The sequence below is a fragment of the Alistipes sp. i18-0019-D1 genome (genome assembly GCF_042852885.1).
Classification (GTDB): domain Bacteria; phylum Bacteroidota; class Bacteroidia; order Bacteroidales; family Rikenellaceae; genus Alistipes.
In genome coordinates, this window is record NZ_AP031424.1 from 1,494,787 (window position 1) to 1,725,472 (window position 230,686).

Annotated in this window: 177 protein-coding genes, 2 tRNA genes and 1 other RNA gene (2 of these 180 running past the window's edge); 91 read left to right on the forward strand and 89 right to left on the reverse strand. The window is 59.9% G+C overall.

What is annotated here, in order from left to right; translation table 11 throughout:
- The 19 genes from ACGHP5_RS06315 to ACGHP5_RS06405 all read left to right on the forward strand — a co-directional run.
- Positions 1-357, forward strand: the 3' end of a protein-coding gene (locus ACGHP5_RS06315; protein ID WP_337755989.1) for a DNA cytosine methyltransferase. It extends 765 nt beyond the left edge of the window; the window shows 357 of its 1,122 coding nt (coding positions 766-1,122); the start codon falls outside the window, past its left edge; its stop codon occupies positions 355-357.
- Between the two features lie 71 nt (positions 358-428).
- Positions 429-968, forward strand: a complete 540-nt coding sequence (locus ACGHP5_RS06320; RefSeq protein ID WP_337755990.1) for a hypothetical protein — start codon at positions 429-431, stop codon at positions 966-968.
- Positions 965-1,831 (forward strand): Bpu10I family restriction endonuclease, encoded by an 867-nt coding sequence (locus ACGHP5_RS06325; protein ID WP_337755991.1) that lies wholly within the window; start codon positions 965-967, stop codon positions 1,829-1,831. Before ACGHP5_RS06320 ends, ACGHP5_RS06325 begins: the two co-directional genes overlap by 4 nt.
- Before the next feature lie 82 nt (positions 1,832-1,913).
- Positions 1,914-2,921 (forward strand): DUF4837 family protein, encoded by a 1,008-nt coding sequence (locus ACGHP5_RS06330; RefSeq protein ID WP_337755992.1) that lies wholly within the window; start codon positions 1,914-1,916, stop codon positions 2,919-2,921.
- A gap of 54 nt (positions 2,922-2,975) precedes the next feature.
- Entirely contained in the window at positions 2,976-4,391 is a 1,416-nt protein-coding gene (gene cls, locus ACGHP5_RS06335; RefSeq protein WP_337772874.1) for a cardiolipin synthase, read from the forward strand.
- Positions 4,392-4,736: 345 nt separating this feature from the next.
- The gene (locus tag ACGHP5_RS06340) at positions 4,737-5,489 is read left to right on the forward strand and encodes a phage integrase SAM-like domain and Arm DNA-binding domain-containing protein (protein ID WP_390567919.1); all 753 of its coding nucleotides are present in this window, start codon (positions 4,737-4,739) and stop codon (positions 5,487-5,489) included.
- Positions 5,428-5,958 (forward strand): site-specific integrase, encoded by a 531-nt coding sequence (locus ACGHP5_RS06345; protein ID WP_390567918.1) that lies wholly within the window; start codon positions 5,428-5,430, stop codon positions 5,956-5,958. The genes ACGHP5_RS06340 and ACGHP5_RS06345 overlap by 62 nt, the downstream gene beginning before the upstream one ends.
- Positions 5,959-6,018: 60 nt before the next feature.
- On the forward strand, positions 6,019-6,291 hold the full coding sequence (locus ACGHP5_RS06350; RefSeq protein ID WP_390567917.1) for a hypothetical protein: 273 nt from the start codon (positions 6,019-6,021) through the stop codon (positions 6,289-6,291).
- Between the two features lie 483 nt (positions 6,292-6,774).
- A complete protein-coding gene (locus ACGHP5_RS06355; RefSeq protein WP_390568177.1) occupies positions 6,775-7,083 on the forward strand; it encodes a mobilization protein in 309 nt (102 codons plus the stop codon).
- Positions 7,068-7,499, forward strand: a complete 432-nt coding sequence (locus ACGHP5_RS06360; RefSeq protein ID WP_390568194.1) for a relaxase/mobilization nuclease domain-containing protein — start codon at positions 7,068-7,070, stop codon at positions 7,497-7,499. The genes ACGHP5_RS06355 and ACGHP5_RS06360 overlap by 16 nt, the downstream gene beginning before the upstream one ends.
- 131 nt (positions 7,500-7,630) lie before the next feature.
- Positions 7,631-8,959, forward strand: coding sequence for a sugar porter family MFS transporter (locus ACGHP5_RS06365; RefSeq protein WP_290534246.1), 1,329 nt, complete (start codon positions 7,631-7,633; stop codon positions 8,957-8,959).
- 1 nt (position 8,960) lies between these two features.
- Complete coding sequence (locus tag ACGHP5_RS06370; protein ID WP_290534247.1) at positions 8,961-9,821, forward strand: carbohydrate kinase; 861 nt, start codon at positions 8,961-8,963, stop codon at positions 9,819-9,821.
- A gap of 23 nt (positions 9,822-9,844) precedes the next feature.
- Entirely contained in the window at positions 9,845-11,431 is a 1,587-nt protein-coding gene (locus tag ACGHP5_RS06375; protein ID WP_390568195.1) for a glycoside hydrolase family 172 protein, read from the forward strand.
- Positions 11,432-11,448: 17 nt separating this feature from the next.
- Positions 11,449-14,385: a SusC/RagA family TonB-linked outer membrane protein gene (locus ACGHP5_RS06380; protein WP_390568196.1), complete on the forward strand. Its 2,937-nt coding sequence runs from the start codon at positions 11,449-11,451 to the stop codon at positions 14,383-14,385.
- Positions 14,386-14,396: 11 nt separating this feature from the next.
- Positions 14,397-15,995 carry a RagB/SusD family nutrient uptake outer membrane protein gene (locus ACGHP5_RS06385; protein WP_390568197.1) on the forward strand — a complete coding sequence of 533 codons (1,599 nt, stop codon included), beginning with the start codon at positions 14,397-14,399 and terminating at the stop codon, positions 15,993-15,995.
- Positions 15,979-17,595 (forward strand): DUF4185 domain-containing protein, encoded by a 1,617-nt coding sequence (locus tag ACGHP5_RS06390; RefSeq protein ID WP_390568198.1) that lies wholly within the window; start codon positions 15,979-15,981, stop codon positions 17,593-17,595. Before ACGHP5_RS06385 ends, ACGHP5_RS06390 begins: the two co-directional genes overlap by 17 nt.
- Before the next feature lie 23 nt (positions 17,596-17,618).
- The gene (locus tag ACGHP5_RS06395; protein ID WP_390568199.1) at positions 17,619-19,142 is read left to right on the forward strand and encodes a DUF4185 domain-containing protein; all 1,524 of its coding nucleotides are present in this window, start codon (positions 17,619-17,621) and stop codon (positions 19,140-19,142) included.
- A 68-nt stretch (positions 19,143-19,210) separates the two neighbouring features.
- Entirely contained in the window at positions 19,211-19,708 is a 498-nt protein-coding gene (locus ACGHP5_RS06400) for a carbohydrate-binding protein (RefSeq protein WP_290532997.1), read from the forward strand.
- A gap of 116 nt (positions 19,709-19,824) precedes the next feature.
- Positions 19,825-22,449 (forward strand): substrate-binding domain-containing protein, encoded by a 2,625-nt coding sequence (locus ACGHP5_RS06405; RefSeq protein ID WP_390568200.1) that lies wholly within the window; start codon positions 19,825-19,827, stop codon positions 22,447-22,449.
- Positions 22,450-22,861: 412 nt separating this feature from the next.
- Here ACGHP5_RS06405 and ACGHP5_RS06410 read toward each other — a convergent pair whose 3' ends face one another.
- Genes ACGHP5_RS06410 through ACGHP5_RS06420 form a run of 3 tightly spaced genes read right to left on the reverse strand, consistent with a single transcriptional unit; the run spans position 22,862 to position 26,470 of the window.
- Positions 22,862-25,354 (reverse strand): tol-pal system YbgF family protein, encoded by a 2,493-nt coding sequence (locus ACGHP5_RS06410; RefSeq protein ID WP_390568201.1) that lies wholly within the window; start codon positions 25,352-25,354, stop codon positions 22,862-22,864.
- A 12-nt stretch (positions 25,355-25,366) separates the two neighbouring features.
- Complete coding sequence (locus ACGHP5_RS06415; RefSeq protein ID WP_290533662.1) at positions 25,367-25,864, reverse strand: DUF3868 domain-containing protein; 498 nt, start codon at positions 25,862-25,864, stop codon at positions 25,367-25,369.
- A 12-nt stretch (positions 25,865-25,876) separates the two neighbouring features.
- Positions 25,877-26,470, reverse strand: coding sequence for a DUF3575 domain-containing protein (locus ACGHP5_RS06420; RefSeq protein ID WP_295904390.1), 594 nt, complete (start codon positions 26,468-26,470; stop codon positions 25,877-25,879).
- Between the two features lie 256 nt (positions 26,471-26,726).
- On the opposite strand from ACGHP5_RS06420, the gene ACGHP5_RS06425 reads away from it, so the two are divergent.
- Entirely contained in the window at positions 26,727-27,083 is a 357-nt protein-coding gene (locus tag ACGHP5_RS06425; protein ID WP_337757279.1) for a hypothetical protein, read from the forward strand.
- Here the strand turns inward: ACGHP5_RS06425 and ACGHP5_RS06430 are convergent.
- The 7 genes from ACGHP5_RS06430 to surE form a co-directional block, all read right to left on the reverse strand.
- Positions 27,070-27,444: a DUF488 family protein gene (locus ACGHP5_RS06430; RefSeq protein ID WP_337658115.1), complete on the reverse strand. Its 375-nt coding sequence runs from the start codon at positions 27,442-27,444 to the stop codon at positions 27,070-27,072. The genes ACGHP5_RS06425 and ACGHP5_RS06430 overlap by 14 nt on opposite strands.
- 239 nt (positions 27,445-27,683) lie before the next feature.
- Positions 27,684-27,833, reverse strand: a complete 150-nt coding sequence (locus ACGHP5_RS06435) for a hypothetical protein (RefSeq protein WP_195460014.1) — start codon at positions 27,831-27,833, stop codon at positions 27,684-27,686.
- A gap of 64 nt (positions 27,834-27,897) precedes the next feature.
- Positions 27,898-28,482: an RNA polymerase sigma factor gene (locus tag ACGHP5_RS06440; RefSeq protein WP_290533658.1), complete on the reverse strand. Its 585-nt coding sequence runs from the start codon at positions 28,480-28,482 to the stop codon at positions 27,898-27,900.
- Positions 28,483-28,874: 392 nt separating this feature from the next.
- Positions 28,875-29,774, reverse strand: a complete 900-nt coding sequence (locus ACGHP5_RS06445) for a cation diffusion facilitator family transporter (RefSeq protein ID WP_390568202.1) — start codon at positions 29,772-29,774, stop codon at positions 28,875-28,877.
- A gap of 151 nt (positions 29,775-29,925) precedes the next feature.
- On the reverse strand, positions 29,926-30,564 hold the full coding sequence (locus ACGHP5_RS06450; RefSeq protein WP_390568203.1) for a response regulator: 639 nt from the start codon (positions 30,562-30,564) through the stop codon (positions 29,926-29,928).
- Positions 30,564-31,550 carry a sensor histidine kinase gene (locus ACGHP5_RS06455; protein ID WP_290533286.1) on the reverse strand — a complete coding sequence of 329 codons (987 nt, stop codon included), beginning with the start codon at positions 31,548-31,550 and terminating at the stop codon, positions 30,564-30,566. The genes ACGHP5_RS06450 and ACGHP5_RS06455 overlap by 1 nt, the downstream gene beginning before the upstream one ends.
- A gap of 60 nt (positions 31,551-31,610) precedes the next feature.
- Positions 31,611-32,399, reverse strand: a complete 789-nt coding sequence (gene surE / locus ACGHP5_RS06460; protein WP_290533285.1) for a 5'/3'-nucleotidase SurE — start codon at positions 32,397-32,399, stop codon at positions 31,611-31,613.
- Between the two features lie 358 nt (positions 32,400-32,757).
- Between surE and rplS the strand changes: the two genes are divergently transcribed.
- Positions 32,758-33,138: a 50S ribosomal protein L19 gene (rplS, locus tag ACGHP5_RS06465; RefSeq protein WP_290533284.1), complete on the forward strand. Its 381-nt coding sequence runs from the start codon at positions 32,758-32,760 to the stop codon at positions 33,136-33,138.
- 86 nt (positions 33,139-33,224) lie between these two features.
- Here the strand turns inward: rplS and ACGHP5_RS06470 are convergent, their stop codons facing one another.
- The 3 genes from ACGHP5_RS06470 to ACGHP5_RS06480 all read right to left on the reverse strand — a co-directional run bounded on the left by ACGHP5_RS06470 (position 33,225) and on the right by ACGHP5_RS06480 (position 36,848).
- The gene (locus ACGHP5_RS06470; protein ID WP_390568204.1) at positions 33,225-33,788 is read right to left on the reverse strand and encodes a hypothetical protein; all 564 of its coding nucleotides are present in this window, start codon (positions 33,786-33,788) and stop codon (positions 33,225-33,227) included.
- 725 nt (positions 33,789-34,513) lie between these two features.
- Positions 34,514-35,818 carry an MFS transporter gene (locus ACGHP5_RS06475; RefSeq protein WP_337757287.1) on the reverse strand — a complete coding sequence of 435 codons (1,305 nt, stop codon included), beginning with the start codon at positions 35,816-35,818 and terminating at the stop codon, positions 34,514-34,516.
- A gap of 40 nt (positions 35,819-35,858) precedes the next feature.
- Positions 35,859-36,848: a polyprenyl synthetase family protein gene (locus ACGHP5_RS06480; RefSeq protein WP_290533280.1), complete on the reverse strand. Its 990-nt coding sequence runs from the start codon at positions 36,846-36,848 to the stop codon at positions 35,859-35,861.
- Positions 36,849-36,935: 87 nt separating this feature from the next.
- Between ACGHP5_RS06480 and ACGHP5_RS06485 the strand changes: the two genes are divergently transcribed.
- The 10 genes from ACGHP5_RS06485 to ACGHP5_RS06530 all read left to right on the forward strand — a co-directional run bounded on the left by ACGHP5_RS06485 (position 36,936) and on the right by ACGHP5_RS06530 (position 49,954).
- Positions 36,936-39,422, forward strand: coding sequence for a YfhO family protein (locus tag ACGHP5_RS06485; protein WP_390568205.1), 2,487 nt, complete (start codon positions 36,936-36,938; stop codon positions 39,420-39,422).
- Between the two features lie 207 nt (positions 39,423-39,629).
- Entirely contained in the window at positions 39,630-40,511 is an 882-nt protein-coding gene (locus tag ACGHP5_RS06490; protein WP_290533278.1) for an ABC transporter permease, read from the forward strand.
- Positions 40,512-40,645: 134 nt separating this feature from the next.
- Positions 40,646-40,900 carry a DUF3098 domain-containing protein gene (locus tag ACGHP5_RS06495; protein ID WP_290533277.1) on the forward strand — a complete coding sequence of 85 codons (255 nt, stop codon included), beginning with the start codon at positions 40,646-40,648 and terminating at the stop codon, positions 40,898-40,900.
- A gap of 101 nt (positions 40,901-41,001) precedes the next feature.
- On the forward strand, positions 41,002-41,793 hold the full coding sequence (locus ACGHP5_RS06500) for an undecaprenyl-diphosphate phosphatase (protein ID WP_290533276.1): 792 nt from the start codon (positions 41,002-41,004) through the stop codon (positions 41,791-41,793).
- A complete protein-coding gene (gene truB, locus ACGHP5_RS06505) occupies positions 41,793-42,509 on the forward strand; it encodes a tRNA pseudouridine(55) synthase TruB (RefSeq protein ID WP_390568206.1) in 717 nt (238 codons plus the stop codon). The genes ACGHP5_RS06500 and truB overlap by 1 nt, the downstream gene beginning before the upstream one ends.
- A gap of 138 nt (positions 42,510-42,647) precedes the next feature.
- Complete coding sequence (queA, locus tag ACGHP5_RS06510; protein ID WP_290533274.1) at positions 42,648-43,697, forward strand: tRNA preQ1(34) S-adenosylmethionine ribosyltransferase-isomerase QueA; 1,050 nt, start codon at positions 42,648-42,650, stop codon at positions 43,695-43,697.
- A 40-nt stretch (positions 43,698-43,737) separates the two neighbouring features.
- Positions 43,738-44,544: a glycogen/starch synthase gene (locus ACGHP5_RS06515; RefSeq protein ID WP_337755696.1), complete on the forward strand. Its 807-nt coding sequence runs from the start codon at positions 43,738-43,740 to the stop codon at positions 44,542-44,544.
- Positions 44,528-46,198, forward strand: a complete 1,671-nt coding sequence (locus ACGHP5_RS06520; RefSeq protein WP_290533272.1) for a DUF4270 family protein — start codon at positions 44,528-44,530, stop codon at positions 46,196-46,198. Before ACGHP5_RS06515 ends, ACGHP5_RS06520 begins: the two co-directional genes overlap by 17 nt.
- Positions 46,199-46,276: 78 nt before the next feature.
- Positions 46,277-48,574, forward strand: coding sequence for a type I DNA topoisomerase (gene topA / locus ACGHP5_RS06525; RefSeq protein ID WP_390568207.1), 2,298 nt, complete (start codon positions 46,277-46,279; stop codon positions 48,572-48,574).
- Between the two features lie 171 nt (positions 48,575-48,745).
- Positions 48,746-49,954 (forward strand): aminopeptidase C, encoded by a 1,209-nt coding sequence (locus ACGHP5_RS06530; RefSeq protein ID WP_290533270.1) that lies wholly within the window; start codon positions 48,746-48,748, stop codon positions 49,952-49,954.
- Between the two features lie 303 nt (positions 49,955-50,257).
- Here ACGHP5_RS06530 and ACGHP5_RS06535 read toward each other — a convergent pair whose 3' ends face one another.
- A complete protein-coding gene (locus ACGHP5_RS06535; protein ID WP_390568208.1) occupies positions 50,258-50,899 on the reverse strand; it encodes a pentapeptide repeat-containing protein in 642 nt (213 codons plus the stop codon).
- Positions 50,900-51,035: 136 nt separating this feature from the next.
- Here ACGHP5_RS06535 and ACGHP5_RS06540 point away from each other — a divergent pair, with 136 nt between their 5' ends.
- Positions 51,036-52,460, forward strand: a complete 1,425-nt coding sequence (locus ACGHP5_RS06540) for a hypothetical protein (protein ID WP_390568209.1) — start codon at positions 51,036-51,038, stop codon at positions 52,458-52,460.
- Here ACGHP5_RS06540 and ACGHP5_RS06545 read toward each other — a convergent pair.
- The 24 genes from ACGHP5_RS06545 to ACGHP5_RS06660 form a co-directional block, all read right to left on the reverse strand.
- On the reverse strand, positions 52,457-53,023 hold the full coding sequence (locus tag ACGHP5_RS06545) for a 4'-phosphopantetheinyl transferase family protein (protein ID WP_390568210.1): 567 nt from the start codon (positions 53,021-53,023) through the stop codon (positions 52,457-52,459). The two genes, ACGHP5_RS06540 and ACGHP5_RS06545, sit on opposite strands and share 4 nt — an antisense overlap.
- Positions 53,020-54,300 carry a gliding motility-associated protein GldE gene (gldE, locus tag ACGHP5_RS06550; RefSeq protein WP_302449091.1) on the reverse strand — a complete coding sequence of 427 codons (1,281 nt, stop codon included), beginning with the start codon at positions 54,298-54,300 and terminating at the stop codon, positions 53,020-53,022. Before gldE ends, ACGHP5_RS06545 begins: the two co-directional genes overlap by 4 nt.
- A gap of 16 nt (positions 54,301-54,316) precedes the next feature.
- Positions 54,317-55,645 carry a cell division protein FtsZ gene (ftsZ, locus tag ACGHP5_RS06555; protein WP_390568211.1) on the reverse strand — a complete coding sequence of 443 codons (1,329 nt, stop codon included), beginning with the start codon at positions 55,643-55,645 and terminating at the stop codon, positions 54,317-54,319.
- 346 nt (positions 55,646-55,991) lie between these two features.
- Complete coding sequence (gene ftsA / locus ACGHP5_RS06560) at positions 55,992-57,458, reverse strand: cell division protein FtsA (RefSeq protein ID WP_390568212.1); 1,467 nt, start codon at positions 57,456-57,458, stop codon at positions 55,992-55,994.
- 12 nt (positions 57,459-57,470) lie between these two features.
- Positions 57,471-58,571 (reverse strand): hypothetical protein, encoded by a 1,101-nt coding sequence (locus ACGHP5_RS06565; RefSeq protein WP_337773432.1) that lies wholly within the window; start codon positions 58,569-58,571, stop codon positions 57,471-57,473.
- A gap of 83 nt (positions 58,572-58,654) precedes the next feature.
- A complete protein-coding gene (gene murC / locus ACGHP5_RS06570) occupies positions 58,655-60,037 on the reverse strand; it encodes a UDP-N-acetylmuramate--L-alanine ligase (RefSeq protein ID WP_337773433.1) in 1,383 nt (460 codons plus the stop codon).
- Complete coding sequence (gene murG / locus ACGHP5_RS06575) at positions 60,037-61,137, reverse strand: undecaprenyldiphospho-muramoylpentapeptide beta-N-acetylglucosaminyltransferase (protein ID WP_295901919.1); 1,101 nt, start codon at positions 61,135-61,137, stop codon at positions 60,037-60,039. The genes murC and murG overlap by 1 nt, the downstream gene beginning before the upstream one ends.
- 13 nt (positions 61,138-61,150) lie before the next feature.
- Complete coding sequence (locus ACGHP5_RS06580) at positions 61,151-61,300, reverse strand: hypothetical protein (protein ID WP_290533260.1); 150 nt, start codon at positions 61,298-61,300, stop codon at positions 61,151-61,153.
- A gap of 36 nt (positions 61,301-61,336) precedes the next feature.
- Complete coding sequence (locus ACGHP5_RS06585; RefSeq protein ID WP_390568213.1) at positions 61,337-62,878, reverse strand: YifB family Mg chelatase-like AAA ATPase; 1,542 nt, start codon at positions 62,876-62,878, stop codon at positions 61,337-61,339.
- Between the two features lie 2 nt (positions 62,879-62,880).
- Positions 62,881-64,437 carry a replicative DNA helicase gene (dnaB, locus tag ACGHP5_RS06590; protein ID WP_295901926.1) on the reverse strand — a complete coding sequence of 519 codons (1,557 nt, stop codon included), beginning with the start codon at positions 64,435-64,437 and terminating at the stop codon, positions 62,881-62,883.
- Positions 64,438-64,605: 168 nt separating this feature from the next.
- Entirely contained in the window at positions 64,606-65,328 is a 723-nt protein-coding gene (locus ACGHP5_RS06595) for a ComF family protein (RefSeq protein ID WP_295901929.1), read from the reverse strand.
- Entirely contained in the window at positions 65,312-67,570 is a 2,259-nt protein-coding gene (gene priA, locus ACGHP5_RS06600) for a primosomal protein N' (protein ID WP_390568214.1), read from the reverse strand. Before priA ends, ACGHP5_RS06595 begins: the two co-directional genes overlap by 17 nt.
- Positions 67,570-68,463, reverse strand: a complete 894-nt coding sequence (locus tag ACGHP5_RS06605; RefSeq protein ID WP_290532594.1) for a YitT family protein — start codon at positions 68,461-68,463, stop codon at positions 67,570-67,572. The genes priA and ACGHP5_RS06605 overlap by 1 nt, the downstream gene beginning before the upstream one ends.
- Positions 68,464-68,553: 90 nt before the next feature.
- Positions 68,554-69,525 (reverse strand): TIGR01212 family radical SAM protein, encoded by a 972-nt coding sequence (locus ACGHP5_RS06610; protein WP_390568215.1) that lies wholly within the window; start codon positions 69,523-69,525, stop codon positions 68,554-68,556.
- A 2-nt stretch (positions 69,526-69,527) separates the two neighbouring features.
- On the reverse strand, positions 69,528-71,036 hold the full coding sequence (locus ACGHP5_RS06615) for a DNA/RNA non-specific endonuclease (protein WP_390568216.1): 1,509 nt from the start codon (positions 71,034-71,036) through the stop codon (positions 69,528-69,530).
- Between the two features lie 71 nt (positions 71,037-71,107).
- Positions 71,108-72,277, reverse strand: coding sequence for a DNA/RNA non-specific endonuclease (locus ACGHP5_RS06620; RefSeq protein WP_337771573.1), 1,170 nt, complete (start codon positions 72,275-72,277; stop codon positions 71,108-71,110).
- 20 nt (positions 72,278-72,297) lie between these two features.
- A complete protein-coding gene (gene dtd, locus ACGHP5_RS06625) occupies positions 72,298-72,750 on the reverse strand; it encodes a D-aminoacyl-tRNA deacylase (RefSeq protein ID WP_290532590.1) in 453 nt (150 codons plus the stop codon).
- Positions 72,751-72,761: 11 nt separating this feature from the next.
- Positions 72,762-73,448, reverse strand: a complete 687-nt coding sequence (locus ACGHP5_RS06630) for an RluA family pseudouridine synthase (protein ID WP_290532589.1) — start codon at positions 73,446-73,448, stop codon at positions 72,762-72,764.
- Between the two features lie 9 nt (positions 73,449-73,457).
- The gene (locus ACGHP5_RS06635; protein ID WP_290532588.1) at positions 73,458-73,913 is read right to left on the reverse strand and encodes a cytidine deaminase; all 456 of its coding nucleotides are present in this window, start codon (positions 73,911-73,913) and stop codon (positions 73,458-73,460) included.
- Between the two features lie 323 nt (positions 73,914-74,236).
- On the reverse strand, positions 74,237-74,926 hold the full coding sequence (locus ACGHP5_RS06640) for an SIMPL domain-containing protein (protein ID WP_290532587.1): 690 nt from the start codon (positions 74,924-74,926) through the stop codon (positions 74,237-74,239).
- A 183-nt stretch (positions 74,927-75,109) separates the two neighbouring features.
- Positions 75,110-76,042, reverse strand: coding sequence for a hypothetical protein (locus ACGHP5_RS06645; protein ID WP_290532586.1), 933 nt, complete (start codon positions 76,040-76,042; stop codon positions 75,110-75,112).
- A 40-nt stretch (positions 76,043-76,082) separates the two neighbouring features.
- Positions 76,083-77,492, reverse strand: a complete 1,410-nt coding sequence (rlmD, locus tag ACGHP5_RS06650; protein WP_390568217.1) for a 23S rRNA (uracil(1939)-C(5))-methyltransferase RlmD — start codon at positions 77,490-77,492, stop codon at positions 76,083-76,085.
- 120 nt (positions 77,493-77,612) lie between these two features.
- Positions 77,613-78,746: a hypothetical protein gene (locus ACGHP5_RS06655; RefSeq protein ID WP_390568218.1), complete on the reverse strand. Its 1,134-nt coding sequence runs from the start codon at positions 78,744-78,746 to the stop codon at positions 77,613-77,615.
- A gap of 31 nt (positions 78,747-78,777) precedes the next feature.
- On the reverse strand, positions 78,778-79,602 hold the full coding sequence (locus tag ACGHP5_RS06660) for an alpha/beta hydrolase (RefSeq protein WP_390568219.1): 825 nt from the start codon (positions 79,600-79,602) through the stop codon (positions 78,778-78,780).
- Between the two features lie 91 nt (positions 79,603-79,693).
- On the opposite strand from ACGHP5_RS06660, the gene ACGHP5_RS06665 reads away from it, so the two are divergent.
- The 9 genes from ACGHP5_RS06665 to ACGHP5_RS06705 all read left to right on the forward strand — a co-directional run bounded on the left by ACGHP5_RS06665 (position 79,694) and on the right by ACGHP5_RS06705 (position 87,175).
- Positions 79,694-80,368, forward strand: a complete 675-nt coding sequence (locus tag ACGHP5_RS06665; RefSeq protein ID WP_290532582.1) for an MBL fold metallo-hydrolase — start codon at positions 79,694-79,696, stop codon at positions 80,366-80,368.
- 67 nt (positions 80,369-80,435) lie between these two features.
- Complete coding sequence (locus ACGHP5_RS06670) at positions 80,436-81,167, forward strand: FkbM family methyltransferase (RefSeq protein WP_390568220.1); 732 nt, start codon at positions 80,436-80,438, stop codon at positions 81,165-81,167.
- Positions 81,157-81,834 carry a tRNA (guanosine(37)-N1)-methyltransferase TrmD gene (gene trmD, locus ACGHP5_RS06675; RefSeq protein WP_295901968.1) on the forward strand — a complete coding sequence of 226 codons (678 nt, stop codon included), beginning with the start codon at positions 81,157-81,159 and terminating at the stop codon, positions 81,832-81,834. Before ACGHP5_RS06670 ends, trmD begins: the two co-directional genes overlap by 11 nt.
- A 140-nt stretch (positions 81,835-81,974) precedes the next feature.
- On the forward strand, positions 81,975-83,117 hold the full coding sequence (lpxB, locus tag ACGHP5_RS06680; protein WP_390568221.1) for a lipid-A-disaccharide synthase: 1,143 nt from the start codon (positions 81,975-81,977) through the stop codon (positions 83,115-83,117).
- Between the two features lie 115 nt (positions 83,118-83,232).
- On the forward strand, positions 83,233-83,868 hold the full coding sequence (locus ACGHP5_RS06685) for a fumarylacetoacetate hydrolase family protein (RefSeq protein ID WP_290532577.1): 636 nt from the start codon (positions 83,233-83,235) through the stop codon (positions 83,866-83,868).
- 2 nt (positions 83,869-83,870) lie between these two features.
- Positions 83,871-84,467 (forward strand): Maf family nucleotide pyrophosphatase, encoded by a 597-nt coding sequence (locus tag ACGHP5_RS06690; protein WP_337771589.1) that lies wholly within the window; start codon positions 83,871-83,873, stop codon positions 84,465-84,467.
- Entirely contained in the window at positions 84,464-86,446 is a 1,983-nt protein-coding gene (locus tag ACGHP5_RS06695; protein WP_337771591.1) for a S46 family peptidase, read from the forward strand. The genes ACGHP5_RS06690 and ACGHP5_RS06695 overlap by 4 nt, the downstream gene beginning before the upstream one ends.
- A 132-nt stretch (positions 86,447-86,578) precedes the next feature.
- Positions 86,579-86,664 (forward strand) — tRNA-Leu (locus tag ACGHP5_RS06700).
- A gap of 199 nt (positions 86,665-86,863) precedes the next feature.
- Positions 86,864-87,175, forward strand: a complete 312-nt coding sequence (locus tag ACGHP5_RS06705) for a hypothetical protein (protein WP_390568406.1) — start codon at positions 86,864-86,866, stop codon at positions 87,173-87,175.
- On the opposite strand, the gene ACGHP5_RS06710 is transcribed toward ACGHP5_RS06705, so the two are convergent.
- The 11 genes from ACGHP5_RS06710 to ACGHP5_RS06760 form a co-directional block, all read right to left on the reverse strand.
- On the reverse strand, positions 87,130-89,151 hold the full coding sequence (locus ACGHP5_RS06710) for a beta-L-arabinofuranosidase domain-containing protein (protein WP_390568222.1): 2,022 nt from the start codon (positions 89,149-89,151) through the stop codon (positions 87,130-87,132). The two genes, ACGHP5_RS06705 and ACGHP5_RS06710, sit on opposite strands and share 46 nt — an antisense overlap.
- Positions 89,152-89,162: 11 nt before the next feature.
- Positions 89,163-90,536 (reverse strand): MFS transporter, encoded by a 1,374-nt coding sequence (locus tag ACGHP5_RS06715; protein ID WP_337657816.1) that lies wholly within the window; start codon positions 90,534-90,536, stop codon positions 89,163-89,165.
- A gap of 37 nt (positions 90,537-90,573) precedes the next feature.
- Complete coding sequence (locus tag ACGHP5_RS06720; protein ID WP_390568223.1) at positions 90,574-91,458, reverse strand: endonuclease/exonuclease/phosphatase family protein; 885 nt, start codon at positions 91,456-91,458, stop codon at positions 90,574-90,576.
- Positions 91,459-91,483: 25 nt separating this feature from the next.
- Positions 91,484-92,002: a sigma-70 family RNA polymerase sigma factor gene (locus ACGHP5_RS06725; protein ID WP_337771596.1), complete on the reverse strand. Its 519-nt coding sequence runs from the start codon at positions 92,000-92,002 to the stop codon at positions 91,484-91,486.
- Positions 92,003-92,142: 140 nt separating this feature from the next.
- The gene (locus tag ACGHP5_RS06730) at positions 92,143-93,600 is read right to left on the reverse strand and encodes a calcineurin-like phosphoesterase C-terminal domain-containing protein (protein WP_390568224.1); all 1,458 of its coding nucleotides are present in this window, start codon (positions 93,598-93,600) and stop codon (positions 92,143-92,145) included.
- A 12-nt stretch (positions 93,601-93,612) separates the two neighbouring features.
- Positions 93,613-95,430 carry a hypothetical protein gene (locus tag ACGHP5_RS06735; RefSeq protein ID WP_337771601.1) on the reverse strand — a complete coding sequence of 606 codons (1,818 nt, stop codon included), beginning with the start codon at positions 95,428-95,430 and terminating at the stop codon, positions 93,613-93,615.
- A 24-nt stretch (positions 95,431-95,454) separates the two neighbouring features.
- Positions 95,455-97,008 (reverse strand): calcineurin-like phosphoesterase family protein, encoded by a 1,554-nt coding sequence (locus ACGHP5_RS06740; protein WP_337771602.1) that lies wholly within the window; start codon positions 97,006-97,008, stop codon positions 95,455-95,457.
- 73 nt (positions 97,009-97,081) lie between these two features.
- Positions 97,082-100,186 carry a BACON domain-containing protein gene (locus ACGHP5_RS06745; RefSeq protein WP_390568225.1) on the reverse strand — a complete coding sequence of 1,035 codons (3,105 nt, stop codon included), beginning with the start codon at positions 100,184-100,186 and terminating at the stop codon, positions 97,082-97,084.
- Positions 100,187-100,201: 15 nt separating this feature from the next.
- On the reverse strand, positions 100,202-101,701 hold the full coding sequence (locus ACGHP5_RS06750) for a SusD/RagB family nutrient-binding outer membrane lipoprotein (RefSeq protein WP_337658036.1): 1,500 nt from the start codon (positions 101,699-101,701) through the stop codon (positions 100,202-100,204).
- Between the two features lie 18 nt (positions 101,702-101,719).
- A complete protein-coding gene (locus ACGHP5_RS06755) occupies positions 101,720-105,346 on the reverse strand; it encodes a SusC/RagA family TonB-linked outer membrane protein (RefSeq protein ID WP_390568226.1) in 3,627 nt (1,208 codons plus the stop codon).
- Between the two features lie 36 nt (positions 105,347-105,382).
- Positions 105,383-106,396, reverse strand: a complete 1,014-nt coding sequence (locus ACGHP5_RS06760) for a FecR domain-containing protein (RefSeq protein WP_321590096.1) — start codon at positions 106,394-106,396, stop codon at positions 105,383-105,385.
- 160 nt (positions 106,397-106,556) lie between these two features.
- Here ACGHP5_RS06760 and ACGHP5_RS06765 point away from each other — a divergent pair, with 160 nt between their 5' ends.
- A complete protein-coding gene (locus ACGHP5_RS06765) occupies positions 106,557-107,120 on the forward strand; it encodes a GNAT family N-acetyltransferase (RefSeq protein WP_337771607.1) in 564 nt (187 codons plus the stop codon).
- Between the two features lie 8 nt (positions 107,121-107,128).
- On the opposite strand, the gene ACGHP5_RS06770 is transcribed toward ACGHP5_RS06765, so the two are convergent.
- From ACGHP5_RS06770 to ACGHP5_RS06810, 9 genes are all read right to left on the reverse strand, one after another.
- Complete coding sequence (locus tag ACGHP5_RS06770; protein ID WP_337755724.1) at positions 107,129-108,199, reverse strand: YeiH family protein; 1,071 nt, start codon at positions 108,197-108,199, stop codon at positions 107,129-107,131.
- A gap of 145 nt (positions 108,200-108,344) precedes the next feature.
- Positions 108,345-109,232: a LysR substrate-binding domain-containing protein gene (locus ACGHP5_RS06775; RefSeq protein WP_390568227.1), complete on the reverse strand. Its 888-nt coding sequence runs from the start codon at positions 109,230-109,232 to the stop codon at positions 108,345-108,347.
- 5 nt (positions 109,233-109,237) lie between these two features.
- Positions 109,238-110,269 (reverse strand): DHH family phosphoesterase, encoded by a 1,032-nt coding sequence (locus tag ACGHP5_RS06780; RefSeq protein ID WP_337771611.1) that lies wholly within the window; start codon positions 110,267-110,269, stop codon positions 109,238-109,240.
- A 154-nt stretch (positions 110,270-110,423) separates the two neighbouring features.
- The gene (locus ACGHP5_RS06785) at positions 110,424-111,200 is read right to left on the reverse strand and encodes a DUF4886 domain-containing protein (protein ID WP_337771613.1); all 777 of its coding nucleotides are present in this window, start codon (positions 111,198-111,200) and stop codon (positions 110,424-110,426) included.
- Complete coding sequence (nth, locus tag ACGHP5_RS06790) at positions 111,197-111,859, reverse strand: endonuclease III (RefSeq protein ID WP_390568228.1); 663 nt, start codon at positions 111,857-111,859, stop codon at positions 111,197-111,199. Before nth ends, ACGHP5_RS06785 begins: the two co-directional genes overlap by 4 nt.
- Positions 111,860-111,864: 5 nt before the next feature.
- Positions 111,865-112,794 (reverse strand): glycosyltransferase, encoded by a 930-nt coding sequence (locus ACGHP5_RS06795; RefSeq protein ID WP_337657801.1) that lies wholly within the window; start codon positions 112,792-112,794, stop codon positions 111,865-111,867.
- 11 nt (positions 112,795-112,805) lie between these two features.
- Positions 112,806-115,367: an ATP-dependent helicase gene (locus ACGHP5_RS06800; protein WP_390568229.1), complete on the reverse strand. Its 2,562-nt coding sequence runs from the start codon at positions 115,365-115,367 to the stop codon at positions 112,806-112,808.
- A 98-nt stretch (positions 115,368-115,465) separates the two neighbouring features.
- Positions 115,466-116,125, reverse strand: coding sequence for a hypothetical protein (locus tag ACGHP5_RS06805; RefSeq protein ID WP_337772056.1), 660 nt, complete (start codon positions 116,123-116,125; stop codon positions 115,466-115,468).
- A gap of 5 nt (positions 116,126-116,130) precedes the next feature.
- On the reverse strand, positions 116,131-117,438 hold the full coding sequence (locus ACGHP5_RS06810) for a C10 family peptidase (protein WP_290532563.1): 1,308 nt from the start codon (positions 117,436-117,438) through the stop codon (positions 116,131-116,133).
- 160 nt (positions 117,439-117,598) lie between these two features.
- Here ACGHP5_RS06810 and ACGHP5_RS06815 point away from each other — a divergent pair, with 160 nt between their 5' ends.
- The 9 genes from ACGHP5_RS06815 (at position 117,599) to ACGHP5_RS06855 (ending at position 127,015) form a co-directional block, all read left to right on the forward strand.
- Positions 117,599-118,597 carry an AAA family ATPase gene (locus ACGHP5_RS06815; RefSeq protein WP_390568230.1) on the forward strand — a complete coding sequence of 333 codons (999 nt, stop codon included), beginning with the start codon at positions 117,599-117,601 and terminating at the stop codon, positions 118,595-118,597.
- A gap of 2 nt (positions 118,598-118,599) precedes the next feature.
- Complete coding sequence (locus tag ACGHP5_RS06820) at positions 118,600-119,484, forward strand: DUF58 domain-containing protein (protein WP_290532561.1); 885 nt, start codon at positions 118,600-118,602, stop codon at positions 119,482-119,484.
- On the forward strand, positions 119,481-120,443 hold the full coding sequence (locus ACGHP5_RS06825; protein WP_390568231.1) for a hypothetical protein: 963 nt from the start codon (positions 119,481-119,483) through the stop codon (positions 120,441-120,443). The genes ACGHP5_RS06820 and ACGHP5_RS06825 overlap by 4 nt, the downstream gene beginning before the upstream one ends.
- A gap of 17 nt (positions 120,444-120,460) precedes the next feature.
- Positions 120,461-121,246 carry a tetratricopeptide repeat protein gene (locus ACGHP5_RS06830; protein ID WP_390568232.1) on the forward strand — a complete coding sequence of 262 codons (786 nt, stop codon included), beginning with the start codon at positions 120,461-120,463 and terminating at the stop codon, positions 121,244-121,246.
- Positions 121,247-121,259: 13 nt separating this feature from the next.
- A complete protein-coding gene (locus ACGHP5_RS06835) occupies positions 121,260-122,246 on the forward strand; it encodes a VWA domain-containing protein (protein ID WP_290532558.1) in 987 nt (328 codons plus the stop codon).
- A gap of 162 nt (positions 122,247-122,408) precedes the next feature.
- On the forward strand, positions 122,409-123,434 hold the full coding sequence (locus ACGHP5_RS06840) for a VWA domain-containing protein (RefSeq protein ID WP_390568233.1): 1,026 nt from the start codon (positions 122,409-122,411) through the stop codon (positions 123,432-123,434).
- 62 nt (positions 123,435-123,496) lie between these two features.
- Entirely contained in the window at positions 123,497-124,879 is a 1,383-nt protein-coding gene (locus ACGHP5_RS06845) for an aldehyde dehydrogenase (RefSeq protein WP_337755736.1), read from the forward strand.
- 168 nt (positions 124,880-125,047) lie between these two features.
- An RNA gene (gene rnpB, locus ACGHP5_RS06850) (RNase P RNA component class A) lies at positions 125,048-125,463 on the forward strand.
- A gap of 109 nt (positions 125,464-125,572) precedes the next feature.
- Positions 125,573-127,015 carry a DHA2 family efflux MFS transporter permease subunit gene (locus ACGHP5_RS06855; protein WP_390568234.1) on the forward strand — a complete coding sequence of 481 codons (1,443 nt, stop codon included), beginning with the start codon at positions 125,573-125,575 and terminating at the stop codon, positions 127,013-127,015.
- Positions 127,016-127,019: 4 nt separating this feature from the next.
- Here the strand turns inward: ACGHP5_RS06855 and ACGHP5_RS06860 are convergent, their stop codons facing one another.
- Positions 127,020-128,282 (reverse strand): anaerobic sulfatase-maturation protein, encoded by a 1,263-nt coding sequence (locus tag ACGHP5_RS06860; RefSeq protein ID WP_290532554.1) that lies wholly within the window; start codon positions 128,280-128,282, stop codon positions 127,020-127,022.
- Between the two features lie 199 nt (positions 128,283-128,481).
- Here ACGHP5_RS06860 and ACGHP5_RS06865 point away from each other — a divergent pair, with 199 nt between their 5' ends.
- Both ACGHP5_RS06865 and ACGHP5_RS06870 read left to right on the forward strand, forming a co-directional pair.
- Positions 128,482-131,313 (forward strand): outer membrane beta-barrel protein, encoded by a 2,832-nt coding sequence (locus tag ACGHP5_RS06865; protein ID WP_390568235.1) that lies wholly within the window; start codon positions 128,482-128,484, stop codon positions 131,311-131,313.
- A gap of 73 nt (positions 131,314-131,386) precedes the next feature.
- Positions 131,387-133,384: a glycoside hydrolase family 97 protein gene (locus ACGHP5_RS06870; RefSeq protein ID WP_390568236.1), complete on the forward strand. Its 1,998-nt coding sequence runs from the start codon at positions 131,387-131,389 to the stop codon at positions 133,382-133,384.
- An 80-nt stretch (positions 133,385-133,464) separates the two neighbouring features.
- Here ACGHP5_RS06870 and ACGHP5_RS06875 read toward each other — a convergent pair whose 3' ends face one another.
- Positions 133,465-136,284: a M16 family metallopeptidase gene (locus ACGHP5_RS06875; protein WP_390568237.1), complete on the reverse strand. Its 2,820-nt coding sequence runs from the start codon at positions 136,282-136,284 to the stop codon at positions 133,465-133,467.
- Positions 136,285-136,426: 142 nt separating this feature from the next.
- On the opposite strand from ACGHP5_RS06875, the gene ACGHP5_RS06880 reads away from it, so the two are divergent.
- Positions 136,427-138,385 carry a 4Fe-4S binding protein gene (locus ACGHP5_RS06880; RefSeq protein WP_390568238.1) on the forward strand — a complete coding sequence of 653 codons (1,959 nt, stop codon included), beginning with the start codon at positions 136,427-136,429 and terminating at the stop codon, positions 138,383-138,385.
- A 65-nt stretch (positions 138,386-138,450) separates the two neighbouring features.
- Positions 138,451-140,625 (forward strand): S46 family peptidase, encoded by a 2,175-nt coding sequence (locus ACGHP5_RS06885; RefSeq protein ID WP_390568239.1) that lies wholly within the window; start codon positions 138,451-138,453, stop codon positions 140,623-140,625.
- A gap of 125 nt (positions 140,626-140,750) precedes the next feature.
- Here ACGHP5_RS06885 and ACGHP5_RS06890 read toward each other — a convergent pair whose 3' ends face one another.
- Genes ACGHP5_RS06890 through ACGHP5_RS06900 form a run of 3 tightly spaced genes read right to left on the reverse strand, consistent with a single transcriptional unit; the run spans position 140,751 to position 146,519 of the window.
- On the reverse strand, positions 140,751-142,337 hold the full coding sequence (locus tag ACGHP5_RS06890; RefSeq protein ID WP_337755743.1) for a DUF6850 family outer membrane beta-barrel protein: 1,587 nt from the start codon (positions 142,335-142,337) through the stop codon (positions 140,751-140,753).
- Between the two features lie 18 nt (positions 142,338-142,355).
- Positions 142,356-143,615, reverse strand: coding sequence for a DUF4876 domain-containing protein (locus tag ACGHP5_RS06895; protein ID WP_390568240.1), 1,260 nt, complete (start codon positions 143,613-143,615; stop codon positions 142,356-142,358).
- 12 nt (positions 143,616-143,627) lie between these two features.
- Complete coding sequence (locus ACGHP5_RS06900; protein ID WP_295904260.1) at positions 143,628-146,519, reverse strand: TonB-dependent receptor; 2,892 nt, start codon at positions 146,517-146,519, stop codon at positions 143,628-143,630.
- Positions 146,520-147,075: 556 nt separating this feature from the next.
- Here ACGHP5_RS06900 and ACGHP5_RS06905 point away from each other — a divergent pair.
- Both ACGHP5_RS06905 and ACGHP5_RS06910 read left to right on the forward strand, forming a co-directional pair.
- Complete coding sequence (locus tag ACGHP5_RS06905; RefSeq protein ID WP_390568241.1) at positions 147,076-149,817, forward strand: hypothetical protein; 2,742 nt, start codon at positions 147,076-147,078, stop codon at positions 149,815-149,817.
- Positions 149,818-149,910: 93 nt separating this feature from the next.
- Positions 149,911-152,109, forward strand: coding sequence for an alpha-galactosidase (locus tag ACGHP5_RS06910; protein WP_337771777.1), 2,199 nt, complete (start codon positions 149,911-149,913; stop codon positions 152,107-152,109).
- A 73-nt stretch (positions 152,110-152,182) separates the two neighbouring features.
- Here the strand turns inward: ACGHP5_RS06910 and ACGHP5_RS06915 are convergent, their stop codons facing one another.
- The 8 genes from ACGHP5_RS06915 to ACGHP5_RS06950 form a co-directional block, all read right to left on the reverse strand.
- Positions 152,183-153,766 (reverse strand): beta-N-acetylhexosaminidase, encoded by a 1,584-nt coding sequence (locus tag ACGHP5_RS06915; protein ID WP_390568242.1) that lies wholly within the window; start codon positions 153,764-153,766, stop codon positions 152,183-152,185.
- Between the two features lie 62 nt (positions 153,767-153,828).
- Positions 153,829-156,108 carry a DUF5689 domain-containing protein gene (locus ACGHP5_RS06920; RefSeq protein WP_390568243.1) on the reverse strand — a complete coding sequence of 760 codons (2,280 nt, stop codon included), beginning with the start codon at positions 156,106-156,108 and terminating at the stop codon, positions 153,829-153,831.
- Between the two features lie 25 nt (positions 156,109-156,133).
- Complete coding sequence (locus ACGHP5_RS06925) at positions 156,134-157,690, reverse strand: hypothetical protein (protein ID WP_390568244.1); 1,557 nt, start codon at positions 157,688-157,690, stop codon at positions 156,134-156,136.
- Positions 157,691-157,710: 20 nt separating this feature from the next.
- Positions 157,711-158,736 (reverse strand): BACON domain-containing protein, encoded by a 1,026-nt coding sequence (locus ACGHP5_RS06930; protein WP_390568245.1) that lies wholly within the window; start codon positions 158,734-158,736, stop codon positions 157,711-157,713.
- A 17-nt stretch (positions 158,737-158,753) separates the two neighbouring features.
- Positions 158,754-160,253, reverse strand: a complete 1,500-nt coding sequence (locus tag ACGHP5_RS06935) for a RagB/SusD family nutrient uptake outer membrane protein (protein ID WP_390568246.1) — start codon at positions 160,251-160,253, stop codon at positions 158,754-158,756.
- A gap of 18 nt (positions 160,254-160,271) precedes the next feature.
- Positions 160,272-163,583, reverse strand: a complete 3,312-nt coding sequence (locus ACGHP5_RS06940) for a SusC/RagA family TonB-linked outer membrane protein (protein ID WP_337771784.1) — start codon at positions 163,581-163,583, stop codon at positions 160,272-160,274.
- 25 nt (positions 163,584-163,608) lie between these two features.
- Positions 163,609-165,195, reverse strand: coding sequence for a metallophosphoesterase N-terminal domain-containing protein (locus tag ACGHP5_RS06945; RefSeq protein WP_390568247.1), 1,587 nt, complete (start codon positions 165,193-165,195; stop codon positions 163,609-163,611).
- A gap of 33 nt (positions 165,196-165,228) precedes the next feature.
- Positions 165,229-166,815 carry a metallophosphoesterase N-terminal domain-containing protein gene (locus ACGHP5_RS06950; RefSeq protein ID WP_337657968.1) on the reverse strand — a complete coding sequence of 529 codons (1,587 nt, stop codon included), beginning with the start codon at positions 166,813-166,815 and terminating at the stop codon, positions 165,229-165,231.
- 263 nt (positions 166,816-167,078) lie between these two features.
- Between ACGHP5_RS06950 and ACGHP5_RS06955 the strand changes: the two genes are divergently transcribed.
- The 3 genes from ACGHP5_RS06955 to ACGHP5_RS06965 all read left to right on the forward strand — a co-directional run bounded on the left by ACGHP5_RS06955 (position 167,079) and on the right by ACGHP5_RS06965 (position 172,634).
- The gene (locus ACGHP5_RS06955; protein ID WP_295904226.1) at positions 167,079-168,746 is read left to right on the forward strand and encodes a DUF6377 domain-containing protein; all 1,668 of its coding nucleotides are present in this window, start codon (positions 167,079-167,081) and stop codon (positions 168,744-168,746) included.
- Between the two features lie 97 nt (positions 168,747-168,843).
- Positions 168,844-170,961, forward strand: a complete 2,118-nt coding sequence (locus ACGHP5_RS06960; RefSeq protein ID WP_337771790.1) for a Tex family protein — start codon at positions 168,844-168,846, stop codon at positions 170,959-170,961.
- Positions 170,962-171,092: 131 nt separating this feature from the next.
- Positions 171,093-172,634 (forward strand): arylsulfatase, encoded by a 1,542-nt coding sequence (locus tag ACGHP5_RS06965; RefSeq protein WP_337755753.1) that lies wholly within the window; start codon positions 171,093-171,095, stop codon positions 172,632-172,634.
- A 113-nt stretch (positions 172,635-172,747) separates the two neighbouring features.
- Here the strand turns inward: ACGHP5_RS06965 and ACGHP5_RS06970 are convergent, their stop codons facing one another.
- Both ACGHP5_RS06970 and ACGHP5_RS06975 read right to left on the reverse strand, forming a co-directional pair.
- Complete coding sequence (locus ACGHP5_RS06970; RefSeq protein WP_337755754.1) at positions 172,748-173,926, reverse strand: glycoside hydrolase family 130 protein; 1,179 nt, start codon at positions 173,924-173,926, stop codon at positions 172,748-172,750.
- 337 nt (positions 173,927-174,263) lie between these two features.
- Positions 174,264-174,334: transfer RNA gene (locus ACGHP5_RS06975), tRNA-Cys, on the reverse strand.
- Positions 174,335-174,611: 277 nt separating this feature from the next.
- On the opposite strand from ACGHP5_RS06975, the gene dprA reads away from it, so the two are divergent.
- From dprA to ACGHP5_RS07015, 8 genes are all read left to right on the forward strand, one after another.
- The gene (gene dprA / locus ACGHP5_RS06980) at positions 174,612-175,712 is read left to right on the forward strand and encodes a DNA-processing protein DprA (protein ID WP_390568248.1); all 1,101 of its coding nucleotides are present in this window, start codon (positions 174,612-174,614) and stop codon (positions 175,710-175,712) included.
- On the forward strand, positions 175,709-176,506 hold the full coding sequence (locus ACGHP5_RS06985; protein ID WP_390568250.1) for a TatD family hydrolase: 798 nt from the start codon (positions 175,709-175,711) through the stop codon (positions 176,504-176,506). Before dprA ends, ACGHP5_RS06985 begins: the two co-directional genes overlap by 4 nt.
- Before the next feature lie 62 nt (positions 176,507-176,568).
- Complete coding sequence (locus ACGHP5_RS06990; RefSeq protein WP_295904215.1) at positions 176,569-176,874, forward strand: TIGR04076 family protein; 306 nt, start codon at positions 176,569-176,571, stop codon at positions 176,872-176,874.
- Between the two features lie 7 nt (positions 176,875-176,881).
- Positions 176,882-177,910: an asparaginase gene (locus ACGHP5_RS06995; RefSeq protein ID WP_295904214.1), complete on the forward strand. Its 1,029-nt coding sequence runs from the start codon at positions 176,882-176,884 to the stop codon at positions 177,908-177,910.
- A 368-nt stretch (positions 177,911-178,278) separates the two neighbouring features.
- Positions 178,279-179,031: a MotA/TolQ/ExbB proton channel family protein gene (locus ACGHP5_RS07000; RefSeq protein ID WP_290532520.1), complete on the forward strand. Its 753-nt coding sequence runs from the start codon at positions 178,279-178,281 to the stop codon at positions 179,029-179,031.
- 27 nt (positions 179,032-179,058) lie between these two features.
- A complete protein-coding gene (locus ACGHP5_RS07005) occupies positions 179,059-179,478 on the forward strand; it encodes a hypothetical protein (protein WP_290532519.1) in 420 nt (139 codons plus the stop codon).
- Between the two features lie 14 nt (positions 179,479-179,492).
- On the forward strand, positions 179,493-180,098 hold the full coding sequence (locus tag ACGHP5_RS07010; RefSeq protein ID WP_290532518.1) for a biopolymer transporter ExbD: 606 nt from the start codon (positions 179,493-179,495) through the stop codon (positions 180,096-180,098).
- Between the two features lie 3 nt (positions 180,099-180,101).
- Positions 180,102-180,572: an ExbD/TolR family protein gene (locus ACGHP5_RS07015; RefSeq protein ID WP_374048497.1), complete on the forward strand. Its 471-nt coding sequence runs from the start codon at positions 180,102-180,104 to the stop codon at positions 180,570-180,572.
- Between the two features lie 122 nt (positions 180,573-180,694).
- Here ACGHP5_RS07015 and ACGHP5_RS07020 read toward each other — a convergent pair whose 3' ends face one another.
- Positions 180,695-181,294: a ribonuclease HII gene (locus tag ACGHP5_RS07020; RefSeq protein ID WP_290532517.1), complete on the reverse strand. Its 600-nt coding sequence runs from the start codon at positions 181,292-181,294 to the stop codon at positions 180,695-180,697.
- A 67-nt stretch (positions 181,295-181,361) separates the two neighbouring features.
- Here ACGHP5_RS07020 and ACGHP5_RS07025 point away from each other — a divergent pair, with 67 nt between their 5' ends.
- The gene (locus tag ACGHP5_RS07025; protein WP_337771801.1) at positions 181,362-182,393 is read left to right on the forward strand and encodes a hypothetical protein; all 1,032 of its coding nucleotides are present in this window, start codon (positions 181,362-181,364) and stop codon (positions 182,391-182,393) included.
- Positions 182,394-182,550: 157 nt separating this feature from the next.
- The gene (locus tag ACGHP5_RS07030) at positions 182,551-183,471 is read left to right on the forward strand and encodes an AraC family transcriptional regulator (protein ID WP_290532515.1); all 921 of its coding nucleotides are present in this window, start codon (positions 182,551-182,553) and stop codon (positions 183,469-183,471) included.
- Positions 183,472-183,836: 365 nt separating this feature from the next.
- Here the strand turns inward: ACGHP5_RS07030 and ACGHP5_RS07035 are convergent, their stop codons facing one another.
- A complete protein-coding gene (locus ACGHP5_RS07035) occupies positions 183,837-184,283 on the reverse strand; it encodes a hypothetical protein (protein ID WP_295904208.1) in 447 nt (148 codons plus the stop codon).
- A gap of 349 nt (positions 184,284-184,632) precedes the next feature.
- Here ACGHP5_RS07035 and lipA point away from each other — a divergent pair, with 349 nt between their 5' ends.
- From lipA to ACGHP5_RS07055, 4 genes are all read left to right on the forward strand, one after another.
- Positions 184,633-185,514, forward strand: coding sequence for a lipoyl synthase (gene lipA / locus ACGHP5_RS07040; RefSeq protein ID WP_290532513.1), 882 nt, complete (start codon positions 184,633-184,635; stop codon positions 185,512-185,514).
- 2 nt (positions 185,515-185,516) lie between these two features.
- The gene (lipB, locus tag ACGHP5_RS07045; protein ID WP_337771803.1) at positions 185,517-186,227 is read left to right on the forward strand and encodes a lipoyl(octanoyl) transferase LipB; all 711 of its coding nucleotides are present in this window, start codon (positions 185,517-185,519) and stop codon (positions 186,225-186,227) included.
- 181 nt (positions 186,228-186,408) lie between these two features.
- Positions 186,409-188,175, forward strand: a complete 1,767-nt coding sequence (recJ, locus tag ACGHP5_RS07050; RefSeq protein ID WP_290532511.1) for a single-stranded-DNA-specific exonuclease RecJ — start codon at positions 186,409-186,411, stop codon at positions 188,173-188,175.
- A 117-nt stretch (positions 188,176-188,292) separates the two neighbouring features.
- On the forward strand, positions 188,293-191,448 hold the full coding sequence (locus tag ACGHP5_RS07055) for an ATP-binding protein (protein WP_390568251.1): 3,156 nt from the start codon (positions 188,293-188,295) through the stop codon (positions 191,446-191,448).
- Positions 191,449-191,483: 35 nt separating this feature from the next.
- Here ACGHP5_RS07055 and ACGHP5_RS07060 read toward each other — a convergent pair whose 3' ends face one another.
- Positions 191,484-192,014, reverse strand: a complete 531-nt coding sequence (locus tag ACGHP5_RS07060; protein ID WP_337755762.1) for a nitroreductase family protein — start codon at positions 192,012-192,014, stop codon at positions 191,484-191,486.
- Positions 192,015-192,269: 255 nt separating this feature from the next.
- On the opposite strand from ACGHP5_RS07060, the gene ACGHP5_RS07065 reads away from it, so the two are divergent.
- Genes ACGHP5_RS07065 through folE form a run of 6 tightly spaced genes read left to right on the forward strand, consistent with a single transcriptional unit; the run spans position 192,270 to position 196,547 of the window.
- Entirely contained in the window at positions 192,270-193,109 is an 840-nt protein-coding gene (locus tag ACGHP5_RS07065; protein ID WP_390568252.1) for an HAD family hydrolase, read from the forward strand.
- 2 nt (positions 193,110-193,111) lie between these two features.
- Positions 193,112-193,699, forward strand: a complete 588-nt coding sequence (locus ACGHP5_RS07070) for a hypothetical protein (RefSeq protein WP_390568253.1) — start codon at positions 193,112-193,114, stop codon at positions 193,697-193,699.
- Positions 193,686-194,330, forward strand: coding sequence for an ATP-binding cassette domain-containing protein (locus ACGHP5_RS07075; protein WP_390568254.1), 645 nt, complete (start codon positions 193,686-193,688; stop codon positions 194,328-194,330). The genes ACGHP5_RS07070 and ACGHP5_RS07075 overlap by 14 nt, the downstream gene beginning before the upstream one ends.
- A 24-nt stretch (positions 194,331-194,354) precedes the next feature.
- On the forward strand, positions 194,355-194,936 hold the full coding sequence (gene rdgB / locus ACGHP5_RS07080; protein WP_390568255.1) for an RdgB/HAM1 family non-canonical purine NTP pyrophosphatase: 582 nt from the start codon (positions 194,355-194,357) through the stop codon (positions 194,934-194,936).
- Between the two features lie 4 nt (positions 194,937-194,940).
- Entirely contained in the window at positions 194,941-195,918 is a 978-nt protein-coding gene (locus tag ACGHP5_RS07085; RefSeq protein WP_390568256.1) for a Gfo/Idh/MocA family protein, read from the forward strand.
- Between the two features lie 20 nt (positions 195,919-195,938).
- Entirely contained in the window at positions 195,939-196,547 is a 609-nt protein-coding gene (gene folE, locus ACGHP5_RS07090) for a GTP cyclohydrolase I FolE (protein WP_290532503.1), read from the forward strand.
- A gap of 63 nt (positions 196,548-196,610) precedes the next feature.
- On the opposite strand, the gene ACGHP5_RS07095 is transcribed toward folE, so the two are convergent.
- The gene (locus tag ACGHP5_RS07095) at positions 196,611-198,935 is read right to left on the reverse strand and encodes a PAS domain-containing protein (protein WP_390568257.1); all 2,325 of its coding nucleotides are present in this window, start codon (positions 198,933-198,935) and stop codon (positions 196,611-196,613) included.
- A 432-nt stretch (positions 198,936-199,367) separates the two neighbouring features.
- On the opposite strand from ACGHP5_RS07095, the gene ACGHP5_RS07100 reads away from it, so the two are divergent.
- From ACGHP5_RS07100 to ACGHP5_RS07110, 3 genes are all read left to right on the forward strand, one after another.
- A complete protein-coding gene (locus ACGHP5_RS07100; RefSeq protein ID WP_290532501.1) occupies positions 199,368-200,009 on the forward strand; it encodes a DUF4136 domain-containing protein in 642 nt (213 codons plus the stop codon).
- Between the two features lie 26 nt (positions 200,010-200,035).
- Positions 200,036-200,662: an outer membrane beta-barrel protein gene (locus ACGHP5_RS07105; protein WP_290532500.1), complete on the forward strand. Its 627-nt coding sequence runs from the start codon at positions 200,036-200,038 to the stop codon at positions 200,660-200,662.
- 262 nt (positions 200,663-200,924) lie between these two features.
- Entirely contained in the window at positions 200,925-201,698 is a 774-nt protein-coding gene (locus ACGHP5_RS07110; RefSeq protein WP_337755767.1) for a class I SAM-dependent methyltransferase, read from the forward strand.
- 70 nt (positions 201,699-201,768) lie between these two features.
- Here ACGHP5_RS07110 and ACGHP5_RS07115 read toward each other — a convergent pair whose 3' ends face one another.
- The 3 genes from ACGHP5_RS07115 to ACGHP5_RS07125 all read right to left on the reverse strand — a co-directional run bounded on the left by ACGHP5_RS07115 (position 201,769) and on the right by ACGHP5_RS07125 (position 206,106).
- Positions 201,769-202,623 carry an aldo/keto reductase gene (locus ACGHP5_RS07115; protein WP_390568258.1) on the reverse strand — a complete coding sequence of 285 codons (855 nt, stop codon included), beginning with the start codon at positions 202,621-202,623 and terminating at the stop codon, positions 201,769-201,771.
- Between the two features lie 80 nt (positions 202,624-202,703).
- Positions 202,704-205,580, reverse strand: a complete 2,877-nt coding sequence (gene polA, locus ACGHP5_RS07120) for a DNA polymerase I (protein WP_337657716.1) — start codon at positions 205,578-205,580, stop codon at positions 202,704-202,706.
- An 88-nt stretch (positions 205,581-205,668) separates the two neighbouring features.
- The gene (locus ACGHP5_RS07125) at positions 205,669-206,106 is read right to left on the reverse strand and encodes a 6-carboxytetrahydropterin synthase (RefSeq protein WP_290533719.1); all 438 of its coding nucleotides are present in this window, start codon (positions 206,104-206,106) and stop codon (positions 205,669-205,671) included.
- A gap of 169 nt (positions 206,107-206,275) precedes the next feature.
- Between ACGHP5_RS07125 and ACGHP5_RS07130 the strand changes: the two genes are divergently transcribed.
- A complete protein-coding gene (locus tag ACGHP5_RS07130) occupies positions 206,276-207,154 on the forward strand; it encodes an AraC family transcriptional regulator (protein WP_290533720.1) in 879 nt (292 codons plus the stop codon).
- A 56-nt stretch (positions 207,155-207,210) separates the two neighbouring features.
- Here ACGHP5_RS07130 and sppA read toward each other — a convergent pair whose 3' ends face one another.
- Positions 207,211-208,977, reverse strand: coding sequence for a signal peptide peptidase SppA (gene sppA / locus ACGHP5_RS07135; protein ID WP_390568259.1), 1,767 nt, complete (start codon positions 208,975-208,977; stop codon positions 207,211-207,213).
- A 254-nt stretch (positions 208,978-209,231) separates the two neighbouring features.
- Here sppA and ACGHP5_RS07140 point away from each other — a divergent pair, with 254 nt between their 5' ends.
- From ACGHP5_RS07140 to ACGHP5_RS07160, 5 genes are all read left to right on the forward strand, one after another.
- Positions 209,232-210,284, forward strand: a complete 1,053-nt coding sequence (locus ACGHP5_RS07140; protein WP_290533722.1) for an Mrp/NBP35 family ATP-binding protein — start codon at positions 209,232-209,234, stop codon at positions 210,282-210,284.
- A 388-nt stretch (positions 210,285-210,672) separates the two neighbouring features.
- Positions 210,673-211,614: a quinolinate synthase NadA gene (gene nadA, locus ACGHP5_RS07145; protein WP_337657718.1), complete on the forward strand. Its 942-nt coding sequence runs from the start codon at positions 210,673-210,675 to the stop codon at positions 211,612-211,614.
- A gap of 16 nt (positions 211,615-211,630) precedes the next feature.
- Positions 211,631-213,727: a S46 family peptidase gene (locus tag ACGHP5_RS07150; RefSeq protein WP_390568260.1), complete on the forward strand. Its 2,097-nt coding sequence runs from the start codon at positions 211,631-211,633 to the stop codon at positions 213,725-213,727.
- 153 nt (positions 213,728-213,880) lie between these two features.
- The gene (metG, locus tag ACGHP5_RS07155; RefSeq protein WP_390568261.1) at positions 213,881-215,923 is read left to right on the forward strand and encodes a methionine--tRNA ligase; all 2,043 of its coding nucleotides are present in this window, start codon (positions 213,881-213,883) and stop codon (positions 215,921-215,923) included.
- A gap of 39 nt (positions 215,924-215,962) precedes the next feature.
- On the forward strand, positions 215,963-216,976 hold the full coding sequence (locus tag ACGHP5_RS07160) for a branched-chain amino acid aminotransferase (protein ID WP_337773422.1): 1,014 nt from the start codon (positions 215,963-215,965) through the stop codon (positions 216,974-216,976).
- Between the two features lie 74 nt (positions 216,977-217,050).
- Here ACGHP5_RS07160 and mnmG read toward each other — a convergent pair whose 3' ends face one another.
- The 6 genes from mnmG to pheS all read right to left on the reverse strand — a co-directional run bounded on the left by mnmG (position 217,051) and on the right by pheS (position 224,416).
- A complete protein-coding gene (mnmG, locus tag ACGHP5_RS07165; protein ID WP_390568262.1) occupies positions 217,051-219,003 on the reverse strand; it encodes a tRNA uridine-5-carboxymethylaminomethyl(34) synthesis enzyme MnmG in 1,953 nt (650 codons plus the stop codon).
- Positions 219,000-219,929: a hypothetical protein gene (locus ACGHP5_RS07170; protein WP_337755775.1), complete on the reverse strand. Its 930-nt coding sequence runs from the start codon at positions 219,927-219,929 to the stop codon at positions 219,000-219,002. Before ACGHP5_RS07170 ends, mnmG begins: the two co-directional genes overlap by 4 nt.
- A gap of 7 nt (positions 219,930-219,936) precedes the next feature.
- The gene (gene ybeY / locus ACGHP5_RS07175; protein ID WP_290533729.1) at positions 219,937-220,374 is read right to left on the reverse strand and encodes an rRNA maturation RNase YbeY; all 438 of its coding nucleotides are present in this window, start codon (positions 220,372-220,374) and stop codon (positions 219,937-219,939) included.
- Positions 220,375-220,455: 81 nt separating this feature from the next.
- Positions 220,456-221,577, reverse strand: a complete 1,122-nt coding sequence (locus ACGHP5_RS07180) for a murein hydrolase activator EnvC (protein WP_290533730.1) — start codon at positions 221,575-221,577, stop codon at positions 220,456-220,458.
- Positions 221,578-221,583: 6 nt separating this feature from the next.
- The gene (locus ACGHP5_RS07185; protein ID WP_290533731.1) at positions 221,584-223,377 is read right to left on the reverse strand and encodes a tetratricopeptide repeat protein; all 1,794 of its coding nucleotides are present in this window, start codon (positions 223,375-223,377) and stop codon (positions 221,584-221,586) included.
- Positions 223,378-223,390: 13 nt separating this feature from the next.
- Positions 223,391-224,416 (reverse strand): phenylalanine--tRNA ligase subunit alpha, encoded by a 1,026-nt coding sequence (gene pheS, locus ACGHP5_RS07190; protein WP_390568263.1) that lies wholly within the window; start codon positions 224,414-224,416, stop codon positions 223,391-223,393.
- 76 nt (positions 224,417-224,492) lie between these two features.
- On the opposite strand from pheS, the gene ACGHP5_RS07195 reads away from it, so the two are divergent.
- Positions 224,493-226,790, forward strand: a complete 2,298-nt coding sequence (locus ACGHP5_RS07195) for a patatin-like phospholipase family protein (RefSeq protein ID WP_290533733.1) — start codon at positions 224,493-224,495, stop codon at positions 226,788-226,790.
- Between the two features lie 283 nt (positions 226,791-227,073).
- Entirely contained in the window at positions 227,074-228,168 is a 1,095-nt protein-coding gene (locus ACGHP5_RS07200; RefSeq protein ID WP_290533734.1) for a glycoside hydrolase family 43 protein, read from the forward strand.
- Between the two features lie 120 nt (positions 228,169-228,288).
- Here ACGHP5_RS07200 and ACGHP5_RS07205 read toward each other — a convergent pair whose 3' ends face one another.
- Both ACGHP5_RS07205 and ACGHP5_RS07210 read right to left on the reverse strand, forming a co-directional pair.
- Positions 228,289-230,490: a glycoside hydrolase family 3 N-terminal domain-containing protein gene (locus ACGHP5_RS07205; protein WP_390568264.1), complete on the reverse strand. Its 2,202-nt coding sequence runs from the start codon at positions 230,488-230,490 to the stop codon at positions 228,289-228,291.
- Between the two features lie 12 nt (positions 230,491-230,502).
- Positions 230,503-230,686, reverse strand: partial view of a hypothetical protein gene (locus ACGHP5_RS07210; RefSeq protein ID WP_337756865.1) — the 3' portion only. 590 nt of this gene lie beyond the right edge of the window; the window shows 184 of its 774 coding nt (coding positions 591-774); its start codon lies off the right edge, out of view; the stop codon is at positions 230,503-230,505.

Below are 230,686 nucleotides of genomic sequence, written 5' to 3' on the forward strand. Positions count from 1 at the left end.
CAATCTCTAATTGATGTATGGGATACCCATGGAGCCGTACGACGCGGTAACCCCAACGAAAAATCAAACATCAAGTTTTCCCAAAATAATCAGCGTCTGTTCGGAGAAAAACCCGCTCCAACCATTGCTGCATCTTTTCAAAGCAATTTTATTCATCCTCACTTAAACCGCAACTTTACCGCTCGCGAAGGTGCTCGTTTACAGTCCTTTCCCGACGATTTCATCTTCAAAGGATTCAGAACAAAGATGAGTTGGGAACAGGGATTGAGTCAATATCAACAAATAGGAAACGCCGTACCGCCCTTGTTGGCATATGCAATAGCTTCTACAGTAAAAACATTAATAAAAAAGGAATAATGCAAGATATTATTTGCTTTTTCCGTATATTGTGAAAAATCCATAATTCAAAACATAATTCAAAATTTGTTATGTTTAAAGTAAAAGTTTCACAACAACTTAAAATGCATTGCGAACAACAAGGACAAATTTATAATTTGGGACAACGACATACTGCAAACGGAAATCCTGAACAACAATTAACAGGTATTATCGGACAGAGTGTTGTTCTAGAGTTGTTCGGTGAAAAATGGTTTGACGGAAAAAATGGTTTTGACAACGGCGTAGATTTAGTATATGCAAATAAAAAAATCGACATCAAAACTATGGGGCGGACAACGGATGTCAGAAAGGACTTTACCAATAACTTTTTAGCGCTCCAAGACTATTTTGATACAGATATTTACATATTTTGCAGTTATCACAAAACAAATTTGGAACTCACGATATGCGGATGGATCAGCAAAACTGAATTCCTACAGAAACGGAAATTTCATCCAGCGGGAAGTATCCGGTACAGGAATGACGGTACAAGTTTTCGAACATTTGCAGATTTATATGAAATAGACATCAAAGATTTACATGATGTCCAAAATATCGACGATCTCAAACAACAACTCGATTCATTATGACCCATACGACCATAGAAGAAATAGTAGCTTCAGACCGAAGTTTCATCCATGCATGCAATCTTTTGCAAAAGAAACGGTCGTATGCCTCATTAACACCGATTCGTCAAACTGCTCTTAATGCGATTATTCCTCAATATCTAATTTTCATCAATGAAAATCTGAAACTATCCGGACATTCAGAGCAAATCATAAAAAAGCGGGTTGAATTACTGAATTCATACTATAAATTTCTGTTAGACAATGGATTCGACAATACCTTTACATCTCAAGGGAAATTAAGACCTACTATCCTTGAAGAATTTTTATATATCCTATTCAAAGACTTATTAGCGGAATTAAAAAAAACGATTCCAGACGATAATGATATCCTAAATTTAGGCAATGCAAAAGCATATACAAACTTGTATTTTACAGCAAAAAATCTTAAGGATTTCATCAGTACACCCAATATCGGCATCAATAAAAAAGATCAGGATTTTGCAATTTACAGGCCTATAACATTGAAAATAGATAACGGACCGACAGAAAACGTAAATATTCCTATCGTATCGATTGAGGCCAAAACCTATTTGGATAAAACAATGCTTGATGGCTCAATCGCAACTGCTGAAAAAATTAAATCTGGCAATCCATATGCAAAATATTATGTAGTAGCTGAAACATATGAAGTAAATCCGTCCGTTGATCCGGTATATTCAAGAATCGACCAAATTTATGTTTTGCGAAAAAGTCGAAGACGGAGTGATCGTACTCCCATTCATGAAGATGTAATCATAAAATTGGTTAATGAAATCAAACATCACCTTACAAGAGATTGGAGCAACGTAGAAGCTAAAATGCTGGAACTCGGTGAAATAATATGATTAAACAACATCCTTTGAAATTCCGTGCCATTTGGAAAAATATACGTATATTTGTGATAAAGACAACTCGAATCGACCGGCTATGAAAACGTTTTACCGCATTGCGTTCGCGGCGCTCCTCGTCGCAACGGCGGCAGGCTGCGACGCCTTCCGTTCGCTGACCCAATCGAAGCTCAAAAGCGCGCAGGGGAAACCCTACGAGCTGATCGTCGCTTGCCCACAGAAGGAGTGGACGGGCGAAGTCGGCGACACGCTGCGCGCGATATTTACCGCCCCGGTTCCCTACCTGAACCAGGTGGAGCCGTTGTTCGACGTGCTGCGCGTCCAGGAACGCGGACTGACGGGCATGGTCGCCGACCACCGCAACATCCTCAAGATTCTGGTCGATCCCGAGCTGAAGGAGACGACGACCGCCGTGCAGTACAACGTGACGTCCGATCCGCAGATCGTGATGACGCTGCAAGGACCCAGTGACGGGGCGCTGGTAAAATACCTTTCGGAAAACCGGGAGAGCCTCGTCTATGCGCTCGAAAAGGCCGAACGCGACCGCGCCGTGAAGGCCAACGAGACCTATGGCAACCCCGGCATCGAGTCGGCCATCTTCAAAACGTTCGGCGTGGAGATGAAGGTCCCGAAGGGCTACACGCTGGCCGCCCAGAAACCCGACTTCATCTGGGCGCGCAACGAGTATCCGACCGCCAGCCAGGGATTCTTCATCTACTCCTACCCCTACGAAGGCAAGCAGTCGCTCACGGAAGAGGCGCTGGTAGCCGCACGCAACAAGTTCGCGGCACAGATTCCCGGCCCGTCGGAGGGGTCGTACATGATCACGTCGGACGCATTTGCCCCGGACTACCGCATGTTCCGCATGGAGGGACGCCTGTGGTGCGAACTCCGCGGATTCTGGGACGTGCACGGCGACTTCATGGGCGGCCCGTTCGTCAGCTATACGACCGTGGACACGGCCACCGACCGCGTCTTCACGCTCGACTGCTACGTCTACGCCCCCGATCTGAACAAACCCCGCAAGCGCAACTACATGCGAGGACTCGAACACCTGCTCTACTCGGTGCGTTTCCCCCAGCAGTAAACCCCGCTTCCGGCGCGGAACACCCGGCCGCACGATGAGAAGAAACCGACGGATATGCAGCAGATACTGACATATACCTTTCTTGTAATCTACACAGTCACGATCCTCGGCATCGTTCTGGTCATCATCACCGACAACCGGAACCCGCTGAAGACCCTGCCGTGGATCATCGTGCTGGTGCTCGCCCCGGTCGTGGGGCTGGTCTTCTATTTTTTCTTCGGGCAGAACCTCTCCAAGCAGCGCATCATCTCGCGCCGCACGCGCAAACGCATCACCATGCAGCTCGAAGAGGCCCGCGACGACGGACGGCCCGACATCCCGGACGAACACCGCCCGCTGGCCCGGCTGCTCGCCGCGACGATCCACTCCGTGCCGCTCTACGGCAGCCGCATCACTCCCTACACCGACGGAAAGTCGAAGATGGAGGCGCTGCTTGCGGAAATCGCCCGGGCGAAGCACCACATCCACATCCAGTATTACATCTTCTGCGACGACGCGACGGGCCGCCGCCTGCGCGACGCGCTGGTTGCGAAAGCCCGGGAAGGGGTCGAGGTGCGCATCCTCTACGACGACGTGGGGTGCAGCGGCGTGAAAAAGTCCTTTTTCGAGGGAATGCGCCGCGAGGGAATCGAGGTGTTCGCGTTTCTGCACGTCAAGTTCCCGCTTTTCACCAGCAAGGTCAACTACCGCAACCACCGCAAAATCGCCGTCATCGACGGCTGTGTCGGCTTTATCGGCGGTATGAACATAGCCGACCGCTACGTCCGCGGCACGGAGTGGGGATCGTGGCGCGACACCCACTTCCGGATCGAGGGCAGCGGTGCGGCGGGGTTGCAGGCGTCGTTCCTGAGCGACTGGTCGGCGACCACGAAGCGCCACATCGCAGGTGCGGAGTACTACCCCGCGGCGAAACGCCATACGGACGACATCCTGCAAATCGTGCCGAGCGGACCGTTCGGCAAGTGGCGGACCCTGTTACAGGCCGACAGTTACGCCGTCTCGAACGCCCGGAAGCGAATCTGGATACAGACCCCCTACTACCTCCCGTCCGACGTGCTGAACTCGGCCCTGCAGGTGGCGGCGCTGGCCGGCATCGACGTAAGGCTGATGCTCCCGGCTCGCTCCGACTCGAAGGTCGTAGACCTGGCCTCGCACTCCTACCTCGACGACATGATGAAAGCCGGGGTGAAGATCCTCTTCTACAAACCCGGCTTCCTCCACTCCAAACTGCTGATCATCGACGACTCCCTGACCGTCATCGGCTCGGCGAACATGGATTTCCGCAGTTTCGAACACAATTTCGAAGTCAACGCCTTTGTCTACGACAGAGAGTTCACGGCCCGCATGGCCGGGGTATTCGAAGACGACGCTTCGCGCTGCCATGCCCTGACGCCCGGAGAATGGTTCAACCGCCCGCGGCCGCGACGCTGGGCGGAGTCGCTGATGCGGGTCTTCTCGCCGCTGCTGTAATTCCGCCTAAAAGGCGGGAGCTTTGATTTTAGGCCGGTAAGTTTTGTGCATCGTGAGACACGGGGCGGACGGAATGTACCGAAGTACTATCCATTTGTATTCCGAGAGGAGAAAATAGCGTAAATATTAGGTTTTCAATAATTTAATATTCGCAAGAATTTTCTTCTTCGGGTAATAACCGGCATAAAAAGGTAATTCCAGACGAGGTTTCGGTTTCCAGATCGTTACCTCGTCTGTTTTGTTGTGTTTTGCATAAAACAGTCATCTGTAGTTTTTTGGATCGTCCTTCATCTTGACAAACGACTCTGAAGAAATTAGTTTTCAACCCCTAAATTTCCTCGGAGTATGCGCAGCACATTCAAGGTTCTGTTCTACCTTAAAAAGGACAAACACAAAGTTCAGCCTGTTGTTCCTGTCATGGGCCGTATTACCGTCAACGGTACTATCTCCCAGTTCAGCGCCAAACTCAACGTACCTCCCCATCTGTGGGAAGTGAAGGGCGGAAGAGCCAAGGGCAAAAGCTTTGAAGCCGACCGTATCAACCGCCATCTGGATAATATCCGTATCCAGATAGGTAAACACTATCAATCTATCTGCGACCATGACGGATATGTTTCCGCCGATAAGGTGAAGAATGCCTGTCTGGGTTTCGGCAGAAAGTATAAACTGTTACTGGAGTTATGCGATGAATTCTGTAAGGATTACAAGACCCGTGTAGACGTCGACCGTACCATCCACTCCTTACTTCGTTATCAAACCTTAAGACGTGATTTGAGTCTCTTCGTCTGCCGGAACTATAAAGTCAGGGATATTCCCCTTGCGGAACCGGACCAGTCTTTTGCAGAAAAGTTTACCGCCTATCTGAAGCATGTCAGAGGCCTTGCCGACACGACGGTCAGCGTTGAGATCAAATCGCTGCAGCATATCGTCAAGAAAGCGTTTAACGACGGGCAAACAGACAAGAATCCGTTCGCCTATTACTATTATGTTGCCGAACAGCCGGAGATCGAATACCTCACCGAATCGGACACGGGATATGTTTCTGTTCTGCTGTTTCACGGGGTTGTCGTATGCCGATCTGGCGAAACTGAATTATGAGGAGTTGAAACAAACTCCGGACGGAGAATGGTGGATTAGCAGTATCCGTCAGAAGACGAAAGTCGCGTTCACGGTAAAACTGCTTCCGGTCGCAAAGGCAATCCTTGAAAAGTACCGTATTCCGACAAACCGGTTCAACAGACTTTTTCCCGGAAATCCGGATAGGGTCTTCCCGGTCGCTTCCTTGAAATACTCGGACGCCTGCCTGAAACAGATCGCCAGACAACGCGGAATTACCAAGAATCTGAAATTTCACTGCGCGAGACATACCTTTGCCACGACGGTCACGCTGATGAACGGTATTCCGCTGGAAACGGTATCAAAAATGCTGGGGCACAAATACACGACTACGACTCATATCTATGCCAAGGTGACAAACCAAATGATAGGTAATGCGATAAGCCGAATAGAGGACCAAATTGGCGAACAGTTCCAATTTCCGACTCTGAAAAAAGAAGCGGTCGGATAAATTCCGAACGGAGATTCAATCCAGCTCTTTTTTCCGCCGGCAGGGAATTTATCGCCGGAGATGAAAATCCGCAAGGCCATGCGAATCGCCCGAGGGCGAGTCTTGCGGATTTCCGTCCCCGGCGTTTTGCTGGACGCGACCTTTCTGATTGCAGACGGCAATGTTTACAGGGGTGATGTTCATGATACAGCATTTAAAAGGTTCAACAACTCGCGTTTGGGGATAGCCATTCTGCCAGATTTTGCATTTTTGCTGCATTCAGAAATGCATTCTTTCAGGAATTCAGAGTTTATGAATATCCTTTATTCCGAAAAAGGGAAAGAGCAATTTTAACAACGAATTTCGTCCCGGGACAATCGCCATCGCGCCGACACGATAGCCTTTTAGGATGATTCAAGTTCATGGCTCACAAACGCTTCCTTTTATTTCTACCGCAATATAAACAGGATAACGCTTCGGTTTCGATGTCCGCTCACGACCGCACCAGTCCGCACCGAGGGCTTGTTCCAGCGCCCGCACGGTTGTAATATTGCACCGGGAACAGACCCGGCCTCAGGACCCGTCATGGAGGACTTCCGAAACTTTCGGCAGCAATTCTTCGGCGCGGATTCTTGTTGTCGCCAGACAACAGCGAGCTGTACCTTTGTCCGACAAAGGTACTCGCTCTGCGAGGCTGGGGCGTTCTCCCGAGTCGAACGCCTTTTAACCTGAAACTATGAATACCAACCAAAAAAGAAGACAGCAACCTAAAACACCGGGTTATAAGTATTCTTTCCGCCTCAATGAAGAGCAGAATATCCGCTTCAAGGAGTTGCTTTGCAAAGCCGACTGGAGCATAACCGCAGCCGTTTTATTGTCAAAAGAATCTTCGCCGAGGAGTTCGTAGTCGTCAGACGCGATCCCTCGAAGACGCAGTTTGTCGTGCGGCTGAATGACTTTTATTTCCAATTTCAGCGCATAGGTGCGAATTATAATCAGGTCGTAAAGGTCATCAATGCCCACTTTTCCAACGTCGCTATCCCGCATCAGATCGCTCTGTTGGAGCAGCGGACCCGCGAGCTGAAGGCTTTAAGTATCGAGATTCTGAACTTCGCAAAACAGGCGAAGGAGTGGTTGCGAATATAAGGTCGGGCTCCTCGCCCGGAGGGGCTTTGTATTACAACAAGAAGAAAGTAGATAAGGATGAAGCCGAGATCCTCTATTGGCAGAAGATGCTGGAGCCGTTCGACCGATACGGACGTATGGATGTCGACGCCTGTATGGAGAGTTTCCGGCCGTACCTCGAAGCTAACAGAAGGACGACCAATACGGTTTTCCATGTTTCGCTGAACCCTTCACCCGAAGACAAGCTGACCGATGAACAACTCCGGGAGGTTGCACGCGAATATATGGAACGCATGGGCTACGGCAACCAACCCTATATCGTCTTCAAACATAAGGACATCTCGCGCGAACATCTCCACATTGTATCGTTGCGCGTCGATGAGAACGGACATAAAATCAGCGATTCATACGACCTTTCCTGTCCGGCGGTTTTGTAACCAGAACTACAAACAAGCAGATCGAATTAGATTGATTTGTAACAAGGCTTATCGCATCTGTAACAATCGTTATCGAAAGGTTGTACACAACAGACTATTTTTGTTATGCCAAATAAATCAACTAATCTGATATGAAGAACAAGTTACTACTATTCGGGTATGTCTTTGCTGCCTCGTTCGGGGCATTCGTAGTCGGGCTTAATCTGGGCGGAATTTCAGGGGCGCTCGAATTCATTACCGCCGAGTTCGGCCTTTCGGCCATGGCCATGGGACTCGTGACAAGTGCCATTATGATCGGCTGCCTGATAGGTGCATTGCTGGGAGGGCGCTACAGTGATAAATACGGTCGTAAAAACATGATGATCATATCCGCCGTCGCGTTGATATTGTCGGCCGTCGGATGTGCTCTGGCGAGTAATGTCGCATGGCTGATTGCAGCCCGTTTCCTGGGCGGCTGCGGTATGGGAGTTCTCTCGGCCGTAATACCTATTTATATATCCGAAATATCCCCGGCCAAATGGCGCGGAACGTTCGTCTCGTTTTACCAGTTATTCATCGTTATCGGGATTCTTGCTGCTTATTGTGCCGACTTCGGGATGATTTCGTGGGCAAACAACTGGCGTTGGATGCTCGGATTGCCGTTGTTGTTTGCTGCGGGCAATCTGCTGATGCTGTTGTTTCTGCCCGAAAGTCCGCGCTGGTTGATTAGACAGGGGGAATACGAGGTTGCCCGGAGAGCCATTGCCCGCATGGGAATTTCTGCCGAAGATGCGGCAGTTATGCTTGAAACACCGCAACCTTCGCAGAAGGGCGGCCCCAAATTATCTGAATTATTCCGTGGGTCGACGGCATATATCGTACTGTTAGGCTCGTTGCTCGCCGTATTCCAGCAAATCACCGGAATCAACGTCATTATTAATTATGCCCCTGAAATATTGCGGCAGACCGGCATTGGTGGAGATACGGCGCTCATGCAGGCCATCTATGTCGGAATAGTGAACTTTTTGTTCACGATTGTCGCCGTATGGTTGGTGGATCGTCTGGGACGCAAGAAACTGCTTTTGTGGGGATGTGCCGGACTGGTCGTATCGCTGGCGTATCTGACCTATGCCTTTGCTCAGCCGCAACCCGACAGTATCGGTATTCTGATTGCCCTGCTTGTTTACATCGCTTTCTTTGCAGTGTCGCTTTCCCCGCTTATGTTTGTCGTTACAGCCGAAATATATCCATCGGCGATCCGGGGTACGGCCATGGCGCTTTCGACGGGGATCAGCTGGGCTTGCGCATTCCTGGTCGTGCAGTTCTTCCCCGTTATGCTGGAGAGTTTCGGTGCAGCAATCGTTTTTGCCGGATTCGGAATCCTTTGTCTTGCTGCATGGCTGTTTATCTACATCTGGATTCCTGAGACCAAAGGGCGTTCGCTCGAAGAAATTGAAAAACAACTGCTAAAAAAAGAATAAGATGCATTCCAAACCCCTTGTCATCGGTATCGGTGAATTTCTGTGGGACGTTTTGCCGACAGGACGAAAAGCCGGAGGAGCTCCCGTAAATTTTGCTTATCATGCCTCGCAGAATGGTGTCGAAGGCTGGGCTGTCAGCGCTGTCGGCAATGACGATGCCGGACGCGATCTGCTGGCAGTTACCGCCAGTTACGGTATCCGCACACTCGTTGCCACGGTGGATAAGCCGACCGGCACTGTCGACGTGTCGCTCTGCAACGGTCAACCTACCTACACGATCCACGAACATGTTGCCTGGGACTATATTCCGCTTACGGAAAAGATGCTGTCCCTGGCTTGCGGCGCCGGTGCCATCTGTTTCGGCACGCTGGCACAGCGCGGCGAGGTTTCGCACCGGACTACCTGCGCCATGGTCGAAGCCGTACCGGCCGAAGCCTATCGTATATACGATATCAACCTGCGTCAGCATTTCTATTCGCAGGAGTTGATCGACCGATCGCTCCGGATGGCGAACGTATTGAAAATAAATGATGACGAGCTCGTCCGACTACAGGAACTGTTCGCTCTTCCGGGGGATACGGACGCTGCGTGCCGCCAATTGGCGGAGCAATATGCACTTCGCATGATCGTACTTACCGGTGGGGATCGGTTCAGTTCCATTTACACCCATGACCATATATCTACACTGCCGACTCCCCGGGTGGAGGTCGTCGATACGGTAGGTGCGGGCGACGCATTTTCCGGAACCCTGATCGGAGCCCTGCTTACTGGCAAGACGATCGCGGAAGCACATCGGACAGCCGTCGAGACTGCAGCCTATGTCTGTACCTGCGCTGGCGCGTGGCCTCCGCCCCGTAAATAACCGAACCTAAACCCAAGTTTACCATGAAACAACTCGTTACAATCTTAATGGCGCTCTGCATCATAAGTTGCGGAACGCACAACAGCCCCCCGGACACAGCATCCCCGATAACGACGGCATCGCTGTTGGATGAAATGGTTTCATACGACGTAGTGACCGGTTATCCTGCTGTGAATTATCGTGCGGCGCAAGTCAGCAGTTACGACCGCCGTACCGTCAGTCCCCACGAACCCGGTTGGTTCGCCAATGACGACGGTGCCGGATTCGAACGGCTCGATACGGTTCGCGGCCGTGTCGAAAAGGTACTCTTCGATGAAAAAGGACCCGGAGCCATAACACGTATCTGGATGACGACGTCCGATAAACGCGGAACTCTGCGCTTCTATTTCGACGAATCGGATACACCAGAAATCGAGATCCCGGCTTATGACATGGCACGCTTTCCGGCAACTGTCGGTACGGCCCTTTCGCTGACACATACGCATTATGAAGATGAACTTTCCAAAACCGGTGGCAACACCTTCTTTCTGCCCTTGCCCTATGCCCGATCCTGCCGTATCACGCTTGAAGAACCCGATTACACGGTCAAAATACCCCGTTACTATCATATCGGATACAGAACCTATGACAACGGAACGAATGTTCGGACCTTCTCGTTGAAAGAGGTGCGCAAACTCACGGATAAGATCGCCGCGGTAAATCGCAAACTGCTCTCCCCCGAAATGTATGCTGATGGAACGGAATGTACCCGGACAGTCACCCCGACGTCGAACGGTACCACGTCACTGCACTTGCCTGACGGAAGTAAAGCGATCCGGTCGCTGGCCATAACGCTTTCGGAATTCGATCCGGCGGATCTTACCGAAATTATGCAGCAGACCTGGTTACGTATCGATTTCGACGGTACACGCTGTGTGTGGTGTCCTTTGGACTGTTTCTTCGGAGTTGGTACCGGTGCGCCGGCTTCGTCGGGCTGGTATGTTTCATCCGACGGCAAAGGTTCCTTTACGAGCCGCTGGGTGATGCCTTATGCGGAACATGCGGACCTGCGTCTCGAAAAAAAGAGCGATATTCCCTTTACAGCCGTAATCACGTGCTATGTCGATGATTTCGACCGTACAGCGCAGACACTCTATTTCCATGCAACTTACCACGATGAAACGGGTATTCCGGTCAACAATGATTATAACTCGCCGGACAATCTCGACTGGAATTTTACGACCATAACCGGTCACGGGGTCTATTGCGGCGATGTGCTGTCGCTTTATAACCACTGTCCGGACTGGTACGGCGAGGGCGACGAAAAGATCTGGGTCGACAACGATACGTTCCCTTCGTTCATGGGTACCGGGACGGAGGATTATTACAACTGTTCATGGGCGCCTGTGGTGCCGTTCGCAACGCCGTTCGGCGGCGCTCCCCGTGCCGATGAAACATCGTCACACGGTTACAACACTTTTGTCCGCACCCGGAATCTGGATGTAATACCATTCGGGCAGCGGTTGCAGTTCGACCTGGAAATGCTGAGCTGGAATCCCGGCACGGTCGATTACCGTGCAGCCGCTTTCTGGTACGGGACAGCGTTGTCTGAAGCAACAGAGAAAAACTAACCTAAATACCACCAATTATGAAACAACTCTATTTCATGTTATGCGCAGTTCTGATGTTGCTGGCCGGTATGCCGGTTTCGGCACAAAAGAGTTACGGCATTTCCGGTAAAGTAACCGATCAGGCGGGAAACGGAATTGTCGGGGCATCGGTCGTCGTCAAGGGAACTACGACCGGCACTTCGACCGGCAGCGACGGCAGTTACTCGCTGAACATAAAAGACAGGAATGCAACGCTTGTGTGTTCCTTCATCGGCATGAAAAGTGCTGAAACCGGCATCAATGGTCGGACGGAAGTGAATTTCACACTTGAAGCCGATGCCATCGGACTCGAAGAAGTGGTTGCAATCGGTTACGGTACGATCCGTAAAGAAGAGATTACCAGTTCGATTACTCGAGTGTCGTCCGATGAATTTCTGCAGGGAAGCGTCAGTAATCCGCTCCAGTTGCTTCAGGGAAAAGTCGCCGGTTTGGGTATTTCCAAAACATCAGGCAACCCCAGCGGTGAGTTGAGTATCATGCTGCGCGGTATCTCTACGTTGGCTGCTTCTTCGGCACCGCTCATCGTGATCGACGGTGTGGCCGGCGGATCCCTCAATGCCATTTCACCGGAAGACATCGAATCCATCGATGTTCTGAAGGATGGTTCGGCTGCGGCTATCTACGGTACACGCGGAACGAACGGTGTGATTATCATCAACACCAAGCGACCGCAGTCGGGACGTGTCACGTTGGAATATAAAGGATATGTTACCATCGATCAGATGTTCGACGAGACTTCCGATTATCCGAATGCCACGGAACTTCGCAGCTTGAAATCCCGGCTCGCAAAAGAGGATTCACGCTTCGACCTGATTAACGATTTCAAGGGTGATACGGATTGGGTCAAGGAGATTACCCGTACGCCCGTCAGCCAGACGCATTACGTCTCGTTGCAAGGCGGAAACGCCCGGACGAATTACCTCGCTTCGGTGACCTACAACGACAAACAGGGAATCTACAAGGGCTCTTTCGACGAGTCGTTGACTGCTAAGCTCAGCATCAATCACGCCATGTTCGACGATCGGCTCAAAATAGCACTGAATGTCAGTAATAAGATCGTAACGCAGGGTATCGTTCCGGAGGATCTCTATATGCAGGCGCTCAGCCGGAACCCGACCATCCCGGTCTACAATGCCGACGGTTCCTATTACGAAAACAGCAACGGGGCCAATCCGGTCGGTTTGCTGAAAGAGCAGAGCACCGAAAACAAGTACGACCAGTTGATGATGTCGGGTCGTATCTCGGTCGAGCCGATCAAGGATCTGACGATCAGTGCTACGGGTATTTACATGGGCGATTTCAATGATTACGCCTACAGCACGACCCGGAAGCATTATTCATCGACGATGGGCAGCACACGGGGACAGGCGCGACTTTCGGGGGGCCACGGCGAGGACAAGACACTTGAATTACAGGCCGATTATTCGCGTAAATTCGGTTTTCATACGTTGCAGGCGACCGTCGGATACAGTTACAACGATTATATTCATCAGTCTTCCGAGATGTATGCTTATGATTTCCCGATCGATGGATTCGGCGCCTGGAATATCGGTTCGGCGAATTCGACGCTCGATGGTCTTTCGAAATTAACCAGTTATAAGTACCGGGTCAAACTGATCGGTTTCTATGGTCGTGTGAACTATAATTTCGACAACAAATATCTTTTTATGGCGAGCCTGCGTCATGAGGGAAGCGATAAGTTCGGAAAGAACAACCGTTGGGGTACTTTCCCGGCTGTAAGTGCCGGCTGGCGGATCACACAGGAAAAGTTCATGCGGGATGTACACTGGGTTTCCGATCTCAAATTACGTGTCGGATATGGTATTACCGGTACCGCACCCTCGTCTGCTTACCAATACATTCCGCTGTACAACTTCAGCACCGCATACATGGGGTACGACGGCGGCAAGTGGGTGAATGGTATCGTGCCGACGAACAATGCGAACGACGATCTGAAATGGGAACGCAAAAAGGAACTCAACGTCGGACTCGACTTTGCTCTGTTCGGCAGCAGGTTCCGGGGTAGTATCGATTTTTACAATCGCCGTACCGATGACCTGTTATACACTTATACGGTACCGACCCCTCCCAATATCACGAATTCGATTTTGGCCAACGTGGGTTCGATGCGCAACCAGGGTGTCGAGGTGATGCTTTCCGGAGACTTGATTTCCCGCAAAGATATGGCGTTGTCGCTCAGCGGGAATTTCTCGTACAATAAGAACAAGCTGATCTCACTTTCCAATGACAGGTATACGATGGAATACCTGACGCTCGGATCGACCGGAGAACCCATGCAGACTTACACGCACCGGCTCGAAGATGGCTGGGCTGTCGGTAATTTCTACGGATGGCGTGTCGACGGACTGAAGAACAGCACGACATGGAATGTTGTCGGAGCCGAGAATTCGGACCCCAGTGAAGACAACAAGGCTATTATCGGTAACGGTATGCCCAAAATGTTCGCCGCCCTGCAGGCTAACTATCGCTGGAAGGGACTTGATGTGTCGGTGTCCTTCCGCGGAGCCTTCGGCTTCGATATTCTGAACGCCTACCGGATGAAGTATGAAACACTCGCCTGGCTGTCGAGTTTCAATGTGCCGAAATCGGCTTATCAGAAGGTCGGCGAATATTATAACTTCGCACCGTCGATCTATTCGGACCGCTATATCGAGTCGGGAGATTATGTCAAACTCGATAACCTGACGATCGGTTACACGTTCGATCTCTCGCAGCGCAATAAAGTGATACGCAGCATCCGGGTCTTCTGCACCGGCATGAACCTGCTGACGATCAGTGGCTATTCCGGGCTGGACCCCGAAGTGGCGATCGTCGGTCTCACACCCGGCGTAGACCCGATCAACAAATATCCCAATCTGCGCTCGTACATCGTCGGGGCATCGTTCAACTTCTAAAGATCAAAACCATGAAACGAAAAATAATACGTCTGTCCGGAGCATGCGCACTCCTGCTGGCTTCATGCACGAATCTCGATCCGGATATTTACAGCGATATGACCATTGACAAGATCCTGGATGACAGCGAACAGAGTTCGGCCTACCTGCTGACGCCCATGTACGGGCAGATGCGCTGGTTCAACGAGGACCGCAGCATCTGGGATCTGACCGAGCTCGGAACCGATGCCTGGGTCATTCCCACCAATTCGGACGGAGGCTGGTATGACGGCGGGATCTGGCTGCGGCTGGACAATCACGAATGGAAATCGACCGATCCCCATTTCAGTACGTGTTGGAGCCACTTGTGGTACGGTATCACGACCTGCTGCAACCGGGTGCTGCATCAGTTCGAAGAGGCCGGACTGGAGCTCGACGAGCAAACGCTGGCTGAGATTCGTGCCGTGCGTGCATTCTATTATTATTACCTGCTGTCTCTTTTCGGGAATGTGCCGATCATGGAGACCTACGACGTGCCGAAAGATTATATGCCCACGACGCGCGACCGGAAAGAGGTGTATGACTTCGTCGTGCGGGAACTGCGCGAGAGCATGGACAAACTGCCCGAAGAACAGCGGTACAGTCGTTTTAACAAGTGGGCAGCCAAGCATCTGCTGGCAAAGGTGTATCTGAATGCCGAATCGTGGCTCGGCAGTGAATATGCCGCCAAGCGCGACAGTACGCTCATCCTTTGCAACGAGATAATCGGGTCTACGAAATACCAGCTCGACGACAGCTTTTCCAATATTTTCAGTCTGCAAAGCGAAACGTCGCCCGAAATTATTTTTGCAGTACCGTATGACGAAACGACGGGATCGCCGATTTTTCACTGCATCTATGCCAAAACCCAGCACTGGGCCTGCAAGCCGATCTACAACGCGGGTTCGGGCGGTTACAATGGATTGCGTGCCGTGCCTTCATACGTGAACGAGACGTTCGATGCCACAGATCCCGATAACTACAACGACAAACGTTATAAGCAGAGCTACTGCATGGGGCAGCAATACGACTATCTCACCAAGCAGCCGCTCTATTTTACCGACGGTGTGACCCCCTTTAATTATGTCAATGAAATCGCGTCAATCGATGCAGCACGTGAATTCGACGGCTACCGCTTCGGAAAGTACGAGATCAAGATCGGCCAGAAGTGGGAGACCGATCAGGATTGGGTCGTATTCCGTTTGGGAGAGACCCTGATGATGAAGGCCGAATGTCTGCTTCGCGGCGGGGATGCACAGGGGGCTGCCGACATCGTGAACGAGGTGCGTAAACGCAGTTTCGATCCGTCCCTGCCCCAATCCGTGCGTGAGCTGACGGCCGAGCAGTTGTCCGCCTTGACAGTCGTTGACGGCGTATCCGTGCCTTACGGCGAATTCCTGAAAGAGCTCGGACGCGAGTTCACGGGCGAAGGAATGCGGCGCGAACAATTGATCCGGTGGAATCTCTATGTAAACGGAAGCTGGACATTCCACACGCCCAAGCAGAAGAAATATCTCGAATTGTATCCGATACCCTCTTCCGAACTGCTTTCCAACATTAACCTTCGCCAAAATGATGGATACTCCTATTAAAACGGACAGACGCCCCATATCCGGGTTCAGAAGCATTTTGCTCCTGATTGCCGTCATATTCCTGCTGCCGGGCTGCTCGTCAGCATCCGATACGGAGATTCCCGATCCGGAGCCGCCGGGACCGGAACCTGTTGAAACAGGGACGCTGCTACCGGAAAACATAACGCTCGTGGCACGTGTTACCGGACGTTCGGAAAGCGGAGAAATGATTCCCAATCCCAACCGAACGGACGCCCGGTTCAATATCGGACGTACCGACTACAGCAATATGTGGGATGCCGGCAACGGGACGGTCATGTGTGTGTTCGGCGATAATTTCGATTACGGAGGCGGTAATTGGAAATCGAATGCCATCGCCCTCTCTTCGGACAGCGATCTGACGGACGGACTCTATTATTCGGGGATGCTGATGGACGGTAATGCCGTAAAGGAGATTATTGTCTCCCGGGCCAAAACCGGGCAGTATCCCGATGGTTCGGAATACGAGGTGACCTGCATCCCTACGGGTGGCATTGCGGTCGGCGCCCGTCAATACCTGAACTACATGAGCATCCATGACTGGACTCCTACGGGTGATAACGATTATTGGTCGGTGAATTACAGTGAAATCGTTTATTCGGATAATTATGGGGCTGCATGGACCCGTTCGGGTGTCAAATGGAATGCGGACAGCAACTTCACGCAGATCGCCTACCTGAAGGAGAACGGGCTGGTATATATGTACGGCACGCATTCGGGACGTTATGGTAATGTCTATCTGGCGCGAGTCAGCGAAACGAAGCTCCTCGACAAGTCGGCCTACGAATATTGGAATGGTGCCGGCTGGAAGCGCAGCGAGCAGGCGGCAGTACCCGTTGCCCGCGGCACGGCTTCTGAAATGACCGTCGCCTACAACAGCCGTTACAAGCGCTATATGATGATGTACCTGTCGGTCAACCAGCGGGCTATCGTTTACCGCGACGCCCCGTCGCCGGAAGGAGACTGGTCCGGTGAGAAAATCATTATGTATGAGGATGGCAACGCGCTTTATGCTCCTTATATCCATCCCTGGTTCAACGAAAAAGACGAATTGTGGTTCGTCATCTCGCATGCCGTACCTACATGGAACGTTTTCTTGATGCGCGCTGACCTCAATTGGGACGAAGCAGGCGTCAACCTGCTCTCGGAAGGCGGATTCGAAGAGCATCCGACCCAGGCGTTGAGCTATAAAACGAGGTGGAACGTGAATACGGCGGCCCTCACCTCGCGTGATGCGCACAGCGGTAAGATCGCCTGCCGTTTTTCAAACACGAACTCCGGCGAATGGCAGGATGTATGCACTCAGACGGTCTCCTTACAGCAGAATGCTGATTACACCATTGAGTGTTGGGTGAAATCCGAAGAGATGCTGCCTGAAGGCGCCTATGTCGGCGTTCGTCTGCCCGACGGAACGATCCACGACGTGACGGGTACGGTTCAGGCCGGTGAATGGACACGCTTCGGCTGTGAATTCAATGCCGGATCGGCTGCAAACGCCGAAGCTTTCGTCGGTGTCTGGGGCGCTCCCGGTATGACATTTATCGTGGACGATATTTGCCTGAAACCAATAAAAACAGAATAACCGACACTAAAAAACCAACAACAATGAAAAACCGTTATTTCACAATTTCATTTTTACTTTTTGCAGCATTTGCCGCAGGTTGTGCTGACGACAAAAAGGAGGGTGGCAACGACATCAAGCTCAATCCCGAACCGACACAACTTTCGAACATAACCCTGATGAAAGCCACGTTCGCGGCGGACGAATTCAATATGATTTCCGAACCCGGGTTCGAACTTTTCCCCGATGAAGCGATCGACTACCATTCACTCTGGTATTTCGAAGGGGCATCTAAAGACCCGTCGCTGGTGTCGAAACACACGCAGGCGCACAGCGGACAGGTCGCTCTGAAACTTGAGAATCCGAACGACGGCAGTTGGTGCGATGCCTGCTTGCAGTCGATTGCACTCAAGAAAGGCAAAGATTATACGTTCTCCTGCTTCGGACAGGCTTCATGGGCCGGAATGAACGCCTTTACGGGCGTTCGGCTGGAAGGTGGACCTATTTACGATGGACAGGCCGGCGATTGGAATCCCGACGTATGGACCGAATTTACCAAGGAGTTCAATTCCGGCGATTATACGCAGGGCAATGTCTTCTGCGGGGCATGGGGATACCCCGGAGTATGGGTCGCACTGGATGATTTCAGACTCGCTCCGACCGGCACCACCCAGACCTCGACCAAATTGGACGCCTGCCTGGCGACGGGAACCGTCTCGAACGCTTCGTTTACAGATATTTCGTTTGCGGGTAAAGCCGTCATCTGGGCCGGACCGAACAATACGGTTTCCATGGCGCTGACCGATGTTTCGGCCGGAGGCAAGCATTATGCAAACGCATTCGCATTGTCGAACGACATGAATCCCGATAATGGATTCTATATCGCCCAGGTTTCGCCCGGCAGCGACGGTATCGTTCCCATTCTCGAACCGTCGGGAGACGGTGAAACCGCCTGTGTTCCGACGGCCGGTGTGACCGTCAACGGCAAACAGTATATTCATTATTATTCGTTCAAGTCGCTCGATCCCGAAGACAGCGACGCATGGACGGCAAACTTTTCCGGGTTGTTGTCATCGGCAGACGGCGGTAAAAGCTGGACCCGCGAGATACGCGGGCGTTGGAGCGGAGCAGGACATTTCGTACAGGCGGCATTCTATTTGAGCGACAAGTACCTTTACATGTTCGGTTCGGACGCAGGCCGTTCCACGCCCAAGATATACGTCGCGCGTATCAAAAGCGACGGTGATATTGCAACAGCGGCCAACTGGACCTATTGGGACGGCACCGACTGGGTGGCGGGAGATCCCGAATCGGCGGCGGCGATCACCTATGGCAATGCATCCGAAATGTGCGTAACTTATAATGCGACTCACAAACGCTATATCATGGTTTACCGTTCGGGGACGACGGGCGGTCTGGTCTACCGCGACGCCGGTTTGCCCGAAGGCGACTGGTCGGGCGAAAAACTACTGGTGCTCGACAATGCAAACCAGGGCGGCTGGTTCTCGCCGTCAGTTTATCCCTATTCGTCGGGCGACAATATGTACTTTATCGTTTCGCAACTGTAATCCTCTGATATCCGACGGAACCTGGCCGTGTCATACACGGCCGGGTATCCGTTTTTAAGACCGACTTTATGTACAAGACTATTTTGCCGCTGATAAGCTGTATCTTGTTCGCCTGCTCGCCGCATGGCGGGGAGAACCTGCTCGCTGACGGCGGGTTCGAAGAATCTGTGAAGACATGGAATATCGGTAAGTCCGAATTGTCATCCGAAGCGCATGCGGGAAAGTTCGCCTGCGCCCTGTATGTCGAAACACCCCGCTATACACCCGTCTGGTCCGACATCTGTACACAGAGTATAAAGGTGCTACCCGGAAAAGAATATCGGCTTTCCGCATTCGCCCGCATGTCCCTGTCCCCATTGACGAACGGCGTGTATATCGGCGTGCGTCGATCCGACGGCAGTGTTTTGAAAGACAGATTGTTCCTGCTGTCCGGCAGGAACTGGACCCGGATGGCGCTGGATTTCGATTCCGATGAAGAACAGGAGCTCACTGTTTTCTGCGGCGTCTGGGCAGATCAGAATTCAACCTATTTTGTCGATGATTTCAGCCTGAATATGATAAAATAATCATAAATTCGCGTATCATGTCGCATCGTCCGATCCGTCTGTTTCTGCTGCTTGCCATATGTATAATGACGAGCGGCTGCCGTCATGAATCGGTCTCGGAATCCAAACGTCACTATGTGATCGGATTCTCCCAATGCACCAATGACTTGTGGCGGCAAATCATGATGATCCAGATGCAGGCCGAAGCGGCCAAATATCCGGAATTGAGCATTGTAGTCAGCAACGCGCATAACAATACGCAGCTGCAGATCGATCAGATCCGTGAATTTATCAATGCGAAGGTAGATCTGCTCATTATCTCGCCGAACGAATCGGAGCCGGTAACACCGATCGCTGTCGAAGCTTTCGATATGGGAATTCCGACAATCATCTGGGACCGCAAAATACATTCGGACCATTATACAACCTGCATCAGTGCGGATAATTACGATATCGGTCGGGACGTGGGACGTTACATTAACACCATATTGTCCGAAGGATCTACAATTCTCGAAATTACCGGACTGATGAGCTCCTCACCCGCCGTGGAACGGCATAAGGGATTCCTCGCCGAAGCAAGTGAAAGCTATTCGGTACATACGATTTCCGGCGACTGGAAACCCGATGTGGCAAAAGAACGCGTGGCGGCGATGGGGCACTATGACGATATCGATCTGGTTTTTGCGCATAACGACGATATGGCACTTGCTGCCTACAATGTGATCAATGCGACCGATTCACTTTGTGCACAGCGGATAAAATTTATCGGAATAGATGCGCTGGTCGGGGTAGATGCCGTCCTTGACGGTCGATTGCAGGCTTCGTTCCTCTATCCTACAGGCGGAGACAAGGTCATGTCGATCGCCCGTCGGATTCTGCTCGGCAAACGAGTCGAAAAGAGTTATCGGTTGCAATCGGCGCTCGTCGATTCTCACAATGCCTACACGCTCAAAGCGCAGCAGGAACAGATAGTCAGTTATCAGGAACAGATCAACAAACAGAAAGCGACGCTCGAACAGTACGATCGAAGTGTCGACGGCCTGAAATATTCATTGTGGGCCGTTGTAATCATCGCTCTTATCGCGGGGAGTATGGGTATTTATGCCTTTCGGCTAAACGTACGTCTCCGGCGTCGCAACGAAATGCTGACCGCAAAAAATGCGGAAATCGAAATCGCTACCAGGGAATTGATGGATAAGCATGCACAGATAGAGAATGTAACGGCTCATAAATTGCAGTTTTTTACAAATATCACCCACGAAATCCGTACGCCTCTGACACTTATCCTCAATCCGCTCGACAGTATCGTCAAACGGGAAAAAGACCCCGAAATTCAACGTAATATCTGGACGATCCAGCGTAACGCACGCCATCTGCTGAATGTCGTGAATCAGATTCTCGATTTCCGGAAGATCGAAAATAATAAAATGATGCTTACGCTGAAACAAGTGGATATCGTACAGTTTACGCAAGAGATACTCAATTATTTCGAGACTTATGCCGAAACGGAAAAGATCGTCTATAAATTCCGTACGGACACGCCGCATCAGCAGTTGTGGATCGATACCGATAAAATCGAACAGGTGTTGCTCAACCTGCTTTCCAATGCTTTCAAATATTCGCCCAAATACGGTACGATCCTGGTGTCGGTGACAGACAACGGTCCGAGCGTGCTGATCGAAGTCGAGGATAACGGGAAAGGTATAGACAAAGAGAGCCTTCCCCGGATTTTCGATCGTTTCTATGCGCTCAAAAACACATCGAATTACAGTACAGGGATCGGATTGCACCTGACTCGGGAATATGTCGAGCTGCATCATGGACGCATAACAGTGGATAGTCTTCCGGGAGCCTATACCGTCTTCCGGGTCGAATTGTTCAAGGGGAAATCACACTTCGGAGAGAATGCCGCTTTTGATGAAACTCTTCCGACAAATTATCTTGCGGACGAGGCGATCGACGACAATAAGATCGATGCGCTGTTAACCAAAAAATACGACGAAACAATCGTCATTGCCGAGGATGATCCTGAAATACTCGCCTATCTTAAGGATGAACTTTCAACAAACTTCCGCGTTATTGCCGTCAATAACGGTTATGATGCCGTTAAAGCCGTGATGGACAATGAAGTATCGCTCATTTTGAGCGACGTGCTGATGCCTGCACTCAATGGATTCCAGTTGTGCAGTAACATAAAATCGAATATAGCGACCTGTCATATTCCGATCGTGCTGCTTACGGCTCTTTCAGATGACAACCAACGGATTTACGGAATTGCAGAAGGGGCCGACGAATATATTCACAAGCCGTTCAATATGCAGTATGTTCGGCTGAAGATTATTCGGAACATTGAGGAACGTAAGCGCCTTGCCAGTACGTTTGCTAAAAAATTCGGCCATCTGACGAGACATGAAACCGCAAATCTCCCTTGTGTGGATGATGTGTTCCGGGATAAGCTCTTCAATTTGATTGAGGCGCAGTATAGCGACAGCAATTTCAAAATCGAACTGATGAGCGATATGTTAGGAATGTCGAGAATATTGCTTTACCGGAAAATCACAAGTATTTTTGGAATGTCCCCATCCGATTTATTACGCAATTTCCGGTTACAAAAGGCGATTCAGCTGTTAACAGATCAACGACGCAATGTAAGCGAGGTCGCATATATCGTAGGATTTTCTTCCCCTGCCTATTTTGCAAAATGCTTCAAAAGCGTTTACAATATGACGCCGACAGAATATATGCATCAAACGCGAGAATAGATTATGTTTTAGAAACCTATTTTAACAAGCTGTGACTTGGACTATGAAACCCTTGGGTTAGAACTTATATCTAGATATTCAAAATGCCGATTGTTAGATAGAAATATGAATACGACTTGTTGTATAATCAAGTTGGGAAGATGACGTTTTCGATATGGTTATTAGTAAATCAATTCGGGTATTTTACAATAGGACTTGGAGGAATAGTACCTATTGGGATTTTTCTGTATGTTTTCGTATCTTCGTTGTGGTTATTTGAAACAAAGAAATTCAGTGCAATCGACTGAAAAGAAACCGTTGCCTTCTCGTTACCTGTCATCTATATAAAAGATGTAATGGCCCGATAAATCGGGTCATTACATCTTTTAATCCCGCTCCTTTCCGGAACGTCCCGGTTTTCTGTCTCCGGCGGCTATTCGAACTCCTCCCGGAACAACCCGTATTTGCGGATCAGACGGGAGATTTCGGGATCAAGGTTACCGCGGAACTTCAGGCTCTCGCGCAGTTCCACCGAACGCAGGAAATATTTCACGGCCTGCTCCTCGTCGCCCAGACGCGATGCGAGGATGGCCAGCATGTACTGGATGTCGGGCGTCGAGGCGGCGTCCGGCTCGGCGCGCAGGATGCGGTACGCCGCGGCATCGTACCCCAGCGACATGTAGGCCAACGCCGTATTGCGGTCCTCGTAGGGGCGCAGGATCGTGAGCGCCTCCTCGTAACGGCGTTTTTTGAGCAGTTCCACGGCGTGCATGTAATCGGCATCGACCTCGGTCGTATAGACCGTGTCCTGCTGCATGCCGCGGCGGTGGAGGTTGAACCGGAAATCCACGGCGCGCATCTGCGGATAGATCACCCGGCGCATACGCTCGTAAGCCTTGGGGTATTTCATCCGGATACGCCATTCGCGGGTGTCGGGATTTCCCTCCCATTTCATCATGGCGAGCACCTCCTGCTTGTCGGCGATCAGCGTGTCGGCGGCAGTCAGCCGGCAGAGTTCGTCCCAGTCCTCGGCCAGCCACTTCGTGCGCAGCAGGTTCGGCAGGTCGGGAAGCCCCTCGACGGGCTTGCCGAGCACCTGGCGGCCGTTCTCGTCGAGCGTATAGCTGCCCGACACCTTGAGCGAGTCGTACAGCGTGCGGAACTCCGACACGAGCACCCGGCGCAGCGCCTCGGCGCGTTCGCGGGCCAGCCGTTCGTTGACCTGCCAGGTTCCCTCGGGCGAAGCCGTGGCCCGAAGCGTGATGCTGTCGATGATGTAGACCGGATCGGTCATCAGGTCGCGCGTCAGCGAACGCACGGCGGCGATCTGACGGCGATTTGCGGTCAGCGTGTCGACAAGGGTCGATTTTCCCGACGGGAAGGTGAAGAAGAAGCGCGCGTTGGCCTCGGCGTCGCGCAACACGATGCGCTGCATGTAGCGCGTCGTTTCGTCGAGGAACGTGGTCATCGAGGCCACGTTGTAGGTCAGCGTGTCCGACCGGGTGATCCGGTACGTGCGGCCGCTCCGGTCCTCGACCTCCCCGGCCAGACAGAGGTAGAGTTTCGACGTGTTCTCGTCGGCCTGCACCTGCTCGGTGTAATAATAGTCGACCCTCCCGTCGGGACGGTAGATCACCGTGTCGAGCCGTGCGTCGGCGTAGTAGGGATGGCGCACCAGACGCGCGAAGGCCGCGGGGCTGTTCACGGCCCGCTCATAATTGCGCCGCACCGCCCCTTCGCGGAGCATACCGCGCCGCACCTCCGCCGTATCGAGGGCGTTCAGGGCCGCCAGACGGTCGGCGGCATACGCTTTGCGGATCCGGTAATTCTCACGGGCGGCGCTGTCTCCGGTTTCGCGAAGCAACCCTTCGACCTCCGGACGGCGCAGCCCCGTGTAGGCGAGCCGGCGGCCCGCCAGCGTGCGTATCCCGGCATCGTCGGCCGTATAGACCTCGCCGTAGACGCGCCCCGGATTCTCCGTCAGCGAACGGATGTAGGCCTCGCGCTCCCGGCCCCCGTCGACCGGGTATTCGCCCTGCACGCGGGTATAGATCCCGCCGCCGGGCAGCACGTCGTCGCCCGTATAGGCATGCCGGTAACGCGGCGCAAAATAGTCGTTCAGATGGTCGAACTTGTCGCTGGCATCCGGCGTGTAGGAGGTCCGCTCCCGCACCTTGCGGTCGGTGGCCGTGACGTAGCGGCGCAACCGGGCGTACTGCCGGCGGCGCTCCCCGCGCGTCGTCCATCCCACCTGCCTGTCGAACATCGCCTCCTCGGGCGTCATGCGCTCCAGGCGGGCGCCGGCGTCGGCGTACTTCGCCTGCTGCTCCGCCACGCGGTCCATGTAGCGGGAATAGCCCCTCTTGTCGCCGAAACGCTCGAAGTAGTCGGCGCTGTCGACGATCCGCCCGAGGTAGTCGTCATAACGCGCATATTCGCGCCACTGCATCGTCCGGAAGCGGTCGCCGGTGTAAACCAGCGGATCGAACGCCTGCGTGTCCTCCCCCTTGAGCAGCTGCGGATCGACGACCAGCCGCCAGTTCCGGGCCTGCAATTCCTGCGGGACCGACACAACGAACTCGACGTTGATCTTGCCGTTGCGCTCCACCAGGTTGCGGCGGTTCGAGGCCGAAATGACCACCTCGTCGATGGCCACCGACATCATCTTCTCGCCCGACAGCGAATCGACGTCCACGGGCGTAATGAAAAGTTCCGTGCCGTCCTGTTTGCGGTAGGTAATGATCTTCTGGGTGCGGGCCGTATCGGCGGCCTGCGCCACGGGGTTCTGTGCCGACCGGGCCGGGAGGTGCACCCCCACTTCGGGATCGCTCTTGGCCAGTTTGCGGATATTTCCGCACCCGGCCAGGAATGCGCCCGCGGCAAGTACGGCCGCCGCATACCCCATCCATTCGCGCTGTTTCATCATCCGGACAGGCATTTACTTGCGGGAAACGTCCACCGCACCGTTCACATCGACCGTAAAGACCCGCCTGACGCCGCCCGGCGAGGTCTGAACCTGGCGCAGCACCAGCGTGGCGCCGGCCATCCAGCTCTCGTAGGGAACCTTCATTTCGTAGCGGAACACCTGATCGGTCTTTTTATCGGCGTTGATCGTCATATAGGGCTGCCGCTCGGCCCAGTAGGCGCCGGAAAGAAGGCGGCGGCGCTCCTGCATGTGCTGCTGATAGCGGCCATTGATCAGCACGTGGGGAAAGAGTTTCACCGACTTGCGGTCGGGAGTGCTCAGCTCGGGCAGGATCGCCCAGCTCTGCGAGCGGGTCACGGCCTTGCGCGACACCGATATTTCCAGCACCATGTGCAGCTCGCCGCCGCGTTCGGCCAGCACCTTGCGCGTCACGGCGACGTCGCCCACGATCTGGGCGCGGAGCGAAAGCGCCGCAACGAGAAATACGAAAAGGAGGCAGTATTTTTTCATGGGACGCATCGTTTATTTCTTGGAGTTGAACAGGTAGACGAACGTTACGCCGACTTCGGTGGGAATCGGCAGGAAACGTTTGGTATCGACGTAGGAACTGCGCTTCGGGCCGCTGACCGGCTCGGTATGGTAGCTCAGGCGCGCCAGTCCGGCACCGGCCGAAAGTTCGAGGTTCCAGTGGGGGCTGACGTAGAACTGGTAACCGATACTGATGCCCGCACCGACGAACGAACCTTTGTAATAGTTGGTCTGCAACCCCTTGAATACCTTGTCGCCGATGAACGGAAGCTTGAAGCCGCCGACCTCGAACTTGCCGCCGATGGCGTGCACCCCGAAAAAGAGGCGCGTGTACTTCTCGGTCACCCAGTAGCGGTACTCGGGGCGGATGAACCAATGCTGGATTTTATTGTCCGAACCGATGGTCCAGGGGTTATAGTTGGCTGAAAAGCCCAGCGTGGAGTGTTTGCCGACAGCCACCTCGGCCCCGACATTCGGAGTTGCGGTGGCCCAGTAAAGCAGGTTGGTCTTCACGGCCACCTGCTGCGCCGACGCTCCGGCCCAGCAGCACACGGCCAGAAGAAGCGCCGGAAGGATCTTCTTATTCATACTCATAGATACACAAATTGATTCGTGTTTGCACATGTCCGAACCGGCCAAAAAGACTGTTCCCGCCGCCATTTCAGACAATTATCGGTGCAAAATTGGCCATAAAACACAAAAATACATGTATCATATATAACACAAAGACCGCAAAATCCCGAAACGCCCAGACCCGGAACCGCGGGATCCGAATACCTGTACGCGGTTTATTTGGCTTTTCGGCGGAGAATCGGTAACTTTGGTGCTCAAAAACACCCGATTGATGTTGAAATTAACGATTGCGATCCTCGCGGCCATACTGCTGACCGCATGCGGAGGTCCGGCAAAACGGACTGAAAAGCAGCAGGAAAAAACGATTCTGTGTGGCGGCTATACCCAACAACGGCCCCTCGAAGCGTCCGAGCGCGAACTGTTCCGCCAGGTGACGGCCGGTATGACCGGCGTGAGCTACACCCCGGAGAGCGTCGGCACGCAGGTCGTGGCGGGAACCAACTACCGCTTCGTCTGCAAGGCGAAGACCGTGACGCCCAACCCCGAAACCTACCGGGCCGAAGTCATCGTCTTCAAGCCGCTGCCGGGACAGGGCGAAGCGAAAATCACGAAAATCACGCGGTTGTAACCCCTCCGGAGGCTTTCTGCAAATACTCCTGCAGGATGAGCGCATGGTTCTCCGCCGCATTTTTCGAGGCGTAGAGCAGCGTCACCGTGTCCGCTCCCTCTATCCCGCGGACGAACTCCCGTACGGCCTGCGACGCACGCAGTTCGTCGGTATACCGACGGCGAAACTCCTCCCAGCGGCCCCCGGGATCGGCATGATACCAGCTGCGCAGTCCGGCCGAAGGCGCAATGTCCCTGGCCCAGATGTCGTAATGCAGAGCGTCCCTGCGTACGCCCCGCGGCCAGAGCCTGTCGACCAGCACGCGGCAGCCGTCGTCCGGCGCCGGCGCCTCGTAAACCCGTTTAATACGTATTTGTGCCATGATTTCCGTGATTTATGAAACGAGCGGTGCAAAAAACGGACCGGGGCATCGCAAGCCCGCGCCCGGACAGCGGGTCGGATTCTCCCGGCGGCAATCCCGGCGCGCACTCGCACCGGCGGTTCCTCCCGGGAAAGATTGAAGGCGGGCACCCCGCAAACGCGGTGTTCCGCAGCCCCTTTCCCCGGACCATAAAAAATGAAGGGCGCCTCCCGGCGCCCTTCCCCATCAAAAATTAACCCTTAAAAATTATCCCCTTTTCGGAAGACCTCCGAGAGATAGTGGTGCAGATAGCATAAATCAGCGTCGCCTTGTACCACCTCCCGCATCATTAAGTCTTCGTCCTCGGAGATGCCGTTGTCTGAAACCTCGTTTTTGTCAATCTCCTCCATAGGCTTTAGTTTTAACTTGCTTGCATCTATATAACGCAACCCATTCGGGAATATTGTGCGGGGATCAGCTCAAGACCAGATTTTTTTCTTTGATCATCCGCCGCAGGTTGATCAGCGCATAGCGCATGCGCCCCAGCGCCGTGTTGATGCTCACGTCGGTCTGTTCGGCGATCTCCTTGAAGCTCAAACCCGAGAAATAACGCATGATCACCACCTCGCGCTGCTCGGAGGGCAGCAGTTCGACCAATGCGCGCACGTCGCGTTCGATCTGGTCGCAGACCATCGAATCCTCGACCGTACGTTCGGCCAGTTTCAGCGTCCCGAGCACGTCGTAGCCGGCTTCGGCTTCGCTCACGGACTTGTTCTGCCGCTGTGCGCGGAAGTGGTCTATCACCTGGTTGTGCGCGATGCGCAGAATCCACGAAAGGAATTTTCCGTTATCGGTATAACGGCCTTCGTCGATCACACGGACGGCTTTGATAAATGTCTCCTGGAAAATGTCATCGGCCACGTCACGGTCCTTGACCATCATGTTGATGTAATCCCGCACGCGGCGGCTATGGCGTTCGATGAGCTTGGATATGGCACTACGGTCACCTGAAAGGTAGTGATTAAGCAATACCTGGTCACTTAATACTTGCACGTTCATACTCTTGTCTCCTAAATTAGTTACTAAGAGTAGATTTCTTTCCCGATAGGCAATCCTTTTTTAGTTGTCAGATGTCGTTACAGTTCTTGGTTCGGGCCTTGAGAAACATCGGCGTTTCCGGAGGCTTTACGATGGCAAGGTAAGCACTTTTTCCGAAAATACCAAATTTTTTCTACTCCGCCGGCAATATTCCGGCACATTTCTTCTGCCCGAAACGAACAAAATCCGTGCCACAAACAGCCCGTATGCAGACAAAATGAAAAACCGGACTTCCGGCGAACCGGCAGAAGCGGCCGGTGAAATTACGCCCCGCCACACCCGCGCGACCTGGCGCGGCGAGATCCCCTGCGCGACAGCCCACTGCGGGATCCGGCAGCCATCCGGCCGCCCCGCTATTTCAGCGGCTCCACGTGAATGGCGATCATCGTGCCCTCGCCGAAGCGGGCGCGCAGGCGGCGTTCGATGTCGACCGTCAGGGCGTGAGACCGTGCCACGGTCATCGCCCCGTCCATGCGGACGTGCACTTCGACGGCGATCGCGGCCCCGATGCGGCGGGTCCGCAGGTTGTGCGGCTCGCGTACCTCGGGAAACGCCGTCACGATGCGCAGAATCTCCTCCTCCACGTCGGCCGGGAGCGAACGCTCCAACAGCTCGTCCAGCCCCGTCCGGATCAGGTCGAAGGCTACCTTGAAGATGAACACCGCCACGACGAGCGCCGCAATCGGATCGGCGATACGCCACTTCTGCCCCAGGAAATAGGCGCAGGCGATGCCGACGAGCGTCCCCAACGACGACAGGGCGTCGCTGCGGTGGTGCCAGGCATTGGCCACGACGCTCGGGCTGTCGACCGCACGGCCTTCACGGACGGTGTAGCGGTAGAGAATCTCCTTGACTGCGATCGACACCCCGGCGGCCACGAGGGCGATCAGTCCCGGCCGCGGCAGCAATCCGCCGTCGACCACGACCCGGATGGCCCGGATGCTGCCGGCGAGAATCCCGGCACCCACGATCCCCAGCGCAAGGCTTATGATGATCGTGGCGAGGGTTTCGTATTTCCCGTGGCCGTAATCGTGGCCGTCATCCCGGGGCTTGGCTGAAATCCGCGCGAAGACGATCACCACGACGTCGGTCGCCAGGTCCGAGAACGAGTGAACGGCATCGGCGACCATCGCCCCGCTCCGCCCGGCGATTCCGGCTGCAAGCTTCAGCAGCGACAAAACGAGGTTGACCACGAACCCCACAAAGGTCACGCAGTAGATTTTACGTTTCCGAATTTCCGCTTCGCTGGACATAGGCTCAAAAGATTGAAATTCAAAAATACGTTTTTTTTGATTATCACGAAACTGAATTTAACCGAAATGCGGCGCAGATGGGTAGTACTTTAAGTACGTCCCGTTCACCCCGCGTGAGGGATGTGCGGAAATTGCCGCACAAAATCGAAACCTAAATGTCGACGATGCCGTTGCGGATGGCATAGACCACCAGCGACGCGGTGTTCTTGCAGCCGGTTTTTTCGAGGATGTTGGCGCGGTGCTTGTCGACCGTGCGCTTCGAAATGAAGAGTTCGTCGGCGATCTCCTGGTTCGACAGCCCCCGGCAGACGGCCACCAGGATTTCACGTTCGCGCGACGAAAGCTGTTCGTCGGCAGCGTCCTCCCGCGTACGCATGCGCCCCGTGAGCGACGAGAGCAGCTGCGGCGAAAAATAGCTGCCGCCCGCCGCCACCGTCTCGACGGCCTCGATCACGTCGCCGATGTCGGAGTCCTTCAGCAGAAAGCCCCGCGCCCCGGCTTCGACCATGCGCGAATAGTAACTCTCCTCGCCGAACATCGAGAGCGTGATGATTTTGAGGTCGGGACGCTGCGCCAGCGCCCGCTCGGTCGTCTGCGCCCCGTCCAGCCCCGGCATGGCGAAATCCATGAACACGACGTCGGCGTCGATGCCGCCGAGCATCGCCAGAAACTCCTCGCCGCTGGCCGCCTCGCCGACCACGCGGCACGCCGCACAGCGTTCGAGCAACCCCCGCAGGCCGTTGCGGAAAAGCGAATGGTCATCGACCAGAATGATCTTGTGCAGTTCCATTATCGGCGGCGGCGTTTGCGATTATGGTTATGGTTCAGCGGTGCCGGCTCCTCCTGCGTATTGACGCGGATGGCGGCACGCATGCCCTTGCCTTTGGCCGAGGCGATGTCGAACGTGCCGCCCAGCGAATTGATGCGCGACGCGATGTTCGAAAGTCCCATGCCGCAGTCCATCATCGCCTGCGGATTGAACCCGCGGCCGTTGTCGGTATAGTCGAGCGTCAGCTCCGAGCCGTTCTGCGACAGCGAGAGGTTGACTTCGGAGCAGGCGGCATGCTTGAGCGAGTTGTTGATCAGTTCGCAGATCACGCGGTAGAGAATCACCTCGATGTCGGTGTCGTAACGCTCCGAACGGAGGTTCGTCGTGAAACGGATCTTCACGTCGTGCATCGCAGCGCTCTTGTCGATGAAGTTCTGCACGCCCCGCGCCAGCCCGAAGTCGTTGAGCACGTGGGGCGAAAGGTTGTTCGAAATCTCGCGCAGCGAGCGGATCGCCTCGTCGATCACATAGGTCGTATTGTCGATGATCTCACGCTGCTCGGCGTCGTGCTCCTCGCGTGCGAGGGCTGTGAGCGACATTTTGGCCGAGGAGAGCAGCGGCCCCAGACCGTCGTGCAGCTCCTTCGAGAACCGCGACCGGGCCTTCTCCTCGGTGCGGAGCACGGCCGTGAGGATACGTTTGTTGAGCAGCGACCGCTGACGGTTCAGACGGTTGATGTATTTGAACAGCTTGTGGGCGTACATCACGCCGATCGACAGGCAGACCGAGATCACGATCCCCAGATAACCGAACCACCAGCGGGGAATGACCTCGAAGCCCGATACGAGAAGCAGCTGGATAAGGCGTTCGACCGACAGCAGCGAGAAGCCCACGATGAAGAGAATCCACACTGAATTGTACTTGGTGGTGCGCACCAGCCGCAGCGCATAGCCCGTGGCGACGCATTGGATGACGATGGCGATGACTAACAGAATCTGGATCAGCATAGGCGTCGGGGTTTTTACAAAGGTAAAAACAATTCAAAATTAAGAAGTCGAAATCAAGAATTATTTTTGATCCTTTTCCAGATACCGCAGGTTTTTCAGCTGCCGGTAATCCGTCAGGTCGACCTGCACGGGAACCACCGCCACGTACTTGTTGGCCAGCGCCCATTCGTCGGTGTCGGTGGCTTCGGGTTCGCCGTTGACGAACTCGCCCGTGAGCCAGAAATACTCCCGGCCCCGGGGGTCTTCGTGGCGGTAAAACTCCTCGCGCCAGAAGCCGCGGTTCTGGCGGCAGAGTTTTATTCCCTTGAGTTCCCCGACGCTGCCGACCGGAATGTTCACGTTCAGGCACAACGGCAGTTCGACCTCCGCGGCGAGGATGTCGCCGACGATCCGCCGGCCGTAGACTACCGCGGCGGCGAAATCGGCGTCAGCCCCATGGTCGTCGAGCGACAGCCCGACGGCCGGGCAGCCGTAGAAACTGCCTTCGATGGCGGCGCCCATCGTCCCGGAATAGAGCACGTTGACCGCCGAATTGGAACCGTGGTTCACGCCCGAGATCACCAGATCCACGCGCTCGTCGCGCAGCAGGTAGTCGAAGGCCATTTTGATGCAGTCGACCGGCGTTCCCGAGAACGCGTAAATCGCAAGGCCCTCCTCCTCGCGGACGCGGCGCAGGTAAAGGGGATTGTACATCGTGATGGCCTGGCTCATGCCGCTCTGCGTCGTCTCGGGAGCCACGACCACCACGCGGCCGAAGGCCCGGGCGACCTCTATGGCGGCCTCCATGCCTTTCGAATCGTATCCGTCGTCGTTGGTTACAAGTATCAGTCTTTCGTTCACGTTTTTCATCTGTTTGGCGGCAAAGATAGGAAAAAGCAGACGGCTTCCAAAACCGAACTGCATGCGGTCCGGCAAAACCGTCCAACTCCTAAAAGCGCCGTTACGGCACCAAAGATACGCATAATATCGCGCTTTTTTATGCAATACTTGCGCCATTCCGAAATTTCTTCCTATATTTGCAGTCCCTTTCGGGCGTATATCGACCTCTTCCATTGGGCGCTACGGCGGATGCGGACGGCGACGGCGGGCGGAAGCGAATGCTTCCGGCGCATCGCAAACCGATTCGCGGGATTACGGGCAAAGGCCCCGTATGGTAGTCCGGGCGCAGCGGGAATGTCGAATGCGAAACACAAAAATTGTTGCAACAATGAACAAAGACGCAATCATCAAGCTCGTCAACGAGCAGATGTGGCCCAAGACGGACGCCGACGTGCCGTCGTTCAAGGCCGGTGACACGATCACCGTCTCCTACAAGATCGTCGAGGGAAACAAGGAGCGCGTGCAGAGCTTCCGCGGTGTGGTTATCCAGATCAAAGGCTCGGGCAAGACCAAGATGTTCACGATCCGCAAGATTTCGAACGGCGTGGGCGTGGAGCGTATCTTCCCCCTCTACTCGCCTCACATCGACAAGATCGAGGTCAACAAGATCGGTGTCGTACGCCGCGCACGCATCTACTACCTGCGCGACCTGACCGGCAAGAAGGCCCGCATCAAGGAGAAGCGCATGACCCGCGCGGACAAGAAATAATCCCGCGGTCGGAAAGAAAAAACAGGATGTCTGAAAAAGGCACCCTGTTTTTTTGTGCCCCGAAAGGAGCGGAACCGCCCGGATCGTCAGAGGACGATGCCGTCGAGTTTTTTCAGCGCATCGTATTCGGCCTGGAGCCGGGCCAGGGCTACCTCGTTGCAGCGTTCGACCCGATCGCGCAGGACCGCGACATCCTCCGGAGCGAGTCCCAGGCGGGCGACGGTTTCGGGCGTCAGCCGGAAAGGCGTGCCGGCGCGCAGACACTTTTCGCAATAGGGAGCCATGAACTCGGCGGCGAGTTCCGTCAGATTCCCGACGGTCGCCTCTTCGCAGGAAAGCAGTTCGGTTTTGGCGGGACTGTCCGCCTCCTCCTGCTCCCCGAGTCCCACGAAATAGATGCAGAACTCGTCCTGCGGATCGAACGAGGCGGCCTTCGCCAGAAATTCCGGCAAAGTGAACCGGTATCTCCCGGGGTCCCGCCAGGTTTCGGAACGGCGCCGGTAGTCGTAAGCACAGAGAATGTAAAAATCCTCCTTCGGCAGTCCCGCGAGAAACGCATAGAAGGGGCGGGCCTGCGTGTGCAGCCCGGCGAACAGGGCTTCAAGATAGGGGGCGCTGATAAAACGGGAATCGTACATACAATATTTCATTGTCTGATCATTTGGTTTACATTGCTATTAAGCAATGTATTATTGCATAAAAGGGAGAGGCAGGCACAAAAAAAGAGGGGCGCATTAGCAGCCCTTAACAGAGGTCTTGGAAAACCTTAAATCGGAGCTGTCCTGCGCCCTTGCAGGCCCTGCCGTTTTACGGGCAGGACATAACAAGGACTGACAACTATTATACCCGATTCAAACATCCTCCGAAGAGGTTTCCAAGTTTCTGTTAAGGTATAGGCAGTTGTTTACCTATATTATTGTGACCTTGTCAGGTCGTATTATGTCGCAACAAAGTTAGCATAATTTCTGCATTAAAATGTTTTGCTAATACAAATATAAGTAATATTTCTCAATACTACAACTTGTATAAGCGCAAAAAATGAAGTTTGCTTTTTCATTTGTATTAATGAAAAGAAAAAGACAAAGACGCGATGAAATATTGCTTCGAAAAATAGTCCTACGGGTGAAAGAGCTGCGCGGTATATACGGTCACAGCCAGGAGAAATTAATCGAAGGCACAGGAGTGAATATACCAAGTCTTGAAACGGGGGACAATTTTCCGAACATTACGACAATCTCAATCATATGCAAATTCTACAATATCACCCTCGATGAGTTCTTCGCGCCCCTGAACTATCCGCCGAAAGAATAGACGCAACTTCCAATGAAAATCCCCGGACCTTCGGCCCGGGGATTTCTTATGTTACCAATATTCCTTATACGGGATCGCTCATCGTTTCGTCCACAGGAATGTCCTTATTGACATTCTTCGAACCTACGAGCGCGTAGAAGAGCATGTAAGCCAGACCGGCGATGATCACCCAGTAGCTCGACAGGTAGTTGGAGATGTCGGCCACATAGCCCTGGATCAGCGGAAGGATACCGCCGCCGCAAACCATCACCATGAAGATACCCGAACCCATGGAGGTATATTTGCCGAGACCCTCGACGGCGAGGTTGAAGATGCCGCCCCACATCACCGACGTGCAGAGACCGCACAGCGTGAGGAACATGACGCCGATGGGAACCTCGATCATGGCGAAGCCCGTACCCGTGAACACCGGCATGCGGCCCATCGTGTCGATCGGGGCGAAGATGCCCAGCAGCACGAAGGCCAGCGCCACGATGGAAACCACCGTCAGCTGCGCCTTGCTCGAAACCTTGCCGCCGATGACACCGCCGATCAGACGGCCGCACATCATCAGGAACCAGTAAGTGCCCACGAGCGAACCGGCCGCCGCCGCAGCCATTCCGATACCGGGGGTCGCCGCGTCGGGCGTGGAGGTAAGGAACAGGTTCATGAAGTTGGGAATGCCCACCTCGACACCTACATAGATGAAGATGGCCACCGTACCCAGCACGAAGTGACGGAACGACATGGCGCTGTGCTTGTCCTTCTTCTCGCTCTTGGCGTTCTGGATCGCGAAGGGTTCGGGAATGCGGACCGCCGCCAGCACGAAGAACACCACGGCGAAGATACCCATGGCGATCCACAGCGCGGGAGCCGCGTCGCTGATCGTCGCATTGGCCGCGTTACCCATCAGGTAACCCACGAGGATCGGAACGATGGTCGCCGAAATCGAGTTGAGCGAGCCGCCGAACTGGATCAGCTGGTTGCCCTTCTTGCCGCCGCCGCCCAACGTGTTGAGCATCGGGTTTACGACCGTGTTCAGCATACACATCGAGAAACCCGAAACGAAGGCGCCGATCAGATAGACCGGGAAGCTGCCCGCAATGCCCGAAAGGTACTGGATACCCACGCCGACGAAACCGACGGCCACGGCGGCAAGCGCCGTCTTCTTATAGCCGATGCGCTTGAGCATCATGCCCGCCGGAATGCCCATCACGGCATAGGCGATGAAGTTGGCGAAGTTGCCCAGCTGGGACATCCAGTTGGCCACGGCGAACTGGTTCTTCACGATGACGCCCAGCGGATTCGAAAGTCCCGTCACGAAGGAGATCATCGCAAAGAGCAAGAACATCATGACGATGGGCAAGGTGTAATTTTTCTTTTGTTCCATAAAATCTATCAATGTTTAGGTTAATAAGTTTCGGGGAAGGTCATCGGTCCCGTTCGGCGATGTAGGCGCAGAGGTTGACCAGCGCCGAGCGGTATTCGGAATCGGGGTAGTCGGAGAGCATCTCCACGGCACGGGTGATGTAGCCCTGCATCACCTCGGCGGCGAACGTCAGGCCGCCCTCGTTCGCGACCGTGGAACGCAGGTACTCGACCTCCTCGTCGCTCTCGTGGCAGCGGGAAAGCCGTTCGAGCAGCTCCCTGCGGCGCGAATCCGAAGCGCGGTCGAGCACCGACAGCAGCGGCAGGGTGATTTTACCCTCGCGCAGATCGTTGTTGGCGGGTTTGCCCGTGCGGGCCGTCGGGGTGTAGTCGAGAATGTCGTCCTGGATCTGAAAGGCCATGCCCACGGCTTCGCCGAAACGGCGCATCGTGGCCACCCGGTCGCGCGTGGCGCCCACGGCCAGCGCCCCGACCGATGCGCTGACGCCCAGAAGGCTCGCGGTCTTCTTATAGATGATGTCGAGATAGGCCTGGCGGGTCATCGTGCTGTTGGCGGCGCACTCGTCCTGCAGAACCTCGCCCTCGCACAGCGCAGCCATCGACCCGCAGACATGCGTAACGAGGTCGAACTGCCCGCTCTGCAAGCCTATGTTCATGTTTTTGGCAAGGATGTAATCGCCCAGGATCACGGCTTTGTGCGACTGCCAGCGGGCGTTGGCCGAAGGTTTTCCGCGGCGCATGTCGGCCTCGTCGATCACGTCGTCGTGGATCAGCGACGCGACATGGATCATTTCGACCAGCATGGCGGCCAGACAGGCCCTGCGGCCCGTCGCGGCCCCTTTCACCGGGGCGTTCATCGCCGCCGAAAGCATGACGAGCATGGGACGGATGCCTTTGCCGCGCGCCGAAAGGGCGTAACGCAGCATATCGGAAAGCAACTCCCCCTCGGCCGTGAACTGGCGGTCTACGAATTCGTCGAAGGCCTCCAGTTCCGCAGTCACGGGTTTGCGGATGTCATCGAGTGTAATCATATCCGCAAAGATAGTCATTTTTCGCAATGAAGACACGGACTGTCAATGTTTTTTCGTACCTTTGGCAATCGGTTAAGATACGCTGAAATGGATTTTTCGAACACTATAAGATCAAAACTGCTGCCGGCTCTGGCGGCCTTCGCAATCTTCTTCGTGGTGAGCGCCGCCTATTTCGCCTCGCAGTTCCGGGGCGAAACGCTGCCCCAGCACGACGTCATCCAATACGAAGGCATGGCCAAGGATATCAGCGACATGCGCGCCGCCACGGGCGAAGACCCGCAGTGGACGGGCGGCATGTTCGGCGGCATGCCGGCCTACCTGATCAACGTGGCCTATCCGGCCCAGCTGGTGAAGCTAACCGTCGGACAGGTCGTGAAGATCATCGACACGCCCGCCGGATTCCTGTTTTTCGCCATGGTCTCGATGTGGCTCATGCTGCTGATCGTCGGGGTCAACCCGTGGGTGGGCATCGTCGCGGCGCTGGCCTACGGGCTTTCGACCTATTTCCTGCTGATCATCGGCGCGGGGCACGTCACGAAGATGTGGGCGCTGGTTTACGCCCCGCTGATGATGGGCGGAGGGTGGATGACGCTCCGGGGCAACGTCTGGTGCGGCGCGGCGCTCACAGCGCTCGCGGCGTCGCTCGAAATCGGCGCCAACCACCCGCAGATCACCTATTATTTCCTCGTGGCGATGGCCGCATTCTGGATCAGCGAGGGAATCCTCTCTTTCAAGGAAGGACGCCTGCGCGACTTTCTCCTGCGCACCGCGGCGCTCGCCGCGGCGGGCATCCTGGCCGTAGGATCGAACTTCTCGCCCCTGTGGTATACGGCCAAGCACTCGAAGGAGACCATCCGCGGCGGCTCGGAGCTGGCCGCAACGGCCGAAACCTCGAAAAACGGCCTCGCGCTCGACTATGCGACGGCTTGGAGCTACGGCAAGGCCGAGACCCTCAACCTGCTCGTGCCCGACTTCATGGGCCGCGAATCGGGCACGACCTTCCCGGCCGACGGACAGACGGCAGCCGTGCTGAACGACTACGGACTGCGCGGTGCGGCGCAGCAGCTCTCGGCCTACTGGGGCACACAGCCCTACACGGGCGGCCCGACCTATCTGGGCGCCGCGGCGGTGTTCCTCGCCGCGCTGGGCATCGCACTGGCCCGGGGACGCAACAAATGGTGGATCATCGCCGCATGCATCGTGATGATTCTGCTGGCCTGGGGCCGCAACCTGATGGGGTTCACCGAATTCGCCTTCAAATACCTGCCCGGATACAATAAATTCCGCACCGTGTCGATGACGCTCGTCGTCGTGCAATGGGCCGTGCCGCTGCTGGGTGCACTGGCCCTGATGCGGCTCTGGAAGGGGGAAATACCCCGCCAGCGGCTGTTGCGCGCGCTGGCGTGGGCCGCGGGGATCACCGGGGGAGCATGCCTGCTGCTGGCCGTCGCCGGAGGCTCGCTCTTCGACTTCGGACGCGCCGAAAGCGCTGGCTATATGACCGATACGTTTCGCCACATCTTCGAAAACAACAACATGCAGTCGTATATCGCCCGCGGAATGGACATCGAATGGGCCGAAGCGACGGCCGACGCGATGGCCGCCGACCGCACGGCGATGATGCAGGCCGACGCATGGCGTTCGCTCGTGATGATCCTGCTGGCGGCGGGCGGCGTGGCGCTGTTCGCCCTGCGCCGGATCAACAGATACGTGCTGACGGGCCTGCTCGCAGGCGTGATGGTGCTGGACCTCGTGCCGGTCGACCTGCGGTTCCTCTCGTCGGAGAATTTCGTCTCGCCGCGCCGCAACCAGGTGACGGCCTCGGCGGCCGACAAGGCGATCATGCAGGACAAGGACCCGGGTTACCGCGTGCTGAACCTCACGGTCAGCCCCTTCAACGACGCCACGACCTCCTATTTCCACCGGTCGGTGGGCGGTTACCACGGAGCGAAGCTGGCCCGCTATCAGGACCTGATCGACCGTTACCTTGCCAACGCTGACGACGGAGTGCTCGACATGCTCAACACGCGCTACCTGATCGTTCCGGGCAAGGAGGGACAGCCCGAAGCGCAGCGCCGCACGACGGCCTTCGGCGCGGCGTGGTTCGTCGACAGCGTCGTCTACGCCCCCTCGGCACAGGCGGAAATCGACCTGCTGGGCGAGACGGACCTTCGCACGACGGCGGTGGTGTCGTCGAAAGAAGAGGCCGCCACCGGCCCGATGCCCTCCGGCAGCGGCGCATCCGCCCGGATCGAACTCACGGAGTACCGCCCGAACTACCTCAAATACGAATACACGACCCCCGAAGAGGCGGTGGCGGTGTTCTCGGAGATTTTTTACGACCAGGGCTGGAAAGCCTATGTCGACGGCGAAGAAAGCCCCTACTTCCGGGCCGACTACGTCCTGCGGGCGATGACGCTCCCCGCCGGCACACACACCGTCGAATGGCGGTTCCGCGCACCGGGCTGGACGGCCGTCGAGGGCGTGACGCTCGCGGCATCGCTCGCGATCCTGCTGGGAGCCGTCGCCGCACTGGTCTATTGTTTCAGAAAAGGGAAGAAAAAAGAGGAATAAAAAGAGCGGCCGCGCAAACCCGTTTGCCGTCAGCAACCGGCTGAAGGGGAGTCGGACAAAAAAAGGAATGAATACCGTCCCGCGCAGCAAAGCCCCCGCCGAGGCGGGGGGGGGTTAAGGGTGGGTCAGACCTGCAAACGCGGCCAACGGCCGCGACGAAAACGGCCGTGAGCGGGAAAACAGCTAAAAAGAATCAGACTTTGGATTATGAAAGACGATAAACGATTAAAGCGAAAGGTCCGTAACTCCTACATCGTATCGACGGTGAGCATCACGCTCGTGCTGTTCCTGCTGGGATCGGTGGGCTACCTGATGGTCGCGGCGCTGAAGGTCGCCGACACGCTTCAGGAGAGCATCGCCGTCACCGTGGAACTGAAGAACGGGCTTTCGGAAGCGCAGAAAGAGGCTATCAGCAAACGCCTGACCGCCGAGGAGATGGTCGCGACGATCGCCTACTCCGCCAAGGAGGAAAAGGTCGACGACCAGGAGTTCCGCAAGATGTTCGGCAGTTCGTTCGAGGAGATCCTGCAGGAGAACCCGCTGCTGGACTCGTTCGAACTCACGCTCACGTCGGCATCGTCCGACAAGGAGCTGCTCGACTCGTTCATCGCCGCCGCCGGGCGCATCGAGGGCGTCGACCGCGTGTCGTACCCGGCGCTGATGGCCGAACGGCTGCACGCCACGGTGAACAAGATACGCCTCGTGCTGCTGCTGTTCGGCGGCGCGCTGCTGGTGATTTCGCTGATCCTGCTGAGCAACACCATCCGGCTGGCGATCTTTTCGAAAAGATACCTGATCAACACGATGAAGCTGGTGGGAGCCACCAAATGGTTCATCATGAAGCCCTTCCTCGGCAGCAGCGTCACGCAGGGAGTTCTGGCCGGCACGGCCGCCTCGGCATTGTTCTGCCTGGCCGTCTACGGGCTGAACGAAGCGGTCCCCGAACTGATGACCATTGCCGAAGCCGGAAAAATCGCCATCATCCTCGGCTCGATGATTGCGGGCGGCATCGTCATCTCGGGACTTTTTACCATCGCGGCCCTCAACAAATTCGTCAACATGAAGTCGAACAAGATATACCTTTATTAAAAGCAACCGCTCCGTTTTCAGGCCCGGTATTTCCCCCCCCCGGACGGCTGGTTTCGCCGCCTTCGGCGTCGTTTACAAATCCGCCTTCGGCGGGAACTTACCGGAACTGAAGCGAATTGAAAATATCGAACCGAATGAAAAACAAAGAAAAACAACCGGAACAGCCGGAAAATCCCCGCATGCCTCTTACGCGGCGCAACTACGTCCTGCTGGCGATCGGCTTCGCGGTCGTCCTCCTGGGCTTCGTCCTGATGGCCGGCGGAGGCAGCGACTCGCCCGACGAATTCAACTATGCGATGTTCTCGTGGCGACGCATCACGCTGGCCCCGATCCTCGTGATCGGCGGCTTCGTCATCGAGATCTATGCGATCATGAAGCGTTACAAGTAATTCCCGGCCCGCTGCGGAACGCCGTCCCGGCAAAGAGACCCGCCCGACAACGGCCGGCGGACCGGAACAGCCGACAATTTCAGACCCTTTCTAAAAAATAAATGGACACACTGCAAGCTATCCTGCTCGGTATCGTGCAGGGCATCACCGAATTCCTGCCCGTTTCAAGCAGCGGCCACCTCCAGATCGCCAAGGAAGTGCTGGGCGTACAACTCGAAGAAAACCTCACGTTCGACGTGGCGCTCCACGCCGCCACGGTGCTGAGCACGATCGTCGTGCTGTGGAGCGAAGTCTGGCGCCTCCTGAAAGGGCTGTTCTCGCGCCGGTTCAACGAGGAGCAGGCCTACGTACTGAAACTCGTCCTCTCGATGATCCCCATCGGCATCGTCGGGTTCCTGCTCAAGGACCGGATCAACGACCTGCTCAACGCGCCCTATATCCTCGTCATCGTGGGCGCGATGCTCCTCGTGACGGCCGCGCTGCTGGCCTTCGCCTACTACGCCAAGCCGCGGCAGAAGGAGACGATCTCCTACCGCGACGCCCTGATCATCGGACTGGCGCAGGCCTGCGCCGCCATGCCGGGACTCTCGCGGTCGGGTTCGACCATCGCGACGGGCCTGCTGCTGGGCAACAAGAAAGCCGCCGTGGCGCAATTCTCGTTCCTGATGGTGCTGGCGCCGATCCTGGGCGAGACGCTGCTCGAAGCCATGAGCGGCGACCTGACCGCCGGCATCGCCACCGTGCCGCTCGCCGCCGGATTCCTCGCCGCATTCGTCACGGGATGCCTGGCCTGCAAATTCATGATCGAGGTCGTGAAGCGGGGCAAACTCATCTGGTTCGCCGTCTACTGCACCGTTGCGGGACTGGTGTCGATCATAAGCTATTTCTGCTGATGAAAGAGACGCTGGACCTCCGCGGCATCAATTTCGAGGACGGATACATCGCCGTTCTGGACAAGCCTCTGCGCTGGACCTCGACCGACGTGGTGCGCAAAATCAAATTCACGCTCCGCAAGCTGGGCTACCGCAAAATCAAGGTCGGACACGCCGGGACGCTCGACCCGCTGGCCACGGGCATCCTGCTGGTCTGCATCGGGCGCGCCACCAAACTCGTCGACGCCCTGCAGGCCGAGGAGAAGGAGTATGTGGCCGACGTGATGCTGGGCGCCACGACCCCGAGCCACGACCTGGAGCACGAAATCGACCGAACCTACCCCTGGGAGCACATCACGCGGGAAGCGGTCGCAGAGGCTCTCGCCTCGCTCACCGGCGAACGGCTGCAAACCCCGCCCGTCTATTCGGCCAAGAAGATCGACGGCACGCGCGCCTACGAACTGGCCCGCGCCGGCGAAGAGGTCGCCGTACGCCAGGCGCTGATTACGATTTACGAGCTGGAGATCGTGGAGTACGACCTGCCGCGGGTGCGTATCCGCGTGCGTTGCAGCAAGGGAACCTACATCCGCTCGCTGGCCCACGAAATCGGGCAGGCGCTCCACAGCGGGGCGCACCTCACCTCCCTGCGCCGCACGCGCAGCGGCGGCTTCACGCTCGAAAAATCCTATGAGCTGGACGAATTTCTTGAAAATCTGCAAAATCTTGAAACAAAATAGACTTTTTTACGTATAAAAAATAATCTGTCTTCGTTTTCCGGGACCTTTCCGGCAGGCGGGACGGAGGCAAAACCGCGTTCCAGGCCCCGCCGGACGCAGAAATGTCGAACCACATTACGTAAAAAAGAGCGTTCATCTATGAAATTATCGCAGTACGGGTATGACTTTTCGCCCGAAATGCTGGCCAAATACCCGGCCGACAACCGCGACGAGTCGCGTCTGATGGTCATTAACCGCGCCAAAGGCACTATCGAGCACCGTATCTTCAAGGACATCATCGAGTATTTCGACGAAAAGGACCTGTTCGTCTTCAACGACACGAAGGTTTTCCCGGCACGCCTCTACGGCAACAAGGAGAAGACCGGCGCCGAAATCGAAATCTTCCTGCTGCGGGAACTCAACCGCGAGCTGCGGCTGTGGGACGTGCTGGTGGACCCGGCGCGCAAAATCCGCATCGGCAACAAACTCTACTTCGGCGACGACGACCTGCTGGTGGCCGAGGTGATCGACAACACCACCTCGCGCGGCCGCACGCTGCGCTTCCTGTTCGACGGCTCCTACGAGGAGTTCAAGCAGACGCTCTTCTCGCTGGGCGAAACTCCCCTGCCGAAGTGGGTGCGCGAGAAGGTCGAACCCGAGGACGCCGAGCGTTACCAGACCATCTTCGCCGAGAAGGAGGGCGCCGTGGCCGCCCCGACGGCCGGCATGCACTTCTCGAAACACCTGATGAAGCGCATGGAGATCAAGGGCATCGACAAGACGTTCGTGACGCTGCACGTCGGGCTGGGAAACTTCCGCACGGTAGACGTCGAGGACCTCTCGAAGCACAAAATGGACTCCGAGCAGTTCTTCGTCGAGGAGGCCGCCGCCGAAGCGGTCAACACGGCCAAACGCCGGGAACGCAAGGTCGTGGCAATCGGCACGACGGTGATGCGCACGCTCGAAACCGCCGTATCGACCAACGGCATGATCAAACCCATGGAGGGCTGGACCAACAAGTTCATTTTCGCCCCCTACGAGTTCACCGTGGCCGACGCCATGGTGACCAACCTCCATCTGCCCTACTCGACGCAGCTGATGATGGTGGCGGCTTTCGGCGGTTACGAAACCGTGATGAACGCCTACAAGGTAGCCAAGGAAGAGGGGTATCGTTTCGGCACTTACGGAGACGCGATGCTCATTCTTTAATTTTTTTTCACTACCTTTGCAGATATAAACCCTCAAAACCATGGCAAGCAAGATTCTGTACGTGTGTCAGGAGATCACCCCCTATCTTCCAGAAACGGAGGGTTCCCGGCTTTGCCGTGCGCTGACGCAGGCAATGCAGGAACGCGGGAACGAGATCCGCACCTTCATGCCCCGCTACGGCTGCATCAACGAGCGCAGGCACCAGCTGCATGAGGTTATCCGGCTGTCGGGCATGAACCTCATCATCGACGACAACGACCACCAGCTGATTATCAAGGTGGCGTCGATACCCGCGGCGCGCGTACAGATTTATTTCATCGACAACGACGACTACTTCTCGCGCAAGGCGGTGCTGACCGACGGTGCGGACAACTACTTTCAGGACAACGACGAACGGGCCATCTTTTTCGCCCGCGGCGTACTGGAAACGGTCAAGAAACTGCGCTGGACCCCGACGGTGGTGCACTGCCACGGCTGGTTCACGGCCGTGATTCCCGTTTACCTGAAACGGATCTTCGCCGACGACCCGATCTTCCGCGACGTCAAGGTCGTGGTGTCGCTCTACGGCGACGGCTTCTCCGGAGAACTCGATCCCGGATTCGGCGCCAAGATCGCCGGCGAAGGCGTCAAGGACAAAAATCTTGCGATTCTCGACACTCCGTCATACGAAAACCTCTGCCGCTTCGTTATGGAATATGCCGACGGAGTGGTTGCGGCATCCCCGGATGTCGACCCGAAAGTATTGGACATGGCCCGCGCGAGCGGAAAGCCGATGCTCGAATACCAGTCGCCCGAGGCAGAGGACTTTTTCGATAATTACAACCGATTCTATGAAGCGATTCAATAACTTCCGCCGCATGCTGCTCCCCGTTGCAGCGCTGGCTGCCACGATAGGACTGACCCTCGGGGGCTGTACCAAGGTGGACGATACGCTGGGCGGAAACCTCATCCCCGACAACCAGCAGATGAGGGCGGGATACGTTCAGCTCCCCCGGGCCGACGAACTGAACCCGAAGAAATACGTCGAGACGCGCCTGTTCCAGACCGACTCGATCGTCAGTTCGAACATCACCTACGGCTACATGGGTTCGATGCTCAACGACACGCTGGGACGCCGCTCGATGGGATTCCTCTCGCAGATGGTCAACTATTACCTGGTCGATTCGGGGTATTTCGGCTACATGCCGATCTTCGACTCGGCGCAGATCATGCTCAAGGTGACCAGCTTCGGCCGCGACTCGCTGACCGAGCAGTCCTTTGCGATCTACGAGGTCATCAGCGACAAATACCTCACCGAGAAACCCATAGCGCCCAACAAATCGCAGCGCGACTCGACCTTCTACCTCAACTTCGATCCCGTGGCGGAAGGCGTCTACGACCCGAACGAGCCGCTCTTCACCTTCACGCTCGGCGGCGAGGGCAAATATCCGTCGACCACGGCGGCCGTGACGCTGGAGCCTACCGAGGCGGGTAAGAAGTACATCCGCCGCCTGATGCTCCAGGAGGGCGACTATGCCGGCGACTACTCGATTTACAGCGCCGACAGCCTGAAATACTGGGTCGAGGAGTTCAAGGGACTCTACATCGCCCCGGATCCCAGAAAGCCGCTCACCGAGTACGGCAAGGGAACGATCTTCGCCACGGACCTGACCTATTCGGGTCTGTCGGTCTACGGACGTAACCGCGTGAAGGACGACCCTTCGCTGATCAAGGATACGATCGGCATGGTTTACTACTTCTACGAAGACGGCGCCGAATTCGGCAACGTCTCGGTAAACAGCGTCAAGCATAATTACGAGGAGGCCACGATCGCCCAAAGAATAAACATCGACGAAGCCCGGGAGACGGCCGAGAACCGGCCCGAAAATCCCCTCGTCTATGTCGAGGGCATGGGCGGCGTGGTGACCGAGATGACCTTCAGCCCGGAGTTCTTCGCGGAACTGGAGGCGGAGATCGCCAAGGGAAATGCCGACGGCAAAGACTTCAAGACGCTCGCATTCAGCCAGGTGCGCATGTCGGTCTACTTCAACGACAGCGACTACAAATGGGAAAACGTGGCGGACGGAAGCGCCGGCAACATCCTGCGGCTGACCGAAGAGATGAACGCCGCGCCGAGCCGGCTGGGCATGTACACCAATTACAAAACGCTGACGCCGATTTCGGATTACGCCTACGTCTACGAGCAGAACTACGGTTCTTCGGTGACGCTCGCCTACAACGGCAAGGTCAACCGCAGCCGCGGTTGTTACGTAATGGACATCACGGGTTACATGCAGCAGCTCTGGAACAGCTACATGGAAGCCAAAGCGGACGCGGGCGGCGTGGTCGCGGACATCGACTGGGACAAAGTCAAAAACCGCTCGGTCTACATCGGACCCGAAGCGTACAGCCTCTACACGACCTCGTTCGGCGTGTTGCAGGGCATGTCGACGCAGGCCGGGGCTGCCGAACCGAACAACGCCCCGATCCGTTTCAGCATGGCGTACAACCTGATCAAGTAAACAACAGATAACCCCTTTTGCGGAACCTAAGTGTAATGCTTAGGTTTTCGCTTTTCTGAAAAAGCCATCAAAACAGCAATGCAGGAAAATTTAGTAATCGTAGAGTCCCCCGCCAAGGCCAAGACCATCGAGAAGTTTCTCGGCAAGGACTTTATCGTAAAATCGAGCTTCGGACACATCCGCGACCTTGCGAAGAAGGATCTCGGCATCAATATCGGAGAAGGTTACAAGCCCGTCTATGAAATCCCGGGCGACAAGAAGAAAGTGGTCGACGAACTCACGAAGCTGGCCAAGTCGAAGACCGTCTGGCTCGCCTCCGATGAGGACCGCGAAGGAGAAGCCATCGCATGGCACCTGACCGAAGTGTTGGGTCTCCCCGTCGACCAGACCAAGCGCATCGTCTTCCACGAAATCACCAAGCGGGCGATCCTGGAGGCCATCGAGAAGCCGCGCACGGTCAACATGGACCTGGTCAACGCCCAGCAGGCGCGCCGCATCCTCGACCGGCTGGTCGGTTTCGAACTGTCGCCGGTGCTGTGGAAGAAGGTCCGTCCGGCGCTGTCGGCAGGTCGCGTGCAATCGGTCGCCGTGCGCCTGATCGTGGAGCGCGAGCGTGAGATCATCGCCTTCCGCTCGGCGGCCTATTTCCGCGTCGTAGCCCAGTTCTACGCCGCCGGAGACCCGGAGAAGACGCTCTTCAAGGCCGAGCTTTCGTCACGTTTCGAGACCGAGGCACAGGCGGAAACCTTCCTGCAAAGCTGCATCGGCGCCACGTTTACGGTGGCCAAGGCCGAGGAGAAACCCGCACAGCGTTACCCCGCGCCGCCGTTCACGACCTCGACGCTCCAGCAGGAGGCGGGCCGCAAACTGGGCATGTCCGTATCGCAGACGATGTCCGTGGCCCAGCACCTCTACGAGCAGGGTCTGATCACCTACATGCGTACCGACTCGGTGAACCTCTCGCAGCAGGCGCTGGCCCAGTGCAAGGAGGAGATCACGAAACTCTACGGCGAGAAATACTCCCGCTGGTACAACTACAAGACCAAAACCAAAGGCGCCCAGGAGGCCCACGAGGCCATCCGCCCGTCGTACATCGAGCGTCAGGAGATCGAGGGCACACCCGCCGAGAAGAAGCTCTACGATCTGATCTGGAAGCGCACGGTCGCCTCGCAGATGGTCTGCGCCGAACTGGACCGCACGACCATCACCATCGACATGTCGGACAGTTCGAACCAGTTCGTCGCACAGGGCGAAGTGGTCCGTTTCGACGGTTTCCTGCGCCTCTACTCCGAATCCACGGACGACGACCAGGCCGCCGAGAGCGGCGAGGGGCTGCTGCCGAAACTCACGGCCGGCGACCGGGTCCTCCCGTCGCAGATCACCGCCACGGAGCGTTTCACCTCGGCTCCGGCCCGCTACAACGAGGCCTCGCTGGTCAAACGCCTCGAAGAACTGGGCATCGGCCGTCCTTCGACCTACGCACCGACGATCACCACGATCATCAACCGCGGCTACGTCGTCAAACAGAACAAGGACGGGCAGAAGCGCAACTACGCACAGCTGACGCTCACGGGCGAAAAGATCGCCTCGAAGACCCTCTCGGAGAACTACGGCAAGGAGAAGAACCGCCTTTCGCCGACCGACATCGGCATGGTGGTCAACGATTACCTGGAGGAGCAGTTCGGCCCGATCATCGACTACAACTTCACGGCCAGCGTCGAGAAGGAGTTCGACCGTATCGCCGAGGGCGACATCACCTGGGACAAGATGATCGACGAATTCTACGGACCGTTCCACAAGATGGTCGACTCGGCCATCGCCACGCAGACCGCCAAGACACGCGAAGTGCGTATCCTGGGCAACGATCCCAAGACGGGGCACATCGTCAAGGCCCGCATCGGCCGTTACGGGCCGATGGTCGAGATCGAAGGGAACGAAGGCGAGAAGGGACGCTTCGCGTCGCTCAAAAAGGGCCAGCTGATCGAGTCGATCACGCTCGAAGAGGCGCTGGAGCTTTTCGCCCTGCCCCGCGACCTGGGACAGCTGGACGGCGAGGAACTGACCGTCGGCATCGGCAAGTACGGTCCCTACGTACGCTACGGGAAGTCGTTCGCGTCGCTGGCCAAGACCGACGACCCCTACACGATCGGCTACGACCGCGCCGTGGAGATCGTCCGCACGCACCAGGCCGCCGCCGCTGCGGCCAACACGCCGCTGAAAAGTTTCCCCGAGGATGCCGACATGCTCGTCAAGAACGGCCGTTACGGGCCCTACATCGCCTACAAGGGCAAGAACTACCGCCTGCCCAAAGGGGCGAAGCCCGAGGAGCTCGCCCTCGACGACTGCCTGAAGATCGTCGCGGGATCGAAGAAGTAACCGCTCCGGGCAAGGGGGGGGGCCGCGAAACGGGAAACGTCCCCGCCCAAAAGAGGCCGGCCGCGAAACGGCAAACCGTCCCGGGCCAAAGGGTCTGACTGCAAAACGCGAAAACCGTCCGGGACTGCGAAACGACCCGCAAGAAAGCAAACACCGAAAACCGAACGATAGATGAAAAAACTGATTCTCGCAGCGTTCGCGCTCTGCTCCGCACTCGGGGCCGCGGCGCAGAAGCCCGCACCGGCGGCAGCCGAGGGCTACCGTTTCACCGATGTCAAAATCCTGCCCGTCACTCCGGTCAAGGACCAGAGCCGCAGCGGAACCTGCTGGTGCTACTCGACCCTCTCGTTCCTCGAAAGCGAAATCCTCCGCGCCGGAGGTCCCGAGTTGGACCTCTCGGAAATGTGGATCGTACGCAACATCTACTTCGAGAAGGCCGTGAAATACGTCCGCCTGCACGGCAGCCTGAACCTCGCCGTCGGCGGGCAGGCGCACGACGTGCTGCACGGCATCGAGGCGTACGGCATCGTCCCCGAGGAGGTCTATCCGGGCCTGAACTACGGCTATGACAAGCCCAATTTCGACGAAATCGACGCCGTGATCAAGGCCTATGCCGACGCGGTGATCAAGGCCGGCGGGAAACGCAGCGACAGCCGCCTCACGACAGCCTGGCAGGCCGGGCTGAACGGCATCCTCGACGCCTACTTCGGCCCGATGCCCGCGAAGTTCACCTACCGTGGCAAGGAGTACACCCCGGCATCGTTCGCCGCATCGCTGCCGATCGACCTCGGCGACTACATCGAATTCACCTCGTTCACCCACCACCCCTTCTACTCGGAGTTCGCCATGGAGGTCCCCGACAACTGGAACTGGGACAAGGTATGGAACGTCCCCCTGGACGAGTTCATGCAGATCATCGACAACTCGCTGGAGAAGGGTTACACGATCGCCTGGGGAACCGACGTGAGCGAAAAGGGCTTCAGCCGCACCAAGGGTCTGGGCATCGTTCCCGAAGCCGACCTCGAAGGCATGGAGGGAACCGAAGCCGAGAAGTGGGGCAAACTCACCCAGAAGGAGAAGGACGAGGCGCTCTACAAGTTCGACAAGCCCGGCAAGGAGCGCACCGTCACGCAGGAACTTCGCCAGGAGGGCTACGACAACTACGAGACCACCGACGACCACGGCATGCAGATCGTGGGTACGGCCACCGACCAGAACGGAACGCCCTACTACAAGGTCAAGAACTCGTGGAACACGACGGGTCCCTACGACGGCTACTGGTATTTCTCGCGCCCGTTCGTCGCCTACAAGACGATGACCGTGCTGGTCAACAGGAATGCCGTCCCGAAGGCGATCCTCAAGAAAATCGGCGTCAAATAGACCCGATCCCCGCAACGACAAAACAGCCCGGCTTTTGCAAGCCGGGCTGTTCGTTTATCGAAGTTTAAGTTTTTAAGTCTACCGAAAGGGAGATTTTACATCTCGCGCAGTTTGATGCTCTCTCCCAACATGATCAGGGCGGTACGTAACCACTCGTTAATCCTTGCTTTCATACTAAATAATTTTAATTAATTCTTAAAATATTTTATCATTTAAGACAGGACAAAAGTAGCACGCGGAAATCAAACTTCCAAATATTTTATTAAGTTTTTTATAAAATATGTAAATTTTTTGAATAATATGCTATTCTTCGATCTCGACGCCCAGTAGACGGGCCAGTTCGACAGCCTGCAACGGATTAATTTTCAATCCTTTCAACTCGAATGAATCAATCTCGCGGACGCGGATGCCGCGGATGTCCGAATCGGCGAAGGAAAGCCCGCGCAGGCGGGTTCCGAAGAATTCGGCCAGTATCAGGTCGCACTGCGCGAACTCGACACGTTCGAAACGGCAGTCCCCGAAAGCAGCGCTGTGCATCGGACAGCCCGCGAAACGCACCGTGCGCAGCCGCGAGAAGGCGAAATTGGCGAACTCGCCCTTGCAGCGTTCGAACAGCAGGTGGTTGAGCGCGGTTTCGGCGAAATTCGTTCCCGAAAGTTTGCAGTCGGCGAACCGTACGCGGTGGAGACTGCACCCCTGCAGGTCGGCGTTCGAGAAATCGCAGTTGCGGAAAACCACGTCCGAAAACTGCGAACGGGCAAGCACGCTCCCCGCGAAGAGACAGCCCGTGAAGAGGCATCCCTGCACCGAAAGGTGCTCGCGGTCGAGCGATGCGAAGTCCGCAGCGCGGAACGAAGCGTCGGCGATCTCCTCGTCACGGGTCATCCGAACGGGATCAGCGGACGCTGCTGACTCCCGGAGCAGTTGCGGTGCGGCGATTTCCATGGGCGGCAATTGTTTGAATTGCCGCAAAGGTAGGAATTTTTACCCGTTTCGTTACTACTTCCGGGGGTTGGGATTGTTCATTTTGCGCAACCGGAAATATTGGTTATCTTTGCTGTCGACTCCGAGCTCCAAATTCATGAAAAAGACCTGTTTCCTTCTCCTCACCGTTTTGCTGACGACAGCCGCGCTGCGCGCGTCGGCCCAGAACACGGACACCTCGAAGGAGAATTTCCCATCGACCGAAACTACGCTTTCACAGATCGGACAGGCCGAGGCGCACCCGAACGCCAGGCACGTCCGGATGGCCGACACTTCAGCCCTCGCCGCTCCGGTGAAACGTCCGGGGCTGATCCGCCGCATCATCGACTATTACAGCCGTTCGAACGTGGACCGCACCTTCGAAAAGAAGATCGACTGGAGCATCGCCCCGGGACCCAACTACTCCTCGGACGTAGGCTTCGGCATCGGATTCCTGCTGGCGGGACTCTACCGGCTCGACCGCACCGACTCGGTCACCGCACCGTCGAACATTTCGATTTACGGCAACTTCACGACCGAGAAATTCGTGCTGCTACGCTTTTCGGGCGACAACATCTACAACCACAACAAACAGCGGCTGAGCTACTCGGGCGCATTCGTCTACTTCCCCGGCGCCTTCTACGGCGTGGGTTACAACGCCGGCAAGGAGGGTTACGCCCAGGACCTCACCACGACGATGGGCGCCTTCCGCATCTCCTACTGCACCTCGCTCGTGGGCCGCTTCTACATCGGCGTCAGCGGCGGCATCGACTACTCCGGAGCCAAATACCGGGATTCGGACATGGTCGGCCGCATGAACGACATCCGAGCCGACGTGGAAGCCGGGAAACCGGTTCCGGGCGGCAAGATGGGCGAACTTTACGACCTCTGGCAGGAGGGGCGCTACGACCCCGCGAAACAGGACCCCTTCTCGAATTACATCGCCGCGACGGGTGACAAGCCCAACGCCTTCAACGCCAATGTCGGGCTTTTCGCCCAATACGACACGCGCGACGTGACGTTCAACGCCTCGAAGGGCATCTTCATCAAGGCCGAGGCCAAATGGTATCCCGAATGGCTGGGCAACACGCGCCGCACGTTCGGACGCTTCACGCTGACCTTCGACTTCTACCAGAAACTCTGGAAAGGGGCCGTGCTGGCCTGCGACCTCTACGCCGACGCCACGGCCGGAACCCCCTCGTGGCACATGTACGCCAAGATGGGCGGCATGGAGCGCATGCGCGGCTACTACGAAGGCCGCTACCGCGACAAAAAGCTGGTGGAGACACAAATCGAACTGCGGCAAAAAATCTACCGCCGCCACGGCATCGTGGGATGGATCGGCGGCGGGCAGGTCTGGGGCACGGAGAAATTCCGCTGGGGAAACACGCTTTGCAGTTTCGGCTGCGGCTACCGCTTCGAATTCAAGAACCGCATGAACATCCGCCTCGATTACGGCTGGGGCAATTTCGGCAACCAGAACCTGCCGTGGGACCGCAAACGCTCCTCGGCATTCCTGTTTACCGCTTCGGAAGCGTTCTAAAGAATGTATACCAGGATAAAACCTTCGTCCAGCGATACGGAGAGCCTGACAGGCTCTCCGTTTTCGATCCGCCCCGTCAGCGTCCCGGCGGCAAGGTCGAGCCGCACGATGTGCAGGTCCCTCCGGAAATCCAGTTCCCGGCGCCCGGCTAACTTGTAGAGCGCCTCCTTTGCACACCAAACGATCCCCGGCAGGAGTGCCTCGTCGGAAAGCGCCTCCTCTTCGGGCGTGAGGTAGCGGCTCGCAGCGCGGCTGAAATCGCGCGCCTGGGGTTCGATGTCCACGGCGCAGCGCTCCGGAGAGGCGCAGACCGCGATACGGCCGGCGCAATGGGCGACGGAGATATGAACGGCCCGGTTCGTCAGCACCGGGGCGCCCAGCGCATCGTAGGCGATCCCGACGTCGTCCCCCAGTTCGCGGCGCACGACGGCCCGCCACGTAAGGTACTCGGCCCGGCGGCGTTCCGACACGAACGCCGCGGCCGCGGCGCGCTCTTCGGGAGTCGTCCACCGGGCGGACTCTTCTGCCGTCAGCGGCGGCGATGTCCACAGGGACGGAATCATTGGAGGTCGACGCGGATTTTATCGACCCGGTGCCCGTCCATCTCCTGCACCGTGAACCGAAGGTCGTGCGAGGTGAAGACGTCGCCCTTGCGCGGGAAATCGCGCTTGAGTTCGAGCATCAGCCCCGCGAGGGTTTCGGCCTCGCCCCGGACGTCGGCAAAGACGTCTTCGCCGATGTCGAGGATGCGTTCGAAATCCCCGAGATGGGTCTTGCCCTCGAAAACATAGCTCTTGGCGTCGAGCCGCGTGTAGAAGCACTCGTCGTTGTCGCTCTCGTCGGAAATCTCGCCTACGATCTCCTCGATGATGTCTTCGAGCGACACCAGTCCCAGCGTCGATCCGTACTCGTCGACGACGATAGCCATGTGGACCTTGTTCGACTGGAAGTCGGCCAGCAGGTCGTTGATCTTTTTGTGCTCGGGGACGAAATAGGGTTTGCGGATCAGCTGCTGCCACGCGAAATCGCCGCCGTTGTTGATGTAGGGCAGCAGGTCCTTGACGTAGAGCGTCCCGCGGATATTGTCCACATCCTCCTCGTAGACCGGGATGCGCGAGAAGCCCGATTCGATGATCGTCCTCTTGACCGTCTCGTAATCGGCCGTCATGGAGAGCGCCGTGATGTCCACACGGGGTTTCATAATCTCCTGCACTTCGGTATTGACGAAGTTGACGATGCCCGAAAGCATCACGTGCTCCTCGGGGCTGGAACTCTGCGTCATGTCGACGGCGTCGGCCAGTTCGTCGAGCGAAATCTCGCTCTTGTGCGCGGCCTTTTCGCTGATGCGGCTGCTCGTGCGGACCAGCGCATAGGAGAGCGGATAGAAAACCCACCGCAGCACCAGCAGCGGACGGGCCACCATCGAGGCGAAGCGCAGGGGAATCGTCTGCGCCAGCACTTTGGGCAGTATCTCGCCGAAAAGCAGCAGCAGGAAAGTCACCAGCACGGTCTTGAACAGGAACTCGAACCGCAGGAAAGTGAAGACCGAGTCGATGATCCCGGCCGTGAGGATGACGATGCAGATATTCACCAGATTGTTGACCACCAGGATCGTGGCCAGCAGCAGGTCGACGTTCGCCAGCAGCCGCAGCATGGCGGCGGCCGATGCGCTTCTGCGGCTCTGCAAATGGCGTATGTCATTGTGCGAGAGGGAGAAAAAAGAAGTCTCGGCCCCCGAAACGAGCGCCGAAACACACAACAGGCAGAGCGTCACCGCGCAAAGCACGGCGATATGGGGTGAAAACCCGTTGAACGTAATCCAGGAATGCGCGTCTTCCAAATTGAAAATCGGTTAGTTAATCGAATAGCGAGCCGCCCTGCGACTCCTCTTTCTGCGCCTGGGCATCGGTCGTATCGTCCTTCAGCACCTCCTTGCGGCTGCCGGGGACGCGCACGATGAACTTCGAGTTGCGCGACTGGTAGGCGGGTTTGGCCAGCAGGGTGTCGATGTTGCTGTAACGGGTCGGCTTGGCGCCGAGCATCACCAGTTCGGGCTGACGCTGGGCGGGTTTGGGGGGCAGGGGTTTGATCGGCTCCAGCACGGGGGCTGCGGCGGGCGTCTCCTTGACGGCCGGTTCGACGGCGCGGACCGGAGGGATGATCTGCTTCATCACGCCGGGCTGCGCGTCGCCTTCGAATCCCGTGGCCACGACCACCAGTTCGATGAAATTGCCCAGCTGCGGCTTCTCGCTCGTACCCCAGATGATGTTGGCGTTATGGATCACCCCGTTGTCGTCCTGCACGCTGGCATGGGCCTGGATATACTCCAGAATCCGCACCACCTCCTCGTACATCAGGGCGTCGGCGTCCGACACCGAGATATTGAGCAGGATATTCTTGGCGCCCGAAATCAGGTTGTGGTCCAGCAGCGGGGAGCGCAGCGACGCTTCGGCCACCGCCTCGGCGCGATTGTCGCCGTCGGCCGTAGCCACGGCCATATGCGCCCGGCCGCTGTTGCGCATCACCTTCGAGACATCGGCGAAGTCGACGTTCACCAGATCGCTCTCGACGGTGATAATCTCCGCGATGCCCTTGGCCGCAGAGGCCAGAATGTCGTCGGCCTTGCCGAAAGCCTGCTTCAGCGAGAGGCGGCCGTAGATCTCCAGGATGTTTTCGTTGTTGATGATCAGCAGCGAGTCGGTGTTCTGGCGCAGCTCCTCGATGCCGCGGAACGCCTGCTCGTAACGGATCTTGCCCTCGACGGCCAGCGGCGAGGTGACAATGGCCACGGTCAGCAGCCCCATCTCCTTGGCCAGCTTGGCGATGACGGGCGATGCTCCCGTGCCCGTTCCGCCGCCCATGCCGGCGGTGATGAAGAGCATCTTCGTACCGGCCTCTTCGAGCACCTGGCGGATTTCGGGCAATGACTCGACAGCCGCACGGCGGCCGTTCTCCGGGTCGTTCCCGGCCCCGAGCCCCTCGGACCCGAGACGGATTTTCCGCTCCACGGGGCTCTTGTCGAGTGCCTGCTGGTCGGTGTTGCAGACCATGAACGTTACGCCCCTGATCCCGAGGTTCCACATATGGTTTACGGCATTGCCTCCTGCGCCGCCGACACCGACCACCGTAATGATCGAGCCGTCCGTGCGCGGGGCCTTGATTTCCGACATCAATTCGTCTGTCATATCGTAATCTCTTTTTTATGCACTTTTGGTGACAAAAGTGCCAAAACCATCCGCATGTCGTTTTCCGCGGGAGTTCCCTCCGGTTCCAGCTGAACGGTTGGAGCAAGATCGGGCCTTTGCTCCCTCCCGTTCCGGGCGCGTGAGCCGTCGGTCACTCTTTTTCCGCTCCAAACGATAATGCGGAGTTTTTTAGTCTTATTTTAAAAACTGCGGAATGCTTCTAAAAACCGCTCTTGCTTTATTTTCCAAATAATTTAAACTATCTATTCCACGGGTGAGCAGTTGTCATTCACGGCTCCGGCATCGAGTCGGAATCCTTCCCCCGCACTCGCCTAAACTCCTTCCCCTAAATCTCTTCGTCCTCGGCGGCCGAGAAACTCTTGTTGATCTTGTCGAAGGTCTTCTGGAAGATCGCGCCCCAATTGCGGCTGCGCTTGGGTTCGATCATCGGCGGTTCATCGACACGCTCTTCGTCCCGCGGCCCGGCCGTTTCAGCCCCGGCCTGCGTCCCGGAATCGGCCTCCGGAGCCGGCACGGGAGGCGTGTAAGGCTGGGCCGCACGCGGCTGCGGGGCCTTGAATCCGCCCGCAGCGGGCTGCGGCGGCGTGAAAGGCCGGTGCGGCTCGGGACGCGGAGCCGCGGGGCGCTCGATGACGGCGCAGCCGCCCAGTTCGGCTCCCTTGAGCAGGATGCCCACGGCGGTCGAGAAAGCGGCGTCCGCGACCTTCTCCTTCGACTCCCCGGTGATTCCCGTCTCGGGCACGGCGACACGCACGTCCATGCCCGTCACGCGGCGGAACAGTTCGTCGAGGTCCTTGAGTTTGGCCGAACCGCCCGTCAGCACGATGCCGTAGGCCAGTTTACCGGCGTATCCCGAATCCTTGATCTCCTGCTGCACGAACTCGGCGATGTCCGTGGCACGGGCCTCGATCACCGTGGCCAGGTTGCGCAGCAGAATGTCCTTCGCCTCGCGGGCCGTGCGGCCGTTGACGCGGATCAGCTTGTCCTCGGGGGCCAGTTCGGCGACCGCCGAACCGTATTTCTGCTTGAGGCTCTCGACGTGTTTCTCGGGAACGCTCATCGTGCGGATGTCGCGGTTGATGGCCGATGCGCCCATCGGGATCGAAGCGACGTAACGCACCACGTTGCGGTAATAGACCGTCACGTCGGTAACGCCGCCGCCGACGTCGACCACGGCCACACCCTCCTCCTTCTCATCGGGCAGCAGCACCGCCTCGGGCGTCGCCAGCGCGTCGGACATGACGCCCAGCATCTTGATCCCGAGGCGCTTCAAGGCCATATCGAGACGCTGCATCGGGGTTTTGAGGCAGAGGATGAAGTTGAACGTCGACGAAAGTTTCTTGCCGAACGAACCCACGGGATTGCGCACCTCCTGGCTGTCGTCGACCATGTAGTTCTGGGGCACGCGCTCCATGATGGTCTCGTCGTCGGGGGCCTGCACGTTGCGCATGCGGTCGAAGAGCGCATCGACGTCCTTCTGGTTGACGCCGTTCTGGGGATCGTAGACAAAGACATGGTCGGTATGGCGCGCACAGCGCACGAAATCGCCCGAGATACCGGCATACGCCTCCGTGATGCGGATTCCGAGCTGCTGCTCGGCCTCCGACACGGCCTCGCGGATGGCGCGGCTCACCAGTTCGATATTCTCGATCCGGCCCGCGTTGACCCCTTCGACGAGCTTCGTGACGACACACGCCACGTCAAGCAGGCCTTCGGACGTCTTCTCGCCGACGGCCACCACGACCGACGAGCAGCCCAAATCGACGGCAACGGTATAATTCTTCTTTTCCACGGTATAATCCTTTTACTTCTTGCAGACCACCTGGTCGTTATATCTGATATCAATAGTGCGGTATTCGCTCCAGCCGATCGACGAAAGGCCGCTGCGGTAGAACCGCAGCAGTTTGTCGAACTTGCGCTCCACGTCGTCCAGCCGGCCGAAAAGCACGGTGAAGCGGCCGCTGCGGGGCGTAAGCTCGACCTCCAATGCTCCGCTGGGGGTCGTTTTCGCGGTGATCTGCACCACTTCCGACCTCCAGAAATCATCGTCTTCGACAGTTTCTACAAAGGTAAGGAGTTTCATGAAATCTTCGTAGCTTTTCTCCAACTTTTTTTGTTTCCGCCGCTCGGCCTCCTGCAACCCGGCGATACGCTCGATCTCCCCGCGGATCACGCCCGCCCGGTAGCGGTAGGTGCGGCGCAGTCCGGCCTTCTTTTCGCGCAGCGCGTCGACCCGCGCATCGAACTCCTGCGAACCCTCCAGCCGCCACCACTGCCGCTTGATACGCATGCGGCGCAGGGCCGAAATGTTGCGGTCGTTCTCCATCTCACGCCGGTAGAGGGGGTATTTCTCGCGTTCGAGTTCGGCGATGCGTCCGTCGATCTCGCCGAGGCGCAGGTCGATATGCTCCCGCACGCTCCCCACATACGACGCGGGAAAGGGCGGGCGGTAACTTCCAGTGACCACCGGGACGTAGAGCGACGAGGCGCGCGGCGCGGCGAAGACATAACCCTCGGCGGTTACGTAGGCGTTCATGCCGTCGGTCAGCAGGCGCACCAGCGGCTTGCGCTGGCTGATCTCGATATGCAGCGTTCCCCCGTAGGAGACATAGGCAACCGTTTTATCCACGAATCCGTTGCGGGCGATCAGCTGTTCGATGCCCGTCAGGTCCACCGCATCAACTGCCGTGCCGAGTGTCTTGATTCCGGCCTGCGAAATCCACTGGCGGACCATCGCCGCCGAGACCAGATGCCCCTGCGAAGAGCTGTCCACCACCTCGATCTCCAGCCTTCCGACCGTGCCCGCACTGCGCACGCGCCGCGCCGCCGAGGCCGCAAAGACAATGTATGCGGCCACGGCGACCCACAGCAGGGTCAGAAGCGTGTATCGGAGGTATTTGTTCAACGAATCAATATGTCAGTCATTTCGTATCATCCATGCGTCCGCGCCGGGCGGCAGCGCCTCGCCGCCAAAAGGCGGTCGGGCCGTCAGCTCTTCGCCCGGAGCTTTTCGGCGATCGCCCCGCAGCAGGCGTCGATATTGCCCGCGCCGAAACTGATCACCACGTCGGTGTCCATCGCGGCCACCTCGTCGGCCAAACGGTCGCGGTCGACGATGCGGCACGGCACGGCGACCCGTCGGGCGATAATCTCCGAAGTGATGCCCGGAATCGGCTCCTCGCGCGCCGGGTAGATCGGCAGCAGCACCACTTCGTCGGCATGCGAAAGCGCCTCGGCGAACTCCGCATGGAGGTCGCGCGTACGGGTGTAGAGGTGGGGCTGGAACAGCGCCGTGATCCGCCGCCCGGGAAACATCCGGCCAACGGAGGTGAGCGTCGCGGCCAGTTCGCGCGGATGGTGGGCGTAGTCGTCCATATAGACCTGTTTCGGGGTGTTAATGTAGAACTCGAAACGCCGCTTCACGCCCGAGAACGAAGCCAGCCCCTCGCGCAGCCGCTCCGCATCGAGTCCGGTCCCTGCGGCTTTCGCCGCACACCACACCGAAGCGACGGCCGCAACCGCATTTTCGATATTGACCCAGCCGGGGATGCCCAGCGTACACCCTTCGAACGTGCCCGAGGGTGTCACGAGGTCGTAACGGTAGTGCCCCCCTTCGAGCAGCCGCACGTTGCGGGCGTAGAAATCGCACGGCTCATCGAACGAGTAGCGGTAGACGGTGACCGCCGGGTTGTCGAGCGCAATGTCGACGCCCTGCTTGATGATCAGCGAGCCGCCCGGCCGGATCTGCCGCACGAACTGCGAGAAGGCCTCCTTCACCGCCTCGTGCGTCCCGTAGATGTCGAGGTGGTCGGCGTCGGCCGAGGTGACCACCGCCACGTCGGGATACAGCCGCAGGAACGACCGGTCGAACTCGTCGGCTTCGACAGCCAGCCTTCCGCCCCCGCCCAGCACCAGATTGCCGCCGAAATTCTTCGAAATGCCCCCCAGAAAAGCCGAGCCGCCGCCCGTCAGCACGCGGTTGAGCCATGCCACCATCGTCGACGTGGTGGTCTTGCCGTGCGTGCCCGCCACGGCCATCACGTATTTGCCCTCCGCAAGGTGGCCCAGCATCTGCGAACGCTTCTCGACGCAGAAACCGTGTTCGCGAAAATAACGGTATTCGCTGTGATCCTGCGGCACGGCCGGGGTGTAGACGACCATCGTGTCGTTCGGGTCGAGAAACCCCTCGGGGATCCGCCGCACGTCGTCCTCGTAGTGGACCGCCGCACCCTCCGCTTCGAGTTCGGCGGTCAGGTGCGAAGGTGTGCGGTCATAGCCCGCGACGGCATACCCCTCGTGCAGGAAATAGCGTGCCAGGGCACTCATGCCGATGCCGCCGATACCCAGAAAATAGACGTTCTTGTATTCCATCACTTCATTACCTTTACAATCTCATCGACAATGTCTTCCGCGGCGTCGGGTCTGGCCAGCGCCTCCAGATTGCGGCTCATCGCCGCCAGCGCCTCCCGATCCGCCAGCAACTCCATGGCCCGCGGCATCGCCTTCGTCCGGCACTCGGCGTCCGAAACGACCACCGCCGCGCCCTTCGTCTCCAGCGCCCGGGCATTTTTGGTCTGATGGTCCTCGGCCACGTTGGGCGACGGCACGAACAGCACCGGTTTCGCCACGAGGCACAGCTCCGAGACCGTCCCGGCCCCGCTGCGCGAGACGACCAGGTCGGCCGCGGCGTAGGCATAGTCCATGCGGTCGATGAAGGCCCCCTGCCAGACGTGCCCGGCGGGGTGTGCGGCCAGAAAGGCCTGCATCTCACGCTCGTAGTACTTGCCCGTCTGCCAAATCACCTGCACGGGGGCTTCGCCGCCCGTTTCGACGATCCACGCCTTCATCATCTCGTTGAGCGACCGCGTGCCGAGCGACCCGCCGACCACCAGGATCACCGGAAGGTCGGGCGTCAGGCCGTAGTATTTCAGCGCTTCGGAGCGGTCGGCGCCCGCTTTCGAGAAGCGGCCCCGCAGCGGGTTGCCCGTCAGGACGATCTTCGCCGCCGGGAAGAAGCGTTCCATCCCCTCGTAGGCCGTGCAGATCCGCCGCGCGCCCTTCGCGAGGATTTTATTCGTGACGCCCGCATAGGAGTTCTGCTCCTGAATCACGGTCGGCACGCCCATCCGCTGCGCGGCCCACAACACCGGGGCGCTGGCATAGCCGCCGAAGCCCACCACGGCGTCGGCCCCGAAGTCGCGGATGATCTTCTTCGCCATCCGAATGCTCTTCACGGCCTTGAACGGCACGGCGAGGTTGTGCCAGTCCAGCCGCCGCTGAAGGCCCGCGATCGGCAGGCCCGCAATGCGGTAGCCCAGCGCCGGAACCTTCTCCATCTCCATCTTGCCCTCGGCCCCGACGAACAGCAGTTCGACCTCGTCGCCCAGCCGCCGTTTCAGCGCCTCGGCGACCGCTACGGCCGGGTAGATATGGCCTCCGGTTCCACCTCCGGAAAGAATGATTTTTTTCATTACAACCTGCGTTTCAATGTTTACGGTTTATACTTGCAGCTGCCCCGGCACAAACGCCGATCAGCAAGCCGATAACGAGTATCGCAAAATTATCGGTCAGAAAACTGATTATCAAACCCAGAATCAGTCCGGTCGAAATTCCCCAAGCATAATTTTTCTTCATACTTCCTATTTTAATCGACTCCGGCTTCTGCCAAAATCACCGTCCCCAGTTTCCCCGGTCCAGCGACCGGTAGTTGATCGCCTCGGCGACGTCCGCCGGAACGATGTCGCGACGCCCCGCCAGGTCGGCGATCGTACGCGCCACCTTCAGGATGCGGTCGTAGGCCCGCGCCGAAAGCGACAGCCGCTCCATGGCCCGTTCGAGCAGCGCGGCCGAAGCCGCATCGAGACGACAGTATTCACGCAGCATCGCGCTGTTCATCATCGAATTGGTATGAACCCCCTCGACCCCGCCGAAGCGCGCCGCCTGCACCGCCCGCGCCCGGACTACCCGTTCGCGGACCGCGGCGCTCGCCTCGCCCGGAGTGGCCGCCGACAACTCCTGCGGAGCCACGGGCGTCACCTCCACATGCAGGTCGATGCGGTCCATCAGCGGACCCGAAATGCGGCCCATGTAACGGTGCACCGACCCCGGAGAGCAGGTGCACTCCTTCGTCGGGTGGTTGTAATAGCCGCACGGACAGGGATTCATCGCCGCCACGAGCGTAAAATTCGCCGGGTATTCGACGCTGTATCTGGCCCGTGAAACCACGATCTTCTTCTCCTCCAGCGGCTGCCGCAGCACTTCGAGCACGCTGCGCCCGAATTCGGGAAGTTCGTCGAGGAACAGCACGCCGTTGTGGGCCAGCGACACCTCGCCCGGCCGGGGCGACTGTCCGCCGCCGATCACGGCGACCTGCGAAGTGAGGTGGTGCGGCGCCCGGAAAGGCCGCCGGGTCATCAGTCCGCCCGTCAAGCCCGCCTTGCCCGCCACGGAGTGTATCTTGGTCGTTTCGAGCGCCTCTTCGCGCGAGAGGGGCGGCAGGATCGTCGGCAGGCGCCGTGCGAGCATCGTCTTGCCCGAACCCGGCGCACCGATCATGATGACGTTGTGCCCTCCCGCGGCAGCGATCTCCAGCGCGCGTCTCACATGCGTCTGGCCCCGCACGTCGGCGAAATCCTCGGCATAGCGCGCCGCAGCCGTATCGAACGGTTCTTCTTCGTCCGGAACGGCAGGCGCAATCTCCGCCTCGCCGTTCAGGTATCCGACGACTTCACGCAAGGTCGTGGCGCCAATCACCTCGATTCCGTCCACCACGGCGGCTTCGGCGGCATTCCCCGCGGGCAGCACCACGCGCCGCAGCCCCTCCGAGCGCGCCCGGACCGCAACGGGCAGCACGCCCCGCACGGGTTTGAGCGAGCCGTCGAGCGACAGTTCGCCGACGAACATCGTTCCGGCCACCGCCCCGGCGTCGATGCGGCCCATCGCCGCGAGGATACCCACGGCGATCGGCAGGTCGAAACCCGAACCCTCCTTGCGCAGGTCGGCCGGAGCGAGGCTCACGACCACCTTTTTGCCCGACATCCGCTCGCCCGAGTTTTCGAACGCCGCCCGGATGCGCTGTTCGCTCTCCTTCACGGCGTTGTCGGGCAGTCCCACGAGGTACATGCCCAGGCCGCCGCCGGCGATGTTGACCTCGACGGTCACCGTCACGGCGTCGATCCCGACGACTGCTCCTGCGAATGTACGAACGAACATGGCTAAAAAGGCGCTTCGTCGTCGATTTTCGCCGAACGGTTGACGTCGAACTCCCCGCCCATCGCCGCACCCAGCCCCGATGTCCCCGGCTGGGCGTTCGAACCGCTGGCGTAATCGTCGTAGGCCTGCTGGCTGTCCGCCGCCTGCGCGGGCGGCAGCATCGAATCCTCCACGTCGGCGAAGCGGGCCTGCTCCTTCAGGAACCGCAGGTTCACGTCGCACACCGCACCGTTACGGTGCTTGGCGAGGATGATCTCGGCCATGCCCGCCGTGGGCATGCCGTTCTCGTCCTGATTGATGCCGTAATACTCCGGACGGTGGATGAAGGCCACGATGTCGGCGTCCTGCTCGATGGCGCCCGACTCGCGGAGGTCCGACAGCTGGGGACGCTTCGAGCCGCCGCGCATTTCGGTGGCGCGGCTCAACTGCGAAAGGGCGATCATCGGCACGTTCAGCTCCTTGGCGATGGCCTTCAGCGTACGCGAGATGAAGGCCACCTCCTGCTCGCGGTTGCCCTTCGTATCCTGGTTGCCGGTCATCAGCTGGAGGTAGTCGATGATGATGATCTTGATGTCGTTATGGATTTTCAGGCGCCGGGCCTTCGAGCGGAACTCGAAGACCGAAAGGGCGGGCGTGTCGTCGATGAAGAGCGGTGCCGCACCCAGCGGCTTGGTGGCCGATTCGAGATGGCGCCACTGCTCGGGCGTCAGGCGGCCCGACTTGACGTCGTTGCCCGAAAGTCCCGTCTCGGCGATGATCAGACGCATCATCAGCTGCACGGAGGACATTTCGAGCGAGAAGAACGCCACGCCCTGCTCGTGATCGACGGCCATGTTGCGGGCCATCGAAAGCACGAAGGCCGTCTTACCCATCGAAGGACGGGCCGCAATGATGATCAGGTCAGACAGCTGCCAGCCCAGCGTCACGCGGTCGATGGCCATGAAACCCGACGGCACGCCGCTGAAGGCGCTGGTGTTCTTCGACGCCTCCTCGATCTGCATCAGCGCGCGGGCCAGAATGTCCTTGGACGACTGCACCGAACGCTTGACATGTCCCTCGGCGACCTTGAAGATCTCGCCTTCGGCATAACCGATCAGTTCCGTGACGTCGGTCGACTCGTCGTACGAACGTTTCTGAATCTCGGTCGCCGAGCGGATCAGCTCGCGCTGCACGTATTTCTGGGCGATGATCTTGGCGTGGAACTCGACGTTGGCCGCCGAACCGACCTTCTGGGTCAGCTGCGCGAGGTACGACGCGCCGCCCACCTTCTTCAGCTCCTTCCTGGCCTTGAGCCGCTCGGTCACGGTATAGAGGTCGATGGGTTTCAGCTCCATCGACAGTTCGTTGATCGCCTTGTAGATCAGGCGGTGCTCCTCGGTGTAGAACGCCTCGGGGGAGACGAACTCCTGCACGGTGATGATGCAGTCCTTCTCAAGCATCAGCGCACCGAGCACGGCCTCCTCCAGCTCGACCGCCTGCGGGGGTACGTTGCCGACGGTATCGGTCATCGCCTCGAACGCCTCCCGGTTGCGGGAGGAGGGTGTAAAATCTTTAGCCATGGGGTATCTTTTCGTTCAGACTTCAAAAATACGGATAATCGCGCGAATAAACGAGAATTCAGAATTCAAAATTCAAAATTCAAAATTACAACCCTAATTTACAGACTTTTACACACCGGCTTCGCCCGTAAAACCCTGAATTGTGAATTGTAAATACGGCATTGTACATTACTCCTTCACGCCCAGTTCGCGCTGCGAAACGGCCAGGGCGGCGATGCTGATGCGGCAGCCGGGCGCATCGCGCAGGATCGCCGAGGCGCACGAGAGAAGCGTGGCGCCCGTGGTCATCACGTCGTCGACCAGCAGGACGTGCCGCCCGGCGAGCCGTTCGGGGCGGCGCACCGAGAAGGCCCCTTCGACGTTGCCGGCCCGCTCGCGGCGGGGTTTGAGGGCCTGGCTGGCGGTGTTGCGCGTCCGGCGGACGCTGCGGCGATCGACCTCCACGCCCAGCTGCGCGGCGATCCCCTCGGCGATGTATTCCGATTGGTTATATCCCCGGCGGCAGCGTTTGAAGGGGTGCAGCGGCAACGGCACGACCACCTCCACGGTGTCGTACAGGCCGCTTTCGCGCAGACAGCGCCCGTACCACTCGCCCATCGCCCGGGCCGTGCGCCAGGCGCCGCGGTACTTGAAGCCGTGGATCAGCCGCCGCCAGCCGCTCGCGCGGACGAAAAACAGGAAGCCCGAAGCCTGCTCGACGGGGACCATGCCCCAGCATCGGCGCACCACGGGGTTATCCACCTCGCGCCAGTAGCCCGTCAGCGGCGCCGTGGCGCGGCACAAGGTGCAGACCGTGCGTTCGCCGCGCGCGAGCGGCTCCCCGCAGACGGCGCAGCGGGGCGGGAACAGCAGCGATGCGACATCGCGGGCGAGGTCATTGAGGATCGACATTGACGACGACGGTAATCGACTTGAAAGCCGGATTTTCGGCAAAGGTTTTCAACTCGGCCGAGAGCAGTTCGCGGGCGCGGGCCGAGGAGGCGCCGCTCTCGATTTTCAGCAGAAGGCCCACGAGGTATTCGCCGCGGATGCGGTCGACGGGCGGAGTCATCGGCCCCAGCAGGCGGCGGCCGAAGCGGGTGCGCAGGCGCGCGGCGAGGTCCATGACCCCGCTTCGAAGCACCGAAGGGTCGCGGTGGCGCAGCGTGAGCGACGTGAGCCGCGCATAGGGCGGGTAGAAAAAGGCTTCGCGCTCGGCAAGCTGCGTGCGGGCCATCCCTTCGAAATCGCCCGCCGCGACCTGCCGGATCACGGGATGCCCCGGTTCGGAGGTCTGGATCACCACCTCGCCCCCGCCATCGCGCCGTCCGGCGCGGCCCGCCACCTGCATCATCAGCTGGAAAGCCCGTTCAGCGGCCCGGAAATCGGGGTTGTTCAGCAAATTGTCAGCATTGAGGATGCCGACGAGCGACACCCCCGCGAAGTCGAAACCCTTGGTGATCATCTGCGTGCCGACCAGAATATCGGTCCGGCGGGCCTCGAAATCGGCGATGATGGCGCTGAACGCCTTTTCGGAGGTCACGCTGTCCCTATCTAACCGGGCGACACGCGCTTCCGGGAAAATCTTGAAAATCTCCTCCTCGACCTTCTCGGTCCCGAACCCCATCGGGACGACGTCGGTGACCTTGCACGAAGGGCATTTCGCCGGGACGTCCTCCGTATGGCCGCAGTAGTGGCAGACGAGTTTCCGTCCGCCCTTGTGGTAGGTCAGCGTCACGTTGCAATGTGGGCAGCGGGCCGTCCAGCCGCATTCGGAGCACTCGACGTAGGGCGAGAACCCGCGGCGGTTCTGGAACAGCATCACCTGCCCGCCCCGGTCGAGGGTCTCCCCGATCCTGTCCAGCAGGAGTTTGTTGAAATGGGCCTTGCGCTCACCGCGTTTGACGGCGCGCAGGGTGTCGGAAACGAGGATTTCGGGAGGCCGGGCGTCGCCGTAGCGCTCGGTCAGCTCCGCCCGCCCGTATTTGCCCGACGCGGCATTGAGCCACGTCTCGAGCGACGGCGTGGCGCTGCCCAGCAGCGTGCGGCCCCCCGTAAGGCGTGCCATCACCACAGCGCAGTCGCGGGCGTTGTAACGCGGCGCAGGCTCCGTCTGCTTGTAGCTGGCGTCGTGCTCCTCGTCGACGACGATCAGCTGCAGGCGTTTGAGCGGCAGGAAGACCGACGACCGCACGCCGACCACGAATTCGCCCCCGTCCGAGCGGTTCAGCCGCAGGTAGGTCTCCGTGCGGCGGCGGTTGGTGAGTTTGGAGTGGTACGGGGTGACGCGGCTGCCGAAGATGCGCTCCATGCGCTCGATCAGCTGCGCCGTCAGGGCGATCTCCGGCACGAGCAGCAGCACGTCGCCACCTCTCGCAAGCACTTCCGCAATCAGATGAATGTAAACCTCGGTCTTGCCCGAACCGGTGACGCCCTGCAACAGGGCCGTGGTTTTCCCGGCGGCGAACTGTCCGCGCAGGGCCTCCAGCGCCGTGAGCTGCTGCGCCGTCAGCTCCGGAAGGCGGAAGGCCGAGCCGCCGCGCTCGACCGAGCGTTCGCGCTGGGTGCAGACGATGTATTTCTTGCGTTCGAGCGCATGCAGCACCGCGTAATCGGCCCGGAGCAGACGGCGGGCCACCTCGCCGGTCGAAATGCGCGTCTCGTCGCCGGCCGCAGCCAATTCGAGCAGCGCCTCGTACTGTTTCGGGGCGCGCCGTTCGATCTTCTCGCAGATTTCGTGAAAACGCCCCTCGTCGCGGAGTTCCGCGGCCAGCGACACGTAACACTCGGTGCGGGGACGGAACTCCTCGTCGGAAAACTCCTCCTCCGTGTCGCCCGAGGGTTTCATCAGCGCAGGCAGCGCCACGCGCATCACCTCCCCCAAGGAGCACATGTAGTACGAGGCGATCCACTCCCACAGCGACATCTGCTGCCCGGAGAGCAGGGGCGCATCGTAGAGCACGCGCTGGATCGGTTTGACGGTTTTGAAATCGGGCCGGCGGTCATGAACCCGCCACACGATGCCCGTATAGAATTTGCGTGCGCCGAACTGCACCGCCACGGCCTGCCCCGCCGCGACCTCCGTACCTTCGGGCACGGCGAACGTGTAGACGGGCTGCGCCAGCGGAAGGACTATGTCGGCGTAGAGCTGCATCAGCCCTTCCCGATTGCCTGGAATCCCTTCCCGTAGACGCCCATGACCGATCCGACGGTCATGAAGGCCTCGGGATCGATGGTCTTGACGAATTTGAGGATCATCGCCGTCTCGCGCTTGCGGCAGACCACCATGACGATTTTGGACTCCTTTTTCGAATACCATCCCTGCGAGTCGATGAGCGTCACCCCGCGGTGGACGTTGTCGACGATCGCCTGGGCCATTTTCTCGTAGTCGTGCGTGACGATGAAGACCTGGCTCGACTGCTGGCTTCCGGCCATGATCATATCGACCGTATAGCCCACGACGGCCGTCATCACGTAGCCGTAAATCACGGCGCTGATACCCATGCCCACCAGCAGGGCCGAAGCAATGATGACGAAATCGGAGTAGATGAGGATCTTGCCGTAGCTGACCGTACGGTACTTGTTGATGATCATGGCCACGATGTCCGTACCGCCCGTCGAGCCGCCCTGCGAGAAGCAGAGCGCGATGCCGGCGCCGGCCAGGATACCGCCCATGACGATGGCCAGCAGGTTGTCGACCCCGAGGAAGTTGCCATCGGGAAGCACCTCCTGCCAGAAGTTCATGCCCGCGGAGATGATCACCACGCAGAAGATGGTCTTGAGGCCGAAATTCCACCCCACGATGAACCCAGCGACCAGCAGCAGGACGGCATTGATGATGAAGACCATCGTACCGATCTGCAAGTCGATTCCCACCGCCGAGAGCGCGTTGCACAGCACGAGCGACAGACCTGCGGCGCCGCCGCCGACGCCGCCGGCCGGGAGGATGCAGCCGATCCAGCCGAAAGAGTACATCAGCATGCCGACAGCCATCAGTATATACTCCTTGACGGGTTTGAGCACGATGTCGGGATTGATGGGTTTCATAACGAAGGGGTTTATTCGGGGTTTGCCTCCGCAAAGGCGGCGCAGGCCCGGCGCAGAGCCGGGTCTACCCGCATTCTGCCGAGGCGCAACCTACCTTTGCCGAAGTTTGTCTGCGGCAAAGGTAGTAAAAAATTCGCCTTGGTATACATTGCGTTCCTCCAATCTTTTTTCGAGCATCGCGAGCAGCTGCTCGTTACGCACGAGGCCCCAGTTGCGGCCGTAATGGTAGCGCGGCGGAGCCTCCGAGGCGAAGCGTTCGACGACCACGCCGGGCCGCAGGCGGCGGAGGATTTCGACGAACAGGTCGATGTACTCCTCCGGCTCCCAGAAGCGGAACCGCTCGGGTGCGGCGTCGTACTCGGCGGCCATCGGTGTGGCGCGGAAAACCTGCAGCTGATGGAACTTCACGGTCGTGAGCGGCAGGGCGTTGATCCGCTCCACCTGGTCCAACAGCATCGCGTCGGTCTCGCCCGGAAGCCCGAGGATGAAGTGCGCACCGACCGCCAGCCCCCGTTCGGCGGTCATCTCCACGGCGCGGCGGGCGCACGCGAAGCCGTGGCCGCGGTTGACAGCCCGGAGCGTGGCGTCGAAGGTCGACTCGATACCGTATTCGAGGGCCACGTAGCGGTCGCGGGCCAGGGATGCGAACCAGTCGAGTTTGCGCTCGTCGACGCAGTCGGGGCGCGTGCCGACGACGATCCCCGCGACGTCGGGATGCGCGAGGGCTTCATCGTAAAGCGTCTTCAGCCGCTCCAGCGGGGCATAGGTGTTGGAAAAGGACTGGAAATAGACCAGGTAACGCCGCGCCGTGCGGTAACGGTTGCGGTGAAACTCGATGCCCTCGGCGACCTGCTGCCCGACGCTCTTCGAGGGCATGCAATAAGAAGGGGTGAACGCTCCGTTGTTACAGAACGTACACCCTCCTTCGCCGATCGTCCCGTCGCGGTTGGGGCACGTGAAGCCCGCATCGACGGAAAGTTTCTGCACCCGGCAGCCGAACAGACGGCGGAAGTACCCCGCATAGGAGTTGAACCGCCTCGTATCGCCCCACGGGTAGATCATCGCTACAAGCCCCAGTCCGAGGGGTTATAGGTATTCTTCGGGGCGTTGGACACGTTGGTGAAGAATGCGTGTCCGGTGAGCTTTTCGAGGTCCGAAATAGACATCATCTCCCTCGATGTCACCTTCTGGCCCTTGAGGCCGTTGTTGTGCGAGCGCACGAACGCCACGCACATCAGTTCGTCGGCCGAACAGTTCAGCACCGATTTGCCGGTGTCGCCCCGCTTGGTGCGCAGTGCGGCGATGTAGAACATCGTGGGACACGACACGTCGCTGCGGCCGCCGAACTCGATTTTCTTGGGCGAGGCAGACATGCCATAGCCATCGGTATAGGACTCGAAGTAGGTGCCGATAACCAGATAGGTCGTATCGCGGCAGACCTTGCCGTCGATCCAGTCCTCGAGCGTATTCCATCCGCCGCCTCCGGTGTTGTATCCCGAGGAGTACTGCGGAGCGATGTTGGTGTAATAGAAGACCTGCTTATTGATGGCCGCGGAACGGGTGCGTTCGGCCGAACCGAGCATGTGGCCCTTGTTGCAGCCGCCGCCCGTCGACTTGCTGTTATACTGAATGCCGGAGGGAATGATCGGGTCCTTGCTATAGGCCGAGCGATCGGCATCACCCTCGTAGCAGGCATGACGCGGCGCCGCCACCCAGACGGGACAGTGGTGCTTGGCACTGAAGCAGACCGTATAATTACGCGCTTTGTGACCGCCTATCGAAAAGTCGGGACAGATATGGTATGCGTAATGATAGTCGCTGTTCGACTTGTCCTCCGGAACAAGTTCGGGCCACCCCGAGTACTTCGTATCGCCGGATCCGCCGCCGTTCCGCGCGGTCGTGAAAGTTCCCGCGGTGCTGGCATAGGTCTGCCCTTTCCAGTCGGCGCAGAGCTGGAACTCGTAGTTCGTGCCGGCGGTCAGCCCGGTCAGAGAGGCCGTCTTGGTCCCCGTTCCCGCCGACACTTCCTGCTGTGAATAGCCGGAAGCAGACGAGGGCTTATAGCGGAAATAGACCTTGTAACCGGTGCCCTCGAACGTAAATCCGCACGTCAGCGTGGCGGTGGTTTCGGTCACGGCGCTCGCCGACGGGGTTCCGAAGGCCGGTTTGTCCGGATCGGGTTCGGGAAGTTCGTCCTTGCCGGTTTCGAACGAGGCCGCCGGGCTTTGCATACGCCCCGACGGGAAGTCGGCGAAGGCGTAAACGACGTAGAAGGTTTGGGGCAGAAGACCGTCCAGCGTGGACGAAAGGGTGTTGCCGTCGACCCTGCAATCCGCCGAGTCGGCGAACGGACCGATCTTGCCGTCGACGATGGGCGCATAGGTAAATCCCACGCCCACACCGTCCAGCACGCCCTCGCCGAAGCGGGTCTGGCAGGTCATTTCGACCGTCGTGCCGCCGACCGCGGCCTGGGGCGCCAGAAACCACCGGCTGTCGTCCTCCGTCTTTTCATCCCCGCAGGAGGCGAAGGCCACGGTGAGGCCCAGAAGCAGGAATGCGCTCAATTTTTTCATCATACCAATTTAAAATCGTTATCAATACGGTATCCCGGCAACGGATGGCATCCATCGCCGCCGGGAATCAATTATCTGAAATTCCAGAATGAAGGGTTGAGTTTCTCCTTCGGAGCATCGGGCACGTTGGTGAAAAACTCGATCTGCGTTTTCGCCTCGATATCGGCCACCGAAGTCATGTACTGCGAAGGTTTACCGCTCGGATAGGCGCGGTTTTCAAACCAGAAACCGACGCATTCGATCTCATCGGCGGCAAGCTCCCGGAGAGGTTTGCCCGCAGAGCCGCTCTTCGAACGCATCAGCACCCGGTAGAAATTCGTCGGCACGACGCACACGTCGCCGCTCTGGTCCGTGACGGTCGTATCGTCGTCGGCGAACCAGACCCCCGACACCACATAGAGCGTATCGGCGCAGACGTTCTTCCAGCAATCGTCTTCGAGCGACGACCACACTCCGGAATTGAAACTGTTCTGCCACTGCGGAGCCACGTTGGTCACATAGAACGTCTGGACGTTGATCGCGTAACTCGCCGTCCGGTCGTTCGACGCGAGCAGGTGTCCTTTCGAATAACCCGGCTGCGGCTTGTACGACCCCTTGATCAGATCGGGCTGAACGATTTCGGGAATGGCCGGATCGTAAAACCAGTCATCCGTACGCCCCTGCGTCCCCTTATAGCAGTCGTGCAGCGGGAACGCCGACCACATTCCGCTGCGTTTGCCGGCGCTGTAACAGACCGTATAGTTGCGGCCTCCGGGCGCGCCGTCGCAGTAATGGACGGCATAGTAACAGTCGCCCGGACGGCCCTGAACAGCCGGAAGTTCCGCCCATCCCGCATATTTCGCCAGGTCGGGATTGACGAAGCCCTTTCCGGTCCGGAAGGAGCCTGCCGGACTTTGCACACGGCCCGTCGGCAGGTCGGCGAAAGCATAGACGGCGTAGACGGTTTCGGGCAGAAGGCCGTTCAGCGTGGAGACGAGGCTGCTGCCTTCGACCCGGCAGTCCGCCGACTCGGCGAACGGACCGATCACCCCGCCTACGATCGACGCATAGGTAAATCCCACGCGGACGCCGTCCAGCGCACCGGCAGCGAAGCGGGTCCGGCAGGTCATCTCGACGGTCGTGCCGCTGACCGCGGCTTCGGGCGTCAGGAACCACCGGTTGTCGTCCTGCTCCTTTTCGCTCCCGCAGGAGGCAAGGGAGACGGCGAGGCCCAGAAGCAGAAATGCTGTTATCTTTTTCATCGCAAAAGAGATTGAGGTGTTCACTCCTTGTTTTTCGAATCCATCCAGATCGTCACCGGCCCGTCGTTGACCAGTTCGACCTGCATGTCGGCGCCGAACTCGCCCGTGGCGACCCCGCGGCCCGAGAGTTCCGCTACGCGGGCTGTAAAACGCTCGTAGAGAGGCCGTGAAACGGCTTCGGGAGCCGCCCGGATATAGCTCGGGCGGTTGCCCTTGCGCGTCGAGGCCTGCAACGTGAACTGGCTCACGACCAGGATTTCGCCGCCCGTCTGCACGACATCGAGGTTCATCACGCCCGCTTCGTCGTCGAAGATGCGCAGGCGCACGAGTTTTCCGGCGAGGTATTCGACATCCTCGTCGGTATCGCCGCACCCGACGCCCAGCAGCACCAGCAGTCCCGCCCCGATCCGGGAGCGGACATCACCGCCGATGGCGACGGAAGCGTGTTTTACACGCTGAATGAGCAATCGCATGGCAAGGATATTCAGAGGTTTTCGAAATAGGCCCACAGGTTGTCGCCCGCAGGCACGGGAGCCGTAACCGAGAGAGGCTCACGGCGCACGGGGTGCTCGAACTCGACGCGGCGCGAGTGGAGCGAGATGCCGCCCCCGGGCAGGGAGCGCCGGGCGCCGTATTTCAGGTCGCCGCGGATCGGACACCCGATCTTCGAGAGCTGGGCACGGATCTGGTGGTGACGGCCGGTGAGCAGTTCGACCTCGACCAGCGTGTAGTTCGTCCCCGCCCCGAGCGTCGCGTAACGCAGGCGCGCCTCCTTGGCGTCGCCCTTCGGGGCGTCGCAGGCCCGCGAACGGTTGGTTTTGCCGTCGCGCAGGATGTAGTGGCGCAGTTCGCCGCTCTCGGGGTCGGGCGTGGCTTCGGTCAGCGCCCAGTATATCTTATGAATGCGGCCTTCGCGGATCATCTCGTTCAGGCGGACGAGGGCCTTCGACGTCTTGGCGAAAAGCACGACTCCGCTCACCGGACGGTCGATGCGGTGCACCACGCCGAGGAACACCTCGCCGGGTTTCGCGTCGCGCCCCTTGATGAAGGCCTTGATCTGGTCTTCGAGGGCGCTCTCGCCCGACGGGTCGGGCTGCACCAGATCGCCGCAGCGTTTGTTGACGATCAGCAGGTGGTTGTCTTCGTAAAGAATGTCGTCCGGGTTAAACATCGTCTGAAATTACAGAATAAAGGTGAAAGGCAGCAGTCTGGAGGCCGAATCGACCGCCGTCACCGTACCGTGGCCGCTCATCAGCACCCGCATCGGGCAACCCTGGCGGCGCTCGACGTCGACCATCACCTGCCGGCACTGGCCGCAGGGATAGCATTCGCGCTCCGAAGGGTTCGAGGCAATGGCCATCGTCTCGATCGGATCGTCGGCGTAGTTGGCCTGGGCGTAGAACATCAGCGACCGCTCGGCGCAGAGTCCCGCGGGATAGACTTCGCTTTCGAAGTTGCTGCCGTAGAGTATTTTCCCGCTGCGCAGACGCGCGGCGGCGCCTACGTGGAAATTCGAGTAGGGCGCATGCGCATTGGCCGTGGCCCGTTCGGCCTCGGCGACCAGCCTGCGGTCGGCTTCGGATAGTTCCGACAGTGCCGCGTAATGTTCATAATCGAAACAAAACTGCTTTTCCATAACTCCTCCTTTTTTACAGGGGTGAACTACAAAGATACTAAAATTTTCAGAAATCGCTTACTGAATCGCACTTTTTCAGCCTCTCTGCTTTCAACCCGGATGAATCGTTTTATTATCAGGCCCTTCCGGTCTGCGAAAACGGATTTCCCGTGTGAACAGGTCTGTCGGGGTTCGTAAAGCCAGCTTCCGGCACGTTCCCGTTTTTGATTTTAAGCAGGCTGGCCTCATGCATCGGGAAGAACGAGGCGGATAGGCAGTACCGAAGTACGTCCCATTCGCCCCGTTCGAGGGATGTGCGGAAACTGCCGTTTATAAATCGAAAACTATTCGAGGACGAACTTCGCCTGCACGTTATACTGCAGCTTGATGGTCTTGAAATCGAGCGGTTCGTCCGCCGCGGCATCCTCGGCGACGCCCGTCGCCTTGGCGCTGCGCATCACGGCCATGTTGTCGTAAAAAACGGGCATCACGTTGTTGTTCGAATCGTAGATGTAGAAACATTTTCCGATCTTCTGCCCGATGGCTTCGGCCAGCGTCGCGGCGCTCTGGCGGGCGTTCTGCATCGCCTCGACGCGCACCTCGGCCTTATACTGTTCGATTTTCGAGTGCGAGACCTTCAGGATCGAGACATTCGAAATACCCAGTCCGTCCAGCGCCTGCCACACCTTGGCGACCATCGCCGAGGAACCCAGCTGCAACTGGTATTTGGCCGTCGCCACCGAGGTGTTTTTCTTGAAGAACTCGCTCGACAGGTTGGCCATCTTGAGCTGTTTCTCGACGTCGACACCCGCACGTTTGAGCGCGGCGATCATGTCGCGCTGCTGGCTCTCGACCGAAATCTTGCCCTTCGAGTCGCGCTCGTTGATGATGATCTGCAGGTAGAATTCGTCGGGCGTGATCTCCTTTTCGGCACGTCCGTTCACCTGAATGTAGCTGGGGAAAGCCTCCTGCATCTGCGCTGCCGCGGGGAGGGCGAAAAACGCCACCGCCGCCAATAAAATCAGTCGTTTCATTGTCTTTTCGTTTTTACGTAACCATCTTACAAAGATTATGCAAGCCGGGCATCGCGCGGAACTGTTTTCAGCCGGAGCCGGTTTGCATCCCTTTGTATCCAGTAAAACGCCGGAAAACGAAAATACTGCATCCGTCCGGTTGCGAAAGCTCCGATTACACGGGCGGACGGTTTGCCGGTACGACTATTTTTTATGCCCGGGATGCGTCGCACGCCACTTTTTAAGCTCCCTCGCGGTCAACTCACGAGTCTGCATCTCCGGTGTAAAAACAGGCGTATAGACACCGCCGTGCTTGGGTATCAGCACGCCATCGGTAGTCTGAAACCGCGGAAACAGTCTTTTGGAAACCGCATATCCGTCATTCCAATCGCGATCGGGATCAGTCTCGTACCAATAGATTTGGACTGCTGTTTTGTAATATTCGCCGTCGTAGCTCCCGGCCAGCGCCAGCGGCGTTCCGGGCAGCACTTCGTCCCCGACGTCGACCAGCACATTGTCGCCGTCGACACAGATATACCAGGCCAGCGTGCCGTCCGGCTGCTCGACAAGCAGGTTCGGGCTGTTGGTCGTAAAACTCACCCGGGGAGCGTCGAAGCGTTTTTCGGGCTTTCGAATCTCCACGACCACACCACGGCGCATGGCGTAGACCGTATCCCCTTTCGATAGCGGAAACATGAAGCCCAGGCTTTCGCGCTCCGCCTCCGCCTTTCGGTACTTGTCCAGAACGTATACCGTTCGGATAACCCGTTGGGGCCGGAGCGTCGAACAGGGCATCCGATAGACGAAAGCGGTATCCACATCCGGATCGAGCGGACCTAAATACCAACGCCACGAATAGTTATACCCCACCCCGTAACCCTCGTCAGCGGCCCGCAGGCTCAAAAACCGCTGATTGTCGTAGTGCACCGTATATTTATGCACGCCGGCGGAAAGGTTACTGCAATTATACAGCTCCTTGAAATTGACCAGCACGGTAAGCGTTCCGCCGCTTTGTTTGTTTTCGAGAATAAAGTCGGTCGTTTTTTCGCCCGGCCCTTTCTCGGTGCGGATGCGCGGCTGTGCCGATACGGCGGCACACGTCAGTATGATCCATGCGGAAAACAGAATTCGTATCATCGGTCTGTGGTTCAGGTCGTATCTCACGCGGACGCGCCGTTTATCGCCGCACGAGCTTCACGACGTTCTCCACATGGTGCGTGTGGGGAAACATGTCGACGGGCTGCACGGCCTCGACGCGGTAGGCGGCGTCCATCAGCTGGAGGTCGCGGGCCTGCGTGGCGGGATTGCAGCTCACATAGACGATCCGCTGGGGCGCGGCGCGCAGGATGACTTCGATCACCGGCTCGTCGACGCCCGCGCGCGGCGGGTCGAGAATGATCACGTCGGGACGGCCGTTCGCGGCGACGAACCCGTCGTCGAGCACCGCCTTCATGTCCCCGGCGTAGAAGACCGTATTTTCAATGCCGTTCAGTTCCGAATTGACCTTGGCGTCGGCGATGGCTTCGGGAACGTACTCCACGCCCACCACCCTGGCGCAGCGCGCGGCGCAGAAGTTGGCGATGGTTCCCGTTCCGGTGTAGAGGTCGTAGAGCACGTCGCCGGGTTTCAAACAGGCGAAATCGCGGGCCACCTTATAAAGTTCGTACGCCTGCGCGGAATTGGTCTGGTAGAAGGATTTGGGTCCCACCTTGAAGCGCAGCCCCTCCATCTCCTCGATGATGTGGTCCTTGCCGCGGTAGCAGACCGGGTCGAGGTCGCCCACTGAGTCGTTGAACTTCGTATTGACGATATAGAACAGGGAGGTGATCTCCGGGAACTTCTCCGCCAGATGGTCCATCAGGGCCGTGATGCGGGGCCGGTCGTCGCTGTTGAAGACCACGATCACCATCACCTCGCCCGTCGAGGCCGTGCGGACGATCATGTTGCGCATCAGCCCCTCGTGCGAACGGGCGTTGTGGAACGTGTAGCCGTTCTCCACGCAGAACCGCTTGGCCTCCATGCGGATGCCGTTCGACGGGTCGGGCTGCAACCAGCATTTGCGGATGTCCAGAACCTTGTCGAACATCGAGGGGATATGAAATCCCACGGCGGGCGCGTCGCCGATGTCGCCCGCCGACTCGATCTCCTCGCGCGTCAGCCAGCGGCGGTCGGCGAAAGTGAATTCGAGTTTGTTGCGGTAGAACTGCGTCTGCGCCGAGCCGAGGCACGGCGCGATTTCGGGCAGGGCGATCTTGCCGATACGCGTCAGCTGGTCGCGGACCTGCTCGGTCTTGAAGCGCAGCTGCTCCCCGTAGGGCAGGTTCTGCCACTTGCAGCCGCCGCAGACGCCGAAGTGCTCGCAGAACGCCTCGGTCCGCAACGGCGATTTTTTCACATAGCGCACCACGAAGCCCTCCATGAAGCGGCGGCGTTTCGAACGGATCTGTACGTCGACCACGTCGCCCGGAACGGTCAGCGGCACGAAGACCACCACGTCGTTCCAGCGGCCCATGGCCTTGCCCTCGGCCGCGAGGGTCGTTATTTCAAGCCCCTCGATCAGGGGATAGTTCGCTTTTTTACGTGCCATTCTTGCCATAAATTCGAGTTTGGGATGCAAAGGTACAAAAAAGCCGGACGGGTTCAAACCCGAATTGCGTGCGGCTCGGCAAAACTTCCCGACGGGAAGGGGCCCCGGAGTCCGCCGGAATCAGCCTTTTTCCGCCTTCTTCGCCTTGGCGCGCGCCCGCACGCCGCCGAGCCAAAAGCCCAGCGCGAAAGGCCCGCCGATCAAAACCGCGAGCGCCAGCACGACGTAGAGCAGGATTTTGCCGACGAGTCCCGGCAGGGCGTCGAGCGTCGTCCGGACCAGTTCATCGCCCGTCGTGCGCAGCTGCTCGACCAGCGCCTCGCGCTCGCGCGTGACGTACCGCTGCAACTCGCCGCGCTGGCGGTCGAAGTCGGCGAAAGCGTTGTCCACCGAAGCGTTCATCGTCCAGATCAACTGCGTGGCCTGCCGGTTCAGCTCCTCCAGCACCTTGTCCGAAATCTCGGGCAGGTGCTCGGCAACGACCACGATGCGCGTAAAACTGCGTTCCAGCGAATCGAGCTGCGCCCCGACCTCGATGCGCAGGCTGTCCTGCCGGAGCCGCATCTCGAAGATGTCCTTCGACCAGCTCACGCTGTTGGTCACCTGCTGCGTCTGACCGCTCAGGCGGTCGTTGACGTCGGCCAGCACCTCGGCGATCGAACCGGTGGCGTAGTCGTGTTCGACACCGGCTGCCTGAAGGTATTCCAGCCACGCGAGGGTCGTGTTGTCGGTCTCGTCGCCTTCGGAGGCGGGATTTTTCCGGATATAGTCGTCGACGAAGGCCGCCATCAGATCGTAACGGTCCGCCGGAAGCACTTGCCGGGCGAGCCTTCCGGCCCGGCGGTCGAGCCGCAGGGCGGCGTCGCGGGCGATGTCGCTCTGGGAACCGAACAGCAGCGAATCGGGAGCTTCGGCAAAAGAATCATTCATGCGGCGGCACAGGATCCACAGGTCGGCCAGCGCCACGTCGGGAATCCCCTGCATGGCGGCGGTCACCCCGGCGCGCGTGGCGCGGATTTTCCACCGCACGGCCGCCACACGCACGTTCACGTCCGACGCCGCCGCAACGATCGAGTCGGCCGCACGGGCCACCTCGCCGGCCATGTCGTAGTAAAAGCCGCGCGTCATGGTCCGCACGTTCATCTGTTCCTTCGAAAGGGGGTCGCCCGTGGCCACGGCCACCTTCAGCAGCGAACACCCCGCAAGCGACGCCGCGGCGAAAAGTGCGGCCGCCAATTTCATCCATCCGTTCATAACACTCCGTTTTACGCGTCAGGGACCGCAATTATCGCTCCCGTTTTTTCACAAAGTCGCGGATGTAGCGCACCGCGACGTAATGGCCCGCCTGGGGCATGTTGCCGTGGTCGAACCCGTCGAACTCGCGGATCCCGACGTCGGGATGCCCCGCCACCTGCATCATGCGCCAGAAATAGGCGTTCTCCTCATAACGGCCCAGCATCTCCCGCTCGCGGTCGCCCGAGAGAATCAGGATCGGCGGGCAGTCGGGACGTATGTAGTTCAGCGGCGCCATGTCGTCCACGACCACCTGCGTATCGGGAATCCCCATTTCGCGGCGTCGCGCGAAGTGGGTCACGACCTGCCCGCTGTAAGGGATCAGCGCCGCGAACGCCGTGTCGGGGTCGATGCCGTAGGGCGCCATCCAGCGTTTGTCCAGTCCGATCATCGAAGTCAGGTAACCGCCCGCCGAGTGTCCGGCGATGAAGATCAGCCGCGGGTCGCCGCCGTACGAAGCGATGTTTCTCACCACCCATGCGGCCGCAGCGGCGGCATCCGCCACGCAGTCGGCCACCTTCACGCGCGGAGCGAGGCGGTAGTCCACGCCCACCACGGCGAAGCCTTTGTCGCACAGCGCCTTCGGAATCTCGCGCCGCCCGCCCGTCAGGCCCCCGCCGTGAAACCACACGACGGTCGGGAATCCTTTTCTATCCACCGGATAACAAATATCCAGCCGGCAGAGCGAATCGACATAACCATCGTCCGCAGCATTGCGGTAAGCGATATTGGTTTCGGTCCGGCAGGCGGTCGTCTGGGCCGAAATTCCCGTGCAAAGCAGGGTCAGGACCGCGAAAAGCGCAAAAAATCGTTTCATGGGATCGGATCGTTTTGGGTCATAAAGATAGGTAAAATCCCGTAAAAAGCACTATCTTTGCCAAACCGACTGCATTAAAACAGCCATCATTATGAAAATCGCCTGCCTGCAATTCAATCCGATACAGGAAAACACCTACGTCGTCTGGGACGACACCAAAGAGTGCATCGTCATCGACGCCGGAAACAGCAACCCGCGCGAAGATGCCGCACTGGACAACTTCATCGCCGAGCACGGGCTGAAACCCGTCATGGCGGTCAACACCCACGGCCATTTCGACCACACGCTGGGCGTCGAGCACCTCAAGCAGCGCTACGGCATCCCTTTCGCCCTTTCGTCGAAGGACCGGTTCCTGCTGGACAACGCCGCGACAAGCGGCTCGGTCTTCGGGGTCAAGATCGGACAGATGCCCGCAGCGGACCTCGACCTCGACACCATGCCCGAGGTCCGCTTCGGGGAGACCGTCCTGCGCGTAATCCGCACCCCCGGCCACACCCCCGGCCATGTGGCGCTGTACGAACCCGTCTCGAAATCGCTCTTCACGGGCGACACGCTTTTCCGCGAGTCGATCGGCCGCACGGACCTGCCGGGCGGCGACTATTCGTGGATCATGCGCTCGATCCTCGACTCCCTGGTTCCGCTGGGCGAGGAGGTGCACGTCTATCCCGGCCACGGTCCCGAGTCGACGATCGGCCACGAACTGCTCTACAACCCCTTCATCGTCGAGGTGCTGAACGAGGAGGTGAATTACAGGAATCAAGAATGATCCCGGAAATACATACCGCCGCACATCCGTCCCCGACCGGTTCGCGCCGCCCACAACCATTGTTCCCGTGAAAACCCTGATCCATAAGATTCTCTACCGCACCCTGCCGTTAGAAGGCTACCTGCGCGCCGTGAGCCGGCTGTTCTTCCTCTGGCAGCGGCTGGGCATCGGACGCGAGGCCCCTGCCACGGAGTACGTCTACCACCTGCCGAAACTAGTCCGCGCAGGCGACACATGCATCGACATCGGCGCCAACCTCGGCTACTACGCCCGCACGATCTCCCGCCTCGCGGGTCCCTCGGGAAAGGTTTTCGCCGTGGAACCGGTGGCCCCGATCCGCAAGGTGCTGAGCCGCAACCTCCGCCGCTGCGGAAACGTCGACATCCTCCCCTACGCCCTGGGCACGGAATCGAAGCCGGTCTCGATGGCCAACGACTCGGCGCGCGAGACGGGCTATTTCGGCACGGGCCAGAACTTCGTCAACGAAGGCGGCGGCAAGGCCGACGTGGAGTTTACGGCCCAGATGCGCCGCGGCAGCGAACTGTTCGGCAAACTGGAGCGCCTCGACTTCATCAAATGCGACATCGAGGGTTACGAGGTCGTCGTGATGCGGGAGATGCGGCCCCTGCTGGAGAGGCACCGCCCCACGGTGCTGATCGAGACGGGCGGCGAAAACCGCCCGCAGATCGTCGCGCTCTTCACCGAACTGGGCTACACGGGTTACACGCTCGACCGCGGGCAAGAGATCCCGCTGGCCGAAAATTCCACGAAAGACATCATTTTCAGACATGCGCATTGACATCATATCCTCCGTCCCCGAACTCATGACCTCCCCGCTCAACGAATCCATACTCAAACGGGCGCAGGAGAAGGGTCTCGTGGAGATCGTCGTCCACAACCTGCACGACTACGCCCACGACCGCCGCAAGACCACCGACGACTATCCGTTCGGCGGCGAAGCGGGTATGGTCATGAAGTGCGAACCGGTCTTCGAACTGGTCGAGAAACTCCAGAGCGAGAGGCGCTACGACGAGGTCATCTACACCTCTCCCGACGGTAACCGTTACAACCAGCACGAGGCCAACCGGTTGTCGACGCTTGAAAACATCATCATCCTCTGCGGCCACTACAAGGGCATCGACCACCGCATCCGCGAGCACCTCGTCACGCGCGAAATCTCGATCGGCGACTACGTGCTGACGGGCGGCGAGCTGGCGGCCTGCATCATCGCCGACTCGGTCGTGCGGATCATCCCCGGAGCCATCGGCGACGAGGCGTCGGCCCTCACGGACTCATTCCAGGACAACCTGCTGGCACCCCCGGTCTACACGCGGCCGGCGGAGTTCCGCGGCTGGCGGGTCCCCGACGTGCTGTTGTCGGGCAACTTCGCCGAGATCGCCCGGTGGCAGGACGACGAGGCTTACCGGCGCACGAAAGAGTTGCGGCCCGACCTTTTAGAAAGTTGAAAGAGCAATCGGCCCCGACTTTTTGATTTTAGAGAGGCGGATTTTGACATAACGAAGGCTGACGCGGAAGGGACATACAGACGTATTTCCCTTTCGCGGAGGACAAGGCAGGGCGAAAGGCGCCCTATAAAATCGAAAAGATGAAATATTACCTTATAGCCGGAGAGCCTTCGGGCGACCTGCACGGCGCAAACCTGATCGAAGGGCTGCTGAAAGCCGACCCGCAGGCGGAATTCCGCTTCTGGGGCGGAGACCTTATGGCGGCGGCAGGCGGCAAGGAGAACTTACGAAAACACTACCGGGAGACCTCGTTCTTCGGCATCGTGCAGGTGCTTAAAAACCTCGGAACGATCCGCCGCCAAATGCAGGAGTGCCAGGCCGACGTGGCGGAGTTCGCCCCCGACGTGCTGATCCTGGTGGATTACCCGGGTTTCAACATGAAGATGGCCCGCTGGGCCAAAGAACACGGCATCCGCACCTTCTACTACATCGCCCCGAAGGTCTGGGCGTGGCGCGAATGGCGGGTGAAGGCAATCCGCAAATACGTCGACCGGCTCTTCATCATCTTCCCTTTCGAGCGGACCTATTTCCCGAAGCACGGCATCGAACCCATTTTCGAGGGCAACCCGCTTGTCGACGCCATCGAGACCCGGCGGACGACGCTCCCGACGCCCGAGGAGTTCCGCCGCCGCAACTCCCTCGACCAGCGCCCGATCGTCGCCCTGCTGGCCGGCAGCCGCCGGGGCGAGATCCGCGACAACCTGCCGCTGATGGCCGCGCTGTCGCGAAAATTCCCCGAGCACCAGTTCGTGGTGGCGGGCGTCGCGTGGCTCGACCGGACGCTTTACGAACAATACATCGCCGGAAGCGACATCCGCTACGTCTCGGACCAGACCTACGAGACGCTGGCGGCGGCCGAAGCGGCCGTGGTGACATCGGGCACGGCGACGCTCGAAACCGCCCTGCTGGGCATTCCCGAGGTGGTGGTCTACCGCACGGTGTGGTGGCAGGTATGGCTGCGGCCCTACGTGCTGAAGGTCCCCTGGGTGTCGCTCGTGAACTTGAACCTGGGGCGCGAAGCCGTCGCCGAGATCATCCAGTCGGATTTCTCGGTCGACTGCGCCGAACGCGAGCTGCGGGCGATTTTGCACGGCGGCAGCAAGCGCGGAAAGATGCTCGCCGACTTCGGCGAACTGCAAACGATCATCGGCGGCCCGGGCGCCAGCGAACGGTTCGCGGCGCGGATGGTCGCAGAACTGAAGACTGGAAACGCTGCTTTCTGATTTTAGAGGAGCAGATTTCGACATAACGAAGACCGACGCGGAAGGGACATACCAGCGTATTTCCCTTTCGCGGAGGGCGAGGCAGGGTGAAATATGCCCTATAAAATCGAAAACAATGAAAATCATCTGCATAGGCCGCAACTACGCTGAACATGCCGCCGAGTTGCACGAACAGCTGAACGACAGCGGGAAACTCCCCGGGGAACCGATGTTTTTCCTCAAGCCCGACACGGCGCTGCTGCGCAACAACGACCCGTTTTACATCCCGTCGTTCTCGAAGGAGGTGCATTACGAATGCGAACTGGTGGTGCGGATCAACCGCGTGGGCAAGGCCATCGCCGAACGTTTCGCACACCGCTATTACGACGAGGTGGCCCTGGGCATCGACTTCACGGCCCGCGACCTCCAACGGAAGGCCATCGCCGAGGGGCTGCCGTGGGAGAGTTGCAAGGCTTTCGACCGTTCGGCGGCGATTGCTCCGGAATTCGTATCTTTGCAGGAGCTGGGCGGCGACGTGCAGCGGCTGCACTTCACGCTCGACGTGAACGGGGAGCGCCGCCAAAGGGGTGACACCTCGGAAATGCTCTTCACGGTGGACCGGATCATCGCCACGGTGTCGCAGTACATGACCCTGCGCATGGGCGACCTGCTCTACACGGGAACGCCCGCGGGCGTCGGAGAGGTGAAGCCCGGCGACACGCTGCGTGCGACTCTCGAGGGACGTGAATTGCTGAATTTCGACATACGATAGCCATGTTACTCAACGACAAACTCAAACCCTACCGCCTGCTGCTGGCGTCGCAGTCGCCGCGGCGCAGGGAGCTGATGACCGGCTGCGGGCTTCCCTACGAACTGGCCCCGAAATACGACTGCGAAGAGACCTATCCCGAAGATCTCCCGGCCGAGCAGGTCCCGCTGTACCTCTCGCGCCTGAAAAGCGAGACCTACCCCGCACCGCTCGCCCCGAACGACATCCTGCTGACCGCCGACACGGTGGTCGTGCTCGACGGCGAGGTTCTGGGGAAACCCCACGGCCGCGACGACGCCTGCCGGATGCTCGGCCGCCTCTCGGGACGCCGCCACACGGTCGTTTCGGGCGTCACGCTGCGCACCGCCTGCCGGATGCACTCCTTCGAAGTACGTACCGGCGTCTGGTTCCGCAAGCTCACCGACGAGGAGATCGCACACTACGTCGACACCTTCCGCCCCTTCGACAAAGCCGGGTCGTACGGCATCCAGGAGTGGATCGGTTATGCCGCCATCGAGCGTATCGAAGGCTCGTTCTACAACGTCATGGGACTCCCCGTCCAGAAAGTATACACCGAATTAGATAAATTTTTAGATTCATGAAACGTACCCTGCTGACCCTGCTCGCCGCCCTCTCCCTCCTGCCCGCACTGGCCGACGAGGGCATGTGGCTCCCGAGCCTGATCTCCGAACGCATCGACGACATGCGCGCAAAAGGCTTCCGCCTCACGGCCGAAGACATCTACTCGATCAACAAGGCCTCGATGAAGGACGCCGTCGTGCTCTTCAACGGCGGCTGTACGGGCGAACTCATCTCGCCCGAAGGCCTGCTGCTCACCAACCACCATTGCGGCTACGACGCCATTCAGAAACATTCGACCGTCGAGCACGACTACCTGACCAATGGTTTCTGGGCCATGTCCCGGGCCGAGGAGCTGCCTAACGAAAAACTCTGGGTCCGCTTCCTCGTCCGCATGGACGATGTGACCGACCGGATCGCCGCAGGCGAGACGGCAGAGGAGATCGTCCGCAAAGCCGAAGCCGAAGGCACGGGCTACAAAGCCTCGGTCGAACAGATGTACTACGGTAACCAGCAGTTCCTGTTCGTCTACGAGCAGTTCGACGACGTGCGCCTCGTGGCCGCGCCGCCCTCGTCGATCGGCAAGTTCGGGGGCGACACCGACAACTGGATCTGGCCCCGCCACACGGGCGACTTCTCGATGTTCCGCGTCTATGCTTCGAAAGACAACCGCCCGGCGGCCTACTCGCCCCGGAACGTTCCGTATCGTCCGAAGAAACATTTCACGATATCGACGAAAGGGATCAAAGAGGGCGATTTCACGATGATCTACGGATTCCCGGGCAACACGCAGGAGTACATCCTCTCCGACGCCGTGGCCTACATCGCCGAACGTTCCGATCCGGCCAAGATCGCTATCCGCACGGGGCGCCTCGACATCATCACCAAAGCGCAGGAGTCCGACCCCGCGCTGCGCATCCACTATGCCGCCAAACACGCCTCGATCGCCAACGCCTGGAAAAAATGGCAGGGCGAAGCGCTGGGCATCAACCGCCGCGGGACCGTCGCAGCAAAATTCGATTACGAGACGCAATTCGGACTCTGGTCCGTGGAGCACCCCGAATACGCCGTAGTGATGGGCCTGCGCGCCGAATACGGCCGTATCATGGATGCCTATTTCGCTTACGAGATCACCCGCGAAACGCTCTCGACGCTGCCGGCAGCCTATACCCCCAAAGAACGCGCCGAGGAGTGTTTCGCACGGCGCAAGCCCACCGAGCGGGCGCTCTGGCGCCAGGCATTCCGCGAATACGGCCGTTGCCCGCAAATCTACCGCATACCCTCCTTCGCCGAAGGCATAACCCGCTACAAATCGCCGGAAGCCCATGCCGACGCCCTTTTCGAGGCCATCTGGGAAGGCACCGACAGCGTGGCCATGCAACCTGCCGCCCGACTGCGCGAGGAGACCAAACGCATGCTCGACCACATCTCGTGGATGCTGGGAACCAAGTCGCTGCGCAACCTCAACAGCAAAATTCTCAACGAACTCTACACCATCTATATTAAAGGTCTGCGCGAATGGGACCGCGAGCGGGCCTTCTACCCCGACGCCAACCTGACGCTCCGCGTGGCCTACGGCTCCGTGGCCGGATACGAGTACGCCGACGGAGAGTACCACAAGCCGCAGACGACGCTCGACGGCATCATCGCCAAGGACAACCCCGAGATTTACGACTACGACATTCCGCAGTCGCTGCGCGACCTCTACGCGTCGAAAAACTACGGCCGCTGGGGCACGGTGATCGACGGCCGCAAGACCGTACCGGTCTGCTTCCTGGCGACGAACCACACCACGGGCGGCAATTCGGGATCGCCGGTGCTGAACGCCGAAGGAGAACTCATCGGCATCAACTTCGACCGCACGTGGCGTTCGACGATGAGCGACATCGACTACGACCCTGCGATCTGCCGCAACATCGCCGTAGACATCCGCTACGTGCTGTTCGTCATGGACCGTGTCGGCGGAGCGGGCTACCTGCTCAAGGAGATGAAGCTCAAATAAAGCGTTCCGGGACCGCCGCAGAATGGTCCGGACGGTCCCGATGCAAATTTTATCGTTTTTCGCGCAAAAATTTTGCGAATCGCAAAATAGTGTCTATATTTGCACTCCCGAAAGTTGATTCGGGAGTGCAATGCCCAGGTGGTGAAATTGGTAGACACGCTACTTTGAGGGGGTAGTGAACAATTACGTTCGTGCAAGTTCGAGTCTTGTCCTGGGCACTGAAGGACGCTGGTAATCAGCGTCCTTTTTTCTTTTACAGGATAAACAAGGCTTTTTGCGTGATGGGCTTGATCCCTTCAAAGTAGCTCGGAGTGACGAGTGGACCAGAAACTGTCGGGCACAAGGTCACGGACTTGTGTCCGGGCGCCGAAGGCTATAATTCTCAACGGCAATTTTCGCCGCAGGAAGGCTGGGACCGTGTTTGGCCGCGACTGTAAAGTAGTCGCGGCCAAACAGGGCGGACCGGAGATTTCTTTATCCTGCTTTCTTTGGCTCTACCGTGTAAAAAATGGGTTGACAGCCCTGCCCGAGCCGTGGGACGCCCGCACAGACCATTCGCACAACCACCTGATGCTCGGCCACCTGCAGGAGTGGTTCTACGCACAGGTCGGAGGGGAGGGGTATTCAGCGCGACCCCACGGCCGCGGCCTACAAACGTTTCGTCGTGAAACCTGCCGGACGGATCAGCGCACGGGAAACTCCGTGATACGCAGCGTCGTACAGCCGTAGGGAATCAACTCGATCCACTCCTCTTCGGGCGACATGTACATCCGCTGCGAGGAGACGAAGGCGATCGGTCCCGCCGATCCGCCATACAACGCCCAGTCACCCAGGCGGTTGGCCCGCGTGCGGATCTTCACTGGAGAGCCGTCCAGAGTCCAGGGATAGGGCACCATTTCGCCATCGTCCTCCACCACGAAACTTTCGGCGACCGCTTCGGGCCGGACGTTCGCTTTCGGAAGGCAGAAATTCCACGGGGAATCCGAGGTCACCTCGTAATAATAAGGGCCGTAAAGAGCTTGTTTCCCGGGTTCCATCTCACGACGCTCCCACTTCTCGTCCATACGCAGGGCGTAGACCAGCGGACCGCGCTCGACGACGGCCGCCTCGTCGTACCAGCGACGCACGGCGACGCACGCCGGGAAAGTCACGTTCAGACAGTCGCCCGAACGCCACGCGCGTTCCACGACCACGATCCCTTCGCCCACGTTGCGGAATGCGACCTTTTCACCGTTGAGCGTGATCCCGGGTTCGGCGCACCAGCCGGGGATGCGCAGGTGAAGCGGGAATGCCGCCGTCGCCCGCTTCCCGGCCCCGGGCAGCGTCACACGGAACGCGATCCGCTCGCGGAAGGGATAGTCGGTGCGCTCCTCGATGGCGACTTTCATGCCGCCTGCCGTGGTCTCGACCGTCGAAGGGGCGTAGACCAAGGCGGCCAGGCCCCCGTCGCGGGTCGCATACCAAAGATTCTGCACCAGCTTGGGCCACCCCTGGTGCAGGTTCGACGTGCAGCACGGATAACCCGTACAGAGGCCGAAAACGATGTCCGTGTCCTCGTGGGGCGTCGAGAAGGGACGCACCTTGCGCGTGACCTCCACCTGGTTGACCTGCTGGTAATACTGCCGGGCGTCCTGCGCATCGGTCGTCTGGGTCGGCAGGGCGTTGTAGGCAACGCGTTCGAGATAGTCGCCCCACTCGCGGCCTCCCGTGATCTGGAGAATCTGCTCCAGCGAAAACATCATCTCGACGGCCGTGCAGAGTTCCGACCCGAGTGTCGGATCGCCGAAGCGGAGCTTCTCGTCACCGGCCCAGAGACCCGTCGGAAGCCCGATCGTATGGCGCATCTTCTCCACGGCGCGGCCCACCGCCGCAAGATGACGCGAATCGCCGCTCTGCTGCCAGTAAACCGCCGGTTCCTTGAACCCCTGTCCCAGATCGACGCAGTGGAGGCTGTAAGGGCGGCTCAAGTGGTCGCCGTGCAGGAAAGCCCCCGTCCAGTCAAACGTCTGTCTGTGAATCAGCTCGCCCAGTTCGAGCAGGTATTTCTCTCCGGTGAGGTTGTAAAGCCAGTAAACCACCGCAAGGTTGTCGCCGCCGCGCTGGCGGCCCCATCTGGTCCAGTTGTCGAGCGGCGTTCGGGGCAGCTGCGCCAGCTGGTAGCGGAAATAGCAGTCCATGAAATCCAGCACGCGCCGGTCGCCGGTCGCCGAATGGTATTGCTGCAACACCTTGAGAACCACCATGCGGGGCCACCAGTCGCGGGCCTTGTCTCGTTGCAGCCCCGGTTCGGCGGGACGGTCGGTCACGGGACCGAAATTCCCGTCGTCCGTCTGCGAGGCCAGCGCCCACTCGACCCACGGTTTCACCTTGGCGATCAGCCGTTCGTCTTCGAGGATGTAGGCCAGCGGCAGCAGGCCGTCGATCCAGTAGGGACCGCGTTCCCACACATCGCCGTCACCGCCCAGCCAGCCGTTGCGCGGCCCCATGACCTGCGGGTAGAGCGAATCGAGGTGTCCGGTCATGCCGTCGCGCATCCGCACGAGCTGCTCGCCGAGCCAGCCCGCGGGCTTTACGGCACCGATCGGCAGTTCGGCATAGGGCCGCGGCTGGAGCGGCGCGCGGTTGAACCGCATGTCAGACTGGGCGGAGACCGCCGCTGCGGCCGCAAGGGCACATAAAGTCAGGATAAATCGAATCGGTTTCATCGTGTTGCCGTCTATGCGTGTGATCTCTTCGACACGAAGAGCGCCAGGATGAACGAGAGCGCCGAAGCCGCGATCCAGAAGATGATCGCCGTATCGAAATCGTAGGTCGTAACACCGTCCGTGACCGTCTTGCCCGAATTGATGAGCCATCCGCTGACAATGTCCTGCAACCCGGCGCCGACGTAGCTGGCCATACCCACGATGCCGAGGGCCGCACCCGTGGCTTCGCGCGGCACGATGTCGATGGCCATGAGTCCGCCGAGGAAGCAGATCAGCACCCCGATCGCCATGCCGAATAACACCATGCTCAACAGATTGACGAACATGCCGTCGCCCGAATAGAGGAACAGGCACAGGGCGACGGTGTTCAGCACGCCGAAGCCGAATGCCAGCACATTGCGGCGGCCGTGGAACAGCGTGTCGGACAACCAGCCCGAGAAGATCGTCCCGACAATGCCCAACAGGGCGTTGACCGAGATGACCTGCGTGGCCGTGGCCAGCGTATATCCCTTGACCTCCTGGAGGAACAGCACGCCCCAGCCGTTGATGGCGTAGCGCGAGACGTACATGAAGGCACTCGACAGGGCCAGCACCCAGACGAAGGGATTGCGGATCACCGAACGCTGCAACTGGGCCGTAGAGCCATGATCGTGGCTCTGCTCGGGCGACTCCTCGCCGGTCAGCACCTCGATCGGGGGCAGGCCCTTCGATTCGGGGGTGTCGTGCAGCAGGAAGACGATCACCAGCACGCCCAGCACCCCGGCCACCGACGAGCCGACGAATCCCCACTGCCAGCCGAAGATACCGACGACGGCCCCGACGAAAAGGAACGAAAGGAACTCGCCGAGGTTGTGGCTGGCGCTGAAGAATCCGTAGTACGTACCGCGCTTGCTCAACGGATACCAGCGCGAAAGGGCGATGATCGCCGGGGGTGCGCCCATCGACTGCGACCACCCGTTGACGCCCCACATCACGGCGAAGGCCACGAAGAGCGTCATATTGCCCGCCATGCCCCCGCCGTTGGCGAAGCCCAGCGCGCCGACCAGCAGGTTGGCGACGGCCGAGACGCACAGTCCCGCGGCCATGAAACGCTTGATGTTGCTGTGGTCGGAGAGGAATCCGTTGACGAATTTGCCGATGGCGTAGGCGAACAGCAGCGCCGAGCCGATGACGCCCAACTGTGTGGCGTCGAGCGCCCCGCTCTCGAGGATCGGCTTCTTGACCACGTTGAGGCTCGTGCGGCAGACGTAATAGAGGCTGTAACCGACCGTGCCGGCGATGAAGCTCTGGAAACGGAGCTTTTTGTAGAGTTTCATGCGCGCCGCGTCGTCACCCGTGAAGGGCGCCGAAGGTTCGCTTTTGCGAAAAAAGGAAAACAAGTTCATTATCAGTTCGGAAATAGTTTCAGGTTCTAAAATTCGGTCATTCGGAAAAGGCCAGCTGGACCTTCACCGGGAAATGGTCGGACGGCGTGCGGGCGCGGAACGGTTTCGCGCTGCCCGCGGGTTCCTCCGAACGGTAGGTATCCGTGAGGATGCCGTAGCGCAGCACCCGGAAGCCGGGCGTCACGAAGACGTAGTCGATGTGGCGGAAGGTCTTGCGGTCGGGGTCGAAGCCGTTCTCCGTGCCGGTCCAGGCGTATTTGATCTCCGCCAGGTCGAACGTGTCGTACAACAGTCCCGAGCCGCGGAGCACGGCGTAACTCTCGCTCGTCTCGCCGACGTTGAAATCGCCCGTGAGCACGGCCCGCTCGCCGCGGCACATGGTCTTGATCTTATCGAGGACCAGGCGGCAGCTCTCGGCCTGCGCACGCTCGCCCTTGTGGTCGGTGTGCAGGGTGAAGAACCAGAAGCGTTCCTCGGTTTCGCGGTCGAGGAAACGGCCCCAGCAGCAGATGCGAACGTACTTGGCGTCCCAGCCCCTGTTCGGACGCGCGGTGTCCTCGGCGAGCCAGAAATGGCCCGAGTCGAGCAGTTCGAAGCGGTCGCGCTTGTAGAAGACGACCGAGTATTCGCCCGCCTCGGCGCCGTCGTCGCGGCCCACGCCCGTGTAGCCGTAGCCGGGCAGCGCCCCTAAAAGGTCCTCCAGCTGGCTGTGGAACACCTCCTGCGCCCCGAAAATATCGAAGTCGTGGAAGCGGACGAGCGACGCGATCACCGGCAGCCGCCGCTGCCAGCCGTTGCCCTTCGTTTCGTCGCCCGCGTTGAGCTGGCGGACGTTGTAGGTTCCCGTCGAAAGGGTCTGCGCAGCGGCGGGGAGCACCGTCGCGGCTGCAACGGCGCAAAAGAGAATAAAAAGTTTCTTCATATCGTTTTTCAGTTTGTCGTTCGTTTCACTCCGAATCCGGCCAGTAGCCCTTGAACTGCGGCGAGCGGCGGAACCAGCGTATCGAAATCGAAATGTGTTTTTCGACCGTGCGCTGCGCAATGTGCAGCGTCTCGGCGATCTCCCGGTTGGTAAGCCCGTCAATGCGGCTCATGCGGAAGATGCGCGCGGTCTGGGGCGGGAGTCGGTCGCACAGGGCCAGCACCTCCTCGACGAGCAGCGTGGCCAGCGGCGAGTCGTTAGGGGCGTCGAGGAAGTCCCGCATGGCGAGCGTCTCCCACGCCCGGGTCTCCTGCAATCTGTTGAGGTCGATGCTGTTGTAAAGGATCTTGTTCTGCCGCAGCCAGTTCAGGCACTCGTTGTGAGCCATCGAGAAAAGGTAGGCCGGGACCTTGGACCGGTCGAGGCAGGGCCGCCGCTTGAGGAACTTGTAAAAAATCTCCTGGATGATGTCGTCCGCAAGGTCCCCGCGGCCCGTCACGCCGTTGACATAGGCGCACAACCGCGGATAAAGAGCCGTAAACACCTCTTTTACCTCCCGTTCGGTATATCCGAAATATGTGGTTCCGGAATAAAACATCCAATCTTACAGGTTCCGTCCCGCCGGACTTCCGGCTAAAGGCCGGGTCCGGAGCGATTTACGGCGACAGCATCCAAAATCATACCTTACCAGCTTACGCGTTCCACATAAGTCGTCCCGAAACGGTCGGTCACACGAACCTCGCCCGCCTTCACGCCCGGCTCCGGCCTGATCCGGAACATGTGGAACGACTTGGCCGGCTGACAGTATTTGCGGGTGGTCTTGTCGGTCACCGTGGCATAGAGGTCCACGTAATCGGGGTCGAACTCCTCGCAAGGCTCCATTTCGCCCACCTTGACGCCGTCGACCCACCATTCGACAGACCCCCAGGCATCGTCCCAGGTCCAAACATTTGCCAGCACGTAGCCGCTTCCGGTCCGCACGGGCGAATAGAGGCGCATCTGGTGGTTGCGGTCCTTGCCGCAGGAGTGGTAATACCACGACACGTCGCCGCCGTCGACATCGACGATCATGTAGCCCTGGGGCGTGCCGTCGTTGTTGAGGTGCTTGTTCAGGCGCAGCGAACCGGTCGAACGCGTGACGGTAACGGCCGTCAGGTTGTCGATCTTCATCTGCTCCGAGCGGTTGTAGTTGTAGATATACGTGTGGTGGTTGTGCCCGGCCCACGAATAGACGTTTCGGAACTTGAGCAGTTCGTCGCGGTAAACCGGGTAGTTCTTGTTGCGGGTCGAAAAGCTGCTGTGCTTCTTGAACATCTGCGAATGGGCGCAGATCATGACGGTCTTGTCCTTCGGCACATAGCTCAAGTCCTGTTGGAGCCAGTGGGCGATCTCGTCGCTCAGGCCCAGTTCGTAGGACTTCGTGGCGTCGTCGCGCCCGTAGAGGATGTTGTCCACGAAGACGTAATGCATGTCGCCGATGTTCGCCGAATAGCAGGTCGGACCGAGGTACATTTCGAAATAGACCGTTCCCAGCGAGTCGCTCAGGATCGTCGTCTGGTCGTGGTCGTGGTTGCCGATGACGTTGAAGGTCGTCGTGTTCACCTGCTCCGTATTGTCGATATAGGCGTTGTAGACGTTCATGTCGTTGTAAACCAGGTCCCCGAGGTTGATGCCGTAGCACGGGGTGGTGATCGTACTGCGCATGCGGATCATGTCGGGAATGACCACCGACCGGTAGGCCTCGGCCGACCCGTCGACACCGTAGTTCTTGATCTGGGGATCGCCCTGCACCAGCAGCGTGTGGTGCACGGCGGGAACCAGGCGGGGTTCGAGCACGAAATCGGCCTTCACCTCCTCCTGGAAGCGGTCGATGCGCCTGAAGAACTGCGGACAGCCGTGGCGCGCCGGGATTTCGTACTCGGCCGGAACCGACACGAATACGAAGCGGCGCAGTTCGAGGTCGCTCGTCAGCGCATAGCGCCCGTCGGCGTCGGTCTGCGTACAGTTGAGCCCGTCGCTCACCACGACGCCCCCGATGGGCAGTCCGCCGGTCGAGGTCACACGGCCCGTCACATTCGGAGCCTGGGCATAGGCGGCGCAGCAGAGGACCGTCGCCCAAGCATATGAGATCAAACGTTTCATAGCTTCACTTTTTTAGTTGTTTCCGTCCCAGTAATAGCAGCTCGCACGGTCCACGACCGCCTTGTTCTTCACGACGTTGCGCCCGGTGATGAACTGGTCGAAGTTTTCGGGCGCAGCCTTCGGGGCCGCATCGCGCCCCTGCGCCGCCGTGCCCACGCCTCCGCCGACGCCGCACGACGCGACGCGGTCGCTCCCGGTGCGGCCTTCGCCGAGGATCGACCCGGCCAGCCCGAACATGCCCTTGACCACGCCGCCGTTGCGGCAGGATTCGATGCGGGAGTTCCCGCCGTTCCACGTCGTCGCAGCGATGCCGCCCGCCTGGCCTTTCGACCCGGCCAGCACGTCGCCCCGGTTGGTGCATCCCCGGACAGAACCGTTGTCGAACGCCGCGACGATGCCGCCCAGCAGCGCCCCGGCCCCTTCGACAGAACCGAGGTTCTCGTTGCCGTCGAAATCGCAGTAGCTGGCGAACCCGCAGATGCCGGCCGCCCGCCCCGACTCGGAGCGCACCCGGCCCGTGTTCACGCAGTCGCGCACGTCGGCGCTCACCGCCTCATTGCCGTTGACGAAACCGACGATGCCGGCCGCCTGGATGCCCCGCGCGCTGTTGCGCGTGTTCTCGCCCAGCCCGCAGGAGACATCACCCTCGTTGCGGCAGTCGCGGACCGAAGCGGCGTAGACGGCGTCCTTCTTGGCGTAGATGTCGCCCACGATGCCCGCGGCCGTCGAACGGCGGTCGACGCTCGTGCCGTCGAAGCGGACGGCGCCCTTGTTGCGGCAGTGGGAAACGACGACGGGACGCCCCGACAGCCCGACGATGCCTCCGACCGAAGCCTGATAGGTGCTCACCGAGGTCACGGGCGCGAAATTGCCGCAGTCGCCGACGGTCAGCGACTCGTGGGCCGATCCGCAGATGCCGGCCGTGAGGCTGTACGCATGGCCGCGCGTGGTGACCGAGCCGAAATTGTCGCAGCACATCACGTCGCCCTTGGCCATGCCGCAGATGCCGCCCGCCATCTCCTGACAGTAGCGGTCGCTGCCCTCCTCGACGCCGCGCGCCGCGGAGACGATCTCCCCGCGGTTGATGCAGAACTTGGTCTTCACGCGCATGTTGTAGCCCACGATGCCGCCGATGTGGGAGACGATGAACGCGCCCGAATAGCCGACGCGCCCGGTGTTCTCGCAATAAGCCACGAAAGCCCCCGGCAGCGAACGCCCGAGGCTTCCGCCCAGCACGCCGCCCAGGTACATCCGCGGCTCGGCCGCCGGGGCCAGCGACGGGCAGCTGCCCGAAGAGGAGATGTCGCCGCCGTTCTTGCAGCGGATGACGACGTATTTGTTCATGCCGCAGACGCCGCCCACGTAGTTGTCGCGGAGCGACCGCGCCGAGCGGTGCGCAATCGAACCGTAATTCTCGCAGCGTTCCAGAGTGCCGTGGTTCACGTCGGCAACAAAGCCCGCATAGAGCGCGTCGTCGCCATCGTCCGACACCTTCATCGAACAGCTCGCCGCAATCACGAGGTTGCGCACGACGCTGCCCTCGGCGACGAGCCGGAACAGTCCGCCGTCGGTCTTCCAGTTGAGGATCGCGTGGCCTTCGCCGTCGAAGACGCCTTCGAAATTCCCGATCCGCGCAAACCGCTTTACCTTACCCATGTCGATGTCGGCTTTCAGGTGCACTTCGCCGCGCTCGTCCTGCCAGGCGGCGATATCGCCGCCCGCATTGACGGCCTCGGCAAAGGCCGCGAGTTCCGCGGCGGAGGAGATGCCGCCCGCCGCAGCCGCCAAAGTTACCGCCACGGCAAGAAGAGTCAATAACAATTTCTTCATAATCCGGTTAAATTTTCAGGTTCGTTACCATGTTACGGTCGTCGTATAGCGTTCGCCGAAACGGTCCGTCGCCTCGACAGTCGCCCGATCCACCCCCGCCGTGGGCAGGATGCGGAACATGTGCGAGGTCCGGAAAGGCTCGAACGTCGCCGTGGTCTGAACCGAGTTGTAATGGTCGGCCATCCGGACGAAAGCCCCGTCGCAGACGGTCACGCGCTTCATTTCGGCGCCGCTTTTGCCGCTGTCCGTATAGCGGACGGCACCCCAGCGGGCATCGTGGTTCCAGACATTGGCGTAGACGTATCCGTCGCTGTACCAGGCGCCGGGGGCGTAAACCCGGATCTGGTGGCTGCGGTCCAGCCCCGAAGGTACGTCATTTTCATAAGAATAAGGCTTATAGTACCAACTGACCGTCTCCCCGTCGACCTCCACGACCATATAGCCCCGCGGCGTTCCGTCGCTCGACATGCTTTCGTTGAGCCACAGCGCCCCGGTCGACCGGGCCAGGATGTGCGATTCGACGTTGGGGAACTTCGCCGCCGTCTCCTCGGCCGAATAGGCATAGTTGAAGTTGATGTGCGAATGGCCCGCCCAGGAGTGCACGCAGCGGTACTGCGCCAGACGCGAGGCGTAGTCCGGCCCGTGCCTGTCCCGGTCGGCAGGTTCGGAATCGGGCTTGCGGAACATCGAACTATGGGCGCAGAGCATGACGGTCCTGTTCTTGTCGACGTACTTCAGGTCGTTGCACAGCCAGCTGTAAACCTCGTCCGAAAGCCCGTCGCTGTAAGCCCCGACGCTGTTCGGATCGAGCGTGTTGTTCTTCATGACGATGTTGTCGAGGAAAATGAAGTGCAATTCGCCCAGCTCGACCGAATAGCAGGTCGGGCCGAGGTACTCCTCGAACTTCTTCACCGCCTCGCGGTCGGTCGCCACGTTCTGCACATGGTCGTGGTTGCCGATGACGCTGAACACCGGGAAATCGAAATCCGCAATCCCGGCGCAATAGGTCGGATAGAGCGACATGTCGTTGTGAACCAGATCGCCCAGCGCAATGCCGTAAACGGGGCGGTCGGTGATCGACGCGGCCGTCTCCCGAAGGTCGCGGCACATGTCCTCGTACATGTCGATCGAATGGAACGCGAAATTGTCGTAGCGCGCACCGCGCGGACGGATCTGCGGGTCGGCCGTCATCAGGACCGTGTAGCGCGAAGCGGCCTTCCGGCGTGCCTGCAACGTGAAGTCGGCCCGGAATTCGGTCGCCCCTTCCGGAATGCGCCGCCAGAACTGCGGAATGCCGTTCTTCACGGGGATTTCGTATGCCGCGGGAATGGTCACCTGCACGAAGCGCCGTTTCGAAAGGTCGCTTCCGAGCGCATAGTTCCCCGACCCGTCGGTCAGGGTCGTCAGCAGTCCGTCGCTCACGACCACGCCTTCGACAGGCAGTCCCCGCTGGTCGACGACCGTTCCGGTGACGGTCGCATTCCCGCCGTTCGGACCAGTTCCGCCCGGCGCGTCGTTACCGCCGCAGGCGGTCAGCAACCACCCGACAAAGAGTGCAAATAATATTTTCCGTGCCATTCATCGCATTGTTTTAAAAAAACGGGAACGGAACGGAGGCTTCCGCCCCGTTCCCGACCAACTAACCAACCGTTTATTTTCCGTCCCAAAGAGTGTTCCCCGAGCCGGTGAAGTTCGTATCGCTGCAAATGTTTCCGAGTTTCATCTCGAAGGTATGGGCGTCGTCCGCGCCCTTGAGCTGTCCGCCGAACCCGCAGTTTTCGATCACGGTCCCCTTCGCCGAGACACCGGCGATGCCGCCGCTGGTCAGGACCTTGTACTCGGGTTTGGCCGTGCTGCCGTAAATCTTGGGATAGACAACCCCGTAATGCTTGCTGCCTCGGACCGCGGAGTTCTCGCCGAGGTCCCCGACGATGCCGCCGACCTTGACCGTCACCGCATCGCCCGCACCGTCGGCAAACACCAGCGCCTTGTTCAGACAGCCCTCGATCTGCGCGTTAAGCACCTGCCCCGCGACACCGCCCGTAACGCCGTTGCGGTTGGAAGTCGGGAAGCTGCTCGTGTTCGTACAGTCCCTGATCCCGACGCCGTCGGCATAGGCCACCACGCCGCCGCCGATACCGCGGTAAATCGGAATCAGGCCCGAGTTGGAACACGACGAGATGACGTTGGGTTCGCCCAGCGTAGAGGCCGCACCCACGATGCCGCCCGTGCAGTTCGTCCGTTTGGTGCTTTCCGCGGCATCGAAGTCGATGTTGTTGTTATAATAGTCGTTGTTGACCTCGCCGCTGTTGGTGCAACCGGAAACCGAGGCTGCCGACTCATAGATGTAGCCGACGATACCGCCCACATAGGCGGGCATGCCGTTGCTGCGGACCGTCGTGCGCTCCTGCTTGACGAGGGCCAGGTTCTTCGACCCGGCGACCGATGCTTCCGCATAGGTCTTGCCGATTTCACCGAGCAGGCCGGAGATACCGCCCAAACAGCGGACCTTCCAGGCGATGGTTCCTCCCGAAGCGGGGCTGGCCGACACCGTGACGGCCCCCGAGTTGACCGTATTAGAGATCTTGCCGAGCTGATGCCCGACCACGCCGCCCAGGGCGATGATGTCCTCGGTGCTATATTCCATCTGCTCGATCGTGACGGCGCCCGAGTTGGTCGTGTCGCCGTTGCCGGTGACCGTTCCGTCGATGCGCAGCTGGCCCGCGATGCCGCCGACATAGGCGTAACGGGGACCGAAATACTTTTCCTTGAGTGCGCCGTTGGTTCCGTCGGGGTTTCCGGGAACCGAGACCGCAGCCACATTGACCACGTCGGACACGGCTCCGTCGGCCGAACCGACGATGCCGCCCATGATGACGAACTTGCAGATTGCCGCGGCGGTCAGGTTGCCCCGGTTCTTCGAGCCGGTGAGCGCACCGACCGACTTGCCGGCCACGCCGCCCGCATAGACATAGCGGCAGGCGTCGCCCAGGCGGTTGGCTGCGATCGAAAGGGGTTGTTTGTTGGTGCATCCCGTTACGGAGCTGTCGGCCCAGCCGACGATGCCGCCCGTGTAGCTCATGTAGCCGGCCGTAATCTGCAGGGCGATCGTCTTACCGCCCTCGGTGGTGCAGTTCTCGACCGCGCCGCCGGCATAGCCGACCACGCCGCCCGTGTAGATGCCCGCCGTGTTGGCCTTGGGCGTTGCGCCCGAGGAGGAGATGCCGCCCTCGTTGGTGCATCCCGTCACGACGGACCCGGCCTCCGTTTCGGCCACCACGCCGCCGACCGAGATCTTGTTGCCGACGACATTGCCGCTCAGGGTGACGAACGCCGTATTGACGCAGTTCTCCACACGCCCGGTCGCACCGACGAGGCCCGCAACACCGGCCACGCCGCACGCACCGTTCACCGTAGCGGCGGCATCCAGCGTCACGGCCGCCATGTTGCGGCAGTTTTTGAGCGTTCCGTTGCAGACACCGGCGAACGCCGCCGCATAAACGTCCTTCGCAACATTTTTCACCGTGACTTTCGACGTGGCGTCGATCGTCAGATCGCGAATTTCCGACCCCTCGGCCAGGTGGCCGAAGAAGGGCTGCGCCGCGTTCCAGTTCAGAATCAGATGCCCGTTGCCGGCAACGACGCCGTCGAACGGACGCTCCGCAGTACCGATGGCCGTCCATTCGACCCCCTTCATATCGACGTCGCCCAGCACTTCGACGGTCCTGCCGCCCTCGCCCGACGTCCAGTCGGAAATGTCGCCCCCGGCGTTGAACGCCTCGGCGAACATTTTCAGGCCTGCGCCCGAAACGATGCCGCCCGCGGGATAGAACGCCTGTTTGACAGTCGGCAGTGCGGTTTTCGCCGCGATGTCCTTGATCGAGAACTCGATCTCGCCTTCGCGCTCGGTCTTCGTATCGCTGGGGTTCTCCGCAACGGAGAAGGTATAGGTCGTCCGTTCGCCGTCCGGCTCCGCCGCATAGGTCACCCATGCCGGGCAGGTCACGCCGACGACGGTTTCGGACGGAGCCACCACGTCGAACGTGATTTCACCCTTCGCCGCGAGGTCGAGCCTGTTGTCGGCATCGAACGGCACGCCGGTTCCGAACTGGTAAACGGCGTAGTCGGTGCTGTAACCGTGTCCGTCGGTCGGCTCGATGGTCAGCGTGCCGTAACGGCCCGCAGCGCCCGTATTGGCGTCGCAGCGGATGCGGAGCGTCGAGGTGGTCATGCCTTCGGCGTCGGGTTCCGAAGTACTGACGACCTCGGCGTGAATCCACTCCGAATCGACCGGCTGCCACTTCGAGAGGGTCCGGACCTCCACTTCGATGGCCTCGGTATCGTCGGGAGCCACCACGGAATAGACCTTGTCGAGAATGAAGATGTTGCCCGACTGGTCGACGGTCATACGGCAGGTGAAAGCGCCCGCCGAAAGGGTCACCACGGCGTCACGCGACTTGAAGTCCTCATTGGCGGTCACCTCGACGGTGAATTCGCCGCTGCCCACGTGGCTCGTCTCTTCGTCGACGACGCACCATTCGCTGTCGGAGGTCACCGTCCAGTGCACGCTCTCCACGTTGAGCGCTACGGCCACGGTTTTGATCTGGCTCGAACTGGTCATGCCCCGGACAGCGTCCCACGCCGGGGTCAGCACGACCTCCAGTTTACCGGGATACGCCGACGTTCCTTCGTCGGACGAACAGGCTGCGAAAACGGCCGTCGCCGCCGCCAATATCAGAAAAATGAATCTTTTCATATCGTTGGTCTCCTTTTATTTGCGTTTGTCGGTGTGGTCGGCCCACCAAACGTTCGTAGTCATGTTATTCGTGCCTCCGAGCCAGCCGTTCACCGCCTCGAAATAGTGGGTTTTGTTGCGGAACTCCTCGTCCGAGGGGTAGCGCAGGCGCGTGGGCAGGATGCCGTCGTTGGCGGCCAGCGCCTTGACGGGCATCTCGGGATAGCCCGTGCGGCGGTAATCGCACCACGATTCGATACCGACCAGGTAGTTCGAAATCCACTTCTGGGTCATGATCCGTTCGAGGACCTCCTCGCCGTCGAGGGCGTCGAGCGACACCCTGGAGTTGGCGAGGAACGACGTCAGGTCCGCCGACGCGTCGTCGGTCCACTCGCAGACAGCCTCGGAAACGGCCTTCACGTAGTACTCCTTCGGGGTCCCGGGAATCCAGCCGCGGTAGGCGGCCTCGGCCCAGATGAAATAGAGTTCCGAGTAGTTCATCAGCGCGAAATGGTCGCGGTCCTGGATCACGTTGCGCCGGTAGTGGCCCGCCGTGTCGTAGTAGCCCATCAGCTCGTTGTAGGTCACCTGCGTCGGCACGCCCACGAGTTTGTCGAAATAGAAATTCACGCGCGGGTCCTTCAGCCCGACCGACGAGTCGTACATCTCGTCCATCAGCCGTTCGCAGATCATGTTGGCGTTCCAGAGTCCTGCGCGGACGTTGTGGAACGGCGTGTACTGCGCATTGACGTTGGCATCGAACTTCACGTTGGCGGCGTCCGCACGGCTCTCGAAGACGGGATAGACCGACGGGTAGGAGAAAATCTCGTTGAGTTTCGACACGGCGTCGAGGCGCTCGCCCGTCCGGTCGCTCTCGTCCTTGAGCGCGGCGCGCATCAGCAGGCGGACGTACAGCGAATTGCCGAACTTGCGCCACCGGGCGACCTTCCCGTCGTACATGTAATCCTCCAGAGCGTCGAAATCCTTGCCTTCGGCCAGCAGTTCGTTGGCCAGTTCGAGTTTTTCGAACATATCGCGGTAGATCTCCTTCTGGCTGTCGTAGGCCGGGTAGAACTTGCCTTCGGTATACCCTTTGCCGGCCTCGAAATAAGGCGCGTCGCCGAAGGCGTCGGTGATGTGCGAAAGGGTCAGCACCTTGAGGATGCAGGCGATGGCCAGGCCTGTCCGGTCGTTGTCCTTCTCGGCCTGCACGCGCATGGTCTCGGCATTGCCCGCCCAGCGGTAGATGTTCTGCCAGAAGTAGTTGATGATCGAGTTGTTGAAACGGTAGTTGTAGATGCGCTCCGCCTGCGTCTGCGCCTGCACGGTGTACTGCATGAGCTGCGAGTTGACGTCGAACGAACGTTCCAGCAGCGCATATTCGAGACCGAAGGTGATCGGCTGCACGTAGCTCGTGGCATTGGTGGTCTGCAGCGCATTCTTGTTCACGTTCATCTCGTCGAAATTGTCGCAGCCCGACAGGGCGAGCGCGCCGAACGAGAAGAGTGCTGTCAGTTTTATAATCGTGTTTTTCATTTTTCGGGTCCTCCAGGGTTAGAAAGTGATCTTGATACTGCCGCCGATGGCGCGGGTTCCGGGCATCTGGGCGATTTCGAAGCCGGGAACGACCGAGGAACCGCGCATGAAGGCGCCTTCGGGGTCCCAGCCCGGGAATTCGGACCAGCAGAAGAGGTCGCGTCCGTAGACCGACAGCACGAGACCCTTGATGAAACCGGTCCTGGCCAGCAGTTTCTTCGGGAATTCGTAGTCGAGGCGCAGTTCGCGCAGTTTGAGGAACTGCGTGCTGACGAAGTTCTGCTCGGCGTTCTGGAACGCGTAGGCCAGGCCGTAGTACTCGGTGATGTCGGCCGTCTTGTGCGTGTTCTTCACGTAGTTGCCGTCGGGCAGCAGGTTGACGCCGTCGAGCACCAGTCCGTCGTAACGTCCCGGAAGCGAGATCGTACCCTTACCGCGCGAACCCAGCAGGGCGTTGGAGTAAGAGTAGACGTGCCCGCCGAACTGTCCGTCGAAAGCCACCGAAAGGGTCAGGCCGTTCCACTTGACGCTCGTGCCGAAGCCGCCCTTCCAGTCGGGCATGCACTCGCCGATGCGCTGCAAGTCGTCGGAATACTGCGGGTAGCCGTTCTCGTCGATCACCAGTTGTCCGCTGACGTCGGTCAGCGAACCGTCCTTGCCGACGATGAACGAACCCTCCGGGGCGCGTTTGTAGCCCAGGCCGTACATCGTCGAGAGCGACTGACCCTCGTAAGCCGTCATGTAGGCGTGCGACGAGTAGGAAGCCACGATCCACGAATCGACGCCGTCGCCCAGTTCGAGCACGCGGTTGCGGTTGAGCGCCCAGTTGGCGTAGGCTTTCCACTGCACCTTCTTGGTCTTCACGAGCGTGCCGTTGACCGAAACCTCCCAGCCCCAGTTGCGGATGCGGCCCGTGTTGCTGTAACGGCTCGCAACGCCCGAAGCCTGGCTCACGGGCATGCTCACGATCTGGTTCTTCGACTCGCTGTCGTAGTAGGCGACGTCGAGGTTCAGGCGGCTGCGGAACAGCCGGATGTCGGCGCCCACCTCCCACGAGCTGACGATCTCGGGCTTGAGGTTGAGGTCGGCCGCGGTGCGGGGAATCTGGAAATTGCCGGCGAAATCCGACGCCGTGAGGTAGTTCGACGTACGGTAGGGCTTCGTGTCGTTACCCACCTGCGCGAAGCTGCCGCGCAGTTTCACCAGATTGACGATGTCGCGCGCCGTGCCGAAGTCGATCAGCTCGTTCAGCAGCACGCTGGCCGAAACCGACGGATAGAAATAGGAGTTGTTGCTGCTGGGCAGCGTCGACGACCAGTCGTTGCGGCCCGTGATGTCGAGGTATACGGCGTCGCGCCACGAGAGCGAGACCAGTCCGTAGATGCTGTTGGTCTGACGCTCGTAGGAGTAATTGTTCGTCTTGATGCGGTTGACCGAGTTGGCCAGCGAATAGACGCCCGGCTGCTTGAGCTGCTCGGCGGTCTTGTCGGTCTGCACGAACGAGCGGTTGATGATGCTTCCGCCCAGGTTGGCCGTGATGTTGAAGCCCGCGCCGAGCTTGCGGTCGTACTTCAGCAGGAAGTCGGTTGAGAGTTGCAGCGAGGTGAGTTCCTGCTCGCTGTACATGCCGTATTTCTGCGAATAGGAACTTTTCGGATGGCGGACCGTGCGCAGGTCGCGCGAGAAGTCGAGACCGCCGCGGAGCATCAGGTCGAGGCCCTTGTAAAGATGGAGGTTCAGCGCCGTGTTGCCGTACATGCGGTCGCGGTCGAGCGTGTTGATCTGCTCGTAGGCCACGAAATAGGGGTTGTTCTTACCGCCCGAAAGGTCGGAGTCCTGCTGGATGCCCTCCTGCCCGGGATACCAGTACTGCCTGGCCCAGTTCATGTCGATGTTGGGCGACATGCACCACAGCGAGTACATGATCGAACTGGAACCGTAACCCATCACGGGCAGGTTGTCGTCGTCCTTGCGGTAGTAGGTCAGCGAGGTATCCATCGAGAGCCACTTGTTGACCTTGTTGTTGCTCTTGAGCGAAATCGACTGCTTGGACCACGGCGAATTGGGGACGATCGACTCACTGCGGTAGTCGGTCACCGAGAAACGGATCGAGTTGTTCTTGTTGATCTTGCCCGAAACCGAGAGCGTGTTGGTCGCCGTCCATCCGTTCTGGAAAAAATTCTTGAACCAGTTGCCGTAGCTGACGAACGGCGTCTTGATGCGCGCACCGTTCTCGTCGACGCCGATGCCGCGATTCACGTCGAAATACTGGTAATAGAGCGTCCCGTCCATCTTGGGGCCCCACGACGACACGTCGAGTGTGCTCGTGCCTTCGCCGTCGACCGGGTCGCCGTAGTGGAAACCGTCGGTTCCCTTCGACGAACCCTGTCCGTAGACGTACTGGAAGTCGGGCGAGGAGTTGATCTGGTCGACGACGAAATTCGAGGTGAAGGTCACCGACACCGATCCGTCCTGCCCTTCGCCGGACTTCGTCGTGATGATGATGGCGCCGTTGGCGGCCTCCGAACCGTAGAGGGCGGTCGCCGCGGGGCCTTTCAGCACCGTGATGTTCTCGATGTCCTCGGGGTTGACGTCGCCCGTACCGTTGCCGTAGTCGATCGAATAGGCGCCCGACTCGCCTCCGGCGGCCGAGGTGTTGAACATCGGCACGCCGTCGATCACGAACAGTGCCCCGTTGTTGTTGAGGTCGATCGACGACTCGCCGCGCAGCGTCACGCGCATCGAACCGCCGCCGCCCGTGTTGGCTTTGGCCACGGAGAGCCCCGCCACCTGGCCCGAAAGGCCCGACATCCAGTTGGACGACGAGGCCGACGACGAAAAGACGTCGCCCTTGACCTTCGTGGCGGCATAACCCAGCGATTTCTCCTCGCGCTTCATGCCCAGCGCCGTCACGACCACGTCGTCGATGGCCTGCGCCGTGCTGACCAGGGCCACGTCGATCGTCGTCTTGCTGCCGACGTAGACATCCTGCGTCTTGAAGCCCAGGAAGCTGAACGACAGCTGGTCGTTGGGGCGCGCCTTGATGCGGTATGAACCGTCGCTTTCGGTGACGGCTCCTACGAGCGAACCCTTGACGATCACGCTGACGCCCGCGACGGGCTGTCCGGCATCGTCCCGGACGACGCCCTGAACCAGCGCCGGAGCGGCCGGGGAGGCGCTACCCTGCTGCCGGGGGGGGGAGACCGGACGGTCCACACCGGCGGCCTGTCCGCCGACATCCGAAGCAGTCCCGGCCTCCTGCGCCTGCGCGGCGGATTTGTCGGCGTTCCTGCGTTTGATCAGAATCTTATCCTCCCGGAACTCATAGGTGAGGTCGCTCCCGGCGAAAATCTTCGCCAGCACGTCGGGAACCGGGGCCTGCTTCACGGAGAGTGTCACCGGAGCGGCCTTGCCCACCAACTCGTTGTTGAAGAAGAACGTGTAGTAGGTCTGGGCCTCGATCTTCTTCAGGACCGAAGCCAACGAGGCTCTCTCGACGCTAAGCGTTACGGTCGAAGCGGGTTTCTCCCCGGCTTCGGAGGCGCGGGCGGCGCCCGCAACCGCCAGAGACATCGCTGCAAGTCCGCACGCCAGCCAGCGTCGCAGCATCGTACAGCAACCTTCGAATTTGTTAAAATTGCTCATTCATTCAATCGTTTAGGTAGTTTGATAATCCGTCTGTTATTTTCGTTTCGCCCGGGAGAGGAAATACTCCCCGTCGATGTTGGTGATGGAAAGCTTCACCGGCGAGGTCGCGGAGATCATCCGCAGGGCCTCCGGCAGCGTCTCCCGGTCCACCATGCCCGTATATTGCAGGTTGGCGATCTCGTCGTGAATGTTGATCTTCACCTGGTAATAGCGCGAAAGCTTGTTGGCCACGTCCTTGAGCGGATGTCCCGAGAAAACCAGCCGCCCTTCGATCCAGCCGATCGAATCGTCGACACGCACCTCCCGCTTGGAGATCGTGTTGGTCGAAGCGTCGATCTGCAGCTCCTCGTTGGGATCGAGGATGATGACGTCCTTCCGGACCTGCGCCTGCAAGCACCCCGTATGAAGCGTCACCACGGCGAAATTCTCCCGGGCATAGGACTGGAGGTTGAACGACGTTCCCAACACCGTATAGTTGTTGTTGGCGCTGTGGATGATGAACGGACAGTTTTTGTCGGGCGAAATGGTGAAAAACGCCTCGCCGTCGAACTCGATCTCGCGCGTTGCCTTCCCGAATCCCGGGTCCACGGTGAGCGTCGCCTCGGAATTCATGCAGACCTTCGATCCGTCGGGCAGCACGATGTCGAGTTTCTCGCCGCGCGCCGTGCGGTATTCCAAAGGCTGTGCGGCGCTGATCTCCGTCCCGGTCCCGGCTTCGGGCGCGACATCGGGGGTGCGCTGCCAGAACCACGCGGCGCAGACGCCCGCCGCAACCACGGCGGCAGCCGCCACATAGCGCAGGAAGGGCCTCCGGCGCGGCCCGGCAACCTCGGGAACCGCGAACAGAATCCTGTTGCGGGCGGCGAAACGCGCCCATTCCCGCTCCGCCCTGGCCGACGCGGGCAGTTCCCGTCCGGCGAGACACTCCCTGAAATAAGCCCGGTTTTCATCCGACTCCTCCAGCCATTCCGCCAGCATACCGGCCTCCTCCTTGTTCAAAGCATTGCTCCGGTACGAATCGATCAGTCTGTCTATCTCTTTCCGCATATCATTTACACAAAACAGATTTTCCTCTTTGCTTTCACCCGGTAGACACGCCGTTTCCGGATACCGACCCCTGCCGCGCGATTTTTTTTTGCGCAGTCGGAGCGGCCCTGGGATTGGGTTTTGTGCGAAATTTGCCGTATCTTGCCGAAAATTGAGAACCATGACACAGCAACTCCGATTCATACCTTTCAGATCGCGCTCGGACAAGGGCTGGGCCGAGGCATGGGCGCTTTACGAGGCCTCCTTCCCCGACTGCGAACGCTGGGACGGCACGGGTTACGACCGTGCCTTCGGCGACCCGCATTTCGAGGCCGACGGCATCTGGCGCGGCGACGAGTTCATCGGCATCCTCTTCCACTGGAACGCCGGGGATTACCACTATGTCGAGCACCTGGCCGTCTCGCCCCGACTGCGGGGACAGAACATGGGATCGAAAGCCCTCGCGGCTTTTTGCGAAGGGCGGCGCGTCATCTTGGAGATCGACCCGCCGGAGGATGAAATCTCGGTCCGCCGCCAGCATTTCTACCAGCGGCTGGGCTTCGTCACCAATCCCTACGAGTACGTCCACCCCTCGTTCCGGCGGCCGTTCCACCCTCATCGGCTGGTGCTGATGAGCTACCCCAAGGTCCTTACATACGAAGAAGCCCGCGGTTTCGCGGACTTCATTCGGGAACGGGTGCTTCGCTACTCCGAGCACGAAAACCCGGCGCTGCCGAAGCTGTAAAGCGGCCGCTACAACATGCCGACCACGTATTTCGTGACGAAGTAACCGCCCGCCACCAGCCAGACGTAGAGCAGGCCGGCCAGCACGAAAGGCCTGGCCCCCGCCTGCCTGAATTTGTCGAGGCTCGTTTCGGTCCCCAGCGCCGTCATGGCCATCGTCAGCAGGAAGGTATCGACATACTCGATGGCCCCGTTGAGCGGAATTTCCCGGACCGTCTCCACCCCGCAAAGGTATTGCAGCAGCGAATTGAAGCCGATGACCCCGATGAACCCGAAGGCGAACCACGGCACGGTGATCCTGCTTTTTTCCGCCTCGCCCCCGGACCTTTTCCGGCGGCCCGCCAGCACGAAACCCATGATCACGAGCACGGGCGCGAGCAGCATGACGCGGATCATCTTGGTGATGGTGGCCGTTCCGGCGATCCCCAGCGCATCGGTGGGGTCCATCGCATTGCCCGCCCCGGCCACATGGGCCACCTCGTGCAGCGTACTGCCCGTGTAGACGGCCACTTCCGTGTCGGTCATCCCGTCGAGCATGCCCGTGCGGTACATGACCGGATAGAGGAACATCGAGAGGGTTCCGAAAATGACGACCGTGGAGACGGCGATGGCGGTTTTGTACCCCTCGCACTTCACCACCGGCTCGGCCCCCAGTACGGCCGCCGCGCCGCAGATGGCGCTGCCCGTCGAGGTCATCAGCGCCGTGTCGCGGTCGATCTTCAGCAGGCGGCCCAGCAGGACGCCCCCCAGGATGGTGACCGTCACGACGATCAGGTCCACGACGACGGCCGGCACGCCCACAGCCGCCACCTGGGCCAGCGTCAGGCGGAACCCGTAAAGGATGATGCCCCAGCGCAGCACCTGCTTGGTACAGAATTTTATGCCGGGAACCCACGTCTCGGGCAGCCGGTTGCGCAGACTGTTGGCATAGAGCATGCCCAGCACGATGCCGACGATCAGGGGGCTGAACGAGAGCCGTTTGACAATGGGAACTTCGGCGATGTAAAACGCCGCGAACGAAAACAGGGCGATCAGGAGAATTCCGTGCAGGGTGTTCGCCCTGTTACCTTTTTCCAGCATATCCTTGCAGTTTTAATGACGACCGATAACCTTTGCTTTATTTCGACGGCAAAGGTCGCATCTTTTATCGGGATACGGAACAAGATTTGGTTATCCGGGATAACCTGAAGTTATGACACGGGGATAAGCAGCCGGGGTCCGGCGGTCAGAAATCCGCCCGGGCGAAGTCGATGAACCGCCGCGCCAGACGCGCGGGTTCGGCCTCGGCATGCACGAAAGCGAAATCGCGGGAGAGCGTCAGCCCCTCGATGTCGACGATCCGCAGCTCGCCGCTGCGCAGGCAGTCCACCACCGAAATCACCGACACGATGGCCATGGCGTCGCTGTTGCGGACGAAGGCCTTGATCCCCTCGGTCGTGCCGAGGCGCATCGCCACGTCGAGCTGCGAAAGACGAATGCCCTTGGCCGCAAGGGCCGCGGCGATCACTTCGAGCGTCCCCGAACCGCTTTCGCGCAGCACCAGCGGGATGCGCGAAAGCTCCTCGGGGGTCACCGTCTCCCGGCGGGCGTATTTCCCGCCCGGACGGGCCACCAGCACCAGTTCGTCGGGCCTGAAAAGCGTGTAGTGCAGCCCCTGCCGGCGGGTGAGGCTCTCGACCAGCCCCAGGTCCACGGCGTGTTCGCCCAACGCCTGCTCGACCTCGGCGCTGTTACCCGACGACATCGAGACCCGCACCCCGGGGAAGCGCGCCGTGAAGTGCGCCAGGATCGGCGGCAGCAGATACTGCGCAATGGTCGTGCTGGCCCCGAGACGAAGTTCGCCCCCGGCCTGGTCGGCGCAGAGGCTCATCTCGTATTCGAGGCGGCGGTAATCGTCGAGGAGCCGTTCGGCGGCCTCCAGCATCGTACGCCCCGCATCGGTCAGCTCCAGACGGCTGCCGCGGCGGGTGAAAAGCTGCACCTTATAACGGGATTCCAGCTCGCCGATGTGCTTGCTGACGGCGGGCTGCGAAATGTAGAGTTGTTCGGCGGTCCGGGTGAAACTCAACGTCCGAGCCGCGGCGATAAAGACCTTGAGGCGGAAATCGTCCATGACGGTCAGCCCAGATGGCCTTCGTCGGCAAACTCCTTCACCGAACGGACGTAGTGGTCGATGGTCTCCTGCATCGAGACGAACGACTTGCCCCCCGCGGCGTTCTTGTGGCCGCCGCCGCTGAAATATTTCCGGGCGAAGAGGTTGACGTCGACGTCGCCCCGCGAGCGCAGCGACACGCGGATGAACTTGCGGTGGGCGAGGAACATGGCCGACATCTTGACCTTCTTGATCGTAAGGGCGTAGTTGACGAACCCCTCGCTGTCGCCCTGCTGGAACTGGAATCGGCGCATCTCGTTCTCCAGCAAGGACATGTAGGCCACCGTCCCGTCCTGGATCACCTCCATCTTGCGGTTGATGGCGTAGCCGAACAGCCGCGCACGGCCTTCGGTATAGGCGTTGTAGACGCTGTTGTGAATGTCGGGGATCGAGATGCCCTTCTCGACCAGCACGGCCACGGCGCGAAACAGCTCCGGGGTGAGGAACGAGAAGGCGAAATTGCCCGTGTCGGTCATCATGCCCACGTAGAGCGACTCGGCCATGCGGCGTGTGATAGCCTCGGTGCCGCACATCGCCTCGACGATGCTGTAAACCAGAAAACACGTGCTCGACGAATCGGGATGCGAGAACATCAGGTCGAAACCCTCGTCGGGCGAGAGGTGATGGTCGATCAGCACGCGGCGGGCGGTGGTGTTGGCCTCGATGGTGTCGCTGAGGATTTCGAGCCGCGAAACGGCATTGAAATCGAGGCAGAAGATCATATCGGCCTCCGCGATGGCGCGCGCGGCGCGCCCTTCGGTGTCGGTTTTGAAGACCACGATTTCGTCGATACCGGGCATCCAGTCGAGGAAATAGGGGAATTTATTGGGAACGACACAGGTCACCGCATGTCCCATCGTACGCAGGACCTCGGCCCATGCGAGCGACGATCCGACGGCATCGCCATCGGGGTTGGTATGTGAAACGATGACAATCCGCTGCCCGGGTCGGGCGAGCATCTCCCGCAGACGTTCGATATGTTCTTTCGATAGCTTCATTCGGTTTCCTCCGCTTTGGTGGATTTGACAAAGATACAAAAAAGCCGGGACGTTTCCAAAACCGAACCGTTTTGCGGTCCGGCAAAACGTACCGGCTAATAAAAGTGTCGTTACGACACCCGAGATACAAAAACCGCGGGATACACCGACAGTCCTACCGGATATTCAGCAGCACGAGGTTGTCGAGCACGGTACGCTGGGCCGTACGCTGGAGATATTCGGCCTGCTCGGCCGGAAGTTCCGCGGTGAAGGCCGTCTGGTAGGGACGCTGGAGGATCGTCGTGAAAATGACGTTGGCCGCCAGATAGCTGCCCGGAACCGCGGGATGGTAGCAATCGGGCCGGTAGAGGATGCAGTCGGGCCGTTCGTGCCGTACCGTCCGCCACGCCATGCCCACCGGGGCGCACCATGCGCCGTTGTCGTAGGCCATTTCGAGGTAGCTGGTCTTCAGACGCTCCTGCATCCCCTCGTATCCGTTCGAAAGCGGGTATTCTTCCACAGGTATCCGGTGACCGTACTTGTGCCCCCAGGTCATGTAGAAGATCACCCGGGCGTCGGGCGACGCGGCATGGACCAGACTGTCGAGCGTCCGGGCCGCGGGATAGACCTCGCGGGCCACCTCGCCGGTCGCCATCGCGGGAGCCGTGCTCTGCTCCTGCAGGACGACATAATCCCAGCCGCCGTCGGCAATTGCCTGCAACAGCTTCTTGTTTTTCAGGTGCCCCGAGAAGCGTTCGCCGCCCTTGAGGAAACGCGTGCAGGAGAGTTTTACCTTCTGGGTCGAGGCGATCTTCTGCACCATGCCGGGCAAATCGTTGCAATAGGAGAAACTGTTGCCGACCCACAGCACCCGCAGAGAATCCTGCGGCGTCCGGGCCATGCCGCCCAGGGGCAGCAGTATCAGCAAAAGACGGAAAGCAAGTCTTATCATTTCTTTGAGGTTTTAGGTTGTCGATGGTCGGCGGCGTATTTGCGGCACCACGTCGCAATGCCGCACTCGCCGCATTTCGGGGCCCGGGCCACGCAGACATAACGCCCGTGAAGGATCAGCCAGTGATGGGCGACGGGCAGCAGGTGGCCGGGAATATTCTTCTCAAGAGCCAGTTCGGTCTGGAGCGGTGTTTTCGAACGGGTCGTCAGCCCGATGCGCTCCGAGACGCGGAAAACGTGCGTGTCGACCGGCATCACCTCCTTCTGCCACAGCACGGCCCCCAGCACGTTGGCCGTCTTGCGGCCCACGCCGGGCAGGCGCTGCATCTGCTCCAGGTCGCTCGGGACTTCGCCGCCGAACTCCTCGCAGAGCATCCGGGCCATTCCCGCGAGGTTTCGGGCCTTGTTGTTGGGGTAGGAGATGCTCTTTATATACGGGTAAATCTCCTCGGCTGTGGCGCGGGCCATGTGGTACGGCGTGGGAAAGGCCTCGAACAGCGCCGGAGTGGTCATGTTGACCCGTTTGTCGGTGCACTGCGCCGAGAGGATCACCGCCACCAGCAGCTGATAGGGGTCCGTGTAGTGCAATTCGCTTTCGGCCACGGGCATGTGCTCCGAGAACCAGGCGATAATGCCGTCGTAACGCTCTTTTGTTGTCATAAACGCTATTTTTTACGTCGGAAAAGAATCTTTTTCACCAGCAGCCCCGCTCCTTCGGGGCAGAGCAGCAGGCGCGGGCAGGCCGCAACGTCGCGCCGCCAGCGCGCCACGTACTCCCCGACCGGACCTTCCCACGAAAGGACCCACAAAGCCACCGAACTGCGCCGCCGGAGAATGCGGAAACGGTTGCGGCCCGCACCGTAGCGGGCGTCGAACCAGAGGCTTATGTCCATCAGCGAGTCGCAGAAGGCGATCCGCTTCCGGTAAGCCGTGCTGTGGCTCACGCTGTCGGGCAGACGCCGGTGCACGGCCGTGATGTCGGGCATGTAACGGATCCGGCTGCACACCGAAAACCAGAGCCACATCGGAGCGTCGTCGGTCTTCCATTCGGGATGCTCTGCGGGGCGCACCTCGTCGTAATACCGTGCGATCAGCTCCCGGCGGGCCAGCGTCGCGCAGTTGGCGATCGTCAGGCTGCAAAGCAGACGGGCAAAATCGGTGTAATGGTCCGGGTGGTCGGGTTCCGTGCGGTCCGTGGCCTGCCAGTAGTTCGAGGCGCGCGTATAGCACATGCCGCATCCGGGGTCCGACTCCATCAAGTCGGCCTGTTTTTGCAGTTTCAACGGATCGCACCACCAGTCGTCGCCGTCGAGGTAGGCCACGTATTTCCCGCGGCACGCCTCGAACGTCCGGCGGTAGTTCCGCCGCCAGCCGACGTTCTCCGGCGAGGTCACCAGCCGGATGCGGTCGGGGTATTTCGCCGCGTATTCACGACATATCTCCGCCGTGCGGTCCGTGCCGCAATCCTCCCCCAGGACCAACTCCACGCCGAACGAGGTCTGCTGCGCCAGCACGCTTTCGATAGCCCGGGCGATATAGGGTTCGTGGTTGTAGGTGGTCATACAGACCGAAACCAGCGGAGAGGGGTTCGTCATGCCGTTCCGGTTTACAGTTTGGTAAGTTTCGCAAATTTTGCCAGCAGGGTCTTTTCGCCCGCATTGTCGAAGGCCACCACGAGTTTGTGGTCCGTGGCGAGGGTCTCGATGCGCTGCACGATGCCCACGCCGAATTTCGGGTGCTCGACGCGCTGTCCCACGGCGTATTCGCCGCTCACCGACGCCGGATTCCCGGAGGAAAGCCCGCCGTCCATCGCCTGCCGCACGCCGACACGGCGCATGCCGTCGGTCGAAGGCCGGGGCGTCTGCACGAGCGCCGGGTCGGGAGCCGCCGCCGGGCGCCGGGACTCCGCAGCCCGCGCGAAACGACGCGCAGGACCCGACTCCCCGGCCGCCGCACGGCCGCCGCTGCCGCCGAAAGAACCGCTGCCGCTGCCGTAGGAACCGCCGCGGCCCGAACCTCCCGGCCCGCCGTTTCCGCCGCCTCCGAAACGTCCGCCGCCCTGCTGTTTCTGCTGGAAGCGGTAGTCGAAGCGGCGGCGCAGTTCGTCAATGGCCGCGGGTCCGTCGTCGCCGGGCCGACGCTGCGGACGCGTCTCCGCGAAATCGGCGTCCGACTCGATGTACCGGGGGTCGATCTCGCGCAGGAAACAGCTCGGACGCGAAAACTCCATGTTGCCCCACTTGAAACGCATCTCGGCGTAGGAAATCGTCGCCGAAACCTTGGCGCGGGTCAGGGCCACGTAGAACAGGCGGCGCTCCTCCTCGATGCCGTCGGGCGACTCGGCCGCCCGCTGCGAGGGGAAGAGGTTTTCTTCCAGACCCACGATATACACATATTTATATTCAAGCCCTTTGGCCGAATGGACCGTCATCAGCGTCACCTTGTTCTTGCTCTCGGGGTCGTCCTGATCCATGTCGGTCATCAGCATCATGTTCTGCAGCCACTCCTCGATCGTGGCCTCCTCCTCTTCGGAACGCTCGCCGCCCCGGATTTCGGCGTCGACCCGCTCCTTGAACTCCTGCATCGAGTTCAGCAGCTCCTCGATGTTGTCCAGCGCCGAAGCCGCCTCGGGGGTGTTCTCGGTGCGGTAGGCCGCGATGATGCCCGACCGCGAGGCGATCTCCATGCCGAAGTCGTACAGGCTCTTGTCGTTGCGGGCCAGCGACATCGCCCGGATCATCGCCACGAAATCCGCCACCTTGCGCGCGATGGTCTTCTGCACGGGGTCCGTGACGGGTTCGGCGACAAGCGCATCGACCGCCTCCCACATCGAGACGCCCCGCTCGGCGGCCAGCTGCGCGATGCGCTGCACGGTCGTGTCGCCGATACCGCGCGCCGGGTAGTTCACGATGCGTTTGAACGCCTCGTCGTCGCGGGGATTGATCACCAGCCGGATGTAGGCCATCATGTCGCGGATCTCCTTGTGGTCGTAGAACGACGAACCCTTGTAGATGCGGTAGGGAATGCCCCGGCGGCGGAGGTTGTCCTCCAGCACGGCCGACTGGTTGTTGGTGCGGTAGAGAATCACAGCCTCCGACCACTCGTCGCCCGCCGCACGGACCTTGTCGCGCAGGTCCGTGACGACCATTTCGGCCTCCTCGCGGTCGGTATACGCCTTCAGGATGCGGATTTTGTCGCCCACGTCGCCCTCCGAGAAACAATGCTTCTCCATGCGCTTCGAGTTGCGGACGATCACCGAGTTGGCCGCGTCGACGATCGTGCGCGTCGAACGGTAGTTCTGCTCCAGTTTGAAGACCATCGCATCGGGATAATCCTTCTTGAAGGAGAGGATGTTCTCGATCTTGGCCCCGCGGAACGAGTAGATCGACTGCGCGTCGTCGCCCACGACGCAGACCTTCGAGTGGGTCTGCGACAACCGGCGGATGATCGTATACTGCGCATAGTTGGTGTCCTGATACTCGTCGACCAGAATATATCGGAACTGCTCCTGGTAGCGGGCCAGCACGTCGGGGCAGTCCCGCAGCAGGATGTTGGTCTGCAAAAGCAAATCATCGAAGTCCATCGCGCCGTTGCGCTTGCAGCGCTGGCAGTAGATGTTGTAAATATTGCCGAATTCGGGGATCTGGGCCTGCCGGTCCTCGGCGGCACAGGTCGAATTGGCCAGATAGGCGCCCGGCGTGACGAGGCAGTTCTTGGCGTAGGAGATCCGCGAAGAGAGCACGTTAGGCTTGTACTTCTCGTCCGGAAGGTTCAGTTCGCGGACAATGGTCTTTATCAGATTCTTGCAGTCCGAGGGTTCGTAGATCGTGAACGAGTCGGTGAAGCCGATCTTCCCGGCGTTCTCCCGCAGGATGCGCGAAAACACCGAGTGGAACGTACCCATCCGGATATAGCGGCTGCGGTTGTCGGGCAGCATCTGCGCGATGCGTTCGCGCATCGACTCGGCGGCCTTGTTCGTAAAGGTCAGGGCCAGAATGTTCCAGGGCTTCACGCCCTGCTCGATCATGTATGCGATGCGCGAGGTCAGCACGCGGGTCTTGCCCGACCCGGCGCCCGCGATGATGAGCGACGGCGAGTCGTAATTGACCACGGCATCCCGCTGGGCGGGGTTCAGACCTTGTAATATCAGAGATTCTTTGGATTCCATGACTGCAAAGTTAATACTTTTTGCACGCCCCTCGGACAAAGTTCCGCCGATTTCGGAAAATTTTACCGACCCGTCGCACCCCGACAGCAACGACACGCTTATTGAAACTCCACGTCGCAACTCGCCTCGAACACCTTTCCGTCATCGGCTGTCAGGCGTACGAAAAGCGTATGTTTTCCGGGCTGCGCCGGCCGGGTGACAAACCGAAAATAAAAACCCCCTCTGGGCAAAAGCGTCATATCATCCGGCGTAAGCTCCGAAATCAATTTATCGACAGGATAATATTCACCGTTCAGTTGTTCATGGTATTTTTGCGTATAGCCGCTCTGGATATAGGGCCAGGGCGTGTTGCTGTAAAAGCGCGCCAGATCGTTGAGCGACGTCTCCGCAGGATGTTCGGCATCCCAGTCCGCGGAACTCCACACCTCCAGATTAACGAAATCCCGGAAACACCGCGGGTTGAGTCCTTGATCATAAAAATAAACCCGAACCCGACGATTATAAGATACATCGTTGTGTTTTTCGCACAATTGATTATAGAAATCCAACTCTCTCTTTCCAGAATCTATTCCCCAATATGTTGTGCCATTTCCTACAAAAATGACATGATATTCCAACGGATTATCCTGCGACAGGCCGACGGATATCGTATACATACTTTCATATTTCAGCACAAAAGCCCGGGTATAATAATCCTCATACGATTTGACGCAACCGACAGCCGACAAAACGCCTAACAGGAGAATAAGCCTTTTCATAATTGCTACGGTTTATTATAAGTAACGATCCGGAACCACCAGGTATAATTCCGGGTATTCTCACCCCGTGTCAGCGGGAGAACAACGCCATCATCTCCCAAAACACGTCCGTTCACCGCATCAAAAGCTCCACTGGCAAAGTATCCGTTGTGATCTCCGCTCCAACCCCAATTACAATGTAAAAGGAGACATTTATCAACCCTCGTTCTTATCAAATTCGACCCGGAATAGGTGTCTATAATACTTTCATAAGTAGCACAACCGTCTATTACCCAGGCATGACCGTAACAATTATCAGTCATTGCGCCGATAAATACCGGGCAGCCCGCCTTCAGTTTCGATACGATCAAACCCGAATCATAGCCGATTTCCCGCTTCGTTCCATAATACCCGATATTTCTCAAAAAACGTTTTGCATAGATCGGAAGGGCAAAGGACTCTCCTTTTCCCCAATAATTATATGCCATACGGCATCCTCGACCTACTTTCACAGACATTTCAGCCAATTCACTATACACTTCAGTGTCATATTTTTTTGCGTCATATTTTTTCACCAAAGGCCAGTTGCAATAATCTCGGGGGTATTCATGGTAAGCCATAATTTGCGCAACCGCAATCGCCACACATCCTGCGGGATAATTCCCGGGCGTCCGATCACTGAAAGGCGATTGCTGATGCCACTTGGTAGTCAGCATGGGACGAACATAATCTGCAAGATATACTCCGCGCCCTTTATCATAGACCAGACCTCCGTTATTTGGAGCTTCCAGATACAAATCAATAAGTTGCGTTTTGAGAAAAAGCGGACCGGAACCTCCTGTGCCGGCATTAATATCTCCCAGATAATATTCGTCTTCCTCCTCGCAGTAAAGGTTCTCGGTTATCCGCCACGCATCGGGCTCAAATGCATTCAACCGTAAATCCTCTTCCGTGGCGACATACTCGTCATAAACCGCAACAACCGGTTCTAAACGATTGTCCGCAGCGAGAATCGCACTGCCTTCTCCCTCACCGAATTCAACGATATAGGCAAGACGATCGTCCTGCACATCCGAACTGCGGGTCGCACCCCGGCCGGAACCGGACCGAAAAACAGGCGTGACACGCTGCACCGTTCGCTGCTTACCCGAAGCACGGGTTCCGGAACCGTCGATAACCGCCAACGCACTGGCAAGATTCTCCAACGCCCGAGTTTCGGAAACGGCGTGCGACTCCGAAACGGCCTCGCGACTTCCGTCTGCAACCGAATCCACTTCACAGGCAATGAAACTGAATGCGACACCGCCGCACAGTAAAAGATAGAATTTTCTCATAGAAAATCGGGATTAAGGGTCAACAAATAACAAGATAGAAAAAAGCCGATGAAACCGGACTGTTTTACCCGTTTTATTTTATTAAATTTGCAATAATTTCGATGAAAAAACGTTGGAAAAACAAAATTGAAAAAACAAACAGAATAACACGACAAATACAATGAGCGAAGTCATCAACATCAAAGAACTCAACGAGCGCATCGAACGCGAATCCGTTTTCGTCGATACGCTCCGCAACGAAATGGGAAAGGTCATCGTGGGCCAGAGCCACCTGGTGGACACCCTGCTGATCGGCCTGCTGTCCAACGGCCACATCCTTCTGGAAGGCGTTCCGGGACTGGCCAAGACGCTGGCCATCACCACGCTCGCCAAGGCCGTCGACGCCTGTTTCTCGCGCATCCAGTTCACCCCCGACCTGCTGCCCGCCGACCTGATCGGCACGCTGATCTACTCGCAGAAGAACGAGGATTTCGTCGTCCGCAAGGGTCCGATCTTCGCCAATTTCGTACTGGCGGATGAAATCAACCGCTCCCCGGCCAAGGTGCAGTCGGCGCTGCTCGAAGCCATGCAGGAGCGTCAGGTGACCATCGGCGACAACACCTACCCCCTGCCGCAGCCCTTCCTGGTGCTGGCCACGCAGAACCCCCTGGAGCAGGAGGGAACCTACCCGCTGCCCGAGGCGCAGGTCGACCGTTTCATGCTCAAGGCCAAAATCTCCTACCCCAAGAAGCAGGAGGAGCGCGACATCGTGCGCATGAACCTCTCGGGCGCCGGCATGCCCGAGGTCAACAAGGTCATCGCCCCCGAGGACATCGTCAAGGCCCGCAAGGTGGTCGAGGACGTCTACATGGACGAAAAGATCGAGAAATACATCATCGACATCATCTTCGCCACGCGCGAACCCGCGGAGTACAACCTCCAGAAGTTGCAGAACCTGATCGCCTACGGCGGTTCGCCCCGTGCGTCGATCTCGCTGGCCAAGGCCGCCCGCGCCTACGCCTTCATCCGCCGCCGCGGCTATGTCATCCCCGAGGACGTGCGCGCCGTCTGCCACGACGTGCTGCGCCACCGCATCGGCCTGACGTACGAGGCCGAGGCCGAGAACATCACCTCGGAGGAGATCATCACCGACATTCTCAACAACGTAATCGTACCCTAACGATGCAGGAGACCGAGAACGATATTCTCAGACGCGTCCGTAAGATCGAGATCAAGACCCGCGGTCTTTCGAACGAGATCTTCGCCGGAAAGTACCATACGGCTTTCCGCGGGCGGGGTATGTCGTTTTCCGAAGTGCGGGAGTACCGTGCGGGCGACGACGTGCGGGACATCGACTGGAACGTCACGGCCCGCTCGCGCAAACCCCACATCAAGGTCTACGAGGAGGAACGCGAACTGACGATGATGCTGCTGGTCGACGTGTCGGCCTCGCGCATGTTCGGTTCGACCGACCGTCTGAAAAAGAACATCATCACCGAGATCGCCGCCGTGCTGGCCTTCTCCGCCGCGCAGAACAACGACAAGGTGGGCTGCATCTTCTTTTCGGACCGGGTCGAGAAGTTCATCCCCCCGAAGAAGGGCCGCAGCCATATTCTGATGATCATCCGCGAACTGATCGGCTTCCGCCCCGAATCCGCGGGCACGAAACTCTCGGAGCCGGTGCGTTTCCTCACGAACGTCAACAAGAAGCGCTGCACGACCTTCATCCTCTCGGACTTCATGGACTCGACCGGCGACAAGTCGGCGCTGGACGACGCGCTGAAGATCGCCGGGAGCAAGCACGACCTGGTGGGCATCCGCGTCTACGATCCCCGCGAGACGGAGCTTCCCGACGTGGGTATCGTCGAGCTGAAGGACGCCGAAAGCGGCCGCAAGGTCTGGGTCGACACCTCGTCGCGGGCCGTGCGCGACCACTACGCCGCCTCGTGGCGGCAGCGCAGCGGCGAAATAGACACGACGCTCAAGCACAACCGCATCGACACGGCGATGATCTCGACCGACGGCGACTACGTGGCCGAATTGATAAAACTGTTCAAACAGCGATGAAACGACTCTTTGCAATAGCGCTTCTTTTCACGGGACTCGCGGCCCGGGCGCAGGAGACGCCCACGGTCACGGCGCGCGTCGAACCCGACAGCATCATGATCGGCGACCGCTTCGATTACGTCATCGACGTGGAGAAGGACCTGGTGCAGGTCGTGGAGTTCCCCGTGTTCGACCCCCGCGACGGCAAGATCGAACTGGTCGAAAACTGCCCGGTCGACACGCTCGAACGCGACGGCCGGCGGCTGAAACTGCGCAAGCGTTACCGGCTGGCCGCCTTCGACGAAGGCAAATACAACCTCGGCGCGGCGCAGGTGCTCTACGCCGACAAGAACATCCTCGACACGCTCCGCAGCACCGATTCGGTCTATCTGGAGGTCGCGACGTTCCAGATCGACTCCACGTCGCAGTCGATCTACGACCTGAAAGCCCAGAAGAACCTGCCGTTCCGCTTCCGCGAGGTGAGCGGCTACGTCAAGTGGGGCATCGTCTTCCTCCTGGCGCTGCTCGTGGCGGGCTATGCGCTCAAGCGTTACCTGGCCAGCCGCGGCAAGGGCTTCGGCGACCTGTTCAAACCCGCCCCGCCGCTGCCGCCGCACGTGGCGGCCATCCAGGCCCTCGAAGCGCTCCACAACCAGAAACTGTGGCAGAACAACAGGCATAAGCAGTACTATTCGGGGCTGACGGACATCCTGCGCACCTACATCGCCGCCCGCTGGGGCTTCGGCGCGATGGAGATGACCTCCGACGAGATCATCGAGACGATGCGCCCGGAGGAGCTGCCCGACAAGGCGCGAATGGACCTGACGGCGATCCTGCGCGACGCCGATCTGGTGAAGTTCGCCAAGGCGACGCCCGAAGCCGAGCAGAACGAGGCCGACTACCTCAAGGCGTACTATTTCGTCGAGGAGACGAAACCCGCCGAGGAGGAGACTCCCGCCGAGGAAGAGTCCCCGAAGTAAAACTAAACGCGACAACGATGTACAAGTTACTCTATATCATCCTGTTCCTTTTTACCGCCGCCGGGGCGCAGGCCCAGCAGCTGCCCGAACGCTCGCTGGTGCGCAAAGGCAACCGGCAGTACAACAAAGGCAACTACGAGCAGTCGATCGGCCGCTACGAGCAGGCCCTGCAAGCGGCTCCGGGGCAGTTCGAGGCGATCTACAACCTCGGCAACGCCCTCTACAAGGCCGAACGGTTCGACCGTGCCGAGCAGACCATGCAGCAGGCCGCGGCGGACTCGCTGCGCGCGGACACGGAGCGGGCCGAAGCGTTCTACAACCTCGGCAACGCCCAGTTCAAGCAGCAGAAATACCAGGAGGCGCTCGAAAGCTACAAGCAGTCGCTGCGCCTGAACCCCTCAGACATGGAGGCCAAGTACAACTACGCCTACACCAAGCGGCTGCTCGACCAGAACAAGAACGGTGGCGGCGGTGACGGCAACGACCAGAAGGACCAGGACAAAGACCAGAACAAAGATCAGAACCAGAACGGCCAGGGTCAGCAAAACCCCGATCAGAAGGGTGACCAGAAAGACCAGAAAGGCGATCCCAAGGATCAGCAGGGCGATCAGAAACAGGACCCGCAGGACGGCAAGGGCGACAAGGGGGACAAAGGCGACCAGCAGGGCCAGCCGACGCCTTCGGGCATCTCTCCGCAGGAACAGCAGCAGATGCTCGACGCCATCCAGGCCCAGGAGGACAAGACCCAGGAGAAACTCAAGGAGAAACAGGGCGTGGTGGTCCGCGGAAAGAAAAACTGGTAAAACGTAAACGACTATGCATTTTGCTTCACCATATTATCTCTGGCTGCTGACGCTGCTCATGCCGATGATCGGCTACTACGTCTGGCGCACGCTGCAGGGCGGGGCCGCGATCCAGATTTCGAGCGTCGCCGGCGTCGTGCGCGCACCCCGGACCGTGCGCTACTACCTGCGTCACCTGCCCTTTGCGCTGCGCGCGGCGGCCTTCGCGCTGCTCGTCGTGGCGCTGGCGCGCCCGCAGGACGTCGAGCAGAACGTCCGCACCAACGCCGAGGGTATCGACATCATGCTGGCCATCGACGTCTCCGGTTCGATGCTGGCCCGCGACTTCAAGCCCGACCGCATCACGGCCGCCAAGGAGGTGGCCGGATCGTTCATCGCCGACCGATACGGCGACCGCATCGGACTGGTGGCCTTCGCCGGCGAAGCCTTCACGCAAAGCCCGCTGACCACCGACCAGAGCACGCTGCAAACCCTTTTGGCCCGTATCCGCAGCGGGCTGATCGAGGACGGCACGGCCATCGGCAACGGACTCGCCACGGCGATCAACCGCCTGCGCGAGAGCGATGCCAAATCGAAGGTCATCATCCTGCTGACCGACGGTGTGAACAACCAGGGCCAAATCGCGCCGATGACCGCCGCCGAAATCGCCAAGGCACAGGGCATCCGCGTCTACACGATCGGCGTGGGATCGGAGGGCATGGCCCCCTATCCGGCCATCGACATGTTCGGCAACCTGACGTTCGTCAACCAGAAGGTCGAAATCGACGAAAAGGTGTTGAAAGCGATCTCCGACATGACCGGAGGAAAGTATTTCCGGGCCACGGACAAGGACAAGCTGAAGGCCGTCTACAACGAGATCAACCAGCTCGAAAAGAGCAAGATCGAGGTGACGGAGCACATCTCCTACCACGAACTGTTCCTCACGTGGGTGCTGGCCGCGCTGGGACTGCTGATGGCGGAGTTCCTGCTTTCGAACCTCGTACTGAAACGAATACCCTGACGGAACGGCGATTCCGCTCCCCGGCAAAGTCCTCCCTTTGCCAAAGGGAGGATTTAGGAGGAAATGTCGATATTCAACGGGGCACTGCAAGTGCCCTAATGCAGACCCGGCGGGTTGAATATGGGCAAAAACAGGATACAATCCGCCGGGGCTGCATTAGTTATGTTCAGATTCGCAAATCCGCAATATCTCTGGCTGCTGCTCCTCGTCCCGGCACTCGTCGCGCTCTACTGGCTGGCAGCCCGCAACCGCCGCAGACGGCTCGCTCGCTTCGGCCGCCCGGGCATTCTGGAGGAGCTGATGCCCGAAGTCTCGACCGGGCGCACGGCTTTCCGGTTCATCCTTTTCTGTGCCGCCGTGACGCTGGTCATACTGGCCGCGGCACGCCCGCAGTTCGGATCGAAACTCCGCGAGGAGAAAGCCCAAGGTATCGAAATGATGCTCACGGTCGACGTTTCGAACTCGATGCTGGCCGAAGATTTCGAACCCAACCGTCTCGAACGGACCAAATACGCCATCGGCAAACTCTTCGAGGGGTTGCAGCAGGACCGCGTGGGACTGGTCGTCTTCGCGGGCGAACCCAAGGTCCAGCTGCCGATCACCTCGGATTACCGCATGGCCCGGGCCTTCGCACGGCGGATCGACCCGTCGCTGGTATCGGTGCAGGGCACGGCCATCGGCAAGGCGCTGGAACAGGCCCTGCTGGCCTTCTCGGGCGACGCGGAGCAGAGCCACGGCCGCGTCATCATCCTCATCACCGACGGCGAGAACCACGACGACGACGCCATCGCCGTCGCCGAACGCGCCGCACAGATGGGCGTGAAGATCTTCACCATCGGCATCGGCACGCCCGAAGGCGCCCCGATTCAGATCGGCGGCGAATTCATCAAGGACGAGGCGGGCGAAATGGTCGTCTCAAAGCTCAACGAAGAGATGCTGGCCCGAATCGCCGACATCACGGGCGGCGCCTACGTCCGCTCGTCGAAGCAGTCGATCGGTCTCGACGAGATCGTCAAGGCGATCAACGAGATGGAGCAGACCGAACTTTCGACGGTCCGCTTCGAGGAGTTCAACGAGCAGTACCAATACCTGCTCATCGCGGCGCTGGTCCTGCTGCTGTTGGAATTCGTCGTACTCGACCGCCGCAACCCGCTGCTGGCGCACCTGAACATCTTCCGCGAGAAATAGCCGCGCCGCGGAGTGTGGCAGCGGCTTTGCAAGGTTCCGTCACAACCCCAGATTAACGGCCTATGTCCCTCGAAAACACCCCTGCCGCACGCATTTCGGCCCTCGCGGCGGCCCAGAAAACCTACTTCCGCTCGGGAGCGACGCTTCCCGAAGCGTTTCGCCGCACGATGCTCCGGCGCCTGGACGCGGCCCTCGCCAACTGGGAGAAACGCCTCTGCGACGCCCTGTGGACGGACCTGCACAAATCCCCCGAGGAGGCCTTCCTCACCGAAATCAGCATCGTCCGGGGCGAGATCCGCAGCCACCTCGGCCACCTCGGCAAATGGATGCGCCCCGAACCGCGCCCCACGCCGCTCAAGCTCCTGCCGTCGAAAAGCCGGATCGTCTCCGAACCGCTCGGGCAGGCGCTCATCGTCGCACCGTGGAACTACCCCGTGCAGCTGCTGCTCAACCCGCTGGTCGGGGCCATCTCGGCGGGCTGCACCGCGCTACTGAAACCTTCGCCCTATACGCCCCACGTCGCGAAGACGATCGAGGGGCTGATCTCGGAGATTTTCGACGAACAGTACGTCGCCGTCGTGCAGGGCGACCGAGAGGTCAACACCCTATTGTTCGGCATGCGCTGGGACGCGATCTTCTTCACGGGAAGCCCCGCGCTGGGACGGATCGTGATGGCCGCCGCGGCGAAAAACCTCACGCCCGTCGTGCTGGAACTGGGCGGCAAAAGCCCCTGCATCGTGGATCGCGGAGCCGACATCGAGGTCGCGGCGCGCCGCATCGCCTGGGGCAAGACCCTCAACGCCGGGCAGACCTGCATCGCACCCGACTATCTGCTGATACACCGATCGCTGCAAGACCGATTCACGGAAGCCTTCGCCCGCGCCCTGCATCGGCTTCACGGCGACGACGCGCAGCAAAGCCCCTGTTACGTACGGCTGGTCAACGACCGGGCTTTCGAGCGCGTAACGAGTTATCTCGCGCAGGGGAAAATCCTTGTCGGCGGCCGCACGGACGCCGCCGACCGCTACATCGAACCGACACTGCTCGCGGAGGTTGACCCCGCGTCGCCCGTGATGCAGGAGGAGATCTTCGGTCCGGTCCTGCCGATGCTCCCCTTCGACGACATCGGCGAAGCCGTGGCGCTGGTCAACGACCGCGAAAAACCGTTGGCGCTCTACTACTTCGGACCCGAAAAGGCGGGCCGCGAGGTCCTGCTGCGCACCTCTTCGGGCGGCGCGTGTCTCAATGACGTGATCATGCAGATCGCCAACGACCGCCTGCCGTTCGGCGGCGTGGGCAACTCGGGCATGGGCCGCTACCACGGCCGTGACAGTTTCGACGCCTTCTCCCACCGCCGCGGCGTGGTCGAGTCCCCGGCGCGGTTCGACCTGCCGTTCCGCTACCCGCCCTACAAAGGGTTCCGGTGGGTAAAGAAAATACTTTGACAACCCTCCGATACGCATTCATCCCGTCCTGCAAATCGCAGGTCCCGTATTCACAGCCAAGGGCCGTGCATGCAAATCCGCCCCTCCCCCAGGTTCCCTCCTTGGAGGGGATTTGAAGTTTCCATCCCTTCCCGGCCGGTTTTACCAATTTATTCCGTATCTTTGTCACGGCAGGTCCGCTCTGTCGCTGCCGGCCGCAGGCCGGGAGAGGAAAGTCCGGGCAACGCAGAGCGCCACGCAGGCTAACGACCTGACAGCCGTGAGGTTGTGGTAGCGTAACAGAAAACGACCGCCCGCAGGAGTCGGTGAAAGTTCCGGAGATTCTCCCGAATCGCGGATTTTCCTGATGGCTCCGGCGGGTAAGGGTGAAAAGGCGGGGTAAGAGCCCACCGCGGGGGCAGCAATGTCGCCCGGCAGTACGTCCCGTGGGTTGCAAGACCGTGTATACCGGCAATCAAGGGTTGCTCGCCCGATGCCGGGGGGTAGGTTGCTCGAGACGGCAGGAGACTGCCGCCCTAGATAAATGACAGGGACCCGGGGTTCGCCCCGGGGACAGAACCCGGCTTACAGGACCTGCACGTACGGAGGTGCCGCAGCAATGCGGCGCCTCCTCTGTTTTCAACCGTGCCCCGCCGCAGAAGTCCCTGCCGGCGGCATCCGACACTGGCACTTTTTTTGAGCCCGCCACCCCGAATGACGACACTCCGCGAACATATCCGGCAAGGCAGCGGCTACAAATGGTGGATTCTGGGCATGATCATGCTCGGGACCTTCATGGCCGTGCTCGACGTCACGGTGGTCAACGTCGGGCTTCCGGCCATCATGTCGGCCTTCCGCATCGGCATCTCCTCGGCCGAATGGGTCATCACGGCCTATATGATCACCATGACCGTCATGCTCCCTTCGGCCGGGTGGTTCGCCGACCGCTTCGGCAACAAACGCGTCTACATCCTTGGAATGGCGCTGTTCACCCTGGGTTCGTGGCTCTGCGGAAAAGCCCCCAGCGACACGTTCCTGATCGCCTCACGGGCCTTGCAGGGTCTCGGCAGCGGCATCATCCAGGCACTGGGCCTGGCCATCGTCACCCGCGAATTCAAGCCCGGGGAACGCGGTCTGGCACTGGGTCTCTGGTCGATGGCCGCGGCGGCCTCGATCTCGTTCGGGCCGCTGCTGGGCGGCTATCTGGTCGACGATTACAGCTGGCACCGGATTTTCGACGTCAACGTCCCGGTGGGCCTCGCGGCCATCCTGCTCTCGGCGTTCATCCAGAAAGAGTGGCGGGGCGGCGTGCGCCGCCCCTTCGACTGGAAGGGGTTCGTGGCCATCGTGCTGTTCATGCCCCTGACGATCTACGCCCTTGCCCGCGGAAACTCGCCCGCCAACCACGAAGGCTGGGCCTCGCCGACGGTGATCGCCTGCTTCGCCGTGGCCGCCGCGGCGTTCGCGTTCTTCATCGTCACGGAACTGCGCAACCCCGCGCCGCTGCTTCAGATCCGGCTGCTGGGCGAACGGAATTTCGGCGTTTCGATGGGCGTACTGACGCTCTTTGCGGTCGGGATGCTCGGCGGAACCTACCTCCTGCCGCTCTACATGCAGCGCGGGCTGGGCTACACGGCCCTGATGGCCGGGAGCGTCTTCCTGCCCGTGGGACTTATCCAGGGGGTGCTTTCGGCCGTCTCGGGTTACATGACCCGCTATGTGAAACCCCTCCTGCTGGTCGTCGCGGGCATCCTGGTCATGTCGCTGAGCTTCTGGCTGGCCAGCCGCTTCACGCTCCACACCACCCACCGCCATATCCTGTTCGTGCTCTACCTGCGCGGCCTGGGCATGGGACTCACGTTCGCGCCCCTGAACCTCTTTTCGCTCAAAAACCTCACCCAGGAGGACATGGCCGCAGCGGCCGGCATCTCGAACAGCATCAAGCAGCTCGCGGGCAGTTTCGGCATCGCCATCCTCACGGCCGTCCTCGCGGCCCGCACGGCCTACCACACGGCGCACGAAACGCTCCCGGCGGCCCAAACCTATGTCGAAGGGGTCACCGACGCGCTTTCGGTCGTGGTATGGCTCACCCTGGCATCGGCCGTGCCGCTCGTGTGGGTGCTCCTGAAACGCAAAAAACGGGGAAAAACCGGGTAAGGCCCTACATCAGCCCCATGCGCTTGCGGGCGAACTGCATGACCCACGCCGGGGACTGCTCGCGCGCCAGCATGTCGCGCATGTACTCCATGTAGGGTTCCGAATGGCGGAACCAATGCTGCAACCCCTCGCAGAGCGAGTTCTTGCGGCAGCCGTCGGAGCCGGTCTCGAAACGGTGCTTCGGGCATTCGCCCCGGCAGGCGAAATAGTATTTGCAGCGGAGGCATTCGCCCGGCAGGGCGTTGCGCTTGGCCAGTCCGAAATCGCGGCGCTTCTTCGTGCGGTAAATCTCCTTCAGCGACTTCTCGGCGATGTTGCCCAGCTTGTGTTCGGGATAGACGAAATGGTCGCACGAGTAGACGTCGCCGTTGTGCTCGACCACCAGCGCGTCGCCGCACGTCTCGCCCATCGAGCAGACGCCCGGAGGCACGCCGCACCACTGGGCCAGCGTCGCGTCGAACATCTGCACGAACGTACGCCCCACGTCGCTCACCACCCACACGTCGAACACGTCGCACAGAAATTCCCCGTAGCCCTTGGCCGTCACCGACCATTCGGCCAGCCGCGCGCCTTCGCGGTCGGGCGAGACGATCAGCGGCCGGTGGAACCCGGGCTTGTCGACGACATGCTCCACGGCAGGCAGGAACTGCATGTACTTGCTGTGCACCGTGTCGCGGAAGAAACGGTAAATCTCCCCGCCGCGCCCCTCGCACAGTTTGTTCACCACGCTCAGCGTGTTGTACTCCACGCCGCTACGCTGGAACATTTCGATCGTCCGCATCACCCGCTCGAAGGTGGGCTTGCCGCCCTTCGTCAGGCGGAATGCGTCGTGGATGTCCTGCGGTCCGTCGAGCGAAATCCCCACCAGGAAATTGTTCCCGGCGAACAGGTCGCACCACGCCTCGTCGACCAGCGTGCCGTTGGTCTGGAGGATGTTCTCGATCTTCTTTCCGCCGGCGTACTTTTCCTGAAGGGCCATCGCCTTCCGGTAGAAATCCACCCCCAGCAGCAGCGGTTCGCCGCCGTGCCAGCAGAACTGCACCGTCGGGACTTCGTTGGCCTCGATGTACTGCTTGACGTAAAGTTCGAGCAGTTCGTCGCTCATCACGGCCTGCCTGCCGCCGTACTGCACGGCCTTGTCCAGGTAGTAGCAGTAGTGGCAGTCGAGGTTGCAGGCCGAACCGGCCGGCTTGAGCATCGTCGAAAAGGCGACGGGACCAGCCTGCTTCTCCGCATCGCGGAAAGTGAAAATATCCTTGTTCTTCATGTAACGTTCCCAGATTTACGAATGAAACGGACCGAGTCCGCAATTATTTTGACAAATATACGGAAACGGCAGGGCAATCGGGAACATTTTATGGTCAAAATTTGTCGAACGGTGTCCCAATATGCCACAAATATCCGGAAAAAAGAGGGACCGAAGGATCAAAACCACTATCTTTAACGGCTGAATTCCCCTTAATCCGATGAACCCGAGAAAAACGCTGCTGCTCCTGCAATTCCTGCTCTGCGCCGCGGCCGCCGCGGCACAAAGCGCAGAGGTGCGTTTCCGCGTCGCCGACCGGACGACGCGCGAGGCCGTCGTGGGCGCCGTGGCCGAACTGCGCAACCGCACCGACACCGCGGCGGCGCCCCTTTACACCACCTCGGACATCGAAGGGCGCGGCACGTTTCCCCGCGTACCGCGCGGCGACTACCGGCTCACCGTCACCTCGCTCGGTTACGACTCGCTGCGCCGCGATCTGCGGGTCGGCGCGGCGGCCGTCCGGCTCGACTCGCTGTGGCTCGCGCCCCGCGCCGAAACCATCGACCAGGTGACCGTCGAAGCCCCGGCGCTCCGTTCGTCGGTGCGCGGCGACACGCTCTCCTACCGCGCCTCGGCCTACAAGGTCTCGTTCGGCTCCGATGCCGAGTCGCTGATCTCGAAGATGCCCGGACTGGAGGTTGCCGACGGGAGCATCGAAGCCCAGGGGCGCACCGTGCAGCGGGTCTACGTCGACGGGCGCGAGTTCTTCGGCAACGACGTGATGTCGGCCATCCGCAACATCCCGGCCGACATGATCGAGAGCATCGACATCTACAACTCGCAGAGCGATCAGTCGGAGTTCACGGGCGTCGACACCGGCGAGGGGCACACGTCGCTCAACATCGTGACGCTCCCCGACAAGCGGCGGGGCGCCTTCGGCCGCCTCTACGGCGCCTACGGCATTGCGGACAAGTACATCGGAGGCGGCAACGTCAACATTTTCGACAACGACCGCCGCATCTCGGTGGTGGGTCTGGTGAACAACATCAGCCGCCAGAACTTCTCGTTCGAGGACATCCTCGGCACGACGGACCAGTCGGGCCGGAAGAGTTCGAACAACAACTTCATGGTCCGCCCCCTGGAGGGCATTTCGACGGTGCAGGCCGTCGGCGTCAATTACAGCGACGACTGGGGCGCGAAGGGCAAGGTCACGGCCAGCTACTTCTTCAACCGCACCGACAACCGCAACACCAGCCACAGCGACCGGCAGACCTTCACCTCGACGGACAAACTGGTGCTCTACAACGACGAGAACCGTTCGAAGACGCTCAACTTCAACCACCGCTTCAACTCGCGCATCGACTACAGGTTCTCCGACCGCCACTCGGTGATGATGCGCACCTCGTTCAGCCTGCAGGACAACAACTACCGCAACGAACTGCGGAGCCGCACGGACAACAAATTTTCCGACGACGACATCCGCTTCGTCTACCGCCGCCGCAACTTCGGCCACAACAACAGCTACGGCTACAACGTCTCGAACTACCTGCTCTACCGATACCGCCTGCCGGGCGCCACGTCGCACAACCTGACCGTAGGGGCCGGGGGAACCTACCGCAGCTACGAGCAGCTGAGCCGCCCGCGGCAGTACACCTTCCGCGATCCGGACAACATCGAGTGCGACACGTCGGACTACTCTTCGCGCAACATCACGCGCACCGACCGCGACCAGCCGGGCTACGACGTGAACGGCAACGTGAGCTACACCCGGCAGCTCTCGAAACGCTCGCGCTTGAGCTTCGAATACCGCATCAACTACACCGACAACAGCGTCGAACGCAATACGTTCGTACTCACCAAGGAGAATGTTTTCCCGGACGAGCGCAACCCCAAGCAGTCCACCGAATACGACTACGCCTACCTGACCCACCGCATCGGCAGTACGTACCAGTACTATTTCAAAAAGACGAAGATCGCCGGAACGCTCCACTACCAGCATGCCGCCTTCAGCAGCGACTACGCCTTCCCCTATGCGCGGAAGACCGAGGCGTCGTTCGACAATCTGACGTACAGCGTGGTGGCCAACATCAACGTCAACCGCAACAACACCCTGAAGTTCAACGCCTCGGGGCGCACGTCGAATCCCCGCGCCACCGACCTGCAGGACATCGTCAACACCACCAACCGCCAAAACGTCTTCGCCGGAAACCCCGGTCTCGACCCGGTCTACACCCACCGTCTTTCGGGCCAGTACATCCGCTCCAATCCCGCCAAGGGACGCACCTTCACCGTCTCGGCGGAAGCGACGGTCAGCCCCAACACCATCACCGACTCGCTGGTGATCGACTCGCCGGATTTCGTGATCGACGACGAAGGGACCAAATTGGGCGAAGGCAACCAGTACACCAAGCCGGTCAACCTCGCGGGGCTTTGGAGCCTGCGCGCCAGCGTCAACTACGGCATGCCGGTCCGGTGGCTGCGCTCGAGCCTCAATTTCCGGGCGGGTGTCTCGACGGGGCGCATCCCGAGCATCATCAACGGCGAGCGCAACTTCCTGAACAACAACGTCTACAACGCCGGTCTTACGCTCGGAAGCAACATCTCGGAAGCGGTGGACTTCCGCCTGAGCTATACGGGCCGCTACAACGTCAGCCGGAGTTCCTCCGAGGTGCGCACGCTCGACAACACCTATTTCAGCCAGACGGCGAAGGCCGAGACGACGTTCGTCCTCTGGAAACGCCTCGTCCTGCGCGCCAACGCCGACTACAACTATTACCGGGGGATCACGGACACGTTCCTCGAAGAGCGGCTGATCTGCAACGCGATGCTCGGCGTCAAACTCTTCCGCAACGGCCTGGGCGAAGCGAGCGTCGGGGTGAACGACATCCTCGACCAGAACGGCACGACCTTCCGCCGCACGGTGTCGGGAACGACGCTGCGCAACGTGACGAACCTGGCCATCGGCCGCTACCTCTCGTTCCAGTTCACCTACAACCTGCGTCTTTTCCGCCGCCAGCGCAACGCCGTGATGGACGCATTGCAGGGAAAGTAGCCGATTTTCCGCCCGAAGCGCCTGTTATTCGCGGTTTTTTCACTAAATTCGTACCCAAACCCAATAATCCATTATGAAAAAACTACTTCTGACACTTCTGCTGTTCAGTGCCGGGACCGGAATTTCCGCAGCCAAAACTTACGATCTGAAATCCCCCGACGGGAAAATCGCCGTACGCGTGGATGTCGGCGCCGACGCCGTCACCTACTCCATTTCGCGCGACGGCAAAGAGCTGATCGCCCCCTCGCCCCTTTCGCTCACACTCGCCGACGGGCGCGTGCTCGGACAGAAGGCCACGGTGCGCAAGGCGTCGGCGAAAAGCGTCGACGAGACCATTGAGGCGCCCTTTTACAAACGCAGCATCGTCGAGGACCGTTACAACGCCCTGACGCTCACGTTCAAAGGGGATTACGGAATCGACTTCCGCGCCTATGACGACGGCGTGGCCTACCGGTTCCGCACCTCGATGAAGGGCGAAATCACCGTCGCCGACGAACTGGTGGACATCCGTTTCCCGGAGGACTTCACGACACTGGTTCCCTACGCGCGGGACGGAAAGAAGGAGCCGGGACTGGCCCGCTACTACTTCAACAGCTTCGAAAACACCTACTCCACCCAGCCCGTCTCGAAGGTCGCCGACGACCATCTGGCCTTCCTGCCCATCCTGGCAGACGCCGGAACGGCGAAAATCGTCATCACCGAGGCCGACCTGGAGGACTACCCGGGCATGTACCTCTACAATCCCACGGGCGGCAAGGCCCTGCGGGGCAACTTCGCGCCCTATCCGGCCAAGGAGGTGCAGGGCGGGCACAACGAACTGCAGCTGCTGGTGACCGAGCGCGAGGACTTCATCGCCCGCACCCCGGGGACCCGCACCTTCCCGTGGCGCGTCTTCGCCATCGCCGGACGCGACATCCAGCTGGCCGACAACGACCTGGTATACCGCCTCGCCGCGCCCTCGCGCGTGGAGGACGTCTCGTGGATCAAACCCGGCAAGGTGGCCTGGGACTGGTGGAACACCTGGAACCTCTACGGCGTGGACTTCAAGTCGGGGATCAACAACGAAACCTATAAATACTACATCGACTTCGCCGCCGACCACGGCATCGAATACGTCATCCTCGACGAAGGCTGGGCCGTGAACAAGAAAGCCGACCTTTTCCAGGTCGTTCCCGAGATCGACCTGCCCGAACTGGTCGCCTACGGTAAGGAACGCGGCGTGGGCATCGTCCTCTGGGCCGGATTCTACGCTACGGAACGCGACCTGGAACACGTCTGCAAACACTATTCGGAGATGGGTATCAAGGGCTTCAAGGTCGATTTCCTCGACCGCGACGACCAGAAGATCGCCGACTTCACCTACCGCCTCGCGGAAACGGCGGCCAAATACCGCCTGTTCCTCGACATGCACGGCTACCACAAGCCCGCGGGAATCCAGCGCACCTATCCCAACGTGCTCAACTTCGAGGGTGTCTTCGGACTGGAGCAGATGAAGTGGACCAGCGAAAAGACCGACATGGTGACCTACGACGTGACGATTCCCTTCGTCCGCATGCTCGCCGGACCGATGGACTACACGCAGGGCGCCATGCGCAACGCCACGCGCCGGAACTTCCGCGCCGTAGGCTCCGAGGCCATGAGCCAGGGCACGCGCTGCCGCCAGCTGGCCGAATACGTGATTTTCGAATCGCCGTTCAACATGCTGTGCGACTCGCCGTCGAACTACATGCGCGAGCCGGAATGCACGGAGTTCATCGCCTCCGTTCCGACGACGTGGGATGAGACCGTGGGTCTCGACGGCCGCGTCGGAGAGTACGTCTCCATCGCACGCCGCAAGGGCGACACGTGGTACGTCGGCGGCATGACCGACTGGAATGCCCGCTCGCTGACCGTCGACCTCGGCTTCCTGGGCGAAGGTGCCTACACCGCCGAACTGTTCCGCGACGGCGTCAACGCCGACAAGGCGGCCCGCGACTACAAACGCGAGTCGGTCGAAATCCCCGCCGACCGGAAACTGACGGTGAAGATGGCTCCCGGAGGAGGCTTCGCCCTGAAGATCACGCGCAAATAACGCGCAGCCACACGCACGAAAAACCCGGGCGGCCCATCGAGGCCGCCCGGGTTTCGTTTCGGGAAGCGGGTTGCCCCGCGTCACTCCTGCGTGAAGACCGCCGTATAGCGGTTGCCCTGGGCGAGGATTTCACGCGCCAGGCGGCGCACCGCGTCGGGTGTCACGGACGTGAACAGCGCCTCGTTGTCCTTGTCCAGGTCTACGCCGTCGAAATACTCCGCACGCATCTTGTCGAGCCAGTAGGAGGTGGATTTCAGGTTCTTCGACTTACGCTCGGCGTTGACTTTCTTAAAGTAGAGCATCGCCTCGTTCACCTCCTGCTCCGAAGGAGCCTCGGCGGCCAGCCGCTCGATACCCTTCTGCACCTCGCCCAACAGCATTTCGCGCAGCTTGGGGTCGGTGTCGAAGCTCACCACCAGCTGGCAGTAGCCGCGGGGGCGTGCGCTGACCTCGTCGTGCACGCCGACGTAATAGGTTCCGCCCTTCTCCTCGCGCACCGTCGTCAGGTAGCGCGCGCCGAGGATGTAGGTGACGTAACGCAGCACGGCGTAATTCTCCGGGGTATAGTCGAACCGCCCGTGGTAGATGCGTTCGATCGACGATTTGGGCGTCACGGCGCCCGGGACGACCGCGTCGTATTCCGTCGTTCCGGGAACGATCCGAAAATCCGTCTTCGCGAATTTCCGCTTCGGGGCCGCGGGCAGCGAGCCGATGTATTTCTCGACGAGCGGACGCGCCTCGGCGGCCGGCATCTCGCCCGCGAAGAAGAAGACGAAGTCGGCGGCGTTGCCGAAAAGTCTGTCGTAGAGCCTGCGGGCAGCCTCGCGGTCGAAGCGGTCGAGCGTCGAGGGCGTCGCCCGCCGCAGCCACGGATGGCCGCCGTATTTCGCGCTGTCGGCGCGCTCGGCGAAAAGCGCTTTGGGCGACTTCTCCTTCCCGAGCGACGTGCGGGCCAGGTCAATATAGTCGCCGTAGGCCTGCTCCGAGAAATTGGGGCAGGTGATATAGAGGTGCAGCAGTTGCAGCAGCAGTTCGAAATCGGCTACGCCGGACGCTCCCGAAAAGACGCTTTCAGTCCGCCCCAGCGTCACCATCAGGTTGGCGTCGTGGGCGGAAAGCAGGTCGCGCATCCCGGTGCGGTCGAGGTCCTTCACGCCCATCGTGCGGACGTAGTTCTGAAGCAGGTGCATGCCCTCCACGTCGCTGTCGCGGGCAAAGCCGCCCTCGCAGACCGCCGCCACCGCGACCTTGCGGACGCCGATCACCTCGGGAACGGTGCGCCAGAGGACCTTCACGCCGTTCGAAAGCGTCCACTCTTCGGCCCCGAGGGGCGCCTTGCGGGTCCTGACGATCTTTCCGGGCGTCACCTTCTCCGTGAAGAGCGGCCCGGCGGACTTCCCGCGGCGCTCGGGACGGGCGATCTCCGCGTGCTTCACCGAGTCGATCAGGCCGAAAGCCTCCGCCTCCGCGGGAATCTTGTCTCTGTACTCCTCGGACGACGACACGAGTACGAGCATCCCCTCCGGCGAGGTCATGCCGGCACGCAGGCCGTTCACCTCCTCATAGGTCAGGGCGTCGAGCTGCTCCCCGACGATCCGCACGCGGTCATCGGGCGTCACGTAGGGCACGTTGCGCGTGAAATGCTCCACATAACGCCCGGCCAGGTCGGTGTTCGTGGCGAGCCGGTACTTTTCGAGCGCGGCTTTCTCGCTCCGCACCACCTTGGCACGTGCGGTCTCGAACTCCTCGCGGCTGAAACCGTAGCGGCGGATCTGCTCCACATCGGTCAGCACCCCGGCCAACGCTTCGCGCATATTGTGCTCCTTGGGCAGGGCCGTCAGCATGAAGGTGTTCCGGCATGTGGCGAGGCTTCCGAGAACAGCCACCACACGTTTGTAGCGGGCTTCGGGGCATTTCTCCGCCTCGGCCAGCCGGACGCGCGCCATTTCGAGGAAGACCTTGCGCGCCAGTTCGCCGCGCACGGCGCCCACCGTCGCACGCTCCTCCTCCGACGGGTAGGGCTGGTAGAAGATCAGCTTCACGGCCACGGCCTTGGTCTCGGGGTCGGTCACCAGGCCGTAGCGGGGCTTGTCGCGCTGCGGAATGTCGTAGACCTCCTTCTGCGCGGGATTCTCGGCCTTCGGGATCGACGCCATCACGTCGCGGATCTTCCGCTCCATCGCGTCCACATCCACGTCGCCGACGACGATCACCGCCTGCAGATCGGGACGATACCACTTATGGTAGAAGTCGATAAGCGTCTGCCGCCCGAAGCTGTTGACGATCTCCATGTCGCCGATCACGTCGCGCCGGGCGTATTTCGACCCGTCGTACTCGACCTCGGCCGACTTGCGGGCCATGCGCGAACGGGCGTCGTTGCCGCGCCGCCACTCCTCGCGGATCACGCCCCGCTCCGACTCGATCTCCCCGGGTTCGCAGGCGATGTAATAGGACCAGTCGTGCAGGATCAGCAGCAGCGAGTCCACCAGCCCCTCGCGCACCAGCGGCACGTTGGAAACGTTGTAGACCGTGCGGTCGCGCGAAGTGTAGGCGTTGACGTTGTAGCCGAAGCGCACCCCGTTGGCCGCCAGGTAGTTGAGAATACCCTTCCCGGGGAAGTGCTTCGTTCCGTTGAAGGCCATGTGTTCGAGGAAATGGGCCAGGCCGTTCTGGTCGTCCTCCTCCTGCAGGGCGCCGACGTCGTGGGCGATGAAGAAATCCGCCCGCTGCCGGGGATTGTCGTAATGCCGGATGTAGTAGGTCATCCCGTTGTCGAGGCGCCCGACCCGCACCTCGCCGTCGAGCGGCATCTTCTCTTGCGGGCCTGCGGGGACTTGCCCCGCCGCCGGAACGGCCAGCAGACAGAGCAGGGCCGCACGGATCAGAACGGATTTTTTCATCGTGGATTCGCTTAATTACGTAGTGTAGTCCTGCAAATATACGAAAAAGTCGCGCAAGAGGCGCTAAAAAACAACCGTCGCGTATCAATTACACTTCAAAATAACTACCTTTGCGTTACACACACCATTTACAACCCGAACAATGAAAAGAAAAAGCAATTGGTTAAAGAATTTGCTGCAATGGGGCACGCTTGCGGCAATCGTGGGATTCGTGGTCTACGGGCTTACGCTCGGGGAGAAACCCGCGGACGTGGAGGCCTACTGCCCGTTCGGCGGACTGCAGGCGCTGGGAAGCTACCTGGTCAACAACTCGCTGGCCTGCACGATGTCCATGACGCAGATCATGGTGGGCGTCATGCTCGCCGTGGGAGTGATCCTTTTCAGCAAACTCTTCTGCGGCTACCTCTGCCCGCTGGGAACCGTCAGCGAATGGATGGGCAGGGGCGGCAAGAAGCTGAAGGTCAGCGTTGAAATACGCCCGGGAAGCATCGCCGACCGCCTGCTCCGCGCCGTCAAATACGCCCTGCTGTTCTACGTATTCTACATGTCGGCGTCGAGCAGCGAGCTTTTCTGCAAGAATTTCGACCCCTATTACGCCGTCGCCACGGGCTTCAAGGGCGAGATCACCGTCTGGATGACCGTCATCTCGGTTGCGGTGCTCTTCCTCGGCAGCTTTTTCGTCAAAATGTTCTGGTGCAAATACATCTGCCCGCTGGGCGCGTTGAGCAACATCTTCAAATTCACCGTCACCTTCGTGTGCATCGTCATCCTGCTGTGGGTGCTCGGGCTGCTGGGCGTGGCTTCGGCCTGGGTATGGGCTTTGGGCATCGCCTGCCTCGCGGGCTACCTCTGGGAGATGATCTACCTGCGGAGCAAAGTCTTCCCGCTGCTGCACATCGTCCGCGACGAGGCCACGTGCACCAAGTGCGACGTCTGCCGCCGCAAATGTCCCTATTCGATCGACATCAAGAACCTCGACAAGGTGAAGCACATCGACTGCACGCTCTGCGGAACGTGCGTCTCGGCCTGCCCCGAAGATTCGCTGCAGGTCGGCGGCAAACGCTCGCTGCGCTGGCTGCCCGGCATCCTGGCCGTCGCGCTCTTCGGCGCGGCGCTGTGGTTCGGCAGCCACTGGGAGCTTCCGACCATCGACGAGAAGTGGGGCGAATACGAGCAGGTCGAGGGCATGCAGACCTACGAAATCGAGGGGCTGACCTCGGTGAAGTGCTTCGGCAGCTCGAAGGCCTTTTCCGCGAAGATGCAGAAAGTGCCGGGCGTCTACGGCGTGAAAACGTTCGTCAAACGCCACGCCGTGGTGATCAGCTACGATCCCAAGGCGATCGACGAGACGAGCATCGACAAGGCGATCTTCTCGCCGACGACCATGAAGTTCGCAACGCCGAAAGCCGGCGTCGACTCGCTGTCGGTGGTCCGCCTCGGCGTCGAGGGACTCCACGATAAGATGGACATGGTCTACTTCGGAGCCATCCTGCGCAACATCGACGGCATCTGCGGCTTCGATGCGCAATACGACTGCCCGGTAGCCGTTACGCTCTACGTCGACCCGTCGGCCGCGATTCCCGAAAAAATGCTCCGCGACTCGATCGAGGTCAAGGAGGCCCACATGCTGGCCCACGGCGGCAAGGTCCGCGTCATTCCGGTCCACTACCAGCTCAAGAGCTACGACCCCGCCGCCGGCAGGATCGGCCGCCGCGAGTTCCTCGACCTGATGTTCGAGCAGACCCGCGACCTCTCGGCGCCGTTCAAGCATAACACCGAGACCTACGGCGACGACGCGAAGTATCCCAAGGGCGTCTACGAAGTCGAGTGCCGGGGTATCGAGAAGCCGCTCATCAAGCGCAGCTTCCCCTACTTCCGCGGGTTCCTCTCGCTCAAGGAGGGCATCACGCGGCTCGACGTGGCGCTGAACGACGAGGAGGTTCCCGTACTGCGGATCGTCTACGTCAAGTCGATGTGGGACGATGCGAAGATCTGGAACGAACTGCTCAACGCCAAGGTGTGGCCCGTGAAGTACAAGGACGGCACGCTCAAGGACGAGGAGCCGAAGTTCACCTTCAGAACCGAAGGGCACACGCTCTGACACAAAATACGTACAGGGGGCTTGTGATACGCAAGCCCCTTTTTTCGAGATAAACCGAGAAGACTATGAAAAAAGCGATTTTTTACCTGCTGGCCTGCGCCCTGCTCCCGGTTGCGGCGTCGGCCGACGAGGGCATGTGGCTGGTCAGCACGTTCCGGGACGTGATCTACCCCCAGATGAAGAAGGAGGGGCTGAAACTCAAACCCGGAGAGATTTACAACGAAGAGTCCCCGGCGTTGTGCAACGCCATCGTGGCCGTCGACGGCGGCATGGGCACGGGCAGCGTGATTTCGGACAAGGGACTCGTCATCACCAACCACCACGTAGCCTACGGCGACATCCACTCGCTGAGCACCCCCGCGAAGAACTACCTCGAAGAGGGCTTCTGGGCGCTCCGCCAAAAGGACGAACTGCCGCTCAAAGGCAAGACCGTGACCTTCCTGCGGCAGGTCCGCGACGTGACGGACGAGGCCCTGGCCATCCGCGACTCGCTCGAAAAGGCCAACAGCCTGGGGGTCTTCGGGACGCGCAAGGTCTACGGCATCCTCGAACGGAAATACGGCAAGGACACCCCCTTCGATGTGGAATGCGCTTCGATGTGGAAGGGCAAGAAATACCTGCTGTTCTACTACGAGACTTATAAGGACGTGCGCCTCGTGGGCGCACCTCCCGTGAAGATCGGGGCCTTCGGCGGCGAGCAGGACAACTGGGGCTGGCCCCAGCACAAGGGCGACTTCGCCCTCTACCGCGTCTACGGCGACGCAAAGGGCCGCCCGGCGGCTTACGCGGAGGACAACGTGCCCATCACGCCCCGCAAGGTGCTCAACGTCTCGACGAGCGGCATCCACGACGGGGACTACGCCATGGTGATCGGCTTTCCGGGCCGTACCAACCGCTACATGTCGTCATTCGCCGTGCGCGAAAAGGAGCACGTGACCAACCCCGTGGTGATCAAGGCGCGCCGCGACCGCCTCGACATCATGCTGCGCCACATGGAGGCCGACCCGGACGTGCGGCTGATGTACAGCGACAAGTATTTCAACATCAGCAACTACGCCGACTACGCCAAGTGGGAGAACATCTGCCTGCGTCGTTACGACGTAATCGGCATCCGCGCCGCCGAGGAGGCGCGCCTCGCCGCCTGGATCGATGCCGACCCGGCCCGCAGGGCCGAATACGGCGACCTGCTCGCCAACCTCAAGAAGGGCTACGAGGCCCGCGCCGAAGCCGTGCACGAAAAGTGCTACTACCAGGAGACGTGGATTCGCCCGAGCGACGTGATGATGACGGCCAACCGTCTCGGCACGCTCGTCGACCGCATGCGGCGCGACGGCATCGCCTCGGTGCAGGACGGCGACAAGAACTTCGCGGGCGTGAAGTCCAACACCCGCCGGATGATGAAGGACTTCGACCTGGCCACCGACAAGGAGGTGCTGACGCGGATGATGGAGAGTTTCACCGGCAACGTGCCCCGCGAAATGTGGGGCGAACAGCTGCCGCAGCTTTACGACCGCTTCAAGGGCGACGTTCCGGCGCTGGTCGACTACGCGTTCGAAAACACCTGCTGCACCAGCTACGAAAAGCTCTGCGCCTGGTTCGCACAGCCCCGCACGGCCGAGGAGATCCTCTCCGACCCGATGGCGGCGATGGCCAATTCGGTCAGCTCGCGGCGCTTCGCCGAGAAACTCAAACAGGCCGAGGAGACGTCGGGCATCGACGCCGACAAGGAGGAACTCCGCTACGCCCATGCCATCTACGAGATGCGCGAATCGGAGGGCACGCCCCAATATCCCGACGCCAACTCGACGATGAGGCTCACCTACGGAACCGTGGGTCCGGTTTCGCCCAAGGACGCCGTGCACTACGACTCCCGTTCGACGGTCGACGGCTACCTCGAAAAATACAATCCCGACGACTACGAATTCCGTGTCGACGAGCGGATGTCCTCGCTCATCCGCAGCAAGGACTGGGGCCGCTGGGGAGAAAACGGCCGGCTGTACGTCAATTTCCTCACCGACAACGACATCACGGGCGGCAATTCGGGCAGCCCGGTGCTCGACGCCCGGGGCGACGTGATCGGACTGGCGTTCGACGGCAACCGCGAGTCGATGTCGGGCGACGTCTATTTCCACCCGACCAACTTCAAGACGGTCTGCGTCGACATCCGTTTCGTGCTGTGGATCATGGACAAATACGCCGGTGCCGGGTCGCTGATCGACGAAATGCGCCTGGTGAAATAACCTGCCCCGCACTTTCTACGAAGGAACGGACCCGGCAAAGGTCCGTTCTTTTTTAGGAATCCCCGCCGACAAAAACCCCGCAGGACTTTGCATGTCCTGCGGGGTTTTTACGAATGATCCGCGGTTCAGAAGTTCAGACCCACGGCCGCGAACAGGCCGCCGCGCCGGCTGCCGTCCATCAGACCGCTGCGACCCCACGCCGCACGGCCTTTCAGATCGACGTACAGGCTCATTTTCTTCGCCGGGAAACAGTGCGTATAGCGCAAGCCGGCCTCGCCATTCAGACGGTCGTTGGTCAGGAAGGCATACTCCCGGGCCAGCAGGTCGGCGCGGTAGTTCTCGTTGTCGATCTGCACCCCCTCGGGGCAGCTCTTCTCCAGTTCGGTTCCGCCGCCGAACGTATAGCCGCCGCGCACCGTCGCGTCGAGCCAGCTGCGGCCGCTGAACCGGAAGTTCTTCGTCACGCCCAGCATCAGCTTCGAATAGTGCAGGTCCTGGTTGTAGCGCGCCGGGGAGATCGTATATTCCGATTCGGTCTTGCAATAGTCATAGGCCACGTCGACGATCCACGAACTGCTCCACTCGTTGCGCTTGACGTAGAGTTTGTAATCGGCATCGACGCTGCGCTGCTTCTGCGAGAATTTCAGAAAGCGGCCGTACTGTTTGTAATATTTCAGATTGGTTACCGGATCAACGGCCAACTCCTGAATATTGTTGTATTTCAACAGGTCTCCCCACGAAGCATCGACCGAAAGCCGCTGATCCACACTACGCCCCGTAACATTGAGCACGCCCAGATAGCGGTAAGTTAACCGGTCGTTGTCGCCCAAATGTTCATCCTCTTCCAAATGATAACGCTCCATCTTACCATATATCGCCGAAAACTGGTTGAACAGGCTCACCCGGGGAGAGAACTTCAGTTCGAACTGTGCAGCCCCGCCGTACTCCGACTCTTTGTAATGGATCGGATTGCTGTTACTGCCCGACGGAACCAGCTCGGCCATATAGAACCAAAGCCCCTCGAACAGATAGAGCGGAATAGCCTGTTCGTTGGTTCCGAAAGAGAGGTAATTGACCGTTTCGGTGGTGCGTTCGTAGGTGAAATTCAGACCCGCATCGACCGTCTTGGAAGTGAACATCACACCGGGGCGAACGCTCAAATGCATGTACGTCGTCTTGTTGCGCGCATCGCGCCGCTTGGCAAGACTCTGGTTCTCGTATTCGCCCTGCAGACCGATCACCCAATTTCCCATCTGATAGGCCACTCCGGCTTTCAGCAGATAGGTTTCATTGCGCGTATTGCCGGGAACCGAGTCGCCCACGTTCATCGGCGAGGTATAAAGATGTGTATTACCCGCCCAGTTGCGGTCCGAGCCTGCGGTATAGTCATAGCCCAGTTTGCCGTAGAACGAAAGACGGTCCCACCGTTGGAAGGATTCCGACTGTATGCCCGTCTTATGGGTCCGGGCAGCGTCGCCGACGTTACGCAGGCCGCCTTCTTCGAAATCGTAGCTGACGTCGGCTGTCGAGAGCGAAGCACGGTTGAAGATCAGGCCGGCGGCGTTGTCCGAGACCAGCCAGCCGCTTTTGGAGCGGATGCGCTCCATCGTATAGTATTTTTCGAGGTTCTCCCCGCGGGCTGACTGCGCCGACGCCGTGCATGCCATTACGGCCGTTGCCAGGAATACCGCATATATCGTATTGATTCTCATGATCTGTTTCGTTTTGAGTTAATTGCCCTTGTAAAGAGTCGGCCGCGGAATCATCATCCAGTCCTGCGAAGAGTCGTTCGTATCCTGATAAACGGTATGTCCGGCGGCAGCCGTCGCCTCTTCGTCGACTTTACGGATGTAGGAGATGCCCGAACCCATTCCCGAAGTGATCATGAGAGCCTGGAGACTGATCTCCGGACAAAGACGCGGGACCTCGTTTTCGGCAATGCGGAATTCGACTCCGTCGTAAACCCACTCCTTGGGAATCATGATGGAATATATTTTACCGGTGTATGCCGGCGGCGCGGAGATCATGTGTCCGCCCGGCTCTCCGAGTTTGACCCCGTCTTTCACATACTCCTCGGCGCTTCCCTCGATACGATAGATGACGACCGTCGGAGAAGTCCGGGAAATCGTAAATGCGGTTCCCAGCCCCTGCTGACAATAGGGATTCAACCTTCGCTCCTCGGGAACTTCCGGAGTCTTCTGACCTTTAAACGCCGGAATCCACATGGCCCAGGTGTTCTCCGTCGCCAAATTTACAGGCACAGTCGTCATAGCACCCGTATGGTTGATCGCACTCAATGCGATCACCACCTCTTCGCCGGGCTGAAGCGGATGATCCGTTCCTCTACCCGGGAAATTGAATCCGAAAGCACTGATGGGAACCGAATCGCGCGGATCGGTATTGTCGTCGCCCAGCCACGATTTCACGTAAATCCGTTTGGCGTTGGAGTTATAGGTGGAGTGCGTGCCCAGACCGATGCCGTCGAGATACTGCACCTTGTCCGAATTGTTGTAGAGCGTAAAATACTGATCGTAATTGTAATTGGCGCCGCTCGGCGTCTTGGCCAGGTGGAAATAGACCTCTTTCAGGATAATGGTTCCCTTATTCGCGGCGGTAAGTTCGGCGGCAAGCGTTTCGACCTGCTTGTCGTCGCGCGACAGCACGATATTCTGCGAGGCCGACAGGATCTTGACGGCCCCTTCCACCTCGATCTGCTTGCTCACGATTACGCTGTACGTGCCGTATTCGGCTTCGAGGCGCGCCACGCCCTGCGCATCGGTCACAGACGTCAGGACAACACCCGTCTTCGAATTTCGCAGCATGACCTTGAAATCGCTTTTCGGCTCGGCAGCCAGCGCTTCGGGCAGCGTAATGCTCACTTCGACCTCCTTGCTGCCCTCGAAAAGTTCGCTGTCCTTCATGTCTTTCAGGCAGCCGCTCAACAGAAAGGCGGCCGCCAAGGGTAAAATACAGGTTAAAATCTTTTTCATCGTCTGCGGCGTTTAGAATTTGAGTTTGAGTTCCGCACCGAAATACATCTCGGTATTGACCATTCGGTAACTGCCCGTACTCTGCAACTTCATCTTGGGACGGGAATTCGTGAAGTTGTTGGCGTAGAACGAAATCTGCGCAATATTGCCGATCTCTTTGGTAATGCGGATATTGGCCATGAAATAGGGTTTGAACGAGTTCTGCACGAACAGGCTCGAATTGGTCGACGTCGTCCGGTATATCTGAAAAGCGTTGCCCAGCTCCCCGTCATACAGGCTGGGATCGAACGGCAGCACGTTGCCTGCGGCATCCATATACCAATCGGGGTCCTTGTAAAGCGTACCGTCGACCTGTCCTTCGAAATCGTAAATCTTGTTGCCCTCGGCATCTTCGTAATAAACTCCGCTGTTCTTGAAACTCCGGCTGCGGTCGAGCCACACGCACTGGACCGTCAGTGAGGTGATTAGGCGCAGTTTGGGAATGTGGGTGATAAAACTGAAATTGGAATTGAACCGCTTGCGTATCGCTGTGCCCTGTAAGCTCTTTCCGCCGTCATATCCTCCATAAACGGGATTATAGACGTTTTCCCCATTGATCTGTATTTTTCCGGAGTTATAGGAGAGATCGAAAAGCTGCTTCACGCCGACGTCCGGCATATTTTTCATCTGCATATAGGCGCCGTTGACGATGATCGAGGTGCGGATCGCACGGATCTGCCCGAAATCGAACGTGTACTCGACGCCCTGCTTGTCGTACTTGTTGTTGTTGCCGGGTTTGGCAATGCGTTTGAACTTGGTGACCGTCTCGTAGTCGAGGGGTTCACCGTTGACTCCCAACACCTTCTGCCCCGGATTATTCGGGTCGTCGATGTAGACCGGGGTTTCCGCACCGGAATAATTATACTCCCGGTAAGAGTATACGCCGGGGGTATACATCGTGGAATAACCGTTTCGCATCTTTTCATTGTAGTAAGCGATGCTTCCCTTGATGCCGAACATCTCGAAGTCGACGCCGACCTCGAAGTTCTTGCTGTACTGCATCTTCAGGTCACGGTTGCTCAACTCCTCGGCCGTCGTCACCTCGGTCGTCCATGCCTCCATGGCAGGCCGCTCACCGGCGGCAGGCAGACGCAGCGAGTAGTTGTCTATATAGGATGCGAACGGATAGAGCGTATAGAGGCCCGGTAGCGTGGTCTGAATGCCCCAACCGGCACGCAGCGACAGTTCGCGGACCTTTTTCGGCGCACGATTGCTGATGATCGTGTATTTGAGGTTGAAACGCGGATCTACGGCCCATTTGTCATTCAGCCGATCGGTTGCCAGATAGGTGAAACGCCCTCCGGCCTGCAACGTGAGCGAAGTCTTGCCGACCGGCAGGGTGACCTTTTCCTCGACGAAAACGGCCACCTGGTTCATGAAGGGGATATCGCTGAACGGCTGGGGACGGAACTGGATGGGACGCACGCCCTCGTAATACTGTCCTTTGCCGGTGTTGCCCGAATTGCTCCACTCGGCACCGAGCATCGCCTTGTTGTAGACCTTGCCGTAGCGGCCCGAAACCTCGGCCATCAGCTTGGCATTGGTGTAATAGGCCATGCTCAAGTTGCGGATGTCGCTCATGTAATCGTGAGGCGTGAACTCCACGAAACCTTCACCCGGTTCGGTCGCCCCGGGATTGGCAACGCCGACGAAGGTCGACAGTGCCTTGTTGCGGGCGTATTCGCGCGTCATGGTGTGGCTCAAGACATATTTCAGCGAGGTGATCCACGATTTGTTGAGCAGCCACGAGCCGTTCAGGTTGAGCGAAAGGCTCTTGTCGTCGAGGAACTTGCGCTCGTCCTGCGACAGGTCATCGGCATCGGGCTTGCTCGTGCCTTTCGAAAGGTAGCCGCTCACCTTCGCATTGAACTGGAACGGCGTACGGTCGCGGTTGAAGGTGTTGGAATAGTTCACCGAAAAGGTTCCGCGGTCATAGGCGTCCTTCGAAGTGCGGATGTCCTTCATGGCATTGGCATAGTCCAGCCCCACATTGAGGAAACCCTTATCGGGTCCCAGCGCGTAGCCTTTGGTCAGCGCCACGGCCTTGGTGTTGGGAACCGCCTTGACACGCACCTCGTAGGGTGTGCGGCCCTGCTTGGTCTTGACGATCACGGCGCCGGCGCTCATATTGCCGTACTCGGCCGAAGCCACGCCCCGGACCACCTCCACCGACTCGATGTTGTCAGTGGAGATCGTACGCATGTCGATTCCCTTGCTCACCGGCTGCCCGAAACCCGTGGCCTTTTCGCCTACCAGCGAAGCGTCGTTTTTCACCGACGCCCCGTCGACGTAAATACCGACCGTACTGGAATTGACGCCCAAAGTCTCTACGGAGGTCATGTTGGGATTCAGGTCGCGGATACCGATAAAGTTATAGGAGCTGCTCGTGAGATCGGGATTCGACGTCACGACACCCGGCAGCAGCTGCATCACGTCCTTGACGGAGGTGGCCTGCAGGTGGTCCATCGCCTGCCGGTCGATCGTCGACGAAGAGTTGATGCTGCGGCCCCGCTGGGCCGTTACGGTCACGGTGTTGAGTTGCAGGCTCGACTCTTTGAGGCGCAGCGAGAGCGCCCCGATCGAAGCGGTGATCGTCACCTTATACGAAAGGGGTTCGTAGCCCAGGCAGGTCGCCTCGATGGTGTAGCTGCCGGTAGTCACCGACGGCATCCGGAACCGGCCTTTGGCATCGGTCACCACCCACAGCTCGAGCGTCGGGATGGAAACCACGCAGCCCGCAATCGGCTCCTTCGTGTTGTACTCCGTCACGGTTCCCTCGATGGAGACCTTTTTCGGAGCCTGGGCCTGCACACCCAGCGGAATGCAGAAGCCCGCCAATAAAAGCATGAGTAAAAATTTCTTCACGGCAAACAGGGTTATGTGAATAGTAAGAATATCGTTCGTTTCTGAAGGGCAAAGATAGAGAACCGCCCGACAGACGGCAATCCCGAGAAATGGGGATTTTACCGGTCAGGGGACACAATAACGACTTCCGGCAGCTGCATGGCGCAACTGTCGGACATCGCAAAATACGCGGCTGTCAACAGAGGGTACGGCGATTCCCGCGGGGGGGGGAACCCGGGCGGGGAGTTCGTCGGCATGGTCCGGAACGCTGATCCGGGCGGTCGCCGTGCGGCGGGTCAATCCACTCTTCCTCATGCCAGTGTCATTTGATTCAAGACGGGTCTTGTCCCGCAAGGTAAGAAAAAAACGCCATTCCGAATGCCTTTTCAGGCTATGAATTTAACCGAAGTTACAATCCGGACGCATCCTGCGCCATATCGCGACAATGTTTAACCGGATTCCCGCATGCGGTTTCGATCCGAAACACCCCTTCCGGGCCGAAATTTCTTTCCCGCAGACCGATTGTACTATGGACGGAAATTGTTATCTTGCGGCCAATAAACCTTCACTCCCCGGTTTGACGCGTTACATACTATTGATTCTCGCCCTTTTCGGGTTTGTCGGCATGCCCTCCGCACACCCGGCGGGGAATCATGCGCTCCAATCCTTCGCCGTCTCCACCCATCTCATGAACTTCGGCCGGTCGGCGCGCACGATCGTCATGGTCGAGGACAAGGAGACGCACGACCCGCTGCTGGGCGCTACGGTCTCGATCATCAGCAAGACCGACACGCTGCGGGGCACGACCGTCAAGGAGGATTTCTACCGCATCATGGCCGTCTACCGCTGCGACCGGATTTTCCGCGACTCGGTCGATCTGGAGGTCACCTACGTGGGCTACAAACCGTTTAAAAAGCGCTACGGGAATACCGGATTCCGGGGACGGATCGAGGTCAAGATGGAGGTCGACGAACAGTCGATCGCGCAGGTCGTGGTCGTCGGGCAGCAGGTCGCCATGGTCTTCCGGGGCGACACGACGGTCTACAACGCGGGATCGTTCAAAACCATGGCCGACAACCGTTTCGCGGAGTTGCTGAAACAGCTGCCGGGGGTCGAGATCAAGGACAACAAAATCTACGCCGAGGGACAAGAGGTCAAACGGGTGCTGATCGACGGGAAAAACCTCTTCGGCACGAAAACCTCCTACGCCCTCACCGACCTCGAAGCCTCGGATGTCCGAAGCGTGCGGGTCTACGAGGATTTCAGCCCCGAGGCAAAGCGCCTGGGAGACAACACGGCCGAAAAGGAGAAGGTGATGGACGTCGAAACCAAGTCGAAGCGCGGTTACATCCAGGGCGGCAACCTGGAGGGAACGCTCGGCGCGAGCCTCGAAAGGGACTACTCGGGCCGGCATGAAATCCGCCACTCCGAGGCCGGGAGCTTCTATCGCAACACCGAGAAGGGCAACTGGCGCCTCGAAGCCTCCAATTCGAAGGACAACATCCGGCAGGGGGAGGGCGTCTCGTTCAACTCGAAGACAACCCCCTCGAAACAGACCGACGCCCAGGCGGACTACACCCTGCGCCGGGGCGACTCCACCAACGTCTCGACCAGCGTCCGGTTCGGGCGCAGCCGCCAGAGCAGCACGGGATTCTCGCAGACCGAATACTTCCCGACCGAGGCCTACGCCCTGCGCAGCGAGGAGAGCCGGAACGAATCGCTCTTGAAATCGCTTTCGGCGGAGATCTCGAACTACGTCAACATCCAGCGGAAGAAGAACGTTTTCGGGGCCATGACCTCCTTTTCGATCGACGACGGCTCCACGTCCGGGCACAACCGCACGCAGCAGCGGATCGACGACGAAAAGACCCGGACGAACCTCAACAGCGACTCCGAGAACCGAAATATCCGGCTGAACGTCAATGTCTATTACCACACACGCATCTCCGAGCGGTCGACGCTGTCGTTCAACGTCTCGGGCAAATACGCACCCGGCGACCGGGACGGCTGGCGGGTCGACACGACGGCCTCGACACCCGGCCTGCAGGTCAAACTGCGCAACGACGGCGACAGCCGCAGCTATTCGTTCGGCGCCAATCTGGGCTACCGTTACAAACTGGGCAAAAAGGGTTCGTTCAACGCGTCATACGGCTTCAGCCGCGATTACGCCCGCTCGAAACAGCTGGCGGTCGATTTCCTCTCCGACCCGCAGGGTGTCGTCGACACGGTCAACTCCTACCATTACACGACCGACACCTACACGCACAGCCTGCAAACCAGACTGCAATACCGGAGCGGCGACGTCTGGATGATGGCCGGACTGGGCGGAGTGCTCTACGACATCGCCCGCAGCGAACGCTTCCCCAAGGAGGAGCGCTTCCCGCGGCTGTTCTTCCAGCTCAACCCGACGGTCTACCTCTCGGTCGGCAAGTCGCGGCGGCGTTTTTCGTTCAACTTGGCCTCCTTTCCGCAGATGATCCCGCTCGAATCGCTGCGTTCGACCCTCAACGCCACCAACCCCCTTTCGCTGCAGGCCGGAAACCCCGATCTCAAATTGCAGAACAACCTCTCGGGATCGGCGGGATTCCAGTTCACCGACGTCAAGAAGGCACTCTCCTTCAGCGTGCAGCTCAACGGCAGCTACACCTTCAACTACATCGCCTCGCGGCGCACGCTCTTCCTCGAAGACACCTACCTGCCCCGGTACGACTACACGGCGCAGAAGGGCGCGCAGCTCACCTCGCAAACCAACGTCGGGGGCAACTACAACCTCGGGGGCAGAATCTCCTACTCACAGCAGATCAACCCGCTGCGCTCGACCCTGAACGTCTCGGTGAACTACGGCTTCAACCAGACGCCCTATTTCACCGGCAACGACCTTTTCCACTCGGTCCGCCATTCGCTCGGCTTCGGCTTCGGTTTCGACTCGGGCTTTTCGAGCAAGATCAAAATCAACATCCGCTCCAACACCTCGATGAGTTCCTACACCACGCAAAAGGAGACCTCGCAGGAGCTGCGCGAACAGCTCACGGCGCGTGTCGACCTGCGCTTCGGCAAGTATTTCGGGTCGGTCGGCACGCTCTACGAATTCTACTGCAACAGCCGCTCGCACACGCTCACGCGCCATAACGTGATCCTCAACGCCTCGGCGGGGCGCAAGTTCGGCAAGGAGAACCGGCTGGGTGTTTCGGTGGGCGTCATCGACATCCTCAACCGCCCCGACTACGCCACCACGAGTTTCGACACGGACTACGTCGTCACCTCCACGACCTCCTACCTGGGCCGTTACGGTTACCTGCGCGTCGCCTACACATTCTGATCGCAACCCGTCGGAATTACGGTATTATTTCGGTTCATTTCGTATAGTTTCGCATATTTTCGTATCTTTGGACGCAGAAACCGTTTAAAGCGTATGAAAAAACTACTGATTCCCCTGATCGCCGCCTTTGCCGCGAACAGCGTATCGGCCGCCGCGCCGCAGCAGGTCATCGACATCAGCACCGACAAGCTCTCGATGGTACTCACCGCCGCCCCCGGAGGCGAAGTCTATTTCCGCCACTTCGGCGGACGCATCGACGACCCGGCGCCGCTGGCCGACTTCAAGAGCAACCGCCGCAGCGACCACGGAACCGAGGACCTGGCCTACCCCGCGACGGGAGGCCGCAACTTCCGCGAACCCGCCCTGCGCGTCACCCACGCCGACGGCGACATGAACACCGAACTGCGCTACGTGTCGCACGCCTCGAAACAACTCTCCGACAAGAACGTGACGGAGACCGTCGTGAAGATGACCGACTGCTGCCAGGCGCTCGACGTGGAACTGGTTTTCACGGCCTACGCCCGCGAGAACGTCATCACCACGCATGCCGTGATCCGCAACCGCGAAAAGGGTCCCGTCACGCTGCACAGCTTCTACTCCTCGTCGCTTCCGCTGAAGGCCGACAAATACCTCCTGACGCACCTCTACGGGGCCTGGGCGCGCGAAGCGCAGGTCGACCACACGCTGCTGACCCACGGATCGAAAAGCATCGAGTCGACGCGCGAGGTGCGCACGACCCACACCGAAAACCCGGCGTTCCTGCTCACGCTGAACAGCGATTCGTTCAGCGAGACCTGCGGTGAAGTCATCGCCGGGGCGCTGGCCTGGAGCGGCAACTTCCGCCTCAACTTCGAGGTCGACGAATTCGACGTGCTGACCGTCCTGGCCGGCGCGAACCCCAACGCCTCGGACTACAAGCTCCGCCCGGACGAGTCGTTCACCACGCCCGAAATGATCTACACCCACTCGTTCTGCGGCGCGGGCGGCGCCTCGCGCAACCTCCACGACTGGGCGCGCAACTACGGCGTCTACCACGGCCACGAGGTCGTTCCCACGCTGCTCAACAGCTGGGAGGGGGCCTATTTCGATTTCGACGCCAAGGTCCTGAAACAGATGATCGACGACGCAGCCTCGATGGGACTGGAAATGTTCGTGCTCGACGACGGCTGGTTCGGCAACAAATACCCGCGCAACGCCGCCAACGCCGGACTGGGCGACTGGCAGGTCAACCGGAAGAAACTCCCCGAAGGCATCGACCACATCGCCTCCTACGCCCATTCGAAGGGGCTGAAGTTCGGCATCTGGATCGAGCCGGAGATGGTCAACCCCAAGAGCGAGCTGGCCGAGAAACACCCCGACTGGATCGTCCGCCCGCCGAAGCGCGAAGCGCCCGCGACCCGCAACCAGTGGCTGCTCGACCTCTCGAACCCCAAGGTGCAGGATTTCGTGTTCGAAGTCTTCGACAACACGATGAAACTCTCGGACAAGATCGACTACATCAAGTGGGACGCAAACCGCAACGCCAACAACGTGGGTTCGGCCTACCTTCCGGCCGACGAGCAGTCGCGTTTCTGGATCGACTACGCGCAGGGATTCTACCGCGTGATGGAACGCATCCGCGCCAAATACCCCGACGTGCTGATCCAGGCCTGCGCTTCGGGCGGCGGCCGCGTGGAGTACGGCGCCCTGAAGTATTTCGACGAAGTGTGGACGAGCGACAACACCGAGGCGCTTTCGCGCGCCCGCATCCAGTACGGCACGAGCCTTTTCTACCCCGCCGTCGTGATGGGTTCGCACGTCTCGGCCACGCCCAACCACCAGACGGGCAACATCACGCCCATCAAATTCCGCTTCGACATGGCCTGCGCCGGACGCCTCGGCATGGAGCTTCAGCCCAAGCAGATGACCGACAGCGAGCGGCAGTTCGCCCGCCGGGCCATCGCCAGCTACAAGGAGTACCGCGACATCGTGATGCAGGGCGACCTCTACCGCATCGGCACGCCCTACGACAAGAGCGGCTGTTACGGCCTGATGTACGTTTCGAAGGACCGGAAGCAGGCCGTGCTGTTCACGTACAGCCTGCAATACCAGGGCCGCTCGCTGATCCCGAAATTCCGCCTCCAGGGTCTCGACCCGAAGACGGGCTACACCATCCGCGAACTGAACGTCGACAAATCGCGCAACTGGTTCGACGGCAAGACCTTCAGCGGCGAGATGCTCTCGAACGCCGGGATCAACCCTTCGATGCCGAAGATCTACGACAGCGGCGTATTCCTGCTCACGGCGGAATAACCCCGCACGGTACGGCAGTAAAGGGAGGCTTCCGACGGAAGCCTCCCTTTTTCACAGCCTTTCGCGGCCGGCGTCACTCGACGCCTCGGAACACGAAATCGGCATACCGGTATCCCGCACGGTCGTACAGCCTGCGCAGCGAGCCGAGCCGCCGCACGAAATCGTCGTAGTCGCGTCCCCGGGGCGCCCATGCCACCTCGGACATGGCTGCCAGACGCGGCAGGAGCATGTATTCCGCATGGTCCATCGTGGCGACGTACTCGGTCCACAGGTTGGCCTGGATGCCGAGGATGTTGCGGCCCTGGGCCTCGTCCAGCTCATCGAAGGGGTCGTAGCCGTAGAGTTTGCGGATCGGAATGTTGCGTCCGATGGAGAGCGGCTCGCCGTTGCTCTCCGGATCGGAGGTCTGGTAATAGTCGAGGTAGAAGTAAAACCGCGGGGACATGACGACCCGGTTGCCGAGTTTCGCGGCCTTGATCCCTCCCTCCGCGCCGCGCCACGACATGACGATCGTCGAGGGCGTCACGCCGCCTTCAAGCAACTCGTCCCAGCCGATCATCTCGCGGCCGCGGGCGTGCAGCCACTTCTCGATGCGGCTCACGAAATAGCTCTGGAGGTCGTCCCCGTCCTTCAGCCCCTCCTGCCGGATGCGGCGCCGGCAGTCGGGACACTTCTCCCACCGCACCTTGGGACACTCGTCGCCGCCGATGTGGATGTACTTCGACGGGAAGAGTTCGAGGACCTCCGCGAGCACGTTTTCGAGAAATTCGAAGGTCGTCTCGCGGCCCGCGCAGAGCACGTCGCTGCTGTAAAACCACGTCGTGCGCACCTCGTAGGGACCCTTCGTGCACCCCAGCCACGGATACGACGCCAGGGCGGCCATCGAATGCCCGGGCAGCTCGATTTCGGGAATCACCTCGATGCAGCGTTCGGCGGCATAGGCCACCACCTCGCGGATTTCGTCCTGCGTGTAGTAACCGCCGTGGGGCGTTCCGTCGTACCTGTCCGAAGTCTTGTAATGACCTATCAGCGTCTCCCGGCGCACCGAACCCACACGCGTCAGTTCGGGGTATCTCCGGATCTCGATGCGCCATCCCTGGTCGTCGGTCAGATGCCAGTGAAAGGTGTTGAGTTTGTGGAGCGCCATGATGTCGATAAACCGCTTGACGTCCTCCACGGGATAGAAGTAGCGCGCCACGTCGAACATTGCGCCGCGGTAGCCGAAACAGGGTTCGTCGCGGATCTCCACGACGGGAACCCGTCCGCCGTCGACGAGCTGGCGCAGGGTCTGCACACCGTAGAGCACGGCCCGGGACGAGCCGCCGCAAACGGTGACGCCGCGCGGCGTCACGCTCAAAGCATACGCCTCGCCCGCGAGCGTGGCGTCCAGTTGCAGATCGACGCCCCGGTGCACGGGTTTGTCCGTCACGACGGGCTTCCGCACCCCGGCTTCGGCCAGGTAGCCGGCACACAGCCCGGCGACGGACTGCAACGCCGGGTCATCGTAGCCGATCCGGCAGCTGCGGCCGATGCGGAACACTCCGTCGCCCGGTTCGACCGACACGGGACGGGGGATGACATTGATTCCGGGCGGCGGTGTTTCGGCACACGACGCAAAGAGGAGGAGCGCGGCGGCAAGGAGCAGGGTTCTCTGCATGGATTCGGGATTCTGTCGTCAGCGTCCGGGACGTTCCTTTTGCGTCCCGGACGGCTGCGCGGTTATTTTTTGTTGTAACGGATGGCGAAATAGTTCATGCACGACGGCGAGTCTATCGGCTGCGCGGCGTATTCGTCGAGGCTTCCGCCGAGGTTCCGGGCCGCCTGCAGGCGGATGTAGACGTTCTTTTTGCCGAGCATTTCGAGCGGAAGCTTCACGTCGACGGGTTTCCAGCCCGCATACTGCCAGTAGCGCGTCGCGGGGGTCCAGCGCGCCATGTCGGGCACGGTGTAGGAGGCGATGTAGGTCCAGTCGCCGTCGGCGTTCATGTCGCCGGTCTCGGACCACGCGACGTCGAAATAGCGGGGCGAGCCGTATTTGCCGCTGTCGTAGCGGTCGTTCAGCACGCTCACCTGCATCGACAGCACGTCGGTCGAAATCCCTTCGGTCGAAAAGTTGACGATCCACGCATGTCCGCGGTCGTTGGCCTTGTCCCACCAGTACCAGTCGACCCACGCCGGGCCTTCGGCGTTGTTCTTGCGCGGAACCTTGCCCTTGCCGCCGCCCGAGGTGTCGCCCGCGATGTTGCTGTTCACGTCGGGATTGTCGCGCCACCAGTCGGTCCCGTCTTCGAGGATAATGCCCATGCCGTTGACGTTGCCGATGTTCGACCCGAAAATGAAGCTCGGTTTGTTGCCCACGGGACCCAGGTAGCTGAAATCCTCGTTGGCCAGAATCTTGACCGCACCGTTGCCGTCCTTGTAGCTGTGCGTCAGGTAGCCGTTCGTGCCGTAGGTCGGATAGACCTTGTTGTTGTCGTACTGCAGAAAACGGTACTCGGTCAGCAGAGCCGAAAAACTGTCTTCGAAATCTTCGGCCAGCCCGTCGAAATCCGATTTCGAGACGTGCCGCAGCTGGTAACGGCCGATGTAACCGTAGGATTCGTCGTCGCCGCCGGCGTTGTCCTCCCACTCGAAACGCGGGAACAGTTCGTGGACGACGATGCCCGAGAGTTTGCCCGACCCGTAGGGCAGGCGGCTGCCGTCGCGGCGGTAGAGACACGTGGTGTTGGTGTAGAGATAGATGTGCTCACCCTCGATGTCGCGCACGAGCGACGCGCATTTCTCCGTACGGTTGGCGCCCGTGGCGTTGGCATACCCCTCGTTGATCGGGGTCAGCGGGCCTTTGCGGATCGGCAGTTCGCAGTCGGTGAGCGTGACATAGGTGTAGATGTCGTCGTCGGTCAACTGCCCGATGCGCTTCTCCTTGCGCGGAATGTCGACCGCCGTGCCCAGCTGCGAACTGATGATCATGGCCGACTTCACGCCCTTGAGCGAGAAACGGTCCGGATCGGTGTCGTGCACCAGCCGCACGCCCTTCAGCGCGAGCTGGATGCGGCTGTAACGCATGAAAATGTTGTCGTCGGCCGTCTCGGTCTCGATCATGAATCCCAGGCTGCCGTCTATGCTCTCGACGTAGGCGGTCTTCTTGCAAACCTCGTAGTTGATCGTCGACTCGGTGGTCATGGGGTTGGCGCCCATGTTACCGCCTGCGGCGTCGCTGACCACCCACGCCGAGATGTAATAGTCGTTTTCGATGGTCACGACCTGCCCGGGACCGCACAGCGCACGAATCTCTTCGAACGACCGCTCCGTGCCGAAATCGTCGCGGGCATTGGCCTGCACGATGTAGAGTCTGGCGGCGGTGACCTTGTCCCAGCCGTTGGTGAACGAAAGGGTTATCTCCGCCGAACGCATATTCTCCTGGTCGGGGTTGGCCTGCGCCGCGAAAAGAAGCGTCCCCGACCGATCGTCGACACGCACGTCGGAAATCCAGCCCGCAGCGCCCTCGCCGGGATAGACGACCTTCGTCACGAGGCGTTCCGAAGCAATGTTTGTGTCGAGCGGGACCGAAACGGACTGTTCGGCGGCGCTGCCCTTCACCGAAACATTCGGCGCGGGAAACACAAGCCGCTCCTCGATCAGCCCCTCCTGGCGGATGTAGACCGTGTCGCGGCGGCGGCCGCTGTCGTCCTGCAGCAGCAGGCGCGCCACGCGGGCGAAGGAGTCGTTGGCCCCGTAGGTGACGCTGAAGGCGCCGTCGCCGGGAATCCGCCCGGTGTGGGCCTCGGCCCAGGGAGTCTCCTCGAGGAACGAGACGTTGCAGCCGCGGTTGCTGTACACCTCGACCTCGACCGTACCGCTCTGCGCCGGCACGATGTATTCGCCTTTCACGGCGCCGAGTTCGATGACCGGGACCTCGTCCGGATCGTCGGCGCAGGCTGCCGCACAGCCCGCGAAGGCCGTCAGCAGCAACAATTTCCAGCTATTTTTCATTTTCATGGAGTCTTTGTTTTGAAGGGTTTTGTCAATCCAGCAGGCGGACTTCGATGTCGTCGACGAAATAGTAGCTCGTCGTGGCTGCCGTGCCGGTCCTCTCGAAGAAGTTGAACGAGGTGTCCTTCGACACGCCGCCGGCGATCAGCCGCACCTCGGCCCAGCCGTCGGTCCCGATCGCGGCGTTGGGGATATAGGCCGACGTGGCGGGTGTGAAAGTCATCGGCTCTCCGTTGATGCAGACCTCCTGATAGGTTCCCTTGTCGATCCAGCTCTGGAACGAGTCGGTCATGTTCGCCCCTTCGACGTAGCAGATGCGGAAGGTGATCTGCGCCCGGCGCGTATCGCCGGCGGGGATGTTCGCCAGCTTCGGCGTGTGGATCTTGCCGCGGCCCAGCGTCGGTGACCCCACGCGCAGGCAGCCCTGGAACTCGGCGCAGCGGTAGAGGTAGGTCCAGTCGTAGAGGTTGCGGTTGCGGATATAGTCCGCCGTGACGTTGTTGACGGCCGACGGCGGCGCGATGTTCCACGAATTGGAGTAGTCGGCCGTGCCGGCCGCATTCTCCATCACGTAGAAGGGAGCCTCCTCGAGGCCCGTCGACGATCCGGCCGCGGTCGTCCCGGCCAGACTGCCGTCGGCCTGCTGCTTCTCGGTCTGCGAGGGCGAATAGCCCTTCGTGCCGCCGACATAGTCGCCGCCCCACGTGCAGGCGTCGAAATACTCGGCGAACACCAAATCGGCGTCGGGGGCGTACTCGATCGCCGGGGTCTCGGTCACCACGTTGCGCCGGATCGTGCGCGGCGTCGGCGAATCGACGGTCATCGCCCGGTGCGAACGGTCGGTGATGCGGATTTTCAGGCCCGAAGCGTACTCCCGGGCGGGCATCACGATGTAAAAGTCGGTCCCGCTCTCGTTCAGGGCGACGCCCTCGCCCGCTCCGCCGCAGTTCATCACCAGACGGTAGGCACGGGCCGAACTCGCCGTTCCCGGCACGAGGATTTTATTCCCCTCACCGTCGGTCCCGAGCGTGGCGTAGCCCGAAACCGGAGCGCCCGACCGGTCCTCGACGAGGATGGTGTTGATCGTTGCCGAACCCTTGAGCGTCAGTTTCAGCACGCCGCAAAGGGTGCGCATCGTCAGGTTCACGTAGCCCTTGTCCCCGTCGATGCCCGTCGCTTCGCCGTACATCGGCATCGCGTTGTGCCCGAAGGTGCCGGGGCCGGCGTAGAACTGCGCCAGCGGCAGTTTGAAGTTCGCCCCCTCCCGCGTCTGCTGGAGGAAGTTGTAGGCCGAAGGGAACACGGCCTCATAACGGTCGGCTTCGGGGACCTCGGGCACGGCAGCCGAGCCGTCGTCGAGCAGGAAGACCTCGTAGGGCCTGCCGTTGATGTCGATCATGTCGCCCGGACGGAATTTCACCCGCAGGTCTCCGTCCAGTCCAGCACGTGTTCCGGCGGCTGCGGAGATTCGCAGCGAAACGTATTTCACCGGAGCGGGTGCAGGCTGTGCGGCGTCCCCGCCGGGCGTTTCGGAACACCCCGCCAGCAGCAGGCCGCAGGCCGTCAATAGGTACTGTATCTTTTTCATTTTCGCGTCTGTTTAATCGGTTACCACTCGTTGTCGTCCTTCTCGCCCTCCATCTGGTCGCCGTCCACGCCGCCGATGTCACACTTCTCCTGCGTCAGGGTCACGTAGTCGGTGGTGATCGTGCGTCCGCGTCCGTTGTCGTAGCGCAGGGCGAAGCGCGCCGAACGCGGCGCGGCGGGATTGGCCGGAATTTTCACACTCACCAGACCCGTTTCGCGGTCGACGGTATGGTTCGCGAGCCAGCCTTCGGCGCCCGTCAGGTAGTCGCACACGAACGTCACGTCGCCGTAAATCGCCGGGATGTTGCATTCGAAGGCCTGCCGGAAAGTTTCGCCGTAGGCCGCCGCGGCATGGGATTCCCCGGCGGGCGTCATGGTCAGTTTCAGCGCTTCGTCGCTCTGCGTGACGGTGGCGCGGGTCTCGTAGCGCGTGCCGTCGCCGTCCGCGACCCAGAGGGTCACCGTGGCGAAACGCATCGCCCCGGTGGTGTTGTCGTCCACCGTGAAGCGCAGCGACTCGTCGTCGAGCGCCACCTGGCCGATCCACCCTTCGCCGCTGTCCTCGGCGTAGGAGACTTCGCACCGCACGCGTTGGAGGTCGGGACCGAGGTTGCTCGCCAGGGCCATCTCCACGGGACACCCCTCGCTCAGCAGCGCGACGCTTCCGGGCGTGACGGTCAGCGTCGGGTCGGTGATTCCCGCGGCCTGGGACATCACCACCTCGCAATGGCGGTCCCCGGACACGATGCGGACAGTCGCCGTGCGCGACAACCCGCCGTTGGCGTCGTATTCGAAGACGAAGTCGCCGTTTTCACGGCCCGACTCCCGGTCGATCCGCGCCCATGAGCCGCCGGACTCCGAATCCACGGCGAGCGACCACCCGCCTGTCGAGTAGACCATCACGCGGGTCATGCCCTCCGACGCCGGCAGTTCGACCCTGTTGTTGTCCACGGCCAGGCGGATCGTCGGTTCGAACGGCTCGTTGCAGCCGCCGGCCGCCCCGCAGAGCGCCGCCAGCAATGCAATGCCTTTATAACTGAATCTCATAATGTTCCGTTTTTAGGTTAAAGTCCGTATTTCTCATACTCCTTGTTGTCGAGCGCATAGCCCGAGTAGACCACCTGCGTGTCGGGGATCGGGTAGTACTCGTGGCAGGGCAGAATGGCGTTGCGCACCGTCTCGTAGTCGGCCGATTCGAGGGTCTTCGTGTACCAGATGCCCCACCTTACGAGGTCGAACTTGCGCTGGAACTCGCCGATCAGCTCACGGGCACGCTCGTTCTGAATCTCTTCGAGCGTCCGCTCCCAGCTCTTGAAGACCGTGAACGCGGCGATGCCCGCACGCTCCTTCACCTGGTTGAGGTAGTATTTCGTCTGCTCCAGGTTCTCCTTCATGCACCAGCACTCGGCTGCCATCAGCACAGCGTCGGCATAGCGGAAAACCTTGTAGTTGTTCGAGTCGTAGCTGTCGCGCATGCCGGGACACCAGAATTTCGGGCCGAGCCACGGCCGCGTGCCGACGCTCTTGAACTCCTGCCCGCCGTACTCCCACGCGAGGTTCATCTCCACGCGGCGGTCTCCGCCCGTGCGGGTTTGCAGTCCGGCGCTGAAGACCAGGTTGGGGCGCATGCCGGGCCACACGTTGGCGTCGTCGCCCAGTTCCTCGATCTTCACGCCGTCGAACACGTCGGTTCCCGACTCCTGGGTGGTCTGGTTGGGCATGCAGATACAGGCGTAGTTCGAGGTGTAGATCAGCCCGCCGGAGGTGTAGGTGTGCTGGATTTCGAGGATCGACTCGGGAGTGTTCTTCATGCGGAACGGAATGTCCGAAAGCGGGTACTGGTCGAGCGTGCCGTAAATCTTCTCCAGTTCCGCGAGCGCTTCGAGCGCCGTGTCCCACTCCTTGTTCCACATCGCCATCTTGGCGGCGAGCATCCACCCCACGGCGGCGCCCATGCGGTTGTCGGCGACCTCCGACGAACGCACCTGGTCGAGGTCGGGAACCATCGTCATCAACTCCCCGATCAGATAATCGCGCGTCTCGGCGGCCGGCATGCGCGGCAGGCGGGCCGTCTGGTTGAGCAGCTCCTCGGTGCTGACGTCGATCGTGTAGAACGGCACGTCGCCGAAGACCGACGTGAGCAGGTAGTAGTACATCGCGCGCAGGATCACGCCCTCGGCCAGCAGTTTTCGGCGGTCCTCCTCGCTCACCGTGGCCTTTTTGATACCCTCGATGGCGGCGTTGCAGTACATCACGGCCTTGTAGCCCTGCGTCCACACCGTAGCCCCGTAGCCGGGCAGCGCGGGCGAGATTTCGAGGCGCGAATCGTAGACCGTCGGCGAATTGTGGAACAGCAGGTCGGTGACGCCCTCGGTCATCACGCCGAAATTGAAGTTATAGATCGTCTTGAGCGGAATGTAGCAGCTGTTCAATCCGGCGATACACTCCGACTTGTTGCGGTAGAAGTTGCTCCGGTTGACGAAGAACTCGGGCGTTTCCTGGAGCGAGCAGGCGCCCGTGAGCGCGGCGGTCACCGTCAGCAAAACCAATTTTATGGATTTCATGGTCGTAGTCGTTTTTGATTAGTAGCGGATTTGGACGCTGAAGATCACCGTGCGCGCCCGCGGATAGGCGCCCATGTCGACGCGGCGCAGCGTCGAGCTTTCGCTCGAAGTCGAGACATCGGGGTCAAAACCGTTGTACTTCGACCACAGGTAGAGGTTCTCGCCGCTGACGCTCAGCGTGATGTCGCGCAGCCACCTCACCCGCTTGCGCAGGTCGAACGTATAGGCCACCGAGACGTTTTTCAGCCGCAGGTACGACGCGTCGTGCACCTGCAAATCGCTCGGGACGTGGACCTGCACGGCGCCCGCGCGGGGCAGGTCGGAATCGGGGTTGCGCACCGGATGCCACGAATCGGCCATGTAGCGGTACTGGTTGGCCGAGAAACTGCCCGACATGTAGAGTTCCGAATAGTTGTAGATCTTTCCGCCGAGCGAATAGGCGAAGTAGACGCCCACTTTCAGCTGCCCGATGTTGAACGTATTCTGCAAACCGCCGTAGATCGTGGGATCGGCATTGCCCAGGTAGACCAGGTCCTTCTGGTCCAGCGCGCCGTCGTTGTTGGTGTCGACGTAGCGCGGCAGCCCCGGGCTGACGGAGGTGGTCGCCGAGACGTAGGTGTTGGTCACCTTGTTGCGCTCGATCTCCTCCTGGTTGTGCCACACGCCGCCGTACTTGAAGCCCCACAGGGCGTTGAGCGGACGGCCCTTGACGTAGCCGTACATCATGTACTGGCTGTTGCCGGGGCTGTTCATCGCGCTGACGAAATCTTCGGAGCCGATGTCCTCGACCTGCTGTTTGTTGTGCGACAGCGTGAGGGAGGTGGACCACGAGAACTTGGGCTTGACGATGTTGCGCGTCTCGACGGTCAGTTCGAGGCCCTTGTTCGACGTGCGGCCGATGTTTTCGAAATGACTCGGGAAGCCGGACTGCGCGGCCTTCTGGACCGACAGCAGCAGGTCGCGGGTTTTCGAAATGTAGCCCTCGAAGGTGATGTTCAGGCGTTTCTTGAACAGTGAAGCGTCGATGGCGGCGTTATAGAGGTCGGTGGTCTCCCACGTGAGATTGTCGCTCGCCACGCGGGTCGGATAGAACGCCGTCGACTGCGTGCCGCCGAGCAGGTAGCCGCCCGAAGTCGAGGTGTAGGCCTCGATCGACCGGTAGGGCTTGATGGCGTCGTTGCCCGTGCGCCCGGCGCTCACGCGCAGCGACAGCTCCTCGATCCAGCGCACGCGGCGCATGAAGTATTCGTTCGAAATGCTCCACTTGACGGCCGCCGAAGGGAAGAAGCCCCACTTGTGGTTGGCGGCGAAGTTCGACGAACCGTCGTAACGCCCCGTCAGGGTCAGGTAGTAGCGTTTCTTGTAGTTGTAGTTCACGCGGGCCAGCACCGACATCTTCGTAATGTAGTTGGTGTAGGAGGTGCTGGTGTAGTTCTGCTTGTCGTAGATACCGTTCATGTTGTTCCACTTGTTGTCGTCGACGATCAGGCCCTTGGCGTTCAGGTCCAGCCCGTTCAGGCGCGACTTCGACCCCGTGAAACCGCCCATCACGTCGAAATAGTGGCCCGTTTTGGCGGTGTAGGCGTAGGTCGCGGTGTTCTCGGTCGAGAGCGTGCGCGTGTCGTACTCGGCGCGGTAGCCCTCGCCGCCCTCGCCCTCGTTCCTGACGGGCAGCGTGCTCGGGTAGAAACGGTAGTCGTGGCGCTGGTAAAGGTAGTAGGTGAACTTGCTGCTGATCTTCAGACCCTCAACGGGTTTCAGGTCGACATATAACGTATTGGTCGAGGCGAAACGCTCCAGCGTGTTCTCGTTCAGGTCGATCGTGTAACGCGGATTGTTAATCGTCTGGCCCGAGCCGTAGAAGGGATTGTAGGTGTCCTCCGGGCTGAGCGTCGGGGCGAGGTAGGTCGCGGCGTTCCACACCGACGAACCGCCGATGTTGGCCTTGTTGTTGGCCTCGTCGCGGTAGGAGATCGACGAATTGACGCCCGCCGTGATCCACTTGGCGAAGTCGTGCGACACGTTGACGCGGGCCGTCGTACGCTGAAACCCGCTGTCGTCGACGATACCCTGAATGTCGCTGTAACCCAGCGACACGAAGTAGCTGCTCGTCTTCGAACGGCCCGACACCGAGAGGTTGTAATTCTGGTAGGGAGCCGTGCGGGTGATCTCGTCGATCCAGTCGGTCCCCCGGCCCAGCGAATAGGGGTCGTTGTAGGTGTAATCCTGGACCGGACGGTTGCCCATCTGCCAGTTGAAATAGGTCACGTCGTTGCGGAAGAGGGCGAACTCCGTGGCGTTCATCACGTCGAGACCGCGGGGCAGCTGCGAAAAACCCATGTCGGCCTTGAGCGTGATCCACGGCTTGCTCACCGTGGGATTGCCCTTCTTCGTGGTGACGATGATCACGCCGTTCGAGCCGCGCGCGCCGTAGATGGCCGTCGACGAGGCGTCCTTGAGCACCGAGATCGACTCGATGTCGGCCGAGTTGATGTCGCTCAGGTCCTGCACGGCGTCGATGATGCCGTCGACGACGATCAGCGGCTCGTTCGAAGCCGTGATCGAGCGCGTGCCGCGGATGCGGATCGAAGTCGAGGCTGTCGGGTCGCCCGACGTGGACATGATGTCGGCACCGGCCACACGGCCCTGCAACGCCTGGTCCACCGAGACCACCGGAATGTCCTTGATGTCGCCCATCTTGACGTTGGTCACCGAACCCGTGAGGTCGGTCTTCTTCACTTCGCTGTAACCGATCACAACCACCTCGTCGATGCCCTTGTTGTCGGCCGTCAGCGTCACGTCGATCTGCGAGCGGTTGCCGACGCGGATTTTCTGGGACACGTAGCCCAGGTAGGAGAAGTCGAGGACCGACTCGGCCGACTGCACCCGGAGGGTGTAGGCGCCTTTGGCGTCGGTCGTGGTTCCGCGCGCCGAACCCGAGAGCACGACCGTCACGCCGGCCAGCGGAGCGCCGGTGTCGCTGTCCGTGACGAGGCCCTTCACCACGCCCGTTTCGCGGGGCGCGGGTTTCAGCGCGACGTCGACCTGCGTCCGGCCCTGGGTCGGAACCTTCCGGGCCAGATAGCCCCCGCAGGAGAATTCGAGCACGGCCGAGGCCGAGGCTGCCCGGATGGCGTAGGCGCCCTTCGCGTCGGTCGTGGTTGCCGTCGCCGAGCCGGAGAGCCTGACGCTCACACCGGCCAACGGCCTGCCGCTGTCGCCGTCGGTCACGGTTCCCCGCACCTCGGCGGCCGGCTGGGCCGCGAGCGAAGAGACGGTGACCGATACCAGCACGAGCAGCGCGCCGATCATTTTGCAGAATTTTCTCATATAGGTAGTGTTTAGGGTGCTTCGTTTAACGTTCGATCCGCGTGACCACCCGGAAATCGCGGTTGCGGATGTGGTCCGTGCCGACGATCTCGATCTCGGCGCCGGGGTCCTTCGGGGTGTAGAGGTAGAGGCGTACGGGCTTCTGTTTGAGCCACGTGTAGCGTTCGTAGGGGACGACGCCCTCCTCGACCAGCGAGCGGGCCAGGAGGTCGTAACGCTGGACCAGTCGGCCGCGGCCGTAGGTCTGTTCGCCGTTCTCCCGGCAGACGAACGTCCAGTTGGGGGCGATGCCCCAGAAGAAGACCAGCACCGACGGCGCGCCGCCCGCGGGGTCGAGCTGCGAAGCGCTCGCGATGCCCGTATTCGAGGTCACGCCCCGGTTGTAAATCCGGAACTGCTGTTTGCTGTTGCCGTTGGCCCAGTCGACGAGCGAGCGGCTTTCGAGGCGGTCGCCCCGGAAAACGTATTCAGTGAAAGCCGCCGGATAGCCGTTGCAGCAGATGCCCTGCCGATACCACCAGTTGCCCGTGATGGCCGGGTGGACGTACTCCACCATCCGGTCGCTGATGCGCGTCGTGCCTTCGGTGTGCCAGTCGCCCGTCATAATGGTCACGTCGTAGTCCTGCAGCAGCACGAACAGTTCGTCCTTGTTCTTGAGGTTGTACCAGATGTCGTCCCACGCGCCGTTATTGGCCACGAGGGGCACATGGCAGGCCACGACGAGCTGCCGGATCTCCGGATCGAGCGCCCGGAGGTCCTTGTAGAGCCACGAAAGCTGCTCCGGGGCGATGATCTTGTCGTATTTGTTGCGTCCGTGGTAGAGCATGTCGTCGAGCACGACGTAGTGGACCTTGCCGATGTTGAACGAATAGTAGGTCGGGCCGAAATACCGGCGGTATTCGGCTTCGGCCTCGTAGTCGTTTTCGTATTTGTGGCAATGGTCGTGGTTGCCTATGACGTGGTACATCAGGAAAGGGGTATCTTTGGCCAGCCGCAGGTACTCGGGCATGCCCGTCTTGTTGCGGAACCAGTACTCCGAGTGGGTCATGTCGCCCAGATTCAGCCCGTAGACCGGCGTGCGCCGCATCAGACTGTCGGCGTACTCCACCAGCCGGGGCATGAAGTCGTTGCGGAACTGCACCGAGTCGACCGGCGCGATGACGTTGCCGCTGCCGGGCGGGATGTCGATCACGCGGCCCGAGACGTGCTCGTCGGCCACCACGAGCAGCGTGTAATCGTCGTTGGCGGCGCGCGTGAGGTGGAAATCGAACCGCTGCACCTCTTTTTTGCCCGCCGTCTTGTCGAGGGCGTAAAAGAATTTGGGCAGAAAGCCCGAATAGATCTCCGGATCGTAGCCGCGCGGCGTGGAGATCATCACGAACTCCGAGCGCGAGAGCTTGGTTTTGAGCCAGTAACGGCCTTCGGCATCGGTCTTCGTGACGTTGAAGCCGTCGGAGACGACGACCCCTTCGACACCGCGGCCTTCGCATTCGACGTAGCCCTTGACCGTAGCCCCCGGTTTGTCGGGGAGGGGCGGCAGCCCGGCGCGGACCGATGCCGCAAAGAGCACGGCGGCGGCCAGGGAAAGCAGGATTTTTGCGTTTCTCTTCATATAAAGGTTGAAATAAATCGGGTAATCGGCTGGTTATTCGATCTTCGTGTCGATGACGTGCAGCAGCGAGCCTTTCTGGTTGGCGACGGTGATGCGGACGGAGGCCGCGGGGTCCTCGGGAACGTATTGCAGCCAGTGGTCGGCCGTGCGGACCGTCGCGCACCACGAATACCGCTCCCATCCGATCAGCTCCCGGTTGCAGAAGTCGCGGTGGACGGGGTCGTAGCGCGCCACACGCGTCAGCCGCCCCGAGGTCTGCACGCCGTTCTCGTAGCAGGTGAAGGTCCAGTCGGGCCGCATCTCCCAGAGGTTGACCAGAATGGCCGGGGAGCCTCCGGCGGGGTCGGCGGAAGTGCCGGGGCCGACGGTCCCGGTATTGGTCGTGACCCCCTTGTTGTAGACGCGGTAGCGTTCCGAAGCGTACGTTTCGCCGAAGGGCACGATGCGCCGGCTCACGGAGGTCCCGTCGACGGTAAAGGCCGTGAAGGCCGCCGGAGTGCCGTCGTTGCAGAGGAGTTCGTACCACCACGTGCCGCACACGGCCGGGAGGATGTACTCCGAGGCCGTGTCGCCGATGCGGACCGAATGGGCGTGGTGCCAGTGCCCACTCAGCACCGTGAGGTTGTAACCGGCGAACAGCGCGTAGAACTCGTCGAAGTTTTCGAGGGCTTTCTTATAGGAGCCGTCGGTCTGCAGGCCGCTGACCGTCGGGACGTGCATCCCCACGACCACGTCGCGGACCGCAGGGTCCATCGCCGCGAGGTCCCTGCGGAGCCACTCCATCTGGCGGTCGTCGATCCGCGCGGCGTAGGAGTTCGCCCCCTTGTAAACCATGTCGTCGAGCACGATGTAATGGATGCTCCCCAGGTTGAACGAATAGTAGGTGGGTCCCAGCGCGGCCTTGTACTGTGCGTCGGCCGTATCGTCGGCCACCTTGTGGCAGTAGTCGTGGTTGCCGATGGCGTGGAAAACCGGAAAGCCGATCCCCTTCATCGTCTCGATGTACTGCGGAAAGGAGTAGTTTTTCGAATACCAGTACTCCGAATGGGTCATGTCGCCCAGGTTCAGCCCGTAGACGCGGTAGCCCTCGGGGGCCGAAGCGGCACAGGAGGCGATCCGGGGAATGAAACGGTCGCGGCACTGCCGGGCGTCGAGTTCGGCGACGACCGTGCCGCCGTCGTCGGGATAGCCCGGTTTGCGTCCCGAAATATGGACGTCGGCCATGACCAGCAGCAGGTGGCGGGAGTTGTCCGCGGCCGTGAGGTCGAAGTCGAAACGCTGCACGCCCTGCGCGGCGGGATCAATGGCGGCATAAAATGCGGGAAGCATTCCGTCACGGGAGGTCTCGTAGCCCGAAGGCACGGAAATCCGTACGAAATCGGCCGATGAAAGGTCGCACGTAAAGGAGTAATAGCCCGCGGCATCGGTTTTCACGACGTTCACGCCGTCGGAGACCACGACACCGGACAGGCCCTGTCCGTTGCAGCGGACGTATCCGCAGACATCCCCGGCCCCGGCGGGAGGGGGAACGGGAGCTTCGGACGGCGAGTCGGACGAGCAGCCTGCGAAAAGCGTCGATGCAAGCACGGCCAGGGAAAGACAATTCAGAATTCGGTTCATTTTCGGTTGGGGTTGCGTGTTGCCGCCTGGCAACGGGGTTTGTCGGTACGGCAAATGTACCTATAAATAGACAGCCCCCGCGGGAGGGTCCGAAAAATCAAACCCTCGAAAAACGCAACGCACTAACAACCTGCATATTGACAAAAAACAAAGCCCGTTTTATCAAACTGCGAAACGGCTCCGGAAAGGGAAGAAAGCTCCCGAAAATGTTTTTTGACACCGAAATTTGAGTATCTTGTCTGACAGAAACACGCCAATTTGCCATGAACCGAAGCCTCTGCTGCCTGCTGCTCGCCGCCGTGTTCCTCGCGACCGGCTGCCGGGACGATCTCGACCGCCAGATCGACGCGACGATCCGCGAACTGAACGACGTCATCCGGAACGAAGCGATTTACGTCGGACGCCGCCACAGCATCATCCGCAAATATCAACACATTGCCGACACCACCCGCAGCGCCCGGACCCGGGCCCGGGCCTACATCACACTGGCGGGTCATTACAGCCATTTCCAGCTCGATTCGTCGGCCTACTACTGCATGCAGGCCCGCACGCTGGCCGAACAGTTGGGCGACAAGCGGCTGATCAACGACGCCAAAGTCCGCACGGCCATCGTCCTGATCGGCAACGTCGAACTGGCGGAGGCCAACCGCGTGCTGCGGAGCGTCGACACCACGGACAGCAGGGAGGTAGATCTGACGCTTTACTACCGCACCCGGGCCACGGTGTTCCGCGAATCGAAACGCTTCAGCGTCTTCCCCGAGGTGCAGCGCCGCTACGACGATTCGCTCAAATACTACCTCAACGCCTACATCAACCGCGCGTCGGGACCGGGAATCGCCTATCAGAAAAAGAATTTCGAAGCCGAACTGCTGCGTCTCGAAGGGCGCAACGAGGAGGCGCTGGAGATGCTGGAAGGGCTGATGCGCGACGACATCGACAGCCTGGACATCTTCCAGAAAGGCAGCATCACCTATCAGGTCGCGCGCAACTACACGGACATGGGCGACATCCGGCAGGGCATGCTGTGGTCGGCGCGGGCCGCGATCTACGAACTGTCGGCCTCGACGCGCGCCCACATGTCGCTCTACCGGCTGGCGCAGGAACTCTACGCAACCGGGGACCTGCGGCTGGCAAACGCCTATATAAAACGCACGCTGAACGACCTGACGGTCAGCAACTACCGGCTGCGGATCGGCCAATACGCCGAAGCGCTGGACCTGATCACCAAATCCTTCGACAAGTCGATGCGCAGCAAACTGCTGCTGACGCTCTTCACGGCCATATCGCTCTCGGTGCTGCTGATCATCATTCTCTGGCAGGCCATCCACACCCTGCGGCGCAAACGCGAGATAGAACGGCTCAAGGACAGCTACCTCGAAATCAACCGCCGGCTGACCGACATCAACCAGCGGCTCAACGCCACCAACAACGCGCTGGTGCGCACCAACGACCAGCTCAACGACGCCAACAAGATCAAATCGGAGTATGTGAGCCAGTACATGCAGCTTTGCAGCTCCTACATCCAGCGTCTCGACACCTACCGCATGGGCATCATCAAACAACTCAAGACCGAAACCGCCGAACAGACGCTGATCGCACTGCGCTCGCAGGAACTGATTCAGACCGAGCACCGCAATTTCCTGCGGCTGTTCGACGAGACGTTCCTCGGGCTGTTCCCCGACTTCATCGAGCAGGTGCGCAACCTGCTCCACGACCCCGAACGCTTCATGCCCAAGCGGAGCCGCCAGCTCTCGACCGAACTGCGCTACCTGGCGCTCATCCGCCTGGGTGTCTCGGATTCGGCGCAGATCGCCATGTTCCTCAACAGCACCCTCTCGACGATCTACACCTACCGCGCACGGCTGCGCAACGGCCGGATCGACAAAACGTCGGACATCGAGGAGCAGATACGCAGGATCTGCCTCTCGTGAAAATACAGCCGGAAGGCGAATAAATCCGGCATCGCCCCGCCCTGCGTTTGGTTCTGCGCCCGGCTTGCGCTATCTTTGCCGAAGAACATTTCCGAACATGACCGAACAAATCATATCCCGACGACTGCAAATTCCCCTGCCCCAGGTGCAGGGAACCGTACGCCTGCTCCGCGAAGGGGCGACGATCCCCTTCATCAGCCGCTACCGCAAGGAAGCGACCGGCTCGCTCGACGAAGTGCAGGTCGCCTCCGTCAAGGAGTGGCTCGACCGGCTCACCGAACTCGAAGCCCGCAAGCAGACGGTGCTCACGACCATCGAGGGGCAGGGCAGGCTGACCCCGGAACTCGGCCGGCGCATCGCGGAGTGCTGGGACGCGGTGGAGCTGGAGGACATTTACCTGCCCTACAAGCCCAAACGCCGCACGCGGGCCACCGTGGCGCGCGAACGGGGCCTGGAGCCGCTGGCCGAAATCATCCTGGCGCAGCGGACCCGCAACGTCGCCGAGCAGGCCCGGCGGTTCGTTTCGGCCGAAGTGCCGACCCCGGAGGAGGCCCTCGCCGGAGCGTGCGACATCGTTGCCGAACGCATCTCGGAGGACGAACGCGCCCGCAACACGCTGCGCCGGACGTTCGCCCGCGAGGGCATCGTGCACTCGAAACTCGTCCGGGGCAAAGAGGCGGAAGGAGCGAAATACGCCGACTACTTCGACGCCGCGACGCCCCTGCGCAGCATCTCGTCGCACCGCTTCCTGGCCATGCGCCGCGGCGAGGAAGAGGGCATCCTGAAAATCACGGTCGACGTGGATGCCCAACGCAGCGTCGAGAGTCTCCGCCGGCTGTTCATAAGGCCCGGCTCGGCGACGCGCGAATGGATGGAAGCGGCCGTCGCCGACTCGTTCAAACGCCTGATGCGCCCCTCGATCGAGACCGAACAGCTCGCGGCGGCCAAGGAGAAGGCCGACGACGAGGCGATCCGGGTTTTCGCCGAAAACCTGCGCCAACTGCTGCTCTCGCCGCCGCTGGGACAGAAGCGCGTCGTGGCCATCGACCCGGGATTCCGCACGGGATGTAAGGTCGTGGCACTCGATTCGCAGGGCAACCTGCTGCACAACACGACCGTCTACCCCCATCCGCCGCAGAACCGGCAGGCCGAAGCGGCCGAGACGCTGAAATCGCTGGCCGCCGAGTACAAAGCCGAAGCGTTCGCCATCGGGGACGGCACGGCGGGCCGTGAAACCGAACAGCTGGTCCGCGGACTGGGGCTGGAAGGCGTGGAGGTCTTCATGGTGAGCGAGGACGGCGCGTCGGTCTACTCGGCGTCGGCCGTGGCGCGCGAGGAGTTTTCGGAATACGACGTAACGGTGCGCGGGGCCGTGAGTATCGGACGCCGCCTGATCGACCCGCTCTCGGAACTGGTCAAGATCGACCCCAAGTCGATCGGCGTGGGCCAGTATCAGCACAGTGTCGATCAGACGAAACTCAAGGCACGGCTCCAGACGGTCGTGGAGAGCTGCGTCAACCGGGTGGGCGTCAATATCAACACCGCGTCGAAGCACATCCTGACCTACATATCGGGGCTGGGTCCCGCGCTGGCGGAGAACATCGTGGCCTACCGTGCGGCGAACGGGGACTTCAAAAGCCGCAGGGCACTGCTCAAAGTGCCGCGGCTGGGGGCCAAGGCCTTCGAGCAGGCGGCCGGGTTCCTGCGGGTCGTGGGAGGCGCGAATCCGCTGGACAACAGCGCCGTGCACCCGGAATCGTATGCCGTCGTCGAGCGGATGACCGCCGACGCGGGCGTGACGGTCGAACGCCTGCTGGCCGACAAACAGCTGCGCAGCGGGCTGAAACCCGAACGCTACGTGAGCGGAGAGGTGGGGCTGCCGACCGTGACGGACATCCTCGAGGCGCTGGACAAACGGGGACTCGACCCGCGCGAGCAGCTGCAGGTCTTCGCGTTCGACCCCAACGTGCACTCGATCGGCGACCTGCGCGAAGGAATGCTCCTGCCGGGCATCGTCACCAACATCACGGCTTTCGGGGCTTTCGTCGACATCGGTGTCAAGCAGGACGGACTGGTGCACATCTCGCAGCTGGCCGACCGCTACGTGGCTTCGCCGGCCGATGTGGTGCACCTGGGACAGCACGTCGAGGTGCGGGTGACGGGCGTGGATACCGTTCGCGGACGCATTGCGCTCTCGATGCGCCGCGAAGCATAAAAGACCGGATCAAGCGAGGCACTGCAACGGCCATCCTGGTCGAAAAATGGCCTTTTAAGGTCGAATATTGTCCGCCCGGCCCGTAAAACATCGCTACCTTTGGGTATTCAAACCATTAACCCATTTGTCCGATGAGAAAAAACAACCTGTTCATTACCTCGTCATGCCTGCTGGGCGCACTGGCCTCGTGCTACGGAGCCTTCGGAAAGAACCCGCGGCCCAACGTCATCCTGATCCTCGCCGACGACATGGGAATCGGCGACATACGGGGACTTAACCCCGATTCGCAGATCGAGACCCCCCGGCTCGACGAAATGTGCAACCGCGGCATCGCGTTCACCGATGCGCACGCGTCGTCCGCACTCTCCACACCCTCGCGCTACTCGATCCTCACCGGCCGCTACAACTGGCGCTCGACGAAAAAAGGCGGCGTGCTCGGCGTCATGTCGCCCCCGATGATCGCGACGGGCCGCAACACCATCGCCGACATGTTCCGAGCCTGCGGCTACACGACGGCGGCCATCGGCAAGTGGCACCTGGGGTGGGACTGGACGTACAAGGAAGGCAAGGCGAAAACCGTCGACAACATCGACTTCACGAAACGCGTGGCCAACGGTCCCACCGACCGGGGATTCGACTATTTCTACGGACTGACCTCGCCGTCCGGGCCTCCGCACCTCTACATGGTCAACGACATGGCGGAGAAACAGCCGAACACGAGATTCGAAGACTCCGGCGGCGGACTGTACAGAATCAAGGGCGGCATCGGCCACAGCGACTGGAGCGCCGACGGCATGCAGCCCCACCTGGCGGACAAGATGCTCGACTACCTCGACGACAACAAAAATTCCGACAAGCCGTTCTTCCTCTACATGGCGCTGACGGCTCCCCACATTCCGCTTTTCCCGAGCAAGGAGTTCAAAGGAAAATCCAGGATCGGCGACTACGGCGACCTGGTGATGATGATAGACGACATCGTGGGCAGGGTCAACCGAAAGCTGAAGGAGATCGGCAAGTACGACGACACGATCGTCATGTTCGCCGCCGACAACGGCTGCGCCGGTTACATCAACATGGACAAAATAAACCGGAAAGGACACTATCCGTCCTATATTTACCGGGGCTACAAGTCGCACGGCTGGGAAGGCGGCCACCGCATCCCCTTCATCCTGTCGTGGGGCGACCGGTACGGACACGTGACCGACAATTCGCTCGTCTCGCTGACCGATCTGTACGCCACGTTCGCCGACATGCTCGGCTATCGGACGGCCGACGACGAGGCCGAAGACAGTTTCAGCTTCTGGCCGATACTCGACGGCTCGGGCAACTCCGCCCGGACCGATTTGATCGCCACGTCGGGAGCCGGCTATTTCACCTACCGGACGCCGCAGTACAAACTGATATTCAACGCGGGAAACGGCTCCGGCGATGAATACAGGATCGACGGACAGCCCCCGCTGCAATTCTACGACATGGTCAGCGATCCCGAAGAGAAAGTCAACCGGATAGACGATCCGGAATACGCCGGCCGGATCCGGGAGATGGCCGCCCGGGTGAAGAAATACATCGAGGACGGCCGATCGACGCCCGGGGCAAAAGCCGCCAACGACGGCGGCAATTCCTGGAAACAGATCACCGACATAATGAGCGGCCTGTACGCCGGAAACCGGTAAGAACGAAACGGCCCGGGGAACGCCGGGACCGAAGTCCTGTTCCGATCGAAAAACCTCCGCATCCCGGGATCGGGATGCGGAGGTTTTCAGTCGGCGGCAACGCGCGCGGAACGTCAGGCTTCGGGCGTTTCGGGAACAGAATCGCCCGGCGCGGCGGCGGCAGGGTCGTAAACAGCCACGCCGACCTGCGAATCGGCGCATCCGTAGTAGAGATACCACTTGGATTTGTAGTAGACCAGCCCCTCGATGAAAACCGTGCCGTCCTTGTACTGGCCGCTCTTCTCGAAAGTGTCCATGGGCCGGAAGAAAGGCACGTCGAGGCGTCCGATGAGCTTGTCCGGCGCTGCGGCGTCGAACAGCAGCTGCCCGGCGGAGTAGGTTCCGCCCGGATAACGCATGTCGCGGCGCGAATCGGTACGGTTCCGCCCGTTGTAAAGCACCAGGATCCCCTTGTCGGTCAGAACGGCCGGAGGACCGCACTCGGTCAAATCGCTGTCGAAATAGCCCTCGCGCGGGTAGACCACGCCTTTCAGCTCCCCTTTCTCATTCAGTTCGGGCGTCCAGTCGATCAGGTTGTCCGACGTGGCGATGTTGACCATCCGCTCGCCCCAGTACATCAGGTATTTGCCGTTTACCCGCGTGACGACGAGCCTGTCGCCGTCGAGCCGGGTCACGATTGAGGCGGATTTGCTCTTCAGGTCCCGGAAACGGCCGTCATAAGCCTTCTCGAAGGCGAAGCCGTGCTTCGTCCAGTTCACCAGGTCGGGCGAGGTCGCTACGCAGAGCCGCGGAATGCGGCGGTTCCACGCCGTGTAGAGCATGACGTAGGTTCCGTCCTCGGTCATGGCGACGCGCGGGTCCTCGCAGCCTCCCGGCCACTCGTTCTCCTTCTGATTGTCTTCGGCCGGGAAAAGCACCGGATCGCGGCGCAGCTGCATCGTCACGCCGTCCCCGGTTTCGGCCAGGCCGATACGCGAAGTGCGTTTGCCGATGCCCGTCGCCGAATTGTCCTCGGCGCGGAAGAGGACGCAGATTTTACCGTCCCGGACGGTGGCGGCGGGATTGAACGTGTCGCTCTCCATCCATCCGACGGAATCCCGGCGCATCGGGCAGAAAAACCGGATCTGCGGGTCGGGAGTAATGACGGGATTGGCCCCGGCGGGACGAACGAAGCCGCCGAGCGCCCATTCCGGCAGCCGGTTTTCGCCTTTTTCCGGCCCGGAGGAACAGCCTCCGCAACAGAAAACGGCGCTACCGAACGCCAGCAGCAGGATTTTGAATGATCTCTTCATAAAATTCAGGTTCATGTTTTGGTTCCACTTGAATCCGCGACAGCGGACTTTGTCGGGAACAAAAGTACATAAAATAAAAAAATTACGCCCGCACACCCTGCTTTTTTCGACGTGGAATCTTTGAACCGGCTGCGCACAGCGCAACTATTCACGAACGGATTGTTCACGGACGATGCGGTCAGCGGCCCTCATGACGGGAAGTTGTTCGGAAAATACACCTGCAAAACTCCGGGTGCCAACACCTTTCATCCAATAGAAAGCGTCTGTTTTTACGAACAAAATCAGGAACAAATCCAAACAAAAAATGGGATATACTATAATATATCCCATTTTCAAGAGGTCTGAAGCGGATTCGAACCGCTGTACAAGGTTTTGCAGACCTTTGCCTAGCCACTCGGCCATCAGACCATCATTTTTCCCGCTGCACCCTCTCTGCACCAACCTAACCCTATCAGCCTTCTTCGCTCCCTTCCAAACAACCGGAACTCAAACCACAGACGGCCACTCTCCGGCCCGGGGAACGTTCGGAACTAATTCCCAAGCGCATCGGGAGTGCAAATATACGAACAATTCTGATTTTTGCAAAACTTCTGCCCAACTTTGCATTATTTCCCGAATAAATTCCCGTTATTTCCCAAAAACCGCTACCTTTATCGTCTGCAAAAACGATTTTTCATTCGCGGCTATGACCATCGAGGATATTGCCCTTCAGATGACTCCGGGCATCGGCATAAAAGGAGCCGTGCATCTGCTGGAGCGGTTCGGCGATGCGCGGAGCATCTTTGCCGCCACGGCCGACGAACTCGCCGCCAAAGCCGGTCTGCGGCCCGATACGGCACAGCAGATCGTCCGCCGGAAAGGATTTCCGGCCGCTGAAAGGGAACTCGCCCACTGCCGCCGCAACGGCATCGCGGCCGTCGCCTCCACCGACCCGGAATACCCGCCACTGCTGCGCGAAATTACTGATTATCCCCACGTAATATACATCAAGGGTTGTGTCGAGGCCCTCTCGGCGCGTTGTATCTCCATCGTAGGAACACGCGAGGCGACGCCTTACGGACAGACGGCCTGCAACCGGCTGGTCGGAGGACTCGCGGAACGGATTCCGGGGCTTTCGGTCGTGAGCGGCCTGGCCTTCGGAATCGACGTTGCGGCGCACCGCGCGGCACTCGAGGCAGGGGTGCAGACCGTCGCCGTGGTGGCCAACCCCCTGCCCGGGGTGACGCCCGCCCAGCATACGGACGTGGCGCGCGACATACTCGTCCACGGAGGCGCGCTGGTCACGGAACTGCATTCGCAATCGAAGCAGAACGGTAACTTCTACCTGGCGCGGAACCGCATCATCGCGGGGCTGAGCGCGGGGTGCATCGTCGTCGAGTCGCCCGACAGCGGCGGATCGCTCTTCACGGCCCACTGCGCCGACTCCTACGACCGCACGGTGATGGCCGTGCCGGGACGCATCACCGACCGGGCGTCGGCGGGCACGAACCACCTGATCCGCAACCGCAAAGCGCAGTTGGTGCTGACGGCCGACGACGTGATCCGCGAACTGATGTGGGACCTCGGGGAGAATCCCGCGACACTGCGCGCGAAGCCCCCGACACCGGAACTGACGCCCGACGAAGCGGGACTGCTCGGCTGTTTCCGCACGGACGACCCGCTTTCGGTCGAAGCACTCGGGGAGCTGACGGGGCTGAATCCCGGCGAACTGGCGACGCTGCTCGTAGGGCTGGAACTGGCAGGCGCCGTGCGCCAGCTGCCCGGGAACCGATACATGAAGCTATGAAACTGACAGATACGCATTCACACCTTTACGACGAAGCGTTCGACCGCGACCGCGAAGAGGCTTTGACGCGCGCCGCGGCCGAAGGGGTCGGACGGCTGCTGCTCCCGGCCATCGATTCCGAAAGCCACGAACGGTTGTTCGGGCTTTGCCGCCGCCATCCGCAGCGGTGCGTGCCGATGATGGGACTGCACCCGACTTCGGTGAACGACAATCCCCGCTGGCGGGAGGAGCTGGAGCTGGTCGAAAATTACCTCCGGACGCCGCCCGAGGGAATCGCGGGGTTCTGCGCCGTGGGCGAAATCGGGCTGGACCTTTACTGGAGCCGCGATTTCCGGAAAGAGCAGACCGAGGCGTTCCGCCGTCAGATCGACTTCGCGCTGCAATACGGACTGCCGATCGCCGTGCATACGCGCGACGCCTGGCCCGAGACCGTCGACATCATGCGCGAGTACCGCAGCCGGGGTGTCAGGGGCGTTTTCCATGCCTATTCCGACGGAATCGAAACCTATCGAGAACTGAAGGAGTACGGCAATTTCGTTTTCGGGATCGGCGGCGTGGTGACCTTTAAAAAGAGCAAACTGGCGGAGACCGTGCGCGAAATGGAACTGCGGGACCTCGTGCTCGAAACCGACTGCCCCTACCTCACGCCCGCGCCTCACCGGGGCGAGCGCAACGAATCGGCCTGGGTGCGTTACGTCTGCGAAAAAGTCGCCCAGATCAAGGGACTGACCCCGGAAGAGGTCGCGGAGGCGACGACGGCCAATGCCGAACGGATGTTCGGACTGACCCAATAGACGGATCCCTCGCGGAGCGGCGCCCGCTCCCGGCCCGATAAATCACGACACGATACGACTCTATGAAAAAAATAAAAATCACGGTGATCCGCAAGGCCTGCTACAAGGATTTAATGGAGCAGTACGAAAATCCCATCGAACATGCGTGCGACATGCGCGAAGGGCAGGTTTTCATCGCCGACGGCTGGCAGAAACCCGAAGGGCTGTGCGACAGCGCCTGGCAGACGCTTTCGCCCTTCGTCATGACGCTGGCGCACGGCGGCACGAACATCTACGACGGCTGGATGAAAAATCCCGCCTCGGCGATGATCTCCTGCAACGACGGATTCCGCCCCGTGAGTTTCCTGGTCGAAACATTAGAAAAATAAAAACGCTATGCGATCCTCCATTCTGATCATCTACACGGGCGGAACCATCGGCATGAAGACCGACGACGCCACCGGGGCGCTGGTCCCCTTCGATTTCAGCGGCATTTACGACGAGTTCCCCTCGCTGAAACGCCTCAACGTCGACATCGACGTGCACACGGTGTCGCCCGTGATCGACTCCTCGAACGTGGAGCCGGCGAACTGGGTGGCCCTCGCCCGTCTGATCCGCGACAACTACGCCCGCTACGACGGGTTCGTCGTGCTGCACGGAACCGACACCATGTCCTATACGGCATCGGCCTTGAGCTTCATGCTTGAAAATCTCGCCAAACCCGTGGTCTTCACCGGAAGCCAGATTCCGATCGGCGTACTGCGCACCGACGGGCGAGAGAACCTCATCACGGCCATCGAGATCGCCGGGGCGCGCATCGGCGGCCGCCCCGAGGTTCCCGAGGTGTCGCTCTATTTCCAGAACCGGCTTTTCCGCGCAAACCGCACCACCAAACGCAGCGCCGAAGCCTTGAGCGCCTTCCGCTCCTACAACTACCCGCCGCTGGCCGAAGTCGGGGTCAACATCGCCTACAACCTCCCGGCGATCCTGCAACCCGAAGAGTCGCCGGCGGAACTGCGCATCGCCACAAAACTCTCCGGAGGCATCGAGCTGATCAAGCTCTTCCCGGGAATGGGCGAGGAGATCCTGCGGGCCATGTTCTCGGCCCCGGGACTGCGGGCCGTGGTGCTCGAAACCTTCGGCGCTGGCAACGCCCCCACCTCCGAATGGTTCATCCGCGTCATCGGGGAGGCCGTCGCACGCGGAATCATCATCCTCAACATCACGCAGTGCGGCGGGGGCCGCGTCTCGATGGAGTTGTACGAAACGGGACTCAAACTGCAAAAAACCGGCGTCCTGTGCGGCTACGACATGACCACCGAAGCCGCCGTGACCAAACTGATGTACGTGCTCGGGCTGGGACTTCCGGACGACGAGGCACGCATGCTCCTGCGCAAGCCCCTGCGCGGAGAATTTACGGCATAAGCCATTGCACGGAACGATTTTTTTTTCTATATTTCGCACTGCTAACGTACCCTTCCCGCAGGGACCATTGGGCGGAGACGGGCACAGCGAACAGGCAAAAATATTGATTTACAGCTATTTGATCGAGTCCGGGGTGAATTATCCGGGATTCGGCTCTACGCGCAGGAATAACCTTCCGCAACGGCCCCGGAGCACAAAAGGACGCCCCAAACGCTGCGAAAGACAAAAAAAATAATTATTTTTAGTGAAAAAATAACCCGGCGGAAACGCCCGAAAAGAAAAAAGAACCCGACCGACCGGAAAACGAAGAAACCAAAACACAACAATAAAAAATCAACTAATCAAAATTTAATTTATCCAACACAACTATGAAAAAACTTTTTTTGATTCCGTCGGCTGCCCTGTCCGTACTGGGTACCGTTAGTGCGTTCGCACAGGATGCCGCTGCCGCAACCGAAACGGTTGTCGCTGAAACCCAGATCGCCGGCGACAGCCTGCACCACGTCATGATGCAGAAGTTCCTCGAAGGCGGTTGGGAGTGGATGCTTCCGGTGCTCCTCTGCCTGGTGATCGGTCTGGCCGTAGCCATCGAGCGTATTCTGTACCTGTCGCTCGCGACGATCAACTCGAAGAAACTCATCGCATCCGTCGAGGAAGCACTCAAGAACGGCGGCGTAGAGGCTGCCAAGGAAGTTTGCCGCAACACCCGCGGCCCGATCGCTTCGATCTACTACCAGGGTCTCGACCGTTACGACCAGGGTCTCGACGCCGTCGAGAAAGCCGTCGTTTCCTACGGCTCGGTTCAGACCGGCCAGATGGAGTCGGGTCTTTCGTGGATCGGCCTGTTCATCGCCCTTTCGCCTATGTTGGGATTTATGGGTACCGTCGTCGGTATGATCGCGGCGTTCGACGCCATCCAGGCTGCCGGTGACATCAGCCCGACGCTGGTTGCAGGCGGTATCAAGGTCGCCCTGCTGACGACCCTTATGGGTCTTATCGCTGCGGTTATTCTTCAGCTGTTCTACAACTATATCGTTTCGAAGATCGACTCGCTCGTCAACGATATGGAGGATTCGTCCATCACGCTGATGGATATTCTGACGGCTTACAACAAGAAATAATCGAACGCTGAAAAGTCAAAAGCAATTATGAAAAAGATTTTAAACATATTGCTGGGTGTTCTGATGGCCATCACCGTAGTCCTTATGGTCTACGCGATCGCCACCGGCGGCTCGGACGCATCGATCAGCGTGAACCTGATGTGGGGATACTTCCTCTTCGTGTTCGCTGTCGCTGCGGCTATTTTCTGCGCCGTTTTCGGAATGATTCAGAACCCGGCAGGCATCAAGGGAACCATCCTGTCCCTGGCGTTGATCATCGTTATCGTGGGCGTGTCGTACTTCTACTCGGCAGGCCACACGGTGAACATCGTCGACCTCCAGAACAACGGGTTCTTCGGCCACGGTGAAACCGTAATTACCGAAACGAGCATCCTCGTAACCTATGTTGCATGCGTCGCCGCTTTCGTGACGGCCGTAGCAACCGAGATCTGGGGCGCATTCAAATAACCGAGTAAGACACAATGGCAACAGATAAAAGAAAAATCCAGGAGATCAATGCCGGTTCTATGGCCGACATCGCCTTCCTGCTGCTGATTTTCTTCCTGGTGGCCACTACCATGAATACCGACACGGGTCTGGTGCGCATGCTTCCGCCGATGCCTCCTGAGGATCAACCCCAGGATGAAATCAAGGTCAAGGAGCGCAACCTCTTCCTGGTGTTCATCAACGGTAGGGGCGACATCATGGCAGGAGCTGCGGGAAAACAGGAGGCGATCGACCTGCTTCAACTCAAGGACAGGACCAAAGAGTTCATCCTCAATCCGCTGGATGACGAGAACCTGCCCGAGAAGGCGAACAAGGACATTGAACTTCCCGACGGCGGCAAGTGGGTATACCCCGTGAGCGAAGGCGTCGTCTCGCTGCAGACGACCCGGGACACGGGCTACCAGTCCTATATCATGGTGCAGAACGAACTCACGCGCGCATTCAACGAAGTGCGTGACGAAGTGGCACAGCGTAAATTCGGCGCAAAATTCGCGGATCTTCCCGAGGAGTTGCGCAATGCAGTATCGAAGGCCGTACCTCTGAAGATTTCGGAGGCTGAACCGCGTAACATTAAGAAGTAAGCCATGGCAGTAATGAAAAAGAAGGGCAGCAAAGGTCTGCCCCCTATCTCGACCGCTTCGCTTCCTGACGTGATCTTCATGATCCTCTTCTTCTTTATGGTCTCGACGACCATGCGCGATCAGGAACTGCTGGTGAGATACAGACTTCCGGAAGCCACCGAGGTGCAGAAACTGGAGAAGAAATCGCTCGTAAGTTTCATCCACATCGGTCCCCCGGCAATGACGATGCAGGCGAAATTCGGAACCGCGCCGCGCATCCAGTTGAACGACTCTTACAAATCGACCCGGGACATCCTGGACTTCGTCGCCGCCGAGCGCGATAAGCTCTCCGAAGCCGACCGCGCTTCGATGACGATCTGCCTCAAGGCCGACGAAGCTACGAAAATGGGTATCGTGACCGACGTCAAGCAGGAGCTGCGTCGCGCCAACGCCCTGAAACTCTCCTATGCGGCTTCCAAGTCGCTGGGATACTGATCCGGAGATTTCAGTTGAAAAAGAGCAGGCTTACGGCCTGCTCTTTTTGTTTGATCGGGAATGCAGGGAATATGCGGCAAACGCGCCGCCATCATCGGACACGTCAGAGGGAGAGGGAGGCGTCAGAAAGGGAACTCCAACTGGTCGATCTCGTGGTTGAACGTCAGCCGGTGGTGGGGCGTCAGACCGTGTTCGCGAATCGCCAGCCGGTGCTCGCGCGTCGGATAGCCCTTGTTCTTCGCCCAACCGTACTGGGGAAACTCTTCGGCGATGCGGAGCATATACTCGTCGCGGTGGGTCTTGGCAAGCACCGAAGCCGCGGCGATGTCGGCGTATTTGCCGTCGCCCTTGACAATGCAGCGCCAGGGAATTTCGAGGCGTGTGCGGAACCGGTTGCCGTCGATGGCCAGAAACGCCGGCGAGGGATCGAGGCGCGCCACGGCCAGCGACATGCCCTCGAACGAAGCGTTCAGGATGTTGATTTCGTCGATCCGCGCGGCGGAGACCGCCTCGACAGCCCACGCGACGGCCTCGCGCTCGATGACGGCCCGCAGTTTTTCGCGGTTGCGTTCGGTCATCTGCTTCGAGTCGTTGAGCAGCGGGTCGTGGAAATCGGGCGGCAGCATCACGGCCGCCGCAAACACCGGCCCGGCCAGGCATCCCCGTCCGGCTTCGTCGCACCCGGCCTCCGAAAGGTCGTATTGATACTGGTTTTCTAACATCGTACTACAAAGTTACGGATTATTCCGGCTTTTTTCGCTAATTTTGCCCGGAGAAAAAGCCCCCGACATGAAATTCGACATCGCACGGCAGCCGCTCGTTCCGGCCTTTCTGACCCTCGCCGCACTCGCCGTCGTCGCGATGTGGAACGCAGGCGGTACTGCCGCGGACACGGCGGCGCTGGCCGGCCATGCCTCGGAAACAGTCGGCACGGGGCGGAATGCCGCCGGCGCACTTGCGGTCTCTTCGCCCGGGGAGCTGCTGGCGCAGTTCCAGGAGGCGCATCCCGTCTGGGCGCGCTGGATCGCCGGACTGCTGATGCTCTTTACGGGCATGTCCGTCGGACGCCTCACCGTACGCTACAACCTCTACTCCGTCGGAACCTGCCTCGCCATCCCGCTTTACGGGGCGATCGCCTGCGGCCTCGCTGTCGGCGGCGACTATCTGACGGCCTTCGCCGCATCGGCCCTGCTGGCCCTCGCCACGAAGAATTTTTGCCGTTCATACTGCAACGGATTCGGCTTCGACGCCATCTTCCGCGCCTCGCTTTACATCGGGCTGCTGCCGCTCGTCGCCACGGCCGCAGCGCCGCTCCTGGTTCTGCTGCCGTTGGCCGTCATGCTTTTCCGGCGCACACTGCGCGAAGTCACCGTCGCGGTCGCGGGCCTGCTGCTGCCCGTCCTCACGCTCTGCTACGTCAACTGGGGCGCCGGAGGCGGATTCCTCGCTCCGGTTGCGGAGCTGGGAAGCGCATTCGTCGCCGGAATGCCCCTGTCGCTGTTCCTTTCGACGCCCGTACAGAGCCTCGTCCTGCTGGGAGCCGTCTTCATCCTCGACCTGATGGCTCTGCTGTTCTTCCTCTCGGACATCCACGCCCTCGGAACCAAACCGCGCCTCATATTCATATTTAATATAAGTGTGCTCCTGCTGACCGCCGCCGTGCTGTGCGGTCCCGCCGCCACGCCGAGGACCGTCGCCCTCGCGGCAGTACCCTCGGCCGTCCTGCTGCCCTTCATGTTCGTACGGATTCACCGTGCAATCGCCCTTCCCCTCTACCTCCTATTGCTCGCCGCTGCCGTCATCAGTACAGTTTTACAATAATCTATTTAGCTCAAATCATAGCATAAACAGTCCTATTTGCTGTTTTATGCCCAAATATGCTATTATTTATGGTAGATTGAAAAGTTTTAATTGTATATTTGAGAACGAACAAGAGTGACGCAATACTTTGTTCAGAAAAACTTAAATTACAATTACTATGAAGAATTCAATGAATTCGTCGGTTCAACAACCGATGATTGTGAAGTATGTCGAGTCGCTTCACAACGGTATCCAGTCGCAGGCCCTTTCGCGTTACGCAATCGGTTACATCCTCCGCGGAACGAAGTACATCTACGACGGCGATAAGCGTCAGACACTTTCGCGCGGCGATGTTTTCTATCTGGGCATCGGACACCACTACATTGAGAACTTCCCCGAAGGCGGACAGCCGTTCGAGCAGGTGCTCTTTTATTACACGCCCGACGACCTGCAACGCATCCTGATGCACCTGAACATCACCTACGGACTGAACATTTCAAACGAACATTCGTGCGAAAACTGCCGCAACCGTTCGCATGTCACCATGCCCGCATGGAACTCGCTGCGAAACTTTTTCATCAACACCAACAACTACCTGCGCGACGAGGATTTCCGCCACGACGAGACGGCCGAGAACATCAAGATGACCGAGTTGATCTACCTGATCGCCTCGCACGAAGATTGCTGCATCAAAAGCAAGCTGTTGAGCAACGTCGACGCCGCGAAGGAGAATTTCGAACAGATCGTCTACGACCACATCTTCAAGGACATTTCGATCGAAGAGCTTTCGAAACTCACCAACCGTTCGCTCACCTCGTTCAAGAAAGAGTTCCGCCGCCATTTCCAGATGCCTCCCCACAAGTGGTACATCCGTCAGCGGCTGATGCATTCGCGCCTGCTGTTGATCTCGACCTCGAAATCCATCTCCGAAATCGGCAACGAATGCACGTTCCCCAACACGTCGCATTTCATCAAACTCTTCAAGAAGGAGTATCAGATGACGCCCGCCACCTACCGGCACAAGCACCTCACGTCGCTGGTCCCGGAACCCGCACTCAACGAAGCGGCAGAGGCTACGGAAATGCGCGAGGCACTTTAATCAAAAACTTATAAACACGCGGGTATTTTAAAAATTTTAATTATAATCTATAAACAAAATTGCGTTAGGTTTTAGAAAAATGTTACAAAACATTTGGAGTTTCATAAATTTCAATTACCTTTGTGTAACAAACGTGGGATTCTCCCACTCTCATTAACCTAACTAACCTAACCAGAGAGGTCCGATACCGGCAGGTGTCCGACCTCTTTTCTTTTGCGGTCGGACGCAGAGCCGGACCATTTAGCGGTAAGGCTCCGCGTCCGCGCCCGAAAACCCGCCCTTCGTACGAGCGGGGACAAAACCGGAGCGTCAGCGGCAAGACACCGCATCCACGTCCGAACAGCCGCCTTTCGGGCCGAAACACGCTAAAACCCTGCTTTCAGCAGGGGATATTCCTCCCGGAACAGCGGGTCATCCGTCACCAGGGCGCGCAGCCGTGCATCGTCAGCACAACAGGCCACCGCCGCTTCGACCATCCGCAGAAAGCGGAGCCGCAGGAACCGGCAGGGGAGCATCTCGGTCCCGTAATCGTAATAGTCGCCGTTGAAGCAGGCGAGCGCCGCGTCCTTGTAAGCCCGCACGGCCGACGGGCGCGATCCGACGCGGAGAAAGAAATCGCCGAGGCGCTCCCACTCCACGCTTTCGGCAAAGGCACGCCGGTCGGCAGAGCATTTCAGCCCCTCCGCCCGACGGACGGCCCGGAGGTGTTCCTCCTCCACGGCTTTGCGCAGGTCCGCATCCAACAACAGTTCGTTTCCCCGCAGACGGGCTGCAAGGCGGTAATTCGCCTTGCCGGTTTGCATTGTTTTCATAAAAGCACATTTTGAAATTAGACAAACGCCGGAGTCTGCCGAAGCGAGTCAAAGAACGCAACAGGGCGTAATATCCCCGTCGATGCGGTCTTCGACAGACTGCCGATTTTCAAATGTGCGAATGATATGCAGGTAAAAGAATCACATAATTTCCGGATAAACGGCCCGGACCATGCCGGAAATAACCGTTGCGGGGACAAATATAAGGCAAATTTCGGCTTCCTCCAAAAAAATCCGCATCCCCCTCCGACGCACCCAGATCCGGCATCGGAACAATAATTAGCATTTTCACGGGGTTTTTCAATTATTTTTTCTTATTTTTGCATCAATTGGAAAATAATGAACTTAAATGCCGAAGTTTTATGACAAGGTAGATGTACTGAAAAAACCCGGATGGCTGAAAATCCGACTCCACCGCACTCCCGAATGGGGCGAAGTGCGGCAGATCGTCGAAAAGCACAATCTGCACACGATTTGCAGCAGCGGCAGGTGTCCCAACCAGGCCGAATGCTGGAGCCGGAGAACAGCGACATTCATGATTCTGGGAGACATCTGCACCCGAGGCTGCCGCTTCTGCGCAACCAAAACGGGACATCCCCTTGCCCCCGACGCCGAGGAACCCCGGCAGGTGGCCGAAAGCGTCGCACTGATGAAACTGCGGTATGTCGTCGTAACTTCCGTGACGCGCGACGACCTCCCCGACGGCGGAGCCGCCCATTGGGCGGCAACCGTGGAGGCCATCCGCACACAGAATCCCGACGCCGTAATTGAGCTCCTTATTCCCGATTTGGACGCACGGCCCGACCTGTTGGAGGTGATCGTTGCGTCGAAGCCCGACATCGTCGGGCACAACATCGAAACCGTCGAGCGACTGACTCCCGTGGTGCGCTCCAGGGCAAAGTACCGTACGAGCCTGGAGACTCTGCGCTGCCTGAACGGGCAGGGCGTCGTGACGAAAAGCGGACTGATGGTCGGACTTGGCGAGAGCGATGATGAAGTTTTGCAGACCTTGCACGACCTGCGCGACGCAGGCGTGCGGATTGTGACACTCGGTCAGTACCTTCGGCCCACTCTGGAGCACTACCCCGTTGCGGCGTACATCACTCCCGAAAAATTCGAATGGTACAGACTCCGGGCGCTGGAAATGGGTTTCAGCTACTGTGCGAGCGCACCGCTGGTCCGGTCGTCGTACATGGCTGAAGAAGCCCTGCGAAGCGTAAAAAGTTTGTAGCGATGAAAGCCTCCTGCCAGGACCTCGGACGCATGGACTACAAAGCCTGCTGGGACTTGCAGCAGGAGTTGTTCGACGCCAGGGTAGCCCGAAAGCGCACCGGTTCGATTCCTGTCCCGGGCACCGACGGCGATCCGGACGATGCGGGCACGGTCCTGCTGGTGGAACATCCGCCGGTCTACACGCTGGGCAAGAGCGGGCATGCTGAAAACCTGCTCGTCAATCAGGAAGCGCTCGAAGCGATGGGCGCGCAGTTCTTTCACATAGACCGCGGCGGCGACATCACTTTCCACGGCCCCGGGCAGCTGGTATGCTATCCGATCCTCGACCTCGAACGGCTTGGCATCGGCTTGCGGGAGTACATCGAAGCGCTGGAGGAAGCCGTGATCCGCACGGTCGCGGAATACGGCATCGCGGCGGGACGCATCGCCGGGGCTTCGGGAGTCTGGATCGACCCCGGAAAAGCACGTCCGCGCAAGATCTGCGCAATAGGCGTCCGTTCGTCGCGTTATGTTACCATGCACGGGTTCGCGCTGAACGTGACGACCGACCTTCAGTGGTTCTCGCGCATCAACCCCTGCGGATTCACCGACCGGGGCGTCACGTCGATCGCCGCCGAAACGGGATTGCAGCCGCCGATGCAGGAGGTGAAGCAGACGGTTATCAAGATATTGGGCACGGTGCTGCAATGCGAAATCGCGGAGGCTCCCTGAATTGCGCAGCCGGGAAAAGACCATGCGAAGCGCAGGCCATCTCCCTCCCCGAGGGATGGTAGGAGAGGGATCGGCACCTGCAAACACGGCCACAGGCCGCGGAAACGGCGATAAAAAGCGCCGGAACGAGAGGCACCTTAAAAAGGATTTTAAATGTTAAAATATATAAATAACAATTCGTATGCCTATAGAAAAACGCTGGGTAGTGAAGCCACAGGGCGACCCCGCGACGGCAGCTATGCTGGCTGCCGCTCTGCGGATTTCGCCCGTGCTGGCCAATCTGCTCGTACAGAGAGGCATAGACACCGTAGAAAAGGCGGAGAAGTTCTTTAAACCGAGCCTCGCCGACCTGCACGATCCGTTCCTGATGAAGGACATGGAGAAGGCGGTCGAGCGGGTCGAACGGGCCGTTGCGAACAATGAGAAGATCATGGTTTACGGCGACTACGACGTGGACGGCTGTACGGCTGTCGCGCTGGTTTACAAGTTTCTGCGCCAGATCGGGCACAAAAACCTGATGTTCTACATCCCCGACCGTTATACCGAAGGATACGGTATTTCGATCAAAGGTATCGACCTCGCCGCCCGCAAGGGCGTGGGGCTTATCATCGCCCTGGACTGCGGCATCAAAGCCACGGAAAAGGTTGTCTATGCGAAGACGAAAGGCGTGGATTTCATCATCTGCGACCACCACCTCCCGGCCGAGGAGATTCCCAAGGCCGTAGCCGTTCTGGACCCCAAGCGGGTCGACTGCTCCTACCCGTTCGACGAACTGTCGGGCTGCGGCGTGGGATTCAAACTCGTGCAGGCCTATGCGCAGAAAAACCGCATGCCCTTCGAGCAGATCCTGCCCCTGCTGGACCTGCTGGTCGTGTCGATCGCCTCGGACATCGTGCCGCTGGTGGGCGAGAACCGCATTCTGGCCTATTTCGGCCTGAAGAACCTCAACCGCGAACCGTCGAAAGGGCTGCTGTCGATCATCAAGATCTGCGGGCTGGACAAACACAACATCACCATCGACGACATCGTCTTCAAGATCGGGCCGCGCATCAACGCCGCCGGCCGGATGCGGATGGACGAGAACGACGAAAACGCCTCGCCTTCGGGCGGGCACGCCGCCGTGGAGCTGCTGATCGAGGGCAACGAGTCGATCGCCGAGGAGTTCGGCAGCGTAATCGACGCCTACAACCAGGACCGCAAGTCGATCGACCGTTCCGTCACGCAGGAAGCGCACGACTACATCGAGGGCAATCCCGAAATGAAAGCCCTCAAGAGCACCGTGATCTACAACCCCCGCTGGATGAAAGGCATCGTGGGCATCGTCGCTTCGCGTCTCATAGAGACCTACTACCGCCCGACGGTGGTGCTGACGATGAGCAACGGCTTCGTGACCGGATCGGCGCGCTCGGTTCCGGGATTCGACCTTTACCAGGCCGTCGAGTCGTGCTCGGACCTGTTGGAAAACTTCGGCGGACACATGTACGCCGCGGGGCTGACGATGCGCCCGGAGAACGTCGACGAATTCACGCGGCGGTTCAACGCCTACGTAGAGGAGAACATCGACCCGCAGATGCTCGTCCCGCAGGTGGACATCGACAGCGAACTGCTCTTCTCGGACATCACGCCGGCCTTCCGCAAGGACCTCAACCGCTTCCAGCCCTTCGGGCCGGGCAACACGGCACCGGTCTTCGCAACCTGCGGCGTGAGCAACCACGGCGACGCCAAACTCGTGGGCGTGGAGTGCGAGCACCTGCGCATGGACCTGATGCAGCGGCAGAAACCCAACACCAAAATCCAGGCAATCGCCTTCCAGCAGCCCACGCATTACGAATGGGTGCGCTCGGGACGCCCGATCGACGTCTGCTACCAGATCGTCGAGAACCACTACCGGGGAACTGTGACCACCCAGCTCCGGATCAAGGACATCAAACCTGTTCTGAACAGGTAGTTTCATACTTCCGAAGAGAGGCTCGGAGCACAACTCCGGGCCTCTCTTTTCAATTTACAAGCGTCACTGTATTTTAGCGTCACAGCCGGTCCGGTCCGGCTCCTCCATTCCAAGCAAATGAATTTTTTGAAGAAACCGTTCAGCATTTCCCTCCAGGCCCTGGCGGGAGTCCTGGTTTTCAGCTGCCTGCTGGCACACCCCTTCTCCGAAGCCACGAGCAGCCCCCCGGGCGACAAGCGCGACTACATGCTGGTCCTGAACACCTACACCGAATCGGCACCCTGGAGCCGCAACATCATCAACAACATCGTCACGCACATCGACCAGGTGGACAATTTCGAGGTCTACATCGAGAACATGAACTCGCTGCTGATGACGATCAAAAACCATAAAATCGGCGAGATCGAGTCCTTCAAAAATAACCTGCTGCGGGAATACGGCAAGAATCCGCCCCGGATGCTGGTGCTGCTGGGCTCCCCGATCGCCGTGCTGCGCGACTTCGTGAAACAGACCTGGCCCGGCGTGCCGCTGATCCTCTGTTCGGAAACAGACTATATAGGACCCGAAAAAGCCTTCCTCAAACGCCGTGCGCTGCGCCCCGAAGAGCGGCAGCCGCTGTGCGACAAAGCCGTGTCCGACAACATCACCCTCATCCGCACGCCGCTCTACCTGCGCGAGAACGTCGAACTGATGCGCCGGATGATTCCGGGCATGGATTCGCTGGTCTTCGTCGGCGACGGCCGCTATATCAACCAGCAGGCCGACAGCGACCTGCGCGAACTGCTGGACCGCGAATTCCCGCAGATCAACTACCGGTTCTATTCGGCGGACAAAATGTCGACCGAAACGCTGCTGGATTCGCTCAACCGCATCGACATCCGCCGCACGGGCATACTCTTCTCGTCGTGGCATTACACCAAAAAAATCGGCAACAACACCGTTACCGTCACCGATTCCTACCGCGTCATCGCCAGCGTGCAGGCCCCGATGTTCGCGCTGATGCCCGCAGACATCCGCGACGGCGGATTGATCGGAGGCTATGTGTACGACGACACCGAGGTGAACGCGCACATCATTTCGACCATCGACGCCGTCCTGGCCGGCCACCAACCGCGCGACATTCCGTTCTACGTCCCGCAGGACGCCCGCCCGGTCTTCAACTACGCGGCTCTCGAACGCAAGGACCTCTCGCCGCACACCTGCCCGGCCAACACACTGTTCTACAACAAACCGGCATCGGCGCTCGAACAATACAAATGGGCGATCGGCGGCATCGTGCTACTGCTGCTGGCCTTCATCGTCATCCAGCAGTGGCGCATCCGCATGATGCACAACGTGGAGGCGGCCCGCCGGCGCGAATCGGAGAGCCTGGCCCGCTATTCGAACCTGTTCAACGCCATGCCGATCATCTATATACAGATGAAAGTCGTTTACGACGAAACCCATACGCCCGCGGATACGGTTTACTGCGACGTGAACTCCCGCTACGAACGCACGTTCCTTCCCCGCGAGCGGGTGATCGGACGGCTCGGCAGCGAACTGTTCCCCCATTCGATGTCCGATTTCATGGAACTGATAAACATTGCCCTGACCGAAAACCGGACCATCACCTATCCGTTTTACTACGAGGCCCGCGACGTCTTCTACGAAGTGATCATCAGCCGTTCGCACTTCGAAGGGCATATCGACATCTTCTGCCTCGACGGCACGGCACTCTACAAAACGCAGCAGAAACTCGATTCGATCAACCACAAACTCTCGATGGCGCTCGACGTGGCGAACATCGTGCCGTGGAAATGGGACCTGCAGGAGGGTACGATCCTGTGCGACATCAACAAGTCGGTGCGCAGCCAGCAGGCCCTCGCCAACGCCGAGGCCGATGCACAGCTGTCCGTTCCCGAAGCGTGCTATTTCGCGAAAATCCACAAGGAGGACCGCGAGCGGGTGCGCCGCGCCTACGACGACCTGATCGCCGGACGGAAGGACAAAGTGCGCGAGGAGTACCGCGTAGCCTCCGACGCCGGGGGACACTGGCATCTGGACTGGGTGGAGGCACAGGCCACCGTGGACCAGCGCGACGACGAGGGACACCCGCTGAACCTCGTCGGGTCGTCGCTCATCATCACCCCGCGCAAGCAGCTGGAGCAGGACCTCCGCTCGGCACGCGACCGCGCCGAGGAGTCGAACCGCCTCAAATCGGCCTTTCTGGCCAACATGAGCCACGAAATCCGCACGCCGCTCAACGCCATCGTCGGGTTCTCGGGAATCCTCGCCGAGACCGACGAGGAGCAGGAGAAGCGGGAATACATTTCGATCATCGAGAACAACAACGCCCTGCTCCTGCAGCTGATCGGCGACATCCTCGACCTTTCGAAGATCGAGGCCGGAACCCTGGAATTCAACTTCTCGGACTTCGAGCTGAACGAACTGATGCGCGAAAAGGAGAACATCATCCGCATGAAAACCGCCGAAGGCGTCGAACTGATCTTCGAACCGGGGCTTGGCGAATGCCTGTTCCACTCCGACCGCAACCGACTTTCGCAACTGATGATCAACCTGCTGACCAACGCCGCGAAATTCACCTGCAAAGGGTCGATCCGCTTCGGCTACCGGGCGGAAGGCAGCCGGCTCTATTTCTACGTCACCGACACGGGCTGCGGCATCCCGCCCGAAGGGCAGCGGCAGGTTTTCGAACGGTTCGTCAAACTCAACTCCTTCAAGCAGGGCACGGGACTCGGGCTTCCGATCTGCAAAAGCATCGTCGAACATCTCGGCGGAGAGATCGGCGTGGAGTCGGAAGAGGGGCGCGGCACGACCTTCTGGTTCACGCTTCCCTACATCGCGGGCAAACCCTGCGAAACCCCGTGCGGGGAGGTTCCGACGGTCTCGGTCGAAAAGGACAAACTGACGATCCTCATTGCCGAGGACAACGACAGCAACTACCGTCTTTTCGAAACGATCCTGCGCCGCGACTACCGCCTGCTGCACGCCTGGAACGGAGAGCAGGCCGTCGAACTGTGCCGCAAGGAGCATCCTCACGTAATCCTCATGGACATCAACATGCCCGTGATGAACGGTTACGAAGCGGCGGCGGAAATCCGAAAATTCGCGGCGGATATTCCGATTGTCGCAGTCACGGCCTACGCTTACGCCTCCGACGAGCAGAAGATCATGCAGAACGGATTCACGGGCTACATGCCCAAGCCGATCAACGCCCCGCAGCTCAAAAAACAGATTCTCGACATCCTGCGGAAACGCATCACGCTGATATAAAACGAAAAGGACACCCTGTCGGGTGTCCTTTTCCGTTATTCGAGCCGGAAAATCCGCGCCTCGTCGTCGGCCGGCGGCAGCGGGGCGGGGGAGAAGTCGGAATAGCCCAGGGCAATGGCGCAGAGGGGTTCGCAGCCGGCAGGGACGGGCAGGAAAGACCGGAGGTACTCGGCCGCCGTCTCACCGTCGGGAACGTCCTTGCGGCGGGGCCGTCCGTTAACGTGCACCCAGCACGAAGCCAGCCCTTCGTCGACGCAGGCCAGCTGGAGCACCGTGGCCGAAATTGCGGCGTTCTCACGCCACAGGTCGCTCGCCGAGGTGTCGCCCAGCACCAGGACCGCCAGCGGCGCGCCCTTCAGAAACGCCGACCCGTAATCTCGCATTTCGGCCATGCGGGCCACCAGCGCGGGGTCGTCGACCACCAAAAAACGCGTCGTGCGCGTATTGCGTGCCGAAGGGGCCGAAAGGGCCTCGTGAAGGATGCGGTCCACCGTCGAGCGGGGAACTTCGCGGTCGGTGAATTTACGGACCGAACGGCGTTTTGCAATCAATTCCTTGAACTCCATAATCAGTTGTTTTTACGTACGTTATTGCCGGAAACAAGCCCCCGGGACAGACAGACTGCACCCCGGACCGGCACGAAAGCGACCGGCATCGGGGCCGGTTTGCGCTGTTTTTGCAAAAATACGAAAAAAAAGCTATCTTTGGTGTCGGGGTCGCAACGACCCTGTTACCTGTCGGAAGGTTTTACCGAACCGTGCATCATCCGGTTTTGCAGCCGTCTGATTTTTAGCAGTTTTAGAACCAAAACATTGAAAACGATGGAATTCAGATTCACCATAGCCCTGATCTACGACTTCGACGGAACGCTGGCTCCGGGCAACATGCAGGAGTACGACTTCATTCCGGCCGTCGGCAAGAGCAACAAGGAGTTCTGGACCGAGGCCAACACGCTCGCCGAGGAGCAGGACGCCGACATGGTCCTGACGTACATGGCGCGGATGATCCAGGAGGCCAAATCGAAGGGGCTGTCGCTGCGCCGCGAGGCGTTTCAGGATTCGGGACGCCGCGTGACGCTCTTCGCAGGAGTCAAAGAGTGGTTTTCGCGCATCAACGCTTACGGCGCCGAGCGAAGCATCCGCATTTTGCACTACATCAACTCGTCGGGGCTGAAAGAGATCATCGAGGGAACGGAGATCGCCCACGAATTCCGCAAGATCTACGCCTGCTCGTTCCTCTACGACGTGGACGGCATCGCCTACTGGCCCGCCGTGGCGGTCAACTACACCAACAAGACGCAGTTCATCTTCAAGATCAACAAGGGCGTCGAATCGGTCTTCGACTCGAAGCTGGTCAACCGCTACATCCCCGAGAACGAGCGCCCCGTGCCGTTCAAGCACATGATCTACGTGGGCGACGGAACCACCGACATCCCCTGCATGCGGCTGGTGAAGAACTCCGGCGGACACTCGATCGCCGTCTACAACCCCGATCAGAAGGGCGCACGCAAGGAAATGGCCTCGCTGATCCACGACAATCGCGTGAGCCACGTCTGCCCGGCAGACTACTCCCCGGGGTCGGAAATGGACGTGCTCGTGAAGACCATCATCGACAAGATCGACCTCGACGACCGGCTCGAAAAACTGGAGGTCGTCCGATAATCATGTCAACCGAAAAACAGAGCCGCATTTATTCCGGGCGGCTGTTGAGCGTCGGTCTGCTCGGCGGATCGCCCGAGTGGACCGCTGCCCTGCGGCGACACCCAGCCGCGGTCGTTGCCGCGGCTGTCGTGCTGGCTGCCTGCGCCTGCATTCCTTATGCCGGATTCCCGGCGCTCTGCCTCGCCGCGGTGGCCTGCGGGGCGTTCTACGCCGCGAATGAACCCCTGCAACTCCTGCTGCTGCCCGAGACAGGGGCCGCGCGGCTACTCGCACGGAAGACCTTCACAGCCTGGCGCAACTATTTCCTGCTGGCGGCGCCGTTCGCCCTGCTGACGGTTTCAGCGCACCCCCGTTCGGCCTGGATGGCCGCGGCATGGGTCCCGTTCGCAGCGCTGGCGCTGTTCTACTTCGTTGCGGCGAAATACGCCCGCTACGAACCCGACCGGACGCCCCGCCTGCCGCTGGCCGCGAAACTGGGCACGGCGGGATTCCTCGTTCCGCCGCTGCTGCCGCTGACCCTCTGCCTGACGGTGAGCTACGCCTTCAGGGCTGAACGCAATCTAAACCGCTACCTCCATGATTACGATTGACGCACTCCGGGTCCGCGACGGAGAGCAGACGCCGCTCGACGGCGTGACGATGCTCCTCACGGCCAATGCCGTCCACGGCATCGCAGGCGAGGGTCGAAGCGTCCTGCTCCAGGCCGTATACGGACTTCTGACGCCCGAATCGGGCCGCATCTCGGCAGGCGGACGCCCCTTGCGGCGGCGCGACATGGCCTATCTGGAGGCGGAGCCACACTTCTGGCCGGGGCTGACCGCCCGGGACTGCATCGACCTCGTACGCCGCTGCAACCCCGCATCGGACCCCGCACCGCTGCTCAAGCGCCTGCCCGTGCCGCCCGACGCCGAGGCGTCGGGGATGTCTCCGGCCGAGCGGAAACGCCTGGCGCTGGTCCTGCTGCTGATGCGGCACAAACAGGTCCTGCTGCTCGACGAACCGTTCCGGGGACTCGACGTCGAAAGCCTCTTTGCCGTACAGCGGCTGATCCTGCAACTCGGCACGGAGGGCCGGACGCTGCTCGTCGCAGCGGATTCGCTCACGCCGCTCGACGGAATCTGCGACGACCTCTACGTGCTCGGCGGCGGATGCGTCCGGGGGCGTTACGAACATTATGAATTCCAACGCGCGGCCCGGGAGACGGGTTTCGCGGGAAAATAGTACCTTTGCACAAAACAGCAACCGATGAAAATTCTTTTCGCCACCAACAACGCCCACAAGCTCACGGAAGTGCAGGCCGTGCTGGGCGACGCCTATACGCTCGTGACGCCCCGCGACTGCGGCGTCACGGAGGAGATCCCCGAAGAGCAGGAGACGCTCGAAGGAAACGCCTCGCAGAAGGCACACTACCTGCACGACCGCACGGGGCTGGACTGCTTCGCCGACGACACGGGACTCGAAGTCGAAGCGCTCGGCGGCACCCCGGGCGTACATTCGGCCCGTTACGCCACCGACGGCCACGACTTCGCGGCCAACAACCGTCTGCTGCTCCGGAACCTCGAAGGAGCCGAAAACCGCCGCGCACGGTTCCGGACGGTCATTTCGCTGCTTCTCGGCGGCGAGGAGCACCTGTTCGAAGGCGTCGTCGAAGGGCGGATCATCGACCGCGAGACCGGACACGAGGGATTCGGCTACGACCCGCTGTTCGTGCCCGACGGCTACGCGAAAACCTTCGCCGAGATGACCACCGAAGAGAAAAACGCCGTTTCGCACCGCGCCCGCGCCGTACGCAAGCTGGCCGAATTCCTCCATTCGATTGAAAAATAGCCGTATGAAAACCGTCAACTGGGGAATCGTCGGCTGCGGCGACGTCTGCGAGCGCAAGAGCGGCCCGCCGATGTACAAGACCGCACACTCGGCACTCGTGGCCGTCATGCGCCGCGACGCGGAGAAGGCAGCCGACTTCGCGCGGCGCCACAACGTCGCGAAAAGCTACACCGACGCCGCGGCGCTGATCGCCGATCCGGAGGTGGACATCGTCTACATAGCGACGCCTCCCGGCACACACCGCGAGCTGACGATCCAGGCCCTCGAAGCCGGAAAACCCGTCTATGTGGAGAAGCCGATGGCAATGACCGGAGCCGAGTGCCGGGCGATGAACGACGCGGCCGCGAAAGCCGGACAGAAACTCTTCGTGGCCTACTACCGCCGGGCGCTGCCCTATTTTCTCAAAGTGAAGGAACTGCTCGACGGAGGGTCCGTCGGGAAGCCGTTGACGGCGGAAGTCCGCCTGTTCCGTCCGGAAAGTCCCGGAGACCGCGATGCGGCGAACCTCCCGTGGCGGCTGCGCCGGGAGGTCGGAGGCGAGGGTTATTTCTGCGACCTCGCGCCGCACACGCTCGACATTCTCGATTTCCTGCTCGGGGAGATCGCCGACGCCCGAGGCTGCAAGACCAACCTCGGCGGGTTCTACGATGTGGCCGATACGGTCACGGCGGCGTTCCGTTTCCGCTCGGGCGTCGCGGGGACCGGAACGTGGTGCTTCGTCGCCCCGCCCCAGACCGCCGAGGATTCGGTCACCATCACGGGCCGCAAGGGCATCGTCCGGTTCAGCACCTTCGCATTCAGCCCCATCGAACTGACGACAGCCGGCGGCACGGAGCGTTTCCGGATCGACCCGCCGGAGCACATCCAGGGTCCGCTGATCGAAACGATCGTCGCCGAACTGCGCGGCGAGGGGCGTTGTCCCTCGACGGGAGCCTCGGCCGCAAGAACATCCCGGGTCATGGACCGGATCATATCCGAATAAAATCGTTATCTTTGCACCCTATGGAGCTGAAAAATTACGACAAGGAGGAACGGTTCGACCCGGCGACCGTCGAGGCGCTGAAGGGCCATTACATCGAGATTCTGCGCCTGCTGGGCGAAGACCCCGCACGCGAAGGGCTGCTGAAAACCCCCGAACGCGTGGCCAAGGCCATGTCGTTCCTGACCAAAGGATACGACGAAAATCCGCTGGAAATCATCCGCTCGGCGACTTTCCGCGAAGAATACAAACAGATGGTGCTGGTGAAGGACATCGAACTTTACTCGATGTGCGAACACCACATGCTGCCGTTCTACGGCAAGGCCCACGTGGCCTATATCCCCAACGGACACATTACGGGACTCTCGAAGATCGCGCGCGTGGTGGAGTGCTTCGCCCGCCGCCTGCAGGTGCAGGAACGGCTGACGGTGCAGATCCGCGACTGCATCCAGGAGGCGCTCAATCCGATGGGCGTGGCCGTGGTGATCGAGGCCAGCCACATGTGCATGCAGATGCGCGGCATCGAAAAGCAACAGTCCGCGACCACGACGTCGGCATTCACGGGCATCTTCCTCTCGGACCACCGCACCCGCGAGGAGTTCATGACCCTGATTTCGCACCGCTACCGGTAAACCGGAAGCCGCACGAAAAGTCCGCACCCCTTTCGGGCGGACTTTTTCGTTTCCCGGCGGCCGTCACCTCCTCTTGAGGTCCACCAGCACGCTGTTCAGCGCCTTGTTGAGCGAATACTGCGACAGGGGTTTGATCAGAAATTCGTTACATCCGGCCTCCTTCGCCAGCCCCACGTCGTTGACATAGGAATAAGCCGACATGGCGACAATGGGAACGCCGGGCGACAAGGCCCGGATACGGCGCGTCGCTTCGAGACCGTCCATCACCGGCAGGCGCAGGTCCATCAGTACGGCATCGGGCCGCACGCGGCCGAACAGTTCCACCACCTCGGTTCCCGTAACGGCGCGCACCAGCTTGAAACTCCGGTTCAGCACCGCTTCGATCAACCGGAAACTCCGGTCGGAATCCTCGCCGACGAGCAGCGTCCAGCGGGTCGCGGCGCCGGATTCGCCCGAAGACGCACCGGCGGCGCCCTCCGACGGAAGGTCACGGTGCTCCACCGGAATCGAAAAGCGGAACCGCGTTCCCCGGCCCTCCTCCGAATCGACACTGATTTCGCCGTCCATCCGTTCGACGATCATCTTCGAAATAGCCAGTCCGAGACCCGTTCCCGACGCGAAGTCGTTGAGCTTGACGAAGCGGTCGAAAATCGCACGGGCCTTCTCGGGCGGAATGCCCATGCCCGTATCCTGCACGTAGAATTCCACCCGGTCGCCGCAAACGTCGAACCCGAAGCGGATCGACCCCTTCTCGGTGAACTTCGCCGCATTGTTCAGCAGATTGGTGATGACCTGCGCCAGACGGTTCTGGTCGCAGACGATCCGCACATCGTCGTATTTCTCCTCGAAAACCAGCTCCACGCCTGGCTTCACGCGCGTCTTGTGGACCTCGTACTCCGAACGGCACAGTTCGTTGAGGTTCATCGGCCGGAAGCGGAATTCGAGTGTCCCGGCCTCGATCTTCGAAAGGTCGAGGATGTCGTTGATCAGTTGCAGCAGCAACTCGGAATTGGTGTCGATAATCTCAGCGAACTGCTCCTTCTCCTCCTCGGTTTCGGCCGATCCGATCAGTTTGGCAAAACCCACGATGGCGTTGAGCGGCGTACGGATTTCGTGGCTCATGTTGGCCAGGAACGCCGACTTGAGCTTGTCGGACTCCTCGGCCCGGATGCGCGCCTCGACGATCTCCAGTTCGGCGTTTTTCAGATCCGTGATGTCCCACGACACGCCGATGATCAGCGGCAGGCGGTTTTCGACCGGAACCAGCGACTTGGAGGTGTTGACGATGCGCGTCTCGCCCGACGTGTTGACATACTCCTCGATGAAGGACACGTGCTCGCCCGTGCGCAGCAGCTCCAGGTCGTCGCGGCGGAAATGTTCGGCATCCTTCGGGCTGGGGAAAATCTCCGCGTCGGTGTGCCCGATCGCCTTCTCGACCGGAATGCCCGAATACTCGGCGAACGCCCGGTTCCAATAGAGATAGCGGAAGTCGTTGCCGGGATCCTTGACGAAAAGGTAGACCGGAATGTTGTTGAGGATGCTGTCGAGGATCGAATTCATCTCCTTGACCTTGTTTTCGTGCTCGATGCGCAGCGTGGCGTCGCGCCCGAAGAACCAGACGATCTCGCGCTCCTTGAAATGGTCGTAGATGATGTAGGCCACGACGTCCCACGCCGCGATGCGGCCCCCTTCGTCCTTGAAACGAATCGTGTACTTGTGCGACCCCCCGTCGCGGCGGATCTTCCGCAGGCGGTCTTCCCACTGCCGCTTCGTGCCCTTGAACGACCAGAATTCATAGACCTTGTGGGAGGACAGTTCGCCGGTGATGTTGTGGCGCAGGCGGTACTGTTCGTTGGCGTACTCCATCGTGCCGTCGAGGTCGCAGGCGTAAATCTCCTCGTCGACGTTGTTCAGCGCGTATTTGACCATCTCCAGCTCGTGCTTGGCCGCCTCGGCGTCGGTGATGTCGCGGCAGATGCAGAGGGCGTGCTCGCCGTCGAGCGGAAAAATACGGTTCTCGTAGTTGCGCGTCCGGCCGTCGAGCGTGATGTCGTGGTGCGAAGAGGAACCGCACCCCGTGGCGAAGACGTTTTCGAGGTTGTTGCGCACGTTGCGGTAGGCCTCGGAGGAGAGCATCTCCCGGATATTCTGCCCGGCGATCTCGCCGCTCGGAACGCCGACATGGTTGGTCTCCTCGGCGGAAACAAGCTCCACGAGCTGCCCCTGCCGGTCGAGGACGGTCAGCATGTCGGGTATGGAATCGAGTATTTTGCAGGCATAGCGTTCCCGAAAGCGCCCGGCACTCCCGTCCGCCGGTCCGAGCTGCCGCTCAAGTTCCTCGATCCGGCGGATCAGCTCCTCGCGGGAACAGTCGTCATATCGGCTCATATTCATTCAATTATTGCAGTAGGTCCTTAACAAAGGTAGCACAATTTGCAAAAAAAGCGATCCCGGAACGTAAAATCATTCGCGGCCGGTCCGGAATCCGCCGGAAAAACCGAAAAGACAGTATTTTTATGCTGCAAACAACTATGAAAAATCCCGACGTGGCCCGCTGCAAGATCGCCAAGGGCGAAGACGAAATCACCGAAGCATTCCGCGCCGGACGCGGACCGATCTGCACCAGCGACGGCCAGTCGTTCTTCTGACCGACAAAAAGCCCCTGTTCAACCGGGACTTCCTGCGGGGAGTTCCGGTTTTTTTGCGCCCCGAAAACGGTTCATTTATACACGTTTCGGGCAACGAGCCGGGAAACGCCCGCGCGGGGAACGAAATTTGGAACGACACACAGGACAGCAAACCAAAAAAATTTCAAACATCATGAACGTCAAAAAAATCCGTTACATTGCACTCGCACTCGTCGTAGCTGCGTTCTGCTCGTGCCAGAAAGAACCCTCGACGTCGGATCTCCACAGGGATTATCTGGTCTACACCGCCCACGATACCGGCACCGACTTCGCCGCGATCGACACCTACTACGTTCCCGACAGCATCCTGGTCATCGGGAACAGCGACAAAACCGAATACTGGAAAGACGCCGACGCCATGGCGATCATCGGCACGGTGGTCGGCAAACTGGACGATGCGGGATACACGCGCACCGAAGACAAGGATGCCGCCAGCGTGGGCATCCAGCTCAGCTACGTCCGCAAAGTGACCTACTTCGTGGGCTACGACTATCCCTACTGGTGGTGGTACTATCCCTACTACTGGGCTCCCGGTTACTGGGGCGACTGGGTAGGCTGGCACTATCCTTACAGCGTTTACTACGGGTACACGGCCGGTTCGCTGCTGATGGAAATGCTCGACCTCCAGGCCGACCAGGAGAGCGGCAAGAAACTGCCTATCGTATGGGACAGCTTCATCGGCGGCCTGCTGACCTCCGATGCAGAACTCAACCAGCAGCGCACGATCGCCGCCGTCGAGCAGGCGTTCGAACAGTCGCCTTACCTGGCCAAATAGTTTAACAGCAAAAAAATCGTCCGATTATGAAAACATCGAAATACCTCAAAACCATCGCTTTCTGCGCCTTCATGCTCGCCGCGGCCTTGCCGGGCAAAGCGCAGGTATTCCCCAACACCTACATCAACATCGACTGGCAGGTGGGCGTGCCCCTGGGCGCCGATTTCGCCGACAAGGCCTCGGGCTGGGGCATGAACTTCGAAGGCGGATACTTCGTCACGCCGGCCATCACCGTCGGTCCGTTCATCTCCTACCAGACCAACCTCCAGAGCATTTCGCGCCAGACGCTCGACCTGGGCAACGGATCGGCGCTGACGACCAACCAGAAACACGCGCTGTTCCAGCTGCCGTTCGGCGTCACGGGACGCTACAACTGGCTTACCGACAGTGTTTTTCAACCCTATGCAGGTCTGAAGCTGGGTGCCAACTACGCCGAAATGTCGTCGTACTACTACATCATCAAGCAGTACACCGACACCTGGGGATTCTATCTCTCGCCTGAAATCGGCGTATCGATCTTCCCGAGGCCCGACTACCGGCTGGGCTTCCACGTAGCGCTTTATTACAGCTACTCGACCAACAGCGGCGACGTGCTGACTTATTCGATGGACAACATCAACAATTTCGGTATCCGCGTCGGTATTTCCTTCTGACGCCCATTGGGTGACGCCTCACCGGAACGCCGGACCCGTTGCAGGGTTCGGCGTTTTCATGCACCCGGATTTGGCGGTTCCGGTTTAAAAAACTATCTTGCGGGACCAAAACCAGTGGATGTTTAAAAAGGATACGGCATCGTAGGAATCCATGCCTTGAAATGGATTCCGTTTTCTCCGCACACCCGGGCAAGTCTGTCCGGCAGATTTTTCGTATATCCTATTCCGACCATCCGACAGAATGGCCAAAACATCCAAAACCATGAACAAAGAAAACAAAGAACCGATCTTCGAATTCGATTTATCCTTCATAGCCAGCTTTTTCCGCAGCATCGACCGGCAAGGCCCCGGTGGCGACGAACAAACCCTTCGGGCACTGGAATTCCTCCCCGAAACCGGTCCGGACCTGCGCATTGCCGACATCGGCTGCGGCACGGGCCATCAGACCGAAGTGCTGGCCCGCCACCTCGGCGGCACGATCACGGCCGTGGACCTGCTGCCCGAGATGATCGAAGGCCTGGAGGTCCGCATGCGGCGCGCCGGGCTGAACGACCGGGTCACAGGCCTCGTAGGGTCGATGGACGACCTTCCCTTCCGGGACGGGGAGTTCGACCTCATCTGGGCCGAAGGGTCGATCTACAACATCGGTTTCGGACGGGGCCTCGCCGAATGGAGGCGGTTCCTCAAACCCGGCGGCGTAATCGCCGTCACGGAATGCTCGTGGCTCTCGGGCGCACGGCTCCCGGAATCGAAATTCATCCGGGAGAATTTCCCCGACATCGACACCCCTTCGGCCAAGGTACACATCCTGGAAGAGGCCGGGTACGCTCCGCTGGCACATTTCGCACTCCCGCCGCATTGCTGGACGGAGAACTATTTCGCACTGACGGCCGCCCGCCTCCCTGCCTTCCTCGAAGAGCAGGGACACAGCCCGGTCGCCGTACGGTTCGCGGAACTGATGCACGAGGAAGCAGCGCATTACCGGCAATACGGATCGTATTACGGATACGTCTTCTACATCGGCCGGAAACGGTAGCGCCTCCCCATTACACGAAAGGCCCGATTTCGCAGAAAATCGGGCCTCTTTTTTCGGTTCCGGAAGAAGGTCACTCCCGCGAAAGGGCGTCGATGCGCGCCAGCTCGTCGTCGGAAAAAGCGGCGTTTTCCAACGCCCGCAGGTTGTCTTCGATCTGGGCCGCGGAGCTGGCCCCGACGATCACCGACGTGACGCGCTTATCGCGCAGGAGCCATGCCAGCGCCATTTCAGCCAGCGTCTGGCCGCGCTGCCGGGCGATGTCGTTCAAGGTGCGGAGCCGTTCCAGCATCGCGTCAGTCAGCACCTCGCGCTGCAACGAACGACCCTCGGCCATGCGCGAATCCTGCGGAACGCCGTCGAGGTAACGACCCGTCAGCAGGCCCTGTGCCAGCGGCGAAAAGGCTACGAAGCCCGAACCCGACGCGGCGGAAAGCGACAGCACGCCCGATGTTTCGGGTTTGCGGTCGAAGAGGTTGTATCTGTCCTGGAACAGCAGGCACGGAACGTCGCGTTCGGCGAGGTAGCGGAAGGCGAAACGCGCCGCTTCGAGCGGGTAGCGCGACAACCCGACGTAGAGCGCCTTGCCCCGGCGGACGATGTCGACCAACGCCTGAAGGGTCTCCTCAAGGGGCGTCTCGGGGTCGTGACGGTGGGAATAGAAGACGTCGACGTAGTCGAGTTTCATGCGGCGCAGGCTCTGGTCGAGGCTCGCCGTGAGGTATTTGCGCGATCCCCAGTTGCCGTAGGGCCCCGGCCACATGTCGTAACCCGCCTTGGTCGCGATGAACATTTCGTCGCGGTAGAGGCGGAACGACCGTTCCATCAGGCGGCCGAAATTCTCCTCGGCCGTGCCGTACTCCGGACCGTAGTTGTTCGCAAGATCGAAATGGGTGATTCGATCATGGCTGTAAAATTGAACGTTCAAAAGTCTCCCTTCTCGAAGGGAGATTCAAAGGTCTTCTCGAAATAGATGCGTAAAGCGCATTGATTGCGGCTTTTCCACAATCAATGCGCTTCCAGCCAGTTACCGCCGACACCGGCGTCGGCGATCAGCCGGACCTTGAGCTGCGCGGCGGACTCCATGCATTCGGTGACGATCGCCGTGACACGCTCCTGCTCCGAGCGGAGCATGTCGACGACCAATTCGTCATGTACTTGCAGAATCACCCGCGAGCGGATGCCTTCGGCGGCAAAACGCCGGTGGACATTGATCATGGCGATCTTCATGATGTCGGCCGCGGAACCCTGGATCGGGGCGTTCACGGCATTGCGCTCGGCAAGGCCGCGGGCGATGGCGTTGTGCGACAAAATGTCGTTGAGGTAGCGGCGGCGGCCGAAAATCGTAGACACGAAACCCTCCTCCTTGGCCTTCTCGACCACGTTGTCCATATACTTCTTGACCCCGGGATAGGAGGCGAAATAGCCGTCGATGATCTCCTTGGCCTCCTTGCGCGGGATTTCGAGCCGCTGGCTCAGCCCGAAAGCCGAAATGCCGTAGATGATGCCGAAATTCGCCGTCTTGGCCCGGCGGCGCTCCTCGGAGGTGACCTCTGCGAGCGATTTGTTGAACAGTTTGGCGGCCGTGGCCGAGTGGATGTCCTCGCCGTGCTCGAAGGCTGCGATCAGCGATTCGTCGCCCGAGAGGTGGGCCATCAGCCGCAATTCGACCTGGCTGTAATCGGCCGAGAGCAACAGGTGGTCGTCGTCCGAGGGGATGAACGCCTTGCGGATGCGACGGCCCATGTCGTCGCGGACGGGGATGTTCTGCAAGTTGGGATTCGTCGACGAAAGGCGTCCCGTGGCCGTCACGGCCTGGTTGAACGAGGTGTGGATGCGTCCCGTGGTGCGGTTGACCAGCTGGGGAAGCGCCTCGACATAGGTCGAAAGCAGTTTCTTCACGCCCCGGTATTCGAGAATCAGGTCCACGATGCGGTGCTTGCGGGCGAACGACTGAAGGTAGTCTTCGTCGGTGCAGAACTGTTTGGTTTTGGTCATCTTGGGCTTCTCGGCAATGCGCATTTTCCCGAAAAGCACCTCGCCCAGCTGGCGCGCGGAGTTGATGTTCAGATTCGGTTCGCCCGCCTCGGTGCGGATCGCCGCCTCCAGTTCCGCGAGTTTGCGGTTCAGCTCGACGGCATAGACGGCCAGCGCTTCGGAGTCGATCCTCACGCCTGCCATCTCGATGTCGGCCAGCACGGCGATCATCGGCTCCTCGATCTCGAAATAGAGGTGCTGGAGGCCGATCTGCTCGACCATGGGGTAGAGCACCTGCTTGAGTTGCAGCGTGACGTCGGCATCCTCGGCTGCGTACTCCTTGACTCGCTCGACGTTCACGAGGTCCATCGTCAGCTGCTTGACGCCTTTGCCGATGAGCGATTCGATCTCGATAGGCTTGTAATTGAGGTATTTCTCCGCAAGGGCGTTCATGTTATGGCGCGACTCGGGATCGAGCAGGTAGTGGAGAATCATCGTGTCGTACATGCGGCCCCGGATCGTGATGCCCAGCCGTCGCAGCACCATCAGGTCGAACTTGATGTTCTGCCCGATCTTGGCGATCTTTTCATCCCCGAACAGCGGCCGCACGATGTCGGCGTATTCGGGGGTGTTCTCCTCCCTGAAAGGCACGTACCACGCCTTGAACGGCTCCACGGCAAGCGACAGGCCGACGATGCGGTCGTTGAAGATGTCGAAACCCGTGGTCTCGGTGTCGAAGCAGAATTCGGGGTATTTCCCGACCGCGGCGACCACCTCGCGCAACTGCGCGGCATTCTCCACGAGGATGTATTCGTGGGGCGTCGTCTGGGCCGTGCGGAACTGCATCGCCTCGGCTTCGGCCTGCAGTTCGGCCACGGGAACCTCCTGCGCCGCAGGCAGCGGCACGACAGGGTCTCCGAACAGGTTGCCCTGACCCATCAGCGCAGCCTTTTTCGCCGCGGCCGACTTGGCGCGGGCCATCTCCGCCAGCTGGGTCTGCGCCTCCTGGCGCGGCCCTTCGGGAAGCGGCTCGGCAGGCGCGAGGTTCGTCAGGTCGTTCATGAAAGCCTTGAAATCCAATTCGGCGAAGATCCCGCGCAGGGCGTCGATATGCGGATCGCAAACCGTGAGGTCCTCCTCGCGGAAGGGGATCGGCACGTCGAGGCAGATGGTCGTCAGGCGCTTGGCCAGCCGCAGGTTGTCGGCCCATCCGGCGATCTTCTCGCCCTGCTTCCCGGGAATTTTGGCGACGTTTTCCAGGATGTTTTCCACCGTTCCCCACTCCCGGACCAGTTTGCAGGCGCTCTTCTCGCCGATACCCGGGACGCCGGGAATGTTGTCCGAGGCATCGCCCCACAGCGCGAGGATGTCGCGCACCAGCTGCGGGTCGTCGATGCCGTACTTCTCGCGGATGGCCTCGCGGTCGACGATCTCGATGCTCCCCTCGGCGCCCCGCTGCTTGTAGATGCGGCAGTTGTCGCGCACCAGCTGGCCGTAATCCTTGTCTGGCGTCACCATATAGACGTCGTAACCGGCTTCGACACCCTTCTGCGAAAGGGTCCCGATCACGTCGTCGGCCTCGTAACCCGCCACTTCGAGGATCGGAATGCACATCGCTTCGAGCACCCGTTTCACGTAGGGTACCGAGAGCAGGATGTCCTCGGGGGTTTCGGAACGGTTGGCCTTGTATTCCGGAAAGATGTCGCGGCGGAAACTGCCGCCCTTGGGGTCGAAGGCCACGCCCAACAGGTCGGGTCTTTCGCGCTTTTGAATGTCGCGCAGAAACTTTACGAAGCCGAACACCACGGAGGTGTTCATCCCCGCGCGGTTGCGCATCGGACGGCCCAAAAAGGCATAGTAATACTTGAAAATCAACGCGTAGGCGTCGACCAGAAAGAGTTTTTTCATATTAGATAAGTTGCGTCAATTAGAGTCACCTTTTCCCCGCTGCGCCCATTTTCACAAACCTGCCGCACCCGGAATCCCCTCTTGTTTCTTACATATTGTCCTCGGCAAACCACTCGGCGAACGAAGTCGCGGTCTCGTGCAGACGCAGCGAGTGGAGCGCGACGCCTTCGGGAAGGCGCGCGGCGATGCGGGCGGCGAAATCGCCGAGCATGTTCTCGCACGTCGGCTGGTAACTGACCGTAACCACGTTGCCGAAGCGTTCGGTGAGCACGCGGAAGAGTTCCGCCCCGGATTCCGAGGCGCGCAGCACCAGCGCATGGTCGAAACGCGAGACGATCTCCTCGCCGACGATCCGTTTCAGCACGCCGAAATCCAGCACCATGCCGCATTTCGGATCGGCCGCATTTTCGGTCGGAGTGCCCTTAACCGTTACAAACAGACGGTAGGAGTGCCCGTGGATTTCGCGGCACGGACCGTCGTATCCGTCGAGCGCGTGGGCCGCCTCGAACGAAAATTCTTTAGTCAATCTGATAACTGCCATATTGCAAAGATAGTGCAAGCCGAGCGCAAAAGCAAGTTTACTTGCATTTTGCCGAGGCGCAGCCTATCTAAGGCAAAGCCAAAGATCGTGTAAAGCGCAAAATATTCACCCCTATCGGGCGATTCTCTTTAAAATTAGTTATATTTGCCCGACTATGAAGCAGATTCTCGCCGACATCGCTCCTGTGGGCAGCAACAATTTATTCGTAACCCACTACTGGCCCGACAAGCAGACCGATCCTCCGCTCCACTACCACGAAGATTACATGCTCTGCCTGACGCTCCACGTACGCGGCCAGCGCATCCTGGACGATGCGGTCGAAGATTTCACCGAAAAAGACCTCGTGCTCATCAATCCCGGGACCCCGCACCGTTTCAAACGCGACGCGGCGTATGCCGACGCCAGGTGCGAAACCTCCACGGTCATGTTCAGCCGCGAGATGCCCCGCTGGCAGCTCCTCTCGCTCGAACACATGCTTCCCATCCGCGAAATGCTGCTCCGCCCCGCGGCAGGGCTGCGATTCGCCCCGAAAACGATCGACACCGTACTCGACCGGATGATATCGCTGCCCAAACTCGACGGCTTCGAGGCCGTCTCGCTCTTTTTCAGCATCCTCAACGACCTTGCCACGGCGCCGCCCGACGAGGTGCAGCAAATCGGTTCGCGCCACGACGGTTCCTACCAGGACGACCGGGTGCGCCGAATCGTCCGGTTCGTGGAGGAGGGCTATTCCCGCAAACTTTCGCTGGAGGAGGTCGGCCGTTCGGTGAACATGTCCCCGTCGTCGGTGTGCCGCTACTTCAAACGCCGCACGCACCAGAACCTGTGGGAGTACATCAACAGTTTCCGCATCAACCGGGCCGCGCAGCTTGTCGTCGAGACGCAGCTCCCCATTTCGGAAATAGGTCCCCGCTGCGGATTCACCAACGTCTCGAATTTCAACCATCTGTTCCGCGCCCATCTCGGGACCACGCCCAGCGACTACCGCCGCCGGTTCAAAACCTCGCCACTTACGCCGGAGACAACGAACTGAAAAGAGGCGCCTCCGGAGAAGGGGGCGCCTCTTTTTCACGATAGCATAGCCGCGGATCAGCGCACTTCGACCTTATAGGGCGAATACATCAGGACACCCTGCTGGTTCAGGGCCTCGCGCACGGCGTTGTACTCCTTCATCATCAGTCCCAGTTCCGAGCGGGCGAACGCCTCGCGGACACTCACGTTCAGCGACGCGATGATCGCAGCGAAGCCCGTCGGCTCCTCCTTCACTTCGACGACCCGGTAGCTGTCGCCCAGTTCCGCCTTGTCGACGGCCAGCGCAATGGCTGTTTTCAGTCCGCCGTAGGTGTCGATCAGACCGATTTCCAGCGCATCCTTACCCAGCCAGACACGGCCGCCGGCAATGTCTAACACCTTCTCGAGGGGAAGATTACGCCCCTCGGCCACATGGCCGGTGAAAGTGGAGTAAACCCGGTCGACACCGCGCATGATCATCGCCCGCTGCAGGGGCGTCAGCGGCGATGTGGCCGCGAAATCGGCCGAAGCGTTGCTCTTCACGCCGTCGACGGTGATGCCCAGCTTGTTTTTCAGGGCGTCGCGCGTATCGAGGAACATGCCGAACACGCCGATCGAACCCGTGAGGGTCATCTTGTCGGCCACGATCGCATCGGCAGGGCAGGAGATGTAGTAACCGCCGCTGGCCGCATAGGAACCCATCGACACGATGACGGGCTTCTCGGCGCGCAGCAGTTCGATCTCGCGCCAGATGACGTCCGATGCCAGCGCGCTTCCGCCGGGGGAGTTGACACGCAGCACGACGGCCTTCACCTTCTCGTCGTCACGCACGCCGGCGATCTTCGCGGCCAGCGTATTGCCGTAAATTTCCTTGCCGTAACCCTCGCCGTCGACGATCTGTCCGTCGGCATAGACTACGGCCACCTGATCGGCGGAAATGTTTTTCAGGTCGGCGCCCACCTGCGCGGCGTAGTCGCCCAGCGTGACGAAGTCGTAATCGTCGGAAACGCCCAGTTCGGCGAAGACATCCTCCATCTGGTCCTCGTAGATCAGACTGTCGACAAGTCCTTTTTCGACCGCCTCCTCGGGAAGCGCCACCTCCAGTTTGTCGGCCATTTCGTTCAGCGTCTTCAGCTCGATTCCGCGCGCCTCGGCGACGCTTTCGGCGATGATGCCCCACATCGAGCTGACGAGCTGCTGCATCTGTTCGCGGTTGGCGTCGGACATCCTGTCATAGATATAAGGTTCGACGGCGCTCTTGTATTTGCAGGCCGTGGGACGGAACACTTCGGCCTTGAGATCGAGTTTGTCCAGCAGCCCCTTGTAGAACATCAGGTTCATGGCCAATCCCGACCACTCCATCATACCCTCGGGCTGCATGTAGATTTTGTCGGCTACCGAAGCCAGGTAGTAGCCGCCCTGCGAATAGGTCTCGTTGTAGGCGACGATGAATTTGCCGCTCTGCTTGAACTCCACGAGCGCCTCGCGCAGCTCCTCCAGGATCGCCGAGCCGGTGACGCCCCCCGCACCGTTCATCCGCAGGTAGATACCCTTGATACGGTCGTCGTCCCGCGCGGCTTCGAGGGCGCGGAGCGCCTTCAGGAGCGGCAGCTGCCGCTGGGTCTGGAGCGTCATCAGATCGAGACCCGCCAGCGGATCGGACGACGGGGCGTCGGTCAGCACCTCCGAGAAGTCGATCTTCAGGATCGATTCGGGATGCACCACGACATTTTTCTCCATCGAGCCGGCGATGCCCAGCAGAATGAAAATCCATAGGAAAAACACCAGGAACGTTCCCACGACGACCGCGAGAAGCCCTGCCAGAAAAGTCTTGATAAAATTCATAGTTCGCTCTATTTTGTTGTTGTCTTCTTTTGTGCGTTGCTGCAAATATAGCGATTTTATACGAAAAACAAATAAAATTTATCGTTTTTCGATAAAATATATTGCCACACTATATATATTCTCTAAAATATACGTTATCTTTGGTGTCGTAACGACACTTTTACCTGCCGGAGCGCTTTACCGGACCGCACGCAATTCGGTTTTGAACCCGTTCCGCTTTTTAATATCTTTGCCGAAAAGAAACTGAATACGACATGGAAGAAAAAATCAAACGCCTGCTCGCATCGGTCGTTCACCCGGAAACCGGACAGGACATCGTTTCGAGCGGATTCATCGAACATACGGCGTCCGCCGAAGGGAAAGTCACCGTCGTGCTGCGCTTCGCCAAAGCACGCGACCCGTTCGCGGTGAAGATCAAGAACCAGGCCGAAACCCTTTTGCGCGAGGCGTTTCCGGGCGCGGAGGTGCTCGTCGTGATCAAGGAGGGCGGGGCGGCCCCGCGGCCCGAACCCAAGTCACAGACCACTACGGGCGGCATCGCCAGGGTGATCGCCGTGGCTTCGGGCAAGGGCGGGGTAGGCAAGTCGACCGTCACGGCCAACCTGGCCATCGCCCTGCGGAACATGGGATTCCGCGTCGGCATCCTCGACGCGGACATCTACGGGCCGTCGCAGCCCAAAATGTTCGGCGTGGAAGGGTATGTTCCCGAAGCCGTCGCCGAGAACGGGGTGGACCACATCGTCCCGGCCGAATCGATGGACGTGAAACTCATGTCCATCGGTTTCTTCATCAAACCCACCGACGCGCTGCTGTGGCGCGGCGCAATGGCCGTCAGCGCCCTCAAACAGATGATCCACCAGACCCGGTGGGGAACGCTGGACTTCCTGCTTGCAGACCTCCCTCCCGGCACGGGCGACGTGCACCTGTCGATCATCGGCGAACTGAAAATCGACGCCGCGGTAATCGTCTCGACTCCCCAGCAGATCGCCGTGGCCGACGTGGTACGGGGCGTGGAGATGTTCCGCAATGAAAACGTCAACATCCCCGTAGCGGGCATCGTCGAGAACATGGCATGGTTCACACCCGCCGAACTGCCCGAAAACCGCTATTACATCTTCGGTCGCGGCGGGGCACGCGCATACGCCGAAAAGAGCGGGGTAGAGTTCCTGGGAGAAATACCGATCATCCAGTCGATTATGGACGGAGGAGAGACGGGAACACCTGCAGCGGGGATCGATTCCCGCGTCGAGGAACGCTACCGCGATATCGCCGAAAAGATTGTCGGTAAAGTGATGAAAAACGGTTGACAACTTGTCGAAAACCGGGTTGATAACCGATGAAAAAGAATGAAAAGTAGGGGCGGAAAAATTTGCTTTTCGAAAAAGGGAACGGGTATAAAAATCTTTTCGCCGAAACCAAATTTTCTTTTCAGAAGTTGTGGCGTGGAGGAAAGCCCCGAAACCGGAATAGAATGTTTAAAACAAATAGCTGTCGATATGTCGACAACCTGTTTCAACAACTGTCGATTGTTTTTATATGTTTTTGATTTTTAATCAATTATAATTTAAAATAAGAAACAACATAAAGAAAAAGTGTTGATTGGAAAATAACACTACCACTTGTCAACAGTATCAACAGCTATTCTATTTATTCTTCTTTTATTATTTAAATTAATTAAAGGAATAAAAATAAAAAATGAACGTGGAAAACTCCTCCGAGCTCAGCCGCCGCATCGGGGATCTCAAGCGCGAGAAAAACGCCGTGATCCTGGCGCACTACTACACGACGCCCGAAGTGCAGGCCGTCGCCGATTTTCTGGGCGACTCGCTCGCCCTGTCGGTGAGGGCGCAGTCGGTCGATGCCGACATCATCCTTTTCGCCGGAGTGCACTTCATGGCCGAGACCGCCAAGGTCCTCTGCCCCGGAAAAAAGGTGCTCATCCCCTGCCCCGAGGCGGGGTGCTCGCTGGCCGAATCGTGCGACGCGAAGGAGTTCGCCGCCTTCAAGGCCGCGCATCCCGGCCACACGGTCGTCTCCTATGTGAATACCACGGTCGGCGTGAAGGCGCTGACCGACATCTGCTGCACGTCGTCCAACGCGCTGAAGGTCGTGGAGTCGATCCCCGCCGACCAGCCCGTGATCTTCGCTCCCGACCGCAACCTCGGCTCTTACATACAGAAGCTCACGGGGCGTAGGAATATGGTGCTGTGGAACGGAGCGTGCCACGTCCATGAGGAGTTTTCGCTCGAAAAGCTGCTGGCGCTCAAACGGGAACATCCGGCGGCGAAGATCGTCGTGCACCCCGAGTGCCGGGCTTATATCGTCGAAGTGGCCGACTATGTGGGTTCCACGGCGGGAATCCTCGAATACTGCGGCCGGAGCGACGCGCAGGAGTTCATCGTGGTGACCGAGGCGGGAATCCTCGCCGAGATGAAGAAGCGTTATCCGGAAAAGAGGTTCATCCCGGCGCCTCCCGACGACGAGACGTGCGGATGCAACAACTGCAAGTATATGAAGATGGTGACGCTGGAGAACATCTGCTCGTGCCTTGAGAACGAATCGCCCGAGATCGAGCTCGACGACGAGGTGCGCCGGGCGGCGGAACGGTCTATTCTCAATATGATCAATGTCAAATAATTTTTTAATACGTTTTATGAAGAAAATCTTTTTACTGCTCGCCGCGGCGTGCGTCACGCTCTCGGCGGCGGCGGACGAAGGCATGTGGATGCTGCCCTATCTCCGGAAAATGAACAGCAAGGATATGAAGGCCCGCGGGTGCAAACTCTCGGCCGAGGAGATTTACAGCATGAACAACTCTTCGCTCAAGGACGCCATCGTCATTTTCGGCGGCGGATGCACGGGGGAGATCGTCTCGCCCGACGGACTGCTGTTCACCAACCACCACTGCGGCTACGGGTCGATCCAGTCTCTCTCGTCCGTGGAGCATGACTACCTCAAGAACGGTTTCTGGGCCATGTCGCGCGCCGAGGAGCTGCCGGCTCCGGGGCTTAAGGTGCGCTTTATCCGCCGGATCGTCGACGTGACGCCGGACGTGCTGGGCGCCGTGCCCGACATCGCCGGGGGCGGGGAGCGGGAAAAGCTGGTCGCTGCACAGGTGAAGGCCGTTTCGGAACGCCTTGCCGGGGAGAATCCCGGCATGGATGTCGAGGTCAAGTCCTTCTTCGGGGGCAACCAGTATTTCGCCTTCGTGATCGAGGTCTTCACGGATGTCCGCCTGGTCGGTGCGCCCCCGACGTCGATCGGCAAGTTCGGCGGCGACACCGACAACTGGATGTGGCCGCGTCATACGGGCGATTTCTCGGTCTTTCGCGTTTATGCCGGACCGGACAACAGACCGGCGGAGTATTCGCCCGAAAACCGCCCTTACAAGGCTGAAAAGTTCCTGAAGATTTCGCTCGGCGGTTACGACGAGGGGGACTTCGCGATGATCATGGGTTTCCCGGGGTCGACGCAGCGTTACATGACCTCCTACGAGATCGACCGTCTGCTCGAAGTGGAGAACCCGCAGCGCATCTTCATCCGCGGCGAGCGGCAGGCCATTCTGAAAGAGGACATGGCCGCCAGCGACAAGGTTCGCATTCAGTACGCTTCGAAATACGCCCAGTCATCGAACTACTGGAAGAATTCGATCGGCAAGTCGCGCGGTATCCGCCGGCTCGACGTGAAGGGACGCAAGCAGGAGCAGGAGGCGGCCTTCACCGCCTGGGCGGCGAAGAACACGCTGCCTACGGAAGGCTATTCGAACGCCCTGAACCTGATCCGCGAATCGGTGGAGGAGACGGCTCCCTATTTCGCTTCGAGCCAGTATTTGAGCGAGGCGATCGGCCGCTCGGTGGAGATTCTCGCCCTGGCGCGCCTGGCCGTTTCGAAGACGGGCGGGGAGCTGACCGAGGCGCTGAAAGCGTTCTACAAGGACTACAACATGCCGACCGACCGGCGTGTGGCGAAGCGGATGTTCCGGATCGTCGGGGAAAATTGCAAGGAGCTGCCTTCGGTGTTCGCCGAGGTGATTGACAAACAGTTCGGCGGTGATACGGATGCTTATGTGGATTATCTCTACGACAATTCGGTGTTCGCCGACGAGCGGAAGGCGTTGGCTGCGGCCGAAGCCGGAACGGACGTTTCGAACGATCCCGCCGTGCTGCTGAACAAATCCTATACGGCGAAAATGCGTGAACTGGCTGCGGCGCAGCTGGCCGGGAAGCGGAAGTTCGCCGACGGGCAGCGGCTCTACATTGCGGGCCTGATGCGTATGCGGCCGAACAAAGCCTGGGCGTCGGATGCCAATTTCACGCTCCGTCTGACCTATGGGCGCGTGCTGCCCTACGATCCGGCGGACGGCATTCATTATAACTATTATACGACGCTCAAGGGCGTGATGGAGAAGGAGAACCCGCAGAATCCCACGGAGTTCACCGTTCCCGCCAAGCTCAAGGAGTTGTATGCGGCGAAGGATTTCGGACGTTACGCCAACGAACGGGGAGAGCTTCCCGTGGCATTCCTCGCCGACTGCGACATCACGGGCGGCAACTCCGGTTCCCCGGTGCTGAATGCCAAAGGGGCGCTGTTGGGACTGGCGTTCGACGGCAACTGGGAAGCCATGTCGGGCGATGTGGCGTTCGAACCCGAGTTGCAGCGGACGATTGCCGTGGACGTGCGTTACGTGCTGTTCGTCATCGACAAATTCGCCGGAGCCGGATGGCTGCTCGACGAATTGCAGTTCGAATAAAGGCCGGATTTTCCGGTGGGATAAAGAAGGCGTGCCCGGCGGGTGCGCCTCTTTTCTTCGAACCTTTCACAAAATATGCGCTTTTCGTTCCCGATTCTCTTAAAAATTAGTAATTTTGACAGAAATTAGTAATACTGTATCTATTTTACATTTATGGCAAAAGAGTTCAAACGCTACCTCGTGACATCGGCGCTCCCTTATGCGAACGGTCCGGTGCATATCGGCCACCTGGCGGGAGTTTACATACCTTCGGACATTTATACGCGATACCTGCGGCTTCGGGGACGCGACGTGATTTCAGTCTGCGGATCGGACGAACACGGCGTACCCATCACGATCAAGGCCCGCAAGGAGGGCGTGACACCCCAGCAGATCGTGGACCGTTACCATGCGCTGATCAAAAAGTCGTTCGAGGGGCTGGGCATGTCGTTCGACATCTATTCGAGGACCTCGTCCAAGACCCATGCCGAGACCGCTTCGGCCTTTTTCAGAAAACTCTACGACGAAGGCAAGTTCATCGAAAAGACCTCTTTGCAGTATTACGACGAGGAGGCGCAGACCTTTCTGGCCGACCGTTATATCGTGGGAACCTGCCCCAAATGCGGCAACGACCGCGCTTACGGCGACCAGTGCGAGAAGTGCGGCTCTACCCTTTCGCCCGACGAACTGATCGACCCGCACAGCGCCGTGTCGGGTTCCGTGCCCGTGAAGCGCGAGACGAAACACTGGTATCTTCCGTTGGATAGGTACGAAGAATTTCTGCGCGAATGGATTCTGGAGGGGCACAAGGAGTGGAAAACGAACGTCTACGGGCAGTGTAAGAGCTGGCTCGACGGAGGTCTCCAGCCGCGTGCCGTGAGCCGCGACCTCGACTGGGGCATTCCGGTTCCCGTGGAGGGCGCCGAGGGCAAGGTGCTCTATGTGTGGTTCGATGCTCCTATCGGTTATATATCTGCTACAAAGGACCTTACGCCTGATTGGGAGCGGTATTGGAAGTCGGAGGACACCAAGATGGTTCATTTTATCGGCAAAGACAACATCGTGTTCCACTGCATCGTGTTTCCGTCGATGCTCAAGGCCCACGGCGACTATATCCTGCCCGAGAACGTGCCGGCCAACGAGTTCCTGAACCTCGAAGGCGACAAGATTTCTACTTCGCGCAATTGGGCCGTGTGGCTGCACGAGTACCTCGAAGAGTTTCCCGGCAAGGAGGATGTGCTGCGTTACGTTTTGTGCGCCAACGCTCCCGAGACGAAGGATAACGACTTCACGTGGAAGGATTTTCAGGCGCGCAACAACAACGAATTGGTGGCTGTGCTGGGTAATTTCGTCAACCGCGCGCTGGTGCTGACGCAAAAGTATTACGGCGGCAAGGTTCCGGCTTGCGGGGATTTGAACGAATATGACCGAGAGACTGTTGCCGAGGTGGCAGCCGTGAAGGCTTCGCTCGAAGGAAATATCGAGAGCTACCGTTTCCGCGAGGCGCTGAAGGATGCCATGAACATCGCGCGTATCGGCAACAAATACCTGGCCGACACCGAACCGTGGAAGGTGATCAAGAGCGATCCGGCGCGTGTGGAGACGATTCTCAACATTGCTTTGCAGATCACGGCCAACACGGCCGTTGCCATCGAGCCGTTCATGCCGTTCTCCGCGGATAAGATTCTCCGGATGCTGGCTGTCGACAAATTCGGCTGGGAACGCCTCGGTGCAATGGATCTGATTCCGGCGGGGCACGCCATCGGGGAACCTGCCCTGCTGTTCGAAAAGATCGAGGACGACGTGATTCAGCGTCAGCTGGATAAACTTGCGGCGACCAAGGCGGCCAATGAAGCGGCTGAAATGTCTCAATCTATTGAACCTCAAAAAGATACGATTGAATTCGACGATTTTCAGAAGATGGATATTCGCGTTTCGACGATTCTGGCGGCGGAAAAAGTCGCTAAAACGAAGAAATTGCTGAAACTGACGGTCGACACGGGTATCGACAAACGTGAAATCGTTTCGGGAATTGCCGAGCATTTCACGCCCGAAGAGCTGGTGGGACAGCAGGTGCTTGTCCTGGTGAATCTCGCTCCGCGCGAACTGAAAGGTATTCTTTCGAACGGTATGATTTTGATGGCGGAAGACGCTTCCGGAAAGTTGCGCCTGTTGCAGCCCGGCGAGGCGACCGGCAACGGAGCCGTTGTAGGTTGATAGAGGAAATTTTCGATAAATTTTTTAAAAGCATAAGATATGGAAAATACAGATTGGAGCGCTTTGGGCTTCGACTATCGCAAAACCGATTACAATGTTCGCTACTCCTTTACCGACGGGAAATGGAGCGACATGGTGGTCACGGATGACGAGTATATCCAGATGCACATGTCGGCTTCGTGTCTGCATTACGGCATCGAACTCTTCGAGGGTCTCAAGGCTTTCCGCGGGATTGACGGAAAGGTCCGCCTTTTCCGTGTAGCCGACAATGCGCGGCGTCTCCAGTCCTCGGCAAAACGGTTGTGTTTGCCGGTTCCTTCGATTGAAATGATCGTCGATGCCTGTATCGAGGTCGTCAAGCGCAACGAGCGTTTCGTTCCTCCCTACGGCACGGGTGCTTCGCTCTACCTGCGTCCGGTGATGTTCGGAACAACGGTCGGATTGGGTGTGAAACCGGCTAAAGAAGCCTTGTTGATTGTCTACTGTTCGCCCGTCGGAGCCTATTTCAAGTCGGGCATCAAGCCGATCCGGGTTGCTATCGACCGGGAACAGGATCGCGCTGCTCCACGTGGAACAGGAGATGTGAAGGTCGGTGGCAACTATGCGGCCAGTCTGCTGTCGGGTGAAAAGGGTCATGAAATGGGATATTCGAATATCATGTACCTCGATGCTGCCGAACATAAATACATTGAGGAATGCGGTGCGGCTAATTTTTTCGGCATTAAGGATGGTAAATATATCACACCTAAATCTCCTTCGGTCTTACCGTCGATTACCAATATGAGCCTTCGCCAGATTGCACGTGATATGGGACTGACAGTCGAAGAACGCCATATTCCGGTCGAGGAACTGGATTCCTTCGAGGAGTGCGGCGCCTGCGGAACAGCGGCGGTTATCTCCCCTATCGGATATATTTACGATATGCAGACTGAAAAATCGTATAATTACGGCGAAGAGGTTGGAAAGAATTGTATGGAGCTTTATACGCGTTTGCAGGATATTCAGTACGGTCGTGCGGAAGATAAGTACGATTGGTGTACGATTGTTTTGTGATTCTTTATTTATTTGTAAAAAGGCCGCTCTAACAGAGTGGCCTTTTTAATTTGTTCCACGTGGAACATTATACCCTATCGTCCGAATTTTATGAGCAGGACGTTGACGTCGGCGGGTGAAACTCCGGGAATTCGCGATGCCTGACCGATAGTTTCGGGACGGATGCGAGAGAGTTTCTGACGGGCTTCGATCGTCAGCGCCTGCATCGAATGAAAATCGAAATTTTCCGGAATTCGAATATTTTCAAGACGCCGCAGTTTCTCTGCGATGAATTTTTCGCGTTCGATATATCCTTTATATTTGATTTGAATTTCCGCCTCTTCGATTGCTTCCGGGGATATTCCGTTTTCGTTGATGAATTTTCGCAGTTTGGGTAACGCATTTTGCAGCGAATTGAACGTGACATTGTTACGCATCAGAATGTCGTAGAGTTTCCTTCCCTGCGTCAAAGGTTCCGAATAGACTGATTTTAAATAGTCGTTAATTTCGGCTGCTTTGATGCTCTGCTCGCGGGCGAATGAAATAAGCGATTCTACAGACGTATTTTTTTTGACGAAATAGTCGTACTGTTTCTGCGAAATCAGACCTATTTTGTATCCAAGCGGAGTCAAACGGATGTCGGCATTGTCCTGCCGGAGCAGAATGCGATATTCGGCCCGGGAGGTGAACATACGGTAGGGTTCGTCGACGCCTTTTGTCACCAGGTCGTCGATCAGCACGCCGATATAGGCTTCGTCGCGTTTCAGTACGACCGGTTCCTCCCCTTTCATTGCCCGGTGGGCGTTGATACCTGCTATCAGCCCCTGTGCAGCGGCTTCCTCGTATCCCGTCGTACCGTTGACCTGCCCGGCGAAATAGAGTCCCGAAACCAGTTTCGTTTCGAGCGAATGGTGCAGTTGCGTAGGCGGAAAATAGTCGTATTCAATGGCGTATCCGGGGCGGAAAATGTGCAAATCTTCGAATCCGCGGATTTTGTGCAAGGCTTCCCACTGCACTTCCCAGGGCAGGGATGACGAAAAACCGTTCAGGTAATATTCATTGGTCGAACTGCCTTCGGGTTCCAGGAAGAGCTGGTGCTGGTCTTTGTCGGCAAAGGTACGGAGTTTATCCTCGATCGACGGGCAGTAGCGCGGACCGATGCCGCAGATCGTGCCGTTGAACAACGGCGACCTGTCGAATCCTGTACGGAGGATGTTGTGGACTTCTTTCGAAGTGTAGACCAGAAAGCAGGGAAGCTGCTCTTTGACGGGTTGCGTTTCGGGAGAAAATGAAAATTTGGCGGGGTTTTCATCGCCGTATTGCGGTTCGAGGATTTCGAAATCGATGGTCCGGGCGTCGAGTCGTGCCGGGGTTCCGGTCTTCATGCGTCCGGTTTCGAAACCGATGGTCCGGAGGCTCTCCGTAATGCCGTGCGAAGCGGCGTCCCCTGCCCTGCCGCCTTCGGCATGCGAGGAGCCGCAGTGCATCAGTCCCCCGAGGAATGTGCCGGAGGTGAGTATGACTTTCCGGCAGGAAAATTCGACGCCCATGCGCGTCCGCACCCCCGTAATACGGTGTGTGTGTGTGGTGGGCCGGGAGTTATTCTGCTTCGGGTCCTGCTCTGCGCCCGGGGTGTCCGGTTGTGCGGGGTCTGTGTTCAGGTCGAACAGCAATTCCGTCGCGGCGTCCTGCCAGATGTAGAGGTTCCAGGTGTTTTCGAGCGTGCGGCGCCACTCCTCCGAAAAGCGTGTTTTGTCGCATTGTGCCCGAGGACTCCACATCGCGGCGCCCTTCGACCGGTTGAGCATCCGAAACTGGATGGTCGTACGGTCGGTGATCCGGCCCATCTGACCGCCTAAAGCATCTATCTCTCTGACAATCTGTCCTTTAGCAACACCGCCGACTGCCGGGTTGCACGACATGGCGGCCAGTTTGGCCATGTCCATCGTGAGCAGCAGCGTGCGCGAGCCGAGCCGTGCGGCGGCCGAAGCGGCTTCGCATCCGGCATGTCCTCCGCCGATGACGATAATGTCGTAATCGAGTGTCATTCGTTATTCGTTTTGTCTGTTTTCGAATCTGCTTCCCGGAGCGGAGCGGCTCCGGAAATCAGCGCTCCGAAGTCTATTTCGTCCCACTCCACTTCGTCGTCGGGCAGTTCCAGGGAATAGAAGTCGACCATATCCATTCCGATTCCCGTTTCGAAGGGAACATAGAGCGATTGGAACTGCTCTGTTTTCCGGTCATTGCTGAAGGCGAATACGGCCGTCCTTCGCACGGAGTCCACGAGGTATATATCTACTTGATCGATACCGTCATATCCGGCCGTTGTCCGGAGGCGGTAGTGCATCGGCGCGATGCGTTCCGCCGCGCTGATGCGCGAAGGCCACGGACCGTCCATCGTCTGGCGGACAAAAAGCGAATCCGAAATCCACACCGGATAGGGATTGAAATCGTTTACATAGCAGTTCCCCCGGAAAGAGCGGACCGGCGTCCAGCTGTGCGGCAGCCCTTCCAGCGCCATGTGACGCAGAAGCGGCCCGGGATGGCGTTTTTTGAGCATGTGCAGCATGTCGGTGAAATCCTTCCATTGAGTCTCGTTCTGCGGCGAGAGGCTTGCGAAATTGGGAATATCGTTCGGCTGCGGACCTTTCCGGATAAAGACCTTATAGCGGTTCGTGTCGCTGCCGAGAGGGTACTCGTGGACGAAGAGGAACGTCGTGTCGTTTTCCACGAAGGGACCCCGCCGTTCGGTGCTCCCGTCGCGGCCGGTCCGGGTACGGGATGCGGCGTGCGGGGACTTCTCCCCTGCCGCCATCTCCTTCCCTGCCGGTTCCGGTGTGGAAACGGCGGCTTCGGGCGTGCCTTTGCCGGCAGTTTTGTCTGCGGCGTTTCCGGCCGTGCGGCGGCCCGTACAGCAGGTGGCCAGCAGAAGAGCCGCGAGAACGGCCGCAGCGGTAAATAGGGAGCGTTTCATGTCGCGGTCAGTGTTGGGGGTATTCCCAGAATTTCAGGTATTTGTCCTCCTTGCGGTGCATCTGCGCATTGGTGCGGGGCGTTTTGTCGCCCTGCCCGCAGAGGTGCAGCACCCCGTGGACCACTACCCTGCGCATCTCCTGCAAGGTTGTCGCGCCGTATCGGCGGCTGTTGTCGGCAACGGTCTCGACGTCGATGAAGATGTCGCCCGAGACGATCCGTGCGCCCTTGCGGTCGCTGTAATCGAACGTGATGACGTCGGTGAAGTAGTCGTGTCCGAGGTATTGGCGGTTCATCTCCAGCAGCCGCTGTGCCGAACAGAAGATGTAGGTGACGTCGCCCAGCGCGTAGCCCTCCCCTGCGGCCACTTCGTGCAGCCATTGTGCCGTGAGGCGCTTTTGCGGGAGGCGGTAGGTGCAATCGTCGGTAAAGTATCTGACAGCCATTTTTTCGTTGTTGTTATGTCGTGTCCGTACCGGGGCGGACGACGTGCCGGCCACCGCACGGAACCGCAGGAAACATCGGTTTTATTTTCGGAAACACTCCTCCGCCCGCATCTTCTGCCCGGGATTGGGCGGGTAGATGCCGAAGACGAGTTTGTATTCGGTTTCCATCGTCATGACGTTGACCGCCGAGCCGATGGTTCCGAGTTGTGCGTTTCTTGCCACTTTCTGGCCCTTCTCGACGCAGATCGTCCCCATGTTGGCATAGGAGGTTATGTATTCGCCGTGAGCGACGTAAACGTCGTATTTGCTGGTAATGCGGTTGCGCTTCACGTCGACGACCTTGCCGTCGTAGATCGAGATGACGTGCGCTCCCTTCGGACCGGTGATCTCGGCCATGTTCTCCTTGTAGCGCTTCACGCGCCCGGCCGTCACCGGAAGGCGCAGTCCGGAGGTTTTCGCCGAGAACGAAGCGCCTTCGGTGTTGCCTTTGGTCAGCTTGCGCAGTTCGCCGATGGCCACGTCCAGCTGCTGTTCCTGTGCGACTTTGCGCTGCAGGGCCGTCTTCTCCTTCTGCGACATCGACCGGATGCTGGCTTTGGCGTTGCGGGCGTCGCGCTGGAGTTTCTCGCGCTGCGCCGAGAGGCTGCGCGTCACCGAGTCGAGCGACTGCTTGCGGCGGTCGAGCGCCTCCTTTTCGGTGCGGACCTCGGCGGTCAGCGCCTCGATGTCGCGCAGTTTGCGTTCGCGCAGCGAGGCGACCTCGCGCAGGGCGGTGATCTTGCGCGCCACGTCCGTGAAGTCGCGCGAGGAGAAGATATAGGTCAGGTAGTTGTTGTGCTTGTAGTTGCGGTAGGCTTCACGCACCATTTCGCCGTACTGCGCACGGTCGCGTTCGAGCGTCGCCGAGAGGTTTCCGGCCACGCTGTCCGTGCGGGCGATCTCCTCACGCAGGAGGCGCGCCTGCTTCTCGGTCTCGTCGAGCAGCTGGTTGCGCGAGTCGATCTGGCGGGCCAGGCGGCGTACCCGTTCCTCGGTGGCCGTACGGCCCTTCTGGATCTTCGAAATCTCCTGCTCCTCGGTGGCGATCCGCTTTTCGAGGGCCGCGATGACCCGTTTCTGCTCCTCGATGCGGCGGTCGGTCTGTGCGGCGGCGGCGAGGGTGAAGAGCAGGAACGCGAGGGTCAGGATGCGGAGCGGTCTCATGGCGGGTTATTCTTTGGGTTCGGGCTTTTTGACGGCAGGCTGTTTCAGCCGCTGTTCGATCTGCCCGGCGTCGTAGCCCTTTTCGAGCGCCCTCCGCCAGTAGATTTCCGCCATGAACTGCTCGCCCAGGAGGTGCAGGATGTCACCGTAATGGACCATCAGTTCAGGGCTTTTCTGCCCGTCGAGCGCCACGGCCTTCTGCAGGATCTTCTTGGCTTCGTCCGTGCGTCCCAATTTGAAAAGTACCCAGCCGTGGGTGTCGAGGTAGGTCGGGTTGTTGTCGGTGAGCGCCACGACGCGGCTCGACATGGTCAGCGCGCGTTCCAGGTCGCGTTCTTCGAGCGATAGAAAATAGGCGTAGTTGTTGAGCACCACGGGGTTGTCCTTCCAGTATCCCAGGCTGCGTTCGTAGGCCTTGTAGCACTCTTTCATCTCCTTGCGGTAAGAACCTCCGGCGGTCTGCGCCGCGCGGCCTTCGTCCCACTCGGGGGTCCCGGCGATGGCCTTCTGGTGCCAGGCGTCGCCGATCATGCCCCAGATGACGCCTTTCAGCGAATCGGTGTCGGCGAAGCGCAGCGACTCACGGTAGGCTCTGACCGCCTTGTCGTACTGCTTGGCATAGCTCATCACGTGCCCTTTGGAGATGTGGAAGTCGATCTTCGCGGGAAAAAGCTCCAGGGCGCGCGTGACGTACTTGTCGACCGAGTCGGGGTGCTGGAGGTAACTCTCGATGTCGATCACCGCCCGGAAATAGTCCTCCACGGGAGGCTGGTCGGCGAGGTGGTTCTTGTAGAGCGCGAGGGCCTGCTCCAGTTCGCCCGAAGCGATCAGGTGGCCGGCGTAAAGTTCCACGACGCGCTTGTCGTCGGGATAGCGGATGGCCAGCGTCGAGGCCAGGTCGTTCAGCTGGAAATAGTATTCGCGGTAGAAGCGCGTGTCGGAGGTGAACTGTCCGAAGCGTTTGATCTTGGTTTCGAGCGGCAGTTCGTCGGATTGGAACAACTGCCGCGTGACGGCCAGCAGCGCCCGGTAGTCCTGCCGTCCGGCGTGAAAATCGGCCAGCGCCATCAGCGTCTGCACGTTCGTGGAGTCGATCTGCAACGCACGGTCGTATTCGGCACGGGCCAGCGAATCCTTCTTGGCGATGGCGTAGAGGTCGCCGAGGACCACGTGGTGCTGTGCCTCGTAGGGTGCGGCTTCGACCATTGCCCGGGCTTCGACCACGGCTTTGTCGATCTGGTTCGTCGCCACCAGCAGGCGCCGTTTCATGGCGCTCAGCAGGGGGATGCGTCCGAAGCGCAGTTCGGCCGAGTCGAGCGTCACGAGAGCCATGACGGGGCTTTGCTTCTGCTCGTAGAGGGCTGCCAGGATGCGGTAGTTGTCGGGGTCCTTCGGGTTCTCCGTCTGCAGGCGGCGGTAGACCTTCAGCGCCTCGTCGTAACGCCCGGCGTAGATGAGCGCCTGTCCGTAGAACTGGTGATACCACTTGTTCGTCGTGTCGAGACGGAAGGCCTTCCGGGCCAGTTCCACGGCCTCGTCGGGCGTGGCGTACATCCCGTTCGCCGCGAGTTCGTAGTAGGCCGGGGCATAGGTCGAGTCGCTGCGGATCGCTTCGAGGAACAGCTCCCTGGCGCGCACCGAGTCGCCGGCGATGGTGTTCTGCTTGATGCCCTCGGTGTAGAGCCATACGCTGCGCAGCGAATCGGGGTATTCGGGCACTGCCGAGGGTCCCTTTCCCGTGACGAATGCCGCGGAGAAGAGCAGGAGGCAGAGGACCGTTGTCGCTGTGAGGCGTTTCATGGGCATCGGGGGTTTAGAGCGCTTCGTCGAACTGGTGGAGGAACCGCACGTCGTTTTCGAAATAGAGACGCAGGTCCTTCACGCCGTATTTGAGCATGGCGATGCGCTCAATACCCATGCCGAAGGCGAATCCGGAATATTTTTCGGGATCGATATTATTGGCTTTCAGTACGTTCGGGTCCACCATGCCGCAGCCCATGATCTCCAGCCAGCCCGTGCCCTTGCAGACCGGGCAGCCCTTGCCGCCGCAGAGATTGCACGACACGTCGACCTCGGCCGAAGGCTCGGTGAAGGGGAAATAGGACGGGCGCATGCGGATCACGGCCTGCTCGCCGAAGACCTCCTTGGCGAAGTAGAGCAGCGACTGCTTCATGTCGGCGAACGAGACGCCTTCGTCGATATAAAGCCCTTCGATCTGGTGGAAGATGCAGTGCGCGCGGTACGAAATGGCCTCGTTGCGGAACACGCGGCCCGGGCAGATGACGCGGATGGGCGGTTTCTGGCGCTCCATCGTGCGGACCTGGATCGACGAGGTGTGCGTGCGCAGCAGGATGTCGGGGTCCTTCTCGATGAAGAACGTGTCCTGCATGTCGCGTGCCGGGTGCTCGGGCGGGAAGTTCAGGGCCGAGAACACATGCCAGTCGTCCTCGATCTCGGGTCCGTCGGCCACGGTGTAGCCCAGCCGCGAAAAGACCTCGACGATCTGGTTTTTCACCAGCGAGATCGGGTGGCGCGAACCGAGGTGTTCGGCCGTGCCGGGGCGCGTCAGGTCGCCCGACGACGAGGCTTCGTCGGCCGTGGCGTTCTGCAACTGCTCGCGCAGCGCGTTGATGCGCTCCGTGGCCTCGTTTTTGAGGCGGTTCAACTGCTGGCCCAGTTCGCGTTTCAGTTCGGGGGCTACCGTCTTGAACTCCTCCATCAGGGCGGTCAACTCGCCTTTCTTGCCGAGGATCCGGATGCGGAACTCCTCGATTTCGGCGGCGGCTTTCGGCTTAAACTCCTCGACACGTCGCAGGAGTTCGTTGATTTTGTCAGTCATATTTTGATCGTGTTTCTTTTTTGTCTACTTTTGAACGACATCGTAGTAACGTGCAAAGTTATAAAAAAATTGAGATATGTTGCGTAAAATCGGCTCATTTGTCGGGATGCTGCTGTTGGCAGCGCTCCCTGCCGCGGCCCAGAAGGTAGGGGTCGTGATGAGCGGCGGCGGCGCGAAGGGGCTTTACCACATCGGCGTCCTGGAGGCGCTCGAAGAGAACGGCGTGCCGATCGACTATGTGGCCGGAACCTCGATGGGTTCGATCATCGCCGCAATGTACGCCGCTGGATATTCCCCGGCCGAGATGCGTGCGATCGTCGACTCGGGTGTGGTCAAGGAGTGGGTCTCGGGGCGCATCGACCCCAACAAATACATGGCCTATTACCGGCAGGTGGGGAGCAATCCCGCGTTTTTGAGCCTGCGCATCGATGTCGAGAGCCCCTCCGGGAAACGGTTGCGCGTGCCCCGGAACCTGATCTCCTCGACACAGATCGACATGGCCCTCACGGAGCTGTTCGCCCCGGCGACGGCCGCCGCGGACGGCGATTTCGACCGCCTGATGGTTCCCTTCCTCTGCGTGGCCAGCGACCTGAACCACCGCGGACCGGTGGTGATGCGCGAGGGGGATTTGAGCGAGGCGGTCCGCTCGTCGATGTCCATTCCGCTGGTGTTCAAGCCGATGGTGAAGGACTCGATGCTGTTGTACGACGGCGGTATCTACGACAACTTTCCGTGGAAACCCCTCGACGCCGATTTCCGGCCCGATCTGATCGTCGGCTCGATCTGCACCGAAGGCAACACCCCGCCCAGCGAGGACAGCAACATCATGGACCAGGCCTTCATGCTGGCCATGCACGATACCGACTACACGCTGCCCGAGGAGCGCAGCGTCACGATCCGCCGCGCCGTGGGGGTCAACATGCTCGACTTCGACCAGGCCGGCGCCATCATGGATATGGGTTACGAGGATGCCATGGCGGCCATGCCGCAACTGTTGGAGAAGGTCGCCGAACGCCGCGACTCGGCCTACTACGCCGGACGCCGCGAGGCGTTCCGTGCCAAGTGTCCGCCGCTGGTCTTCGACGACTACAAACTCGAAGGGCTGAAGCGCGCCCAGCGGGAGTATATCCGCGATTTCGTGCAGGTCGACCGCCGTACGCCGGGCATCCAGCGGCCGATGGGCTTCACCGAACTGCGGGACAACATCTTCGAGGTGCTTGCCGGCGGCGATTTCACGATGGACTTTCCCTCCGTGCGTTACGATTCGGTCCGGGAACGTTATTCGTTCGAGGCCAAGTTCGGCACGCGCCCCAATTTCAAGATCACCTTCGGGGGAAACATCTCCTCGACGGCCTTCAACCAGGCCTATATCGGCATCAATTACAAGACCATCGGCCGCGTCGCGCAGCAGTTGGGCGCAGACCTCTACCTGGGACCCATCTACACGTGGGGAGCGATCGGAGGCCGGACGGATTTCTACGCGTGGAAGCCGATATTCCTCGATTACTCCTACAATTTCGCGGTCCGGAATTTCCGCCACGGCTATTTCGGCAACGTCACCCGGGTCCGCAACGCCCAGCAGGTCAAGAACAGCGAGAGTTTCTTCTCGGCGGGCGCCGGCGTGCCGCTGACCCACCGCAGCGTCTTCACTCTGCGTCTCAACGCCGGGCACGTCAACTACCGCTACGATTCGGACGTGTTGTTCGCCGACGACACCGACCACTCGCGCTTCTCATTTTTCGGCATCCGGGCCGGACTGGCGCGCAACACGCTCGACAAGTTCCTCTATCCCCGCCGCGGCTCCGAACTGCACCTCTCGGCCATCTATGTCGGAGGACGCGACAAATACCAGCCCTACGACGCGGACCGGTTCGTCGTGCGCAGGACCCGCCAGTGGGTCGGGGCGCGTTTCACGTGGGACAAGTTCTTCGACATGCCAGGTTGCAGATGGTTTTCGCTGGGACTCAACGTCGATGCCGTGTGGACCAACCACCCGCAGTTCCGGACCGAATCCGCGACGCTGATGTCGATGCCCGATTATGCGCCCGTGCCGCATGCCCGGATGGTCTACATGCCCGATTTCCGGGGCAAGCGCTTCGCGGCGTGGGGCCTGATGCCGACCTTCGACCTGCTGCCCAACTGCTTCTTCCGGACGGGATTCTACACCATGTTCCGCGAAAAACGGGACTTCAACCCCCTGGGGAATGCAGACGAACGCTGGCATTATATCGCCGAGGCGTCGCTGGTCTACCACACGCCGATCGGTCCCGTGAGCCTCGCGCTGACGAAATACGACCTGAAAAACTGGCGCAACATGTACCTGACCTTCAATTTCGGGTATGCGATTTTCGCCCCGAAAGGAACGTTCTACTGATCGCGGGGCCGATCCTGCCTTCCCCTGTAAAGATGACGCCCGGATGCAAGTGCCGCATCCGGGCGCCGTTTATTCGGCGGTCAAAGCCGGTGAGTATCCGGGGTCGGTCTCCATCCGGCAGCCGCAGCAAAATGGAAAAATATTTCCAGAATGTATAACTCTTTGATCAATTGCAGCCGGACGGGTGGCGGGCATGGCTGAAAATCGGATAAAACGAATAATTTTGTCGGGTGTGTGCCAAATGGCATTTTACGACGGATTCAAACTGTTCAAAATAACCCGTATGAAAAAACTGCTTATCTTCTTCCTGCCGGCGATCCTGCTCGGATGCGACTCGCCTGCCTATCGTAATCCGCTCGACGTAGCGTTCGGCGACCCGTTCGTCCTCCACGCCGCCGACGGAAAATTCTATATGTACGGAACGAGCGGCGACATCAAAGGTTTTCGTGTCTGCGTCTCGGATGACCTCGTTACCTGGCAAAAGGGCGATGTCGTCTACGACGGCAATGCCTCGGCCTGGGGAACGGACTGTTTCTGGGCCCCCGAAGTGTACGAACGCGACGGGCGGTATTACCTGTTTTTCAGCGCCAACTGGCGGCATAACCCGAACGGCGACCTCGAAACGTTCCGCATCGGGGTGGCGGTCGCCGATTCGCCGTCGGGACCCTTTTCCGACCTGTATGACCGTCCGGTGTTCGATCCCGGCTATCCGGTGATCGACGCCAACGTATTGTGGGACGATGACGGCCGGGTATATCTCTATTATTCGCGCTGCTGTTACAAGCATCCCGTCGAAAGCGAACTTTCGGCATGGGCGCGCGACAAGGGGCTTTTCGACGAGATCGAGGAGAGCTGGGTATACGGTGTGGAGATGAAGCCCGATTTCAGCGGTGTCATCGGCGAGCCGGTCGCGCTGCTGACGCCCCCGCAGTCTGCCTCCGATCCGCAAACCGAGTGGGAAAGCCGTTCGGTTACCGCCGGAGAGGTCAACCGGCGCTGGACCGAAGGGTCGTACGCCTTCAAGGAAAACGGGACGTATTACATGATGTATTCCGCCAACTTCTACGGCGGGCAGTATTATGCGGTGGGCTATGCTACGGCCGACTCGCCGCTGGGTCCCTTCGTGAAATCGTCGGACAATCCGGTCCTCGAAAAGAATGCGGACAAGGGCGGCGAAGTCACGGGAACCGGGCACAATATGGTGCTGAAGCTTCCCGGCGGAGGGATGTACTGCGTCTACCACGGCCGGACGGCCCCGACGGGCGATGCGCGCATGGTCTTCATCGACCCGATGGAGGTAACCGGGGACGGTCGTCTGAAGGTCTTCGGCCCGACCACCTCGCCCCAGCCCGTGCCCGTGTGGACAAAGGGTCTGTGAGGGGAGGAAGGTCTTTCTGCGAATCGGCGGATAAGTCCCGTTTTCCGGGCGGCTGCGGCCTGATACGGACAGAGCTGTAACTTTTCGGGTTACAGCTCTGTTTTTTAATGGAAACGGAGGTCAGTCCGTCAGCGTCAGTTTCACCTTTTTGTCCTTTACGAGGATGAAGTAGTCGCCCGGTTCGAGGAACCGGTTGCCGTCGCCGTCCGTGAAACTCAAATCCCTTTCGGGGTCTATCTCGAAGCGGAACGTGCGCGTTTCGCCGCGGCGGATCGGCTGTTTCTCGAAGTGTTTCAGCTCCCGCACCGGCCGCGAAATCCGGCATACGGGGTCCGAGACGAACCAGAGGACCGCCTCGGAGCCGTCCATGCCGCCGGTGTTGGTCACCGTTACCGTCACCGTCGCCTTTTCCCCGCGGCGGAGGGTCGTCGCGGAAGACTTCGGATCGCCGTATTCGAACGTCGTGTAGCTGAGCCCGTGACCGAATTCATACAGCGGCGTGCTGGGAATGTCCTGGTATTTGCCCTGGTGCGTGCGGCCGCTCTGGCGGCGGTTGTAGTAGATCGGAATCTGCCCGGTGGAGTAGGGGAACGTCATGGCGAGTTTGCCCGAGGGATTGATCCTCCCCGACAGAATCCCCGCGAGGGGATTTCCGCCCCGGATGCCGGGCTGCCACATCTGCACCATGGCCCCGCACAGCGGTTCGAGGCGGCGCAGTTCCAGCGGGCGTCCGCTCGACAGGACCAGCACGACCGGTTTTCCGGTCTTTGCGAGTTCGGCGGCCAGCTGTTCCTGGATTTCGGGAAGCGCGATCGTAGACCGCGAGGCGTTCTCGCCGCTCCAGTTCTTCTTCTCCCCGAGGCAGAGGACCACGACGTCGGCTTCCGAGGCCGCGGCGACGGCCTCCCGGAATCCGGAGCGGTCCTCGCCGTCGAAGTCGCAGCCCCGGGCGTAGAGCAGTTCCGCACGGTTCCGGTATTCGTTTTCCAGCCCGGCGAAGACGCTCACCGCGTCCTCCTCCCGGCCGTGCGCCGACCAGGAACCGAGCAGGTGCAGCCGGTTCTGCGCCATCGGGCCGATGACCGCGATCCGGCGGACGGCTTTCAGCGGCAGCGTGTTGTTCTCGTTTTTCAGCAGCACCATCGACTCCTCGGCGAGCCGCTCTGCGACGGCGAGGCTTGCGGGAAGCAGGAACCGGTCCGTTTCCTCCGACTCCGGGGTGTAGGGTTTTTCGAACAGCCCCAGCCGGAATTTCAGCCGCAGGACACGCCGCACGGCGTCGTCGAGCCGCTCCTGCGAAACCTTGCCCTCGCGGACCAGGTCGGCCAGGTGGGCGTCGTAGCAGCGGTTCATCATGTCCATCTCGACACCCGCGTTGAAGGCCTTTTCGGCGGCCTCCTTCCGGTCGGCGGCCACGCCCTGCGAACGCAGCTGCTCGATGGCGGCCCAGTCCGAGACGACGAATCCGTCGTATTTCCAGCGCTCCTTGAGCACCTCGGTCAGGATGTAGGGGTTGGCCGTGCCGGGCGTTCCGCTGATGTCGTTGAAACAGCTCATCACGGTGGCGGCCCCGGCTTCGATGCCCGCCAGGTAAGGCGGCATATAGGTATCCCAGAGGGTCTGCCGCGAGATTTCGGTGTAGACGTAGTCGCGGCCTGCTTCCGAAGCGCCGTAGCCGATGAAATGCTTGAGGCAGGCGGCTACGCGGCGGCCGTCCGAGAGGTCGCCGCCCTGGTAGCCTTCGACCGCCGCCGCGCCGTAGACGGCATTGGCATGGGGGTCTTCGCCGTAGCCTTCCGAGACGCGGCCCCAGCGGCCGTCGCGCGCCACGTCGATCATCGGCGAAAAGGTCCATTCGACGCCCGACATCCGAGCTTCCTGCGCGGCGATCTCGGCAGCCCGCTTCACCAGTCCGGGATTCCATGAGCAGGCCTGGGCCAGCGAGATGGGATAGGTGGTGCGGAAGCCGTGGATGACGTCGTAGCCGAACAGTACGGGGATTCCGAGCCGCGACTGCTCCATGGCTTTTTTCTGGAGCCGGTTGCGCAGTCCGGGCGAGGTGTCGAAGTAGATGAGCGAGCCGATCTCCGCGGGGATTTCGTCCACTGGGTCGGCCACGTTGTTGACGTTGTTGTTGCGTCCCAGTGTGTACTGGTTGAGCTGCATGATCTTCTCTTCGAGGGTCATTCGCGACAGCAGGTCGCTGACGCGCTCTTCGACGGGGCGTCCGGCATCCTTGTAGGCGGGCTTTCCGCTCCCGTTCCGGGCCTGCGCCCCGAGGGCGGCGGCCAGCAGCAGGGTGATAACGGTTATTTTCTTCATCGGTTTTGCTTGTTATTTGAACACGGGTTTGTCCGAGAGGCGCATTGTCGAGGCGGGGTCGTCGTTCTTGATGTCGAAAACCACGATACGGTTTCCCTTCGGCATGAGGACGCCCGCGGGAATCAGGATCGACTGCTGTTTCTCCTCGTCCCAGAACGAGCCGAGGTAGCGGCCGTTGATCCACACTTCGCCCATG

Bases quoted from the DNA above. Each gene is read 5' to 3' on its own strand.
- sppA (WP_390568259.1), bottom strand. From the start codon at position 208,977: ATGAATTTTATCAAGACTTTTCTGGCAGGGCTTCTCGCGGTCGTCGTG.
- ACGHP5_RS06710 (WP_390568222.1), bottom strand. From the start codon at position 89,151: ATGAAACCGATTCGATTTATCCTGACTTTATGTGCCCTTGCGGCCGCA.
- ACGHP5_RS06425 (WP_337757279.1), top strand. From the start codon at position 26,727: ATGTTGAAATTAACGATTGCGATCCTCGCGGCCATACTGCTGACCGCA.
- ACGHP5_RS07085 (WP_390568256.1), top strand. From the start codon at position 194,941: ATGAAAACCGTCAACTGGGGAATCGTCGGCTGCGGCGACGTCTGCGAG.
- ACGHP5_RS06915 (WP_390568242.1), bottom strand. From the start codon at position 153,766: ATGCAGAGAACCCTGCTCCTTGCCGCCGCGCTCCTCCTCTTTGCGTCG.
- ACGHP5_RS06945 (WP_390568247.1), bottom strand. From the start codon at position 165,195: ATGAAGAGAAACGCAAAAATCCTGCTTTCCCTGGCCGCCGCCGTGCTC.
- ACGHP5_RS07100 (WP_290532501.1), top strand. From the start codon at position 199,368: ATGAACGTCAAAAAAATCCGTTACATTGCACTCGCACTCGTCGTAGCT.
- ACGHP5_RS06605 (WP_290532594.1), bottom strand. From the start codon at position 68,463: ATGAAACCCATCAATCCCGACATCGTGCTCAAACCCGTCAAGGAGTAT.
- ACGHP5_RS06870 (WP_390568236.1), top strand. From the start codon at position 131,387: ATGAAAAAACTACTTCTGACACTTCTGCTGTTCAGTGCCGGGACCGGA.
- ACGHP5_RS06380 (WP_390568196.1), top strand. From the start codon at position 11,449: ATGAAACAACTCTATTTCATGTTATGCGCAGTTCTGATGTTGCTGGCC.
- ACGHP5_RS06630 (WP_290532589.1), bottom strand. From the start codon at position 73,448: ATGTTTAACCCGGACGACATTCTTTACGAAGACAACCACCTGCTGATC.
- ACGHP5_RS06800 (WP_390568229.1), bottom strand. From the start codon at position 115,367: ATGGAATCCAAAGAATCTCTGATATTACAAGGTCTGAACCCCGCCCAG.
- ACGHP5_RS06330 (WP_337755992.1), top strand. From the start codon at position 1,914: ATGAAAACGTTTTACCGCATTGCGTTCGCGGCGCTCCTCGTCGCAACG.
- ACGHP5_RS07020 (WP_290532517.1), bottom strand. From the start codon at position 181,294: ATGTTAGAAAACCAGTATCAATACGACCTTTCGGAGGCCGGGTGCGAC.
- mnmG (WP_390568262.1), bottom strand. From the start codon at position 219,003: ATGACACTCGATTACGACATTATCGTCATCGGCGGAGGACATGCCGGA.
- ACGHP5_RS06885 (WP_390568239.1), top strand. From the start codon at position 138,451: ATGAAAAAAGCGATTTTTTACCTGCTGGCCTGCGCCCTGCTCCCGGTT.
- ACGHP5_RS07150 (WP_390568260.1), top strand. From the start codon at position 211,631: ATGAAGAAAATCTTTTTACTGCTCGCCGCGGCGTGCGTCACGCTCTCG.
- ACGHP5_RS06530 (WP_290533270.1), top strand. From the start codon at position 48,746: ATGAAAAAACTGATTCTCGCAGCGTTCGCGCTCTGCTCCGCACTCGGG.
- ACGHP5_RS07030 (WP_290532515.1), top strand. From the start codon at position 182,551: ATGAAGAATTCAATGAATTCGTCGGTTCAACAACCGATGATTGTGAAG.
- ACGHP5_RS06445 (WP_390568202.1), bottom strand. From the start codon at position 29,774: ATGTCCAGCGAAGCGGAAATTCGGAAACGTAAAATCTACTGCGTGACC.
- ACGHP5_RS06950 (WP_337657968.1), bottom strand. From the start codon at position 166,815: ATGAACCGAATTCTGAATTGTCTTTCCCTGGCCGTGCTTGCATCGACG.
- ACGHP5_RS06430 (WP_337658115.1), bottom strand. From the start codon at position 27,444: ATGGCACAAATACGTATTAAACGGGTTTACGAGGCGCCGGCGCCGGAC.
- ACGHP5_RS07180 (WP_290533730.1), bottom strand. From the start codon at position 221,577: ATGAGACCGCTCCGCATCCTGACCCTCGCGTTCCTGCTCTTCACCCTC.
- ACGHP5_RS06875 (WP_390568237.1), bottom strand. From the start codon at position 136,284: ATGAAAAAATCCGTTCTGATCCGTGCGGCCCTGCTCTGTCTGCTGGCC.
- ACGHP5_RS06780 (WP_337771611.1), bottom strand. From the start codon at position 110,269: ATGAAGCTATCGAAAGAACATATCGAACGTCTGCGGGAGATGCTCGCC.
- ACGHP5_RS07140 (WP_290533722.1), top strand. From the start codon at position 209,232: ATGGAAGAAAAAATCAAACGCCTGCTCGCATCGGTCGTTCACCCGGAA.
- ACGHP5_RS06815 (WP_390568230.1), top strand. From the start codon at position 117,599: ATGAGCGAAGTCATCAACATCAAAGAACTCAACGAGCGCATCGAACGC.
- lipB (WP_337771803.1), top strand. From the start codon at position 185,517: ATGAAAGCCTCCTGCCAGGACCTCGGACGCATGGACTACAAAGCCTGC.
- ACGHP5_RS06400 (WP_290532997.1), top strand. From the start codon at position 19,211: ATGTACAAGACTATTTTGCCGCTGATAAGCTGTATCTTGTTCGCCTGC.
- murC (WP_337773433.1), bottom strand. From the start codon at position 60,037: ATGGAATACAAGAACGTCTATTTTCTGGGTATCGGCGGCATCGGCATG.
- ACGHP5_RS06890 (WP_337755743.1), bottom strand. From the start codon at position 142,337: ATGAGAATCAATACGATATATGCGGTATTCCTGGCAACGGCCGTAATG.
- ACGHP5_RS06480 (WP_290533280.1), bottom strand. From the start codon at position 36,848: ATGATTACACTCGATGACATCCGCAAACCCGTGACTGCGGAACTGGAG.
- ACGHP5_RS06595 (WP_295901929.1), bottom strand. From the start codon at position 65,328: ATGTCGATCCTCAATGACCTCGCCCGCGATGTCGCATCGCTGCTGTTC.
- ACGHP5_RS06965 (WP_337755753.1), top strand. From the start codon at position 171,093: ATGAGAAAAAACAACCTGTTCATTACCTCGTCATGCCTGCTGGGCGCA.
- ACGHP5_RS06540 (WP_390568209.1), top strand. From the start codon at position 51,036: ATGAAAAAGACCTGTTTCCTTCTCCTCACCGTTTTGCTGACGACAGCC.
- dprA (WP_390568248.1), top strand. From the start codon at position 174,612: ATGACCATCGAGGATATTGCCCTTCAGATGACTCCGGGCATCGGCATA.
- ACGHP5_RS06865 (WP_390568235.1), top strand. From the start codon at position 128,482: ATGAACCCGAGAAAAACGCTGCTGCTCCTGCAATTCCTGCTCTGCGCC.
- ACGHP5_RS06765 (WP_337771607.1), top strand. From the start codon at position 106,557: ATGACACAGCAACTCCGATTCATACCTTTCAGATCGCGCTCGGACAAG.
- ACGHP5_RS06320 (WP_337755990.1), top strand. From the start codon at position 429: ATGTTTAAAGTAAAAGTTTCACAACAACTTAAAATGCATTGCGAACAA.
- ACGHP5_RS06345 (WP_390567918.1), top strand. From the start codon at position 5,428: ATGTTTCTGTTCTGCTGTTTCACGGGGTTGTCGTATGCCGATCTGGCG.
- ACGHP5_RS06805 (WP_337772056.1), bottom strand. From the start codon at position 116,125: ATGAAAAGGCTTATTCTCCTGTTAGGCGTTTTGTCGGCTGTCGGTTGC.
- ACGHP5_RS06750 (WP_337658036.1), bottom strand. From the start codon at position 101,701: ATGAAAAACACGATTATAAAACTGACAGCACTCTTCTCGTTCGGCGCG.
- dtd (WP_290532590.1), bottom strand. From the start codon at position 72,750: ATGCGATTGCTCATTCAGCGTGTAAAACACGCTTCCGTCGCCATCGGC.
- lpxB (WP_390568221.1), top strand. From the start codon at position 81,975: ATGAAATATTACCTTATAGCCGGAGAGCCTTCGGGCGACCTGCACGGC.
- ACGHP5_RS06500 (WP_290533276.1), top strand. From the start codon at position 41,002: ATGGACACACTGCAAGCTATCCTGCTCGGTATCGTGCAGGGCATCACC.
- ACGHP5_RS06415 (WP_290533662.1), bottom strand. From the start codon at position 25,864: ATGAAAAAATACTGCCTCCTTTTCGTATTTCTCGTTGCGGCGCTTTCG.
- ACGHP5_RS07035 (WP_295904208.1), bottom strand. From the start codon at position 184,283: ATGAAAACAATGCAAACCGGCAAGGCGAATTACCGCCTTGCAGCCCGT.
- ACGHP5_RS06495 (WP_290533277.1), top strand. From the start codon at position 40,646: ATGAAAAACAAAGAAAAACAACCGGAACAGCCGGAAAATCCCCGCATG.
- ACGHP5_RS06720 (WP_390568223.1), bottom strand. From the start codon at position 91,458: ATGAAGAAACTTTTTATTCTCTTTTGCGCCGTTGCAGCCGCGACGGTG.
- metG (WP_390568261.1), top strand. From the start codon at position 213,881: ATGGCAAAAGAGTTCAAACGCTACCTCGTGACATCGGCGCTCCCTTAT.
- rlmD (WP_390568217.1), bottom strand. From the start codon at position 77,492: ATGGCACGTAAAAAAGCGAACTATCCCCTGATCGAGGGGCTTGAAATA.
- ACGHP5_RS06395 (WP_390568199.1), top strand. From the start codon at position 17,619: ATGAAAAACCGTTATTTCACAATTTCATTTTTACTTTTTGCAGCATTT.
- ACGHP5_RS07185 (WP_290533731.1), bottom strand. From the start codon at position 223,377: ATGAAACGCCTCACAGCGACAACGGTCCTCTGCCTCCTGCTCTTCTCC.
- ACGHP5_RS06535 (WP_390568208.1), bottom strand. From the start codon at position 50,899: ATGGAAATCGCCGCACCGCAACTGCTCCGGGAGTCAGCAGCGTCCGCT.
- ACGHP5_RS07010 (WP_290532518.1), top strand. From the start codon at position 179,493: ATGGCAACAGATAAAAGAAAAATCCAGGAGATCAATGCCGGTTCTATG.
- rplS (WP_290533284.1), top strand. From the start codon at position 32,758: ATGAACAAAGACGCAATCATCAAGCTCGTCAACGAGCAGATGTGGCCC.
- ACGHP5_RS06390 (WP_390568198.1), top strand. From the start codon at position 15,979: ATGGATACTCCTATTAAAACGGACAGACGCCCCATATCCGGGTTCAGA.
- truB (WP_390568206.1), top strand. From the start codon at position 41,793: ATGAAAGAGACGCTGGACCTCCGCGGCATCAATTTCGAGGACGGATAC.
- ACGHP5_RS06690 (WP_337771589.1), top strand. From the start codon at position 83,871: ATGTTACTCAACGACAAACTCAAACCCTACCGCCTGCTGCTGGCGTCG.
- ACGHP5_RS07170 (WP_337755775.1), bottom strand. From the start codon at position 219,929: ATGAAACGCTCCCTATTTACCGCTGCGGCCGTTCTCGCGGCTCTTCTG.
- ftsZ (WP_390568211.1), bottom strand. From the start codon at position 55,645: ATGACAGACGAATTGATGTCGGAAATCAAGGCCCCGCGCACGGACGGC.
- ACGHP5_RS06365 (WP_290534246.1), top strand. From the start codon at position 7,631: ATGAAGAACAAGTTACTACTATTCGGGTATGTCTTTGCTGCCTCGTTC.
- ACGHP5_RS06930 (WP_390568245.1), bottom strand. From the start codon at position 158,736: ATGAGATTCAGTTATAAAGGCATTGCATTGCTGGCGGCGCTCTGCGGG.
- ACGHP5_RS06665 (WP_290532582.1), top strand. From the start codon at position 79,694: ATGAAAATCGCCTGCCTGCAATTCAATCCGATACAGGAAAACACCTAC.
- ACGHP5_RS06735 (WP_337771601.1), bottom strand. From the start codon at position 95,430: ATGAAGAAATTGTTATTGACTCTTCTTGCCGTGGCGGTAACTTTGGCG.
- ACGHP5_RS06350 (WP_390567917.1), top strand. From the start codon at position 6,019: ATGAAAATCCGCAAGGCCATGCGAATCGCCCGAGGGCGAGTCTTGCGG.
- ACGHP5_RS06615 (WP_390568216.1), bottom strand. From the start codon at position 71,036: ATGAAAAAATTGAGCGCATTCCTGCTTCTGGGCCTCACCGTGGCCTTC.
- rdgB (WP_390568255.1), top strand. From the start codon at position 194,355: ATGAAAATTCTTTTCGCCACCAACAACGCCCACAAGCTCACGGAAGTG.
- ACGHP5_RS06925 (WP_390568244.1), bottom strand. From the start codon at position 157,690: ATGAAAAAGATACAGTACCTATTGACGGCCTGCGGCCTGCTGCTGGCG.
- ACGHP5_RS06485 (WP_390568205.1), top strand. From the start codon at position 36,936: ATGGATTTTTCGAACACTATAAGATCAAAACTGCTGCCGGCTCTGGCG.
- ACGHP5_RS06745 (WP_390568225.1), bottom strand. From the start codon at position 100,186: ATGAAAAGATTCATTTTTCTGATATTGGCGGCGGCGACGGCCGTTTTC.
- ACGHP5_RS07065 (WP_390568252.1), top strand. From the start codon at position 192,270: ATGGAATTCAGATTCACCATAGCCCTGATCTACGACTTCGACGGAACG.
- recJ (WP_290532511.1), top strand. From the start codon at position 186,409: ATGCCTATAGAAAAACGCTGGGTAGTGAAGCCACAGGGCGACCCCGCG.
- ACGHP5_RS06450 (WP_390568203.1), bottom strand. From the start codon at position 30,564: ATGGAACTGCACAAGATCATTCTGGTCGATGACCATTCGCTTTTCCGC.
- folE (WP_290532503.1), top strand. From the start codon at position 195,939: ATGGAGCTGAAAAATTACGACAAGGAGGAACGGTTCGACCCGGCGACC.
- ACGHP5_RS06970 (WP_337755754.1), bottom strand. From the start codon at position 173,926: ATGAAGAGATCATTCAAAATCCTGCTGCTGGCGTTCGGTAGCGCCGTT.
- ACGHP5_RS06985 (WP_390568250.1), top strand. From the start codon at position 175,709: ATGAAACTGACAGATACGCATTCACACCTTTACGACGAAGCGTTCGAC.
- queA (WP_290533274.1), top strand. From the start codon at position 42,648: ATGAAATTATCGCAGTACGGGTATGACTTTTCGCCCGAAATGCTGGCC.
- ACGHP5_RS06740 (WP_337771602.1), bottom strand. From the start codon at position 97,008: ATGGCACGGAAAATATTATTTGCACTCTTTGTCGGGTGGTTGCTGACC.
- trmD (WP_295901968.1), top strand. From the start codon at position 81,157: ATGCGCATTGACATCATATCCTCCGTCCCCGAACTCATGACCTCCCCG.
- ACGHP5_RS06410 (WP_390568201.1), bottom strand. From the start codon at position 25,354: ATGATGAAACAGCGCGAATGGATGGGGTATGCGGCGGCCGTACTTGCC.
- ACGHP5_RS06855 (WP_390568234.1), top strand. From the start codon at position 125,573: ATGACGACACTCCGCGAACATATCCGGCAAGGCAGCGGCTACAAATGG.
- ACGHP5_RS06645 (WP_290532586.1), bottom strand. From the start codon at position 76,042: ATGATACGAATTCTGTTTTCCGCATGGATCATACTGACGTGTGCCGCC.
- ACGHP5_RS06695 (WP_337771591.1), top strand. From the start codon at position 84,464: ATGAAACGTACCCTGCTGACCCTGCTCGCCGCCCTCTCCCTCCTGCCC.
- ACGHP5_RS06960 (WP_337771790.1), top strand. From the start codon at position 168,844: ATGACCGAACAAATCATATCCCGACGACTGCAAATTCCCCTGCCCCAG.
- ACGHP5_RS06515 (WP_337755696.1), top strand. From the start codon at position 43,738: ATGGCAAGCAAGATTCTGTACGTGTGTCAGGAGATCACCCCCTATCTT.
- ACGHP5_RS07055 (WP_390568251.1), top strand. From the start codon at position 188,293: ATGAATTTTTTGAAGAAACCGTTCAGCATTTCCCTCCAGGCCCTGGCG.
- ACGHP5_RS06620 (WP_337771573.1), bottom strand. From the start codon at position 72,277: ATGAAAAAGATAACAGCATTTCTGCTTCTGGGCCTCGCCGTCTCCCTT.
- topA (WP_390568207.1), top strand. From the start codon at position 46,277: ATGCAGGAAAATTTAGTAATCGTAGAGTCCCCCGCCAAGGCCAAGACC.
- ACGHP5_RS07060 (WP_337755762.1), bottom strand. From the start codon at position 192,014: ATGGAGTTCAAGGAATTGATTGCAAAACGCCGTTCGGTCCGTAAATTC.
- ACGHP5_RS07095 (WP_390568257.1), bottom strand. From the start codon at position 198,935: ATGAGCCGATATGACGACTGTTCCCGCGAGGAGCTGATCCGCCGGATC.
- ACGHP5_RS07195 (WP_290533733.1), top strand. From the start codon at position 224,493: ATGTTGCGTAAAATCGGCTCATTTGTCGGGATGCTGCTGTTGGCAGCG.
- ACGHP5_RS06755 (WP_390568226.1), bottom strand. From the start codon at position 105,346: ATGAGCAATTTTAACAAATTCGAAGGTTGCTGTACGATGCTGCGACGC.
- ACGHP5_RS06880 (WP_390568238.1), top strand. From the start codon at position 136,427: ATGAAAAGAAAAAGCAATTGGTTAAAGAATTTGCTGCAATGGGGCACG.
- ACGHP5_RS06840 (WP_390568233.1), top strand. From the start codon at position 122,409: ATGTTCAGATTCGCAAATCCGCAATATCTCTGGCTGCTGCTCCTCGTC.
- ACGHP5_RS07200 (WP_290533734.1), top strand. From the start codon at position 227,074: ATGAAAAAACTGCTTATCTTCTTCCTGCCGGCGATCCTGCTCGGATGC.
- ACGHP5_RS06635 (WP_290532588.1), bottom strand. From the start codon at position 73,913: ATGGAAAAGCAGTTTTGTTTCGATTATGAACATTACGCGGCACTGTCG.
- ACGHP5_RS06955 (WP_295904226.1), top strand. From the start codon at position 167,079: ATGAACCGAAGCCTCTGCTGCCTGCTGCTCGCCGCCGTGTTCCTCGCG.
- ACGHP5_RS06830 (WP_390568232.1), top strand. From the start codon at position 120,461: ATGTACAAGTTACTCTATATCATCCTGTTCCTTTTTACCGCCGCCGGG.
- ACGHP5_RS06660 (WP_390568219.1), bottom strand. From the start codon at position 79,602: ATGAAACGATTTTTTGCGCTTTTCGCGGTCCTGACCCTGCTTTGCACG.
- ACGHP5_RS06775 (WP_390568227.1), bottom strand. From the start codon at position 109,232: ATGGACGATTTCCGCCTCAAGGTCTTTATCGCCGCGGCTCGGACGTTG.
- ACGHP5_RS06895 (WP_390568240.1), bottom strand. From the start codon at position 143,615: ATGAAAAAGATTTTAACCTGTATTTTACCCTTGGCGGCCGCCTTTCTG.
- ACGHP5_RS07110 (WP_337755767.1), top strand. From the start codon at position 200,925: ATGAACAAAGAAAACAAAGAACCGATCTTCGAATTCGATTTATCCTTC.
- nadA (WP_337657718.1), top strand. From the start codon at position 210,673: ATGAACGTGGAAAACTCCTCCGAGCTCAGCCGCCGCATCGGGGATCTC.
- ACGHP5_RS06470 (WP_390568204.1), bottom strand. From the start codon at position 33,788: ATGAAATATTGTATGTACGATTCCCGTTTTATCAGCGCCCCCTATCTT.
- ACGHP5_RS07015 (WP_374048497.1), top strand. From the start codon at position 180,102: ATGGCAGTAATGAAAAAGAAGGGCAGCAAAGGTCTGCCCCCTATCTCG.
- ACGHP5_RS06440 (WP_290533658.1), bottom strand. From the start codon at position 28,482: ATGAACGTGCAAGTATTAAGTGACCAGGTATTGCTTAATCACTACCTT.
- ACGHP5_RS07005 (WP_290532519.1), top strand. From the start codon at position 179,059: ATGAAAAAGATTTTAAACATATTGCTGGGTGTTCTGATGGCCATCACC.
- ACGHP5_RS06715 (WP_337657816.1), bottom strand. From the start codon at position 90,536: ATGAACTTGTTTTCCTTTTTTCGCAAAAGCGAACCTTCGGCGCCCTTC.
- ACGHP5_RS06785 (WP_337771613.1), bottom strand. From the start codon at position 111,200: ATGATAAGACTTGCTTTCCGTCTTTTGCTGATACTGCTGCCCCTGGGC.
- murG (WP_295901919.1), bottom strand. From the start codon at position 61,137: ATGAAAAAAATCATTCTTTCCGGAGGTGGAACCGGAGGCCATATCTAC.
- ACGHP5_RS07105 (WP_290532500.1), top strand. From the start codon at position 200,036: ATGAAAACATCGAAATACCTCAAAACCATCGCTTTCTGCGCCTTCATG.
- ACGHP5_RS06435 (WP_195460014.1), bottom strand. From the start codon at position 27,833: ATGGAGGAGATTGACAAAAACGAGGTTTCAGACAACGGCATCTCCGAG.
- ACGHP5_RS06910 (WP_337771777.1), top strand. From the start codon at position 149,911: ATGAAAAAACTACTGATTCCCCTGATCGCCGCCTTTGCCGCGAACAGC.
- ACGHP5_RS06655 (WP_390568218.1), bottom strand. From the start codon at position 78,746: ATGAACGGATGGATGAAATTGGCGGCCGCACTTTTCGCCGCGGCGTCG.
- ACGHP5_RS06455 (WP_290533286.1), bottom strand. From the start codon at position 31,550: ATGCTGATCCAGATTCTGTTAGTCATCGCCATCGTCATCCAATGCGTC.
- ACGHP5_RS06820 (WP_290532561.1), top strand. From the start codon at position 118,600: ATGCAGGAGACCGAGAACGATATTCTCAGACGCGTCCGTAAGATCGAG.
- ACGHP5_RS07205 (WP_390568264.1), bottom strand. From the start codon at position 230,490: ATGAAGAAAATAACCGTTATCACCCTGCTGCTGGCCGCCGCCCTCGGG.
- ACGHP5_RS06845 (WP_337755736.1), top strand. From the start codon at position 123,497: ATGTCCCTCGAAAACACCCCTGCCGCACGCATTTCGGCCCTCGCGGCG.
- ACGHP5_RS06920 (WP_390568243.1), bottom strand. From the start codon at position 156,108: ATGAAAATGAAAAATAGCTGGAAATTGTTGCTGCTGACGGCCTTCGCG.
- ACGHP5_RS06370 (WP_290534247.1), top strand. From the start codon at position 8,961: ATGCATTCCAAACCCCTTGTCATCGGTATCGGTGAATTTCTGTGGGAC.
- ACGHP5_RS06995 (WP_295904214.1), top strand. From the start codon at position 176,882: ATGCGATCCTCCATTCTGATCATCTACACGGGCGGAACCATCGGCATG.
- ACGHP5_RS06475 (WP_337757287.1), bottom strand. From the start codon at position 35,818: ATGGAACAAAAGAAAAATTACACCTTGCCCATCGTCATGATGTTCTTG.
- ACGHP5_RS06990 (WP_295904215.1), top strand. From the start codon at position 176,569: ATGAAAAAAATAAAAATCACGGTGATCCGCAAGGCCTGCTACAAGGAT.
- ACGHP5_RS06935 (WP_390568246.1), bottom strand. From the start codon at position 160,253: ATGAAATCCATAAAATTGGTTTTGCTGACGGTGACCGCCGCGCTCACG.
- ACGHP5_RS06760 (WP_321590096.1), bottom strand. From the start codon at position 106,396: ATGCGGAAAGAGATAGACAGACTGATCGATTCGTACCGGAGCAATGCT.
- polA (WP_337657716.1), bottom strand. From the start codon at position 205,580: ATGAAAAAACTCTTTCTGGTCGACGCCTACGCGTTGATTTTCAAGTAT.
- surE (WP_290533285.1), bottom strand. From the start codon at position 32,399: ATGAAAAACGTGAACGAAAGACTGATACTTGTAACCAACGACGACGGA.
- ACGHP5_RS06340 (WP_390567919.1), top strand. From the start codon at position 4,737: ATGCGCAGCACATTCAAGGTTCTGTTCTACCTTAAAAAGGACAAACAC.
- ACGHP5_RS06640 (WP_290532587.1), bottom strand. From the start codon at position 74,926: ATGAAACGACTGATTTTATTGGCGGCGGTGGCGTTTTTCGCCCTCCCC.
- ACGHP5_RS07160 (WP_337773422.1), top strand. From the start codon at position 215,963: ATGGAAAATACAGATTGGAGCGCTTTGGGCTTCGACTATCGCAAAACC.
- ACGHP5_RS06810 (WP_290532563.1), bottom strand. From the start codon at position 117,438: ATGAGAAAATTCTATCTTTTACTGTGCGGCGGTGTCGCATTCAGTTTC.
- ACGHP5_RS06685 (WP_290532577.1), top strand. From the start codon at position 83,233: ATGAAAATCATCTGCATAGGCCGCAACTACGCTGAACATGCCGCCGAG.
- dnaB (WP_295901926.1), bottom strand. From the start codon at position 64,437: ATGGCTAAAGATTTTACACCCTCCTCCCGCAACCGGGAGGCGTTCGAG.
- ACGHP5_RS06385 (WP_390568197.1), top strand. From the start codon at position 14,397: ATGAAACGAAAAATAATACGTCTGTCCGGAGCATGCGCACTCCTGCTG.
- ACGHP5_RS07070 (WP_390568253.1), top strand. From the start codon at position 193,112: ATGTCAACCGAAAAACAGAGCCGCATTTATTCCGGGCGGCTGTTGAGC.
- ACGHP5_RS06940 (WP_337771784.1), bottom strand. From the start codon at position 163,583: ATGAGAAAATTCTGCAAAATGATCGGCGCGCTGCTCGTGCTGGTATCG.
- ACGHP5_RS06580 (WP_290533260.1), bottom strand. From the start codon at position 61,300: ATGAAGAAAAATTATGCTTGGGGAATTTCGACCGGACTGATTCTGGGT.
- ACGHP5_RS06860 (WP_290532554.1), bottom strand. From the start codon at position 128,282: ATGAAGAACAAGGATATTTTCACTTTCCGCGATGCGGAGAAGCAGGCT.
- lipA (WP_290532513.1), top strand. From the start codon at position 184,633: ATGCCGAAGTTTTATGACAAGGTAGATGTACTGAAAAAACCCGGATGG.
- nth (WP_390568228.1), bottom strand. From the start codon at position 111,859: ATGACAACAAAAGAGCGTTACGACGGCATTATCGCCTGGTTCTCGGAG.
- ACGHP5_RS06770 (WP_337755724.1), bottom strand. From the start codon at position 108,199: ATGCTGGAAAAAGGTAACAGGGCGAACACCCTGCACGGAATTCTCCTG.
- ACGHP5_RS06825 (WP_390568231.1), top strand. From the start codon at position 119,481: ATGAAACGACTCTTTGCAATAGCGCTTCTTTTCACGGGACTCGCGGCC.
- ACGHP5_RS07075 (WP_390568254.1), top strand. From the start codon at position 193,686: ATGATTACGATTGACGCACTCCGGGTCCGCGACGGAGAGCAGACGCCG.
- priA (WP_390568214.1), bottom strand. From the start codon at position 67,570: ATGCAGCTCTACGCCGACATAGTCCTTCCGCTGGCGCAGCCCGTCTAC.
- ACGHP5_RS06610 (WP_390568215.1), bottom strand. From the start codon at position 69,525: ATGATCTACCCGTGGGGCGATACGAGGCGGTTCAACTCCTATGCGGGG.
- pheS (WP_390568263.1), bottom strand. From the start codon at position 224,416: ATGACTGACAAAATCAACGAACTCCTGCGACGTGTCGAGGAGTTTAAG.
- ACGHP5_RS06490 (WP_290533278.1), top strand. From the start codon at position 39,630: ATGAAAGACGATAAACGATTAAAGCGAAAGGTCCGTAACTCCTACATC.
- cls (WP_337772874.1), top strand. From the start codon at position 2,976: ATGCAGCAGATACTGACATATACCTTTCTTGTAATCTACACAGTCACG.
- ACGHP5_RS06585 (WP_390568213.1), bottom strand. From the start codon at position 62,878: ATGTTCGTTCGTACATTCGCAGGAGCAGTCGTCGGGATCGACGCCGTG.
- ACGHP5_RS07000 (WP_290532520.1), top strand. From the start codon at position 178,279: ATGAAAAAACTTTTTTTGATTCCGTCGGCTGCCCTGTCCGTACTGGGT.
- ACGHP5_RS06835 (WP_290532558.1), top strand. From the start codon at position 121,260: ATGCATTTTGCTTCACCATATTATCTCTGGCTGCTGACGCTGCTCATG.
- ACGHP5_RS06420 (WP_295904390.1), bottom strand. From the start codon at position 26,470: ATGAATAAGAAGATCCTTCCGGCGCTTCTTCTGGCCGTGTGCTGCTGG.
- ACGHP5_RS06795 (WP_337657801.1), bottom strand. From the start codon at position 112,794: ATGACGAACCCCTCTCCGCTGGTTTCGGTCTGTATGACCACCTACAAC.
- ACGHP5_RS06545 (WP_390568210.1), bottom strand. From the start codon at position 53,023: ATGATTCCGTCCCTGTGGACATCGCCGCCGCTGACGGCAGAAGAGTCC.
- ACGHP5_RS06375 (WP_390568195.1), top strand. From the start codon at position 9,845: ATGAAACAACTCGTTACAATCTTAATGGCGCTCTGCATCATAAGTTGC.
- ACGHP5_RS07130 (WP_290533720.1), top strand. From the start codon at position 206,276: ATGAAGCAGATTCTCGCCGACATCGCTCCTGTGGGCAGCAACAATTTA.
- ACGHP5_RS06325 (WP_337755991.1), top strand. From the start codon at position 965: ATGACCCATACGACCATAGAAGAAATAGTAGCTTCAGACCGAAGTTTC.
- ACGHP5_RS06730 (WP_390568224.1), bottom strand. From the start codon at position 93,600: ATGAAACGTTTGATCTCATATGCTTGGGCGACGGTCCTCTGCTGCGCC.
- ACGHP5_RS06520 (WP_290533272.1), top strand. From the start codon at position 44,528: ATGAAGCGATTCAATAACTTCCGCCGCATGCTGCTCCCCGTTGCAGCG.
- ybeY (WP_290533729.1), bottom strand. From the start codon at position 220,374: ATGGCTGTCAGATACTTTACCGACGATTGCACCTACCGCCTCCCGCAA.
- ACGHP5_RS07025 (WP_337771801.1), top strand. From the start codon at position 181,362: ATGAAATTCGACATCGCACGGCAGCCGCTCGTTCCGGCCTTTCTGACC.